The 230686-nt window shown below is 67.1% G+C and carries 201 protein-coding genes, 4 tRNA genes and 2 pseudogenes (2 of these 207 cut by a window edge); 133 read left to right on the top strand and 74 right to left on the bottom strand.

Features of this window, described 5'->3' with window-relative positions; translation table 11 throughout:
- Positions 1–213, bottom strand: partial view of a GntR family transcriptional regulator gene (locus tag IBX22_RS14995; protein WP_194816185.1) — the 5' portion only. 531 nt of this gene lie to the left of the window's left edge; only the first 213 of its 744 coding nucleotides appear in the window; the start codon lies at positions 211–213; its stop codon lies off the left edge, out of view.
- A gap of 201 nt (positions 214–414) precedes the next feature.
- On the opposite strand from IBX22_RS14995, the gene IBX22_RS14990 reads away from it, so the two are divergent.
- The 6 genes from IBX22_RS14990 to IBX22_RS14965 all read left to right on the top strand — a co-directional run bounded on the left by IBX22_RS14990 (position 415) and on the right by IBX22_RS14965 (position 4443).
- Positions 415–804 (top strand): hypothetical protein, encoded by a 390-nt coding sequence (locus tag IBX22_RS14990; protein WP_194816184.1) that lies wholly within the window; start codon positions 415–417, stop codon positions 802–804.
- Between the two features lie 19 nt (positions 805–823).
- Positions 824–1420 (top strand): hypothetical protein, encoded by a 597-nt coding sequence (locus IBX22_RS14985; RefSeq protein WP_228539011.1) that lies wholly within the window; start codon positions 824–826, stop codon positions 1418–1420.
- A gap of 5 nt (positions 1421–1425) precedes the next feature.
- Complete coding sequence (locus tag IBX22_RS14980; RefSeq protein ID WP_309234621.1) at positions 1426–2106, top strand: ESX secretion-associated protein EspG; 681 nt, start codon at positions 1426–1428, stop codon at positions 2104–2106.
- A gap of 21 nt (positions 2107–2127) precedes the next feature.
- On the top strand, positions 2128–2970 hold the full coding sequence (locus IBX22_RS14975; RefSeq protein ID WP_194816182.1) for a polyphosphate kinase 2 family protein: 843 nt from the start codon (positions 2128–2130) through the stop codon (positions 2968–2970).
- 151 nt (positions 2971–3121) lie between these two features.
- Positions 3122–3874, top strand: coding sequence for a thioredoxin domain-containing protein (locus IBX22_RS14970; protein ID WP_309234620.1), 753 nt, complete (start codon positions 3122–3124; stop codon positions 3872–3874).
- On the top strand, positions 3874–4443 hold the full coding sequence (locus tag IBX22_RS14965; RefSeq protein ID WP_194816180.1) for a vitamin K epoxide reductase family protein: 570 nt from the start codon (positions 3874–3876) through the stop codon (positions 4441–4443). The genes IBX22_RS14970 and IBX22_RS14965 overlap by 1 nt, the downstream gene beginning before the upstream one ends.
- Here the strand turns inward: IBX22_RS14965 and IBX22_RS14960 are convergent.
- The 5 genes from IBX22_RS14960 to IBX22_RS14940 all read right to left on the bottom strand — a co-directional run bounded on the left by IBX22_RS14960 (position 4440) and on the right by IBX22_RS14940 (position 8722).
- Positions 4440–5471 carry an alpha/beta fold hydrolase gene (locus IBX22_RS14960; RefSeq protein WP_194816179.1) on the bottom strand — a complete coding sequence of 344 codons (1032 nt, stop codon included), beginning with the start codon at positions 5469–5471 and terminating at the stop codon, positions 4440–4442. The genes IBX22_RS14965 and IBX22_RS14960 overlap by 4 nt on opposite strands.
- A 128-nt stretch (positions 5472–5599) precedes the next feature.
- Positions 5600–5899, bottom strand: coding sequence for a DUF2516 family protein (locus IBX22_RS14955; RefSeq protein WP_228539007.1), 300 nt, complete (start codon positions 5897–5899; stop codon positions 5600–5602).
- Positions 5900–6095: 196 nt separating this feature from the next.
- Positions 6096–6761 carry a heparin-binding hemagglutinin gene (locus tag IBX22_RS14950; RefSeq protein ID WP_194816177.1) on the bottom strand — a complete coding sequence of 222 codons (666 nt, stop codon included), beginning with the start codon at positions 6759–6761 and terminating at the stop codon, positions 6096–6098.
- The gene (locus IBX22_RS14945; protein ID WP_228538820.1) at positions 6758–7255 is read right to left on the bottom strand and encodes a helix-turn-helix domain-containing protein; all 498 of its coding nucleotides are present in this window, start codon (positions 7253–7255) and stop codon (positions 6758–6760) included. The genes IBX22_RS14950 and IBX22_RS14945 overlap by 4 nt, the downstream gene beginning before the upstream one ends.
- Positions 7256–7402: 147 nt before the next feature.
- Positions 7403–8722 carry a DUF445 domain-containing protein gene (locus IBX22_RS14940; protein WP_194816176.1) on the bottom strand — a complete coding sequence of 440 codons (1320 nt, stop codon included), beginning with the start codon at positions 8720–8722 and terminating at the stop codon, positions 7403–7405.
- A gap of 167 nt (positions 8723–8889) precedes the next feature.
- Between IBX22_RS14940 and IBX22_RS14935 the strand changes: the two genes are divergently transcribed.
- From IBX22_RS14935 to IBX22_RS14920, 4 genes are all read left to right on the top strand, one after another.
- The gene (locus tag IBX22_RS14935; RefSeq protein WP_194817695.1) at positions 8890–9615 is read left to right on the top strand and encodes a TetR/AcrR family transcriptional regulator; all 726 of its coding nucleotides are present in this window, start codon (positions 8890–8892) and stop codon (positions 9613–9615) included.
- 113 nt (positions 9616–9728) lie between these two features.
- Positions 9729–11150, top strand: a complete 1422-nt coding sequence (locus IBX22_RS14930) for an AarF/ABC1/UbiB kinase family protein (protein ID WP_194816175.1) — start codon at positions 9729–9731, stop codon at positions 11148–11150.
- A 17-nt stretch (positions 11151–11167) separates the two neighbouring features.
- Positions 11168–12418: a trans-acting enoyl reductase family protein gene (locus IBX22_RS14925; RefSeq protein ID WP_194816174.1), complete on the top strand. Its 1251-nt coding sequence runs from the start codon at positions 11168–11170 to the stop codon at positions 12416–12418.
- A 42-nt stretch (positions 12419–12460) separates the two neighbouring features.
- On the top strand, positions 12461–13093 hold the full coding sequence (locus IBX22_RS14920) for a class I SAM-dependent methyltransferase (RefSeq protein WP_194816173.1): 633 nt from the start codon (positions 12461–12463) through the stop codon (positions 13091–13093).
- On the opposite strand, the gene IBX22_RS14915 is transcribed toward IBX22_RS14920, so the two are convergent.
- Positions 13090–14142 (bottom strand): NAD(P)-dependent alcohol dehydrogenase, encoded by a 1053-nt coding sequence (locus IBX22_RS14915; RefSeq protein WP_194816172.1) that lies wholly within the window; start codon positions 14140–14142, stop codon positions 13090–13092. The genes IBX22_RS14920 and IBX22_RS14915 overlap by 4 nt on opposite strands.
- Positions 14143–14265: 123 nt before the next feature.
- Here IBX22_RS14915 and IBX22_RS14910 point away from each other — a divergent pair, with 123 nt between their 5' ends.
- Positions 14266–15411, top strand: coding sequence for a S1C family serine protease (locus tag IBX22_RS14910; protein ID WP_228538819.1), 1146 nt, complete (start codon positions 14266–14268; stop codon positions 15409–15411).
- Positions 15412–15429: 18 nt separating this feature from the next.
- Here the strand turns inward: IBX22_RS14910 and purU are convergent, their stop codons facing one another.
- Together purU and IBX22_RS14900 are read right to left on the bottom strand one after the other, a co-directional pair.
- Entirely contained in the window at positions 15430–16308 is an 879-nt protein-coding gene (gene purU, locus IBX22_RS14905) for a formyltetrahydrofolate deformylase (RefSeq protein ID WP_194816171.1), read from the bottom strand.
- Between the two features lie 92 nt (positions 16309–16400).
- On the bottom strand, positions 16401–16976 hold the full coding sequence (locus tag IBX22_RS14900) for a GNAT family N-acetyltransferase (protein WP_194816170.1): 576 nt from the start codon (positions 16974–16976) through the stop codon (positions 16401–16403).
- A 163-nt stretch (positions 16977–17139) separates the two neighbouring features.
- Here IBX22_RS14900 and deoC point away from each other — a divergent pair, with 163 nt between their 5' ends.
- Positions 17140–17808, top strand: coding sequence for a deoxyribose-phosphate aldolase (deoC, locus tag IBX22_RS14895; RefSeq protein WP_194816169.1), 669 nt, complete (start codon positions 17140–17142; stop codon positions 17806–17808).
- A gap of 1 nt (position 17809) precedes the next feature.
- Here deoC and IBX22_RS14890 read toward each other — a convergent pair whose 3' ends face one another.
- Positions 17810–19036, bottom strand: a complete 1227-nt coding sequence (locus tag IBX22_RS14890) for an allantoate amidohydrolase (RefSeq protein ID WP_194816168.1) — start codon at positions 19034–19036, stop codon at positions 17810–17812.
- A 46-nt stretch (positions 19037–19082) separates the two neighbouring features.
- A complete protein-coding gene (locus IBX22_RS14885) occupies positions 19083–19808 on the bottom strand; it encodes a DUF2993 domain-containing protein (protein WP_194816167.1) in 726 nt (241 codons plus the stop codon).
- A 138-nt stretch (positions 19809–19946) separates the two neighbouring features.
- Between IBX22_RS14885 and IBX22_RS14880 the strand changes: the two genes are divergently transcribed.
- Both IBX22_RS14880 and IBX22_RS14875 read left to right on the top strand, forming a co-directional pair.
- On the top strand, positions 19947–20555 hold the full coding sequence (locus IBX22_RS14880) for a hypothetical protein (protein WP_194816166.1): 609 nt from the start codon (positions 19947–19949) through the stop codon (positions 20553–20555).
- Positions 20556–20620: 65 nt separating this feature from the next.
- The gene (locus tag IBX22_RS14875; protein ID WP_194816165.1) at positions 20621–22135 is read left to right on the top strand and encodes a hypothetical protein; all 1515 of its coding nucleotides are present in this window, start codon (positions 20621–20623) and stop codon (positions 22133–22135) included.
- On the opposite strand, the gene IBX22_RS14870 is transcribed toward IBX22_RS14875, so the two are convergent.
- The 3 genes from IBX22_RS14870 to IBX22_RS14860 form a co-directional block, all read right to left on the bottom strand.
- On the bottom strand, positions 22132–22944 hold the full coding sequence (locus IBX22_RS14870; RefSeq protein ID WP_309234618.1) for a class I SAM-dependent methyltransferase: 813 nt from the start codon (positions 22942–22944) through the stop codon (positions 22132–22134). The two genes, IBX22_RS14875 and IBX22_RS14870, sit on opposite strands and share 4 nt — an antisense overlap.
- Entirely contained in the window at positions 22914–23435 is a 522-nt protein-coding gene (locus IBX22_RS14865; protein WP_194816164.1) for a DUF2505 domain-containing protein, read from the bottom strand. Before IBX22_RS14865 ends, IBX22_RS14870 begins: the two co-directional genes overlap by 31 nt.
- A 118-nt stretch (positions 23436–23553) precedes the next feature.
- Positions 23554–24042: a DUF2505 domain-containing protein gene (locus tag IBX22_RS14860; protein WP_194816163.1), complete on the bottom strand. Its 489-nt coding sequence runs from the start codon at positions 24040–24042 to the stop codon at positions 23554–23556.
- 91 nt (positions 24043–24133) lie between these two features.
- On the opposite strand from IBX22_RS14860, the gene IBX22_RS14855 reads away from it, so the two are divergent.
- On the top strand, positions 24134–25174 hold the full coding sequence (locus tag IBX22_RS14855) for a UDP-N-acetylmuramate dehydrogenase (protein ID WP_228539005.1): 1041 nt from the start codon (positions 24134–24136) through the stop codon (positions 25172–25174).
- A gap of 114 nt (positions 25175–25288) precedes the next feature.
- On the top strand, positions 25289–26470 hold the full coding sequence (locus IBX22_RS14850) for an Ig-like domain-containing protein (protein WP_194817692.1): 1182 nt from the start codon (positions 25289–25291) through the stop codon (positions 26468–26470).
- Positions 26471–26491: 21 nt separating this feature from the next.
- Here the strand turns inward: IBX22_RS14850 and IBX22_RS14845 are convergent, their stop codons facing one another.
- Together IBX22_RS14845 and lysA are read right to left on the bottom strand one after the other, a co-directional pair.
- The gene (locus IBX22_RS14845) at positions 26492–27229 is read right to left on the bottom strand and encodes an SDR family NAD(P)-dependent oxidoreductase (RefSeq protein ID WP_194816161.1); all 738 of its coding nucleotides are present in this window, start codon (positions 27227–27229) and stop codon (positions 26492–26494) included.
- Between the two features lie 53 nt (positions 27230–27282).
- Positions 27283–28623: a diaminopimelate decarboxylase gene (gene lysA, locus IBX22_RS14840; protein ID WP_194816160.1), complete on the bottom strand. Its 1341-nt coding sequence runs from the start codon at positions 28621–28623 to the stop codon at positions 27283–27285.
- Positions 28624–28785: 162 nt separating this feature from the next.
- Here lysA and IBX22_RS14835 point away from each other — a divergent pair, with 162 nt between their 5' ends.
- The 5 genes from IBX22_RS14835 to IBX22_RS14815 all read left to right on the top strand — a co-directional run bounded on the left by IBX22_RS14835 (position 28786) and on the right by IBX22_RS14815 (position 33377).
- Entirely contained in the window at positions 28786–29604 is an 819-nt protein-coding gene (locus IBX22_RS14835) for an alpha/beta fold hydrolase (RefSeq protein ID WP_194816159.1), read from the top strand.
- Between the two features lie 140 nt (positions 29605–29744).
- Entirely contained in the window at positions 29745–31097 is a 1353-nt protein-coding gene (mshA, locus tag IBX22_RS14830; RefSeq protein ID WP_194816158.1) for a D-inositol-3-phosphate glycosyltransferase, read from the top strand.
- Between the two features lie 52 nt (positions 31098–31149).
- A complete protein-coding gene (locus IBX22_RS14825; RefSeq protein ID WP_194816157.1) occupies positions 31150–31647 on the top strand; it encodes a YbjN domain-containing protein in 498 nt (165 codons plus the stop codon).
- Between the two features lie 75 nt (positions 31648–31722).
- The gene (locus IBX22_RS14820; protein ID WP_194816156.1) at positions 31723–32616 is read left to right on the top strand and encodes an ROK family protein; all 894 of its coding nucleotides are present in this window, start codon (positions 31723–31725) and stop codon (positions 32614–32616) included.
- Between the two features lie 23 nt (positions 32617–32639).
- Positions 32640–33377: a phosphoglyceromutase gene (locus IBX22_RS14815; RefSeq protein WP_194816155.1), complete on the top strand. Its 738-nt coding sequence runs from the start codon at positions 32640–32642 to the stop codon at positions 33375–33377.
- A 52-nt stretch (positions 33378–33429) separates the two neighbouring features.
- On the opposite strand, the gene IBX22_RS14810 is transcribed toward IBX22_RS14815, so the two are convergent.
- On the bottom strand, positions 33430–33678 hold the full coding sequence (locus IBX22_RS14810) for a hypothetical protein (RefSeq protein WP_194816154.1): 249 nt from the start codon (positions 33676–33678) through the stop codon (positions 33430–33432).
- A gap of 70 nt (positions 33679–33748) precedes the next feature.
- The gene (locus IBX22_RS14805) at positions 33749–34150 is read right to left on the bottom strand and encodes a hypothetical protein (protein WP_194816153.1); all 402 of its coding nucleotides are present in this window, start codon (positions 34148–34150) and stop codon (positions 33749–33751) included.
- Between the two features lie 297 nt (positions 34151–34447).
- Between IBX22_RS14805 and IBX22_RS14800 the strand changes: the two genes are divergently transcribed.
- On the top strand, positions 34448–36517 hold the full coding sequence (locus tag IBX22_RS14800; RefSeq protein WP_194816152.1) for a CocE/NonD family hydrolase: 2070 nt from the start codon (positions 34448–34450) through the stop codon (positions 36515–36517).
- A 192-nt stretch (positions 36518–36709) separates the two neighbouring features.
- A complete protein-coding gene (locus tag IBX22_RS14795; protein WP_194816151.1) occupies positions 36710–38746 on the top strand; it encodes a CocE/NonD family hydrolase in 2037 nt (678 codons plus the stop codon).
- Here the strand turns inward: IBX22_RS14795 and IBX22_RS14790 are convergent.
- Positions 38707–39513, bottom strand: a complete 807-nt coding sequence (locus IBX22_RS14790; protein ID WP_194816150.1) for an NADPH-dependent F420 reductase — start codon at positions 39511–39513, stop codon at positions 38707–38709. The genes IBX22_RS14795 and IBX22_RS14790 overlap by 40 nt on opposite strands.
- Positions 39514–39618: 105 nt before the next feature.
- On the opposite strand from IBX22_RS14790, the gene IBX22_RS14785 reads away from it, so the two are divergent.
- The 3 genes from IBX22_RS14785 to IBX22_RS14775 all read left to right on the top strand — a co-directional run bounded on the left by IBX22_RS14785 (position 39619) and on the right by IBX22_RS14775 (position 42134).
- Positions 39619–40020, top strand: a complete 402-nt coding sequence (locus IBX22_RS14785) for a helix-turn-helix domain-containing protein (protein WP_194816149.1) — start codon at positions 39619–39621, stop codon at positions 40018–40020.
- Positions 40021–40221: 201 nt separating this feature from the next.
- On the top strand, positions 40222–41448 hold the full coding sequence (locus tag IBX22_RS14780; RefSeq protein ID WP_194816148.1) for an ATP-binding protein: 1227 nt from the start codon (positions 40222–40224) through the stop codon (positions 41446–41448).
- Positions 41445–42134, top strand: coding sequence for a response regulator transcription factor (locus IBX22_RS14775; protein ID WP_194816147.1), 690 nt, complete (start codon positions 41445–41447; stop codon positions 42132–42134). Before IBX22_RS14780 ends, IBX22_RS14775 begins: the two co-directional genes overlap by 4 nt.
- A 46-nt stretch (positions 42135–42180) precedes the next feature.
- Here the strand turns inward: IBX22_RS14775 and IBX22_RS14770 are convergent, their stop codons facing one another.
- The 5 genes from IBX22_RS14770 to IBX22_RS14750 form a co-directional block, all read right to left on the bottom strand.
- Positions 42181–42513: a hypothetical protein gene (locus IBX22_RS14770; RefSeq protein WP_194816146.1), complete on the bottom strand. Its 333-nt coding sequence runs from the start codon at positions 42511–42513 to the stop codon at positions 42181–42183.
- Between the two features lie 59 nt (positions 42514–42572).
- Positions 42573–43016 (bottom strand): hypothetical protein, encoded by a 444-nt coding sequence (locus tag IBX22_RS14765; protein ID WP_194816145.1) that lies wholly within the window; start codon positions 43014–43016, stop codon positions 42573–42575.
- 220 nt (positions 43017–43236) lie between these two features.
- Entirely contained in the window at positions 43237–43680 is a 444-nt protein-coding gene (locus tag IBX22_RS14760) for a hypothetical protein (RefSeq protein ID WP_194816144.1), read from the bottom strand.
- Positions 43677–44108 carry a hypothetical protein gene (locus tag IBX22_RS14755; RefSeq protein ID WP_194816143.1) on the bottom strand — a complete coding sequence of 144 codons (432 nt, stop codon included), beginning with the start codon at positions 44106–44108 and terminating at the stop codon, positions 43677–43679. Before IBX22_RS14755 ends, IBX22_RS14760 begins: the two co-directional genes overlap by 4 nt.
- A gap of 104 nt (positions 44109–44212) precedes the next feature.
- Positions 44213–45019 (bottom strand): hypothetical protein, encoded by an 807-nt coding sequence (locus IBX22_RS14750; protein ID WP_194817691.1) that lies wholly within the window; start codon positions 45017–45019, stop codon positions 44213–44215.
- Between the two features lie 118 nt (positions 45020–45137).
- Between IBX22_RS14750 and IBX22_RS14745 the strand changes: the two genes are divergently transcribed.
- The 9 genes from IBX22_RS14745 to IBX22_RS14705 all read left to right on the top strand — a co-directional run bounded on the left by IBX22_RS14745 (position 45138) and on the right by IBX22_RS14705 (position 54083).
- Positions 45138–46160: a Ppx/GppA phosphatase family protein gene (locus tag IBX22_RS14745; RefSeq protein ID WP_309234617.1), complete on the top strand. Its 1023-nt coding sequence runs from the start codon at positions 45138–45140 to the stop codon at positions 46158–46160.
- Positions 46157–48160 (top strand): hypothetical protein, encoded by a 2004-nt coding sequence (locus IBX22_RS14740; protein ID WP_194816142.1) that lies wholly within the window; start codon positions 46157–46159, stop codon positions 48158–48160. The genes IBX22_RS14745 and IBX22_RS14740 overlap by 4 nt, the downstream gene beginning before the upstream one ends.
- Positions 48161–48260: 100 nt before the next feature.
- Positions 48261–49166 carry a sugar phosphate isomerase/epimerase gene (locus IBX22_RS14735; RefSeq protein ID WP_309234750.1) on the top strand — a complete coding sequence of 302 codons (906 nt, stop codon included), beginning with the start codon at positions 48261–48263 and terminating at the stop codon, positions 49164–49166.
- Positions 49167–49271: 105 nt separating this feature from the next.
- The gene (locus IBX22_RS14730) at positions 49272–50129 is read left to right on the top strand and encodes a thioesterase family protein (RefSeq protein ID WP_194816140.1); all 858 of its coding nucleotides are present in this window, start codon (positions 49272–49274) and stop codon (positions 50127–50129) included.
- Positions 50130–50166: 37 nt separating this feature from the next.
- On the top strand, positions 50167–51000 hold the full coding sequence (gene proC, locus IBX22_RS14725) for a pyrroline-5-carboxylate reductase (RefSeq protein ID WP_194816139.1): 834 nt from the start codon (positions 50167–50169) through the stop codon (positions 50998–51000).
- Between the two features lie 181 nt (positions 51001–51181).
- Positions 51182–51445 (top strand): helix-turn-helix domain-containing protein, encoded by a 264-nt coding sequence (locus IBX22_RS14720; protein ID WP_194816138.1) that lies wholly within the window; start codon positions 51182–51184, stop codon positions 51443–51445.
- Positions 51446–51652: 207 nt separating this feature from the next.
- Positions 51653–51754 carry a 30S ribosomal protein bS22 gene (locus IBX22_RS14715; RefSeq protein WP_003402602.1) on the top strand — a complete coding sequence of 34 codons (102 nt, stop codon included), beginning with the start codon at positions 51653–51655 and terminating at the stop codon, positions 51752–51754.
- A 275-nt stretch (positions 51755–52029) separates the two neighbouring features.
- Entirely contained in the window at positions 52030–53064 is a 1035-nt protein-coding gene (locus IBX22_RS14710) for an NAD-dependent epimerase/dehydratase family protein (protein ID WP_194817690.1), read from the top strand.
- Positions 53061–54083, top strand: a complete 1023-nt coding sequence (locus tag IBX22_RS14705; RefSeq protein ID WP_194816137.1) for a lysophospholipid acyltransferase family protein — start codon at positions 53061–53063, stop codon at positions 54081–54083. The genes IBX22_RS14710 and IBX22_RS14705 overlap by 4 nt, the downstream gene beginning before the upstream one ends.
- 17 nt (positions 54084–54100) lie before the next feature.
- Here the strand turns inward: IBX22_RS14705 and IBX22_RS14700 are convergent, their stop codons facing one another.
- A complete protein-coding gene (locus IBX22_RS14700) occupies positions 54101–55024 on the bottom strand; it encodes an HAD family phosphatase (protein WP_228539001.1) in 924 nt (307 codons plus the stop codon).
- 186 nt (positions 55025–55210) lie between these two features.
- On the opposite strand from IBX22_RS14700, the gene IBX22_RS14695 reads away from it, so the two are divergent.
- The 5 genes from IBX22_RS14695 (at position 55211) to IBX22_RS14675 (ending at position 60575) form a co-directional block, all read left to right on the top strand.
- Positions 55211–55471, top strand: coding sequence for a glutaredoxin family protein (locus tag IBX22_RS14695; protein ID WP_194817688.1), 261 nt, complete (start codon positions 55211–55213; stop codon positions 55469–55471).
- 238 nt (positions 55472–55709) lie between these two features.
- Positions 55710–56588, top strand: coding sequence for a redox-sensing transcriptional repressor Rex (locus IBX22_RS14690; protein WP_194816136.1), 879 nt, complete (start codon positions 55710–55712; stop codon positions 56586–56588).
- Positions 56585–57985: a glutamyl-tRNA reductase gene (locus IBX22_RS14685; protein ID WP_194816135.1), complete on the top strand. Its 1401-nt coding sequence runs from the start codon at positions 56585–56587 to the stop codon at positions 57983–57985. The genes IBX22_RS14690 and IBX22_RS14685 overlap by 4 nt, the downstream gene beginning before the upstream one ends.
- Entirely contained in the window at positions 57982–59010 is a 1029-nt protein-coding gene (hemC, locus tag IBX22_RS14680) for a hydroxymethylbilane synthase (RefSeq protein ID WP_194816134.1), read from the top strand. Before IBX22_RS14685 ends, hemC begins: the two co-directional genes overlap by 4 nt.
- Entirely contained in the window at positions 59007–60575 is a 1569-nt protein-coding gene (locus tag IBX22_RS14675) for a bifunctional uroporphyrinogen-III C-methyltransferase/uroporphyrinogen-III synthase (protein ID WP_194816133.1), read from the top strand. The genes hemC and IBX22_RS14675 overlap by 4 nt, the downstream gene beginning before the upstream one ends.
- Positions 60576–61088: 513 nt before the next feature.
- Here the strand turns inward: IBX22_RS14675 and IBX22_RS14670 are convergent.
- The 3 genes from IBX22_RS14670 to IBX22_RS14660 form a co-directional block, all read right to left on the bottom strand.
- Positions 61089–61697: a hypothetical protein gene (locus IBX22_RS14670; RefSeq protein WP_194816132.1), complete on the bottom strand. Its 609-nt coding sequence runs from the start codon at positions 61695–61697 to the stop codon at positions 61089–61091.
- Entirely contained in the window at positions 61694–62704 is a 1011-nt protein-coding gene (locus IBX22_RS14665; protein ID WP_194816131.1) for a hypothetical protein, read from the bottom strand. The genes IBX22_RS14670 and IBX22_RS14665 overlap by 4 nt, the downstream gene beginning before the upstream one ends.
- A gap of 76 nt (positions 62705–62780) precedes the next feature.
- Complete coding sequence (locus tag IBX22_RS14660) at positions 62781–63107, bottom strand: hypothetical protein (protein WP_194816130.1); 327 nt, start codon at positions 63105–63107, stop codon at positions 62781–62783.
- Between the two features lie 71 nt (positions 63108–63178).
- Between IBX22_RS14660 and hemB the strand changes: the two genes are divergently transcribed.
- From hemB to IBX22_RS14635, 5 genes are all read left to right on the top strand, one after another.
- Entirely contained in the window at positions 63179–64156 is a 978-nt protein-coding gene (gene hemB / locus IBX22_RS14655) for a porphobilinogen synthase (protein ID WP_194816129.1), read from the top strand.
- Between the two features lie 56 nt (positions 64157–64212).
- Positions 64213–64692, top strand: a complete 480-nt coding sequence (locus IBX22_RS14650) for a hypothetical protein (RefSeq protein WP_228538817.1) — start codon at positions 64213–64215, stop codon at positions 64690–64692.
- Between the two features lie 286 nt (positions 64693–64978).
- Positions 64979–65467 (top strand): hypothetical protein, encoded by a 489-nt coding sequence (locus IBX22_RS14645; RefSeq protein ID WP_194816128.1) that lies wholly within the window; start codon positions 64979–64981, stop codon positions 65465–65467.
- Entirely contained in the window at positions 65464–65706 is a 243-nt protein-coding gene (locus IBX22_RS14640; RefSeq protein WP_194816127.1) for a hypothetical protein, read from the top strand. The genes IBX22_RS14645 and IBX22_RS14640 overlap by 4 nt, the downstream gene beginning before the upstream one ends.
- A 111-nt stretch (positions 65707–65817) precedes the next feature.
- On the top strand, positions 65818–66033 hold the full coding sequence (locus tag IBX22_RS14635; protein WP_194816126.1) for a hypothetical protein: 216 nt from the start codon (positions 65818–65820) through the stop codon (positions 66031–66033).
- Here the strand turns inward: IBX22_RS14635 and IBX22_RS14630 are convergent, their stop codons facing one another.
- Positions 66034–66426, bottom strand: coding sequence for a hypothetical protein (locus IBX22_RS14630; RefSeq protein ID WP_194816125.1), 393 nt, complete (start codon positions 66424–66426; stop codon positions 66034–66036). It abuts the gene before it with no gap.
- 198 nt (positions 66427–66624) lie between these two features.
- Here IBX22_RS14630 and hemL point away from each other — a divergent pair, with 198 nt between their 5' ends.
- The 7 genes from hemL to IBX22_RS14595 all read left to right on the top strand — a co-directional run bounded on the left by hemL (position 66625) and on the right by IBX22_RS14595 (position 75573).
- Positions 66625–67944, top strand: a complete 1320-nt coding sequence (gene hemL / locus IBX22_RS14625; RefSeq protein ID WP_309234616.1) for a glutamate-1-semialdehyde 2,1-aminomutase — start codon at positions 66625–66627, stop codon at positions 67942–67944.
- Between the two features lie 590 nt (positions 67945–68534).
- Positions 68535–69152 (top strand): histidine phosphatase family protein, encoded by a 618-nt coding sequence (locus tag IBX22_RS14620; protein ID WP_194817686.1) that lies wholly within the window; start codon positions 68535–68537, stop codon positions 69150–69152.
- Positions 69153–69198: 46 nt separating this feature from the next.
- Positions 69199–69825 carry a TlpA disulfide reductase family protein gene (locus IBX22_RS14615; protein ID WP_194816123.1) on the top strand — a complete coding sequence of 209 codons (627 nt, stop codon included), beginning with the start codon at positions 69199–69201 and terminating at the stop codon, positions 69823–69825.
- Positions 69826–69871: 46 nt separating this feature from the next.
- Entirely contained in the window at positions 69872–70723 is an 852-nt protein-coding gene (locus IBX22_RS14610) for a cytochrome c biogenesis CcdA family protein (RefSeq protein WP_194816122.1), read from the top strand.
- Positions 70724–70725: 2 nt separating this feature from the next.
- A complete protein-coding gene (locus IBX22_RS14605; RefSeq protein WP_194817685.1) occupies positions 70726–72363 on the top strand; it encodes a cytochrome c biogenesis protein ResB in 1638 nt (545 codons plus the stop codon).
- 2 nt (positions 72364–72365) lie between these two features.
- The gene (ccsB, locus tag IBX22_RS14600; protein WP_194816121.1) at positions 72366–73331 is read left to right on the top strand and encodes a c-type cytochrome biogenesis protein CcsB; all 966 of its coding nucleotides are present in this window, start codon (positions 72366–72368) and stop codon (positions 73329–73331) included.
- Positions 73332–73557: 226 nt separating this feature from the next.
- Positions 73558–75573: a nitrate- and nitrite sensing domain-containing protein gene (locus tag IBX22_RS14595; RefSeq protein ID WP_309234615.1), complete on the top strand. Its 2016-nt coding sequence runs from the start codon at positions 73558–73560 to the stop codon at positions 75571–75573.
- Positions 75574–75822: 249 nt separating this feature from the next.
- Here the strand turns inward: IBX22_RS14595 and IBX22_RS14590 are convergent, their stop codons facing one another.
- Entirely contained in the window at positions 75823–76296 is a 474-nt protein-coding gene (locus IBX22_RS14590) for an NUDIX domain-containing protein (protein ID WP_194816120.1), read from the bottom strand.
- A complete protein-coding gene (locus tag IBX22_RS14585) occupies positions 76280–77041 on the bottom strand; it encodes a helix-turn-helix transcriptional regulator (RefSeq protein ID WP_194816119.1) in 762 nt (253 codons plus the stop codon). The genes IBX22_RS14590 and IBX22_RS14585 overlap by 17 nt, the downstream gene beginning before the upstream one ends.
- A 205-nt stretch (positions 77042–77246) precedes the next feature.
- Here IBX22_RS14585 and IBX22_RS14580 point away from each other — a divergent pair, with 205 nt between their 5' ends.
- Both IBX22_RS14580 and IBX22_RS14575 read left to right on the top strand, forming a co-directional pair.
- A complete protein-coding gene (locus IBX22_RS14580) occupies positions 77247–77531 on the top strand; it encodes a hypothetical protein (RefSeq protein ID WP_194816118.1) in 285 nt (94 codons plus the stop codon).
- Positions 77528–77866 carry a hypothetical protein gene (locus IBX22_RS14575; protein ID WP_194816117.1) on the top strand — a complete coding sequence of 113 codons (339 nt, stop codon included), beginning with the start codon at positions 77528–77530 and terminating at the stop codon, positions 77864–77866. The genes IBX22_RS14580 and IBX22_RS14575 overlap by 4 nt, the downstream gene beginning before the upstream one ends.
- An 88-nt stretch (positions 77867–77954) precedes the next feature.
- Here the strand turns inward: IBX22_RS14575 and IBX22_RS38540 are convergent, their stop codons facing one another.
- The 3 genes from IBX22_RS38540 to IBX22_RS14560 all read right to left on the bottom strand — a co-directional run bounded on the left by IBX22_RS38540 (position 77955) and on the right by IBX22_RS14560 (position 79368).
- Positions 77955–78158: a DUF2510 domain-containing protein gene (locus IBX22_RS38540; RefSeq protein WP_375540265.1), complete on the bottom strand. Its 204-nt coding sequence runs from the start codon at positions 78156–78158 to the stop codon at positions 77955–77957.
- A gap of 89 nt (positions 78159–78247) precedes the next feature.
- On the bottom strand, positions 78248–78655 hold the full coding sequence (locus tag IBX22_RS14565; RefSeq protein ID WP_194816115.1) for a VOC family protein: 408 nt from the start codon (positions 78653–78655) through the stop codon (positions 78248–78250).
- A gap of 41 nt (positions 78656–78696) precedes the next feature.
- Positions 78697–79368 (bottom strand): DUF998 domain-containing protein, encoded by a 672-nt coding sequence (locus tag IBX22_RS14560; RefSeq protein ID WP_194816114.1) that lies wholly within the window; start codon positions 79366–79368, stop codon positions 78697–78699.
- A gap of 157 nt (positions 79369–79525) precedes the next feature.
- Between IBX22_RS14560 and IBX22_RS14555 the strand changes: the two genes are divergently transcribed.
- On the top strand, positions 79526–80233 hold the full coding sequence (locus IBX22_RS14555) for a hypothetical protein (RefSeq protein ID WP_194816113.1): 708 nt from the start codon (positions 79526–79528) through the stop codon (positions 80231–80233).
- Positions 80234–80245: 12 nt separating this feature from the next.
- Here IBX22_RS14555 and IBX22_RS37460 read toward each other — a convergent pair whose 3' ends face one another.
- Both IBX22_RS37460 and IBX22_RS14550 read right to left on the bottom strand, forming a co-directional pair.
- Positions 80246–80446 carry a hypothetical protein gene (locus IBX22_RS37460; RefSeq protein WP_309234614.1) on the bottom strand — a complete coding sequence of 67 codons (201 nt, stop codon included), beginning with the start codon at positions 80444–80446 and terminating at the stop codon, positions 80246–80248.
- A 114-nt stretch (positions 80447–80560) separates the two neighbouring features.
- A complete protein-coding gene (locus IBX22_RS14550; RefSeq protein ID WP_194816112.1) occupies positions 80561–80770 on the bottom strand; it encodes a BldC family transcriptional regulator in 210 nt (69 codons plus the stop codon).
- A gap of 183 nt (positions 80771–80953) precedes the next feature.
- On the opposite strand from IBX22_RS14550, the gene IBX22_RS14545 reads away from it, so the two are divergent.
- The 5 genes from IBX22_RS14545 (at position 80954) to IBX22_RS14525 (ending at position 83759) form a co-directional block, all read left to right on the top strand.
- A complete protein-coding gene (locus IBX22_RS14545) occupies positions 80954–81292 on the top strand; it encodes a DUF4229 domain-containing protein (RefSeq protein WP_309234613.1) in 339 nt (112 codons plus the stop codon).
- A complete protein-coding gene (locus IBX22_RS14540) occupies positions 81289–82374 on the top strand; it encodes a PLP-dependent cysteine synthase family protein (RefSeq protein ID WP_194816111.1) in 1086 nt (361 codons plus the stop codon). Before IBX22_RS14545 ends, IBX22_RS14540 begins: the two co-directional genes overlap by 4 nt.
- A 122-nt stretch (positions 82375–82496) precedes the next feature.
- Complete coding sequence (locus IBX22_RS14535) at positions 82497–82718, top strand: helix-turn-helix domain-containing protein (protein WP_194816110.1); 222 nt, start codon at positions 82497–82499, stop codon at positions 82716–82718.
- Positions 82718–83296: a Clp protease N-terminal domain-containing protein gene (locus tag IBX22_RS14530; RefSeq protein WP_194816109.1), complete on the top strand. Its 579-nt coding sequence runs from the start codon at positions 82718–82720 to the stop codon at positions 83294–83296. Before IBX22_RS14535 ends, IBX22_RS14530 begins: the two co-directional genes overlap by 1 nt.
- Before the next feature lie 76 nt (positions 83297–83372).
- Positions 83373–83759, top strand: coding sequence for a phage holin family protein (locus tag IBX22_RS14525; protein WP_194816108.1), 387 nt, complete (start codon positions 83373–83375; stop codon positions 83757–83759).
- A 62-nt stretch (positions 83760–83821) separates the two neighbouring features.
- Here the strand turns inward: IBX22_RS14525 and IBX22_RS14520 are convergent, their stop codons facing one another.
- Entirely contained in the window at positions 83822–84691 is an 870-nt protein-coding gene (locus IBX22_RS14520; protein ID WP_194816107.1) for a 1,4-dihydroxy-2-naphthoate polyprenyltransferase, read from the bottom strand.
- A gap of 169 nt (positions 84692–84860) precedes the next feature.
- Between IBX22_RS14520 and IBX22_RS14515 the strand changes: the two genes are divergently transcribed.
- Complete coding sequence (locus IBX22_RS14515; RefSeq protein WP_309234612.1) at positions 84861–88370, top strand: BTAD domain-containing putative transcriptional regulator; 3510 nt, start codon at positions 84861–84863, stop codon at positions 88368–88370.
- Between the two features lie 78 nt (positions 88371–88448).
- Here the strand turns inward: IBX22_RS14515 and IBX22_RS14510 are convergent, their stop codons facing one another.
- The 5 genes from IBX22_RS14510 to IBX22_RS14490 all read right to left on the bottom strand — a co-directional run bounded on the left by IBX22_RS14510 (position 88449) and on the right by IBX22_RS14490 (position 93163).
- Positions 88449–89285, bottom strand: a complete 837-nt coding sequence (locus IBX22_RS14510; protein WP_194816105.1) for an ABC transporter permease — start codon at positions 89283–89285, stop codon at positions 88449–88451.
- Positions 89282–90277: an ATP-binding cassette domain-containing protein gene (locus IBX22_RS14505; RefSeq protein WP_194816104.1), complete on the bottom strand. Its 996-nt coding sequence runs from the start codon at positions 90275–90277 to the stop codon at positions 89282–89284. The genes IBX22_RS14510 and IBX22_RS14505 overlap by 4 nt, the downstream gene beginning before the upstream one ends.
- Positions 90278–90349: 72 nt before the next feature.
- Positions 90350–91489, bottom strand: a complete 1140-nt coding sequence (menE, locus tag IBX22_RS14500; protein ID WP_194817682.1) for an o-succinylbenzoate--CoA ligase — start codon at positions 91487–91489, stop codon at positions 90350–90352.
- 373 nt (positions 91490–91862) lie between these two features.
- Positions 91863–92255, bottom strand: coding sequence for a VOC family protein (locus IBX22_RS14495; protein WP_194816103.1), 393 nt, complete (start codon positions 92253–92255; stop codon positions 91863–91865).
- 14 nt (positions 92256–92269) lie between these two features.
- Complete coding sequence (locus IBX22_RS14490) at positions 92270–93163, bottom strand: 1,4-dihydroxy-2-naphthoyl-CoA synthase (protein WP_194816102.1); 894 nt, start codon at positions 93161–93163, stop codon at positions 92270–92272.
- Positions 93164–93258: 95 nt separating this feature from the next.
- On the opposite strand from IBX22_RS14490, the gene IBX22_RS14485 reads away from it, so the two are divergent.
- The 3 genes from IBX22_RS14485 to menD all read left to right on the top strand — a co-directional run bounded on the left by IBX22_RS14485 (position 93259) and on the right by menD (position 96276).
- Positions 93259–93939 (top strand): PaaI family thioesterase, encoded by a 681-nt coding sequence (locus IBX22_RS14485; RefSeq protein ID WP_375540241.1) that lies wholly within the window; start codon positions 93259–93261, stop codon positions 93937–93939.
- 85 nt (positions 93940–94024) lie between these two features.
- The gene (locus tag IBX22_RS14480) at positions 94025–94471 is read left to right on the top strand and encodes a DUF6918 family protein (RefSeq protein ID WP_194816101.1); all 447 of its coding nucleotides are present in this window, start codon (positions 94025–94027) and stop codon (positions 94469–94471) included.
- 149 nt (positions 94472–94620) lie between these two features.
- Complete coding sequence (gene menD, locus IBX22_RS14475) at positions 94621–96276, top strand: 2-succinyl-5-enolpyruvyl-6-hydroxy-3-cyclohexene-1-carboxylic-acid synthase (protein WP_194816100.1); 1656 nt, start codon at positions 94621–94623, stop codon at positions 96274–96276.
- On the opposite strand, the gene IBX22_RS14470 is transcribed toward menD, so the two are convergent.
- Both IBX22_RS14470 and IBX22_RS14465 read right to left on the bottom strand, forming a co-directional pair.
- Entirely contained in the window at positions 96273–96539 is a 267-nt protein-coding gene (locus IBX22_RS14470) for a hypothetical protein (RefSeq protein ID WP_194816099.1), read from the bottom strand. The genes menD and IBX22_RS14470 overlap by 4 nt on opposite strands.
- A gap of 113 nt (positions 96540–96652) precedes the next feature.
- A complete protein-coding gene (locus tag IBX22_RS14465; RefSeq protein WP_194816098.1) occupies positions 96653–96889 on the bottom strand; it encodes a hypothetical protein in 237 nt (78 codons plus the stop codon).
- Positions 96890–97054: 165 nt separating this feature from the next.
- Here IBX22_RS14465 and IBX22_RS14460 point away from each other — a divergent pair, with 165 nt between their 5' ends.
- From IBX22_RS14460 to IBX22_RS14450, 3 genes are all read left to right on the top strand, one after another.
- Positions 97055–97624 carry a TIGR03086 family metal-binding protein gene (locus tag IBX22_RS14460; protein WP_194816097.1) on the top strand — a complete coding sequence of 190 codons (570 nt, stop codon included), beginning with the start codon at positions 97055–97057 and terminating at the stop codon, positions 97622–97624.
- A gap of 37 nt (positions 97625–97661) precedes the next feature.
- Positions 97662–98396, top strand: a complete 735-nt coding sequence (locus IBX22_RS14455; protein WP_194816096.1) for a demethylmenaquinone methyltransferase — start codon at positions 97662–97664, stop codon at positions 98394–98396.
- A 157-nt stretch (positions 98397–98553) separates the two neighbouring features.
- Positions 98554–102744 (top strand): bifunctional nitrate reductase/sulfite reductase flavoprotein subunit alpha, encoded by a 4191-nt coding sequence (locus IBX22_RS14450; protein WP_228538815.1) that lies wholly within the window; start codon positions 98554–98556, stop codon positions 102742–102744.
- Between the two features lie 6 nt (positions 102745–102750).
- Here the strand turns inward: IBX22_RS14450 and IBX22_RS14445 are convergent, their stop codons facing one another.
- Positions 102751–103785, bottom strand: coding sequence for an aldo/keto reductase (locus IBX22_RS14445; RefSeq protein WP_194816095.1), 1035 nt, complete (start codon positions 103783–103785; stop codon positions 102751–102753).
- A gap of 83 nt (positions 103786–103868) precedes the next feature.
- On the opposite strand from IBX22_RS14445, the gene IBX22_RS14440 reads away from it, so the two are divergent.
- On the top strand, positions 103869–104483 hold the full coding sequence (locus IBX22_RS14440; protein ID WP_194816094.1) for a TetR/AcrR family transcriptional regulator: 615 nt from the start codon (positions 103869–103871) through the stop codon (positions 104481–104483).
- Positions 104484–104618: 135 nt separating this feature from the next.
- On the opposite strand, the gene IBX22_RS14435 is transcribed toward IBX22_RS14440, so the two are convergent.
- The gene (locus tag IBX22_RS14435) at positions 104619–105761 is read right to left on the bottom strand and encodes a glycosyltransferase family 1 protein (RefSeq protein ID WP_309234611.1); all 1143 of its coding nucleotides are present in this window, start codon (positions 105759–105761) and stop codon (positions 104619–104621) included.
- Positions 105762–105849: 88 nt separating this feature from the next.
- On the bottom strand, positions 105850–106317 hold the full coding sequence (locus IBX22_RS14430; RefSeq protein ID WP_228538814.1) for a MarR family winged helix-turn-helix transcriptional regulator: 468 nt from the start codon (positions 106315–106317) through the stop codon (positions 105850–105852).
- A 57-nt stretch (positions 106318–106374) separates the two neighbouring features.
- Between IBX22_RS14430 and IBX22_RS14425 the strand changes: the two genes are divergently transcribed.
- Positions 106375–106740 (top strand): cupin domain-containing protein, encoded by a 366-nt coding sequence (locus IBX22_RS14425; RefSeq protein ID WP_194816093.1) that lies wholly within the window; start codon positions 106375–106377, stop codon positions 106738–106740.
- Here IBX22_RS14425 and IBX22_RS14420 read toward each other — a convergent pair.
- Entirely contained in the window at positions 106718–107137 is a 420-nt protein-coding gene (locus IBX22_RS14420; RefSeq protein ID WP_194817677.1) for a DUF3592 domain-containing protein, read from the bottom strand. The genes IBX22_RS14425 and IBX22_RS14420 overlap by 23 nt on opposite strands.
- 100 nt (positions 107138–107237) lie before the next feature.
- Between IBX22_RS14420 and IBX22_RS14415 the strand changes: the two genes are divergently transcribed.
- Complete coding sequence (locus tag IBX22_RS14415; protein WP_194816092.1) at positions 107238–107744, top strand: DUF2505 domain-containing protein; 507 nt, start codon at positions 107238–107240, stop codon at positions 107742–107744.
- A gap of 65 nt (positions 107745–107809) precedes the next feature.
- Here IBX22_RS14415 and IBX22_RS14410 read toward each other — a convergent pair whose 3' ends face one another.
- The 3 genes from IBX22_RS14410 to IBX22_RS14400 all read right to left on the bottom strand — a co-directional run bounded on the left by IBX22_RS14410 (position 107810) and on the right by IBX22_RS14400 (position 110014).
- On the bottom strand, positions 107810–108268 hold the full coding sequence (locus IBX22_RS14410) for a VOC family protein (RefSeq protein WP_194816091.1): 459 nt from the start codon (positions 108266–108268) through the stop codon (positions 107810–107812).
- Between the two features lie 67 nt (positions 108269–108335).
- Positions 108336–108755 (bottom strand): helix-turn-helix domain-containing protein, encoded by a 420-nt coding sequence (locus IBX22_RS14405; RefSeq protein WP_194816090.1) that lies wholly within the window; start codon positions 108753–108755, stop codon positions 108336–108338.
- Positions 108755–110014 (bottom strand): geranylgeranyl reductase family protein, encoded by a 1260-nt coding sequence (locus IBX22_RS14400; RefSeq protein WP_194816089.1) that lies wholly within the window; start codon positions 110012–110014, stop codon positions 108755–108757. The genes IBX22_RS14405 and IBX22_RS14400 overlap by 1 nt, the downstream gene beginning before the upstream one ends.
- Before the next feature lie 203 nt (positions 110015–110217).
- Here IBX22_RS14400 and IBX22_RS14395 point away from each other — a divergent pair, with 203 nt between their 5' ends.
- A complete protein-coding gene (locus IBX22_RS14395) occupies positions 110218–111240 on the top strand; it encodes a polyprenyl synthetase family protein (protein ID WP_194816088.1) in 1023 nt (340 codons plus the stop codon).
- Between the two features lie 91 nt (positions 111241–111331).
- Positions 111332–112213, top strand: a complete 882-nt coding sequence (gene htpX / locus IBX22_RS14390) for a zinc metalloprotease HtpX (RefSeq protein WP_194816087.1) — start codon at positions 111332–111334, stop codon at positions 112211–112213.
- 29 nt (positions 112214–112242) lie between these two features.
- Here the strand turns inward: htpX and IBX22_RS14385 are convergent, their stop codons facing one another.
- Positions 112243–112734 (bottom strand): YajQ family cyclic di-GMP-binding protein, encoded by a 492-nt coding sequence (locus IBX22_RS14385; protein ID WP_194816086.1) that lies wholly within the window; start codon positions 112732–112734, stop codon positions 112243–112245.
- A gap of 201 nt (positions 112735–112935) precedes the next feature.
- On the opposite strand from IBX22_RS14385, the gene IBX22_RS14380 reads away from it, so the two are divergent.
- The 10 genes from IBX22_RS14380 (at position 112936) to rplA (ending at position 117854) form a co-directional block, all read left to right on the top strand.
- Positions 112936–113018: transfer RNA gene (locus IBX22_RS14380), tRNA-Tyr, on the top strand.
- Positions 113019–113215: 197 nt separating this feature from the next.
- Positions 113216–113288, top strand: a tRNA-Thr gene (locus tag IBX22_RS14375).
- Positions 113289–113377: 89 nt separating this feature from the next.
- Positions 113378–113453, top strand: a tRNA-Met gene (locus IBX22_RS14370).
- A gap of 40 nt (positions 113454–113493) precedes the next feature.
- The gene (gene rpmG, locus IBX22_RS14365) at positions 113494–113664 is read left to right on the top strand and encodes a 50S ribosomal protein L33 (protein ID WP_194816085.1); all 171 of its coding nucleotides are present in this window, start codon (positions 113494–113496) and stop codon (positions 113662–113664) included.
- Between the two features lie 185 nt (positions 113665–113849).
- The gene (locus tag IBX22_RS14360; protein WP_194817676.1) at positions 113850–114917 is read left to right on the top strand and encodes a fused (3R)-hydroxyacyl-ACP dehydratase subunits HadA/HadB; all 1068 of its coding nucleotides are present in this window, start codon (positions 113850–113852) and stop codon (positions 114915–114917) included.
- A gap of 170 nt (positions 114918–115087) precedes the next feature.
- Positions 115088–115160 (top strand) — tRNA-Trp (locus tag IBX22_RS14355).
- A 32-nt stretch (positions 115161–115192) separates the two neighbouring features.
- Positions 115193–115570 (top strand): preprotein translocase subunit SecE, encoded by a 378-nt coding sequence (secE, locus tag IBX22_RS14350; RefSeq protein WP_194816084.1) that lies wholly within the window; start codon positions 115193–115195, stop codon positions 115568–115570.
- Between the two features lie 100 nt (positions 115571–115670).
- Positions 115671–116441: a transcription termination/antitermination protein NusG gene (gene nusG / locus IBX22_RS14345; protein WP_309234610.1), complete on the top strand. Its 771-nt coding sequence runs from the start codon at positions 115671–115673 to the stop codon at positions 116439–116441.
- 188 nt (positions 116442–116629) lie between these two features.
- A complete protein-coding gene (gene rplK, locus IBX22_RS14340) occupies positions 116630–117064 on the top strand; it encodes a 50S ribosomal protein L11 (RefSeq protein ID WP_194816083.1) in 435 nt (144 codons plus the stop codon).
- A 73-nt stretch (positions 117065–117137) separates the two neighbouring features.
- Complete coding sequence (gene rplA, locus IBX22_RS14335) at positions 117138–117854, top strand: 50S ribosomal protein L1 (protein ID WP_194816082.1); 717 nt, start codon at positions 117138–117140, stop codon at positions 117852–117854.
- Positions 117855–117919: 65 nt separating this feature from the next.
- Here the strand turns inward: rplA and IBX22_RS14330 are convergent, their stop codons facing one another.
- Positions 117920–119527 (bottom strand): MFS transporter, encoded by a 1608-nt coding sequence (locus IBX22_RS14330; protein WP_194816081.1) that lies wholly within the window; start codon positions 119525–119527, stop codon positions 117920–117922.
- 429 nt (positions 119528–119956) lie between these two features.
- On the opposite strand from IBX22_RS14330, the gene rplJ reads away from it, so the two are divergent.
- From rplJ to IBX22_RS14240, 19 genes and pseudogenes are all read left to right on the top strand, one after another.
- Entirely contained in the window at positions 119957–120511 is a 555-nt protein-coding gene (rplJ, locus tag IBX22_RS14325) for a 50S ribosomal protein L10 (protein ID WP_194816080.1), read from the top strand.
- Positions 120512–120575: 64 nt separating this feature from the next.
- Positions 120576–120956, top strand: a complete 381-nt coding sequence (gene rplL / locus IBX22_RS14320; protein ID WP_194816079.1) for a 50S ribosomal protein L7/L12 — start codon at positions 120576–120578, stop codon at positions 120954–120956.
- Positions 120957–121198: 242 nt separating this feature from the next.
- On the top strand, positions 121199–122293 hold the full coding sequence (locus IBX22_RS14315; RefSeq protein ID WP_194816078.1) for an ABC transporter ATP-binding protein: 1095 nt from the start codon (positions 121199–121201) through the stop codon (positions 122291–122293).
- Positions 122294–122314: 21 nt separating this feature from the next.
- A complete protein-coding gene (locus IBX22_RS14310) occupies positions 122315–123109 on the top strand; it encodes an ABC transporter permease (protein WP_194816077.1) in 795 nt (264 codons plus the stop codon).
- 105 nt (positions 123110–123214) lie between these two features.
- Positions 123215–123979, top strand: coding sequence for an ABC transporter permease (locus IBX22_RS14305; RefSeq protein WP_228538985.1), 765 nt, complete (start codon positions 123215–123217; stop codon positions 123977–123979).
- A gap of 73 nt (positions 123980–124052) precedes the next feature.
- Entirely contained in the window at positions 124053–125387 is a 1335-nt protein-coding gene (locus tag IBX22_RS14300) for an MCE family protein (protein ID WP_194816075.1), read from the top strand.
- Positions 125384–126460 (top strand): MCE family protein, encoded by a 1077-nt coding sequence (locus IBX22_RS14295; protein ID WP_194816074.1) that lies wholly within the window; start codon positions 125384–125386, stop codon positions 126458–126460. Before IBX22_RS14300 ends, IBX22_RS14295 begins: the two co-directional genes overlap by 4 nt.
- A complete protein-coding gene (locus IBX22_RS14290; protein ID WP_228538813.1) occupies positions 126460–127470 on the top strand; it encodes an MCE family protein in 1011 nt (336 codons plus the stop codon). Before IBX22_RS14295 ends, IBX22_RS14290 begins: the two co-directional genes overlap by 1 nt.
- Complete coding sequence (locus IBX22_RS14285; RefSeq protein WP_194816073.1) at positions 127470–128702, top strand: MCE family protein; 1233 nt, start codon at positions 127470–127472, stop codon at positions 128700–128702. Before IBX22_RS14290 ends, IBX22_RS14285 begins: the two co-directional genes overlap by 1 nt.
- Positions 128699–129922, top strand: coding sequence for an MCE family protein (locus tag IBX22_RS14280; RefSeq protein WP_194816072.1), 1224 nt, complete (start codon positions 128699–128701; stop codon positions 129920–129922). The genes IBX22_RS14285 and IBX22_RS14280 overlap by 4 nt, the downstream gene beginning before the upstream one ends.
- Positions 129919–131160, top strand: coding sequence for an MCE family protein (locus IBX22_RS14275; RefSeq protein ID WP_194816071.1), 1242 nt, complete (start codon positions 129919–129921; stop codon positions 131158–131160). Before IBX22_RS14280 ends, IBX22_RS14275 begins: the two co-directional genes overlap by 4 nt.
- Positions 131161–131214: 54 nt before the next feature.
- Positions 131215–131865: a hypothetical protein gene (locus tag IBX22_RS14270; protein WP_194816070.1), complete on the top strand. Its 651-nt coding sequence runs from the start codon at positions 131215–131217 to the stop codon at positions 131863–131865.
- Positions 131862–132485: a hypothetical protein gene (locus tag IBX22_RS14265; protein WP_194816069.1), complete on the top strand. Its 624-nt coding sequence runs from the start codon at positions 131862–131864 to the stop codon at positions 132483–132485. The genes IBX22_RS14270 and IBX22_RS14265 overlap by 4 nt, the downstream gene beginning before the upstream one ends.
- Before the next feature lie 538 nt (positions 132486–133023).
- On the top strand, positions 133024–136530 hold the full coding sequence (locus IBX22_RS14260; protein ID WP_194816068.1) for a DNA-directed RNA polymerase subunit beta: 3507 nt from the start codon (positions 133024–133026) through the stop codon (positions 136528–136530).
- A gap of 105 nt (positions 136531–136635) precedes the next feature.
- Entirely contained in the window at positions 136636–140589 is a 3954-nt protein-coding gene (locus IBX22_RS14255; protein ID WP_194816067.1) for a DNA-directed RNA polymerase subunit beta', read from the top strand.
- Positions 140590–140734: 145 nt separating this feature from the next.
- Positions 140735–141385, top strand: coding sequence for a Uma2 family endonuclease (locus IBX22_RS14250; RefSeq protein ID WP_309234609.1), 651 nt, complete (start codon positions 140735–140737; stop codon positions 141383–141385).
- A gap of 67 nt (positions 141386–141452) precedes the next feature.
- Positions 141453–141923 (top strand): annotated as a pseudogene (locus IBX22_RS38305) (carboxymuconolactone decarboxylase family protein); the annotation flags it as partial.
- A gap of 9 nt (positions 141924–141932) precedes the next feature.
- Complete coding sequence (locus tag IBX22_RS38300; protein WP_309234749.1) at positions 141933–142247, top strand: GNAT family N-acetyltransferase; 315 nt, start codon at positions 141933–141935, stop codon at positions 142245–142247.
- 69 nt (positions 142248–142316) lie between these two features.
- Positions 142317–143309, top strand: coding sequence for a pirin family protein (locus IBX22_RS14240; protein WP_194816065.1), 993 nt, complete (start codon positions 142317–142319; stop codon positions 143307–143309).
- A 72-nt stretch (positions 143310–143381) separates the two neighbouring features.
- Here IBX22_RS14240 and IBX22_RS14235 read toward each other — a convergent pair whose 3' ends face one another.
- Together IBX22_RS14235 and IBX22_RS14230 are read right to left on the bottom strand one after the other, a co-directional pair.
- A complete protein-coding gene (locus IBX22_RS14235) occupies positions 143382–143855 on the bottom strand; it encodes an SRPBCC family protein (RefSeq protein WP_194816064.1) in 474 nt (157 codons plus the stop codon).
- Positions 143852–144184, bottom strand: a complete 333-nt coding sequence (locus IBX22_RS14230; protein ID WP_194816063.1) for a metalloregulator ArsR/SmtB family transcription factor — start codon at positions 144182–144184, stop codon at positions 143852–143854. The genes IBX22_RS14235 and IBX22_RS14230 overlap by 4 nt, the downstream gene beginning before the upstream one ends.
- A gap of 168 nt (positions 144185–144352) precedes the next feature.
- Here IBX22_RS14230 and IBX22_RS14225 point away from each other — a divergent pair, with 168 nt between their 5' ends.
- Both IBX22_RS14225 and IBX22_RS14220 read left to right on the top strand, forming a co-directional pair.
- Positions 144353–145006: a hypothetical protein gene (locus IBX22_RS14225; RefSeq protein WP_194816062.1), complete on the top strand. Its 654-nt coding sequence runs from the start codon at positions 144353–144355 to the stop codon at positions 145004–145006.
- 115 nt (positions 145007–145121) lie between these two features.
- Positions 145122–146009 (top strand): bile acid:sodium symporter family protein, encoded by an 888-nt coding sequence (locus tag IBX22_RS14220; RefSeq protein ID WP_194816061.1) that lies wholly within the window; start codon positions 145122–145124, stop codon positions 146007–146009.
- Positions 146010–146012: 3 nt separating this feature from the next.
- Here the strand turns inward: IBX22_RS14220 and IBX22_RS14215 are convergent, their stop codons facing one another.
- From IBX22_RS14215 to IBX22_RS14200, 4 genes are all read right to left on the bottom strand, one after another.
- Positions 146013–146483, bottom strand: a complete 471-nt coding sequence (locus tag IBX22_RS14215; RefSeq protein WP_194816060.1) for a PaaI family thioesterase — start codon at positions 146481–146483, stop codon at positions 146013–146015.
- Positions 146484–146575: 92 nt separating this feature from the next.
- Positions 146576–147571 (bottom strand): aldo/keto reductase, encoded by a 996-nt coding sequence (locus IBX22_RS14210; protein WP_194816059.1) that lies wholly within the window; start codon positions 147569–147571, stop codon positions 146576–146578.
- On the bottom strand, positions 147568–148023 hold the full coding sequence (locus IBX22_RS14205) for a MerR family transcriptional regulator (RefSeq protein ID WP_194816058.1): 456 nt from the start codon (positions 148021–148023) through the stop codon (positions 147568–147570). The genes IBX22_RS14210 and IBX22_RS14205 overlap by 4 nt, the downstream gene beginning before the upstream one ends.
- Positions 148024–148118: 95 nt before the next feature.
- Positions 148119–148487 carry a VOC family protein gene (locus tag IBX22_RS14200; protein WP_194816057.1) on the bottom strand — a complete coding sequence of 123 codons (369 nt, stop codon included), beginning with the start codon at positions 148485–148487 and terminating at the stop codon, positions 148119–148121.
- 97 nt (positions 148488–148584) lie between these two features.
- Here IBX22_RS14200 and IBX22_RS14195 point away from each other — a divergent pair, with 97 nt between their 5' ends.
- Positions 148585–148785: a hypothetical protein gene (locus tag IBX22_RS14195; protein WP_194816056.1), complete on the top strand. Its 201-nt coding sequence runs from the start codon at positions 148585–148587 to the stop codon at positions 148783–148785.
- On the opposite strand, the gene IBX22_RS14190 is transcribed toward IBX22_RS14195, so the two are convergent.
- Complete coding sequence (locus IBX22_RS14190) at positions 148786–149277, bottom strand: histidine phosphatase family protein (protein WP_194816055.1); 492 nt, start codon at positions 149275–149277, stop codon at positions 148786–148788. It lies immediately after the preceding gene.
- Between the two features lie 233 nt (positions 149278–149510).
- Between IBX22_RS14190 and IBX22_RS14185 the strand changes: the two genes are divergently transcribed.
- Both IBX22_RS14185 and IBX22_RS14180 read left to right on the top strand, forming a co-directional pair.
- Positions 149511–151181, top strand: coding sequence for an FAD-dependent oxidoreductase (locus IBX22_RS14185; protein WP_194816054.1), 1671 nt, complete (start codon positions 149511–149513; stop codon positions 151179–151181).
- Between the two features lie 191 nt (positions 151182–151372).
- Positions 151373–151786: a hypothetical protein gene (locus tag IBX22_RS14180; protein ID WP_194816053.1), complete on the top strand. Its 414-nt coding sequence runs from the start codon at positions 151373–151375 to the stop codon at positions 151784–151786.
- A 13-nt stretch (positions 151787–151799) separates the two neighbouring features.
- Here IBX22_RS14180 and IBX22_RS14175 read toward each other — a convergent pair whose 3' ends face one another.
- Positions 151800–152912 carry a winged helix DNA-binding domain-containing protein gene (locus IBX22_RS14175; protein WP_194816052.1) on the bottom strand — a complete coding sequence of 371 codons (1113 nt, stop codon included), beginning with the start codon at positions 152910–152912 and terminating at the stop codon, positions 151800–151802.
- Positions 152913–153011: 99 nt separating this feature from the next.
- On the bottom strand, positions 153012–153986 hold the full coding sequence (locus IBX22_RS14170) for an NADPH:quinone oxidoreductase family protein (protein ID WP_194816051.1): 975 nt from the start codon (positions 153984–153986) through the stop codon (positions 153012–153014).
- A gap of 235 nt (positions 153987–154221) precedes the next feature.
- On the opposite strand from IBX22_RS14170, the gene IBX22_RS14165 reads away from it, so the two are divergent.
- From IBX22_RS14165 to IBX22_RS14155, 3 genes are all read left to right on the top strand, one after another.
- Positions 154222–154542, top strand: coding sequence for a type VII secretion target (locus IBX22_RS14165; protein ID WP_194816050.1), 321 nt, complete (start codon positions 154222–154224; stop codon positions 154540–154542).
- The gene (locus IBX22_RS14160; RefSeq protein WP_194816049.1) at positions 154539–155633 is read left to right on the top strand and encodes a transglycosylase SLT domain-containing protein; all 1095 of its coding nucleotides are present in this window, start codon (positions 154539–154541) and stop codon (positions 155631–155633) included. Before IBX22_RS14165 ends, IBX22_RS14160 begins: the two co-directional genes overlap by 4 nt.
- 146 nt (positions 155634–155779) lie before the next feature.
- On the top strand, positions 155780–156550 hold the full coding sequence (locus tag IBX22_RS14155) for an acyl-[acyl-carrier-protein] thioesterase (RefSeq protein ID WP_194816048.1): 771 nt from the start codon (positions 155780–155782) through the stop codon (positions 156548–156550).
- On the opposite strand, the gene IBX22_RS14150 is transcribed toward IBX22_RS14155, so the two are convergent.
- A complete protein-coding gene (locus IBX22_RS14150; protein ID WP_194816047.1) occupies positions 156551–157075 on the bottom strand; it encodes an Lrp/AsnC family transcriptional regulator in 525 nt (174 codons plus the stop codon).
- Between the two features lie 137 nt (positions 157076–157212).
- On the opposite strand from IBX22_RS14150, the gene hppD reads away from it, so the two are divergent.
- The 9 genes from hppD to tuf (IBX22_RS14105) all read left to right on the top strand — a co-directional run bounded on the left by hppD (position 157213) and on the right by tuf (IBX22_RS14105) (position 165977).
- Entirely contained in the window at positions 157213–158433 is a 1221-nt protein-coding gene (hppD, locus tag IBX22_RS14145) for a 4-hydroxyphenylpyruvate dioxygenase (protein ID WP_194816046.1), read from the top strand.
- 56 nt (positions 158434–158489) lie between these two features.
- Positions 158490–159017 carry a DUF3558 domain-containing protein gene (locus tag IBX22_RS14140; protein WP_194816045.1) on the top strand — a complete coding sequence of 176 codons (528 nt, stop codon included), beginning with the start codon at positions 158490–158492 and terminating at the stop codon, positions 159015–159017.
- Between the two features lie 14 nt (positions 159018–159031).
- Positions 159032–159589, top strand: a complete 558-nt coding sequence (locus IBX22_RS14135) for a DUF3558 domain-containing protein (RefSeq protein ID WP_194816044.1) — start codon at positions 159032–159034, stop codon at positions 159587–159589.
- Positions 159590–159865: 276 nt separating this feature from the next.
- Positions 159866–160240, top strand: a complete 375-nt coding sequence (gene rpsL / locus IBX22_RS14130) for a 30S ribosomal protein S12 (protein WP_194816043.1) — start codon at positions 159866–159868, stop codon at positions 160238–160240.
- Position 160241: 1 nt separating this feature from the next.
- The gene (gene rpsG / locus IBX22_RS14125) at positions 160242–160712 is read left to right on the top strand and encodes a 30S ribosomal protein S7 (protein WP_030525248.1); all 471 of its coding nucleotides are present in this window, start codon (positions 160242–160244) and stop codon (positions 160710–160712) included.
- A gap of 161 nt (positions 160713–160873) precedes the next feature.
- Complete coding sequence (gene fusA, locus IBX22_RS14120) at positions 160874–162976, top strand: elongation factor G (protein WP_194816042.1); 2103 nt, start codon at positions 160874–160876, stop codon at positions 162974–162976.
- Positions 162977–163096: 120 nt separating this feature from the next.
- Positions 163097–164287: an elongation factor Tu gene (gene tuf / locus IBX22_RS14115; RefSeq protein ID WP_194816041.1), complete on the top strand. Its 1191-nt coding sequence runs from the start codon at positions 163097–163099 to the stop codon at positions 164285–164287.
- A gap of 149 nt (positions 164288–164436) precedes the next feature.
- Complete coding sequence (locus IBX22_RS14110) at positions 164437–164649, top strand: hypothetical protein (RefSeq protein ID WP_194816040.1); 213 nt, start codon at positions 164437–164439, stop codon at positions 164647–164649.
- 137 nt (positions 164650–164786) lie between these two features.
- Positions 164787–165977 (top strand): elongation factor Tu, encoded by a 1191-nt coding sequence (tuf, locus tag IBX22_RS14105; protein ID WP_194816039.1) that lies wholly within the window; start codon positions 164787–164789, stop codon positions 165975–165977.
- A 65-nt stretch (positions 165978–166042) separates the two neighbouring features.
- Here the strand turns inward: tuf (IBX22_RS14105) and IBX22_RS14100 are convergent, their stop codons facing one another.
- The 3 genes from IBX22_RS14100 to IBX22_RS14090 form a co-directional block, all read right to left on the bottom strand.
- Positions 166043–166942 carry a type IV toxin-antitoxin system AbiEi family antitoxin domain-containing protein gene (locus IBX22_RS14100; protein ID WP_194816038.1) on the bottom strand — a complete coding sequence of 300 codons (900 nt, stop codon included), beginning with the start codon at positions 166940–166942 and terminating at the stop codon, positions 166043–166045.
- Between the two features lie 162 nt (positions 166943–167104).
- Complete coding sequence (locus tag IBX22_RS14095) at positions 167105–167863, bottom strand: glutamate racemase (RefSeq protein WP_194816037.1); 759 nt, start codon at positions 167861–167863, stop codon at positions 167105–167107.
- Positions 167864–167929: 66 nt separating this feature from the next.
- Positions 167930–169147, bottom strand: coding sequence for an NAD(P)/FAD-dependent oxidoreductase (locus tag IBX22_RS14090; protein ID WP_194816036.1), 1218 nt, complete (start codon positions 169145–169147; stop codon positions 167930–167932).
- Positions 169148–169461: 314 nt separating this feature from the next.
- Here IBX22_RS14090 and IBX22_RS14085 point away from each other — a divergent pair, with 314 nt between their 5' ends.
- Entirely contained in the window at positions 169462–169818 is a 357-nt protein-coding gene (locus tag IBX22_RS14085) for an SPW repeat protein (RefSeq protein WP_194816035.1), read from the top strand.
- Positions 169818–170459, top strand: a complete 642-nt coding sequence (locus tag IBX22_RS14080) for a TetR/AcrR family transcriptional regulator (protein ID WP_194816034.1) — start codon at positions 169818–169820, stop codon at positions 170457–170459. The genes IBX22_RS14085 and IBX22_RS14080 overlap by 1 nt, the downstream gene beginning before the upstream one ends.
- Before the next feature lie 29 nt (positions 170460–170488).
- Here the strand turns inward: IBX22_RS14080 and IBX22_RS14075 are convergent, their stop codons facing one another.
- From IBX22_RS14075 to fusA (IBX22_RS14055), 5 genes are all read right to left on the bottom strand, one after another.
- Positions 170489–170797, bottom strand: a complete 309-nt coding sequence (locus IBX22_RS14075; protein WP_194816033.1) for a hypothetical protein — start codon at positions 170795–170797, stop codon at positions 170489–170491.
- Between the two features lie 50 nt (positions 170798–170847).
- Positions 170848–171663 (bottom strand): alpha/beta fold hydrolase, encoded by an 816-nt coding sequence (locus tag IBX22_RS14070; RefSeq protein WP_194816032.1) that lies wholly within the window; start codon positions 171661–171663, stop codon positions 170848–170850.
- Between the two features lie 53 nt (positions 171664–171716).
- Positions 171717–172334 (bottom strand): hypothetical protein, encoded by a 618-nt coding sequence (locus IBX22_RS14065; protein WP_194816031.1) that lies wholly within the window; start codon positions 172332–172334, stop codon positions 171717–171719.
- A 26-nt stretch (positions 172335–172360) separates the two neighbouring features.
- Entirely contained in the window at positions 172361–172666 is a 306-nt protein-coding gene (locus IBX22_RS14060; protein WP_194816030.1) for a hypothetical protein, read from the bottom strand.
- 130 nt (positions 172667–172796) lie between these two features.
- A complete protein-coding gene (gene fusA, locus IBX22_RS14055) occupies positions 172797–174893 on the bottom strand; it encodes an elongation factor G (RefSeq protein WP_194816029.1) in 2097 nt (698 codons plus the stop codon).
- A gap of 260 nt (positions 174894–175153) precedes the next feature.
- Between fusA (IBX22_RS14055) and IBX22_RS14050 the strand changes: the two genes are divergently transcribed.
- Entirely contained in the window at positions 175154–175891 is a 738-nt protein-coding gene (locus IBX22_RS14050) for a DNA alkylation repair protein (RefSeq protein WP_309234608.1), read from the top strand.
- Positions 175892–175895: 4 nt separating this feature from the next.
- On the opposite strand, the gene IBX22_RS14045 is transcribed toward IBX22_RS14050, so the two are convergent.
- A complete protein-coding gene (locus IBX22_RS14045; protein ID WP_194816027.1) occupies positions 175896–176951 on the bottom strand; it encodes a ferredoxin--NADP reductase in 1056 nt (351 codons plus the stop codon).
- Positions 176952–177009: 58 nt separating this feature from the next.
- Positions 177010–177648, bottom strand: coding sequence for a mycofactocin system transcriptional regulator MftR2 (gene mftR2 / locus IBX22_RS14040; RefSeq protein WP_228538811.1), 639 nt, complete (start codon positions 177646–177648; stop codon positions 177010–177012).
- 250 nt (positions 177649–177898) lie between these two features.
- Here mftR2 and mftA point away from each other — a divergent pair, with 250 nt between their 5' ends.
- From mftA to IBX22_RS14000, 9 genes and pseudogenes are all read left to right on the top strand, one after another.
- Positions 177899–178000: a mycofactocin precursor MftA gene (gene mftA, locus IBX22_RS14035; RefSeq protein ID WP_194817671.1), complete on the top strand. Its 102-nt coding sequence runs from the start codon at positions 177899–177901 to the stop codon at positions 177998–178000.
- A 16-nt stretch (positions 178001–178016) separates the two neighbouring features.
- Positions 178017–178259, top strand: a pseudogene (gene mftB, locus IBX22_RS37455) (mycofactocin biosynthesis chaperone MftB); the annotation flags it as partial.
- A 3-nt stretch (positions 178260–178262) separates the two neighbouring features.
- On the top strand, positions 178263–179573 hold the full coding sequence (gene mftC / locus IBX22_RS14030) for a mycofactocin radical SAM maturase (RefSeq protein ID WP_375540264.1): 1311 nt from the start codon (positions 178263–178265) through the stop codon (positions 179571–179573).
- 197 nt (positions 179574–179770) lie between these two features.
- Complete coding sequence (gene mftF, locus IBX22_RS14025) at positions 179771–181174, top strand: mycofactocin biosynthesis glycosyltransferase MftF (protein ID WP_194816025.1); 1404 nt, start codon at positions 179771–179773, stop codon at positions 181172–181174.
- Positions 181175–181177: 3 nt separating this feature from the next.
- Positions 181178–182647: a mycofactocin system GMC family oxidoreductase MftG gene (mftG, locus tag IBX22_RS14020; RefSeq protein WP_194816024.1), complete on the top strand. Its 1470-nt coding sequence runs from the start codon at positions 181178–181180 to the stop codon at positions 182645–182647.
- Between the two features lie 120 nt (positions 182648–182767).
- The gene (locus tag IBX22_RS14015) at positions 182768–184138 is read left to right on the top strand and encodes a GAF domain-containing protein (RefSeq protein WP_194816023.1); all 1371 of its coding nucleotides are present in this window, start codon (positions 182768–182770) and stop codon (positions 184136–184138) included.
- Between the two features lie 381 nt (positions 184139–184519).
- Entirely contained in the window at positions 184520–202624 is an 18105-nt protein-coding gene (locus tag IBX22_RS14010) for a non-ribosomal peptide synthase/polyketide synthase (protein ID WP_228538976.1), read from the top strand.
- Positions 202624–228186, top strand: coding sequence for a non-ribosomal peptide synthetase (locus IBX22_RS14005; protein ID WP_194816021.1), 25563 nt, complete (start codon positions 202624–202626; stop codon positions 228184–228186). The genes IBX22_RS14010 and IBX22_RS14005 overlap by 1 nt, the downstream gene beginning before the upstream one ends.
- A gap of 32 nt (positions 228187–228218) precedes the next feature.
- Positions 228219–228437 carry an MbtH family protein gene (locus IBX22_RS14000; RefSeq protein ID WP_194816020.1) on the top strand — a complete coding sequence of 73 codons (219 nt, stop codon included), beginning with the start codon at positions 228219–228221 and terminating at the stop codon, positions 228435–228437.
- A gap of 63 nt (positions 228438–228500) precedes the next feature.
- On the opposite strand, the gene IBX22_RS13995 is transcribed toward IBX22_RS14000, so the two are convergent.
- Complete coding sequence (locus IBX22_RS13995) at positions 228501–229409, bottom strand: oxygenase MpaB family protein (RefSeq protein ID WP_194816019.1); 909 nt, start codon at positions 229407–229409, stop codon at positions 228501–228503.
- 147 nt (positions 229410–229556) lie between these two features.
- Between IBX22_RS13995 and IBX22_RS13990 the strand changes: the two genes are divergently transcribed.
- The 3 genes in view from IBX22_RS13990 to IBX22_RS13980 are tightly spaced (each overlapping or abutting the next) and all read left to right on the top strand, a layout consistent with a single transcriptional unit that may run on beyond the window.
- The gene (locus IBX22_RS13990; protein ID WP_194817670.1) at positions 229557–229781 is read left to right on the top strand and encodes a hypothetical protein; all 225 of its coding nucleotides are present in this window, start codon (positions 229557–229559) and stop codon (positions 229779–229781) included.
- The gene (locus IBX22_RS13985; RefSeq protein WP_194816018.1) at positions 229781–229969 is read left to right on the top strand and encodes a hypothetical protein; all 189 of its coding nucleotides are present in this window, start codon (positions 229781–229783) and stop codon (positions 229967–229969) included. The genes IBX22_RS13990 and IBX22_RS13985 overlap by 1 nt, the downstream gene beginning before the upstream one ends.
- A protein-coding gene (locus IBX22_RS13980; protein ID WP_194816017.1) for an ABC transporter permease crosses the window boundary here: on the top strand, positions 229966–230686 show its 5' portion. Its footprint extends 134 nt past the window's final position; only the first 721 of its 855 coding nucleotides appear in the window; it begins with the start codon at positions 229966–229968; its stop codon lies off the right edge, out of view. The genes IBX22_RS13985 and IBX22_RS13980 overlap by 4 nt, the downstream gene beginning before the upstream one ends.

Below are 230686 nucleotides of genomic sequence, written 5' to 3'. Positions count from 1 at the left end.
GGTGCCCGAGCCGCGCTGGGAGATCACTAATCCCTGTTGCCGCAAGGTGTTCAGTGCCTTGGACGCGGTCGGTCTGGCCACCTTCCAGGCGGCGGCCAGTTCCCGTTCCGAGGGCACTTCCGCGCCGGGTGCGAGTTCGCCGCTCATGATCTGGTCGCGGATGTAGCCCGAGATCTGCAGGTACTTCGGGAGTACTTCTTCGATTTCCGGCACCGAACGCCTTCCGCTGGCGAGACCTCCATAGACCACCGGCCAGTGTAGCAATCTGCTGGCAGCCCAGGGTGCGCTACATCACAGGGGTGCGGCATCGACAAGTGGGGAGCGACGGTTTTACCGGCCGGTAGAGTCTGGATTCTGCCTAGGCCTCCGGGCGCGGGCGCGTTGGTGGACCGAGCAGAAGGGGTTGCGACCCAGATGGCGGTACCGGATATCGGGCAGCGCAGGGCGCGCGAATTGTATGCGGCGGCAACCGGATCCGGTGGCGACCGCTTCGAGCTGGCGCCGGAGGTCGCGCAGAACCTGGCGGCCGCGTGCGACAAACTCATCGAGGATCTTCGAAAGGCGACGGCCACCGGTGATCTCGTCACCGGGGTGACGGGATTCCCGCTGCTGCCCTCCGGGCAGGCGCTGACGAAGGGCTTCGGCAACAAGGGCCGCGAATTTCTCGACACCGTCACCGCGTTCCAGGAAACGGCGCTGCTGTTCAAGGCCGCGTACCTGGCGGCCGGGCACCGGCTGGCGGAGGCCGACGCGGCGAACAAGGCCGCGCTGCAACTGATCTCCGACTACCTGGATCCGCGATGACAGGCGTCGCGCGGGGGTGATGGTGCTGGATGCCATGGCCGCGGCGGCCGCCGCAGACGCTGAAATCGCCGGTGCCGGAACCGATCCCGGCTCAGTATCGGAGCTGGAACGCTTCGGCGGATACTCGCACCAGGAGATCTGGGACCGCGTGCACGAGGCGCTGGATCCGGCCGCCCTCGGTCAGGCCGCCGCCGCTTGGCAGGCGAACGCCCTCGCCCTCGGGGCCGCGTTCGAGGACTTCGCCGCAACCGCCGGCCGCGAATTCGCGGACTGGACCGGACGATCCGCCGACCAGGCGCTGCGGGCCACCCAGGAGTTCATCGCCCAGGGGCTCGGCGCGCAGGAGGTATGCGACACCGTTCGACGCCTGCTCGAGCTGAACAGCGCTGCCGCGCAGACGATTCGAGGCGCGATCGCGCCGCCGCCGCACTACCTGCCGCTGGCGGATCCGGTGGCCGAAGCCGTGCACGGGGGCCGAAGACGCATGGAGCACGACCTGTCCGCGGCAGCGGCGCAGGCCGAGGCTCAGGACGTCATGACCCATCTCTACAACCCCACCATGCCCGCCACCGGCGACAGTGTTCCCCGCTTCGCAGGCGGGAGCGGCACACGGTGAGATGGGTGCTCACCCCGGACGAATTCACCTACGTCTGGGAGAACGAAACGAATCTGGACCGGCGGCCCTACCCGGTCAACCTGATGCCCGCCTCGCTGGTGCGCACCGAAACCGAATACGCCGCACTGCGTTTGCCGCAGCGCTTCGCCCGCCAGGCCGACGCCGATCTGGCCGCGGCGCTGATGCTCTGCGCTCGCAACGACGCCACCACCCTCACCCTGTCCGGCGACCGCGGCGCCGACCGGGTGCTCGTCTTCGCGGCGGCGGTGCACCACCACGCCGCCATCCTGGTCGGCACACCCGAGAAGATGACGGTCCTGATGTGCCACTCCCGCAATCTCGGCGAGCGCCTGGTGCAGATCATCGGCCCGAACCGGCCGGGCCGCCAGGGTGCGCTGCGCGAAGCCCAGGACGCGGTGCTCAATCAGGGTGACGCGAACACCAACGGGCATCGCGGCGCCTCCCGGTTCCGCAAGATGCTGCGCCAGCCCACCGACGGCCGCGGCTTTCTCACCGTCACCGTGGAACCCGACAACCCGATGTCCCCGCCGACCCGGCACCGCACCTGGCTCGATGTCAGCGGTGACGGCCGCTACCTGCTCACCACCGCACACGACCTGATCCTGACGCCGGTCTCGGATGCGGACTTCGCCGCCCAGTTGTTGCGCCTGGCCCAAATCCGCTGACCGCCATGGTTCCCTTGAGAGATGCCGAAGTGGACCATGCCCGCGACCGAGGCGCTGAAAGCCGACGGGTTGCGCCTCGAAGATCTCGACACCTCCGGCACGCCCGGATTCAGCGGTGACAAGAAATCCGGCCAGCAGCTGCTGATCGAACGCGCGGCGGTGCTCTCGGGCCTGCAGGAGCGCCTCTACGCCAACGGCCGCACCGGCGATCACCGCAGCGTGCTGCTGGTCCTGCAGGGCATGGACACCGCGGGCAAGGGCGGCATCGTCCGGCACGTGATCGGCTCGGTCGACCCACAGGGCGTCGACCACGCCGCGTTCGGTGTGCCGACGCCCGAGGAGCAGCAGCACCATTACCTCTGGCGGATCCGCAACGCGCTGCCACGCGGCGGCCAGCTCGGCGTCTTCGACCGTTCGCACTACGAGGACGTGCTCGTCGTCCGGGTGCACAATCTGGTCCCGCAATCGGAATGGGAACCGCGCTACGACGAGATCAACGCCTTCGAACAGGAATTGGCAGAACAGGGCACCACGCTGGTGAAGGTGGCCATGTTCGTCTCCCTCGACGAGCAGAAGCAGCGCCTGCGCGAACGTTTGGAGCGGCCCGACAAATACTGGAAGTTCAACCCTTCCGATATCGACGAACGCGCCTATTGGCCCGCGTATCACGAGGCCTACCAGGCCATGCTGGACCGCACCAGCACCGAGCACGCCCCCTGGTATGTGCTGCCCACCGACAAGAAATGGTTCTCCCGCCTGGCCGTCACCGAACTGCTCATCGACGCGCTACAGAAGCTGAAATTGGAGTGGCCGCCGGCGGATTTCGATGTCGCCGAGCAGCTGCGCCGCCTCGACAAAGCGTGACCGGACTCACCACCGGGATATTTCGGAAACTCTCAGGTTCACCCAGGAGGATGTGGACCGTGCCCGACCGTGCCGGGAAGTTCCCCGCAACTACCATCGGGTCGGCAGAGCTGAAACCGGCAAGGCGAGCGAAAGGCGTGGTGAACGCACGGTGAGCAAGAAACCGGCTGGGCGAAAGAATCCGAATCCGCTGGCGGGCCTGCAAAAGGCCGACCGGAACCGCAATCTCGCGATCCAGATCGGCGTGGCCGCCGTCATCATCGGCCTGATCGCGGCCATCGGTATCGGCATCGCGCTGAAGAAGAAGGAAAAGGACGACCCCGGGCCGACCCCGTCCATTCCCGCGGCCGCCGCCGCGAACGGCGTCACCGGTTCCCTCACCGACAATGGTTCCATCCGGATCGGCAAGCCGGACGCGAAGGCCACCGTGCGCGTCGTCGCCGACCTGCAGTGCCCGGCCTGCCAGGGCTTCGAGGCCCAGTACAAGGACCTGCTGGAGAAGAACGTCGCCGACGGCAAAATCGCCGTCGAATACAACATCATCTCGTTCCTGGACAAGGCGTCCGGCACCGAATACTCCACCCGCGCCGCCAACGCTTCGTACTGCGTCGCCGAGGCGGATCCGTCGAAGTACCAGGCCTGGCTGGGCGCGATGTTCGCCGCGCAGCCGCCGGAGGGTACGGGCGGCCTGAGCAACGACCAGATCATCGCCATCTCCAAGCAGGCGGGCTACGGCGACGAGGTCGCGAGCTGCATCAACGACAAGAAGTACAGCAAGTACGTCAAGCGGATGACGGAGAAGGCCTTCGAGGAAGGCGTGCAGAGCACGCCCACCGTGTTCGTCAACGGCCAGCAGGTCAACCCGGCTCAGCTGGAGCAGGCGATCGCGGGAGCAGCAGGCTAGTGATCGACGCGCCGCCCCGGTCCGCCTGGCTGGTCTTGCTGGGCGGGCTGGCCGGCTGGCTGGCCTCGGTGACCTTGACCGTCGAACGGATCAGGCTCTACACCGACGCCGGCTACCGGCCCTCCTGCAGCATCAACCCGATCCTGTCCTGCGGGACCGTGATGGAACGGCCGCAGGCGTCGGTCTTCTTCGACGTCCCGAACCCGCTGATCGGCGTGGTCGGGTTCTCGGTGGTCGTCACCCTCGGGGTGCTCGCCGTCTCCGGGGTCCGGATTCCGCGCTGGGTCTGGGGGGGACTGTGGGTGGGCACGCTGCTCGGCACCGGCTTCATCTGCTGGCTGATCTTCCAGAGCCTGTACCGCATCAACGCGCTGTGCCCGTACTGCATGGTGGTGTGGGCGATCATCACACCGTTGCTCGCGGCGATCACCCAGATCCTGTGGGGCGGCTCGCGTGGGCCGCTCGGCGTGGCCGCCGAATGGCGCTGGACCATCGTCGCGATCTTCTACGCGGTAGTGCTGCTGCTGGTATTCCTGCAGTTCCAGGACTACTGGCTGACGCTGGTCTAGCCGGTCGCCACCTTGCGGCGGTGATAGGCGGCCGCGAGCACCCGGGCCAGCTCGTCGTTGAACTGTTCGTAGGCTTCGGTGTTGCCGAGATGGCCGGTCGGCAACACCTCCAGCCGGACGAAACTGCCGGTCTGCCGCAGCATCTCGGCGATCTGCTCGGCGTGCGCGACCGGGGTCATATCGTCGAAGGAGCCAGCCACAATCGTGGTGGGCACCACCAGGTTCCGGGCCGATTCGCCGAGATCCATCTCCGCGAGCAGGAAACCGAACCGCGCGCGGACCAGGGCCGGGCAGGAACGGACGATGTTCAGGCTGAAGTCGAGCAGGTCGCCCTCGGCGGCCGTGCTCATGATCTGCCGGGCGAAAAGCCACTTCACCGGGGCGATCGGGGGGAAGACGATCGGGAAACCGAGACCGACGCGGCCCAGCAGGAACGGCAGCGGGACTTTGAGTTTCAGCAGCCGGGCCGGCCGGTTGAACAGCGGCACCACGGTGGTCTGGAAGATCAGGTGCGAGGCAGCGGTATTGGTGAGCAGCACCGAATGTGCGCGCGCCGGAACCTGTTCGGGGTAGCGGCCCGCCCACGCCTGCAGGGTCATACCGCCCAGGCTGTGGCCGACCAGGACCGCGCGCTGATCGGCGGCCAGGGCCGCGTCGAGCACGTCGGCGAGGTCGTCGGCGAGCAGGTCCATGTCGAGCTTGCTGTTCCCGAATTCGCTCGCGCCGTGGCCGCGCTGGTCGTAGGCGATGACGCGGTACTCGCCGGCGAAGGCGTTGATCTGGGCGTTCCAGTATTCGATGGCGCAGGTCCAGCCGTGCACCAGCACGATGGCCGGTGCGTCTTTCGGACCGTAGGAGTGCACGCGCAGCTTCGTGCCGTCCCGGGTGGTCACCGGGATGACCTCGTGGGAAACGGTCGGCGGGTTGAACGCCGCGGTCGCGTAGGTGCGGGAACGCAGGTTCGCACGATGGGTGTCGAACAGGGCGCTGGATAGGCCCGTCAACACCGTCGTCAGCAAGGCACGCATCGGACACTCCTTTGTGTTACTGATCGACACAGTAACGCGAAAAGGGGTCCGCTAGCTAGTGCAAGCGGTGAAAAGTTATGGAGCGTTCATGGCGCGCGGACGGCTTGTGCGCCCCAGCAAACGCCCATCTACCAGCGGGGACCGCGCTGCACCTCGTCTACTTTCGGGCGCACGTCGGCGAGGTAGATGCCGGTGGCGATGATCGCGATGAAGGTGAGCAGCCCCAGGCCACCCAGGCCGCCCGCGAGCAGCGGAATCACCAGCAGGAACAGGGAGACCCCGAGAATCGCCAGCCAGAGCTGTTTGGTCTGTTTGTCCACCGCGGTGAAGGCGTCCGGGCGCTGGCGGATCGCGTGAATCAGCGCGAAGATCGTCGCGCCGAGCGCCAGCAGCCACAGCCCGGCCTCAATCCAGCGTGTCACGTGCAAGACAGTCACCTCACCATCCTAGGAGCAACTCCGCCGCATCCTCGCGCACGAACCAGCGCACGCGGGGAGTCGTCCGAACAATTGTCCGCCCCACAGGGGTCGTGGCGGGCCGTTCTGCTGTGTCGGATGGGTGAAATCCCTTGAACAGCAAAGCGACCCCGCACCGAAAGGGTGCGGGGTCGCGATGCGAAAAGGTTTACGCCTTCTTAGGGGCGGCCTTCTTTGCCGGAGCCTTCTTCGCGGCCGGGGCCTTCTTCGGGGCCGGGGCGGCGGGGGCCTTGACCGGCTCGGGCGCGGGGACGGTCTCGGTGGTGACCTCGACGACCTCGGCCTCGACGACCGGGACGGCGTCCACGATGGGCGCGTCCTCGACCTTGGCCGGGCGGCCCAGCAGACCGTGCACTCGATCCAGGGCTTCCTCGGCGCGCACGGTGGCGTCCTTGTACAGCGCCTCGACCCGCTCGATCTGATCCTCGACCAGGTGGTTGGCGCGCAGCCGCTCAACGGTCTCCTCGCCGCGCACGGCCAGGTCGGCGTAGAGGTCGAGCACCTTGGCGCGGTACTCGTCGGCCAGCTTCTTCAGCTCTTCGGCGGTGAACTTCTCGCGCAACTCGGCGAGGTCCTCCGGAAGCTCCGAGGGCAGGCCGGCGAGGCGCTCGCGCAGGGTCTCGAACTGGGCCTGCACATCGGCCGGCACGTTGGCGAACCGCTCGCGAGCCTCTTCGACCCGGCCCGGCACGTCGGTGCCGGCGGCGCGCCCACGCACCTGGGTCACCACATCGGTGACGACGGCGTAGACGGCATCGCCCGCGCCCACGGCGGCGAGCAGCGGCTTGGTTACGGTGACATTCTTTTCGGTCATAATTCTTCGTTCTCCTGGCGTGGCGGAGTTTCGTTTGTCGTACGCGGAACGGCGCTGTCCCATGCAATTCCCCCCTGCTCGTCTCCTCCGTTTTCCCGGCGAAACGATTCATAGATATCCAGCAGGACCTGCTTCTGCCGCTCGGAGATCGAGGTATCGGCAAGCAGGGCATCCCGGACCGGACTGTGCGGCCGTTGTTCCAGATAGCCAGCCCGTACGTACAACACCTCCGAGGACACCCGCAGTGCCTTGGCGATCTGCGCGAGTACTTCGGCGGACGGATTACGCAATCCACGCTCGATCTGACTCAGGTACGGATTGCTCACTCCCGCCAGTGCGGCGAGCTGACGCAGCGAGACTTGCGCGGCTTCTCGCTGTGATCTGATGAAGCCTCCGATGTCGTGCGCTGCACGTCCCACTTTTTCGCCGACACCTTCGGATTGCTCGTCGGGGTGTTCGGTGTACTCGGCGGGAACCTCGGGCTGGTCTGCCATCACTCACCTTCTGGCGGTTGTACGAGTTCAATTCTAGGTCAGGGTGCTAGCTCTTGCAAGCACCCTGTTAGCACCGATCCGGCAAATGCCGAGCGGCGCTCTATCAGCAGTGCTCGCAACGGTTTTCATGGTGCGATTTACTGCTCGTCAGCCGTGGAACAGCAACTGGGAAATCGTGTAGATGACGAGCCCGGCGAGCGCGCCGACCACCGTGCCGTTGATGCGGATGAATTGCAGATCACGCCCGACCTGCAATTCGATCTTGTTGCTCGCCTCCTCGGCGTCCCACTTGGCCACGGTATCGGTGACCAGGGTGGTGATCTCGGCGGCGTAGTTCTGCACCAGGTAGCGCACGCCGCGATCGAGCCAGCCGTCGACTTTGTCGCGCATGGCGTCGTCGTCGCGCAGCCGCTCACCGAGCTGCTGCACATTCTCCGCCACCTTACGGCGCAGCGTACTGCTCGGATCGTCGGCCGACTCCAGGATCAGCCGTTTCGCCGCGCGCCACGTGGCCTCGGCCATCCCGGTGATTTCCTCGCGGCCCATCACCTGCGCCTTGATCCGTTCCGCCTTTTTGATCATGGCGTCGTCGTGCTGCAGGTCGTAGGCGAATTCCTCCAGGAAACGATTCGCCGCCAGGCGCACCTCATGCTCCGGATTGGAACGCACCTTCCAGGTGAACTCCACCAACTCCCGGTAAATCTTTTCCGCCAGCAGGATATTGGCGAATTTCGGGGCCCAGGACGGCGCGTCGCGCATGACGATCCGGTCGATGGTTTCCTGGCTGCCCAGCGCCCACTGGTGCGCGCGTTCGGCGAGCATGTCCAGCAGCGCCAGCTGCCGGTTGTCGGCGAGCAGTTCGGCCAGCACCCGGCCGATCGGCGGGCCCCACTGCGGTTCGGCGATCCGCTTGACGATGGTGTTGTCGATGATCTGCTGCACGTCCTCGTCACGCAGCACGCCGACCACCGCGCGCAGGATCGTCGAACTCTCCTCCGCCACGCGGGCCGCGTGCCCCGGATCGGCCATCCAGCGCCCGATCCGCAGCGAGACCTCCGCCGACTGCACCTTCGCCGAAACCACCTCGGGAGCAAGGAAGTTGGTGCCGACGAAACTGCCCAGGCTGGCGCCGAGCTGGTCTTTCTTCTTCCGGATGATCGCGGTGTGCGGGATCGGCAGGCCGAGCGGATGCCGGAACAGCGCGGTCACCGCGAACCAGTCGGCCAGGGCGCCGACCATGCCGGCCTCGGAGGCGGCCCGCACGTAGCCGACCCAGTCGCCGCCCTGCCCGCGCGATTCCAGCCAGCGGCAGAACAGGTAGACCAGCGTGGCGAAAGCCAGCAGCCCGGTCGCGAACGCCTTCATCCGGAACAGGTCGCGCCGTTTGCTCTCGTCGTCGACGAAGAAACCATTGGGCACGGATGGGACGGACGGGGCGGGCGCAAGCGTCGTTGGCGCGTTCTCCATGGTGTCCATTCTGCTGTGTCGTAGTGACAGGGCCCCGGCGCGCGCGCCCGGAATGTGTGGGATGCCCCGCATCCAGGACCCAAACGTGACGCAGGGCGGTTGCCGGGACCTAAGCTGGGTGGCAAAACACCTGGTTCTCCGGAACCTCCGACCCGAGGGAGCTAACGCTGTCCACCGAAGACCTTGTCGACGTCGACGCACGTGGCGAGCGTCCGGCGGCGCGCGGCGGTGAAGCGGACGGCCGTAAGCGCCGGTGGCGCCAGCACAAGATCGATCGCCGTGAGGAACTTGTCGACGGCACCCTGGCAGCCATCCGCAAACGCGGCAGCAACGCCGGCATGGATGAGATCGCCGCCGAGATCGGCGTCTCCAAAACCGTGCTCTACCGGTACTTCTCCGATAAGAACGACCTGGTGCACGCGACCATGCAGCGGTTCATCGAGACCACGCTGATGCCGCGGGTGTACGGCGCGATCAACCTCGACGCCGCCGAATACGACCTGGTCCGCTCGGCGCTGGCCGAATACGTCGGCACCGTCGACGAGGACCCCGAGGTCTACCGGTTCATCATGGGCAACGGCTCGGGTGACCAGTCCTCGCTCGCGGAGTTCGAGAAGCTCTTCGCCGAGGTGGTGTCCACGGTCATCATCGATCGCGGCCGGGCGCACGGCGCCGAGACCGAGGGTGCGCTGCTGTGGTCGTATGTGCTGGTCGGCGGCATCCAGCTGGCCACGCACTGGTGGACCACGGACAAGACGATGTCGCGCGATCAGGTCATCGATTACCTGACCATGATGGCGTGGAGCGCGATCGAGGGCATGATGCGCGCGGGCGGTTCGCCGGCGAAGTTCGCCCAGATGCCGCATGTGTTACCGGAGCAGGAAGCAGACTGAGCGGTCTGGGTGTGACGGGCGACTCGCCCGCCTTGCGCGGTTGGTTAGTCTGAGACGGATGCGGTGCGCCAGGGGGCACCGTCTGCGCGGTCGGCACCAACGGAGGTACCTCGATGGCGAAGCAAGTCCCGACTTCCCGGCTTGCTCGTGGCACCAAACTGGGTGCCGTTGCTGCCAGTTCGGTGCTGCGTACCCAGCGCACGCGCCTGTCCATGCGCGGCAGATCCGAGGCCGTACGCGCGAAGATGGCCGAGGAGTCGATGATCCGCACCACCGAGCAGGTGGTCATGGTGCTGGGCACCATGAAGGGCGTCGCCATGAAACTGGGCCAGATGCTCTCGGTGCTGGATCTGGATCTGGTGCCCGAGGCGCACCGGGAACGGTTCCAGAAGCGGCTGGCCGTGCTGCGCGACTCGGCGCCGAACGTGTCGTTCGAGGCGATGAAGCAGGTCATCGAGGAGGATTTCGGCCGCCCGCTCGACGAGGTGTTCGCCGAATTCAACCCGGAAGCGGTCGCGGCGGCCTCCATCGGCCAGGTGTACCGGGCGCGGCTGCACGACGGCCGCGATGTCGCGGTGAAGGTGCAGTACCCCGGCATCGATGCCGCGGTGCGCGCGGACCTGAAGAACCTCAACATGTTCCGCAAGGTGCTGCAGTCGGCGCTGCCCTGGGTGACGCCGGCGGTGCTGGACGAACTGCGGCTGAACATGGAGGGCGAACTCGACTATCACGCCGAGGCCGCCACCCAGTTGCAGATCGCCGAGCTCTACGCCGGGCACCCGTTCATCGTGGTGCCGCGGTCGATGCCGGAGCTGAGCTCGACCCGGGTGCTGGTCAGTGAATACCTGCCGGGCAAGGGCTTCGAGGAGATCCGGCAGCTGCCCGACGCCGACCGGAATCGGGTGGGCGAGATCATCTACCGGTTTTATGTGGGTTCGCTGTTCACCTTCAACGAGTTCTGCGGCGATCCGCACCCCGGCAATGTGATGCTGGCCGACGACGGACGCGTCGGCTTCCTGGACTTCGGGCTGTTCAACCGGATGGACCCGGACTATGTGAAGTTCGAGGCGATCTGCCTGCGCGCGGCCGCGGAGGACCGCGCGGAAGACTTGCAGCAGTTGATGATCGAGCGCGGCGTGATCGGCTCCCCGGAGGAGGTCGGCCCGGAGGAATGCCTGGAGTATGTGCTGGCCGCCTCGGAGTGGTGCCTGATCGACGAGGAACTCACCATCACACCCGATCTGGCCAGTGGCGCGTTCCTGCTCGCCGTCGACCCGCGCGCCAGCGAGTTCGCCGGCATGAAACAGCAGAACCTGCCGCCGGAGCACCTGTTCTCGCGGCGCGCGGATTTCCTCACCTTCGGCATGCTGGGCCAGCTCAACTGCACCGCGAACTGGCATCGCGTCGCCCGCGAATGGCTCTACGACGAACCGGCGGTCACCGAACTCGGCAAAATCCACGCCGAATGGTTGGCCGAGCATCCGCCGGTAATCCCCAAGAAGAAGACGCGCGCCAAGCGCCCCCGACGTACCTGAGCGAAAGAGTCTTTCACATGGCAGAGAACCGAGAATTCGATCTGATCCTGTTCGGTGCGACGGGTTTCGTCGGCAAGCTCACCGCCGAGTACCTGCGCGACGCCGCCCCGGTGGAGGCCCGGATCGGGCTGGCCGGGCGGTCACTGGACAAGCTGACCGGGGTACGCGCGGAACTCGGTGCGGGAGCTGCCAATTGGGGTCTGGTCGTGGCGGACTCCACTGATCAGGAAGCGCTGGACGCGATGGCGTCGCGCACCAAAGTCGTTGTCACCACGGTCGGTCCGTACCTGCGCTATGGCATGCCGCTGGTCGCGGCGTGCGCCAAGGCGGGCACGCACTACGCCGACCTCACCGGTGAGCCACTGTTCATCCGCGACGCCATCGACGGGTATCACGACGAGGCCGTCGCCAGTGGCGCGAAGATCGTGAATTCCTGTGGGTACGACTCGATTCCGTCGGACCTGAGTGTCTACCAGCTGTATCGGGCCACGGTCGCCGACAACACCGGTGAGCTGCTGGACACCACGCTGATCGCGTCGGCGAAGGGCGGCGTCAGCGGCGGCACCATCGATTCCGGGCGGGCCATGATGGAGGCCATCGCCGAGGATTCCTCGAAGGCCTCGGTGATGATGCATCCGTACTCGCTGAGCCCGGACAAGTCGATGGACCCCGACGTCGGCCGGCAGTCCGATCAGGCGCTGGAGCGGGCCAGCAATATCGACCCGAGCCTGGACGGCTGGGTGTCGACCTTCGTCATGGCCGCGCACAACACCAAGGTTGTGCGGCGCAGCAACGGCCTGCTGGGCTGGGTGTACGGCAAGAACTTCCGCTACCGCGAGGTGATGAGCGCGGGCAAGTCGGCCGCCGCGCCGCTGGTCGCCGCCGGTATCGCGGGCGGCATCGTCGCGACCATGGCGGTCGGCTCGGTGCTGTCGCGCGCCGAGGTGGGGCGCAAGCTGCTGGACCGGGTGCTGCCGAAGCCGGGCACGGGACCGAGCGAAAAGGCCCGCAACAGTGGGTGGTTCACCATGAAGACCTACGCGCGCACCACCTCCGGCGCGAAGTACCTGGCCACGTTCTCCGGCAAGGGCGACCCGGGCTACAAGGCCACCGCGGTCCTGCTCGGCGAGTCCGGGTTGTGCCTGGCGCTCGACACCGGCAAGCAGCCGGAGCTGGCGGGCATCCTCACCCCGGCCGCCGCGATGGGTGACGCGCTCACCGAGCGCCTGCGGGCCGCGGGCATGACCATCGAAGTCGAGCGTGCCTGAACACTTTTCGCCTCCGGAACTCCCCAACGACGAGGAGCCCCAATGAATCTGGCCCGGCGCGCCATGAATCATCCCGCCCTGGCTGCTGTCTACGAACGAGCGTGGCGACCCGCCGCGTTCTTCGTCGCCAGCGGCCGCACGATGGAAACCGATCGGCGCGATGCCGTCCGGCAGCTCCGGCTCGACGGGTCGAAGCGGGTGCTCGATATTGCCTGCGGCCCCGGCAATTTCACCCGGTATCTGAGTAAGACGCTGTCCGGCAACGGTTTCGCGGTCGGCCTGGACTACTCCGAAGCGATGCTGGCCCGTGCTGTCGTCGACAACACGGGCCCGCGGGTGGGCTATCTACGCGGTGATGCCGCCCGATTGCCGTTCGCGGACGGCACTTTCGACGCGGTGTGCTGCTTCGGCGCGCTCTACCTGATCCCGGACCCGATCACCGCCACCCGGGAGATGGTGCGGGTGCTGGCGCCGGGCGGCCGGATCGCGATCAGCACCAGCCACCGGGACAACTCACCGTTCGGGCAGGTCAGCAAGGTTGTCGGCGGCTGGAGCGGATTGCGGGTCTTCGACAGCGAGACCTTCCCCGGCCTGTTCGCGGAAATGGGGCTCGCCGACGTCGAGCAGCAGGTGCACGGCCTGCTGCAGTACGTCAGCGCGACCCGTCCCGCCTAGATGGTGGCCGTGTCGATGACGAAGCGGTAGCGCACGTCGCTGGCGACCACCCGGTCGTAGGCGTTGTCGATCTCGTCGGCGGAGATCACCTCGATCTCCGCGCCGATCCCGTGCTGGGCGCAGAAGTTCAGCATCTCCTGGGTCTGGGCGATACCGCCGATCATCGAGCCCGCCAGCGAACGCCGGTAGCCCGCGATGGTGAAAGGCTTGACGGACAAAGGCTTTTCGGGCAACCCGAGGATCACCAGCGTGCCGTTCAGGTTCAGCAACCGCATGTAGCTGTCGATCGGCAGATCCGCGGACACCGTATTGATGATCAGATCGAAGCGATTGCGCAGTTCCTTGAAGGTCTGCTTGTCGTTGGTCGCGTAATAGTGGTGCGCGCCGAAGCGCTTGCCGTCCTCCTGCTTGCTCAGCGAATGGCTGAGCACCGTGACCTCCGCGCCCATGGCCGCGGCGATCTTCACCCCGACATGCCCGAGCCCGCCCATGCCGATGATCGCGACCTTCTTGCCGGGACCGGCGTTCCAGTGCCGCAGCGGCGAGAACAGCGTGACGCCGGCGCACAGCAGCGGCGCCGCGACGTCCAGGCCGATGCCCTCCGGGATCTGCAGCACGAAGTTCTCGGTCACCACGACCTGGGTCGAATAGCCGCCCATGGTGTAGCCCTCCGGCTGCACGGACGGATCGACCTCGGCGTTGTAGGTCATGGTGTTGCCGTTGGCGCAGTACTGCTCCTCGTCGGCCAGGCACGGGCCGCACTTGCCGCAGGAATCGACCATGCAGCCGACACCGACCCGGTCGCCCACCTTGTGCTTGCTGACGGCGCTGCCGACGGCCGCGACCAGGCCGGCGATCTCGTGGCCCGGCACGCACGGATATTTGGTGCCGCCCCACTCGTCGCGCGCGGTGTGGATATCGGAGTGACAGATACCCGCGAACTTGACGTCGATGAGGACGTCGTGCGGGCCGAGCTCCCGTCTTTCGATGGTGACCTTCTCGAAGGCGCCGTCCGGCGCGGGGATGGCATAGGCTGCGGCGCTCGTCATGAATACATGCCTACCGCCGCATGCCTCGGTTTGCCAAGCGCCCCCGGTGGGGATTGCCATTCGGTGGTGGTGATTGTTCCGCCACAATGGAGAGCGGTGTGTCCTCCGGAGGTAGGAGCGGCGATGGACGAGCAGTGGCGCTACATGAGCGATGACGCCCGGCCGCCGCGCACCGACCGGTCGGGCGGGGGCGGCCGGGTGGTTGCCCTGATGGTGGTCGTCATCCTCGCGGTGACGACGTTCCTGGGCTTCCGCGCGGAACTACCCCAATGGGCACCGTTCGCCGGCCCGGAGATCGTCGACGCCACCTACACGACCGAGCCGATCCCCACGCTGGACGCGCCCACCGTCACCGCCGCCGTCCGGCCTGCCCTGGTCCACATCAGCACCTCCACCCGACCGTTCGGGCTGGGGGCTGCCGGTTCCGGGATCGTGCTCACCGCCGACGGACAGGTGCTGACCAGCCATCACGTGGTCAAAGGCGCGGACACGGTCACGGTGACCGATGTCGGCAACGGCGAGGTCTACCAGGCCAGCGTGCTCGGCTACGACTCCGCCGCCGACATCGCCCTGCTCGAACTGTCCGGCGCGGCCGGGCTGGCCACCGCCACCATCGGCAATTCCGGCGACGTCCGGATGCGCGACGATGTCCTCGCCATCGGCAACGCGGGCGGTATCGGCGGTCAGCCGACGGCCATCCCGGGCACCATCACCAATCTGGATTCCACCATCGTCGCCCTGAATTCGGCCGACCTGTCCCGAAAAGCCTTGTCCGGCATGTTCGAAATCGCCGCCCCCGTGTCCTCGGGACAGTCCGGCGGTGCCTTGGCCGACCGCAACGGCACCATCGTCGGCGTCATCACCGCCGCCTCCGGCGACCCCGCCCAGAGATCCGCCGACGACGCCAACGGCTACGCGGTCCCGATCGACAGAGCGATGCGCATCGTGCGCCAAATCCGTTCCGGCACACCCACCGAGACCGTGCACATCGGCCCCACCGCGACCCTCGGCGTAATCGCGTCCAACGCCGAGCCCACCGGCGCCGGCGCCCGGGTCGAAGCGGCCATCTACGGCATGCCCGCGCACGCCGCCGGGCTGCTGGAAGGCGAGGTCATCACCGCGCTCAACGATCGGGCGGTCACCACCATCCAATCCCTGCACGCCGCGCTGAACATGTACCGGCCCAACGAAACCGTGAAGCTGATGGTTACCGGCCCCCGCGGGGACCGCACGGTGCACGTGGTGCTGACCGTCGGGCCGCCCAACTGAGACGCGGTGCGGGACCGGTCAGTTGAAGACGACGGTGCGGCGGCCGTGGACCAGGACTCGGCCCTCGAGGTGCCAGCGGAGGCCGCGGGCCAGGACGACGCGCTCGATGTCACGACCCTGACGGACCATGTCGCGGACGTCGTCGGCGTGATCGATGCGGGAGACGTCCTGTTCGATGATCGGGCCCGCGTCGAGTTCGGCGGTGACGTAGTGGCAGGTCGCGCCGATGAGTTTGACGCCGCGGGCGAAGGCCTGGTGATACGGGCGGGCGCCGACGAAGGAGGGCAGGAAGCTGTGGTGGATGTTGATGGCCTTGCCGGCCCAGTGTTCGCACAGCTCGGCCGGGAGGACCTGCATGAAACGGGCCAGGACGACGGCGTGCGGGTCGTGGGAGTCGACGAGCTTGCGGACTTCGTCGAAGGCGGGGCCGCGTTCGGCGGGGTCCTTCGGGAATTCGACGTGGTGGAACTGGATGCCGTGCGCCTCGGTCATGGTCGCGAGGTCGGGATGGTTACCGATGACGGCCTCGATGGTCGCGGGTAGCTCGCCGCTGGTGGCGCGGCCGAGCAGGTCGTGCAGGCAGTGGCCGTCCTTGCTGACCAGCAGGACGATGCGGCGCTTGGCGCCCGAGTCCAGCAGGTCCCACTCGGTATCCGGCCCCAGCTCCGCGGCGACTCCGGCGAAGCGGTCGCGTAGTTCCGCCAGGTCGAACGGCACCGTCGACGTTTTGATCGCCTGACGGGTGAAGAACCAGCCGCTGTCGGTGTCGGAGTGGTAGCCGGCCTCCACGATCGAGCCGCCGAACTCGGCGATGAACGAGGTGATCCTGGCGATGATGCCCGGTTTGTCGGGGCAGCCCAGGGTCAGCACATAGCGGCGGTCGTCGGACGAACTCATCCGGCCATTCTCCCGCAACCCCGTCATCCCGGCGCACGCCGGGATCCAGGTGCGCCCCGGGCTGGGTGCGGGCGCCGCGGCCCGCGCTTCGGCTACAGCTTGTAAAACGGTTCGGCGTAGCGGAATTCGCCGCTGATCTGCGGTTCGTAGGCGGTGAGGGCGCGGATCTGGAAGTGCGAGGTCCAGCTGGGTTCGCTGGGTGCGATGCCGAGGCGCGCGGCGGGGACGAAGCCGAATTGGGGGTAGTACTCGCGGCTGCCGAGCAGGCCGACGAGCGGCTCGTCGAGGGCGTCGGCGGCGCCGAGGGCGGCGTGCATCAGGGCCGCGCCGGCACCGGCGCCCTGGTGTTCGACGCGGACGCCGATCGGGCCGAGCGCGAGCACCGGGTAGGGGCCGACGGTCGCGCGGGTCAGGCAGACGTGGCCGATCACCGTGTCGTGTTCGACGAGGACCAGCGACAGCGTCGGGATCCAGCCGGAATCACTGCGCAGCCGGGTGACCAGCTCCACCTCCGGCGGCTCGGCCATGGCGCTGCCGCCGCGTTCGGCGGCCTCTGGATCGTCTTGAAACGCGACCGCGTCACCGTTGGTGTACTGCGGTCCGAATGCGCTGCGATGCACGGCGGCAATCTGGATGACATCGTCGGCGCGTTCGCGACGGATCAGCACGTGTCGTAACCTCCGAACCAGTTGGATCAACCGCACACGCTCTACAGGCGACCCTAAGAGTGTGCGGGAAGCCACCGCACGCCCGCAACGGAATTCACGCAACCGCCCGGCCGGCAACGCTCCGTCCGTCCCGCGCGCCGGCCTTGTGCGAGACTCTGACCCCATGGCCGATTCCTCCGCACTGACCCGGGCCGACGTGGCCGCGATGATCGATCACACCCTGCTCGCTCCAGAGGCGACTGCCGCCGACGTCGCGGCGCTGGTGGAGGAGGCGCGCCAGCTCGGTGTGTACGCGATCTGCGTGTCGCCGTCGATGCTGCCGGTGCGCGCCACCGGCCTGGTGGTCGCGACCGTCGCGGGTTTCCCCTCGGGCAAACATCATTCGCTGATCAAGGGCGCCGAGGCCAGGTTCGCCGTCGATCAGGGCGCCGCCGAGGTGGACATGGTCATCGACGTGGGCGCGGCCGTCTCCGGTGATTTCAACGCCGTCCTCGCCGACATCATCACGGTCCGCGAAGCCACCGCCGACCGCGCCGTGTTGAAGGTGATCATCGAATCGGCGGCCCTCCCGGACGAGGCGATCGTGCAGGCCTGCCGCGCCGCCGAACAGGCAGGCGCCGATTTCGTGAAGACCTCCACCGGTTTTCACCCCGCGGGTGGGGCCAGCGTGCACGCCGTGCAGCTGATGGCCGAGGCTGTCGGCGGCCGCCTCGGGGTCAAAGCCAGCGGCGGTATCCGCACCTCGGAAGCCGCCGCGGACCTGATCGCCGCCGGTGCGACTCGTCTGGGCCTGTCCAAGTCGCGCGCGGTATTGGACGGTTTTCCCGCCTGACTCAGGGAACGGTGATCCAGTCGGTCAGCACGGCAGCGAGCGCCTCGGCGCCGGCGCGGCAGTCTTCCGGGCGGGCGTATTCGGCGGGGGAGTGCGAGATGCCGGTGGGGTTGCGCACGAACAGCATCGCGGTCGGGACCTGGGCGGAGAGGATGCCCGCGTCGTGGCCCGCGGCGGTGGGCAGGACGGGGATGTCGCCGAGATGTCCGAGCGCGCGGTTGATGCGGGCGCGCGGCGCGGCGGGGAATTCGACTATCGGGGTGATGGATTCGGCTTCGACGCGGAGCTCGATGCGGTCGCCAGCGGCATGCTTGTGGGCTTCGGAGGTGATCTGCTCGACGAGGCGGGTGAGGGTGGGTTCGTCGGTGGCGCGGGCATCGAGCCAGGCCAGGATCTCGGAGGGGATCGCGTTGGCCCCGTTGGGCAGGACGCGGAGTTTGCCGAAAGTGGCGACGGCGGCATGTAATTCGGCAGCCTGGCGGGCGGTGTGCACCGTGGAGGCGTAGGCGAGCATGGGGTCGCGGCGATCGATCAGCCTGGTGGCGCCCGCGTGATTGGCTTCGCCGGTGAAAGTGAACAGCCAGCGGCCGTGCGGCCAGATGGCGGAGGCGACTGCCAGCGGCTGGTCCACCAGATCCAGGGCCCGGCCTTGCTCGACATGCAGTTCGACGTAGACGCCGACCCGGTCGGACAGCGTCGGGTCGGCGCCGAGGTGCCGGGGATTGCGGCCCGCGCGGGTCAGCGCTTCGGCCAGGGTGATGCCGTCCGCGTCCCGCAGGGCCAGTGCCCGTTCGGGTTTCAGCGCACCGGTGGTGAGTTGTGAACCCACACAAGCGACTCCGAAACGTGCGCCTTCCTCGTCGGAAAATGCCACGACCGCGACCGGGCGATGCGGCTCGATACCCTGGGCGCGCACCAGATCGATCGCGGCGAAGGCGGACACCACGCCCAGCGGCCCGTCGTAGGCCCCGCCGTCGGGCACCGAATCCAGATGCGATCCGGTCACGAACGCGTCCACCGGATCGCCCTGCCACCCCGCGGGCAGCCACCAGGCCCACAGATTCCCGTTGCGGTCCTCCTCGACGGACATCCCGCGCTCTCCGGCACACCCGATGAACCATTCGCGCAGGGTCAGATCCGCGTCGCTCCAGGCGAATCGGCGGTATCCACCGGTAGCCGGCTCACGACCGACTTCGAGGATCGAATCCCACAGCGCGTCGAAGGTCATGCTGCGTAGTGTGCGCCGCGCGGTCGGGTTCCGCTGCGGTTCCGGATCAGCAGCTGACGCTGGTATTGCCCTGCGAGGCGGGCAATTCCGAGCGGCCACCCGACAGCTTTACGGCGATCCCGTCGTCGGTCACGCTGATCGAGGTCGGCTTCATGTCGAACGGGTAGCTCTGCAGGCTCTTGGAGATCACGTCCACGATGCCCTGCACCAGGTCGGTGGGCAGGCCGATGCCGAGCAGCGCGGCCGACTGCGTCTCCACTTGCACCACACCGTTGGTCACCACCGGCTTGACCTGGAGTTCGGCCAGTCCGCCCAGCACCTTCAGGGTGAGCATGCCGCTCGACTTCGACGAGGTGACGCCGGTGACCAGGCCCGCGAGGGTTTCCTTGATACCCGCGTTGCTCCAGTCGACGTCGGCCGAGGAGCTGCCGATAGTACCGCCGCCGCGCCCTTCGTCGACCACCTCGAGGTCGTCGAACTTGGCGTGCACCACCATGCCGACCGCGGGGCCGAACTTGGTGTCGTCACTGTCGACGGTGACCCGGCCGACCTTGCCGTCCAGGTAGGTGATCAGCAGCGGCTTCACGCCGAACCCCACGTCGATCTTCGAGCCCATCTCCTGCTCGAACTGCGCGGAGATGCAGGAGGCGACCCGGTGGCGGGCGTAGGCCTCGCCGCCGATCAGGAGCGCCGCGAGGAGCGCGACGACCACGGCGAGCGCGATCGTCAGGGTGCGCCGGCTGACCCGAGAGGGAGGTGGGGCTGTGTTCATGCGCCCGATTCTTCCCGACGATTTTGTGTCGGCTCTGTGGGCGCGCTGAGGAGATGACTACAGGCGGTGCCGGTCAGGACGGTGAACGCGCCCTCGATTGTGATATGTGACACAAGATTCGAGCGTAGCCTGATTGCCATGGCTGGCGATGCGGGGGGCCGCGCACCCGAATCCGTGGATCATGGGTGGCGTGTCTTGCGGCGACTGGCCGCGAGGCACGCCGGCTTCTTCACGACCCGGCAGGTGCTGCGCACCGGATGTGAGACACGGGTCCGTGCCGGACTCGGCGACGGCACGGTGGTCCGTGCCGGGGTCGGCCTGCTCCGACTAGCCGAATGGCCGGATGGACCGCTCGACGAGTACGCAATGTGGGCAGCCTGGTTCGACGGCGCCGCCGCCGTTTCCCATCAGAGCGCCGCGGAATTGCACGGAATCGGCAGCCTGCGCCCCCGGTTCCTGCACCTGTCCGTCGGCGCGGGCCGCCCGCCGGTGACACCGCGCCTGGTGGTCCTGCGCCGTTCCCTGGTCGGCGCCGACGTGGAATCGGCCGGGCCGTTCCTGGTGACCACCCCGGTGCGCACGGTGCTGGATCTGGCCGAGGCCGATATCGGCCAGACCGCGCTCGACGAGGTGATCGGCGACGCGGTCGCCATCGACCGCTGCGGCCGCGACGAAATCCATTCCGCCAGTGTGCGGCTGCCACCCCGGGCCGCCGGCCGTATCCATCGCGCCCTGACCCGATTGTGAGCGGCTATCGGACAGGGCCGTCATCCTGGTGCGCCGGACGCTCGATCGTGGCAGGGTGATTGATCATGGGGACGATGGGCCAGGGCAGGTGGGATCTCGTTTTTCCGTCCGGCGCGCCCGAGCGGGTGGGCGACATGTTCGCCACCGCGGTGGTCGCCGACGCGGTCCGCGCACACGACGCCGACCTCGCGCAATCGGTGGAATCCTGCCGTGATTGGGACCGCCGCTACCGCACCATCTTCCGGTCCATGACCGCGCTCGGCACCTGCTCACCGGCGCACGCTGCCGGAATCGCCGCCGACGGCCTGACCTCGGCCCGCGGCCTGCTCCAGTTCGTCACCGAGTACGTCGTCGCACCGCTGGACAGTTTCGATGTCAGCGCGGTCCAGCAGCCCGAACCCCTGGACACCGGCCGCATCGACGGCAGCGCGAAACCGCCTGCTCGGCTGGAGGTTCCGTATCAGGGGGCGATCCTCGCCGAGGAGAGCTTGCGTAGTCAGCTCACCGACTGGCGGCACCGCGGCATCATCGAACCGGGCTTCGCGGCGGCGGTCGAGCGGGTGATCGATCACCCGGAGTGGTTGTCGCTGCCCGGGTTTCGTGTCGTGGTGGCGGGCGCGGGCGAACTGGCCCCGGTGCGCCCGCTGTTGCGCTGGGGCGCGGATATTCTCGCCATCGCCCGCCCCGGACCCGCGCGGTGGAAAGAGCTCGAGGAGCTGGCGCGCGCCGGCGCCGGGGTGTTGCGCTACCCGATCACCCCGGGCCCGCGTCCGTTCAGCGGCGGGCCCGGCGCCGATATCACCACCCAGTTCCCCGCGCTGATGCATTGGCTGCGTGGCCATCTCGCGCCGGACGCGGACGGGGCGCGTCCGGTGTTCGGCGGCTACGCGAACCGGTTCGGACCCGGCGGGGTCCGGCTGGCCGCCGCCATCGATGTGCTCGCCGAGGACCTGCTCGACTTCCGGCCCGACGCCGCACTGGCTGTCCTCGGTTCGCCGACCGACTGCTACGCCGTGCCGGAATCGGTTGTCGCCGACGCACATCAGCGCCTGCACGCCCGCGGCGCCCGCCGCCTCGGCCAGGACCTGCTGCGCCTGCTCACCAGATCGGCGCTCTACCAGCCGAACTACGGCGTCCGCCTGACCGACGAGGCTGGCGAACTCTGGAGCGTCGCCGACGCGATGATGCCCGCCCAGGGCCCGAATCACGTCCTGGCACAACGTATCCAGCGCTGGCGCGGCGTGCTCGCGCACAGCTCCGGCCGTGCCGTCTCCTGCAATGTCGCGCCCCTCATCTGGACCCGCAACCTCGCCGCGCAACCCCGGTTGGCCGCCGCCTACCGCAGCGCCCACCGGTTCGGCATCGAAATCTTCGAAGCCGAAACCGCCCGCACCCTGCTCGCCGCGAAACTCGTTGCCGACCTCACGGCCCCGCCGGAGGACGCCGAGGTCAACCCCGAGGGCTTGTTCGCGCTGGGCGCGGCGCACAGCGGCCTCTGGCGGCAGCCCTTCGAGCCGCGCTCGTTCCTGCCGGTAGCCGCACTGTCGGGGCGGGTCCGCTCGCTGCTCCGGCGAACCTAAACTGCCGCGGTGTCTTTCGGCGCCACCGTCGACCACGGCACCGACAGCACGCAATCGCGCATCCGCCGCCGATACTCCCGGATCGGAAAACCGTCCTCCCGCAAGTACTTCGACGCTTGCCGCCAGCGCACGCGCGGACCGAACGGCGCCAGCGGCGCCGCCCGCGCCCAGGCCCGGTCCGCCGCGGTGAGCAGCGCGTGCACCGGTTCACCGGGAATGTTGCGGTGTATCAACGCTTTCGGTAGTCGCTCGGCGATATCGGACGGCTTGTCCACCGTGAACGGATCCCAAGCCAAGGTCAGCGACCGCGGGCCGGAACGGTCCAGCAGCACCCAGGCGCAGCGGCGGCCCAGCTCATCGCAGGTTCCGTCGACCAGCAGCCCGTCCGGCGCCAGCCCGGACAGAATCCGCGCCCAGGCGTCGGGCACCGCCGCCTCCGGGTATTGCCGCAGCACGTTGAACGCGCGCACCAAAACCGGTCGCAGCCCGGCCAATTCGAAGCCGCCGCGCGCGAAAGTCACGCCGTCGCGACCGGGCACGACCCGGTCCGGATCGATCTCCAGCCCGACGACCCGGACATCCGGGCGCACCGTGCGCAGCCGGGCCGCCAGCTCGAGTGTCGTCCACGGACTGGCCCCGTAACCGAGATCCACCACCAGCGGATCCGCGGCGGCCAGCAGCCGCGCGGTGACCAGCTCGTCGTGAACCAGCCATCGATCGCTACGCCGCAACCGATTGACCCCGGTGGTGCCCCGGGTGATGTTCCCGAGTGGCTTGCTCAGCTGGTGGGGTTGCGAGCTTCCAGCCACTTCACCGTCTCTTCGGCTTCGGCGCGGAACAGGTCGACCAGGTTCACCAGCATCAACTGCTCCAGCCGCGGACCGACCATCGGAATGAACACCTTCGCCTCCGGCGAGAAGCGCATGGTGCAGCCGGTTTCGGTGGGGAACAGGCGAACTCCGCCGCCGAGGCTACCGGGGCCGGCCGGGATGGACGCCGAGAACTTGCCGACGGTTTCCGCGCCGTCGAACGGGCCCCAGCTCTCCTTGCGGGTGATGATCATGTCCTTGCGCATCACGGCCTGCGCGATCTCGGGCAGCATCTCCCGCGGCAGCGTGTGGTGCAGCACGACCTCGATGCCCGAGTCGCTCACGTCGAGGCTGACGACCTCGTTACCCGGCGTGTACTTCCGCATTTCCGCGACCCGCGCTTCCCAATACTCACGAGTCGAGAGCGCCTCGTAGAGCTCTTTGGTGGTGTGCAGCGGGTACCGAGCGGAGTAGTCCAATCGACGTGCCATGCCCGCACACGTTACCGGGATCGATTGCTGGCCCATCGCTCGGCGCGCATCTCACAGCGGGCGCGGCCGAACTTTGGCCGGGACCACAGATCAGCTGATGGTTCCGGCCGCAGCGCGACTATCGGTGCGAGGCGATCCAGGTGTTGGTGAACTCTTCCTCGGACTGCAGCAGCTCGGTCAGGCGCTCCTGGATGGCCTTCTCGATCTTGCCGCCGAACAGCGGAACCTTCACCTCGATATCGCCCTGCACGGTCGCGGTCGAACCCGTGCCTGCATCGGTCAGGGCGACGGTGCCGCGCACCTGGGCGGGGGCGCCTTCGACGGTCGCCTCGAAAGTCGCCGAATCGCCGGTCCAGCTTTCCACCCGCGGGATGATCAGATCGCCGGGGCGCACCGCGGTGATCGCGGGCGGCAGCAGCTCGGCGGCGATGGCCTGCACCAACTCGACCCGCACCTGATCACCGTTGGCGCTGAACGAATTCAGCTTCGCGTTGTCCCCGCCGACCTCGGCGATGCGATCTTTCCAGTACTGCTCATCGGCGAACGCCGCGCGGACGGCGGCGGCCGGGTGGGAGTAGCGAGCCGTGTACGCCAAGGGTGTAGCCATGGACGAACACGCTACCGTCTGGGGCGTGCGAACTTCACGGGTGGTGTCATCGGACAATTTGCGCGAATTGCTGGCCGGAAGCGGCGCGGAATTGCGTGAATCGGTGCGGCTCGCGGACCTGACGACGCTGCGGGTCGGCGGTCCGGCGACGGTCGCCGAATGCGCCTCCACGGAGGCGCTGGTGGCGACGGTGCGCGCGCTCGACAGCAAGGGCATTCCGGTGCTGTTGATCGCGGGCGGATCCAATCTCCTGATCAGCGACGACGGTTTCGACGGCGTAGTCGTCAAGGTCGCGACGACGGGTGTCGAGCTCGGTGCCGACGGTGTGATCGCCGAGGCGGGCGCCAATTGGGACGGTGTCGTCGCGCAGACGATCGACGCGGGCTTCGGTGGGCTCGAATGTCTTTCCGGCATACCGGGTTCCGCGGGTGCGACCCCGGTGCAGAACGTGGGGGCCTACGGCGTGGAGGTCGCGAGCCTGCTGCGCCGGGTGGAACTCCTGGACCGCGCGAGCGGTGCGACCCGCTGGGCCGAACCCGCTGAACTCGGTTTCGGATACCGCACCAGCAAGCTCAAGCACAGCGATGACGCGGTCGTCCTCAGGGTCGAGTTCGCGCTGGACCCGTCCGGCACCAGCGCCCCGCTGCGCTATGGCGAGCTGGCCACCACGCTGGCGGTCACCGACGGTGGCACCCGTCCGGCCGCGCAGGTCCGGGCCGTGGTGCTGCGGTTGCGTGCGGGCAAGGGCATGGTGCTCGATCCGGCCGATCACGACACCTGGAGCGCGGGCTCCTTCTTCACCAATCCGGTGGTGCCGCACGCGCGCGTAGACGAGATTCGGGCGCTGATTACCGCCCATGTGGGCGATGTCACGATTCCCACTTACCCGGCGCCCGACGGCGTCAAATTCTCCGCGGGCTGGCTCATCGAACGGGCCGGTTTCGGGAAGGGTTTCCCGGGGCCCGAAGCGCCGGCCCGGCTGTCCACGAAACACACGCTGGCCGTGACGAACCGGGGGGCTGCCACCGCGGGCGAGCTGGTGGCCTTGGCCCGGAAAGTGCGCGAGGGTGTGGAGGCCCGCTTCGGTATCCATCTGGAGCCGGAACCGGTGACGGTCGGCCTGACCCTCTAACCAGGCAAAACGGGCATCCTGCCGCTTTGATAGCCGATCGAACTAACCCTCGCGGGTAAATTCGAGACAGTGAACAACCGTCCCGTGATCCGCAGACCGGTCGGCGTCCTGTCGATGCTTCTCCTCGTAGTCATCGCCCTTGTGGCGGGCTGCTCGAAGGAGGAGGGCGGTCACGCCGAGGCGGGCGGCCCGGTCGCGAAGGTGACGATCACCCCCGGCAGCGACGCGGAGGACGTCAATCCGACCGCGCCGGTCTCGGTCGACGTCAGCAATGGCGTCATCGATCAGGTCGCCCTGAGCAACGCCGGCGGTAAGCAGGTCAAGGGCGAATTGAGCCCGGACAAGCGCAGTTACAAGATCACCGAACCGCTCGGCTACGACGCGGCCTACACCTGGACCGGTACCGCGCGCGGCGCCGACAACCAGCCGGTCCCGATCGAGGGCACCTTCCACACGGTGGCCCCGAAGTCCACCGCCGGTGCGACCTTCCAGATCGCCGACGGCCAGGAGGTCGGCATCGGTGCGCCGATCATCCTGCAGTTCAAGGGCCACGTCTCGAACAAGGCCGAGGTGGAGAAGGCCATCACCGTCACCACCAACCCGCAGACCGAAGGCGCGTGGGCCTGGTTCCCCGACGACAACGGCGGCTCCCGCCTGCACTGGCGGCCCAAGAACTACTGGCAGCCCGGCACCACCGTGCAGGTCTCGGCCAAGCTCTACGGGCTGGACATGGGCGACGGCCTGTACGGCGACTCCGACCTCACCTCCGACTTCACCATCGGCCGTAGCCAGATCGTTAAGGCCAACGCCCCCAGCCACCGCATGCAGGTGGTCCGTGACGGGCAGGTCGTGATGGACTTCCCGGCCAGCTACGGCGAGGGCAACGAGCCGCGCAACGTGACCCGCTCCGGTATCCACGTGGTCAGCGAGAAGCACGAGCTCGTCAAGATGTCGAACCCGCCGTTCTACACCAATGTCGACGAGCGCTGGGCCGTGCGCATCTCCAACAACGGCGAGTTCATCCACGCCAACCCGGAATCATCGGCCGCGCAGGGCAACTCGAACGTCACCAACGGGTGCATCAACCTGTCCACCGAGAACGCGCACGAATACTTCGTAACGGTGCTCTACGGCGACCCGGTCGAGGTCACCGGCACCTCGATCCCGCTGTCGGCGTCCGACGGGGACATCTACGACTGGACCATCTCGTGGGAGCAGTGGAAGACGATGTCGGCGGCGCAGGGCAAGCCCGCCCAGATTTCGGCCACCCCGGTCGCACCGGCCGCGCCGCGGTAAGCGCCGAGAACGTCGCGGCGTTCAGCTGCGGCGAGCGAACCGGCCGGCTTCGGTCCCCTGATCCCGCGGCCGGACGATGATCTGATCCAAATTCACATGCGGCGGCCGCGACGCCACGAACCCGACGATCTCCGCGACGTCCGCCGCCACCAGCGGATCGATACCGTCGTACACCTTCGCGGCCCGCTCCTCATCACCGTCGAACCGCACCAGCGAGAACTCGGTCTCCACCGCACCCGGCGCGATCTCGGTGAGCCGCACCGGCTTTCCGAGCAGCTCGCCCCGCAGCGTCCGATGCAGCACCGCCTGCGCGTGTTTGGCGGAGGTGTATCCGGACCCGTTGTCGTAGTGCTGGAACGCGGCGACCGAGGTGATGGTGACGATCAGCCCGTCGCCGGAACCGATCAGCTTCGGCAGCAGCGCCTTGGTGACCCGCAACGTGCCCAGCACGTTGGTCTCCCACATCCAGCGCCAGTCGTCGAGATCGGCCTCGGCCACCGTGGCCAGGCCTTTCGCGCCGCCCGCGTTGTTGACCAGCACCGCGGCCTCGGGCACGGCGTCGCAGAACGCGCGCACCGATTCGTCGGAGGTGACATCGAGTTCCAGTGCGGTGCCGCCGATTTCGTCGGCGAGGCGCTGGAGCCGGTCGAGCCGGCGCGCGCCGACGTAGACGTGAAACCCCTGCTTGGCGAGCTCCCGGGCGGTGGCTTCGCCGATGCCCGAACTAGCCCCGGTCACTACCGCGCTGCGCTTACTCATGAGCACCGATCCTAGGTGCCAGCTGTTTGCCAGGCCCGGGGATGTCGCCTGGATCACCCCACGTCGCGGCTCAAGAGATCGGCGGCGGTCTCGCGCCGGAGCAGCTCCCGGCAGCGGCCGTCCTTGATCGCGACGATCGGCGGCCGGCCGACACCGTTGTAGGTGGAGGCCAGGCTGTGGTGGTACGCGCCGGTGACGGGCACCGCGAGCACCTCGCCGGGATGCAGGTCCGCGGGCAGCCGCACGTCGGCGGCGAGAATATCGCCCGCCTCGCAGTAGCGACCGGCGATGGTGGCGGTCATTTCCGGCCCGATGGGATGGCGATTGGCGAGCACGGCGTCGTAGCGCGCGCCGTACAGCGCGACGCGCGGGTTGTCGCTCATCCCGCCGTCGACGGTGACGTAGGTGCGGCCGCCGTCGATGCGCTTGACCGACAGCACCCGGTACAGCGTCAGCCCGGCCCGCGCGACGATGGCCCGGCCCGGTTCCAGCGCGATCCGCGGGCGCGGGAAACCGTGCCGCGCACAGGCGGCGTCGAGCGAGTCTTCGATGACATCGGCGAGTTCCGGCAGATCCATCTCGGGGTCACCGCAGCGGTAGGCCACCGCGTGCCCGCCGCCGAGATCCAGTTCGGCCAAGGTGTGGCCGTGCTGGTCGCGCACGGCGGCCATGGCGGCGACGAGGCGCCGGACCGCCTCGCCGTAGGGGAAGGTGTCGTGGATCTGCGAACCGAGGTGGCAGTGGAAGCCGACGAGCCGCAGATTCGGCTGGCGCAGAACGCGTTCCACGGCTTCGGCGGCGAGCGCGCTACCGACCGGGAAGCCGAATTTCTGGTCGGCTACGCCGGTGCGGACGGCGGGGTGGGAGTCGATATCGATGTCGGGGGAGATGCGCAGCAGCACCCGCTGCGGCCGCGTGGCCAGCGCCGCGATCAGCGGGATCTCGTTCAGCGAATCGATGACGATCCGGCCGACACCGGCGTGCACCGCGGCCCGCAGTTCGTGGCACGGTTTGCCGTTGCCGTGCAGCACGATTCGTTCCGGATCGACACCGGCCGCCAGGGCGATGGCCAGTTCGCCCGCGGAGCAGACGTCGAGGGAAAGCCCTTCGGCGGTCACCCATTCGGCCACCGCACGGGTCAGCAGCGCCTTGCCCGCGTAGATGATCTCCGCGTCCGGGAAATGCTTCCGGTAGGACCGGCAGCGGCCGCGCACCTCGTCCTCGGCGAGCACGTAGGTGGCGGTGCCGTACTGGTCCGCGATGTCGGCGAGGGCGACCCCGGCGACGGTGATCCGGCCGTCGGCGTCGTAGTGGGTGTCGGCCGGCCACACCGTGGGGGCCAAGCGCGGTGCCATGGTCGATCCCAGCGAAGGAAACATGTCGAGCAGGGTCACGGTGTCTCCAGATGTTGTCCCCGCTGTTCGGTATGCGGGGCCGATGTCAGGACTACGCCGGTCGCCGCGCGGTCGGTGCGACCACTAACGCTGCCTTGACGCTCGGTGGCGCAATCTTGACGCCGCATTTGCCCGGGCCGGGTGCCCGCTAGCCTGTGGGACATGGCTATACGGGAAGCGGTCAGCGCGGACGGAACCACCATCGTCTACCAGGTGAACGGGCCCGCCGACGCGCGCCCGCTGGTGCTGGTGCACGGCTGGTCGGCCAATCTGCGCTGCTGGGGCGCCGCCGCCGACGACCTGGCCGAGCGCTACCGGGTAATCGCCCTCGACCTGCGCGGCCACGGCTACTCCGACATCCCCGCCGCCGGATACGACGACCCGAAGAACTGGGCCGCCGATATCGCCGCCGTCCTGACCGCCGAGAGCATCGACACCGGCGCTGTACTGCTCGGCTGGTCCTACGGCGGCATCGTGATCAGCGACTACCTGACCGCCTTCGGCACCGGAGCGGTCGCCGGGGTGATCTACACCGGTTCGATGGCCAATATCGGCCGCGCGCCCGGCGCGGAAACCGGAACCGCGATGAACGCCGCGATCCCCGGGGTGTTCGAGGAGAGCGCGGGCCGCGCCACTCGCGCGTTCGCCGCCTTCGGCAATGCCAACACCGGCCCCGGCGCGGACAAGGGCGTCGACGCTCAGCGCTTGTTCGGCGGCAGCCTGTCCACCCCGCCCGCCGTCCGCAAAGCCCTGTTCGTCCGCACGGTCGACAACACCGAAACCCTGCGCAGCCTGGATATCCCGGTGCTGGTCCAGCACGGCACCGCCGACCCGGTGGTGCCGATCGCCAACGGCCGCTACATCGCCGAGGCTGTCCCGGACGCCCGCATCTCGACCTGGGACGATGCCCAGCACGGCCTCTTCATCGAGGACCGCCCCCGATTCGTCGCCGAGGTAACCGAATTCATCGACAACCTCTGAGGCATCGATAGCGAATTCGTCTAATAGCACATACTTTCGAGTTCAGCACCCTGAGCGGCGTGATCGTGCTCACAAAATCCCTGTGATCGCGGTCACTTGCCCCGCTCCGGGCCGTCTGGGCCGGTGATGCACCGTGCACTATGGATGATGTGAGTCAACGCCCGGACCTACGGCCGAATCGGATCGCCGTGTTGTCGGTGCACACCTCACCACTTGCCCAACCGGGCATGGGTGACGCGGGCGGGATGAACGTCTACGTCCTGCAAACGGCCCTGCAACTGGCCCGGCGCGGTATCGAAGTGGAGATCTTCACCCGCGCGACCTCGTCGAATATGCCGCCCGTGCAGGAGGCGGCGCCCGGGGTCCTGGTGCGCAATGTGGTGGCGGGCCCGTTCGAGGGCCTGGACAAGCACGAACTGCCGACCCAGCTGTGCCCCTTCACCGCCGAGGTGCTGCGCCAAGAGGCGCGGCACCTACCCGGCTATTACGACCTGGTGCACTCGCACTACTGGCTGTCCGGGCAGGTCGGCTGGCTGGCCCGGGACCGCTGGCGGGTGCCGCTGGTGCACACCGCGCACACCCTCGCCGCGGTGAAGAACCGCGCGCTCGCCGAAGGTGACTGTCCCGAACCCGCCACCCGGGAAATCGGCGAGAAGCAGATCGTCGTCGAAGCGGACCGGCTGGTCGCGAACACCGCGGAGGAGGCCCGGCAGCTGATCGAGCTGTACGGCGCCGAAGCCCGCCACATCGACATCGTCCCGCCCGGCGCCGACCTCGGCAGATACCACCCCGGCGACAAGCTCCGCGCCCGCGCCGCACTCGGCCTGCGCCCCGACGAGCAGATCGTCGCGTTCATCGGGCGCATCCAGCCGCTGAAGGCGCCGGACGTCCTGATCCGCGCCGCCGCCGTGCTGCTCGACGAAGACCCGCAGCGCAACCTGCGCGTGCTGATCGTCGGCGGCCCCTCCGGCACCGGCCTGGAACGTCCGGATTCGCTGATCCGCCTGGCCGCCGAACTCGGCATCGCCGACCACGTCACGTTCCTGCCGCCGCAACCGCCGGACCGCCTGGTCGAGGTGTATCGGGCCGCGGATCTCGTTGCGGTGCCCAGTCATAACGAATCCTTCGGCCTGGTCGCGATCGAAGCGCAGGCCAGCGGCACCCCCGTGCTCGCCGCGGACGTGGGCGGACTCAGCACCGCCGTGCGGCACGGCGAGACCGGCCTGCTGGTGCCCGGCCACTACATCCCGGACTGGGCGGCCGCGCTCGGCTCCCTGCTCGACGACCCGAATCGACTACGCCGGATGAGCGCCGGCGCGGTGCGGCACGCCCGGAACTTCTCCTGGGAACACACCGCGGACGGTCTGCTCGCCAGCTACTCGGCCGCGCTGGGTGACTTCCACGCCGCACTCGCGCACCGGGAAGGCCACGACGTGTTGCTCAACGGGCTCTACGGCGTCCCGGGCGATCGCACGCGCACTGCGTCTATCTAGCGGATTCGGGTATCCGATACTGAGGATCCCCAACGACAGGAGTACAACGCCGATGTCGGTGCAAGCCACCGCGCAGCTGATCGACGAGACGCTGCGCGATCGGGAAATCGAATACAGCCGCACCGGCGAGGACGTTTTCGTTGTCATCCTGCCGGGTGAGCGCAAGCTCAAGACGACGGTGATGCTCACCGTCGGCAAGCACGGTCTGCGCATCGAATCGTTCGTCTGCCGCAAGCCGGACGAGAACTTCGAAGGCGTCTACAAATTCCTGCTGCGCCGCAACCGCCGCCTCTACGGCGTGGCCTACACCCTGGACCGGGTCGGCGACATCTACCTCGTCGGCCGCATCGCCACGCACGCGGTGACCGCCGACGAGCTCGATCGCGTCTTCGGGCAGATCCTCGAGGCCGTCGACGGCGACTTCAATGTGCTGCTGGAGCTGGGCTTCGCGGAATCCATTCGCAAGGAATGGAAGTGGCGGGTCTCGCGCGGTGAGTCGCTGAAGAACCTGCGCGCTTTCGAACATCTGGTGGACGCCTCCGACAAGTAGGCCCGCGCCCAATATGATCCTTCGGGCCGCCGCGAACGCGGCGGGCACGATGCTGCTGTCGGAAGTGGGGGCCTGATGACCATTCTCGCGCTGGATATCGGGGCGACGAAGATCGCTGTCGGCGTGGTCGGAAACGACGGGATGACCCAGGAGGTCGGCCGCATCCAGGTGCCGGCGACCGGGGTCTGGGAGGCGTGCCAGGAGCTGCTGCTGTCCGTCGCGGGGGACGACGACGTGCCGATCATCGGCATCGGCACGGCCGGGCCGGTGGACGCGCCGTCCGGTTCGTTGTCGCCGCTCAACATTCCCGAGTGGTCGAGCGGCTTCCCGATCGTGTCCGCGGTGAAGGAGCTGTTCCCTTCCGCCTCGGTGCGTTTCGCCATCGACGGGGTGTGCCTGGCGCTGGCCGAGCGGCATTTCGGCGCGGCCCGGCAGACGCCGGACGCGCTGGCCATGACGGTGTCCTCGGGCATCGGGGGCGGCGTGATCGTCGGCGGCATGGTCGCGGTCGGGCACACCGGTAATGCCGGGCACATCGGGCACATCGTGGTTCCCGGTTCGATGGATCCGTGCGCGTGCGGGGGCGTGGGCTGCGTTGAAGCCGTTGCGAGCGGGCCGTCTTCGGTGCGCTGGGCGCAGGGGCGGGGCTGGACCGGCACCACCGGTATCGAGCTGGCCGAGGACGCGCTGCACGGTGACCGCATCGCCAAGGCCGCGCTGCGCCGCGCGGGTATCGCACTGGGACAGGCGATTTCCTCGGCCGCGGCGCTGCTGGATGTCGACCTGGTCGTGGTCGGCGGCGGATTCGCGCAGGCGGGGGAGCCGCTGTGGCGGCCCATGCAGGAGTCGCTCGGCGCGCACGCCCGCATCGGATTCCTCAAGGATCTGAAAGTCGTGCCCTCCGAACTGCAGGACCGCGCCACCCTGATCGGCGCCGGTCTGCTCACCGCCCTCTCAGCGCCCGCCTGAGTTCGGCCTGCCAGAATGGCCCCATGACGTACACCCTCGTGCTGCTGCGCCACGGCGAGAGCGAATGGAACGCCCTGAACCTGTTCACCGGCTGGGTGGATGTGCACCTGACCGACAAGGGCATCGCCGAGGGCAAGCGCGCCGGCCAGCTGATGGCCGAAAAGGGTGTGCTGCCGGACATCGTGTACACCTCGCTGCTGCGCCGCGCCATCAGCACCGCCAACAACGCCCTCGACGCCGCCGACCGGCACTGGATCCCGGTGATCCGCGACTGGCGCCTGAACGAGCGCCACTACGGCGACCTGCAGGGCAAGAACAAGGCCCAGGTCAAGGAGCAGTACGGCGACGAGCAGTTCATGCTGTGGCGCCGCAGCTACGACACCCCGCCCCCGCCCATCGCCGCGGACAACGAGTACAGCCAGGAAGGCGACCCGCGCTACACCGGCATCGAGGTCCCGAAGACCGAATGCCTGCTCGACGTCGTCAAGCGGATGGTCCCCTACTGGGAGTCCACCATCTCCAAGGAACTCCTGACCGGCAAAACCGTCCTCGTGGCCGCCCACGGCAACTCCCTGCGCGCCATGGTCAAGCACCTCGACCAGATCTCCGACGACGACATCGCCGGCCTGAACATCCCCACCGGCATCCCCCTCGTCTACGAACTCGACGAAAACCTCCGCCCGATCCGCCCCGCCGTCTACCTCGACCCGGATGCCGCCGCCGCCGGCGCGGCTGCGGTCGCCAACCAGGGCGGCAAGTAACCAGCTGAAACACGAAGCGCCGTGGTCGGTTCGACCACGGCGCTTCGTCGTACTAACAGTCGGCCTCGAAGGATTCGTCGATCTCGGCGTCGGTCGGATAGCGGACTTCCTCGATCTGGATCGGTTCCAGCCCCAGATGCACCATGATCGCGGCGATGCCATGCGCCATCGTGATCATTTGACTGCCGAGCCGGGTCGAGTAAATCCGCACGCCCCGGATGTCTCTCGGCATGGTGTACTCGATATCACTCACGCGACCCTCCAGCTTGGTAACGCGACGATCGAGCTCGACGTACGTCATGAGATCCCCCTTGCTAGATCGAATGATGTTGGAAGGCTATCGGACGCCCACGACAAGAAACAGGCCGATTTCAGCGGCCACGAGTTTTGGCGGCGATCCAGTGTTCGGTCGATTTCGCCATCGCTAGGAGCAAGACGATCAGGGGAACGCCCGCCATCGGGAGCACCCAAGGGTCCTCTTCGCCAAGGGCTTTGACGGCGAGATACATGATTCCGAAAACGGAATCGATGATGACGAGCACCCGGCCGATCGCGGTGCGGAGAAACAACAGGCCCGCCCCGAGCAGCCAGGCAATCGCACCGACAGCGAATACCGGCCAGGTCGGGAAGACCTCCCCGCCTTGCAGTTCCGGGTAGTCCCTTGTCGCGGCGTCCAGCGCGATGGCTGCACACCACAGTCCGATGAGGAGTGCGATCACAGCGGCGCCGACCGCGGTACCGCTGTCGGTTGCACGTACCCGTGGGTCGCCCACTGGTGGTCCCTCCCCGAGTTCGAACTAGATCAGGAACGCTACCGGTCGGGGGCGGATTCGGCCTAGTGGATAAGTGGGTCCGGGGCGGTTGACTATTGGCTCGGACGGGCGGTTACGGTAAGCCTTGATTCTTGTGTCTGAAGTGGGGGATGGCGGCTGTACGCTGGGGCTATTGCGGGTCGCTGGGTGTATGTGAACTGGTATTCACCAGATTTTCCGATAGCCGGATGTTCTTACCGACGAGTAGGTTCGGTATGCTTCCGGGGTTCGATCAGTCCGAGAGGTGGATCACGTTCGATGAAGTACGCGTTGCGGGCCACGGTGGCGTCGGTTGCCACTGCTGTGCTCCTTCCTTTCCTCAGCACCGGCGCCGCGGCGCATGCCGCGCCCGCGTCCACGGGGCCTGACGGCGGCGCCGCGGGCGCTGCCTGGACCGCCACCGAAGACGGCGCCCAGCAGTACCCCAACGTCAACATCCAGTGGGATGTACCGATCACCATGAGCGACGGCACCGTCCTCAAGGGCAATCTGTACCGGCCCGCGGACGCGGCGGGGCGGCCGATCGACACCCAGACGCCGACCATCGTCAACCTGACGCCCTACACCAAACTGGTGTCCAACCTCGGCGACAGCGCGCTCTCGGTCCCCGGGCTCTCCGACGCCCTGCTCGCACTGTTCCGCCAGATCGATATGTCGGGCACCCCGCTGTCCGGCGTCACCGACCTGACCAAGGCCTTCGGCGGCGGCGAGCTCCGCAACTTCGCCGTGGACCGGCAGATGATCAAGAGCGGCTACAGCTGGCTCGTGGTCGACGTGCGCGGCACCGGCTTCTCCCAGGGCACCTGGGACATGCTGCGCCAGCGCGAACAGCAGGACACCCTCGAGGTCATCGACTGGGCGTCCAAGCAGTCGTGGTCCGACGGCAAGGTCGGCATGAACGGCATCTCCTACTCGGGCATCAACCAGGTGCAGGCGGCGCAGCAGAATCCGCCGGCGCTGAAGGCGATCTTCCCGGTGGTGCCCGGTAGCGACCTGGTCCAAGACGTGCTGGCCCCCGGCACCGGCTTCGGCTTCAACTTCATCCCGCTGTGGCTGACCGCCATCAACGGCCTGAAGTGGGTCCCGGATGTGGCCTCGATCGTGAACGGCCAGTTCGACACCAAGTGGCTGGCCGACCGCGCGGCAGATCCGATGACCTTCATGGACGTGCTGCTCAACGTCTACACCACCACCAAGATCGAGAATCTGGATCCGCGCGCCAAGGCGCTGCTCACCGATACCGAAGGCCGCCGCAAGGATTGGTGGAGCGACCCCGCCAAGATCAAGGTCCCGACCTTCGTCACCGGTGGCTGGCACGACCTGTTCACCTACTCGGAATCCAAGATCTACGAACAGATTCCGCTGCCGCCGGGCCAGAAGCAGCTGCTGATGGGCAACACGTATCACATCAACTCGGGCAACGAGTACGGTAAGCCGGGCCTGCCCCCGCGCCTGGATGTCCTGCAGCGCGCCTGGTTCGACAAGTGGCTCAAGGGCATCGACAACGGCATCGACACCTACGGCCCGGTGACGCTGCGCCAGCAGGGCGGCGGCTGGATCACCACCAATGGTTTCGGTTTCGGTTCCGCGTCCAGCCGTGAGGCCGAGGTCGAGTCGGCGCATCGCCGGATGTACCTGTCCGCGGCGAACAGCGGTACCGCCCAGTCGCTGCACGACGGATCTCTCACCGCCGCGGCGAATTCCGATACCCAGCGACTCACCGTCGCTCCGGGCCTCACCACCCTGTGCTCCAACGACGCGGCACAGGGTAGTGCGGGCGCCCTCTCGGTCATCGACGGCTGCGCGAAGGATTCCCGGGTCGCCGAACTCAACGGCCTGACCTTCACCAGCGCGCCGGTCGCCGAGGAAACCGCCATCTCCGGCCCGATCGCGGTGCGACTCAACACCGTTCAGGATGCCGCCGACGGCTACTGGGTGGTGACGGTCAACGATGTCGCACCCGACGGCCAGTCGACGGTGCTGTCCTCGGGTCAGCTGATGGCTTCCATGCGCGAGATCGACGACGCGACCAGCGCCAAGTCGGCCAACGGTGACTACACCGATCCGCGCCCGTTCACCTCGCTGGATCGCCGTCAGCAGACGGCGCCGGGCGAGGCGACCACGCTGGACATCGCGCTGCCCGCCACCGAGGCGATCCTGAAGCCGGGCCACCGCCTGCGGGTGGATGTCTTTGCCGGGAACTTCCCGAAGGGTTTGCCGGTGCTGCCGATGCTGGTCGATACGGGCCTGAAGCCGCAGCATGTGCAGCTGGACCCGAACCGGCCGAGCTTCGTCAACATCCCGGTGCGGGGTAAGCCGGGCTGGTGAGCTAGGTAGTACGCCGAGGCGCCTCCGTTCGAATCATTCGAGCGGAGGCGCCTTTTCGTTGTGCCGACTGCGGGGGCGGCCTTGTGCAGGTGCACGAATTGTCTTGTTGTTCGCGGGTTTTCCCACCGGCCGCGCCTACTCGCCGGTAATTTAGGGAATGGCCACTCCCTAAGAAAGCGAGCGCTGACGACGATGCGTGCCGCATTGCGTTCCGCGGTGGTGTTTTTCGCCGCCGGACTACTGAGTCCCCTGTTGACCCCGAACGGATCAGCGACGCCGATCCCGACCGGCCCGGATGGTGGAGCGGCGGGCGCCGCCTGGACCGCCACCGAGGACGGCCCGCAGCCGTACCCGAATGTCGTCATCGAATGGGACGTCCCGATCACGATGAGCGACGGCACGGTGCTCAAGAGCAATGTGTACCGCCCGGCCGACGCCGCGGGCCGCCCCATCGCCGAACCCACGCCGACCATCGTGAACATGACGCCCTACACCAAATTGGGCTCCATGATCGGCGACAGCCTGATCTCGATACCGGGCCTTTCGGATGCGGTGCTGCAACTTTCGCGCGATATCGATCTCACCGGTACCCCGTTCTCCGGCATCACCGACCTGACCAAGGCACTCGGCGGCGGACTGGTCCGCAACTTCACCGTCGACCGCCAGCTGATCAAGAGCGGTTACACCCAGGTCGTCGTCGATGTCCGCGGAACCGGCTTCTCCCAAGGTATTTGGGACATCCTGCGCGAACGGGAACAGCAGGACACCGTCGAGGTGATCGACTGGGCGTCGCGTCAGCCGTGGTCCAACGGCCGCATCGGCATGAACGGCGTCTCCTACTCGGGCCTGAACCAGCTGCAAGTCGCGGCGAAGAACCCGCCCGCGCTCGAAGCGATCTTCCCGGTTGTGCCCAGCCGCAACCCGTTCCGCGATCTGGTCGCTCCAGGTGGTGCGCTCGGCGTGGCATTCATGCCGATGTGGCTGCTCGCGGTGAACGGCGGCAAACTGGTGCCCGATCTGACCGCGCTCGCGCAGGGTCGTTTCGACGCGCGTTGGCTCGCCGACCGATTGGCGGATCCGTTCACCTTCATGGACGCGTTCTTCAGCGTGATGACCGCGCCGCAGATCAGCGACCTCAACCCGAAGGTCGCCGAACTGCTCGACGCGAACAGCGCGGCGCGCCGTTCCTGGGAAACCGACGCGACCAAGATCCAGGTGCCGACCTTCGTCACCGGCGGCTGGCACGACGTGTTCATCAACTCCCAGACCGACGTCTACAACCGAATCCCGTTGCCGCCCGGGCAGAAACAGCTGTTTATGGGCGATGGGTACCACATCAGCAACGGCAACGAATCCGGTCGGCCGGGCCTGCCGCCGCGCATGGATGTGCTGCAGCGGGCTTGGTTCGACAAGTGGCTCAAGGGCATCGACAACGGCATCGACAGGTATGGCCCGGTCACGATGAAGCAGGAGGGCGGCCGATGGATCACCGAAGGCGCCTTCCAGCAGCCGGTTTCGACCTATCGCCGAATGTATCTGTCGGCTGCTCGCAGCGGCACCGCGACGAGCGTGCACGACGGTTCCCTGTTCGCCGAGCCGAGCCCGGACATCGCCCGGGTCTCGGTGGCGCCCGGACTCACCGGCCTGTGCTCCCGTGACGCGACCCAGCAGCTCGTCGGCATCCCGCAGATCATCGTCGCCTGCGCCGAAGACTCGCGGATCCAAGAGCTCGGCGGACTCACCTTCACCAGTAGTCCGGTCGCGGAACAGGTTTCGATATCCGGCGCGATCGCGGTGCGGTTGAACACGGTGCACGACGCCACCGACGGCTACTGGGTCGCAACGGTGAACGATGTTGCGCCGGACGGCCGTTCGACGGTGCTGTCCTCGGGTCAGTTGGTCGCCTCGTTGCGTGAGATCGACGAATCCCGCAGCACCCGGCTGCCGAATGGCGATTACACCGAACCGGTGCCGTACTTGTCACTGGACCGCCGGCAGCCGACTGTGCCGGGTGAGCCGACGCAACTGGACATCTCGATTCCCGGGGTGAACGCCGTGCTCCAGCCCGGTCACCGCCTGCGCGTCGACGTGTACACGGGCAACTTCCCGAAGGGGCTGCCGCCGATGCCGCTACTCCTCGAAACCGGCCTCCGTCCACAGCATCTGCTGCTCGACCCGAACGAACCGAGCTATGTGAACCTGCCGGTCAAGGGCAATCCGGGCTGGTAACCCGACCTGCCAGTCCGTGGATGGCTGCTCGAGCATGTCGTTGTGGTGGCCGTATCCACCCAACCTCGTCGTCCCGGCGTGCTTCTGCATGCCGGGACGGCGGGGGACTGGTCCTCGACGGCGAAGGCCGACTCCAGTGGCGGGAACATGGCGCGCACATCGTGTCCGCCGAACCAGAGCCCGACGATGAAGTTCGAGGTGGCTTCGAGGTACCGGGCCCGCGACAGGCCGCCCGCCCGGACCGGATGCAGCTTCAGGTCCTCGACCAGACCAGCCACGCGGTCGAGCGCTGCCGGGTCGTCACCGCATAGCGGGACGGCCAGCGTCCTGCCTTCGAACGACCGTTCCGATCCCTCCCAAACCTCCGCAGCCAGCAGGTTGAATGCCTTGACCACGTGCGCGCCGGGCACGGTCGCCGAGATGCGCTCGGCCACAGCTTCTTCCGACAGCGGGAAGGTGGTCGGTCCGTGCGGGTTCGCGAAGTCCGGAGCGAAGGCGTTCGTGCAGTCGATGAGGATGCGCCCGCCGAGCGCAGCGGCGCTGGACCGCAGCACCTCGTCCAAGGCGTCGACGGGCAGCCCGAGCAGCACGACCTCGCCGAATTCGGCCGCCTCCCCGATACTTCCCGCGCGCGCACCGATCGCGGCGGCCAATTCGGCTGACGCCGCCCGATTCCTGGCTCCGATCACGACGTCGTGCCCGGCGGCGACCCACCCGCCGCCCAGCGCCCGTGCCATATTTCCGGCGCCGATGATTCCGATTCGCATATCCAGCTCCTAGCGGGGTGTGACAACTGTGGATGAATCCGCCACCGACGCTAGGGAATTCGATAGGCACCCCGAGGTGCCGAACGCCGATGGCAAGCTGGTTGCATGACAGCCGTGCTCTCCGCGCCGATCACCGCCGAAGAGGTCGAATTCGCACCGGTCGATTACATCTCCGACTGCCCGGTCCGGATCGCCGTCGATATCCTCGGCAACTCCTGGCTACCGGTGATCGCCTACACGTTGCGCCGCGGTCCGATGCGTCCCGGCGAATTGCGCACCGCCATCGGCGGAATCAGCCAGAAGATGCTGACGCAGACCTTGCGCCGCATGGAACAGCTCACCTTGGTCGAGCGCCGCCGCTACGCCGAGGCCCCGCCGCGGGTGGAGTACGAACTGACCGAGGTCGGCCGCGACCTGTTGATTCCGATCTTCGCGCTCGGCGAATGGGTGGACAAGCACGGCCGGACGGTGAGCGCGGCGCTCGCCGGAGCCGACGACGAACTGTGACGCCGGACCCGCCGGGGGAGCGGGGTGACCCTGCTCTCATCCGCGCGGCGCAGCCCCGCGACACGCCTCCGACACGCTCCACGACGTCCCGGTGAAACAGCGCGTGAACAGGCAGCAAACGGGCCTGGAAGAGGCCATGACCTGGGGGAAACTTCATGCACCCCGGTCGGGGTACTCGGTCGGCGACCGTACGATTCAAGTGTGAGTGTTCCGCAGGCCGTGTTGCTGGCAGTCCTCGCGGCTGTCGTAGGCCTGGCAGTCGGCGGGCTACTGATTCCGTACGTGAATGCCCGCCAGGCCGCGCGACGCCAAGCCGAGTCCGGCCTGACCATGTCGCAGGTGCTCGACCTGATCGTGCTGGCCTCGGAGAGCGGTATCGCCGTCGTGGACGAATACCGCGACGTGGTCCTGGTGAATCCGCGCGCCGAGGAATTGGGCCTGGTCCGCAATCGACTACTCGACGAGCGTGCCTGGGCAGCCGTGGAGAAGGTCCTGGTTACCAGCGAGGACGCCGAATTCGACCTGACCGCCAAGCACCCGATTCCCGGCCGCAGCCGGATCGCGGTGCGCGGTGTGGCCCGCCCGCTCTCGCCCGAGGAGACCAGCTTCACGGTCCTGTTCGCCGACGACGATTCCGAGCAGGCGCGCATGGAAGCCACCCGCCGCGACTTCGTAGCGAACGTCAGTCACGAGCTCAAAACCCCCGTCGGCGCGATGAGCCTGCTGGCCGAGGCCCTGCTGGAATCCGTCGACGATCCGGAGGCCGTGCGCCACTTCGGTGAACGCGTGCTGGGTGAATCCCGCCGCCTCGGCAAGATGGTGACCGAGCTGATCGCGCTGTCCCGCCTGCAGGGCGCGGAGAAGCTGCCCGAACTCGAGGTGGTCGACGTCGACACCGTGGTGATGCAGGCGGTCGACCGCTCGCGCACCGCCGCGGAAGCCGCCGGCATCACCGTCAGCACCGACCGGCCCAGCGGGCTGGAAGTGCTCGGCGACGAGACCCTGCTGGTCACCGCCCTGTCCAACCTGGTCGAGAACGCGATCAACTACTCGCCGCGCGGCTCGCACGTCTCGGTGAGCCGGTCGCTGCGCGGCGAGCATGTCGCCATGGCGGTCACCGACCGCGGTATCGGCATCGCCAAGGAAGACCAGGAGAGAGTGTTCGAACGATTCTTCCGTTCGGACAAGGCGCGCTCGCGCGCCACCGGCGGTACCGGGCTCGGGCTGGCTATCGTCAAGCACGTGGCCGCCAACCACAACGGTGAGATCACCCTGTGGAGCAAGCTGGGCACCGGTTCGACGTTCACCTTGCGTATCCCCGCTCACCTCGAAACCGACGGCGACGAAGAGCCCGAGGTGAGCACGAGAGAAATCAGCCCGCGTCCTACGGGACCGAGCAGACCCAATGGTGTGGAGGCACGCAGATGACGAGTGTTCTGATCGTCGAGGATGAGGAATCGCTGGCCGATCCGCTCGCATTCCTGCTGCGCAAGGAAGGCTTCGAGGTGACCGTGGTCGGCGACGGGCCGTCCGCGCTCGCCGAATTCGACCGCTCCGGCGCCGATATCGTGCTGCTCGACCTGATGCTGCCCGGCATGAGCGGCACCGACGTGTGCAAGCAGCTGCGCACCCGCAGCGGCGTGCCGGTCATCATGGTGACCGCCCGCGACAGCGAGATCGACAAGGTCGTCGGCCTGGAACTGGGTGCCGACGACTACGTCACCAAGCCGTACTCGGCGCGTGAGCTGATCGCCCGCATCCGCGCGGTGCTGCGCCGCGGCGCGGGCGACGAGCTCGACAGCGGCAGCGAGACCGGCGTGCTGGAGGCGGGCCCGGTCCGGATGGACGTGGATCGGCACACGGTGCTGGTCAACGGGAAGCCGGTCACCTTGCCGCTCAAGGAGTTCGACCTGCTCGAATACCTGCTGCGCAACTCCGGCCGGGTGCTGACCCGCGGCCAGCTGATCGACCGCGTCTGGGGCGCCGATTACGTCGGCGACACCAAGACGCTGGACGTGCACGTCAAGCGGCTGCGGTCGAAGATCGAAGCGGATCCGGCCAAGCCGGAACACTTGGTCACCGTCCGCGGGCTGGGATACAAGCTCGAGGCATAACGCACGAGATCCTTCGCTCCGTTTCGGAGCGAAGGATCTCTGCTGTCTACGGCAGGTAGGTCCAGGTCGGGCCGACGCCCGGAACCTCGATGAGACGCAGGCTGATCCAGCCCAGGTCGTCTTCCTGCATGCACTCGTAGATCGGCACGTCGGCGTTGTTGCCGCGGCAGGCGATCGTGCGGTTGGTCCCGTACGGGCTCATGACCAGGTGCTTGCCCTGTTTGACGGCGTCGATGGCGCCCGGGGTGTTGGCGGGCACGAATTCCGCGGTGAAATCGGCGTACTTGGCCGGATCACCGTTCGGTTCCGCGTGCGCGACGCCGGTCAGCGAGAGGGTCGTGCCGAGGGCAAGGGTGGCGAGTGCGAACGCTTTCTTCATGGTCAGCCATCAAACCGCAAACAAGTGAAGCGCGCATGGCGAGCAGGTGACCACGGAGATTATTTACTGCTTCCTGAGCTGCTCCCGGAGGAGCTACCGCTCGGCGGCCGGCCGCGATTGGAGCCGCCGCCGCTGCCGGAGTTCTCGGACTGCGGCCGGCGCACTTCGACCACGATCGACCAGGTGCTCTCGCCCTGCTGCGCGATGACCGTGTAGTCGATGGCGTGGACCGGTTTCCAGTAGACGACGGCCGTACCGTCCGGCCCCGGCGTGCCCACACCCAGGAATTCGCCGTTGGCCGTGAAATGTACTGGGAGGTCGGCGGATTCGCCGTTCACCTCCGCGGTCAGGGTGTATTCGCTGCCGATATATTTATAGCCCTTTCCGGAGATCGAGAGCTGGGTGACGTCCGCGTGCGCCGACGGTGCGGCGAGGGTGATCGCCGCCGCGAGCGCGACCAGGCCGAAACCTGTTCGGCGGCAGGGAATTCTGGATACCTGCATGGATCTTCTCCTGTGCTGCCCACGATGTCGGGCCATGGACACGGTAAATAAGGCCGTCTCCGGAATGTGTGCATTCCGACAAATACTGGACAACTGACCGGTCCCGCACGGGTTTACGGCAGCGAGATCGGATTCCGTTGTGATCGGTCAACATTCCGTGACCCACGCACACCGGAGCGGGTGACCGGTCGAGGACCGATCACCCGCCTGTCATGCCGACCTAGCTACTGCCCGCGCTACCGGACCCGAAGCTGCCGGTGCCGCCGCGCTTGCTGCCGCTGCCGGAACTTCCGGTGCCGGTTGGCGCCTTGCTCACCTCGACCACGATCGACTGGGTGTGGCCGCCCTGCTCGACGGTGAGGATGTGCTGCCCCGCGGTGCTCGGCTTCCACTCGATGCTCGAATGACCCGGCGGCCACGGCACTTTCGGCGCGCCGATGAACTCGCCGTTGTCGCTGAAGTAGACGAGCAGACCGACCGACGCGCCACCGAGTTGGGTGCTGATCGTGTATTTCTCGCCGACCACGAGCTTGTCGTCGGAGACCGAGACCGCGGTGGGCGCCGCGTATGCCGACGGCGCCGCGAGCACGGTGACCGCCGCCGCTGCCGCGAATGCGGTCAAGCCGGCACCGGTCCGGCGCGGGGTGATTCGGGGTGTCTTCATGAGAGGCTCCCGAGTGCCTTGCCCGCGCTACCCGTATTCGGCGTACCGGGCGTCCCTGGATCGGGGTCGACCGGATCCGACGGATCGATCACATCCACGATCAGTGATTTCGTGCTGCCGCCCTGTGCGCACGTGATGATGTGGCGGCCCTTGGACTTCGGGGTCCAGTCGATCGACGATTCTCCAACCGGCCACGGCACTTTCGGCCCGCTGAGGTCCTCGCCGTTATCGGTCCAATAGACCAGCAGCCCGAAGCCCGCGCCGCCGACCGTGGCCTTCAGCTTGTAGGTGGTGTTGATCGCGTGATTGGACCCGGACACGGTGATTGTCTCGACCGCGGCGTGAGCCTGGGGCGCGGCGAGTACGACGACCGCCGATGCCGCGGCGAAACCGGTGAGCCCGGCGCCGAAGCGACGCATGGAATGCATGGTGTTCTCCTGTGCTGCCCGCAGGGGAGCGGGCTGTGCGCACAGTAGGTCAGGCCAAGTGTGAAATGTGCGTGTTTCGAAAAACTGACCAAGCGCCTGCTCGGTCAGACTTGCTCCGCATTCCGCTGCGCATGCACCGTCGCGGGATGAACCGCGACCAGCCCCAGACCCTCGCGCCGCTTGCAGTGCCGAGCCAGCTCGTCATACGCCGGTTCGCCGAGCAATTCCTTCAACTCCGGCCCGTAGGACTGCCAGACCGGCCGAGTCCCCACATGCGCGTCCGGCGATCCCGAGCAGTACCAGTCCAGGTCCTCACCACCGGATCCCCAACCGCGCCGGTCATATTCGGTGATCACGGTCCGCAGGATCTGCACGCCGTCGGGTCGGTCCACCCACTCCTGGGTGCGCCGGATCGGCAGCTGCCAGCAGACGTCCGGTTTCACCGTGTGCGGCTCCAGGCCCCGGCGCAGCGCCATGGTGTGCAGCGAGCAGCCGACGCCGCCGGCGAAGCCGGGACGGTTCAGGAAGATGCAGGCGCCGTCGAAGCGGCGGGTGCGCAGGGCGGGCTCGTCCTCGAGTTCGTCGAGTTCGAGGTAGCCCTTCTTGGTCACCTTGCCGCTCGCGTTGGTGGCCTCGCCCATCAGCTGCCAGTCGGCAGGTGTGAGCATTTTCACAGCCGACTTCAAACGCTGCTGGTCGTCCTCATCGGACAGGAAGGCGCCGTGGGAGCAGCAGCCGTCATCCGGGCGCTCGCCGATGATGCCCTGACAAGCGGGGGTTCCGAAGACGCACGTCCACCGCGACAGCAGCCAGGTCAGGTCCGCCGCGATGAGATGCTCATCGTTTGCTGGGTCGACGAATTCGATCCACTCGCGCGGGAAATCGAGATCGACCTCCGGGCTGGGATCCATTTTCCCCGCTGGTCGGGCCGGGGTGGAAGCGTTAGCGGATGCACCTTCCGTCACATGTCGAACGCTAACAGTTCCCGTGCCGCGGCTGGAGCGCGGACGGACCCAGTACCGTGTTCATGTGCGGCTCGGTGTGCTCGATGTGGGATCCAATACCGTCCATCTGCTGGTGGTGGACGCGCACCGTGGCGGCCATCCGATGCCCATGAGCTCGACAAAGGCGACATTGCGCCTGTCGGAGAACATGGACGACGCGGGCCGGATCACCGTCCAGGGGGCTGGGCGCCTGATCTCCACGGTGGCCGAATTCGCCAGCATCGCCGACACTTCCGGGTGTGTCGAGCTGATGCCGTTCGCCACCTCCGCGTTGCGCGAAGCCAAGAATTCCGATGAGGTGCTGGCCCGGGTCCGGGCCGAGACGGGCGTCGACCTGCAGGTCCTGTCCGGTGTCGACGAGGCCCGCCTGACATTCCTGGCGGTCCGCCGCTGGTACGGCTGGAGCGCCGGGCGCATCCTCAACCTCGATATCGGCGGCGGCTCCCTGGAAATGAGCAACGGCGGCGACGAGGCGCCCGATGTGTCGCTCTCGCTGCAACTCGGCGCCGGACGGTTGACCAGGGACTGGCTGCACGAGGATCCGCCGGGCAAGCGTCGCGTCGCGGTGCTGCGCGACTGGCTCGACGCCGAACTGGTCGCGCCGTCGAAACAGCTGCTCGAAGTGGGGAAACCGGATCTCGCGGTCGGCACCTCCAAGACTTTCCGATCACTGGCGCGGCTGACCGGAGCCGCACCCTCTGCCGCGGGCCTGCGAGTGCGTCGTACACTCACCGCTTCAGGTCTGCGCCAACTGATTGGGTTCATCTCACGGATGACGGCCGCGGACCGTGCAGAATTGGAAGGCGTAAGTTCCGATCGGTCACGGCAATTGGTGGCTGGCGCATTGGTCGCGGAGGCGAGTATGCGTGCACTATCGCTGGAATCTCTCGAGATTTGTCCGTGGGCGCTGCGGGAAGGACTCATCCTGCGCAAACTGGATACCGATATGAACGGCGGACCCAGGGCGACGCACCTGCCATCGGCCGGCGGCGCTGCGCTGCCCGGCCCGTTCGCGGCGCCGGATTCGACAGAAGTGGTGTCGTCATGACCGATGAATCCAAACAGCTATCCGTCGCGGAGCTGCTGGCGCGCAACGGCCAGGGCAGTTCCGGTTCCGGCGGTGGTGGCCGGCGCCGGCGCGGCGGCCGCGGGATCTCGGTGGCCGAGCTCAGTGGTGACATGCCGGTCGTCGGTGGCCGCGGTAGTCACGCGGCGCCGGATCCCGAGCCCGAGGCGCCCGAACAGGCCGCTTACGAAGCGCCCTACGAACCGGAGCCCTTCGAAGCACCCGCTTACGACCCCGCGCCCTACGCGCCCGCCGCCTACGAACCGCCGAACTTCGATCCCGTTGCGCCGGAACCGGTTTCCTACAGTCCGCCGGTTCCCGAACCGGAGCTGCCCAACTACTCGCCGATGTCCGGGCCGATCACGCGCTACGACCCGCTCGGTGATCCGGGCAGCGCGTACCAGCCGCCGTCCGCCGAGTACCAGGCCCCGGACTATCAACAGGACTACCAGTCGCCGGTCCCCGACTACCCGGCCCCCGGCCGCTCCAACCTGGTGATGCCCGGGCGGGATATGCCGCCCGCCACGACATCGCGGCACAGTGCCCCCGCCGACTCCGCCCCGTATTCCTCGGATCAATACGGCCAAGCCCCGGATCAGTACGGCCAGGCCCCAGCGCCGTATGGCCAGGCCCCGGATCAGTACGGCCAGGCCGCCGCCCCTTACGCTCCCGCTCCGGATGCGTACGGCCGCACGCCGGACCCGTACGGCCAAGCCCCGGTTCCCTATGCCCCGGCCCCGGCACCGTATGGCCAGGCCCCGGATCCGTATGCCCCGGCCCCGGATCCGTACGGCCAGGCCCCAGCACCGTATGGCCAGAGCCCGGATCCATACGGCCAGGCCCCGGTTCCCTATGCACCGGCCGCGGATCAGTACGGCCAGGCTCCGGACCCCTACGCGTATGTCCCGCCGGATGAGCCCGCCGCCGAGCCGGCAGCCCTCGGCTCCGGCCGCACCGGCCGCCGCAGGCGCGCCGACCCCGACGACGACACCACCGACGTCGGTCCGCCGCTGCGCGATGTCGGCCGCCACGATCCCGAACCGCCGCGCGCGGAGCCGGGTCCGTCCCGCAACGGCCGGGCCGCTCGTCGCCGCGCTCAGGCGGAGGAGGTCGACACCGGGCCTTGGTCGCCGCCCGCCGAGGAGATCGATACCGGCGGCTGGTCACCCGGTGACGAGGATTCCGCGCCCCTGCCGCTGACTCCGCTACCCGCGCCGCCCGAACAGCGCCGGGCCGCGCGGCGAGACAGCGGCCTGCCGGCTTGGTCGGCGCGAAGACGCAAACCGAAATCGGACGACGACGCCCCGGAGTCCGGCGGTATCTCGACGGCCGCGTGGTCACTGGCCAGCCAGGATCAGCAGCTGGTCTCGGGTTCCACGGTCGCCGGTGATCTGCTGCGCGATGGCGTCGAGCGCGCCGAGCGCAGGGACGCCGAGCGGGAGAACGGCAGCCGGGGAAGGCGTGGCCGTTCCAAGCGCACAACCGAGCGCGAGATCGATCCGGACGACGGCTACACCGATGTGCACGACTCGTATGACGACGACGAGGACGAGGAAACGCACAGCGGTGGCTTCGCCGCGCGGCTGGCCGCGGGCCGGGCCCGCTTCTCCCGCCGCACTGCCGAGCCGGACACCGACGACGACGAGGAGCACACCGGCGGCCTCGCCACCCGGCTGGCTTCCCGTGGATCCCGGACCGCACGCCGGTCCGAACACGAAGCGAACCGCCGCCAGTGGGTCATCCTGGGCAGCCAGAGCACCGGCGCGGCAGTCGCTGGAATGTTGCTGTTCAAGGGATTCGAGCGGATGTGGGAGATGCTCCCGTGGGTCGCGCTGGCGCTGGCGATGATCGTCATCCTCGGGCTGGTGGCGCTGGTGCGGATTCTGCGCCGGACCGACGACATCCTCAGCACGGCGATCGCCGTTGTTGTAGGCATCTTCGTCACGCTGGGACCGCTAGCCTTTCTTCTCAGTACGAACTGAGTAGGGAGTCGCTGTGGGGCACATCGGGCAGGCGGACGACACAGAAGCGAGCGAAGTGCAGGGCGACGCGCGCGAGACCGAGCGGGCCGGGTCTGGGTCGGTGGGTGAGCACGGCCCACCGGGGCGGGGCATCAAAGTAGGCCTGTCCACGGCCTCGGTGTACCCGCAGAACACCGAGGCGGCGTTCCGCTACGCGGCCGAAATCGGTTATGACGGTGTGGAATTGATGGTGTGGGCGGAGCCGGCCAGCCAGAGCCTGGCCATCGTGCAGTCCTACGTCCGTAAGTACGACGTGCCGGTGCTGGCGGTGCACGCGCCGTGTCTGCTGATCTCGCAACGGGTTTGGGGTTCGGACCCGATCGCGAAGCTGGAGCGCAGCGTGCACACCGCCGAGGCCCTGGGGGCGAGCAGCGTCGTGGTGCATCCGCCGTTCCGCTGGCAGCGCCGCTACGCCGAGGGTTTCGCCGAGCAGGTGGCCGAGCTCGAGGAGCACAGCCCGGTCATCGTCGCGGTGGAGAACATGTTCCCGATGCGCGCCGACACCTTGTTCGGGCGCGGCGCGAATTCCGCCAAGCGGCTGGAGCGCCGCGGCGGACCGGGCTGGGGCTTAACGGCTTTCAGCCCGTCCTACGACCCGACCGATACCGGTTTCCGGCACTACACCCTGGACTTGTCGCATACCGCGACCGCGGGCACCGACACCCTCGCGCTGGCCACCCGGATGGGTTCGGGTCTGGCCCATCTGCATCTGGCCGACGGCCGCGGCGCCGCGCACGACGAGCACCTGGTCCCGGGCGACGGCACCCAGCCGTGCGCCGAGGTGTGCGCCATGCTGGTGCGCTCCGGGTTCTCCGGTCACGCGGTCGCCGAGATCAACACCCAGAACGCCCGCACCACCGCCGAGCGCGCCGCGATGCTGCGCCGCACGCTGGAGTTCGCCCGCGTCCATCTCAACGGCCACGCACCGGCTGCCGCTGCTACCCATCCGCGCGCCGACTTCCTCTGAGGCGGTATTCCGATCCGGAATACAGCGCTCGCCTCCGCTCGTTCTACGCTGTACGAAACGCCGCGTCACAGCAAGTGCCGCGGCCGACGGACGACAGGAGTGACGATGCCGGAGCTGACCGCTGCACTGGACGCCCCGTTCAGTCAGGTGTGCGCCCTGACCGAACTCGGTGCGCCCGGCCGCTACACGGGTGTCATCGACAAGACCTGGACCGTCGGCAAGAAGGTGCACGGCGGCACCATGGTGGCGGGCAGCGCCGCCGCGGCCACCACCTTCCTGCGCAGCACCGATCCGGCGCTGACCGAGATGTCTCCCATTTCGGCGAGCTCGGACTTCCTCGGCGCCCCGGAACCGGGCGAGGTCGAGTACCAGGTGTCCATCCGCAAGGTCGGCCGCCAGATCTGCCTGGCCGACGCCGAGCTGATCCAGGGCGGCCGCACCTGCGTGCGCACCGCGTTCACCTTCGGGCACATCGACGACATCGATCCGCTCTACGCCTACGAGCACTCCGACATGCCGGCCGAGCCGCCCGCCGACGCCATCGGCTACGACGCCGGCTCACCGATGGGCAGCATCGTGCACGTCGGGCAGGGCGCGCAGGTCTACATCGACCGCGAGTGGGCACGGTTCCTCGAAGGCAAGCAGGGTGAACCGCGGCTGCGACTGTGGATGCGCCCGTTCGACGGCGACCAGGCCGACCCCGATGTGGCGATGTACTTCGCCATGATGGCGGCCGACATGAGCCCGCCGGTCCCGATGAATCTGGGCCACTTCGGCTGGGCGCCGACCGTCCAGATGACCACCTACCTGCGCCGCAGGCCGGCGCCCGGCTGGTTGCGCATCATCGCCTCCAGCCACGAGGTCGGCGGTCGCATGTTCGACGAGGACCAGCTGATCCTCGACTCCACCGGAGCCGTTGTCGCACAGAGCCGCCAACTCGCGCTGATGCCCCTTCCCCGCTGATTCGTCCCACGACACGCCGCGATTAGGGTCTAGGCCCATGACGAGAATTGCGGTGATCGGTGGTGGCCGGATCGGGGAGGCGTTGATCGCCGGTTTGCTCGAGTCCGGGCGGGCGGGCAAGGACCTGGTCGTCGTGGAGACCCACATGGACCGGGCCGAGCTGATCGCGAGCCGCTTCGGCGTGCGGGTCACGCACTCGGTGGCGGACGCGGCGGTCGGGGCGGATCTGCTGGTGATCGCCGTCAAGCCCGGTGACGTGGATGGCGTGCTGACCCAGCTGGGCAAGGCCGATCTCAACGGCGGCGACAAGGACCAGGTGCTGGTGTCGCTGGCGGCGGGCGTGCCGACCGCGCGGCTGGAGGCCAAGCTGCCCGCGGGCTTCCCCGTGGTGCGGGTGATGCCGAATACGCCGATGCTGGTCGGCCAGGGCATGAGCGTGCTCGCTCCGGGCCGCTACGCGCGTGCTGAGCAGCTGGAGCTGGTCACCGACGTGCTGGCCTCGGTCGGCAAGGTCGCCACCGTCTCCGAGACGCAGATGGACGCGGTCACTGCGGTGTCGGGTTCCGGGCCCGCCTACTTCTTCCTGGTCGTCGAGGCCATGGTGGACGCCGGTGTCGGCCTCGGCCTGACCCGCGCCGTCGCCACCCAGCTGGTGGTGCAGACCATGGTCGGCTCGGCCGCGCTGCTCGACGAGTCCGGTCAGAGCGCCGAGGAGCTGCGCGCCGCGGTCACCTCCCCGGCCGGGACCACCGCCGCCGCCCTGCGTGAGCTGGAGCGCGGGGGCGTCCGGTCGGCCTTCCTGGAGGCGCTGCATGCGGCCAAGGCCCGCTCCGCCGAACAGGGCTCAGGGGACCCCGGCTCCGCGAATTAACGCCACACGACTTTTTGATGTCCGGCGGACCCCCAGCGTGTGACGCTGATTTCTCACACCCGTCGCAGTAATCCCACTGGCACCGCTAAGCTTCAAGGAGCACGTGCGTGTCTGTTCCGCCGGTGGGGAAGCCGGTGGCGCGGACGTGCCGGAGGTCAATGGTGCAATGATGTCTAACAAGATGTCTGCGAACAGCTCAGGCTCGTCACCAGGTTCGTCAGGCCCTTCGGGCAGCAGATCGAGTGCGGGGCAACCCCTGCTCGGTGGCGGCACGCAGTTCCTGACGGTCGCCGAGGTGGCCAACTTGATGCGTGTTTCGAAAATGACGGTCTACCGCTTGGTGCACTCGGGTGAACTACCCGCGGTGCGGGTGGGCCGGTCCTTCCGGGTGCATGCCAAAGCGGTGCACGACTATTTGGAGACGTCCTACTTCGACGCCGGTTGACAGTGGGTTTTTCGCACTGATGGTGTCCAGGTAGAAGGCGGTTTCATAGGTAGCAAGGTGTCCCGGTAGGATGAACCCTCGGTTCGTGTTCGCCTGCCGGCGGCACCGCTTCGTGGTGTCCGGTGTCTGCTGGCGGCGCGGGCACTGAAGTAAGGCGCACGTGACTGGCGTGCGTGCCGAGTACTACTGAGAACGCGAGGAAACCCTATGGGTTCTGTGATCAAGAAGCGCCGCAAGCGCATGTCGAAGAAGAAGCACCGCAAGCTGCTTCGCCGTACGCGTGTTCAGCGGCGCAAACTCGGCAAGTGAGCGACTGCCGGGCCTAACCCGTCCGGCTGGGCGCCCCTGCCAGCGCAAGTAGTTCGACGAGCCCGTCACCCTAGTGGTGACGGGCTCGTTGTTTGTGGTGAATGGCCAATGTTTGTAGGCGGTGACAGAAATCATCGTTATAAGCAGGTAAACACCCTCGGTGTCTCGGACGGCAGCGGTTACGCTGGAACCGCACACAATTCAACTGGGGGGCCTGGTAGGTGGGATCCGGCGCAGTGGGATCTGAAGTACGAGACGGCAATTCGCCCAAGGTGGTGCTCGTGACGGGCGCCAGTCGCTTCTTCGGCGGCAATGTGGTGGCAAAGCTCGCGCAGGACCCTTCGATCGAGCGCATCCTCGCGGTCGACACCATGACGCCCAGCCGAGAGCTGCAGCGCCGCATGGGCCGCGCCGAACTCGTCCGCGCCGACATCCGAAATCCTTTGATCCGCAAGGTGATCGACGGCAACGAGGTGGACACCGTGGTGCACGCCGCGATGCTGACCCGGCCACCGTCCGGCAGCACCCGCGCGGTGATGAAGGACCACAACGTGCTCGGCGCGATGCAGCTGCTCGCGGTCTGCCAGAAGGCGCCCTCGGTGCACCGGGTGGTGGTGCGTTCCACCTCCGCGGTGTACGGCTGCAGCCCGAAGGACCCGGCGAAATTCACCGAGGAAATGAGCGCGCGCACGCCGCCGAAGGGCGGATTCGCGCGCGACCTGATCGAAATCGAAGGATTTGTGCGGGGTCTGGCCCGGCGGCGCCCCGATATTTCCACTTCGATATTGCGGTTCGCGCCGATCGTCGGTCCGCGGCTGGCCGGACGTGGCGTGCAGTATTTGCGTTCGCCGCTGGCGCCGACGGTTTTCGGGCGGGACGCGCGCATGCAGCTGCTGCACGAGGAAGACGCGGTCGCCGCGCTCGCGCAGGCCGCGCGGATGGCGCCCGGCGGCACCTTCAACATCGCCGGTGACGGTGCGCTGGCGCTGTCCCAGGCGGTACGGCGGGCGGGCCGGCTCGAGCTACCGCTGCCGTTCGCACTGTTCCGCACCGCGGGACGCACGCTGATGGGCCCGGTGATGCGGGAATTCAGCGGTGAACAGCTCGACTATTTCCATTTCGGTTGTGGCCTGGACACCACGCGGATGCGCACGGAACTCGAGTTCGTGCCGCGCTGGACCACTGTGCAGGCCTTCGACGACTTCATTGGGGGCGCAGCGTCGCGACCCGTCTTCGATCCCGCGTGGATCGATGCCGCAGAAAAGAAACTGCTCGGCCTGCTCGGGGCCGGTACGGGAGCACAGTCATGAACCACGTAGCGAAAGTCATCCCTCTCCACGATTCGAACTTCGAGGCCCGCCCGCGTGCGACGGCCCGTCGCTGGCCGGAGCCGGGTGAATCGGCGCCGAACCAGGTGACTTCGCTGACCGAACGGCTCGCGGCGGCGGAACCGCCGGAACCGCAGTCGCTGTCGAACCTGGTGCGGGGCGCGCTCGGCACCGGCATCAGCCGCACCGCCGACTTCGCGCGGCGCCGGCTCACCGGCGACTACCAGGTCGACGAGTTCGGTTTCGACGAGCACCTGCTGGAATCGGTGATCCTGCCCGCGCTGCGGCCGATGTCGGATCTGTGGTTCCGGGTGCAGGTCAGCGGCATCGAGAACATTCCCGAGGTGGGTGGCGCGCTGCTGGTGGCCAACCACGCCGGCACCGTCCCGCTGGACGGTCTGATGCTGCAGCTGGCGATCCACGACCACCACGTCAAGCAGCGTGCGCTGCGCCTGCTCGCCGCCGACCTGATCTTCGAGCTGCCGATGCTCGGTGTGCTGGCCCGCAAGGCCGGGCACACCCTGGCCTGCCGCGAGGACGCCGAAAGGCTGCTGCGCGCGGGCGAATTGACCGGCGTCTTCCCCGAGGGCTTCAAGGGCATCGGCAAGCACTACTCCGACCGCTACAAGCTGCAGCGTTTCGGCCGGGGCGGTTTCGTCGCCGCGGCGGTCCGCACCGGCGCTCCGATCATCCCGGTCTCGATCGTCGGCTCGGAGGAGATCTACCCGAAGATCGCCGACCTGAAGCCGCTGGCCCGCCTGCTCGGCCTCCCGTATTTCCCGGTCACCCCGCTGTTCCCGCACCTGGGACCGCTCGGCGCCCTCCCGCTGCCGTCCAAGTGGTACATCGAATTCGGCGAGCCGATCCCCACCACGGGTTACGACGCCGAAGCCGCCGACGACCCGATGACCATGTTCGAGGTCACCGACCAGGTCCGCGAAACCATCCAGGGCACGCTCTACAAGCTCCTGACGAAGCGCCGGAACCCCTTTACGGGATAACGCCTCTCACTGCACGGTCAGTGGTCGCGGCGGCGGGTGATGGCGGCGGCTACTGCACCGCCGGCCGCGCCGAGTGCCAAAGCCGTTGGGACACCGATCTTCGCGGCCTTGCGCCCGGTGCGGAAGTCACGGATTTCCCAGCCCCGGTTCTTCGCGACTTCGCGGAGGTCGGAATCGGGGTTGATGGCGACCGCGGTGCCGACCAGCGACAGCATCGGAACGTCATTGTGGCTGTCGGAATAGGCGGTACAGCGCTTCAGGTTCAGGCCTTCGCGAATGGCCAAGGTGCGCACCGCATGTGCCTTGCCGAGGCCGTGCAGGATGTCGCCGACGAGGCGGCCGGTGAATTGGCCGTCCACGCTTTCGGCGACCGTGCCCAACGCGCCGGTGAGCCCGAGCCGTTTGGCGATAACCTGCGCCAGCTCGACCGGAGTCGCCGTGACCAGCCATACCTGCTGGCCCGCATCCAGGTGCATTTGTGCCAGCGCGCGAGTTCCCGGCCAGATCTTGTCGGCGATGATCTCGTCGTAGATCTCCTCGCCTAGAGCGGCGAGTTCGGCGGTGGAGCGGCCCGCGATGAAGGCGAGCGCTTTTTCCCGCCCCGAAAGCATATCGGCGCTGTTCTCCTTGCCGGTGACCCGGAATTTCACCTGTTTCCAGGCGACATCCACCAGATCGGAGGTCTTGAAGTATTTCCGGGCCGCCAGCCCACGGGCGAAATGCACGATGGACGCGCCCTGCACCATGGTGTTGTCCACGTCGAAGAACGCGGCGGCGGTGAGATCGCGCGGCACCTCCGGCTCGGTGGTCTCGGCCGCGAGCTCCGCATCGTGCAGCGTCAGCGCGGCGTCGGCACTGGCCTCACCGGCCAGATTCGCGCGCACCTCTTCCTCGCTGGGCCCGAACGGGCTGCGCGGAATGCGGGTGAGCTGATCGTGCAGGCTCTGGCCGAGACGACCCTGATTCCATCTGACCGGGAATTCGCCGAAGCGACCCGCGATGAATCCGGTCCTTTCGACCTTCTCTCGTTCCGGCACCAGTACCTCCGCCCGTAGCGCGAACCAGGTCCACCCTATCTGGCGGCGGCGACAAGGACCGGAAGGTACGCAGGGGATTTAATGAACGTCATGACCAATCCCACACATTCGGTGACTTTGCTGACACGAGCGGGCTGTGGCCTGTGTGGCGTGGCTCTCGAGCAGCTGCGCCGGATTTGCGGCGAATTCGGCATCGAACCGCAGACGCTGGATGTCGACGAGGCCGCCGCCACCGACCCTGGCCTGCGCGCGGAGTACGGCGACCGGCTGCCGGTAGTGCTGCTCGACGGGCGCGAACACAGCTATTTCGACGTGGATGAAACCCGGCTGAGGGCCGATTTGACTAGCTGAGCCGAAGCTGTTCCTGCCGTTTTTGGACGCTTGCCTGGTCGCAGCCGAAAAATGAGGCCAATTTCACCGACTTTGTGAAGGGCTGCACAAGCAGTTACGGTGGTGGCACGCGACCCGCTTGCCGAGGCTGCGGAACCGCCCCCTGAAATCCGACATTCGACCATGGCACCGGACCGCCCCGGGCCAGAGGACGAGCGAAACCGGACCTCGAGCAAGTCCGGAACCGAGGAGCCGATACGTGACAGAGCAGCATGAGGCGCCAGGCGGCGTCTCCGGCAGGGCTCTGCAGAAGCCGGTGGCCACCAAGGCTGTCCCGATCAAGGACATCCCGCAGGCCACCGTGGCGCGGTTGGCTACCTATCTCCGGGTCCTCGCCATGTTGGCCGATGACGGAGTACTCATCGTATCGAGTGAGGAACTCGCTGTCGCGGCGGGTGTCAATTCCGCCAAGTTGCGCAAGGATCTCTCCTTCCTCGGACCCAACGGCGTACGGGGTGTCGGCTATGACGTGGCCAAGTTGCGCACCAGGATCGAAGATGTGCTCGGACTCTCCGAAGGACATCGTGTGGTGCTCGTCGGCGCCGGGAACCTGGGCCGGGCCCTGGTCGGCTACGGCGGGTTCAAGCGGCGTGGCTTCGCCGTGGTCGGAGTGTTCGACCACGATCCCGCGGTGATCGGGCTGCCGGTCGCCGGGCTGCTGGTCCGCGACGTGGCCGAGCTGCCCGCCGCCGTCGTGCACCTCGAACCCACCATCGCGGTGATCACCGTCCCCGACGCCGCCGCGCAGGACGTCTGCGACCTGCTGGTCGCGGCCGGTTTGCAGTCCATTCTCAGCTTCTCTCCGTCGGTGCTGATGGCGCCGGAGACGGTGGAAGTCCGCCGGGTCGATCTCGCTGTCGAGATGCAGATGCTCTCCTTCGAACGTACGCGCAACCTTGCCGAGCCCGAGGCCGGCGCGGAGCCCGCGGAGCGACCGATGGCATTGCCCGTGGCGCACGCCGGGTCGGGCCGCATCGCCCGCCGCGTGCCGCCCGCCGCGCACCGGGCCCTCGAACACACGAAGTCCTCGCATCAGGCAACGGAGCCAAGCAGCAAGGGATCGGTGGTTACCCCGTGAGTGTTCTTCTCGTCGGTATCTCGCATCGGAGTGCTCCGGTCTCCGTGCTGGAGAAGGTGGCGATCGCCGACGCCGACCGGCCCAAGCTGATCGACCGCATGCTGGAATCCAGCCATGTGTCCGAGGCGATGATCGTCTCCACCTGCAACCGCGTGGAGATCTACGCGGTGGTCGACGCCTTCCACGGTGGTCTCGCCGAGGTCGGCGAACTGCTCACCAAGCATTCGGGCATGCCGCTGCCGGATCTGACCAAGCACGCCTATGTCCGCTACAGCGAGGCCGCCGCCGAGCATCTGTTCGCGGTGGCCAGCGGCCTGGATTCGATGGTGATCGGCGAGCAGCAGGTGCTCAGCCAGATCCGCAGCGCCTATGCCACCGCCGATGCGCAGCAGGCGGTCGGCCGCACTTTGCACGAGCTGTCGCAGCACGCGCTGCGGGTCGGCAAGCGGGTGCATTCGGAGACCGGGATCGACCGGGCCGGTGCGTCGGTGGTGTCGGTGGCGCTGGATCGGGCGCGGTCGGTGCTGGGTTCGATCGAGGGCCGCACCGCGGTCGTGGTCGGTGCGGGCGCGATGGGAAGCCTTGCGGTGGCGCATCTTTCGCGTGCCGGCATCGGGCGGATCATCGTGGTGAACCGCACCATGGACCGGGCGCAGCGGCTCGCGGCGACCGCGGGCACCTACGGTGTCGAGTCCAGCGCGCTGGAACTTTCCCGGTTGACCGAGGCCATGGCCGCCGCCGATGTGGTGATCACCTGTACCGGCGCGGTCGGCGCCGTGGTGACGCTGGCCGATACGCACCGGGCGCTGTCCGAGCGCGATCGGGTCGCAGCTTCGGATCGTCCGCTCGTGTTCTGCGACCTCGGACTGCCCCGCGATGTGGAGCACGCGGTGGCGGGCCTGCCCGGCGTCACGGTCATCGATATCGAAACGCTGCAGCGTGATCCGGCCGCCGGTGCGGCGGCCGACGACACCGCCGCCGCGCGTTCGATCGTCGCCGACGAACTTGCCAAGTACCTGGCGGGCCAGCGCATGGCCGAGGTCACCCCGACCGTCGCGGCACTGCGTCAGCGTGCGGCCGAGGTGGTGGAAGCCGAACTGCTGCGGCTGGATTCGCGTCTGCCCGCGCTGGCCGATCCGGAACGCGACGAGGTCGCGCGCACGGTGCGCCGCGTGGTCGACAAGCTGTTGCACGCGCCGACGGTGCGAGTCAAGCAGCTCGCGTCGACGCCCGGCGGCGACAGCTACGCCGAAGCTTTGCGTGAACTGTTCGAGCTCAAACCCGGTGCGGCACAAGCTGTTGCGGCGCCGATGGAAATCTCCGCGATGGCCGGCGAGCCGACCCTGGCCGACGACTTCACGGCGGGGCATCTCGGTGACGAGGAGGCCCAGCCATGACCCAAGCGCAGGAAATCGAGGGCAACGTGACAACCCGCGGCATTTGGCGCATCGGCACCCGTGGCAGCCTGCTGGCGCTGACCCAGTCCGGCACGGTGCGGGACGCGCTGATCGCCGCCGGTCACGACGCCGAACTCGTCGTGGTGAAGACACCCGGCGATCTGTCGTCGGACCCGGTCGCCACGATCGGCGTCGGCGTGTTCACCTCCGCGCTGCGCGACGAGCTGGCCGCCGGGAACATCGACATCGCGGTGCACTCCTACAAAGATCTGCCGACCGCGCCGGACGCGCGTTTCACCATCGCCGCCATCCCGCCCCGCGAGGATCCGCGCGACGCCCTGGTGGCCCGCGACGGACTGGTGCTCGGTGAACTCCCCGCCGGTTCCCGCGTCGGAACTTCCGCGCCGCGGCGGGCCGCGCAACTGCGGGCGCTGGGCCTGGGCCTGAACATCGTGCCGTTGCGCGGCAACCTCGATACCCGGCTGCGCAAGGTCGCCGAAGGTGAACTCGACGCGGTGGTCGTCGCCCGGGCCGGCCTGGCCCGGATCGAACGCACCGACGCGGTGACCGAGGCGCTGGAACCGGTGCAGATGCTGCCCGCTCCCGCCCAGGGCGCGCTCGCGGTCGAATGCCGCAGCGACGACACCGCCCTGGTCGAGGCGCTGACCAGGCTCGACGATGCCGCCACCCGTGCGGCCATCACCGCCGAGCGGAGCCTGCTCGCCGAACTGGAGGCCGGTTGCACGGCCCCGATCGGCGCGCTCGCCGAGGTCGTCGAATCGCTCGACGACGACGGCCGGATCTTCGACGAACTGTCGCTACGCGCGTGCGCGGCGGCCATCGACGGATCCGATGTAATTCGGGCCTCGGCCGTGGGTTCGCCGCAGGATGCGGCAGAGCTCGGCCGGGCACTCGCCCGTGAATTGCTGGAGCTGGGCGCGCGTGAGCTGCTCAGCACAGCCGAACCGGAGATCGGTTCCCCCACAGACTTCGCCAACCCGAGCCCAATGGAGAACAACCAATGAGCCGCGCAACCAAGAAGCAACCCGGTCGGATCCTTTTCGTGGGGTCGGGGCCCGGTGATCCGGCGTTGCTGACCGTGCGTGCGCGCGAGGTGCTCGGGCGGGCGACGCTGGCCTTCACCGACCCCGACGTCGACAAGGGCGTGCTCGCCCTGATCGGTTCGGCCGTCGAGGAGAACGAGGACGGCACCCGTCCGGTGGACGTGCGTCCCGCGCTCGGCGAACCCGCCGAGGTCGCCAAGACGCTGATCGCCGAGGCCCGCAACGGCCACGACGTGGTCCGTGTCGTCGCCGGTGATCCGCTCACCGCCGATTCGGTGATCACCGAGGTCAACGCAGTCACCCGCTCGCACATGGTGTTCGAGGTGCTGCCCGGCCTGCCCAACGCCTCCGCGGTGCCCAGTTACGCCGGCATCGCGCTCGGCTCCGGGCACACCGAGGCCGACGTGCGCGGCGAGGTCGACTGGGCCGCGCTGGCCGCCGCCCCCGGTCCGCTGGTGCTGCACGCCACCTCCGGTCATCTCGCCGAAACCGCCAGCGCGCTGGTGGAACACGGCATGGCCTCGCAGACTCCGGTCGCGGTGACCGTGCGCGGCACAACCCGCCAGCAGCGCACCATCGAGGCCACCTTGGCCACGCTGAACAGCGCCGCCTCCGAGCTGGTCGGCCCGCTGATCGTCACCATCGGCAAGGTTGTCGCCGCGCGCTCGAAGATGTCGTGGTGGGAATCGCGTGCGCTGTACGGCTGGACCGTGCTGGTGCCGCGCACCAAGGATCAGGCCGCCGAGATGAGCGAACGGCTCGTCACGCACGGCGCCATTCCGATGGAGGTGCCGACCATCGCGGTCGAGCCGCCGCGCAGCCCGGCTCAAATGGAACGGGCCGTCAAGGGCCTGGTCGACGGCCGGTACCAGTGGGTGGTGTTCACCTCCACCAACGCGGTGCGCGCGGTGTGGGAGAAGTTCGCCGAATTCGGTTTGGACGCCCGCGCTTTCAGCGGTGTGAAGATCGCCTGTGTGGGTGAGGCGACCGCGGAGAAGGTGCGCTCGTTCGGCATCAACCCCGAGCTGGTGCCCTCGGGTGAACAGTCCTCCGAGGGGCTGCTCGCCGACTTCCCGCCCTACGACGACGTTTTCGACCCGGTCAACCGGGTGCTGTTGCCCCGCGCGGACATCGCGACCGAAACCTTGGCCGAGGGTCTGCGCGACCGCGGCTGGGAAATCGACGACGTCACCGCCTACCGCACGGTGCGTGCTTCGCCGCCGCCCGCCGAGACCCGCGAGATGATCAAGACCGGCGGTTTCGACGCGGTCCTGTTCACCTCGTCCTCGACGGTGCGCAACCTGGTCGGCATCGCGGGTAAGCCGCACGCCCGCACCATCGTTGCCTGCATCGGGCCGAAGACCGCCGAGACGGCCATCGAATTCGGCTTGCGGGTGGATGTGCAGCCGGAGACGGCGCAGGTCGGCCCGCTGGTCGAGGCGCTGGCCGAGCACGCGGCCCGGCTGCGCGCCGAGGGCTTGCTGCCCCCGCCGCGCAAGAAGAGCCGCCGTAGCAGCAGCCGATAGGAACGAAACGCTCACTGCGCTGTGAGCGTTTCGCCCTCGGGCCGGGCGTCGCACCGGTCCGAGCCTTTTCGGGGTTAGCGGCTGTATCGCATCAGGGTACGCACCAACCGGCAAGTAGTGTCCGATGGCGGCCGAATTCCGATGATTTCGGCTGTGCGCCGGATCCTTTCGTTCGTCGCTTGATCCGGCAGATAGGTGCCCGAATCCAGCAGGGCGATCGTCAACCGCATCGCCTTGAGCCTGCGGTTGTGCCGGATGTACCACTTACGTGGCCGTCCCGCCGGCAACGGCCGCTTCTCCAGCGGCACGTACGGAGCATCGATAAAGGTTGTCTTCGCGGGCAACTGCGTTCTCCCCTCGCGATCGGGGATCCTGGTGGATCCCCTCGAACACAATGTCGATTTTACTCCTACCCACCGACAAAAACGCCTGGCAGCAATGCTTTTCGCGCCCGGTGCCCCCGACCCCGCCTGTGGACAGTTGTGGACACCTTTACCGAGTAGTCGTCAGACCTCAGCGACCATCTCGGGGGAGGGTGTTGAGGAGTTCGGCGGCGATGCGCTGAGCGGCGGGAGCGGCTTCACCGGGATCGCCGGTCGGCGCGGAAACGTAGATTTCGATGAACAGCAGTCCGTCTCGGACCCAGAGCTCGGCGCTGTCGTCCTGGTCGTCCACCGCGAGTTTTGCCTCCTCGCCCAGCATGCCGACCGGGACGAAAGGCGCTCCGGTCCGCGCTGTCGCGGTCTCATACGAGCGGCGGGCCGAGGCCAGCCGCTTCTCGACGGTGTCGTAGAGGTCCATGGCAGGCCGGTAAGCGCGGATGCGGGCCCGGCCGCCTTCGGGTTGAGTCGCGTCGCGCCCGAAATCGCAACTGGCCGAGTTGCGGTCGAGGTCTCTGTCGTCCAGGTCGGGACGCAACAGCGGGTCGGGCAGGAGCGTCACGGGCAGCGCGCACAGATCGGGCAATGCGGTGTACACGGGAAACGCCTTCTTCGAAAAGCCCAGTAGCGGACCGGGTTTCATCACCGTGGAGATGGGCAGCAAGATCAGCAGCACCATCGCGGGTGTCGCGAACAACCACCAGGTCTCCCACCCGCTGAGCGGGGATTTCCAGCGGCTCATCGCAATGCCTTCGTGACGGACCGGGCAACCTCGATGACCTGCTGTTCCACCGCAGCGGCATCCGTGCCGCCGGAGAGCGCTATCGATACCCGGTAGCCGCCGACGAGGGTCTTGGCCTCGGCGTCGAACTTGCCGTTGCCGACCGAACTCCAGAAGTAGCCGGGCAGGTCGGGGATGTCGGCGGTGTTGTGCTCAGCGGTGTCCTGCAGGCGATCCTCGGTGAATTCCGCTCTGGCGTAATGCGGTTGACTGGGTTGCACGAACACCGTCAGCTCTCTGCCCCATCCGTTCCGCTCGCCGCTCGCGGTCCAATAGCACTGCCAGTCACTGGATTCCGGCGTCACCTTCGCATCGGGGACGGCCTTCTGCAGCGCCTCCGCGCTGACCAGAGCGCAACTGTCTACTGCCGGGGGTTTCCCACCCAGCAGCCAGGAGAAGGCCGCCCACCCGAATGCCGCCACCACGGCGACGCTGACGAGCGTCACCGCCAACTGACGCAATCGAGGCGGGCCCACGAACTGCGGAACCGTGATGTCGTCCGGGCCACGCCCGGTCGCCGCCAGGTGGCGCTCCCGCAGCGGGTCGAGCATTTCCGCGAACCGGCGATCAGCGGTCCGCCGATTCGGCGCGCCCACCCAGACAACGCTCCCGTCGTCCAAATGCAGCACCGGTCGCCACCGCCCGAACCCCTTCCGCGCCTCGATCGCAACAATCCGAGTCCACGGGATACGCACATGCCCAGGTCGCCACGGCCTACCCAATTGACGGCAGCTGATCTCCGCATCGGTGAGAACCGTCTTGTTCCCACGCAGGTACCACACGTACAGCACGATCAGGCCGACCGGCAGCACATACGCCAGCGGACGCAACTCGATCGTCTTGTCGATCATCGGCGTCAGATACACCGTCGGCAGCGCCGGACCGATAGCGATCAGCGGCAGCCACCATTGGACTCGCGACGGCCGGATCACCTCGTCCGCGCGCGGCGCAATCTCGAGTTCTACCAACTTCCCCCCTTGATCCCGCGTCACGGTACAACACCGGTGGCCCACTGGCACAGCGGAATTGGCGGGTGGTGTGTGGTCAGCGGTAGGGCCCCGCGCTGTGATCGTTGCCGGGTGGGAGATCCCACTCGTCGTATTGATCGTCGGCGGGGCTTGCCGTGTCCGGCCATTCGAAATCAGACGTGCGAGTCCACTGTGGTGACAGATCTTCCAGATCTACGACTTCGTCGGTGTCGATCAGCAGGGAGTACAGGGCCGTGGCGGGGTAGGCGAAATTGAACCGCAGAAAGATCGCTTCGCCGTCGAGATCTGCTTGCAACCAGCCCTGTTTGGCCGGGTCGATTTCCCAGTGCAACGGCGTGGTCCAGAGGGCGTCGAGGTCGAGGCGGTGGCGGGGTGGCTGCACCGGTCCAGTGTCTTACCCCGACCACCCCGCCCGCTATCGATGGCCGGGCGGCGCAGGCATATATTGAGGTCATGACCGGAATGGACCGCCCGCGGCGGTTGCGCCGCACCCCGGCTATGCGCCGGCTCGTCGCCGAAACCACCCTGGAGCCAAGGCAATTGGTGTTGCCGATGTTTGTGGCGGATGGGTTGGAGGAGCCGCGTGAGATCAGCTCGATGCCGGGGGTGATGCAGCATTCCATGGATTCGCTGCGGAAGGCGGCGGTCGAGGCGGTTACCGCCGGGGTCGGCGGGCTGATGTTGTTCGGGGTGCCGCGGCCGGAGGACAAGGACGCGAGTGGCAGCCGGGCCAGTGATCCGGACGGCATCCTGAATCGTGGTTTGCGGGCGCTGGCCGACGAGGTCGGCGGCTCCACGGTGATCATGGCCGACACCTGCCTGGACGAGTTCACCGATCACGGTCACTGCGGGGTGCTGGGTCCGGATGGTTCGGTCGACAACGACGCCACCCTGCACCGCTATGTCGATATGGCGCTGTCGCAGGCCGACGCGGGCGCTGATCTGCTCGGCACCAGCGGCATGATGGACGGCCAGGTCGGCGCGATCCGGCGCGGGCTGGACGCGGTGGGGCGCACCGACACCGGCATCCTCGCTTACGCCGCGAAATACGCTTCCGCGTTCTACGGCCCGTTCCGGGAGGCCGTGGGTTCCTCGCTGGAGGGCGATCGCCGCAGCTATCAGCAGGATCCGGCGAACCGCCGGGAAGCCATCCGGGAACTGGAACTGGACCTGGCCGAGGGCGCCGACATCGTCATGGTGAAGCCGGCCATGTCGTATCTGGACATCCTGCGCGATGTCGCCGACCGCTCCACCGTGCCGGTCGCCGCGTACCAGATCTCCGGCGAGTACGCGATGATCACCGCCGCCGCGGAACGTGGCTGGATCGACCGCCGCGGCGCCGTCCTGGAATCGCTCACGGGCATCCGGCGCGCGGGCGCGGACATCGTGCTCACCTACTGGGCCGCCGAAGCCGCACACTGGTTGTCGTGACGCAACACCTACCTCCGATGCCGGGCCCGCCGCCGGCGCCGGCAGCGCCTCCGCCCATGCCCGAGGACATCCGCACCGCACGTCAATTGTGGTGGGGAGTAGCCGGGGCCGGGATGGTGCAGTTGATCGCGGCGTTGGTCGCGTTGCAGAGCCAGCGCCACGATATCGCCAAGCAGATGCTCGATCAGATGCGTGAGTCCGACCCCGCGTACACCATGGAGCAGGCCGAGCAGACGACGCTGGTGATCCTCCTGTTCGGGGGCGCTGTCTTCGGATTGGTGCTGGCCGGGGTGACGCTGTTGTTCGCTCATCTGATGGCGCGCGGCAAGTTCTGGGCGCGCGCGGTGCTGACGGTGGTGGGTATCTGGCTGGTGATCACCGCGGTATTCAACTTGTTCCAGATCAGCTCGATCACCGGTGTGGCGATGCTGGTGGCGGGCGGCGCGACGATCGTGCAAGGCGTGCTGGCGGGCGGGGCGGTCTACCTGATGCACCGTAAGGATTCGACCGCCTATTTCCTGGCACGCCGGCGCTGAGCGGGCTACGCCGCCAACCGATTACCGGCCGGGTGGTTTAGCTACCGCCCGGTACGGGCATGTATGGTGAGGGTTGTCACAGTGGACTTGGGAACCGGTTGCCGTCGGTAAGACGTTCGGCGCCGGGGGATCGGAGGCATCGATGCGAGTGGTGATCCAACAGCCGCAGAGCATTCGACGAGACTTGCTCGTGCTGAGCCTGCTGATCCTGTTCGGATTGGTCACCGTCGCACTGTTGCTGCTGCCGGGGATTGTCGGCTGAGTCTGCGCGTAAAGGGCCCTCGGCATGACTGTTGAGCCCGTTGACACCGTGTTGTTCGCTGAACCGGGCGCCCGTTGGCGCGCCGTCGCCTACGGCCCCGCCCTGTGCCTGAGCATCGTGCTCCTCGAACTGGCCACCGGCAGTCCCGTGCACTGGTTCGCCTTGCTCTTCTGCGGCGCCCTCATCGCGAGCTTCGTTGCGCTGCAAGTGATCGCGGGCCAGCGGCATGTGAGCGTGCAACTCACCGACAGCGCGCTGCGTGCGGGCACCGAGCTCCTGCCGGTGTCCGGGATCGCCGAAATCCTGCCCGCGCGGGCCGAGGCGAAATACGAGGAAGAGTGGGAATCGGCCCGCGCCCTCGGTGAATTGAGTGGGGTGCCACGGCGGCGCACCGGCGTCGGTTTACGCCTGCGCGACGGTAGCGTGGTGCAGGCTTGGGCCAAAGACCACCGCGGGTTGCGGGCCGCGCTCACCACGGCGCTGCAGACCGAGGAGAACGGAGCGGACCGTTGAGGCGAGGGATCGCGTTCGGCGAACTGGTGCTGGCGGTGCTGTGCGGGCTCGGCGCGGTGGCGAGCTGGAATCGGGGGCTGGTCACCACCTCGTTCGCGGCCGCCGGTGAGATGCCCGGCTTCGACGCCACCCGCTACGTCGCACCGTGGTTGCTGCTGGCCACGCTGTTGCTCGTATTCGCGGGGCTTTTCGCTGTCGACGCTGTTTCGCGGGTTCGAAGCCTGTCGTCGCCGAACTGATCCGATTTCGCTGTTCCGCGCTGTTCTGTAGCGGCATCACCTAGTAGTTTTGGCACGAGGTTCGTGGGTGATCGCCTGTCGCCCAGGCCTTTTCGATGAGAGGTGTTGTTCGTGAAAACTCTGTTTGTGAAATTCGGTGTGGCCCTGGTGGCTACCGCTGCGCTCGGCTTGGCGGCCGCACCCGCTTCGGCGCAGGGGCTACCGCTGGAGCAGGCCCCGGAGGCGGAGCAGGTGTTCGCACCGGAAACCGGATCGGCAGGGATCTACAACAACGCCATGTGCATGCTCCACACCATCAGCGCCTCGGTGCCCTGCATGTACACGTAGTCAGTTGGTCCAGTGCTGGTAGACGTCCATCACCCGGCCGCCGCGGGTTCCCGGCGCGTTGAACAACAAGGTGATGGTGCCGTCGGGGTGTGCCGCCGGCTCGGCGATGACCTGCCGCAGTGAGGCGTACACCCCGCCGTACTGGTCACGATAGATCTCGGTTTCCGGGTGCAGTCCCGCCCCGATCTTGGTCAACGGGACGAACATGGTGATCAGTGCGGGCGCGGGACCCGAGGCCACCGCCACGGTCTCGCTGTGGCTCAGCCGCACTCCCGCCCGGCCCTGATCGAGCTGGACCACCGGATCCAATGCAGCGGCCGTCCCGCTACCCATGCCGACAGCCGCGGCACAGAGTGCGACGAGTGCGACTGTCCTGGTGATGGCGACCCGCATGGAACCCTCCGACCGATAGCGGATGAGAATCGATGGCTCGAGGTTACGCACCAGCAACCCTGCGGTGACCGATATCCGCCGAAACCAAGATCGGCGTGTTGCCGCACGCCGGGTGGGGTGCATCACCTCGACTACACCCTGTCGTCGACCGGTTCCGGGACAGCTGAGAGACTGGGGGCCGTGAGTTCTTCTCCGCGCGTGTCTCCGACATCCGTTCCGGTTTCCGCTCAGCTTTTCGAACGAGCTGGTTCGGTGATTCCGGGCGGCGTCAACTCGCCCGTGCGGGCCTTCAACTCGGTGGGCGGTACGCCCAGATTCATCGCCTCGGCCAAGGGCTACACCCTCACCGACGTCGACGGCAACGACTACGTCGACCTGGTCTGCTCCTGGGGTCCGATGATCCTCGGTCACGCGCACCCGGCTGTCGTGGAAGCGGTGCAGCGGGCGGCCGTCGGTGGTCTGTCCTTCGGCGCGCCGACCGAGGGCGAGATCGAACTGGCCGAGCTCATCGCCGAACGCGTCGACCCGGTCGAGCGGGTCCGCCTGGTGAACTCCGGCACCGAAGCGACCATGAGCGCGGTCCGCCTGGCCCGCGGCTACACCGGTCGTTCCAAGATCATCAAGTTCTCCGGCTGCTACCACGGCCACGTCGACGCCCTGCTCGCCGACGCCGGTTCCGGTGTCGCGACGCTGGGCCTGCCCACCTCGCCGGGTGTCACCGGCGCGCAGGCCGCCGACACCCTGGTGCTGCCCTACAACGACCTCGACGCCGTCGCCGCCGCGTTCGCCGCGCATCCGGGCGAGATCGCCTGTGTGATCACCGAGGCCGCCGCGGGCAACATGGGCGCGGTCGCGCCGGTCCCCGGGTTCAACGAGGGCCTGCGCCGGCTCACCACCGAGCACGGCGCGCTGCTGATCATGGACGAGGTGATGACCGGATTCCGGGTCAGCCGGGCGGGCTGGTTCGGCATCGACGGTGTCGCCGGTGACCTCTACACCTTCGGCAAGGTGATGAGCGGCGGCCTGCCTGCCGCCGCGTTCGGCGGCCGCGCCGAGATCATGAACCGGCTGGCCCCGCTCGGCCCGGTCTACCAGGCGGGCACCCTGTCCGGTAACCCCGTCGCCGTCGCCGCCGGTATGGCGTCGCTGCGCGCGGCCGACGACGCGGTGTACGCCGCGCTCGACCGGAACGCCAAACGGCTCGGCGGTCTGCTTGGAGAGGCCCTGACCACGGCAGGCGTCGAGCATCAGGTGCAGTTCGCGGGCAATATGGTGAGCGTGTTCTTCGCCGACCGCCCGGTCACCGACTACGCCGCCGCCAAAGCCTGTCAGACCTGGCGCTTCCCCGCCTTCTTCCACGCCCTGCTCGACGGGGGCGTGTACGCGCCGCCGAGCGCGTTCGAGGCCTGGTTCGTCTCCGCGGCACTCGACGACGACGCATTCGACCGTATCGCCGCCGCCCTGCCCGCCGCCGCCTCCGCGGCCGCGGCAGCCACCCCCGAAGGATCCCGCGCGTGAGTTCCGATCTCGAACAGCCCGGTGCCGACAAGCGCGAGCTAACCAGCTTCGCCCCCGAGACCGCCGCGACCGGCGCCGAGTTCAGCGGTGACCCGGCCGCCGTGCAGGCCGCCGCGGCCGCCCTGGACGCCGGCCTCGCCGCCGCCGACGTGGAGGCGGAAGCCGTCGCCGCCGCCGTCGTGCATGCCGTTGCCGCGGATTTGGCCGCCGAAGGTGACGCCCGGGCCGCCGCCGAATTCGCGGCCGCCGGGGATCTCGATGCGCCCAGCCAGGATTCGCCGTTCAGTGCAGCCGAGGCCGCCGCGAGCGCGGAGGAGGTGGCCGCACTGCTCGACAAGGCAGGCGCGGCCGACGATTCCGCCGACCCGCTGAGCGATGCCGTTGCGGCGGAGCAGGTCTCGGCCGACGCCGCCGCGCAGGTGGCGTTGATCGAGGGCGCCGATGTCGCGGACGCGGTGGCGCAGGCGGGCGAACCGGAACACGAGGCTCCGGCCGCGGCGGCGCCCCGCGTCGCGGGCGCGGTTGCCCGCCCCCGCGCGGTCGCGCCCGACGAAGACGACCTCACCCCGGTCGACGACAGCGTCGAGACCATCGTGCACGTGGTGCGGCACGGCGAGGTGCACAATCCGCGTGGCATCCTCTACGGCCGGCTCCCCGGATTCGCCCTGTCGGTGGCCGGTCGGGCGCAGGCCGGCGCGGTCGCGCGCTCGCTGTCCGACCACGACATCGCCTTGGTCATCGCCTCCCCGCTGCAGCGCGCGCAGGAAACCGCCGCGCCTATCGCGGGCAAGCACAACCTGATCGTGCGCACCGACGAGAACCTCATCGAAGCGGGCAATACCTTTGAGGGCCTGCGGGTTTCGGTCGGAGACGGCGCCCTGCGCAAGCCCCGCCACTGGTGGAAGCTGCGCGACCCGTTCACCCCGTCCTGGGGCGAGCCGTACCTGCAGATCGCCCATCGCATGCTGGCCGCGGTCAACAAGGCCCGCGTCGAGGCGGCCGGGCACGAGGCCGTGCTGGTCTCGCATCAGCTGCCGGTGTGGACGCTGCGCCGTTTCCTGCAGGGCCAGCGGCTCTGGCACGACCCGCGCCACCGTCAGTGCTCGCTCGCGTCGCTGACCTCGCTGGTCTACCAGGGTGACACCCTCGTCGACATCGTCTACTCCGAGCCCGCCGGTGGTTCCGATCCCACGGTGCACGGCGCATGACAGCACTGCTCACCCCCGGTGAGGCGCGGGAATGAATCCCGGCGCCATGCCATCTCCGCGCACCCGCCGGGCCTCGTTCCGGCGGGCCGGATCGGTGTTGCTGGCGGGTGTGGCCGCGATCGCCGTGCTCGCCGGTTGCTCGACCGGTACCGACGCGGTGGCTTCTGGCGGCACCTTCGAATTCGTCTCGCCCGGCGGGAAAACCGACATCTACTACGACCCGCCGAGCACCCGCGGGACCATCGGCAACCTCTCCGGCCCGGACCTGATGACCGGAAAGACCCTGTCCGCCAGCGATTTCGCGGGCAAGGTCGTCGTCATCAACCTCTGGGGCCAGTGGTGTGGGCCGTGCCGCGCCGAAGTGCCCGCGCTCGAAAAGGTCTACGAGGCAAGCAAAGACAAGGGTGTCGCTTTCCTCGGCATCAATGTCCGTGACCCGCAGCAGGACAAGGCGCAGGACTTCGTCACGTCCAACAAGGTCGGCTACCCGTCGATCTACGACCCGTCCATGCGCACCCTGCTCGCTCTCGGCGGCAACTTCCCGACCAGCGTCATCCCCACGACTCTGATCCTGGACAAGCAGCACCGCGTCGCGGCCGTCTTCCTGCGCGCCCTCATCGCCTCCGACCTCCAGCCGGTCGTCGACAAGCTCGCGGCGGAGGCAAACGCGTGATTCACAGCTCCACTCCGATCGCGCTGCGCGCCGCTGGAGCGATCAGATGACGGTGCTTGCGAACGTAGGTGATTCGTTCCAGGAGACGGCGGCAAGCGGGCCGCTGCTGCTGGCGCTCGGTGCCTGTGTGCTGGCCGGTCTGGTGTCGTTCGCGTCGCCCTGTGTGGTGCCGTTGGTGCCGGGGTACCTGTCGTATCTGGCCGGTCTGGTCGGGGCGGAAGTGCCGCCGGTCACTGTGGCGCAGGCGAAAGGCGATGGGGCGCAGCCGGGATCGGTCGCGGTCGATACGTCCAAGCAGGCGATGCGCGCGGGCAGGATGCGAGTCGCCGGTGCCGCAGGGCTTTTCGTGGCCGGGTTCACCGTGGTGTTCGTGCTGGCCACCGCCACCGTCTTCGGCCTCATTCAGACCCTCAACGTGAATCGTGAACTGCTGCAGCGCATCGGTGGCGTGGTCACGATCGTGATGGGTCTGGCGTTCATCGGATTGATCCCGGCTTTGCAGCGCGATACCCGGATGGAGCCGCGCAGGCTGACCAGCATCGCGGGTGCTCCGCTGCTCGGTGCGGTGTTCGCGCTGGGCTGGACGCCCTGTCTGGGTCCGACGCTCTCCGGCGTGATGGCGGTGTCCGCGGGCACCGACGGCACGACCGCCGCCAGGGGAGTGGCGCTGATCGTCGCCTACTGTCTCGGGCTCGGATTGCCGTTCGTCATCCTGGCTTTCGGGTCGGCGAGCGCGTTGCGCGGGGTGGGCTGGTTGCGCCGGAATTCGCGCACCATTCAGGTCGTCGGGGGCCTGTTGCTCGTCGCCGTGGGCATCGCACTGGTCACGGGGGCGTGGGATCAGTTCGTCGCCTGGGTGCGTGATGCGTTCGTCTCCGAGGTGACGCTGCCGATATGACCGTGACCGAAACTCTCACGGCCGCCGCGCCGAAGCCGCCGCGTCAATCCCTGCCGGGCCGGGGCTGGGCGCTCGTGCGCAACGCTTGGCGCGGGCTGACCAGCATGCGCACCGCCTTGGTGCTGCTGTTCCTGCTGGCCTTGGCCGCGATTCCGGGCGCCCTGCTGCCGCAGCGAAACCTGAACGAGCAGAAGGTCACCGAGTACATCGCGAACCGCCCGAAGCTGGGTCCGTGGATGGATCGGCTCGAGCTGTTCGACGTGTTCTCCAGCTTCTGGTTCACCGCCGTCTACGTGCTGCTGTTCGTCTCGCTGGTGGGTTGCATCCTGCCGCGCTGCTACGACCACTTCAAAGCCCTGCGCACCGCGCCGGTGCAGGCGCCGCGCAACCTGTCCCGGCTGCCGCACCACCATTCGGAGACGGTGACGCGCACCCCGGAGCAGGTCATCGAGCAGGCGCGCGCGCAGTTGCGTAGCTGGCGCACCGAGGTCCGGCCGGGACAACGCGACGGTGAGATCACGCTGTCCGCGGAGAAGGGCTACACCCGCGAGCTCGGCAATCTCGTCTTCCACCTGGCGCTGGTCGGCCTGCTCGTGGCGATCGCCGTCGGCAAGCTGTTCGGTTACGAGGGCAGCGTCATCGTCATCGCCGACAACGGCCCAGGCTTCTGCACCACTTCGCCCGCGGTGTTCGACTCGTTCAAAGCCGGCAACGTCAACGACGGCACCGGCATGACCCCGATCTGCGTGCGGGTCAAGGATTTCAAGGCCGAGTACCTGAAGAACGGCCAGGCCGAGATGTTCACCTCGAACATCCAGTACCAGTCCGGCGCGGACCTGAACGCCAACACCTGGCGCGACACCACCATCCAGGTGAACCACCCGCTGCGCGTCGCCGGTGACCGGCTCTACCTGCAGGGCCACGGTTTCGCGCCGACGTTCACCGTCACCTTCCCGAACGGGCAGACCCGCACCGAAACCATCCAGTGGCGCCCCGACGACGCGCAGACCTTCCTGTCCAGCGGCGTCCTGCGCATCGACCCGCCCGGCGGCATGTTTGCCACCGACGAGGAGCGGCGCAAGAACCAGATCGCCATCGACGGCCTGTTCGCGCCGACCGCGATGTTCCACGGCAGCCTGCTCACCTCCGCGTTCCCGAGGATGGACGACCCGGCGGTCGCGATCGACATCTACCGCGGCGACACCGGCCTGGACACCGGGAAGCCGCAGTCGCTGTTCGCGCTGGATCGGGAGATGATCGCGCAGGGCCGGCTCAACAAAGAGGCGCGCACCAACCTGCGCCCCGGTGAGACCGCGACCCTGCCCAACGGCACCAAGGTGACCTTCGACGGGGCCAAGGAATTCGTGAACCTGCAGGTCTCTCACGATCCGGCCCAGCAGTGGGTGCTGGTCAGCGCGCTGGCCATGATGGCCGGACTGCTGGTGTCGCTGCTGGTGAAGCGCAGGCGCATCTGGGTGCGGGTCTATCCGTCGCCCGGCGATGCCGGTACCGTGGACCAACGACGCGCCGTAGTAGAGCTGGGCGGCCTCGCCAGAACCGATCAAGCGGGCTGGGGCGGCGAATTCGACCGGCTGCGTGCGCGCCTGCTGGACCCCACCAAGACCACCTCGGGAGAGTGACCATGCCGATCGACGAGACGCTCGCCGGGTACAGCAACCTCGCCTTCAAATCGGCGTGGGTTGTCTATGTGCTCGTGCTCGCGCTACTGATCGTGCAGTACTCGGCGGCGCAGAAGCAGCTGTCCGAACGCGAACTGGTCGCCGCGGGCGGCGGCCCGCTCGCCCCGAACACCCCCGGTCGCATCGAGGAAGCCCCGAAGCTTTCCTGGCCGGAGCGCTTCGGCAACATGGCGTTCTCGGTGCTGATGGTCGGCATCGTGTTGCACGCAGCCGCGATCTTCTTGCGCGGCTTCGCGGTTCACCGCTTCCCGCTGGGCAACATGTACGAGTTCGTGGTGATGGCTACGGCCGCCGCCATGGTCGTCGGCGTCGCCTTCCTGCACGAGCGCAAGTTCCGCTCGATGTGGGTCTTCCTGCTGGTCCCCGTCCTGGTCCTGATGTTCGTCGCCGGCCAGGTCCTCTACGCCGAAGCCGCCCCCGTCGTCCCGGCCCTGCAATCCTTCTGGCTCCCGATCCACGTCACCGTGGTCAGCATCGGCAGCGGCATCTTCCTGCTCTCCGGCGTAGCCAGCCTCCTGTTCCTCTTCCGCCTGCGCCAGCCCGAAGGCGAGGAAACCCCCAACCTCCTCGGCCTCATCGCCCGCCGCCTCCCCGACGCCCGCACCCTGGACCGCCTGGCCTACAAAACCACCATCATCGGCTTCCCCCTCTTCGGCGCCGGCGTCATCCTCGGCGCCATCTGGGCCGAAGCCGCCTGGGGCCGCTTCTGGGGCTGGGACCCAAAGGAAACCTGCTCCTTCATCGCCTGGGTCCTCTACGCCGCCTACCTCCACGCCCGCGCCACCTCCGGCTGGCGCGACACCAAAGCCGCCTGGATCAACGTCGCCGGATTCGTCGCCATGCTGTTCAATTTGTTCATCATCAATATGGTGATCAGCGGCCTGCACAGCTACGCCGGACTCAACTGACGTCTTCTTCCGTCGAAATCCTCGCCACCAGCGGCTATTCCGCACCCGAAACACGCTGGCCCCGTGTGCCTTCGGCGCGCAGACCAGAGTTGAGGTTGTCGGCGCGTCCGGCCTGGCCGCACTCGTAAACCCAATCAGCCAAAAGTGCTGCGGGGGTGACGTTTCAGTGACTAACTTTGCGTGCACCGCTGGCAGGTAGCCAGACGTGTAGGTAGGCGATATTTCGGTGATCAGCAGCAGATTCCTCAAGGTGACCTCCGCACGGTGGCGGCGGGTTGTCAGTGTTCGGACCAGGGTGCTGGTCATTGTGCTTATTCCGAGTGTCGCGCTACTTGCGATCGGGGTGGGCGGATCTGCCTATCTGGTGCAGAGCGGACGGGAGGCCAATCGGTTCGCTGAACTGGCGCGTGGCACCTCCGGTCCGTCGATCATGATGATCGAAGCGTTCCAGGAGGAGCGCAGGCTTTCGCTGCTGTTCCTGGCCGGGGACGACCCGGCGGGGCTCGCATTGCCGGCGGCGCGCAAGCAATCCGATGCGGGGTACGCGGCGGTGGTGGCCCAAGCCAATGCGCTGTCGGAACTGCGGCCCGACCTGAAGGACGGGTTCTTCCGAGTCGGTGTCGGCCAGAAGGTGCCTGCCTTGCGGGCCGCTGTCGATGCGCGCACAATTCCGGCCGCGGAAGCGTTCACCGCGTACAGCATGGCGGTAGCGGCCATCATCAACGGCTGGCTGATCTCGGCGAGTGTGGCGCCCGATTCCCATATCGCGGTCGAACTGTACAAGTCGGTGCACGCGCTGCGGGCCGCCGAATCCATCTCGCGGACCAGCGGATTGGGTTCATTGGTGATGCTCACCGGGGAGCTGTCACCGCAACTGCTGGTGGAGTTGGCCGGGTATATCGGCGACGGACGTGGCGAGATCACCTACGTCGGGTCGGTGCTACAGGGGGCGCACCTCGACCAATGGAAGGCGATCACCGCCAGCTCGGAATGGCAGCGGCTGCGTGCCATGGAGGACGCGGTCCTCGAGCGTGGCCCGGTCACCGCACCCGGCACCGGTCGATCCTCCGGCGTATCCGCCGATCCGCTGCCACTGACGCTGACCGAATGGCAGCAGGTCGCGGGCAAAGTCCGGCGCGATCTGCTGGGCCTGTGGGAGACCCAGAGCGTCGACGCGCATTTCGAAGCGACCGAACAAGGCAATCGACTCAACCGGAACTCGCTGTTCGCCGGGGCGGGCGTGCTCTCGCTCGCGCTGCTGGCGTTCCTCGGTGCGCTGGTGCTGGCCAACAAGTTCATCGCGCGCCTGCGCCGGCTACGCCGCGACACACTGGAATTGGCTGATGAGCGGTTGCCGGAAACCATCCGCCGGCTCTCCGCCGGCGAAGAATTCGATGAGGACGCGGACCGATTGGATTTCGGAGCCGACGAGATCGGCCACGTCGCCGACGCTTTCAACCGCGCGCACCGGGCGGCGGTGGCGGCGGCGGTGGCCGAGGCCAAAACCCGGGCGGGTGTGAACGCGGTGTTCGTCAAAATCGCACACCGCTCCCAGGGGGTGGTGCACCGTCAGTTGGCCTTGCTCGACAAAGCCGAGCGGGAGGAAACGGAATCGGACCGGCTGACGTTGCTGTTCCAGCTCGACCACTTGGCGACCCGGGCCCGCCGCAATTCCGAGAACCTCATCGTGCTCGGCGGTGAACAGCCGGGACGACAGTGGCGCAATCCGGTGCCGCTGGTCGACGTGGTTCGCGGTGCGGCCGCGGAATCGCTGGACTACACCAGAATTCATGTCCGAAAGCTGCCGGAGACGCAGATCGTCGGATCCGCAGTCACCGATATCATCCACCTCTTGGCGGAACTGGCCGACAATGCCACCACGTTCTCCCCGCCGGACTCCGCCGTCGAGGTCACCGGCGGTACGGTCGGCAAGGGAATCGCCCTCGAGATCTCCGATCAGGGCCTCGGCATGACGGTCGCGGATATGACCGCCCGCAACGCGCTGCTGTCACAGCCACCGGATTTCAGCGTCGCGACCCTGTCCGGAGATAGCCGGCTCGGACTGTTCGTGGTCGCGAAACTGGCTGCCCGCCATGGCATTACGGTTCGGCTCACGGAGTCCGACTACGGCGGAGTGAAGGCCATCGTGCTGATCCCGAGAGCACTCACCACCGCCGCCCTGGAGGCGGGTACCGCCGATCCCATGCGGGAGAACCGAATTCCGGCGCAGCCCAGGTACTGATGAACGATTCACCAGAGTCGTGGTGACGACAAGGATGCCGACCCGCCACTTCGGGTGGGAGAACAGTTGAATCCCCTGCTTCCTCAATGGCCTGAGCATCTGACTTCGGAGTAGGTGAGTCAAGGGCGCTGCGCGATGGCCAACCCCGCTCTCGACATACCTTCCCCTCAGCGCAAGACGGGCGGTATGAGGAAACAGGGGGAGGGTAGTTGCCGGACCGCGCGGATTTCGGGCTGACCGCAAAGGTCGTCAGCCGAGATAGGGCTTGGCGCGTCCTTCGGAATGGTGGCCTAGCCGTAGACGCACGGTGTCATGCACCGGTAGCTTTTCTAGTTCTTCGAGCTGGATAAAGCGGACCTCTGTGGATTCCGAGCTGACCTGGATCCGCCCGCCGCACACGCGTCCGTAGAAGGTGATGTTGAACTCTTGGCGGATTTCTCCGTCTGCATATTCGATGATGTGTCCTGGGTCGGTGTAGATGCCGAGAAGGCCCATTATCTCGATGTCGAGGCCGGTCTCTTCTTTGGTCTCCCGAATTACGCATTGTTCGAGGGTTTCTCCGATGTCCATCACCCCACCCGGGAACGACCAGTTGCCCGAGTCGCTGCGGCGCTGCATGAGGATGGCGCCCTGATCGTCGGTGACCAAGGCTGAGCCTCCCGGCACCAGGCTGTTCGCCTTGGGTGCGTTCGGGTCTCGGTAGTAATCACGCCGTTTTCCCATGGATTGCCCCTAGCTCGTATGGGGTGACGCTGCCCCAAATCTGTTCTACCTGATCGGCGAATGAGGAAAAGATGCCATGTGGCGAAAGACGTCTCAGGTGCAGCGCTGTGTGTTGGTAACCGCGAGCGCGAATCAGGTACGGAGTAACGATCATCTGGTCGTCGAATCGGAACACCGAGTTGTAGAGATGCACCGTGTGCAGTCCGATTCGGCACCCGGGGGTACTGTCTAGTTGGCCTAACATGCTCAGCGCGTTACGGATCCGGCCACGAAGCGTGCCGTTCATCTGTTCCAATGTGTCTCGCTCGGCGACATGGGCGCAGTCTGGTTCCGCGAAGGCTAGCCGCACTCGGGCACCGCTCTGGCACTTCTGAGCGATGATTTTTGCCGCATCGGGCAGCAGCTCGAATACGAACGGGTACGCGTATCCGACGATGTCTATCTGATCGCTTGCCCCAAGCATGAGCGATACCCACAGGTCGTTAGGGATATCAGCCCGGTGAGCGTATGCGTTCACAACCTCTGCGGTGGCTGGAGAACCGGCCCCCAGGTCCGGACGAACCTGCGGCCACAACGACTCTTCGGACTCGTTCAGGACGCGTGCTACGTCGAGTCGGGTCCGTCGGTGCGGCACTCGCCCGGCCAGCCAACGGTTGACCGTCTTCACGTCTACGCCGACAGCTGTGGCAAGCATCGCGGAGTCCAGTTGTGCTCGCAGCATTGCCGATTCGAGGCGCTGGCTCATACCGGAACCATAGTGGACAAGCGGGGGACGCTTCGGGCGTTTGTAAGTGTCCATCGAAACGTCCTCGGCGCAGTTCAGGCGTCCGGATCGTGCACATACCGTCAGTTTCAGGCGCTCGGTACCAAACGTCAGTCGACTTGGTACCAAGTGCCAGCCAACTGCGACGCGGGAGATCGATGTGTCACTGACTTGGAATGAGGCGACGGTGCTCGCCGTGCTGGCGAAGTTGAAGCCGACCGAGGTGCGGACCGTGAAGGACCTTCGCATGGAGACAGGTGTGGGGGTCGGAACTATTCGTTCAACCCTGAATTGGGCTGCTCGCCAGGGGCTTACCAGGGTGTGCAGGTCCCCTCATCCACAGTGGCGGATCACCGATAAGGGTCGGCATTTGATGGGTGAATCGGAGTACGAGGAGTTCATGATGAGCTTGGAGGAGTACCGAGAACACCTGCGTGCCAAGAGAATTGAAATGGAAGCGGTGGAGCAGTGAGGGGGAGGCCGGCCGCGATCGGGTTCCTCCGTCGGGATGTTTCTGGAATTTCCCAGACCTGGGATGAGATCCAGATCCGTAGTCTTGCAAAGCGGCTCGGCTACGACCTTGCCAAAATCGTGGTGTTTGGTTCCGAGACCGATCTCTCGTTGAGTCGATTGATCGGCGTCCTCCGGCAGTCCGCCGCTGACGCTGTGTTTGTTCCGAACGTGGCACATTTCGATGGCGCCGAGATCTCTGCCGAGCTAGTCCAGGTGTGTGACGTGATCACCGTGTCGCCGGAAGCGACCTATGCGCGGACATTGGCAGCCGCGATCTTCCCTGACCCTGCCTGACGGCAATCCGGCGTGTCCGCAGGTGTCACTCCGGTCACCCGCAGCAAGACCACCTTGCCGAATCCTCCCCCCACGGCTCAACGCAACATCAGTGTCGCGGCTGGGTTTGGTGAGTCCACTGATAACCGTCGAACCAGCGCACCAGCGCAGGGTTCGCGTGGTCCGGATACCAGCCGGGGCCGATCGGCCCTTGACCCTGGTGCTGTGTTCTCGCTTGGGAGCTCGACTTTTTGGCCGCAACGATCACCACTATCGCCGCGATGACCACGAGAAGAACGAGAACGATAACCATATATACCGGTAGTCCGCCCATGGTGTCAGTATCGATCAGGGCGAGTCAGCTTGCGAATCAAGCGGATTCGTTTGTAGGCCGGTATCGGCTCAGCCTCGCGCGGAGATCTGCTGGACGCCCCAGCTGTTGCCGTCCGGGTCCTCGAAGAAGATGAAGCCGACGTTGTCGAGGGGATCTGGTGTGGGGGAGGGGTTTTCGCCCAGGACCTGGACGTCGGTGACGGTGACGCCGCGGGCGACCAGTTCTTTGTGGGCTTGTTTGATGTCGGGGACGACCAGTTGGAGGCCCTTTACGGAGCCGGGTTCCATGTGCGGGACTGCGCCTTCGCCGATGACTATGGAGCAGCCGGAGCCGGGTGGGGTCAGTTGCACGATGCGCATGCCGTCGCCGACCTTCGTGTCGTGGTCGACTACGAATCCCATTCGCTCGCTGTAGAACTCCTTGGCTCGATCGATATCGGATACGGGGACGATGACTACCTCGAGGGTCCAGTTCATGGCGTTTCCTTTCGGGGAGTGCGGATCAGTCGTATCGAGGCTCAGCGCTGCTGGCGCGCGAACAGTGGCAGTGCCATCACTGCCGACGCCCACAGCCAGATCAGGGAGCCGCCGGTCAGCATCCAGCGGAAGTCGCTGGCCGCGAAGGTGATTGCGGACAGGATCAGGTACACGGTGGGGACGGCGATGCTGGCGGCGAACCACCCGGTGCGTCCTTCCTGGCGGAAGCGGCGGGCGAAGACGATGGTGGCGGCGATCAGGGCCAGGGCGGCCACCGCGGGCGCGAGGGCGTGCAGCGCTCCGTGCCAGGTCATCGAGGCTGGTGCCTCGTCAGGGGTGCCGATGGGGTAGCCGAAGCCTGGGTCGACGACGAAGACGCCGCCGGCGATCAGGCCGAGGCCGTAGGCGGCGAACAGGCGCGGGCCCCAGGTGCTGCCGATTCCGCTGGTCAGGATTCGTTTCAGGCCGATGCTGCCGACCAGTACCAGTAGTCCGCTGAGGATGAAGTTGGTGATCTGCATCCAGCCGAGTTCGCTGAGGCTGAGCATGCTCAGAGGGTGCTTGACCGGGTCGAAGCCTTCGCGGGTGGCTTCCTGGATCAGGACGCTGCCGACGAACAGCGGTCCTGCGACGGCGCCGCAGGTCAGCAGGGCTCGGGTGCTGACAGCGCGCTTCCGTGAGGCAGCGCCGGCATAGGAGAAGAAGGTGGTCATGGCAGGTACTCCTGGCGGAATGTTCGGAGCGGCGCACCGCGCACCGAAAGCGATTGTGTTGGTACCTGTGTAGACGTGGTGCCGCCGCGGAATTCATCGCTGCCTCCTAGCTCTGCGAAAGTCGCTGGGACGGGCGAGATGTGAAACGATCGCTGGCGTGAGTGGGGTGGATCAGCGGGTGGAATCCTTGCCGTGGCCAGCGGAGTGGAAGCGGAACGACAAGCGCGAGCAGAAGTACCGAGCCCGGGGCAGCGACGGCATTGAGGTGGTCTGGGTGGACTTCGACGGCATCGGGGAGCAGGGCTTGCTCGTGCCAGGGGTTCGGCCCACCAAGTTGCAGGGGATTCTCTTCACTCTTGTCGGCGGTCTGTTCAGCGCCGCTGTCTTGGCGAGCGTGCCGGGCATCGTGATCGACCGAGAGTGGAAGGCGATCGGCGGGATGCTGTGCGTCGGCGTCTTCGCGGCGCTGATGTTGCTCCTCGGGATGCATTTCTGGCGGCACGCGAGCAGTAAACATCTGCCCGGCTTACGCCTGACCCCGACGCGGGTTATCCAGGGCGGCTACGACGGCGGTCACGTCGCGATGCGATGGGACGACGTCGCGCGCGTCCGCCCGTTTCTGTACGCGGGAGCCAACTCTCGCCAATGGTGGAACTCGTTCGCCATCGAGGTGCACGACCTGGCGGCGGTCTTGAACCGCCTCGGCGCGAAATCCCTTCGCCTGCACCGGATGGCGAACGGTCCTGCGGCGGTGACGCTGCGCGACAATCATCTGGCCGTACACCCGTTACTGGCGTACCACCTGGTCCGGTACTACTTCGACAACCCAGCCGACCGCCCGAACATCACACAAGCTCTCGCGTGACGCCGGACGATCTCAGCGGTCAGAAGAAGACCCATCCCCATCCCGCCGCTGCTTCGATAGCCGCCACAGGAAATCGGGATCGTCATCCGGCCCCAGAACCCGCTTCGGTTGCGGGGCCCGCGGAGCCGGCTCGCCCATCCGTTCCGGACCGAAAGCTTTCCAGCACAGCACCGCGATTGCTACGACTGCGATGAGTGCCAACAGGTACGTCACGTGGCTCACCTCCTGGTTAGAAGGTTAGCCGCGTGCGTGCCCGATGCACACCGCAGACACGAAATTGTTGGGTGAGACCAGGCGCGGGCATTGACAGGCCCGCGCCCCGAGCGACTAGCGGATCGAAGCCTCGGTGGTCAGCGAACGCAGTAGCTGCAGCACTTCGGACTCACGAAACCGGCGATGTCCGCCGGGGGTGCGCAGCGACCCGAGGCGCCCGGCATGGGCCCAGCGGGTGACGGTCTTGGGATCGACGTGGAACATGGCAGCAACTTGTCCCGGTGTCAGCAGGGTGTCCTGGCCGCCGACGGTGATCGCACTCATAGCAAACCTCTCCGTTCTCGACAGTTCCCTCATCAGATGGCGCCATCGTTGCACCCCAACCCCTAGGTACGCGAACCACCTACGTTTGGTAAAGGCGAAGTAATGGACAAAACGGATAAGCGCCCGACCTCGGCGATGGGTAGGGACCGAGGGCGGGCAACAGCTTCGCATACGCTGGCAGACGTGAGCGACGCAACTCAGCCAGATCGGGCATCCGCCCAGCAAACCCCGAAGCCGAACAAGCGGCTGGTCCGCAATCTCGCGCTGTACACCCTGGCCAGGCTGGTACTGGTCGCGGTCATCGCGGCCGTGATCGTGCTGGTGGCCAAGCTGGTCAAGGTCGAGATCCCGATCGTGGTGGCGGCGCTGTTCGCGCTGATCATCGCGATGCCGCTGTCGTTGACGCTGTTCAAGCGGCTGCGCACGCAGGTCAACGAGGACATCGCGGTGGTCGACGCCCAGCGCCGCGCGGACAAGGCGCAGCTGCGCGCCCGCCTGCGGGGCGAGGCGGAGGACAAGTGAAGTTCTGCGATCAGAGCGCACCGCGGGACTGGGTCGACAACGCGGTTCGCCTCATCGACGCCGATACCCAGCGCAGCGCCGACACCCATCTGCTGCGCTATCCGCTGCCCGCCGAGTGGGGCATCCAGCTGTACCTCAAGGACGAATCCACCCACATCACAGGCAGTTTGAAGCATCGCCTGGCGCGCTCGTTGTTCCTGTACGCCATCTGCAACGGCTGGGTCACCGAGGGCACCACCGTGGTGGAGGCGTCCTCGGGGTCGACCGCCGTCAGCGAGGCGTATTTCGCGAAACTGCTCGGCCTGGATTTCGTCGCGGTGATGCCCGCGAGTACCTCGCCGCAGAAGATCGCGCTCATCGAAGCGCAAGGCGGCCGTTGTCATTTCGTGCAGAAGCCGGATGACATGTATTCCGAGGCGGCCCGGCTGGCTCGCGAATGCGACGGCCACTACATGGACCAGTTCACCCACGCCGAACGTGCCACCGACTGGCGCGGCAACAACAACATCGCCGAATCCATCTTCCAGCAAATGGAATTGGAGCCGTGCCCGGTCCCGGAGTGGGTGGTGGTCGGCGCGGGTACCGGCGGCACCAGCGCCACCATCGGCCGCTACATCCGCTACCGCCGGCATGCCACGAAGCTGGCCGTGGTGGACCCGGAGAACTCGGCCTTCTACGGCGGCTATGAGAACGCCGACGCCGGTTTCCACACCGGAATGTCTTCGCGCATCGAGGGAATCGGCCGGCCTCGGGTGGAGCCCTCGTTCATCGGACAGGTCATCGATCGGATGATCCACGTGCCCGATGCCGCCTCCATCGCGGCCGCGCGGCATGCCAGCGTCGCCCTCGGCCGGCGCGTCGGCGGATCCACCGGCACCAACCTGTGGGGCGTGTGGGCGTTGATCGGCGAGATGCTCGCCGCGGGCCGCTCCGGCAGCGTCGTCACGCTGATCTGTGATGGCGGAGATCGGTATGCGGGTACGTATTTCGACGATTCCTGGGTCGCCGCGCAGGGCATGAGCCTGGCCGAGCCGACCGCGATCATGGAGAAGTTCCACGCCACCGGCGCCTGGACCGGTTAGATCTGCTCGTCGAACACCCCCGCGTTCCGAATGCGGGGGTGTTTTGCGTTCTTCTCAGGGCGAACGGCAGCCGTCGTCAATTTTTGTTGACACATGGCGCCTCGTCAACCAAAATTGACGACATGACAGAAGCAACCACTCTGGCGGCCGCCGCCGGCAGCCCCGACCCCACGGTCGGGCTGCGCGCGGTACTCGCACTGCGTCGGCTGCTCGAACGACTGGAAGCGATCCAGGTCGCCAATGCCCGCGAACAGGGCTGGTCCTGGCAATCCATCGCGGAAGCGCTCGAGGTCAGCAAGCAGGCGGTCCACCAGAAGTACAACCGGAAAGGCAGGAGCCGCTGATGTTCGAACGGTTCAGCAAAGAAGCCCGCATGGCCGTGGTCGTCGCGCAGGAAGACGCGCGCCAACTGCATGCCCCGAATATCGGCGTCGAGCATGTGCTGCTCGGCCTGTTGTCGCAGGGCGACGACACCCTCAAGGCGCTACTCGCCGCGGCGGGTATCACCCACGCGGGCGTCTGTGACGCACTGACCGAGCAGGGCGAAGCCGGTCCGCTGGGCAAGGCGGATGCCGAAGCGCTGCGTTCCATCGGCATCGACCTCGACGCCGTGCGGGAAAGCCTGGAGGCCACCTTCGGTGCGGACGCGCTCGACCGGGCCGTGCCCACGGAGGGCAAGCGCGGATTCTTCGCCCGCGGAAAGAACTTCGCGCACATTCCCTTCTCACGCGAGGCCAAGAAGGTGCTGGAGCTCTCGCTGCGCGAAGCCTTGGCCCGCAAGGACAACAGCATCGAAGCCGGGCACATTCTGCTCGGCATCCTGCGGGCGCCGAACGAGACCACCACGCGGCTGCTCGGCGGTTCCGACGCGATCGGCGCACTGCGTGCCAAGGTGCACGGCCTGCTCGACCGCGCTGCCTGAAATATGCGACCGAAACCGGACTGGTCACCGTGTTTTGCAACGCGCCCCGAGCGTCCATCGGGCCTAGCATGGCCCCATGCAGCTTCTGATTCGGTTGATCATCAACGCAGTGGCCATCTGGCTGGCCGCCGCCTGGGTCGACAAGATCGACATCGTCTATCCGGCGGACCAGGGCAACGGCGGGAAAATCATCACCGTGCTCGTCATCGCGGCGGTGTTCACCGTGGTGAACGCCCTGGTCAAACCCCTCGTGAAAATGCTCTCGCTGCCTCTGGTGGTGCTGACGCTCGGGCTGTTCCTGCTGATCGTCAACGCCCTGATGCTGTTCCTGACCTCGTGGATCACCGACGCGTTCTCCGACTACGGCCTGCACATCGGCAGTTTCTGGGCGGCGATCCTCGGCGGCGTCATCATCTGGCTGGTCAACTGGGTGCTGGGCATCCTGGTGCCCGACAACGACTGACGGGCTCGGCTCGGCGCACCCCTTGTGGACATCCACAGGGGGTGCGTTGCCTGTCTCCGGACCTACGCGAAGCCGAGGGCCAGCGCGGTCAGGGCCGACCACACCAACAGTGCCAGGCCGGAATCGCGCAGTGCCGGAATGAGTTCCAGGCCCTTCTTGCCGCCGCGGACGGGGGCGTTGGCGCGCACCGCGAGCGGGATCGCGAGCAGGCCGACCAGCGCGAACGGGGTCTTCGCGACCAGCACCAGCGTCGCCGCGAACGGGATCACGAGCAGCGCCAAATGCAGTGTGCGCGTGCGGGGATCGCCGAGCTTGACCGCGAGCGTGGTCTTCCCGGACTCGGTATCGGTCGGAATATCGCGCAGGTTGTTGGCGACGAGGACCGCGCTGGAGTACGAACCGACCGCCACCGCGAGCACCACGCCGACCCAGTCGATCTTCTCGGCCTGCACGAACTCGGTCCCGAGCACCGCGATCAGCCCGAAGAACACGAACACCGCGATCTCACCGAATCCGCTGTACCCGTAGGGCTTGCTGCCGCCGGTGTAGAACCAGGCCCCCGCCAGGCAGGCCACGCCGACCAGCAGCAGCCACCACGCGGTCGTCGCCGCCAGCACCAGACCGAGCACCGCGCCGATCGCGAGGCTGATGATCGCCGCGTTCTTCACTGCGGCCGGCGAAGCCAGCTTGGACCCGACCAGCCGCAACGGCCCGACCCGCTCGTCGTCGGTGCCGCGGATACCGTCGGAGTAATCGTTGGCGTAATTCACGCCGACGATCAGCGCCAGCGAAACCAGCAGCGCCAGAACGGCTTTCCACCACACGAAACCGTCCAGTGCGGCAGCCGCCCCGGTGCCCGCCAGCACCGGCGCGATCGCGTTCGGCAGAGTACGAGGGCGCGCGCCCTCGATCCATTGCGCTGCAGTAGCCATGCGCCGAGCCTAATGGGCGCGACCGCCTCCGGCCTCCTGGGCGTGCGGCACACCACAAGCGCCCCGGCCCGCGCCACGCGCCGGAAACCAAGAGGACCGAGTGCGTGTCACTCGCTACGATTGCCGAGGAATGTTGCCGGAACACAGCGGCCCGAATGGGCACAGTCGAGTGGCGAAGCCCGCAGGCGAATCGGTCGTGGTGGCCCTGCTGGGTGAGATCGCGCTACGCCGCGACGGCACGCTCACCGCGGTGCCCGGCAGCCGATCCCGCCTGCTGCTGGCCGCTCTGGCCCTGCACCCGGGCCGCGCCCGCAGCGCCCAAGCCCTGATCGACGACGTCTGGGGCGAGCAGCCTCCGCGCGCCCCGATGAACGCCCTGCACACACAGGTCTCGCGCCTGCGCTCGTCGCTGCCGGACGGTGCGCTGGAGATCGGCCCGGCCGGATACCGGCTGACCTTGCGACCCGACCAGGTCGACCTGACCCTGACCGCCGAGATGCTCCGGGACGCACGCGTCTGCCTGGACAACGGCGATGTGCCGGGCTGTGTCCAAGCGGTGGCCCACGCAAGGGAGCTGTGGCGCGGCGAACCCGGCGCCGATCTCCCGTCCGGCGGAGTGGCCGACGAGTTGTCCACCACCGCCGAGGCCCGACTACGTGAACTCGACACCCTCGAACTGACGGCCCATCAGTCCTGCGGCGACTTCGACGGCGCACTCCGCATCGCCCGCCGGCTTGCCGCCGAACAACCGCTCGACGAACCCGCCCAGCAGACCCTCATGCGCCTGCTGGCATTGACCGGCCGAGGGAACGAAGCGCTGGAGTCCTTCGCCGCCTTCCGCACTCGACTGGGCGACCAGCTGGGCGCCGACCCCGGCCGCGACCTGGTCGACCTGAACACCGCGATTCTGCGCGGAGAACCACTGAGCAGCAACGGCATCGGGCAACCGCCGTCGACTGACTCGCGCGGTCCGAGAGGTGTGTCGTCTACGTCCGAAGGACGGGGTCTGGGCGTTCGTCCGGCCGGTCGAGGCGAAGTATTCGGTGGTGCAACGGATCCCAGTGTTCGCCGGGATGGTGGAGCGACGGTGGCGCCGAAGGTGGGCGGCGAGGCCTCGATGGCGAGCGGACTGCGCGCCGCGCCGAATGCTCTGCTGGGGCGGGAGGATGACTTGTCCGCGCTCGGGTTGCTGTTGCCCGAGTCGAGGGTGGTCACTGTGCTCGGGCCCGGTGGCACCGGAAAGACCCGTATCGCCAATGAAGTCGGCGCTCGTGCCGCCCGGCATCTTCCGGTGGTGCTGGTGGAACTCGCCTCCGTCCGGGCCGACCGCGCCGCGGAGGGTACGCGGGCGGAGATCGAGGGCGCGATCAGCGCCGGCCTCGGACTGAGCGAATTGCCGATGGATACAACGGGATTGCGTAAACAGTACGTCGCCGACGCGCAGCAGCGGTTGCGGGAGGCGGCGGCTTCCAGGCAGCTTTCGAGCGGTGAGCTCGACGAGTTGGCAGCTCTGCGTAACCATTACGTCCCTGAGGCGCGGCAGCGGTTGCGGGATGCGTTGGCGGCCCGCCCGATGCTGCTCATCCTCGACAACTGCGAGCACCTGATCGAGACGGTCGCGGTGGTTGTCGCGGATTTGATCGGTGCCTGCCCGCGACTGACCGTGCTCTGCACCAGCCGTGCACCGTTGATGATCACCGCCGAGACGGTATATCCCTTGCCGCCCTTGGCAATCGACGCCGCGGGTTCACCTGCCACCGACCTGTTCATGTCGCGGGCACGCGCCGTGCGTCCCTCGGTCCGGCTGGATCCAGAAGTGGTCGCACAACTGTGCCGCACCCTCGACGGCCTGCCGCTGGCCATCGAACTCGCGGCCGCGCGGGTGCGCACCATGAGCGTCGAGGACATCAACGATCGGCTCACGGATCGGTTCGCGTTGCTGCGCACCGGTGATCGCAGCTCGCCGGAACGCCATCGCACGCTGCACGCGGTGATCGACTGGAGCTGGAATCTCCTGGAACCCGAGCAGCAACTGGCGCTGCGCCGATTGTGCCGTTTCCCGGCGGGTTTCACGCTGTCCGCGGCCGAGGTGGTGGCCGGTGACCTCGGCGATGTCGCGGCGGCAGTGGACGGGCTGGTCAACCAGTCACTGCTCACCGTGCTCGACGACGACCGGCTCGGAACCCGCTATCGCATGTTGGAAACCGTGCGCGAATTCGGCGAGGAACAGCTCGCACTCGCGGGCGAGTCCGACCAGGTGATGGATCGAATGGTTTTGTGGGCGCGCCGTTTCGCCAATGCCGCGGCCGACACCAGGGAGCAGGCCGATCAGATCCGGTTGGCCTTGTCGGTGGCCGCCGAACTCGACAACCTGCTGGCGGTGCTGCGGTACGCGGTCGAGCGACGCGACGCGGTGACGATGTACACGGTGTTCCCGGTGCTCGGCTGCTTCTGGGTGATCCGCGGTTCACACGTCGAGGTGATGGGCTGGGTGCAGCGCCTACTGGCGCTCGACCCGGTCGGGGACCCGGACGAGCCGTCCATCGAGTTGCAGATGACCTGCTACCTGCTGGTATTCCTGCACCTGGCCTATATCGGTGACGACGTCCGCGCCTTGGCGCGGCTCCGGGTCCGGGTGCGCCGCCTGCTGCGCCGCGGTGACATCAGCCCGCACGACCAGTTCATGGGCCGGATCATGGTGACTCGGGCCGACGGCAAGGGCGTCGGCAGGTTGCTCGCCGTCGGCGTCCGCTCATCCGACCCGGCAACCCGGTCCAGCGCGCTGATGTTGCGCGCGAACGTCCGCGAGAACATGGGCGACGTGCGCGGCTCCACCGTCGACGCGATCCGCGCGCTGGAGGAGTTCCCGCCTGCCGAGGTTTGGAACGTGGCCATGGTGTGCCGGCATCTCGGGGGCGTCTGCGGGCAGGTCGCGCGCTACGACGAGGCGGTCACCTACTACACGCGTTGCCTCGAACTGCTCCGGCAACTGGGCACTTCGGAGGAGAGCATCGAGACCCGCGCCCACCTCGCGGCGGCCCTGGTCGGCGCTGGTCAACTGGAGCGGGCCCGGCAGGAAATCGATCTCGCACTCGGACCCGACGCCACGGAGATCGACGGAATGTCCGGCGCGCCGAACCACCTCGCCGGCATGGTCACCGGCGCCGCAGCGGAACTCGCACTGGCCGAAGGCGATATCGGGAACGGACTGCGCCGCCACTGGCGTGCCCTCGAGCTCTACAACTGGCCCGAACCCACGCTCGGCCCAGGGCCCGGCAGCATCATGCTCGGAGCAATGGCACTCGACGCGCACATCCTGCACGGCGCGGTCGCCGACACCGGCGACCTGTCTGCCCATCTCGTCGACAATGCCTTGGCGATCCTGAGTCAGCTCCACGACCTGCCCCAACTCGGCTCGGTAGCCTGTGCGATCGGCTCCTATCTCCTCGCCGCCGGGACCGCCCCGGCCCGCGGCCTGGAACTGCTCAGCCTCGCGACGAGAGTCCAAGCCCGCCAGGACTATCCGTCCATGCGGATCGATCGACACCTGGACGCGGCCCGGGCGAGCGTCGGCGCCGAACGGGTCGAGGAGACTCTCCACCGGGTCGCGCGTCTGGGCCGTAAACGGGCCGCGGATCGAATCATGGAGTTGCTGCGAAAGATTCACGAAGGCCGCTGACGCCTGGCGCGCCTCGGAAACTGGGAAGGGCCGAGAGATTCCGCGGAATCTCTCGGCCCTGCAACATTATTCGGATTGCTAAGCCCGACGCATGTACGCCCGCACCGTGATCGGTGCGACGATCAGGATCACCGCCAGTGACCCGAGCAGCGACCACGCCAGGTTCGGCCCGTAATGGTTGGCGTTCATCAGTTCCTGCGCCGCCTTGACCATGTAGTAGACCGGGTTGAGCTTGTTGATGCCCTGTAGCCAGCCGGGCATCGACTCGACCGGGGCGAAGGCGCCGGAGACGAAGGTCAGCGGGAACATGATGATCATCGAAATGCCCTGCACCGCGGAGGCGCTCTTGCCGGTGACGCCGACCAGCGCCCAGATCCAGCTGATCGCGAAGGAGCACACGATCACCATCAGGCACGCGGCCAGCACGCCGGCGAAGCCGCCGCCGGGCCGGTAGCCCAGGATCAGGCCCATGATCACGGTGAGCGTGGTCGCGATCAAGTAGCGGACCATGTCCGCGATCAATGCGCCCGACAGCGCCGAAATGCGGGCGATCGGAAGCGATTTGAATCGATCGAAGACGCCCTTGTCCATGTCCTCACGCAGCTGGGTGCCGGTGACGATGGAGGTCAGCACCACGGTCTGGACCAGGATGCCGGGGATGAACAGGGGCAGGTAGTTGTCCACCGAGCCGAACATCGCGCCGCCGAAGATGAAGGCGAACAGCGCGGTGAACAGGATCGGCTGGATCGTGACGTCGAACAGCTGCTCGGGATTGTGCTTGATCTTCAGCAGGCCACGGTAGGCCATGGTCATCGAGTGCCGCATCGTCTGGCGCAGGCTGACGCGGTTGCTGACCTCGGGGATCTCGGCGCGGATGCGTCCGGAATCCGCTGGGGCGGTGAGGGTTGCGGTCATGCCGCGCTCCGTTCGGTCTCGGCGGAGGTGTCCTTCGCGGCCGGGCGGCCGGTGATGGTGAGGAAGACCTCGTCCAGGCTGGGCTTGGAAACGTTGATCTCGTCGACCCCGATCTCCCACTCGCGCAGGCGAATCAACAGATCGGTGGTCATATCGGCGGTGCGCAGCGGTGCGGTGAGCCGACCGGCTTCGGGAGTGATCTGGGCTTCGGCGCCGAGGAAGTCGCTGACGATGCGCCGCGCTTCGTCGAGCTGGGCCCGGTTCGCCAGGGTCAGGTGCAGCGAGGAGCCGCCGACCGAGGCTTTGAGTTCGTCGGCGGTGCCGTCGGCGATCACCTTGCCGTGATCGATGACGGCGATCCGGTCCGCCAGCTGATCGGCCTCGTCCAGATACTGCGTGGTGAGCAGCACCGTCGCGCCCTCGCGGACCAGCCGGCGGATGGTGTCCCACATCTGGACGCGGGTGCGCGGATCGAGTCCGGTGGTGGGCTCGTCCAGGAACAGCAGCGGCGGGGTCGAGATCAGGCTGGCGGCCAAATCGAGCCGGCGCCGCATACCGCCGGAGAAGTGCTCGAGCGGCTTGTCGGCGGCCTCGGTGAGGTCGAACTCCTCGAGCAGCTCGGCGGTCTTGCGGCGGGCATCGGCCCGGCTCAGACCGAGCAGCCGCGAGAAGATCATCAGGTTCTCGGTAGCGGTCAGTTTCTCGTCCACCGAGGCGTACTGCCCGGTGACGCCGATGAGCGAGCGCACAGCGGTGGGCTGCTCGACGACGTCGCGCCCGAAGATGCGAGCGCTACCGCCGTCCGGCCGCAACAGCGTGGCCAGCATCCGGATAGTGGTGGTCTTGCCGGCCCCGTTCGGTCCCAGCACGCCATACACCGAACCTTGCGGCACGGCCAGGCTGACGCCGTCGACGGCGCGCTGCTCCCCGAACACCTTGACCAGCTCGTTCGCCTCGACGGCGAGTGCTGAAGTGGGTGCGAATGAAGTCATGCCGACTACATTGAGCGCTCGTTCTTGCACCGCCCTTGCACCGCGATCACACGACCTCTTGCACGCCGGCGGCTAGTTCGGTGTGTGCTCGCTGAGCAGGAGTTCGCGGACCTTGGCGCGGTTGGGTTTGCCGGGACCGTGCAACGGGAGCTCGTCGAAGATGGCGAGTTCGCGGGGGGCGGCGATGGCGTCGAGCTCGCGGACGACATGTTCGCGGAGTTCGTCGAGGGTGGGGTTGGCAGCGCCCTTGGCCGGGACGACGGCAACGGCGACGCGCTGGCCGAGGCGTTCGTCCGGGAGGCCCAGGACCACGCACTCGCTGACCGACGGGTGGGTGCCGAGGACGGCCTCGACGACCTGCGGGATCACCAGGAGGCCGCCGGTCATGATGGCTTCGTCGAGGCGGCCGCTGATGGACAGGACGCCGTCTTCGTAGGTGCCGGCGTCTTCGGTGCGGAACCAGCCGGGTTCGGCGAAGGCCGGGTGGTCGGGCTGGCCGCGGTAGCCGACGGCGATCATGGCGCCGCCGAGGACGACGCGGCCGTCTTCGATGCGGACCTCGGTGCCGTCCAGCGGGACACCGTCGTAGACGCAGCCGCCGCAGGTTTCGCTCATGCCGTAGGTGCGAACCACGTTGATACCGGCCGCTTTAGCGCGTTCGTGGATGTGCGGGGGAGTGGCCGCGCCGCCGACGAGGACACCGTCGAGCTGGGCGAGGGCTTCCGCCGCGACGGGCGCGTCGAGGGCCTTGATGAGCTGGGTCGGGACCAGCGCGGTGTAGCGGCGCGGTCCGCGCATCCCGGAGATGGCTCCCGCCAGCGCTTCCGGGAGGAACCCGCCGGAGACGTCGAGCACGGTCGGTTCGGTCCCGGCCTGAATGCTGCGCAGCAGCACCTGGATTCCGGCGATGTGATGGGTCGGCAGCGCCAGTAGCCAGCTGCCCGGCCCGCCGAGCCGCTCGTGTGTCGCGGCGCCGCTGGCCCGCAGCGCGGCCGCGCTGAGCATGGCGCCCTTCGGCACACCGGTGGTGCCGGAGGTGGTCACCACCAGCGCGACATCCTCCTCGATCGGCTCGCCCGGCCCGAGTGCGTCGGACAGGCGGCGAGCTTCGCGGCGGTCGCTGGTGGGGATCGGTAGCCACGCGGGCCCGTTGCCCTCCAACGCTTCCCGCAGATGCGGCAGGACATCGCCGACACCGGACCCGGTGGGCATCGGCAGCGTGCGCAGTTTCCTACTCACGACTGCGCCTCGCTGGCGCTCGGCTCCGTCGCGCGCAGGGCACGCTGGCACATGGTTCGATCGTTGCGCCCTCTCACGTTAGGGATCGTGTCATGCCCGCGCCGCCGTACGCGGAACGGGTCGGTTTGCAAAGGGGTCCAGCTACGCCAGGCATGGGTGTCTGCGATTCACTCGTCGGGCGGGTACGCATCGGGGTGCCCGGACATCGTCGGTCGGAGACCCTCGGTATTCGATCAGCGGCAGGTGCGAGCCACATCGTTGGACTCGGGAAGGACGCCGCGTATGAGCGTTATCGTCCTCGCCGGGGCCGGGGTTGGCAACTTGTGCCCCGCCACAAGATCATTGATCAGTGGTCTGAACTGCGGGTATCCCGCCGGATCGGATGGTCCGGCGGAATTTCGACCAGCACGACGGGCACACCGTCCGGATCCCGCACCCACATTTCGATCAGGCCCCACGGCTCCTGCACCGGAGCCCGATCGATGGGGATCCCCTTGATCGACAGTTCCGCGGCCGCGTCCGAAATCTCGCGCACCTGCAACCAGATCGCGCCGCCGAACGCGGTCGAGGAACCCGGCCCACCGTGCGCCGCGACCTCGACCAGCGACTGCCCAGCGAAGAAAACGGTGCCGCCCGGATACTCCCGCGCGATCGCCAGCCCGAGCCCGTCGCGATAGAACGCGAGCGTGGCCGGATAGTCGGCGGGCCGCAGGATGATTCGGCTGCTGAGGATCTCCATCGTGTCCGTCCGGGTCAGAAGTACCAGGGGTACGGGGTCCAGTCGGGTGCGCGCTTCTCCAGGAAGGAGTCGCGGCCCTCGACGGCCTCGTCGGTCATGTACGCCATCCGGGTGGCCTCGCCGGCGAAGAGCTGCTGGCCGACCAGTCCGTCGTCGAGCAGGTTGAACGCGTACTTCAGCATGCGCTGCGCCTGCGGGGATTTGCCGTTGATGTCGGCGGTCCACTCCAGCGCGACGTTCTCCAGCTCGTCGTGGTCGACGACCTTGTTCACCGCACCCATCTGATGCATTTCCTCGGCGGTGTAGGGCCGGCCCAGGAAGAAGATCTCGCGCGCGAATTTCTGGCCGACCATCTTGGCCAGATAGGCGCTGCCGTAGCCGCCGTCGAAGCTGCCCACATCGGCGTCGGTCTGCTTGAAGCGGGCGTGCTCGCGGCTGGCCAGGGTGAGGTCGCAGACCACATGCAGGCTGTGCCCGCCGCCCGCCGCCCAGCCGTTGACCAGGGCGATGACGACCTTGGGCATGAAGCGGATGAGCCGCTGGACCTCGAGGATGTGCAGCCGGCCCGCGCGGGCCTGGTCGACGGTGTCGGAGGTCTCGCCGCTGGCGTACTGGTAACCGTTGCGGCCACGGATGCGCTGATCGCCACCGGAGCAGAACGCCCAGCCGCCGTCCTTGGGGCTGGGGCCGTTGCCGGTGAGCAAGACCGCGCCGACGTCGGGTGTCATCCGCGCGTGGTCGAGGGCGCGGTAGAGCTCGTCGACGGTGTGCGGGCGGAAGGCGTTGCGCACCTCGGGGCGGTCGAAGGCGATCCGGACGGTGCCCTGGTCGACATGCCGGTGATAGGTGATGTCGGTCAGGTTCTCGAAACCAGGAACGGGCCGCCACAACTTCGGATTGAACGTCACGCCAGAGATTATCGTCGCGCGGCGCTCACTAGCCAGTGGGCGGTTAGCGATGCTCAGGACTTGACGGTGTAAAAAGACGCGTTACCGTGCAAGTTATGAACGAGCAAGTGGAACCGGTTTCAGGCAACGGTGCGCGGCCGCGAATCGACCGGAGCATGGTCGACGAGAGTCGGTACGAGAAGCACGGTGGCTTCCCGAAGGTCTCCCAGGCCGAGATCGGGACGAATTTCGGACCGTTCGTCGAGGCGATGCGCACCCTGCAAGATCTCACCGTTTGTGTCGATGCCCCCGACGAGGTCTTCGGCGCGGCACTCGCCAAGGCGAACGAACTGATCGATCTGCTCGAGCCGCACCGGGCCCCCGAACTTCAGGGCCCCGCCGGTCGCGCCGTGAAGCTCCCCGGCCGCGGCAGCCTGCTGCTCTTGCCTTGGCGCACAGTCGAAGCCGGACCCGACGGCATCACGATGGCGGGCGAGTTCCGCCGATTCCACTTGGGCGGCAACGGCGCCGCGCACGGCGGCGTGCTCCCGCTGCTGTTCGACGACCTGCTCGGCATGATCGTGCACTACGCCGGTCGCCCGATCAGCCGGACCGCGTATCTGCATGTGAACTACCGCAAGATCACTCCGCTGGAGACGCCGCTGACCGTTCGGGGCCGGGTCGATCGGACCGAGGGCCGCAAGACTTTCATTACCGCCGAATTGGTCGATGAGCAGGGCGAAGTCCTCGCCGATTGTGAAGGACTGATGGTTCAACTGCTGCCCTGGCAGCCCTGAATCGGGCAGCGCCACATGCCTGGTGCCAGTGGTGCGTATAGTGGCCAGCGCTCGTTCATCGACATCGATCCGGAGGAACCTGAAAGTGGTTGCAGCACTGTCTGAATCCCTGCTCAACGACGCCAATCGTACGGCTTTCCTTGCCGATGCCAAGGAGGTTCTCGACGCCGAGGTGTCGGACAAGGGCGGCGCGTCCGGCTTGGCCGTGAAGGGCGCCTACGCGGCGGCCAAGAAGGTCAGCCCGACCATCGTTCCGGACGCGCTGGAGTCGTTGGCCCCCAAGCTCATCGAGCAGCTGGAGCCGTTCTGGCAGGAATACGCCGCCAACGGTTCGGGCAAGTTCGCCGACCTGCTCGTCGCGAAGTCCGACGCGGTCGCCGAGGCCCTGCTGGCGGTCACCGACGCCCGCGCCGAAGCCTCGACCCGCCCGGCCCTGAAGAAGGCCTACTCCGCCGTGCGCTCCTCGGCCAAGAAGAACGTCATCGAGGCCCTGCCCCGCGTCGGCGACCTGGTCCAGCGCCACGCTGGCTGATTTCCCTAACGCCGCACATCGAATCCGGTTGCCCCGCCGGGCACTTCGATGTGCGGCGTTTTTCATGCAACCGGGAACGGCTCTGTGCTGGCAGTTACTGTGAGCAGGGTGACGAAGACTCGGGACCTACTGTCTGAGAGGCTGGAGGCGTGAACCCGTCTACAGCACAGGCGCAGGTAGTCGTCGACGAACTGGTGCGCGGGGGTGTGCGGGATGTCGTCCTGTGTCCCGGCTCCCGGAACGCTCCGCTGGCTTTCGCGCTGCAGGCCGCCGACGCGGCCGGGCGGCTGCGGCTGCACATGCGCATCGACGAGCGCACCGCGGGCTTCCTCGCCATCGGTCTCGCGGTGTCCAGCGGTTGCCCGGTGCCGGTGGTGATGACCTCGGGGACCGCGGTGGCCAATCTCGGTCCCGCTGTGCTGGAGGCGAACTACGCGCGGGTGCCGTTGATCGTGCTCAGCGCGAACCGGCCCTACGAAATGCTCGGCACCGGCGCCAACCAGACCGTCGAACAGCTCGGGCTGTTCGGTAGCCAGGTGCGCGCGACGATCAGCCTCGGGCTGGCCGAGCTCGGCGTCGACAACGGCAACGGCTGCTACAGCCAGCAGAACAGCGTGTGGCGTTCGGCGGTGTGCCGGGTGCTGGCCGCCGCGCGCGGCACCCGCTCGGGCAACGCGGGCCCGGTGCATTTCGACATCCCGCTGCGCGAGCCGCTGGTGCCCGATAGCGATGCGGTGGGCGGACTTCCGGTGCCCGGCGAGGTCGCGCCGCTGGGCCGCGAGTCGGGCCGGCCGTGGACCGCCACGCAGTACGCCACCCTCGACGTTCCGCTCGATATCGACCTGACACCCGACACCGTCGTGATCTCCGGTCACGGCGCGGGCCTGCGGCCGGAACTGGCCGATTTGCCGACCGTCGCCGAACCCACCGCGCCGCTGCACGGCCCCACATTGCATCCGCTCGCGCTCGCGCTGCTGCAGCCGCGGCAGGCGATCATCACCGGCCGGCCCACCCTGCATCGCCAGGTATCGCGGGTGCTGGCCGATCCGGAGGTCACCGTCTTCGCGCTGACCACCGGTCCGCGCTGGCCCGATGTCTCCGGCAATGTCGTCGGCACCGGCACGCGCGCGGTGACCATCGGTGCGCCGCGCGCCGAATGGCTCGCGCGCTGCCGCGATTTCAACGCGAAGGCGACCCAGGTGGTGCGCGACGAACTCGCGCGGCATCCGAAGCCGACGGGCCTGCACGTGGCGGCCGTGGTGATGGACGCGCTGCGTGAGGGCGATCAGTTGTTGCTGGGCGCCTCCAACCCGGTGCGCGATGCGGCGCTCGTCTCACATCCGCGCCCGGGCATCAAGGTGCTGTCCAACCGCGGTGTCGCCGGCATCGACGGCACCGTGTCCTCGGCGGTCGGCGCGGCGCTCGCGCACACCGGCCGCACCGTCGCGCTGATCGGTGACCTCACGTTCCTGCACGACGCTGCCGGTCTGCTGATCGGCCGGGGCGAGCCGCGCCCGGCCGATCTGACCATCGTGGTCGCCAACGACGACGGCGGCGGCATCTTCGAGCTGCTCGAACAGGGCGACCCGCAGTACGCGGGCGTGTTCGAGCGGGTCTTCGGGACACCGCACGGCATGGATCTGGCCGCGCTGTGCGCCGCCTACCGGATTCCGCACCGCCAGGTCGACACCGATCAGCTGGTCGCGGAACTCACCGGCAACGCGCATGGTCTGCGCGTGCTGGAGGTCGCGACCGAGCGGTCGGGCCTGCGAGAACTGCACGCGGCGTTGCGCGCGAAGATCTAGATCTCCTCGGTGTATTCCGGGCCGCCGCCATCCATCCCGGCGTCCGGATCACCGCGGTCTTCGTCATCGAGCGGGACGGGGATCGACTGCTCGACCACGTCGGCCTCGTTCGCCGTGAACGCGTCGCGGTCGACATGGTCGGCCACCTCGCGATCGAAGGCCTCGGCTTCCGTGGCCGGATCCGGATAGGCCGGTACGGACTGCTCCATGAGGTCGGCCTCGGGAACCTCGTCCCAGGTGCGGGTCGTGCTGCGATCGATCATCGTGCGCTCCTCTCCGCGACTGTGTGCTCACCGGTTACCCAGTGCCCCGGGCGGGACACCCCCAGATTGCGCTGGATGGGCAGATCCGGCAACCAGCCCGCGCTGAGCGGGCGCTATTCGCCGTCGAGCGCGCCCGTCCCGTTGGCCGGATATTCCACGAGCGCCAACGTGCGGTTGGCCATGAACCTTGCGGTGCGCACCGCGGTGCCGGTGCGCGTCACCTCACTGACTTCGACTACTCCGCGCGCGATGCGCACATCTACCCGCCGCCCTGCTCGGGTGGCGGCGATTTCGTAACTGCGAGACCCGGCGCCGAAGTCGACGACGATCTCCACACGATCACCCTTCATCTTCCAATTCTCCTCCTTTCCAGCGGTTTTCGCCGTCACGACTTGGTGTCGGCGAGTAGCGTCGGGCGCTCGCGGGCGGGGTGCGGGAAGCCGCGGGGACCGATGAATTCTCGTGGCTCGCATCGTCATACCGGGAAAGGACGTCTCATGCCCGAAGGAGCCTCGATGAACCCCGTATTCGACTTCGAATCCGCCGCTTCCGCCATGGCGGCGGTTGTCGCCGGTATCTCCGACGATCAGCTCACCGCCCCGACCCCGATGGCCGACATCGCCGTGCGCGATCTGCTCGTCCACGTCGTCGGCCTGACCGAGGCCTTCCGGCAGGCCGCGACCAAGGAGGCGGTCGGCCGGTCCGAGGCCCCGGCCATCGGCCCGGATGCCGAACTGGTCCCCGACTGGCGGGACCGCATTCCGGCGCAGCTGAAGGCGCTCGTCGAGGCCTGGCGGGAACCTGCCGCCTGGGCGGGCGAGACCGAAGCCGGGGGTGTCACGATGCCCGCCGAAATCATGGCCACGGTCGCCTTGGACGAGTTGGTCATTCACGGCTGGGATCTCGCCCAGGCCACCGGCCAGCAGCTGAACGTGCGCGAGTCCGACCTGGCCGTACTGCTCGAATTCCTGCGCGACACTCCGCCCGAAGGGACCCCCGGCCTCTTCGGCCCCGTCGTCCCGGTCCCCGCCGACGCGCCCGTATTCCACCGCGTCCTGGCTCTGACGGGCCGAAACCCCGCATAGTCACCAGGGTTACACCTGCCGCCATAGCCCAGTGATCATGCTTCGCATTACTGTCGGGGGCGTGGCGAAAACAGAGCGGCGGGAATCGGTTCGGGCCTCGCTGGACAAGCAGCCGCACGAGGTCGCGTCGATGTTCGACGGGGTCGCGAAGCGGTACGACATCACCAACACCGTCATTTCCGGTGGCCAAGACCGGTATTGGCGCTGGGCGGTGCGTAAAGCGGTGGCGCCGCGCCCGGGCGAGCGGGTGCTCGACCTGGCAGCCGGCACCGGTGTGTCCACACTCGATCTGGCGAAATCCGGCGCCTGGTGTCTCGCGGCCGACTTCTCCAAGGGCATGCTGCACGCCGGCCAGCACCGCAACGTGCCGATGGTCGCGGCCGACGCGACCGCGCTGCCCTTCGCCGACGACTCCTTCGACGCGGTGACCATCTCCTACGGGCTGCGCAATATCTCCGAGAGCGAGCAGGCGCTGCGGGAGATGCTGCGCGTCACCAAGCCCGGTGGCCGGCTGGTGGTGGCCGAGTTCTCGACGCCGGTCGTTCCGGTGTTCAAGACCGTCTACATGGAGTACCTGATGAAGGCGTTGCCGCAGGTCGCGCGCACCGTCAGCAGCAATCCGGACGCTTACGTCTATCTCGCCGAATCCATCCGGGCCTGGCCGAACCAGCGCCAGCTGGCGCTGCGGATCGCCGATGCGGGCTGGTCCTCGGTGAAATGGCGCAATCTGACCGGCGGCATCGTCGCGCTACACCGCGGATACAAGCTCTGAGAAGTCGTGAGATCACTCACGCATGAGGTTTCCGGGCGGTAAAACGCCAGGTCAGACTCGAATCTCACCGCCGGGAATTTTGTCGGTGAGGAAAATTGTCATCTGTCGATAACGCGGGGTAAATGGCCCGCAATGGCCGATGGCCATGATCGGTGGCATGACCGACGCAGGAACGAACCCCGCCCGCACGGCGTGCTCGTACTGCGGTGTCGGCTGCGGCATCACCGTCGAGACCGAACCCGGTCCCGACGGCGCTCCGGTGATCGCGAAGGTCAGTGGAGACAAGCTGCATCCGGCGAACGCGGGCCGGCTGTGCACCAAGGGCGCCACCCACCTGGAGCTGATGCGGGCGCCGGGCCGGATGGAAACCGCCTACCGGCGGCCCGAACGCGGGCAAGCGCCGGTCCCGGTCCCGGTGGACGAGGCCGTGCGCGAAGCCGCCGAGCGCCTGCGCGGCATCCTCGACGAGCACGGCCCCGACGCGATCGCGCTCTACGTCTCCGGTCAGATGTCGCTGGAGGCGCAGTACCTCGCCACCAAGCTCGCCAAGGGCTATCTGCGGACCATCCACCTCGAAGCCAATTCGCGGCTGTGCATGGCCAGCGCGGGCACCGGCTACAAGCAGTCGCTCGGCGCCGACGGCCCGCCCGGCTCCTACGACGATTTCGAGCACGCGGACCTGTTCTTCGCGATCGGCGCGAATATGGCCGACTGTCATCCGATCCTGTTCCTGCGCATGGCCGATCGCCTCAAGTCGGGTGCGAAGCTGATCGTCGCCGACCCGCGCCGCACCGACACCGCCGCCCGCGCCGACCTTTTCCTGCAGCTGCAGCCGGGCACCGACCTGGCGCTGCTGAACGGTCTGCTGCACCTGCTCGTCGAAAACGACGACATCGACCAGGATTTCATCGGCGAGTACACCGAGGGCTGGGACGCGATGCCCGAGTTCCTCGCCGAGTACACCCCGGCTCGGGTTGCCGAGATCACCGGCTTGGCCGAAGCCGATATCCGCACGGCCGCACAGTGGATCGGCGCCGCGGGCGAGTGGATGACGCTGTGGACGATGGGGCTGAACCAGTCCACCCACGGCACCTGGAACACCAACGCCATCTGCAACCTGCACCTGGCCACCGGCGCGATCTGCCGGCCGGGCAGCGGGCCGTTCTCGCTGACCGGTCAGCCGAACGCCATGGGCGGGCGCGAAATGGGCTATATGGGACCGGGTTTGCCCGGTCAACGGAGTCTGCTCGCGCCTGCCGATCGTGCCTTCGTGGAAACCGCGTGGGGTCTGCGGCCCGGAACCATTCGCACCGAGGCCGGACCCGGCACCGTCGAGATGTTCCGGGAGATGGCGGACGAGAAGATCAAGGCCGCCTGGATCATCTGCACCAATCCCGTTGCCTCCATGGCGAACCGGAAGACCGTCATCGCCGGGCTGGAGGCCGCTGAACTGGTCGTCGTGCAGGACACCTATATCGACACCGCCAGCAACGCCTATGCCGATCTGCTGCTACCCGCCACACTGTGGGCGGAAGCCGATGCGGTGATGGTGAATTCGGAGCGCAATCTCACCCTGCTGCAGCGCAGCGTCGATCCGATCGGCGAGGCACGCCCGGATTGGCTGCTGATCGCGCAGGTGGCCACGGCCATGGGCTTCCCCGGCTTCGATTTCACGTCCAGCGCCGAGGTTTTCGCCGAGCTCAAGCAGTTCGCCAATCCGGTGACCGGTTACGACCTGCGGGGGATGAGCTACGAGGCATTGCGTGAGGGGCCGATGCAGTGGCCGTGCCCGGAACCCGGTCGCCGCCGCAACCCCATCCGCTATCTCAACGACGGTGTCAGCCAGGACCTTTTCGTCGACGAGGCCGGGCAGCAGCCGCGGCTGGCGTTCCCCACGCCCAGCCGGCGGGCGGTGTTCTGGCCGCGTCCGCACATGCTGCCGGCGGAGATGCCGGACGACGACTACCCGTTCGTGCTGAATACCGGTCGGCTGCAACATCAGTGGCACACCATGACCAAGACCGGGCGGATCGGCAAGCTCACCAAGCTGAACGGCAAGCCGTTCGTCGAGGTGCATCCCGAGGACGCCGAGCAACTCGGCGTAGCCGCCGGGGACCAGCTCGAAATCGCGTCCCGTCGCGGGCGAGCCGTGCTTCCGGTGCAGATCAGCGATCGGGTGCGGCCCGGCGACTGCTTCGCGCCCTTCCACTGGAACGACGAGCAGGGGGAGTATTTGACCATCAACGCCGTCACCAATGACGCGGTCGACTCGGCCTCGCTGCAGCCCGAATTCAAGGCGTGCGCGGTGTCGCTGCGCCGGGTGGCGGTGGTTCCCGCCGCGGAAGTGCCTGCCGCCCCGGCTGTCCCGGACTCCGGGCCGCATCCGCTGGCGGTGATGCTGGGCCTGGATACCGGCGTCGCACCGACATTGAGTGACGTCGAGCAGATCTACCTGAGCGGGTACCTGGCTGCGCTGCAATCACTTCCGGTGGCCGGTCAGCCGGTGCTGCCGGAATCCGCGCCCCTGTCGACCCGTAGTCGTCTGTGGATCGACGGACTGCTCGCCGGGATGTACTCCCGCAGTGCGGCGGTCGAATCGGTTGCCGAGACCGCCGCCAGGCCGGTCACGGTGCTGTGGGCGTCGCAGACCGGCAATGCCGAGGAATTCGCCGCCTCGGTCGCCGAGCAGCTCGCCGAATCCGGGTTTGCGCCGCGGCTGCTCGATATGGATTCCTGTGAGCTCACTGCGCTGACCGGCGATGTGTTGTTCATCAGCAGCACCTTCGGCGACGGTGGTCCGCCCGACAACGGCGCCGATTTCTGGGAACGCCTGGACGACAGCGCGACTCGGTTCACCGGCCTGCGCTACGCGGTGTTCGCCCTCGGCGATTCCTCCTACGACGACTTCTGCGGTCACGGCCGCAAACTCGATCAGAAACTCGCCGAACGCGGTGCTACACGGCTACTTCCACGCGTCGACAGCGAACCGGACTACGACGAACCCGCCGCCCGCTGGTTGGACGAGGTGCTCGCCGCGCTCGGCGGGGGCGCCGAGTCGGGCGGGTCCGGTGGCACCAACAGCGCTGAGGTGGAGCAGCTTCCGGCAGAGCGGGAGTTCGCCACCGCCGGTGCCCGAATCCTGGCCCAGCCTCGACCCAGCGGATCCACTCTGCTGCTGCCGAGTTCACCCGCGCCTGGTCGCACCCGCCGGGCGGAGCCGGCACTGTTCACCCGCAACGCTCCGCTGTCGGTGCCCCTGGTCCGCAACCAAGTCCTGTCCCGCTCGGGTTCCCCGAAAGAGGTGCGCCAGTTCGGTTTCGACCTGCGCGGCCTCGACGCCGGCTACGAGGTCGGCGACTCCCTCGGCATCTGGCCGTCCAACTGCGACTTCCTGGTCGGTGAGTGGCTCACCGCGACCGGCCTCGACGGTCGCCGCGGCATCGAAATCGACGACCGCGAAATGCCTTTGGCCGAAGCCCTGCGCACCCGCTACGACATCACCAAAGTCAGCCACGACCTGCTGACCTTCATCGCCGAGCGCAATACCAGTGTGCGACTGGCGAAACTGCTGCGCCGCGACAACCGCAACGAGCTCGACAGCTACCTGTGGGACCGTCAAGCTGCCGACGTCCTGCGTGACTTCCCGGTCCAGGCCGACCTCGTGGAATGGCTCGGCACCCTGAAAAAGCTACAGCCACGCCAGTATTCGATCTCTTCGTCGCCCTTGGTCGACCCCGACGAAGTGCAGTTGACCGTCGGCGTCGTCCGCTACGGCGATCCGGTCGCCGCGGCCGCCCGCCGCGGCGGAGTCTGCTCGACCTTCCTCGCCGACCGTGTCGCCGACACCCAGGTCCCGATCTTCCTGCAGCGCGCCCCGCACTTCCGGCCGCCGCTGGACCCGACCGCACCGATGATCATGGTCGGCCCCGGCACCGGCATCGCTCCCTTCCGCGGCTTCCTGCAGGAACGCCGCGCCCTCGGCGCCACCGGCCGCAACTGGCTCTTCTTCGGTGAACAGCACGCCGCCCAGAACTTCTACTATCGCGCCGAACTCGAAGACATGTTCCGCTCCGGCTTCCTCACCCGCCTCGACCTCGCCTTCTCCCGAGATCAGCGCGAACGAATCTACGTGCAGCACCGCATGATCGAGCACGGCGCCGAGCTCTGGTCCTGGCTGCGCGACGGCGCCCACTTCTACGTCTGCGGCGACGCCGCCCGGATGGCCAAGGACGTCGACGACACCTTGCTCACCATCGCCCGCATCCACGGCAAACTCGACGAGGACGCAGCGCTCGCTTTCAAAAAGCAGCTCATCGCCGAAAAGCGCTACGTCCGCGACGTTTACTGATCACCGTCAGACGGCAGGCGGATTGAGCCGCGTGAAGTCGGGCAGCCGGTAGTACGGGTAGTAGGGGTACGGGGGAGTGGTGGCACTCGCCTTGTCGAGGCGGGCGACCTGCTCGGCATCCAGCTCCCAGCCGACCGCACCGAGGTTCTGCCGCAACTGTTCTTCGTTGCGAGCCCCCACGATGACCGTCGACACGGTGGGCCGCCGCAGCAACCAGTTCAGCGCGATCTGCGGCACCGTCTTGCCGGTCTCCGCGGCGATCTCGTCGAGCACGTCGACGACGTTGTAGAGCACCTCGTCATCGACCGGCGGGCCCGCCTCGGCGGTCTGATGCAGGCGGCTGCCGGCCGGAAGTGGCTGTCCGCGACGGATCTTGCCGGTGAGCCGGCCCCAGCCGAGCGGGCTCCACACGACCGCACCGACACCCTGGTCCTGGCCCAGCGGCATCAGTTCCCACTCGTAGTCGCGACCGACCAGCGAGTAGTAGACCTGGTGTGCCACATAGCGAGTCAGGCCGCGGCGATCGGCGGCGGCGAGCGATTTCATCAGCTGCCAGCCCGCGAAGTTGGAGGCTCCGAGGTATCGGATCTTGCCTGCCTTGACCAGATCGTCCAGCGCCGCAAGGGTTTCCTCGACCGGCGTGTGCGCGTCGAAGGCATGCAGCTGGAACAGGTCGATGTAGTCCACACCGAGCCGGCGCAGCGATCCCTCGACGGCGCCGATCAATCGGGCTCGGCCCGACCCCGCGTCGTACGGCCCGGGTCCGGTCGGCAGGCTCGCCTTGGTCGACAGCAGCAGCTGATCCCGCCGGCCCTTGATGGCCGCCCCGAGCACCTCCTCCGAGGCGCCGTCGGAATAGACGTCGGCCGTGTCGAACATGGTCACGCCGGCCTCCAGGCTGATGTCGACCAGCCGCCGAGCCTGCTCCGCATCGGTGTCGCCCCATGCGCTGAACAGCTCACCTCGCCCGCCGAAGGTCCCCGCGCCGAAGCTCAAAGCCGGGACAACCAAACCTGATGCGCCGAGCCGCCGGTACTCCATGATGACTCCTAAAGGGTCTATAGTTCCGTTAACGCTTGGAACGCTACACCCGATTCGCCACAAATGGAACTGGAGACCCATTAATGCCCGAGGAAGAGCTCTCACCAGGTTCGATCCGCCCAGGCGGTCGCACCGCCCGCGTCCGCGAAGCAGTCTTGCGCACCGCCGGGGACCTTCTCGCCGAACGCGGTTTCGCTCACCTGGACCTCACCGAAGTCGCAGCCAAAGCCGAGGTCGGCAAAACCACCGTCTATCGCCGCTGGGGCACCGCCTCCGCGCTGGTCGCCGACCTGCTCGCCGACATGGCCGAGCAATCGGTCGCCCGCGCCGACACCGGCACCCTCCTCGGCGACCTCACCGCCAACGCTCGCCTCGTCGCCAAAACCCTTGCCGACCCCCGTCAAGGCCGCCTCTTCCGCGCCGTCATAGCCGCAGGCACCTGCGACGAAACCGCCGCCACCGCCCTGCACCGCTTCTATGACATCCGCTTACGCGAATGGTCCCCCTGCGTCGAAGTCGCCATAACCCGCGGCGAGGCCCCACCCGGCACGAACCCCCGCGCCGTCCTCTCGGCGGTCTCCGCCCCCCTCTACTACCGCCTTCTCGCCAGTGGCGACCCCATCGACGAATCCATCGCCGATCAATCCGCCCTCGCTGCCGTAAATGCGGTTACCGCAGGCATATTCGTCACCTCGTGAGTCGGTGCTCACCAGGTTGTTCCCGGCGTGTTTTGCAGCCGGACCTCCAGCCGCGGTTGCCCGTTTGTTCCGGCATGTCGATGCCCGGGACCCAACGGCACCGGTGGGCTGGATGGCCCAGGTTTCGCAACTGGCTCAAGCCGTGTGCGGCAACTGAATTCGAGTGCCGGTGACATCGGCGTAGTGGCCCATCAGTTCGGTGCAAATGGCAGGCCAGGTGCGGTGCAGCACGGATTTGCGAGCGGCCCTGGCGAATCGGGCGCGGATGTCTGGATCCCGCAGGGCGCCAACCGCGCTCGGGAGGAGTTCGCTGAAGCGGTCGACCGGCAGCAGGTATCCGTTGCGGCAGTGGGCGATCAGGTCGCGAGGCCCACCGGCGTCGGGTCCGATCACCGGAATGCCGGAGGACAGGGCTTCCTGGACGCCCTGGCAGAAGGTTTCGTGTTCGCCCGCGTGGACCATGACATCGAGGCTCGCGTAGGCCTGGGCGAGTTCGGCGCCACCGAGTTCGCCGGTGAAGACAGCCGTCGGCATCAGGGCGGCGAGCTGGGCTCGGTCCGGTCCGTCGCCGACGATCACCAGTTGGATCGTCGGGTCGTCGGCGAGAACGGCCAGGCGTTCGACATGCTTTTCCGGTGCCAGCCGGCCGACGAAACCGACGAGCAGTTTCTCCTGACCGGCCAGCCACCCGGCGCGCAGACCCGCGCGCTGGGCGTTGGGGTGGAACCGGGCGATGTCGACGCCGCGGCCCCAGCGGTGCACGCGCGGAATGCCATGGCGTGCAAGGTCTTCCGCGGCAGCGGTGGAGGGTGCCAGGGTGCGCGTGGCGCCTTCGTGCAGGCGTCGCGTCCAGGCCCAGGCCGCACGGCTGGCCAGGCCGAGGCCGTAGCTCTTGGCGAAACCGGCGACATCGGTTTGGTAGACCGCGACCGTCGGCAGGTCCAGGCGCAGCGCCGCGCCGAGGCCGCCCGCCCCGAGCAGAAACGGGGAGGCCAGGTGGACGACGTCGGCGTCGAAATCTCGGATGGCCGCGGTGATTCCGGGCTGCGGCAGGCCGACGGGCAGCGAGCTGATTTTCGGGACCATCATCGCCGGGACCCGGTGGACCGGGAACCGGCCCTGCTCGCGGGGTGCGGGCGGGAGACCGCGGATGGTGTCGGGCGCGATGACCAGCGCGTCATGGCCGTGCTGGTCCAGATGGTCCAGCACCCGCAAGACTGAGTTCACGACGCCGTTCATGTTCGGCAGGAACGACTCCGCGACGATCGCTACACGCACCAGCTCAGCCTGACCGGCCCAGCGCGCCGGGCCCCGACGCCGACGTGAAGCCCATGGAAAGTTCCGGCGAACTTATCGACGAGCCCGCTCAGATGTGGGGCGCCCGCCACCGCGGGTCGGCCAGATTCTCCGGTGTGGTGATCGCTTCCAGCAGCGTGCGCAGGGTGCGCACCGCCTCCGCGCCGTGTGCCTTGACCAGCTTGCGCTCCAGATCGCGGTGGAACCGCCGGGCGGCGGCGAGTGCGTTGTTGCCCTTGTCGCTGAGGTAGAGCAGCTTCGCCCGGCGGTCGCCGGGGTCGGGCCGGCGTTCCACGTAACCGCGTTTCTCCATCTCGTCGACCAACTGCGCCGCGCCCTGCTTGGTGATCGTGAGCCGGTCGGCGAGCTCGCTGATGTTCATCGCGCGCAGGTCGAGACTGCGGAAGACGTAGCCGTAGGACGGCCCGGCGTCACCGAAGCCTTTTTCGGCCAGGGCTTCTCGCATCTCGTGCACGAAATGCTGGTAGCCGAGGCCGAGCAGAATTCCCAAATCCAGGTCTTGCGCGGAACGAGTCATGCCGCCATGATAGTCAAGTCAACTTGTTCAAGTGAACTTGTCTATTTCAGGAGATATATGCACCTCATCACCGCCGCCGACGCCCCCCGATTCGACCTACCCCACGCCCAGTTCAGTGGTATGGCATCACCGAGTCGCGGCTCGGCGCAGCTCTGCACCTGGCGGCTCACCGTGCCGCCGAACCAGGAAACCGGTGCGGCCCACGTCCTCGACCGGGACGAGGTCTTCATGCTGATCTCGGGTCAGCTGGAGATCAGCGGCCAGCTGCTCAACGCGGGTGACGCGCTCGTCGTGCCCGCGGGCAGCCCGATCGCGGTCGGCAACCCGGGCGACGAGCCCGCGGTCGCGCACATCGCGATTCCCGCGGGTTTCCAGGCCACGATGGCCGACGGCAGCAAGCTCAGCCCGCCGTGGGCGCAGTAGCCCGGCGCCGCATTCGCCGGATCACCCAGACGACGGGCAGCGCCACACCCCAGGCCACCACAATCACCGATGCCGCGGGCAGCAGCGCGACCCGCGCGTCCCGGCCCGCGACTCGGACCAGATCGGGATCCTCGCGGCTGTACTCGACCTTGATCCGCTCACCCGCGGTGAGATTGGTCGGGTACAGCACGCCGACCTTCGGGTTGTGGTTCTTCCCGTCCGGCGTCACATAACTGACCGCCGAACGCAACCGGCCCGCCGACAGCACCTCGGCCGTGGTGGTGCCCTTGTCGGAGCTGATCAGATAGTCGTCACGCCACGCGGCGAGCACCAGTAGAACCATCAGCACACTGATCACCGTCGCCGTGGCGAGTGCGGCGGTACAGGTCCGGCGCAGACGGACATCGCGCGCAACGGAATCGCTACGCGATGCTTCAGACCGCTTGGTTTCCGACACCAATCCAGCCTACTGAGCACCTCAACTAACCTGTGCGCCCATGTCCCGAAAATTCAGCTTCACCGTGCCCTACAGCATCCCGGTCGAAGATCTTCACCGGGCACTTACCGACGACAACGCCTGGCAGGCCCGGTTCGCCGAAGCGACGACTGCCACCATCGATCTCACGCATCCCGACGGTGCGGGCACCATTCGCATCCACATGACCGAAAAGGCCAGCGACGACAAGATTCCGAGCCTGGTGACCAAGGTGCTCAAGAGCGAACTCATGTTCTCGCGCACCGACAACTGGGGGCGCCTCGACGGCGAGATCGCCCGGGGCACCCTGGAAGCCGCGACCGGCGGCATCAACAGCGAGATGTCGGGCGCCTACGAAATGCGCCCGACCGCCGAGGGTTCGGAGATCGAGGTCGTCGGCACCGTCGATGTGAAGGTCCCGCTGGTCGGCGGCGCCATCGAGCCGCTGGCCGAGCAGCTGCTGCACCGCGTGCTCAACAGCGAGCGTGAGTTCATGCAGGAGTGGGTGGCCAGCCAGGCCAACGCCTGAGTTGCCGCATCCGCTGACTGACGCGCCGGGTGCTCAACGACGAGCCCCGGCGCATTCGTTTCCGGCTACTCCGGGCAGGGCTCGTAATCGGTCATTGTCTTCACGTCGAAGTCCTTCGGCTCCACCAGCACCAGCCAGTTGCCGGAGTTGTCCCGGATGACCGCCTCGGTGCCGTAGGGCCGCTCGGCCGGCGGCTGCACGAATTCCACGCCCTTCGCGGTCAGCTCCTCGAATGCCTTCTGACAGTTCTCGGTCTGCAGCCCCAAAGCTCCGTGCGTGCCGTTGGCCAGTGCCCGCCGGATCGCCTCGGCCAGATTGTCGTCCAGCGGCGGCCCGGGCTCCATCAAGGTCACCTGGAGTTCGAGATGGTCCGGCTGCGCCACCGTCACCCAGCGGAACCCGTTCTCGCCCATGGTGACGTCGCTGGTCTCCACGAACCCCAGCTTGTCCACGTACCACTGCTTGGCCTCGGTCTGATCGTTCACATAGACCGTAACCAGCGAAACGTTCGTAATTGTCGTCATGCGTCCAGGCTATTTGCCCGGACCGCCTGCGGCTTCTCCGAAATTGCGCAGTTCCGAAAGCGCCGGATCATGACCCCGGTTCTGGTTTCCGATCCGATAGCCCGTGCATGAAAATAAAGCATCCGGGGATGTGCGGAGCGCCGTGGGCGAACTCGGCCTGATACTCCGAGGGACTGACGCCGACCAGCTGCCGGAACTTGCTACTGAACGAACCGAGGCTGCTGTAACCGACCAGCATGCAGATCTCGGTGACTGTCAGGTTGGTGGCGCGCAGCAGGTCCTGGGCCCGCTCGATGCGCCGCTCGGCCAGGTAGACCGCGGGCGTCTTGCCGTACACCGCGGTGAACGCGCGCAGAAAATGAAACTTGGAAATTCCTGCGGCGGAGGCTAATTCGTCCAGATCGAGGGGCTCCGCGTAGTTCCGGTCCGCCAGATCCCGCGCCCGCCGCAGGTGTGGGAGCAAATAGAGCGCGGGCAGGCCGGACATCAGGCGAAGGGGGGCAACTCGTCGGAACGCATAGAGGCTCGCCCGGCCAAGCGCCAGGCGCGGGCGGTGATATCCAGGTCCTCGTCGGTGACGAGGTTGCCCATCACGCGAACGGCGGTGCGCTGCAGGTACTTCGACCGCATCACCGGCGGGCCGCCGAGCGGCACCATGCGCGGGTGGGTGGCCAGGCCCGCGATCCGCCGGGCCGCGGAGAAGGTCCGCCCGTAGCGGGCCCGCAGCAGTTCCGGCCAGATGTGCGTGAAGTCGGGTTCGTCGAGCAGCTCGGACAGCATGTGCCCGCCCTCGAGCCCGTAGTCGATGCCCTCGCCGTTGAGCGGATTCACACAACCGGCCGCGTCACCGATGAGCACCCAGTTGCGTCCAGCCACATTCGACACCGCGCCACCCATCGGCAGCAGCGCCGAAGCGACCGCGCGCAGCTCTCCTTCGAAGCCCCATTCCTCGAAGCGTTGCGAAGTGTAGTGCTGCAGTAGCGGTTTCAACGCGATGTGCGAGGGCCGTGCCTCGGTGGCCAGCGACCCGACGCCGATGTTCACCTCACCGTTGCCGAGCGGGAACACCCACCCGTAGCCGGGCACCAGATTGTTCTCGGCGTCCCGCAGCTCCAAATGCGAGGTGATCCACTGATCGTCGCTGCGCGCGGACTTGATGTAGGCGCGCGCCGCGGTCCCGTAGGCGTATTGCCGATGCCAGGTCCGGCCGAGCTTCTTGCCGATGGGGGAGCGCACGCCATCGGCGACGACCAGTGTCGTGCACTCGATCGCGCGCGTACCCGCAGCGGTCTGCACCGTCACCCCGGTGACCCGATCGCCCTCGCGGGTGACATCGATCACCTTCGTACCGTCCAGCATCCCGGCCCCGGACTTCACCGCCGTCTCGCGCAGCTTGTCGTCGAGTTCGGTTCGCGGAACGGCACTTCCGTACGTCGGGAAGGAGCCGTCGGGCCAGGGCAGCAGGGCCTCGCGACCGAAACCGGTCATCCGCAGACCGTGGTTCACGGTGTGTGCGCGCACCCAGTCGCCGAGACCGAGATGCTCGAGCTCTTTGGTCGCGCGGGGAGTCAGCCCGTCGCCGCAGGTCTTGTCCCTGGGGAACACGGCGGAATCGATCAGCAGCACCTCGCGGCCCGCCCGCGCGGCCCAGGCCGCCGCGGCCGAACCGGCCGGGCCCGCGCCGACAACCAGAACTTCGGTCCGGTTGGGCAGCGCGCCAGCGGGGGTGACATCCGGTGAACCCATGGCCCAATACTTGCAGGACCGTCATGTTCATGTCGACGCGGTGTGCCCGCGAACACGGCGAATCCGGCGCGGCCGAGCCACGTCGCGTGCACCGGATATGGAAGGCTGGTTGGTGCACCACATAGTGACGGTGTTCATGGGGCCGCGTGGCTGGTACACGCTAGGTTCTTACCGTGGGGTCGGACGCATCGCTGGGAGAAGAAATGAGCACATCGGCTGTGGATGAGCAGAATACGGTGGTGGCGGGGGTCGACCTCGGCGACCTCGAGCTCGCTGGCACTGTGCGCAACGGCCTGGAGCAGGTCGAAAAACTCCTCATCGACGAGCTGTCCGACGGCGAGGACTTCCTCCAGGAAGCCGCGCTGCACCTGGCCAAGGCCGGCGGCAAGCGCTTCCGCCCGCTGTTCACCATCCTCACCGGCCAGCTCGGCCCGAACCCGACCGACCCCGCGCTGATCACCGCGGGCACCGTCGTCGAACTCGTGCACCTGGCCACCCTGTACCACGACGACGTGATGGACGAGGCTCCGATGCGCCGCGGCGCCGTGAGCGTTAATTCCCGCTGGGGCAACAGCATCGCGATCCTCGCCGGCGACTACCTGTTCGCGCACGCCTCCCGCCTGACCTCCACCCTGGGCCCGGACGCGGTGCGCATCATCGCCGAGACCTTCGCCGAACTGGTCACCGGCCAGATGCGGGAAACCATGGGCGCCCGCGAATCCCAGGATCCGGTCGAGCACTACCTGCGCGTGGTCTGGGAGAAGACGGGTTCGCTGATCGCCGCGTCCGGCCGTTTCGGCGGCACCTTCTCCGGCGCCGACACCGACCACGTCGAACGCCTGGCCCGCCTGGGCGACGCCGTCGGCACCGCCTTCCAGATCTCCGACGACATCATCGACATCTCCTCGGCCGCCGAGCAGTCCGGCAAGACTCCCGGCACCGACCTGCGCGAGGGCGTGCACACGCTGCCGGTGCTGTACGCGCTGCGCGAGGAAGGCGCCGACGGCGACCGCCTGCGTGCGCTGCTGGCCCGTCCGCTGGAGACCGACGCCGAGGTAGACGAGGCCCTGGCTCTGCTCGGCCGCTCCCGCGGCATGGTGCTGGCCAAGGAGAAGCTGCAGGGCTACGCCGACGTCGCGCACGCCGAACTGTCCGCCCTGCCCGCCGGCCCCGCCAACGACGCCCTGCAGCGACTCGTCCGCTACACCATCGAGCGCGTCGGATAGCCCACATCTCCGGCGGAACTCGCCCACCCTTTCTATCGTTTGAACTGCTGTAAGGGCAGGGACGGAACTGGGGGAGCGGCGAGGGAGACCTATGCACGGCGGGTATGCGAACGGCTTGAAGACCTTCGGGTTGATGGTCGGGCTTTCGGCGCTGATCGTGTTCGCCGGGGCCATGTTCCGCAGTCCGACGATCTTGATCATCGCCATTCTGATCGCCGTCGGCACCAACGCCTACGCCTACTTCAACAGCGACAAGCTCGCGTTGAAGGCCATGCACGCACAGCCGGTGAGCGAGCTGGAAGCGCCCGTTATCTACCGCATCGTGCGCGAGCTCGCGACCACCGCGCGCCAGCCCATGCCGCGGCTCTACATCTCGCCGACCAATGCCCCTAACGCCTTCGCCACCGGCCGCAGTCCGCGGCACGCCGCGGTCTGCTGTACCAGCGGCATCCTGCAGATCCTGGACGAGCGGGAACTGCGCGCGGTGCTCGGGCACGAGCTGTCGCACGTCTACAACCGCGACATCCTGATCTCCTCGATCGCGGGCGCGCTCGCCGCCGTCATTTCCGGCCTGGCGAATCTGGCGTTCTTCGCGTCGATGTTCGGCGGCAACCGCGACAACGGCGGCGGTCCGAATGTCCTCGGTGTGCTTTTGATCTCACTTCTGGGCCCGATCGCGGCGACCCTGGTGCGGCTGGCCGTTTCCCGCTCCCGGGAGTTCCAGGCCGATCAGTCGGGCGCCGAATTGACCGGTGACCCACTGGCCCTGGCGTCGGCGCTGCGCAAGCTGGAGCGTGGCGTGCAGGCCGCTCCGCTGCCCCCGGAGCCACAGCTGACCACCCAGTCACACCTGATGATCGCCAACCCGTTCCGCAACGGTGAGCGCGCCGCGCGCTGGTTCTCCACCCACCCGCCGATGGCCGAGCGCATCGCCCGCCTGGAAGAACTGGCGGGCGGCCCGCTAGATCAATGAAATCGCAAGCCGCCCAGCCGTTTTCGCATCTATCGGTAGTTGACGAACTGCAGTGCGATACCGAAATCCTCGCCCTTCAGCAGCGAGATGACGGCCTGCAGGTCGTCGCGCTTCTTGCTGCTGACTCGTAGTTCCTCGCCCTGGATCTGCGCCTTGACGCCCTTGGGGCCTTCGTCGCGGATCTTCTTGGAGATCTTCTTGGCGTGCTCGGTGTCGATACCCTGCACCAGCGTGCCGGTGATCTTGTAGAGCTTGCCGGAGGCCTGCGGTTCGCCGGCGTCGAACGCCTTGAGCGAGATATCGCGGCGGATCAGCTTCTCCTTGAACACATCGAGCGCGGCCACGACCCGCTCTTCCGCCTCGGCGGTGAGCACGATGTTCTCCTCGCCGGACCATTCGATCGTGGCGCCGGTGCCACGGAAGTCGTAGCGGGTGTTCAGCTCCTTCTCCGCCTGATGCAGGGCGTTGTCGACCTCCTGCCGGTCGACCTTGCTGACGACATCGAAAGACGAATCGGCCACACTGCGCTCCTGTTCCTGACGGGATTTCCGGACATCGTTAGTTGTACCCGGAAGCGTGACGGTAGTCCCGCCGCATCGCGGCACGGGTAGCCGGGCAGGACGGTGATGCCACCCGAAGCGCCCCTCTAAACCGGCGTTGTGCAGCCGGTTTGCATTGAGGGTGCGGGTTCGATGTATTCTCGTCACCGCGCCTAGCGTGATGGCAGATTGCCCGAGCGGCCAATGGGAGCAGACTGTAAATCTGTCGGTGAAAGCCTACGTAGGTTCGAATCCTACATCTGCCACCGAAAGCCCCCGTCGATCTTGATTGATCGGCGGGGGTTTCTTGGTTCCAGGGCCCGGATCCCGGCCGGTGGCCGGAACACTCGCCGGAAACAACCTCTGACCTCACGATTTGGAGGTGCGACCGGGGAGTGTGTAATCTCGTTCAAGACTTCGCCGCGCCGAGTCAGTAAGTAAGACCCGGAGCGGATGCTGTCATGCCCCCTTAGCTCAGTCGGTAGAGCGTTTCCATGGTAAGGAAAAGGTCAACGGTTCGATTCCGTTAGGGGGCTCGCCGGATTGCCGGTGGTGGCCGAATCGGCATCGCTATCGTGTCCCACGATGTGGGGCTGGGTGCGGCACCAATGGCAATACGCCCCGTGGCGGTGTAGCTCAGTTGGTAGAGCAAACGACTCATAATCGTTGTGTCGCCGGTTCAAGTCCGGCCATCGCTACCATTAACCCAGACCGCTAGGTTGACGCGAAAGAAGGAATGTCGTGGCCGCGAAGTCCACCGATGTCCGGCCAAAGATCACCTTGGCCTGCGAAGAGTGCAAGCATCGCAACTACATCACCAAGAAGAACCGGCGCAACGACCCGGATCGCTTGGAGATCAAGAAGTACTGCCCGAACTGCAACGTTCACCGGGCCCACAAGGAATCCCGCTAACCCGGGACGACATAGCCAGAACTGCTCGAGGCCGGACGAGAGTCCGGCCTTAGCGCTATTCAGGGTAAGAACGATATACGGACACAGCCGCCACCCGCGGTCACGCCGGGATCCCTTGTAAGTCGGCGTGATTGCTCCGCCGACTCCGGGCTGCGGGGTCAGATAGGTACAGTCCTCCCGTGACAATGAACACCACCACCGGTACAGATGAAGTCCAGGCGAATGTCGAGTTCGACGCTGCCGCCCACGCGGCGGCCATGGTCGGTCACCACTACCGCGTCGACGACTACTACGAGGTCGGCCGCGAGAAGGTCCGCGAATACGCCCGCGCCGTGCAGGACTACCACCCGGTGCACTGGGAAGAGGACGCCGCTCTCGAGTACGGCTACGACAGCCTCGTCGCCCCGCTCACCTTCATCTCGCTGGTCGGCATTCTGGCCCAGGGCAAGCTGTTCGAACAGATCGTCACCGGCTACGACCTGAGCCAGATCATGCAGACCGATCAGATCCTGGAATTCCACCGGCCCATCAAGGTCGGCGACCAGCTCACCTGTGACGTCTACCTGCACTCGTTCCGGCAGGCCTTCGGCGGCGACATCATCGTCACCAAGAACATCGTCACCGACCAGCACGACGAGCTGGTGCTCACCACCTACACCACGCTGATCGGCCGCAGCGGCGGCGATATCGACCCGAACCTGCAGGGCGCTGTGCGCGGCGTGCTGATGCACGGCGTCGGTGGCGGCGAGGTGCCCAATCATCGGCCGCGCACCAAGATGCTGGACGGGCACGTGGCACCGGCGAAGGCGCCGAAGATCGAACCGTCCAAGCACGGACTGCGTTTCGAGGACATCGCGGTCGGCGACGAGCTGCCCGCGCGCACCGTCCGGCTCACCCGTGGCGATCTGGTCAACTACGCCGGCGTCTCCGGCGACGCGAACCCGATCCACTGGAGCGACCAGGTCGTCAAGCTCGTGGGCCTGGACAACGTGGTGGCGCACGGCATGCTCACCATGGGCCTCGGCGGCGGTTTCGTCACCTCCTGGCTCGGCGATCCCGGTGCGGTCAAGGAATACAACGTGCGCTTCACCAGCCCCGTCTACGTCGGCTCCGACGAGGCGGCCGAGATCGAGTACACCGGCAAGGTGAAGTCCGTCGACCCGGAAACCCGCACCGCGGTGATCGCGATGGTCGCGAAGTCGGCCGGGCGCAAGATCTTCGGGCGCGCGACGGCGACGGTTCAGCTGTCCTGAACCAGCGTGGTGGCCCCGGATTGGTAATTGGCGCGGGCGGTGACGTAGACTCGTGCTCCGGGGTTACCAGCCGCTGCGCGCTGCTCTCGAGCAGCGCGCGTGTCATGTGACAACCGGAATAATGTAGAACTGAATATCGAAAGTGGTTGGACGCACTTGGGTCCGACCAAAGGGGCGTAGCTCAATTGGCAGAGCAGCGGTCTCCAAAACCGCAGGTTGCAGGTTCAAGTCCTGTCGCCCCTGCCCTTTAAAGCCAGCGACGAGAGAGGATCGACGTGGTCGACGAGCGGGATACTCGCCACGGCGCGGCCGACGATGGCGATGACACCGCCGCGGTTGCTCGGCCGAGCGGTAAGCGGTCCGCGCGCCGGACTCGCGGTTCCGCGTCGGACACCGGGTCGATCGCCACGATCGACCGGCCGTCGCTGAAGAAGGCAGACAAGACCAAAGGCGAGAAGCGGGGTAATCCGTTCAAGCGCCTGAGCAAGTTCCTGCGTGAGGTTATCGCGGAACTGCGCAAGGTGATCTGGCCCAACCGGAAGCAGATGGTCACCTATACGACCGTCGTTCTGGTGTTCGTGATCTTCATGGTGGCGTTCATCAGCGGGTTGGACCTGGCGTTCATCAAGGGTGTCAACTGGCTGTTCGGCTAGCCTGGGACTCCGGTGCAGCGCCGCTACGCCGCCGCTCGCTAGTGAGGCCGAATCCCGGCAGGCAGACGATGTACGTGACGACACAGGAAGTGAGTGCCCAGTGAGCACCCCGGAGAACGACACAAACGACGAGTTCCCGGTCGACGACGCGGTGGAAGCCGCCGAGACCGCCGGGGAATCCGCTGCTGTCGACGAAGCCGAGGCTGCTCCGGCCGAGCCTGAAGCGCCCATCGACGCCGAGCCGGCTGATCCGGTCGCCGAGATGACGGCCGCGCTGCGGCGCGCTCCGGGTGACTGGTACGTCATCCACTCCTACGCCGGTTACGAGAACAAGGTGAAGGCCAACCTCGAGACCCGCGTGCAGAACCTGGACCTCGAGGAGTACATCTTCCAGGTCGAGGTGCCGACCGAAGAGGTCACCGAGATCAAGAACGGCCAGCGCAAGCACGTCAACCGCAAGGTGCTGCCCGGCTACATCCTGGTCCGCATGGAACTCAACGACGAATCCTGGGGCGCGGTGCGTAACACCCCCGGTGTCACCGGTTTCGTCGGCGCCACCTCGCGCCCGTCCCCGCTGACCATCGCCGATGTCGTGAAGTTCCTGGTCCCGGCCGCGCAGCAGCAGAAGAAGCCGACCGCTGCCGAAGTCGCCGCCGGCGCTTCCCCGTCCTCCGACGTGTCCCCCAAGCCGACCATCGAGGTCGACTTCGAGGTCGGCGAGTCGGTCACCGTCATGGACGGCCCGTTCGCCACGCTGCCCGCCAGCATCTCCGAGGTCAACGCCGAACAGCAGAAGCTCAAGGTGCTGGTCTCGATCTTCGGCCGCGAGACTCCGGTCGAGTTGGCGTTCACCCAGGTCGCCAAGATCTAAAGCTTCCATCGGCCCGGCGCGAGCCGGGCCTTTGGTGTTCGACGGGGCCGCCCGGATGTCGAGGTAGTGGCCCCCGGTAAGGTATATGGGTTCGTGCGTGGATCCCGAGGAGTTGTCATCCGGGATCCGGCCGCGCCCGCCAAAGGCTTACGGCAACCGTAAGGAACCGAAAAAACCAAGGAAGAAAGATGCCCCCCAAGAAGAAGAAGCTCGCCGGGCTCATCAAGCTGCAGATCGAGGCCGGTAAGGCGAATCCGGCTCCGCCGGTCGGCCCCGCGCTCGGTCAGCACGGCGTGAACATCATGGAGTTCTGCAAGGCGTACAACGCCGCTACTCAGCAGCAGCTCGGCAATGTCATCCCGGTCGAGATCTCGGTCTACGAAGATCGCTCGTTCGACTTCAAGCTGAAGACCCCGCCCGCCGCCCGGTTGCTGCTCAAGGCCGCCGGTGTGCAGAAGGGTTCGGCTGAGCCGCACAAGACCAAGGTCGCGAAGGTCACCATGGACCAGGTCCGTGAGATCGCCAAGACCAAGCAGGAAGACCTGAACGCCAACGACATCGAGCAGGCCGCGAAGATCATCGCCGGTACCGCGCGCTCGATGGGCATCACGGTCGAAGGCTAAAAGCCGCAACCCATGTGGGAGGGCCGGCCAGGCCCGACAACCACATCTGAACTAGAAACAAGGACAGAGCAACATGGCAAAACGAAGCAAGGCGTACCTCGCCGCGGCCGAGAAGGTCGACAAGGACAAGCTGTACTCCCCGCTGACCGCTGCGCGGCTGGCGAAGGAGACCGCCACCACCAAGACCGACGCGACCGTCGAGGTCGCCGTTCGTCTCGGTGTGGATCCCCGTAAGGCCGACCAGATGGTCCGCGGCACGGTCAACCTGCCGCACGGCACCGGTAAGACCGCCCGCGTCATCGTGTTCGCGGTCGGCGACAAGGCCGCCGAGGCCGAGGCCGCCGGTGCGGACGCCGTCGGCGCCGAGGACCTGATCGAGCGGATCCAGGGCGGCTGGCTGGACTTCGACGCCGCGATCGCCACCCCGGATCAGATGGCCAAGGTCGGCCGCATCGCGCGTGTCCTGGGCCCGCGCGGTCTGATGCCGAACCCGAAGACGGGCACCGTCACCCCCGATGTGACCAAGGCCGTCAACGACATCAAGGGCGGCAAGATCAACTTCCGCGTCGACAAGCAGGCCAACCTGCACTTCGTCATCGGCAAGGCGTCCTTCGACGATGCCAAGCTGGTGGAGAACTACGGCGCCGCGCTGGAGGAGATCCTGCGTGTGAAGCCCTCGACCGCCAAGGGCCGCTACGTCAAGAAGATCACGGTTTCGACGAACACCGGACCGGGCATCCCGGTGGACCCGAACCGCACCCGCAACCTCCTCGAAGAGGATGCGCAGTAGCACCTGGCCGTAACGCCTGAGGGGCGGGAACGCGAATCGCGTTCCCGCCCTTTGCTATTGGTGGGCTACTCGGCGTCGGCGGACTTCCGCCAGCCGAGCAGGACGGATTCGCCTTCCGGGACACCCCAGGGCAGGAAGATCGCGACGATCACGGCGCAGACCACCACCGCGGCCGCGGCGACCAGCGAGGCGGCGTGCGAGCCCTCCAGGGCCGCGGATTTCATTGCGGTGATGAGGTTTTCGCGCTGGCCCTCCAGGAAGGACGGCAGTTCCCGCTTGCGGAGCTCCAGCACGCTGAGCGGGCTGGCCTGGACGAGGCTCTTCTGGTCCTCGGTCATGAGCGTGGCGGGGACCTTCGCGATCAGCGGTTCGACGCGAGTCGTGTAGTAGGAGGCCACAATCGAGCCGAGCACCGCGACGCCGAGGGTGCCGCCGATTTCGCGGGTGGTGTCGTTCACCGCGGAACCCGCGCCCGCTTCATCCAAAGGCAGTGCGCCCATGATGGATTCGGTGGCCGGGCCCTGCACGATGGCCAGGCCGAAAGCCATCGAGACCATCGAGGGCAGCACGTCGGTGAGATAGGCGCTGTCCACGGTGACCTGGCCGCCGAGGTAGAGGCCCAAGCCGGTGAGTAGCAGGCCGAACACGATGACCGGCGTGGTGCCGAGGCGCTGCGCGAGCAGGGTGGCGACCGGTGCGCCGATCGCGACGGAGAACGCGAACGGCAGTGAGGCGATACCGAATTCGAGCGGGGTGTATTCGCGGACGCCCTGGAAGTACTGGGTGATCAGGAACAGGAACCCGAACATCGAGAAGTAGCCGATCGCGATCGACAAGGCGGGCAGGGAGAATCGGCGGTTCCGGAACAGCCGCATGTCGAGAATCGGTGCGCGGGTACGTAATTCCCAGCCGATGAACGCGGCCGAGAGCGCCACGCCGAGCGCCGCGGTACCGAGGGTGGTGAACGACAACCAGCCGTTGTGCGGCGCCTCGATGATGGCCCACACCACCAGCGTGATGCCGGCGATGGACAGCGCGATGCCGGGCAGATCCAGCTTGCCGACCTGCGGGGAGCGCGATTCCGGCACCCAGAACCAGGTGGCCGCCAAAGCCACTATCGCCACCGGCACATTGATCCAGAACACCGAATGCCAGGAGAAATGCTCCAGCAGCCAGCCGCCCGAGATCGGGCCGATCGCGATGGCGAAACCGGCCATGGCGGTCCAGGCGGCGATCGCGAGCGCCCGTTCGCGGCGTTCGGTGAAGATATTGATGATCAGGGCCAGCGTCGCGGGGAAGACAGCTGCCGCGAAGATGCCCATGGCAGCGCGGGAGGCGATGACCGCGCCCATGGATTCCGAGAGCGCACCCGCGATCGACATCGCGGCGACGCCGCCCAGGCCGAGCATCATCATCCGTTTCCGCCCGTAGCGGTCACCGAGATTGCCGAAGGCCAGCAGCAGGCCGGCGAACGTGAGCGTGAACGCGTCCACCACCCACTGCAAGCCGCTGACGTTGGTCCGCAGCTCGACACCGATGGACGGTAATGCCACGTTGACGATGGTGTTGTCGAGGACGACCAGCAGTTCTGCCAGGCAGATCACGGCCAGGGCGAGGAAGCGCTGCGATCGTCGTTCCAGCAGCTGTGGTGGATCGACTATGGAGGTTGCCATAGTTCAGCAGCTAAGCAGTAACTGTCACCGGAAGTAACACCTGTTAGCAGCGACTTCGGCCACATTGAGGTCTTCAATGTGAGCCAGCACACAACAATGGAACGGCATATCGGCCTCGTGCGAACCCCGTTTTGGCAGATGGGGGTAGGTGCCTGTACCGTAGGAGCAAGTAATCGACCAGTTCGATAACTACCCAATCCGTTCTACCGAAGACCGTTGGTCGCTGTGCCCGTCAGGGTGCGGTCGAAGGTCCGGCGATATTGCCGGCGGCCCACGCAGGGATGAACCGAGGTTAGGGACATGATTCGGTAAAACGAATGATTCCTGTGCGCCCCGGAACGCTCTGCGTCCGGGGCGTTAGCTTTTTCGCCGGCCCCTGGAATTCGGAAGTTCGATACGAGAACCGACCATCCAGAGAGGAGGCGAAGTATGGCAAAACCTGAGAAGGTCACCGCGGTCGCGGAGATCACGGAGCAGTTCAAGAGCTCGACGGCCACTGTTGTCACGGAATACCGTGGCCTTTCGGTCGGCAAGATCACCGAGCTGCGTCGTGCCCTGGGCACCGGCGCCACTTACTCCGTCGCCAAGAACACCCTGGTCAAGCGCGCTGCCGCCGAGGCTGGCGTCGAAGGCCTGGATGACTTGTTCGTCGGTCCGACCGCTATCACCTTCATCAAGGGTGAGCCGGTCGACGCCGCGAAGGCGCTCAAGGCTTTCGCCAAGGACAACAAGGCGCTGATCATCAAGGGCGGATACATGGACGGCGTCGCGCTGTCCGTGTCCGAAGTTGAGCGGATCGCCGACCTGGAGTCCCGCGAGGTCCTGCTGGCCAAGCTGGCCGGCGCGATGAAGGCCAACCTGTCGAAGGCTGCCGCCACGTTCGCCGCTCCGGCGACGAAGATGGCTCGCCTGCTCGTGGCCCTGGAGGAGAAGCAGCGCGCCGGTGGCGCCGTTGCCGATGCTCCGGCCGCCGACGCCGAATAAGTCACCCACCCCAAGCATTTCATCGCCGCTCACGCGGAGATGACCCCATCGAAAGGAAATATCAATGGCTAACGTTGACGAGCTGCTCGAGACCATCGGCGGAATGACCCTGCTGGAGCTGTCCGAGTTCGTGAAGGCGTTCGAGGACAAGTTCGACGTCAAGGCTGCCGCTCCGGTCGCCATGGCGGGCCCGGCCGGCCCGGCCGCCGCTGCCGACGCCGTCGAAGAGCAGGACGAGTTCGACGTCATCCTCGAGGGTGCCGGCGACAAGAAGATCCAGGTCATCAAGGTCGTTCGCGAGATCGTCTCCGGCCTGGGCCTGAAGGAAGCCAAGGACCTGGTCGAGGGCGCCCCGAAGGCGATCCTGGAGAAGGTTGCCAAGGACGCCGCCGAGGCTGCCAAGGCGAAGCTGGAAGAGGCCGGCGCCAAGGTCTCGGTCAAGTAATTCGACCGCATTGCGCTCGAAACGGGCGGTTCCCTTCGGGGGGCCGCCCGTTTTGCATTTCTGGACTCGCTTACCGGCGGTCCTTACCTGGCACGGGTGTCTGGGTTACTCTTCGGTCAGGTTGGGGTGCGCCGCATCTCGCACGTGAGCTACAGTGACCGGACCCACTGTGACGTGACACACCGCGAGATCGCGCGCGGTTCGGCACACGGGGGCTCGCTGAAGAATTTGTGGAGGTAGGCGTGGGCGTCGAAGTCAGGACCGAAAGTGTAACCAAGTCCTTTGGTTCACAGCGTATTTGGCAGGACGTGAGTATTACGCTGCCCTCCGGTGAGGTCAGTGCCCTGCTGGGCCCCTCCGGTACCGGTAAGTCCGTCTTCCTGAAGTCGCTGATCGGTCTGCTGCGCCCCGAGCGCGGCTCCATCTACATCGACGGCACCGACATCACCACCTGCTCCAACAAGGAGCTCTACGAGATCCGCAAGCTCTTCGGTGTGCTGTTCCAGGACGGCGCGCTGTTCGGCTCGATGAACCTCTTCGACAACACGGCGTTCCCGCTGCGTGAGCACACGAAGAAGTCCGAGTCCGAGATCCGCAAGATCGTCATGGAGAAGCTGGAGCTCACCGGTCTGCTCGGCGCCGAAGGCAAACTGCCCGGCGAGATCTCCGGTGGTATGCGCAAGCGCGCCGGGCTGGCCCGCGCGCTGGTGCTGGACCCGCAGATCATCCTCGTCGACGAGCCCGACTCCGGTCTGGACCCGGTACGTACCTCGTACCTGTCGCAGCTGCTGCTCGACATCAACGCCCAGATCGACGCCACGATCCTGATCGTGACGCACAACATCAACCTGGCCCGCACCGTGCCCGACAACATCGGCATGCTGTTCCGCCGCCAGCTGGTCATGTTCGGCCCGCGCGAGGTGCTGCTCACCTCCGACGAGCCCGTGGTCAAGCAGTTCCTCAACGGCCGCATGATCGGCCCGATCGGCATGTCCGAGGAGAAGGACGAGGCGCAGATGGCCCGCGAGCAGGCCATGGCCGACGCCGGTCACCACCACGGCGGCACCGAAGAGGTCGAAGGCATCATTCCGCAGATGAAGGCGCAGCCGGGTATGCCGGTTCGCCAGGCGGTTGCTCGTCGTCAGGCGCGCGTCCGCGAGATCATGCACACGCTGCCCCGTGCGGCGCAGGACGCGATCCGCGAATCTCTCCAGGGCGAGGGTGACACGCAGGTGCTTCCGGCCTACACGCAGGCCGGACCCAACTACGACGGTGGCACACAGGAATTGGGCGGCGGGTACGACACGACCGTGCGCCACAACACAACTAAAGGGTAGCCAGCAGGTAGCATTCGCCGGGTGAACCCCACCCTGGTGCGTTTCCGGACTCCGGTCGAGTCCGCATTCGGCCAGGCCGGCAACATCTTTGCGCTCCTCGCCGACGTGGCGCGCAAGACGTTCAAGCCGCCGTTCCAGTGGCGGGAGTTCATCGAGCAGTCCTGGTTCATCGCCAGTGTCTCGATCCTGCCCAGCGCGTTGGTGGCCATCCCGTTCGGCGCCGTTGTCTCGTTGCAGACGGGTTCGCTCGTCAAACAGCTCGGCGCCGAATCCTTCACGGGGGCTACCAGTGTGCTCGCCACTGTGCAGCAGGCCGCCCCGGTCGTCACCGCGCTGATCATCGCGGGCGCCGCCGGGTCGGCGGTCGCCGCCGATCTCGGTTCGCGCACCATCCGCGAGGAGATCGACGCGATGGAGGTGCTCGGCGTCGACCCGATCCATCGGCTGGTGGTGCCGCGGGTGCTGGGGATGATGCTGGTGGCGGTGCTGCTCAACGGTTTGGTGTCGGTGGTCGGCATCGCCGGTGGCTATTTCTTCAATGTGCTGCTGCAGGGCGGTACTCCGGGCGCCTATCTCGCCTCGTTCTCGGCGCTGGCGCAGTTGCCGGACCTGTGGATCGGTGAGATCAAGGCGCTGATCTTCGGGCTGCTGGCCGGAGTTATCGCCGCGTACAAGGGATTACATCCCGGCCGGGGGCCGAAAGGCGTCGGTGAGGCCGTGAATCAGTCCGTGGTGATCACCTTCTTGGTGCTGTTCTTCGTGAATTTGGTGCTGACGCTGGTCTATCTGCAGGTTGTCCCGGCCAAGGGCGCCTGAGCCATGGCAACCCAGTACCGAGCGCCGGTGGTGGCGAAGTCCATCCGCCTGGCCGAACGGGCCGCCAAGGCGCCGGTGACGCTCATCGATCGCGCCGGCGAGCAGATGCTGTTCTACTCGCGTGCCATCGCCTGGATTCCGCGTACCGCGGTGCATTACCGCAAGGAAGTACAGCGGCTGCTGGCCGAGGTGACCTTCGGTTCCGGTGCGCTCGCGGTGATCGGCGGCACCATCGGGGTGATCGTGTTCATGTCCATGTCGGTCGGTTTCGTCGTCGGCCTGCAGGGTTTCAAGGCCCTGGACGCGCTCGGCACCTCGGTGCTCACCGGCTTCCTCACCGCCTACATCAACACCCGCGAAATCGCCCCGCTCACTGCGGCTTTGGCATTGTCGGCGACGGTGGGCTGCGGTTTCACCGCGCAATTGGGCGCGATGCGGATCTCGGAGGAGATCGACGCGCTCGAAGTGATGGCGGTGCCCGGTATTCCGTTCCTGGTGACGACCCGGGTGATCGCGGGATTCCTCGCGGTCATTCCGCTCTACATCGTGGGCCTGCTCGGCACCTACCTGGCCTCGCGGACGGTCAGCATCTGGTTCGAAGGGCAATCCAGTGGCGCCTACGACCACTATTTCAGCCTGTTCCTGCCACCTCAGGACGTGCTGTATTCGTTCCTCAAGGTGCTGATCTTCGCGTTCGTGATCATCCTGGTGCACTGCTACTACGGCTTCAACGCCACCGGCGGGCCGGCGGGTGTGGGTATCGCGGTGGGGCGGGCGGTGCGCTCGGCGATCGTGCTCGTGAATGTGCTGGACTTCTTTCTCAGCCTGGCTATTTGGGGGACGTCGACGACGGTTCGGATCGCGGGATGAGCGAGCGCAGCGAGCGAATCATGTGCCAGCGTGCTTCGCGCATGCCGGAACCGAGCGCCAGCGAGGTGGAGGCATGAGTGGCGGCGCGCGGTGGCGTGCGACCGAGCCGTTCCGGATCCGTCTGCTCGGTATCGCGTTCTTCTTGATCCTCGCGCTGTTCGTGTGGGTGTGCGTCGCGGTCTACAACAAGCAGTTCGTGAAATCGGTGGACGTCGAGCTGATCACCGACAGCGTGGGGAACGCGCTGACCCGCAACGCCGAGGTGAAGGCCCGCGGCGTCACCGTCGGAGAGGTGCGGGCCAGCCGGGCCGAGGACGACAAGGTCATCCTGGATCTGGCCATCGATCCGGGCAAGGCCACCATGATCCCGGTCAACGCGACCGCCCGGCTGCTACCCAAGACGCTGTTCGGTGAACGGTATGTGGATCTGGTGCTGCCCGGGGAGCCCAGCGCGCTGCACCTCACCAACGGCGTCGTCCTGCAACAGGATCGCAGCGGCAACGCGATCGAGCTGAGCCGGGTCTTCGACGATCTGCTGCCGCTGCTGCAAGCCATTCCGCCGCAGAATCTGGCGGCGACGCTGGGTGCGCTGGCGCAAGCGCTGGTGGGGCAGGGCGGGAATCTCGGTGCCGCCGTCGATGATCTGGAGAATGTCTTCCGGCAGGTCAACGGCGTACTGCCGGAACTGCAGGACGGGTTGCGCAGCCTGGCCACCGTCGCGGCTACCTACTCCGACGCCTTGCCGCAGCTGATCGCGGCGCTCGACAACCTCCGCACCACCAACGCGACCATCGTGCAGCGCCGCGGTCAGATCGACGAGCTGTACGCGATCTTGACCCCTGCCTCGGCAAGCACCGCGGATTTCCTGATCGCCAACCGCGACAACATCATCGAGCTGGCCGCCGACTCCCGGCCCGCCCTGGAGATGCTCGCCGAGTACTCGCCGACCTACACCTGCGCGATGGCGAACTTCGCCAAGATGAAGCCGCGCATCGACAACATCTTCGGCGTCGGCACCGATCGGCCGGGTTCGCGGGTGAGCATCGAATTGACCAATACCCGCGGCAAATACCTGCCGAACCAGGACGAGCCGCGCTGGCTCGACACCCGCGGCCCGGCGTGCTTCGCGGAATTCCCGGTGGGCGTGGACGCCGGCCAGTATCCGGGCGGGCCGAACAACGACGGGTCCTATCAGCCGCCGAGCCGCTATCCCGGTGATCAGACCATCGGTTCGATGGAGGCGCCGCAATACGCGATGTACCCGACGCTGGCCGGTACGCCCAGTGAACAGCGGTCGCTCGGCGCGATCTACGGTGCGGCGCACGGGGTTTCGCCGGATCAGGTACCCGGCTGGCTGACCCGGGCCGGGGCGCCCGCCTTTCGGGGAAGCCAGGTGAGTGTGCGATGAGTACCGTCTGGCGCGGCACCGGCGCACCGTTGCTCAAACTGATCGTCTTCATGATCGTGACGCTCATCGCGACCACCGTCCTGGCGCTGTCCATCGCCAACTACACCGGCGGCGGCACCCCGTTCAAAGCGATCTTCGCCGACGCCACCGGGCTGAACAAGGGCGACGAGGTGCGCATCGCCGGCGTGCGGATCGGCAAGGTCACCAAGATCTCCATCAAGGACAAGCGCCTGGCCCTGGTGGATTTCCAGGTGCAGGACCGGAAGTGGTTGCCCGCCTCCACGATTGCCGCCATCCGGTACCGGAACCTGGTCGGCCAGCGGTATCTCGCGCTGGAGCAGGGCGCGGGTGAACAGGGCCGGAAACTGAACAAGGGCGCGACCATCCCGATCGAGCACACCAAGCCCGCGCTCGATCTCACCACGCTGTTCAACGGTTTCCGCCCGCTGTTCCGCACCCTCACCGCCGAGGATGTGAACAAGCTGGCGTTCGAGATCATCCAGGTCTTCCAGGGCGAGCAGGGCACCATCCACGATCTGGTGGCGAGTACCGCCAGCCTGACCAACAAGATCGCCGACAAGGACGCGGTGATCGGCGATCTGGTCACCAACCTGACCCGGGTGCTCGACGCGGTGAACAAGCGCGATGATCAGTTCGACGAACTGATCGTGAACACCTCGGCGCTGGTCGCCGGGTTGGCCGCGCAGCGTGACGTGATCGGCTCGTCGGTGAGCTCGCTGGGCAATCTGGCCTCGGCTACCTCCGATCTGCTGGTGCCGGTGGTGCCGACGCTGCAGGGCTCCATCGCCGGATTGAGCCAGCTGACCGGCACGTTGACCGCGCGCTCCGGCGAGGTGAACCAGGCGCTGGCGAATCTGCCGCGGAAGATGGAAAAGCTCGGTCGCGTAGGCAGTTACGGCTCCTGGTTCCAGTTCTATCTCTGCGGGATCGACATCGTGGTGGGCCCGGGCGCGGTGGACGCCCCGCAGCTCAACCTGCCCGCCGGGATGCCCACGATCAACCAGCCGCTGTACACCAACGCCGCGCCGCGCTGTTCCGGGAGGGCCCGCTGATGGACGACCGGATCCTGCTCGGCAAACGCAGCCCCGCCTTCCTGGGCACGCTCGGGTTGTTCCTGATCCTCTGCGCGACGGTGTCGGCGTTCTATATAGACCGGTTGCCGATCATCGGGGCGGGCATCAAATACACCGCTGAATTCTCCGAGGCGGCGGGCCTGAAGCAGGGCAACGAGGTCCGCATCGCCGGGGTGAAAGTCGGTTCGGTGCACGATATTCGGCTCGACGGCGACAAGGTGCTGGTCGACTTCCGCACCCAGAACGCCTGGATCGGCAACGAGACCACCGCCTCGATCCAGATCAAGACGGTGCTGGGGCAGAAATACCTGGCGCTGGACCCTCGGGGGTCGACGGCGGCCGATCCGGCCGAACGAATTCCGCTGACGCGCACCGTAACTCCGTATGACGTGATGGAGGCGTTCACCGACGCCACCCAGCAGATCGAGCAGATCGACACCGCGCAACTGGCCACCAGCATGCGGGTGCTGTCGGAGGCCTTCGCGACCACACCCGGCGAATTGCGCGGCTCCATCGACGGTCTCGGCCGCCTCTCGGAAACCATCGCCAAGCGCGACGAGCAGCTGAAGAAACTGTTCGCCGCGACCCGGCAGACCACCCAGGTGCTGGCCGACCGCAACGCGGAGTTCGAGCAACTGCTCACCACCGGCGGGCAGTTGTTCGCGGAGTTGAACATTCGGCAGCACTCGATCCATCAACTGCTCACCGGCGCGCAGACTGTCGCGATCGAATTGAGCAGGCTGGTGCGCGACAACGAGGCGCAGATCGGCCCCGCGCTGACCAATCTGCGCGGTGCCATCGATCTGCTCAACGCCAACGAGCAGAACCTTTCCAAGGCGCTGGAACTGGCCGCACCGTTCTATGGGCTGTACGCCAACGTGCTCGGCACCGGCCGCTGGTTCGACGCGGTGATCGTCAACCTGATTCCGCCCGCCCTGCCGGAACTCCCGGGCTACCGCGATCCCGTCCGCAATATGGGAGGCAGCTGATGGCCAGAGGTTTCGGCGCGAAAACCATTGCGCTCCTGGTTATTGCCGCGCTGGCGCTGGGCGCGACGGTCTGGTGGCTGGATTCCCGGCTGAACACCACCCACATCACCGCCTACTTCGATCGCGCCGTCGGCATCTACAAGGGCTCGGACGTGCGAATTCTCGGTGTCGCGGTGGGCCGGATCGATTCCATCGAGCCGCTGGGCGACCAGGTGAAGGTCGTCATGAGCGTGGACCGCAAATACGACATTCCCGCCGACGCGAAGGCCGCGCAGGTCACGCCGTCGATCGTCGCCGACCGCTACATCCAATTGCTGCCGGTCTATCGCGGCGGCCCGAAAATGCCCCGGAACGCGGTGATTCCGAAAGACCGCACCGTCACGCCGGTGGAGGTGGACGAGCTCTACAAGAGCATCGCCGAACTCACCGAAGCGCTCGGCCCGAACGGGGCCAACAAAGAGGGCGCGGTGAACGACCTCGTGCGCACCTCGGCGGCGAATCTCGCGGGCAACGGCGAGGCGCTCGGACGCACCATCACCGAACTCAGCAAAGCCGCGAAATATCTCGCGGACGATCGTGGCGACATTTTCGACACGGTCAAGAACTTGCAGGTCTTCGTGAGCATGCTGGCCGAAAACGATCAGCAGGTGCGGCAATTCAACGCCCAGCTGGCCGACCTCGCGGGCTTCCTCGGCGACGAACGCCAAAACCTGGGCGAGGCATTGCATCTGCTGTCCATCGCGCTCGGCGACGTCGCCCGCTTCCTGGACGAGAACAACGCCCTGATCGGCGACAACGCCGTCGCGCTCACCTCGCTGACCCGGACCCTGGCCGAGCAGCGCGACGATCTGGCCACCGCCCTGCCGGTGCTGACATTGGCGTTGAGCAATCTGATCAACGTGCACAACGCCGAATCCGGCACCCTCGACATGCGCGCCAATTTCACCGATCTGCAGGACCCGTTCGGGGTGATCTGCAAAATGATCGATCTGTCCAAGTTGATGCCGGGCGATCCGAAATTCGAGGCGGTCGGAAGGCAGATGCGCCCGATCATCGAGCACTGCCGGCAGATCGCCGACCAGATCACCGCGGGCGTGCAGACGCCGTCACTGATCCTGCCGTTCGGCATTCTCAGCAACGAGAACCAACAGCGGAATCCGGTGCCGGGCACCGTGCCCGGCACGCCGTCCGATCAATTGCCTCCGTCGCAGCAGCCGGGAGGCATCCGATGACATCGCGGAAAGCCTGGGTCACGAGCAGCCTGCTCGGTATCTGCACGGTCGTGCTCACCGCGTGCGGCAATGGCATCTACAGTGTCCCGCTGCCGGGTGGCGCGAATATCGGCAAGCATCCGATGCGCCTGAATATCGAATTCGACGATGTGCTGGATCTGGTCCCGCAGTCCGCGGTGAAAGTCGAGGGCGTGCCGGTCGGCCGGGTCGAGGCGATAGATCTGGGCCCGACCGGCTGGACCGCGAATGTCCGTGTCGTGGTTGATGATTCGATCGACCTGCCGGCCAACGCACGCGCCGAGGTGCGGCAGTCGAATCTGCTGGGCGAGAAGTTCATCGAACTGTCCAAGCCCGCCGACGCGGTACCGGCCCGGCTGGCGAGTGGCGCGGTGATTCCGTTGGACCGCACCCGCGCCGCGGTCGAGATCGAGCAGGTCCTCGGTGCGCTGTCGCTGCTGCTCAACGGCGGCGGTATCGCTCAGCTCGCGCCCATCGTCTCGGAATTGAACAACACGCTGGACGGGCGTGAGGGCCGGGTCCGTTCGCTGCTGGAGCAGGCGAACACCCTGATCGGCGGTTTGAACCAGCAGGTCGAGGACATCACCCGGGCGATCGACGGCCTGGCTCTGCTGAGCAACCGAGTGAGCACCCAGACCGGCGAGATCGACAAGATCTTGGCGGAGCTGCCCGAAGGTATCCGGATTCTGGAAGAGCAACGGCCCGAACTGATTTCGCTGCTCTCCCAGCTCGACCGCGTCGGTCGAGCGGGGTTCGACGTGATCAACACCTCCAAGGACAACCTGATCCGCGACCTCACCTCGCTGCGGCCCACCCTGCAGGAATTGGGCGCGGCCGCACCGGATCTGGTGACCGCCTTCCCGCTCATCCCCACCTACCCGTTCCCCGACTCCTCGCTGCTGGGTACCTTCGGCGGTCAGGTCAACACCTGGCTGTCGGTGGACCAGCAGATCGGCGTCACCCTGGGCAATCTCGGTGTGGGCAAACCGGATCCGGTCTACGTCCCGCCGCCGTACGGCCCGCCGGTGCCCGTGAACCCGACCAACCCGTACTACAACGGCAACGGGCCCCGCCCCGGCTGGCCGACCGTGTTCGCGGCCATCCCGGTACCGCGCAGCCTGGTGCCCGAAGGCACGCCCAACCGGCTCGGTCCGGTCCTGGAAGGCCTGGGTGTGACGCCGCAGGGGAGGAGTCCGCGATGAGCAGGTTGGTCCGCTTCCAGTTGATCGCGTTCGTGGTGATCGCCGTGCTCGGCGTGGTCTACGTGGGCGCCAAGTACATCCGGCTCGATCACATGCTCGGCTTCGGCCAGTACACGGTGCGGATCGAGGCCGATCAGGCCGGTGGCGCGTATCAGGGCGCCGAGGTCACCTACCGTGGCGTGGCCGTGGGCCGGGTCGGCGCGCTCGAACTCACCGCCGACGGCGTGATCGTCCCGCTGGTCATCGACACCAGCGCGCCGAAGATCCCCGCGTCCGCGAAAGCCGTGGTGGCCAACCGCTCCGCGATCGGCGAACAGTTCGTCGACCTGCAGCCCGAGAACGGCGACAGCCCGTACCTGACGGACGGCTCGGTGATCGACGGGCTGGACACGCCCATCTCGGTGGAACAGCTGATCACCAGCGTCGACCACTTCACCAGCACCGTCGACTTGCCTGCGCTCACCACCACCGTCACCGAACTCGGCAAGGCCTTCGAGGGCAAGGGCGCCGACCTGCGGACCCTGGTGACGTCGCTGACCGAGTTCAGCGCCGCCTTCGACGACAACCTGCCGCAGACCATCGAGCTGATCCGCGCGAGCCGCATCGCCCTGGAAACCCAGGCGGCTCAGTCCGGCGAGATCCTGCGCTTCAGTGACGGCCTGGACCGGCTCAGCGCCCAATTGCGTTCCAGCGACCCGGATATCCGCCGGCTCATCGGAACCGGCACGGACGCGGGCTCGGCTATCAGTGACCTGTTGCAGGAGAGCGGCCCCGCCCTCACCGAGGACCTGGCCAACCTGCGCAGCCTGCTGCACGCCGTCTCGCCGAAGTTCTACGCGCTGCGCCCGCTGCTGCAGATGCTGCCGCAGCTGTCCATCGGCGCCTCGGCCACCGCCCCCGGCGACAACACCAGCCATTTCGGGCTGGTGCTGGAGGTGAACAACCCACCCGCCTGCACCGTCGGCTACGAGGGCACCCAGGCGATTCTCGAGGAGATGAAGCGGCGCGACCCCGACTTCGACGACACCGTCGACGAGTTCCCGTTCAACAAGGACGCGAAATGTACTGTGCCCTTTGGTAATCCGACCGCCGTGCGCGGTGGTCTGCGGGCCGAACTGGCCGATCCGGCCATTGTGCAGCCGTGGGACAAGACCCCGAAGACCGATCCGCCCAAGCTCAATCTGAACCCGATCGCTGTGCAGCTGGCCACCTTGATGGGGGTCACGCCCAAGCATTGACCGACCTTTCGAGCGACCAGTCGCAAACGACCGAAGACGTGAGGTGTGTCCGCAGTGAACGTTGATTTATCGAAGGCAGATCCGGAGTACGCCGACCTCGCGGTGGCGGCTCCGCCCGAACTGCCTGCGGCCCCGAGCCGCAGGTCCGCCCCCTTCGTGGCGACCGTCGTCGCCGCGGGCGCGATGGCCGTCGCGGTGGTCGCGGCGCTGTGGTTCGGCACCGGCTGGTTGCAGGCGGCCTTCTTCACCGACGGCCCACGTGCCACCGCCCGGGACAGCGCGCTGGACGCCGCCCGCCAGGCCGCCCTCAATATGACCTCGATGCGCCTGGCCGACGTCCCCGGTTCGCTCGCGCTGGCCCGCTCCTCGATGACCGGCGAGATCCTGGCCTCCGCGGAACAGAACATGGCGCAGTCCGCGCAACTGGCGACCCAGACCGGGGTCGAGATGACCTCGAAGGTGCTCGGCTCCGCCCTGACCTCGCTGAACACCGAGCGGGACAAGGCCGCCGCGCTGATCGTGCTGCAGGTGACCGAAACCAAACCGGGCAACGAGGTCTCGAACTACCGCTACACCTGGAATCTCGAGATGACCAAGGTCGGGGAGGTATGGAAGGCCGAGCAGGTGGCTTCGCTGACCCAGCCGGCGCTGCTCGACGGCCCGGTCGCCGGTACCGCTGCCGCACCGCAGGAAGGACCGCGATGACCTCCCGTCGTCCCGTCAATCGGGTCACCTCCCGTCCCCTCGCGAGCGCCCGCCCGCCCGTTCCGCGCGAACAACCTTCCGACGAGCCGCAGGGACGCCGTTTCGTGCTGCGCGCACCCGAGATCCCGGCCCGCTCGTCCTGGTTCGCGGCCCTCGCCTGCCTTGTTGTCACCGTCCTGCTCGCTGGATTCGCGGCGCTCGCGGCCCAGCGCCCGGGTGTCGAGGACAGCAACGCCGCCTTCATCGACAGCGAGGCCACCGAGGAGGTGCGGGCGGCCGCCGAGCACGCGCTGCGCACCATTTACGGCTATGACCTGAAGCAGATCGACGGCTATGAACAAGCGGTACGCCAGGTGGTCACCGGCAAGATGCTGAGCGACCTGGACAACTTCGGCGGCACCACCATCGACGCCATCAAACAGGCCGAGACCAGCGCCGATGCCGAGGCCGACCCGATCGGTGTCACCCTGCTCGACGGAGACCGGGCGGAGTTGCTGGTCAACCTGGTGATCAGCGCGAACAAGGGCGGTCAGGCCCAGCAGAGCGTGGCCGGTCCGGTGGTGCTGCAGATGACCAAGATCGACGGCCGGTGGCTGGCCGGCGACATCATCGACCGGTGATCCGGTAGCCGGAGCGGGCGTGCGGGCCGCTCGAAACGGTCAGGATAAGCCAGCGGGGCAGGCGATCTCGATTAACCGGCTGGTCGGTCCTGGCACTTGACGGTTTTCTCCGGAGCCGTCACGCTATTCACAACAGCGGCAGCTGTCACAGTGGCTCCAGATGCCCCGTTGCTCTCGACGCAGCCAGCGATTCGAGCACGGCGCCGGTGCCACCGGCTCCACGGAGCGATCGTCGCGGTCGCTCGAAAGGGGTCGGCCCCGTGCCGGTTTTGCACCCGGCGCGCCAGCCACGCGGACGCTCGTTCGGGTGGTATTTTCACACCCGGCGGCGGTGTGCTTTGACACCACCCGGTCAGGTGGTGTAATTTTGGACGTTGCGCTGGCTGCCTCCTGTCCATACCTCGATTCGCACACGTGAGTTCCACCCCTTCCGGTGTTACTTCCGCTGTTGCCTGTTCGGGTTTCGTTCGGGTTGTGACCAGCGGAACTCGTAGCAGAAGCAAGCGACGGCCGCGGACCACCACGCGGCGCGCGTGAGGTGCTGGAAGGACGCATCTTGGCAGTCTCCACCCAGACCAAGGCAGTTGCCGGAATCCCCGGAGCCCCTAAGCGGGTGTCTTTCGCGAAGATCCGTGAGCCCTTGGAGGTGCCCGGACTTCTCGATCTACAGACAGATTCTTTTGCATGGTTGATCGGCTCGCCGTCATGGCGTGAGAAGGCCGCCGCGCGCGGCGACGGCGGTCTCGTCGGCGGACTCGAGGAGGTGCTCGAGGAGCTCTCGCCGATCGAGGACTTCTCCGGCTCCATGTCCCTGTCGTTCTCGGATCCTCGTTTCGAAGAGGTCAAGGCCTCCATCGACGAGTGCAAAGACAAGGACATGACCTACGCGGCGCCGCTGTTCGTCACCGCGGAGTTCATCAACAACAACACCGGTGAGATCAAGAGCCAGACGGTCTTCATGGGTGATTTCCCGATGATGACCGACAAGGGCACGTTCATCATCAACGGCACCGAGCGCGTCGTCGTCTCGCAGCTGGTGCGTTCGCCGGGCGTCTACTTCGACCACAGCGTCGACAAGACCACGGAGAAGGACCTGCACAGCGTGCGCGTCATTCCCTCGCGTGGCGCGTGGCTGGAGTTCGACATCGACAAGCGCGACACCGTTGGTGTCCGCATCGACCGCAAGCGTCGCCAGCCGGTCACCGTGCTGCTGAAGGCGCTCGGTTGGACGAACGAAGAGATCGTCGAGCGCTACGGCTTCTCCGAGATCATGATGTCGACGCTGGAGAAGGACAACACCGCCGGTCAGGACGAGGCGCTGCTGGACATCTACCGCAAGCTGCGTCCGGGCGAACCGCCGACCAAGGAGTCCGCGCAGACCCTGCTGGAGAACCTGTTCTTCAAGGAGAAGCGCTACGACCTGGCGCGCGTCGGTCGCTACAAGATCAACAAGAAGCTCGGCATCCACGTGGACGAGCCGGTCACCAGCTCGGTGCTGACGAAGGAAGACATCGTCACCACCATCGAGTACCTGGTGCGCCTGCACGCCGGTGACCGGAACATGACCGCCCCCGGCGGCCAGGAAGTCCCGGTCGGCGTCGACGACATCGACCACTTCGGTAACCGTCGTCTGCGTACCGTCGGCGAGCTCATCCAGAACCAGATCCGCGTGGGCCTGTCCCGCATGGAGCGCGTGGTCCGTGAGCGGATGACGACTCAGGACGTCGAGGCGATCACGCCGCAGACCCTGATCAACATCCGCCCGGTCGTCGCCGCAATCAAGGAGTTCTTCGGAACCTCCCAGCTGTCGCAGTTCATGGACCAGAACAACCCGCTCTCGGGCCTGACCCACAAGCGCCGCCTATCGGCGCTGGGCCCCGGCGGTCTGTCCCGTGAGCGCGCCGGCCTGGAAGTCCGTGACGTCCACCCGTCGCACTACGGCCGCATGTGCCCGATCGAGACCCCGGAAGGCCCGAACATCGGCCTGATCGGTTCGCTGTCGGTGTACGCGCGGGTCAACCCGTTCGGCTTCATCGAGACCCCGTACCGCAAGGTCGTCGACGGTCGCGTCACCGATGAGGTCAAGTACCTCACCGCCGACGAAGAAGACCGCCACGTTCGTGCGCAGGCCAACTCGCCGGTCGACGCCGAAGGCCGCTTCCTCGAGGACAAGGTGCTCGTGCGCCGCCTCGGCGAAGAGGTCGAGTTCGTCACCGCCGCGCAGGTCGACTACATGGACGTCTCGCCGCGCCAGATGGTTTCGGTCGCGACCGCGATGATTCCGTTCCTCGAGCACGACGACGCCAACCGTGCCCTGATGGGCGCGAACATGCAGCGTCAGGCCGTGCCGCTGATCCGTTCCGAGGCGCCGCTGGTCGGTACCGGTATGGAGCTGCGCGCCGCGGTCGACGCCGGCGATGTCGTCGTCAACGAGAAGCCCGGTGTGGTCGAAGAGGTTTCGGCCGACTACGTCACCGTCATGCACGACGACGGCACCCGCAAGTCCTACCGGATGCGCAAGTTCAACCGCTCCAACCAGGGCACCTGCTCCAACCAGCGTCCGATCGTGGACGAGGGCGTGCGGGTGGAAACCGGCCAGGTTCTGGCCGACGGCCCCTGCACCGAGAACGGTGAAATGGCGCTGGGCAAGAACTTGCTCGTCGCGATCATGCCGTGGGAAGGCCACAACTACGAGGACGCGATCATTCTGTCGCAGCGCCTCGTGGAAGAGGACGTCCTCACCTCGATCCACATCGAAGAGCACGAAATCGACGCCCGCGACACCAAGCTGGGCGCCGAGGAGATCACCCGGGACATCCCGAACGTCTCCGACGAGGTGCTGGCCGATCTGGACGAGCGCGGCATCGTGCGCATCGGCGCCGAGGTCCGCGACGGCGACATCCTGGTCGGCAAGGTCACGCCGAAGGGCGAGACCGAGCTGACCCCGGAGGAGCGCCTGCTCCGCGCGATCTTCGGTGAGAAGGCGCGCGAAGTGCGCGACACCTCGCTCAAGGTGCCCCACGGTGAGTCCGGCAAGGTCATCGGCATTCGCGTGTTCTCGCGCGAGGACGACGACGATCTGCCTCCGGGCGTCAACGAGCTGGTCCGCGTCTACGTGGCCCAGAAGCGCAAGATCCAGGACGGCGACAAGCTGGCCGGCCGGCACGGCAACAAGGGTGTTATCGGCAAGATCCTCCCCACCGAGGACATGCCGTTCATGCCCGACGGCACCCCGGTCGACATCATCCTGAACACCCACGGTGTCCCGCGTCGTATGAACATCGGCCAGATCTTGGAGACCCACCTCGGGTGGATCGGCAAGACCGGCTGGGATATCGAGAACGGTCCGGACGGTTCCCGTCCGGATTGGGCCAAGACGCTGCCGGAGGAGATGATCGCGGCTCCGGCCGACAGCAACATCGCCACCCCGGTGTTCGACGGCGCCCGCGACGAGGAGCTGACCGGTCTGCTCGGTTCGACCCTGCCGAACCGTGATGGTGAGCGCATGGTCAACGCCGAGGGCAAGGCCATGCTGCTCGACGGTCGTTCGGGTGAGCCGTTCCCGTACCCGGTCGCGGTCGGATACATGTACATCCTGAAGCTGCACCACCTGGTCGACGACAAGATCCACGCCCGTTCGACCGGTCCGTACTCGATGATCACCCAGCAGCCGCTCGGTGGTAAGGCGCAGTTCGGTGGTCAGCGTTTCGGCGAAATGGAGTGCTGGGCCATGCAGGCCTACGGCGCGGCCTACACGCTGCAGGAACTGCTCACCATCAAGTCCGACGACGTTGTCGGCCGCGTGAAGGTCTACGAGGCGATCGTCAAGGGCGAGAACATTCCTGAGCCGGGCATTCCGGAGTCGTTCAAGGTGCTCCTCAAGGAACTCCAGTCGCTCTGCCTCAATGTCGAGGTGCTGTCTTCCGACGGCGCCGCGATCGAGATGGGCGGCGGCGAAGATGAGGATCTGGAGCGCGCGGCGGCGAACCTGGGCATCAACTTGTCCAGGAACGAAGCAGCAACCATCGACGATCTGGCGAACTAGGCGGTAGGTCGAATGCCGTTTCCCGCAAACGGCATTCGGCTCCGCGTTCCACCGACTAGTGAACTTTTTGCTCGAATTCGACCCGAATAGGGGAAAGGAAGTTACGTGCTAGACGTCAACTTCTTCGATGAACTCCGGATCGGCCTTGCCTCCGCCGACGACATTCGGCAGTGGTCCTTCGGCGAGGTCAAGAAGCCGGAAACCATCAACTACCGCACGCTCAAGCCGGAGAAGGACGGACTCTTCTGCGAGAAGATCTTCGGTCCTACCCGGGACTGGGAGTGCTACTGCGGTAAGTACAAGCGTGTCCGCTTCAAGGGCATCATCTGTGAGCGCTGTGGCGTCGAGGTCACTCGCGCCAAGGTGCGCCGTGAGCGGATGGGCCACATCGAGCTGGCCGCTCCGGTTACCCACATCTGGTACTTCAAGGGCGTTCCGTCGCGCTTGGGCTACCTGCTCGACCTGGCGCCGAAGGATCTGGAAAAGATCATCTACTTCGCCGCCTACGTCATCGTCGGTGTCGACGAGGAGCTGCGCCACAACGAGCTCAGCACCCTCGAGGCCGAGATGGAGGTCGAGAAGAAGGCGGTCGCCGATCAGCGTGACGCCGACCTGGAGGCCCGCGCCCAGAAGCTCGAGGCCGACCTGGCCGAGCTCGAGGCCGAGGGTGCCAAGTCCGACGTGCGCCGCAAGGTCAAGGACGGCGGCGAGCGCGAAATGCGTCAGCTGCGCGACCGGTCGCAGCGTGAGCTGGATCGTCTCGACGAGATCTGGACCACCTTCACCAAGCTGTCGGTCAAGCAGCTCATCGTCGATGAGGTGCTCTACCGCGAGCTGGTCGACCGCTACGGCGAATACTTCACCGGCGCCATGGGTGCGGAGTCCATCCAGAAGCTGATGGAGAACTTCGACATCCACGCCGAGGCCGAGAACCTGCGGGAGACCATCCGCAGCGGTAAGGGCCAGAAGAAGCTGCGCGCGCTCAAGCGGCTCAAGGTCGTCGCCGCCTTCCAGACCAACGGCAACTCGCCGATGGGCATGGTGCTCGACGCCGTACCGGTGATCCCGCCGGAGCTGCGTCCGATGGTTCAGCTCGACGGTGGCCGCTTCGCGACCTCCGACCTGAACGATCTCTACCGCCGCGTGATCAACCGCAACAACCGCCTCAAGCGACTGATCGATCTGGGTGCGCCCGAGATCATCGTCAACAACGAGAAGCGGATGCTGCAGGAGTCCGTGGACGCGCTGTTCGACAACGGCCGCCGTGGCCGTCCGGTCACCGGTCCGGGTAACCGCCCGCTGAAGTCCCTGAGCGATCTACTCAAGGGCAAGCAGGGTCGTTTCCGTCAGAACCTGCTCGGTAAGCGCGTCGACTACTCGGGCCGTTCGGTCATCGTCGTCGGTCCGCAGCTGAAGCTGCACCAGTGTGGTCTGCCGAAGCTGATGGCGCTCGAGCTGTTCAAGCCGTTCGTGATGAAGCGCCTGGTCGATCTGAACCACGCGCAGAACATCAAGTCCGCCAAGCGGATGGTCGAGCGTCAGCGTCCCCAGGTGTGGGATGTCCTCGAAGAGGTCATCGCCGAGCACCCGGTGCTGCTGAACCGTGCGCCCACCCTGCACCGCCTCGGCATCCAGGCTTTCGAGCCGCAGCTTGTCGAGGGCAAGGCGATCCAGCTGCACCCGCTCGTCTGTGAAGCGTTCAACGCCGACTTCGACGGTGACCAGATGGCCGTGCACCTTCCGCTGTCCGCGGAGGCGCAGGCCGAGGCCCGCATCCTGATGCTGTCCTCGAACAACATCCTGTCGCCGGCCTCCGGCCGCCCGCTGGCCATGCCCCGTCTGGACATGGTGACCGGCCTGTACTACCTGACCCGCCTCGTCGAGGGCGCCAAGGGCGAGTACAAGCCGGCCGGCAAGAACAACGCGGAATTCGGCGTGTACTCCTCGCCGGCCGAGGCGCAGATGGCCGTCGACCGTGACGAGCTGACCGTGCGTTCGCTGATCAAGGTGCGTCTGACCGAGCAGCGTCCGCCGAAGGACATCGAGGACGAGCGCTTCCCGGACGGCTGGAAGCGCGGCGAAGCGTGGACCGCCGAGACCACCCTGGGTCGCGTGCTGTTCAACGAGTTGCTGCCCGCGGACTACGCGTTCATCAACGAGCAGATGCCGAAGAAGCGTCAGGCCACGATCATCAACGATCTGGCCGAGCGTTACCCGATGATTGTCGTGGCGCAGACCGTCGACAAGCTGAAGGACGCGGGCTTCTACTGGGCCACCCGCTCGGGTGTCACGGTCTCGATGACGGACGTTCTGGTTCCGCCGGAGAAGACCGAGATCATGGAGCGCTACGAGGCGCAGGCCGATCAGATCGAGAAGAAGTACCAGCGTGGTGCTTTGGATCACCAGGAGCGCAACAACGCCCTGGTCAAGATCTGGCAGGAAGCGACCGAAGAGGTTGGTACGGCGCTGCGGGCGCACTACCCGCCGGACAACCCGATCATCACGATCGTCGAGTCGGGCGCGACCGGTAACTTCACCCAGACTCGTACCCTCGCCGGTATGAAGGGCCTGGTTACCAACCCGAAGGGTGAGTTCATCCCGCGGCCGATCAAGTCCTCGTTCCGTGAGGGCCTGACCGTTCTCGAGTACTTCATCAACACCCACGGTGCCCGTAAGGGTCTGGCCGACACCGCGCTGCGTACCGCCGACTCGGGTTACCTGACCCGTCGTCTGGTGGACGTCTCGCAGGACGTCATCGTGCGCGAGCACGACTGTGGCACCGAGCGCGGCATCGTGGTGCCGATCGCGGAGAAGATGGCCGACGGCACTCTGATCCGGGATGCGCACGTGGAAACCTCCACCTACGCACGGACACTCGCGACCGACGCGGTCGACGCCAAGGGCAATGTCGTCGTGGCGAAGGGCGCCGATCTCGGCGACCCGGCGCTGGACGCGCTGCTCGGCGCCGGCATCACCGAGGTGAAGGTCCGCTCCGTGCTGACCTGCACCACTGGCACCGGCGTGTGTGCGACCTGCTACGGCCGCTCCATGGCGACCGGCAAGCTGGTCGACATCGGCGAGGCCGTCGGTATCGTCGCCGCGCAGTCCATCGGTGAGCCGGGTACCCAGCTGACCATGCGTACCTTCCACCAGGGTGGTGTCGCGGGCGATGACATCACCGGCGGTCTGCCTCGTGTGCAGGAGCTCTTCGAAGCTCGTGTGCCCAAGGGCAAGGCGCCGATCGCGGAGATCTCCGGCCGCGTGCGGATGGAAGACGACGACCGCTTCTACAAGATCACCATCATCCCGGATGACGGTAGCGAAGAGGTTGTCTACGACAAGCTCTCGAAGCGGCAGCGTCTGCGTGTGTTCAAGCACGACGACGGCACCGAGCGTCTGCTCTCCGATGGTGATCACGTCGAGGTCGGCCAGCAGCTGCTGGAAGGCGCGGCGGATCCGCACGAGGTGCTGCGCGTGATGGGCCCCCGTCAGGTGCAGGTCCACCTGGTCCACGAGGTCCAGGAGGTCTACCGCTCGCAGGGTGTGTCGATCCACGACAAGCACATCGAGGTCATCGTGCGGCAGATGCTGCGGCGCGTCACGATCATCGATTCGGGCGCCACGGAGTTCCTGCCCGGCTCGCTCACCGAGCGCGCCGAGTTCGAAGCCTCCAACCGTCGGGTCGTCGCCGAGGGCGGCGAGCCGGCCTCGGGTCGCCCGGTGCTGATGGGTATCACCAAGGCGTCGCTGGCCACCGATTCGTGGCTGTCGGCGGCGTCGTTCCAGGAGACCACTCGAGTTCTGACGGACGCGGCCATCAACTGCCGCTCCGACAAGCTCATCGGCCTCAAGGAAAACGTGATCATCGGCAAGCTGATCCCGGCCGGTACCGGTATCAACCGCTACCGCAACATCCAGGTGCAGCCGACCGAGGAAGCCCGCCAGGCCGCGTACGCGGTGCCGTCCTACGACGACACCTACTACAGCCCGGACAGCTTCGGCGCCTCCACCGGTGCCGCGGTGCCGCTGGACGATTACGGTTTCAGCGACTACCGGTAATCGGTAGGTAGGCAAGCGCTTTCGGCCCCCGCTCCTCGGAGCGGGGGCCGAAGTGCGTTCCGGGGCCGACCGATTGCGGGCTGATTGCGGTATCGATCATCCGCCTCTGCTCCGCGGAGTACCTTGCGTGGGACACTTGAGTCGAGTGCGGGGTCGGGCGAGCGAAGGAGTGAGAGTGACGGCACTTCCTGAACCGGAGCGACGGGGGTCTGACGCCATCGCGTCGAGGCACCCTTTGACTATCTCCGACTTCCTGGCACTCGGCGAGGACGATCAGTTCCGCTGGGAACTGCAGGAGGGGGTTCTCGTGATGTCTCCGTCGCCGAAGCCTCGGCACAACATGTTCGCCAGCAGACTCAACTATCAACTCGAGCTGCAACTACCTCCCGGACTTGCTTCAGTGCCGGATGTCGATATCGACCTCGAACTCGTATCCGAGAGCGATCCGGCGACCGTCCGTCGTCCTGATCTCGTGGTGGTGGATGCCAGTGCGGTCGACAGGATCGACGAGAAAGGCGGCGTGCTGCGCGCCTCGGATGTCCACCTTGTGGTCGAGGTGGTGTCGCCGAGTTCCCGACGCATGGATTACAAGGTCAAGCGCAGTGAATTCGCCGATGCCGGCATTCGGCACTACTGGATCATCGATCTGGATCCGCCCGCCAGTTTGTTGCCGTTGCGGCTCACCGAGGAACTCGGCTACCTCGACAATGGCGAGGTGACCGGGATCTACACCACCGATCTGCCCTGCCCGCTCAGCGTCGACCTCGATCGTCTCGTGAGCGGGCCACAGCGGTAGCCGACGTTGCCTGAGTGATCCGGACTGCAGTCCGGAACAATTCCATTGTCGTGCCGGTTATTCGGGCATGGAGTCGTTGGTTTCCGAACGTCGCGTCTGGATCGATAAGCAGCATCCGCAGGTGTTCCGCGCGCTGACGGGTGTGGCGGCGCAGGTGCGGGCGGCGGGGGCCGCGGCGGGGCTGGATCGCAGGTTGATCGAGCTGGTCAATGTGCGGGTGTCGCAGATCGACGGGTGCGCTACCTGCTTGGACGTGCATCATCGGGCGGCGCTCGCGGCGGGGGCGACCGAGCAGGAGCTGGCGGTTCTGCCGGCTTGGCGGCGCACCGAGTTGTTCAGCGAGCGGGAGCAAGCGGCACTGGCGCTGGCCGAGATCACCACAGAGTTGCCGGACGAGGCGGCGATGGCGCGCGAGTACGCTTTTGCGCGCCGATATCTTTCCGATGAGCAGATGTCCGCCGTGATCTGGGTGGCGACGACGATCGCCGCGTTCAACCGCGTTTCCATCATGAGCAGTCACCCGGTACGAGCACAGAAGGAGCAGCACATGACTGATTCGACGCCCGAGGCCACGGTCGCCCGCAACGCCGAGAAGAAGCGGTACGAGATCTCCTACGACGGGAAGCTCGCGGGGTTCGCCGAGTACGAAGAGCGCGGCGACGAAACCGTATTCACCCACACCGAGATCGACGACGCGTTCGCGGGCAAGGGGCTCGGGAAGGTACTGGCCAAGGCGGCCATCGAGGACACGATCGAGCTGGAGCGGGTGATCCGGCCGCTGTGCCCGTTCACCAAGGCCTACTTGGAGAAGCATCCGGAGTACGACGCGCACGTTGTTGGCAAGGGTGTCACTCGTGAGTGAGCGCAGCGAGCGAACCATCGGCGCAGCGTGCTCGCTCGCGACGGAGCTGAGCGTCAGCGAGGCGCAGTCGTGAGTGATCTGGAAGAGCATCCCGCGGAGCAGCTTTGCGAGCCCTCCGCGGGGCCCGGCCCGGTCACCGAGCTGTTTCCGGCGCGTGAGGTGCCGTTGGGCGGGGTGCGGGGCGTGTTCGTCGAACGTGTACTGCCGCAACGGGATCTGCCGACGGTCGGCGCGTGGTGCTTCTTCGACCATTTCGGTTCGCCGACAGTCACCAAGACCGATGCGCCGCCGGATATCGATCCGCACCCGCACATCGGGCTGCAGACGGTGACCTGGCCGTTCACCGGCCAGATCCGGCATCGCGATTCGGTCGGCTCGGATGCCGAGATCCACCCCGGCCAGCTGAACCTGATGACTTCGGGACGCGGGATCGCGCATTCGGAGTACTACTCCCCGGATGCACCGGCCAGTCACGGCTTGCAGCTCTGGATCGCGTTGCCCGGCAACGCGACACAGGTCGAACCGCACTTCGAACAGCATCGCGACCTGCCGGTGTATCGGGCCGTAGGCGTCCAGGCGATCGTGTTGATCGGTTCGCTCGCGGGCCGCACCTCACCGGCGCGGGCGTACACCCCGATCATCGGCGCCGATGTCCGGGTGGAGCCGGGCGCCGAGATCACGCTGCCACTGAACCCGGGTTTCGAGCATGCGGTGATGCTGATCGAGGGCGACGCGACGATCGAGGGTATCGAACTCGCCCCGGGCCCGTTGCTCTACCTGGGCACCGAACGAAAAGAACTGCGGCTCAACACCGCTGCGGGCGCGCATTTTCTGCTGATCGGCGGCGAGCCGTTCGGCGAGGAACTGGTGATGTGGTGGAACTTCGTGGGCCGCAGCCACGAAGAGATCGTCACGGCCCGAAACGACTGGGAGGACCGCAATGTCGAGCGGTTCCCGGACATCGCGGGTCATACTCCGGACCAGCGCATCCCGGCTCCGCCGCTGCCCGCTCTGCATCTGAAGCCGCGCAAGCGCCGCGTCGCCGGCGCGGACCATACCTGAATTCAGCTGCTGCGCACGGGCATTCGGCCTCCGTCCCCGTTTCGGGTGGAGGCCGAACCGTGCCCGCGCGGCTCAGGCCGCCAGCAGTCGATCCAGCGCCAGGTAGCTCTCGGTCATCCCGGCTTCCATGCCGGAGCCCAGCATCCCGTCGCGTTCTTCCTGAGTGTGGAAGAGGCTGTCGGTGACCACCTTCGTACGACCGTCGCCGAGGTCGACGAAGGTCGTGGTGTCGATGGTGATGTGGGCGGGCATGCCGTCCCATTCGAAGGACTGCACGATCCGTTCCCGCGGGGTGATCTCCCGGAACCGTCCCTCGAAGCCGTGGGTGTCGCCGTCGGAATGTTCGACGAAGCGCCAATGCCCGCCTTTGCGGAATTCCCAGCGCTCGATATCGAGCTGGTGACCCCGGCCCCACCACTGGGCCAGCTGCTCGACCCGGCTGTAGGCGGCCCACACGCGATCGAGTGGGGCGTCGAAGATGCGCTCGACGTGGCAGTCTCGATCGCCGGTGGTGGTGACGACGACGTCTTTCGTAGGTGTGCTCATTGGTTGTGCTCCGTTCGCTCGAGAAATTCACCGAGACGGTCCATCCGGGCTTCCACCATGCGCCGATAGTTCTGCAGCCACGCCACTTCGCGGTTGAAAATGTCCTCTCCGAGCTGGCAGTACCGGACTCGGCCGCGTTTTTCGGTGACGATCATGCCCGCGTCCTCCAGCAGCTGCAGGTGCTTCTTGATGCCGGTAAGTGTCATCTCGAAGCGTTCAGCCAGCTCGGTGACGGACGCGGGCCCACGCCCGAGGTGCTCCAGGATCCCTCTGCGAGTGGGATCCGCGAGCGCCGCGAATGATGCGCCTAGGAAGTCATACTGAACCATCTAGTTCAGTGTTGCGCGGCATGCTGCCGATGTCAATAGGGTGTCGACCAAGGTGTCGGCCTACTGCCACGGTGTGGGCATCAATGCGTCAAACAGCTTCTAGCCCTGCTGAAGTCGGCGTGCGGCCGGTATCTTCGTACGGACGAACTGGCGCTACGGGAAGTACTTATGAGGATCAGCAGAATTACCGCCACCGCAATTCTGACCTTGGCGGCCACGGGCCTGGCGAGTGGGGTGGTGCACGCCGAGCCGGCGCCCGCGCCGCCCGCGCAGGTCAGCCCGGTCGACGACAGCCCGCTCGACCTGCGGGGCAGCTTCAAGGAGGTCGCCTACCAGGTCGCGGTCGCCGAGGATCGCAAGTCCACGATCACCACCCTGGAGAACGGCCGCTTCGCGCTCGTCGCGGACAGCAAGGTCGTGACCGTCACCGACAACGCCGGGCAGATCATCGCGGCGCTGCCGATGACGATCGACGTCGAAGGTCACAAGATCGACCTCCGCCCGGTGATCGAAGAAGCGGGCACCCGCCTGTCGCTCGCGCCGAACAGCCCGTCCGACGCCCCGGTGCGCGACATCAGTTCGCAGGAGCGCTTTTTCGCCGATATCGAGCGCTACCAGCCGCAGATCCTGCAGGGCGCGGCCATCGGGGCGGTGATCGGCTTCCTGGTCGGATTCCCGTTGGGGCTGTTCGTCTTCGACGTGATCACCGTCCCGATCACCACCGTCGTCGGTGGCGTCATCGGCGCCTTCGCCGGTCTGTACCAGGCCGGCGGGCAGGAGTCCGTCGATGCCGCCATCGCCTATTTGACCGGGCAGCCATAAAACTGCCGTAGCTATTGCGACGCTCGTCACACTCCGGCTATCCTCAGCAAATTCTGACACCCGCCGGGTTCAGATTTCCGGCTAGGGATAGCCGGATGAGTGATGAGGACACTGCATGAATTCTCCACTGGTATCGGTGGCGCTTCCGTTGGCGCTGGCCGTGATCATGTTCGGCCTGGGACTGTCGCTGACCGTCGAGGACTTCCGGCGCATCGCGTCGAATCCGAAGCCGGTGGCCATCGCGCTGGCCTGCCAGCTGGTGCTGCTGCCCGCGGCGGCCTTCGGGTTGGTGCTGCTGTTCGATCTGTCCCCACTGCTCGCCGTCGGAATGATGTTGCTGGCGGCCTCGCCCGGCGGCACCACCGCGAACCTGTTCAGCCACCTGTTCCGCGGCGATGTCGCGCTGAATGTGTCACTGACAGCGGTGAATTCGATCGTCGCCGTGGTAACCCTGCCGCTGGTCACCAATTTCGCCATCGACTACTTCGAGCCGGGCGGCAGCGCGGGCCAGGTCGGGCTGCAATTCGGTAAGGCCGCACAGGTTTTCGCGATCGTATTGATCCCGGTCGCCCTGGGCATGGTCACCCGGCACCGGGCTCCCGGCTTCGCCGAACGGATGGATCGCCCGGTCCGGATCGGCTCCGCGGTCACCCTGCTGCTGGTCATCCTGGGCACGATGCTGGCCGAACGCGAGAACCTGACCGGCTACCTGGTCGACGTCGGCGCCGTCACCACGCTGTTCTGCCTGATCAGCCTGACCGCCGGGTACTTCGTGCCGCGCTGGCTCGGAGTGACCGACCGCCAGGCGATCGCCTGCTCGATGGAGATCGGCATCCACAACAGCACGATCGCGATGACGGTGGCGATCAGCGTCCTCGACAGCACCGAAATGGCCGTTCCGGCAGCGGTTTACGGAGTGCTGATGTTCCCGCTGGCGGCCGCTGTCGGCTGGCTGGTCACCCGGCGCACCGCGCGGGCGGCCGAGGCGCCCGCGCAGGCGTAGGGATCACTTCCGGCGTGGCCGCAGCACGGCGGTGAAAGCCGAAGCGGCCACCTTCTTTCCGGTGCTGTCGGTGATGGTCACCGGCACTTCCAGCTCGATGTCGACCCGGTCCGCGATCTGCGCGCGGACCTTCTCGAGGGCTTCCGCCTCGATCTCGGAGATCGCCAGGAACGGCCCGGCCTCGCCTTTGGCGCGCGCCAGGTATTCGATCCGCCCGTTCCTGGCGACGATGAACGTCTCGCTCATCAGGTCCACGATCCCCGACACCGACGCACCCATCGCGGCGGTCTCCGCCAGCCCGAAAAGCACTGCGGCGTGCAGATCCCCGTTGTGGTTCAGATGCTCCGGCTTCGGCTCGAGCGACACCACGTTGCGGCCCGGCCCGAACTCCACGCCTTCGATGCCGGCGTACTGGATGAATCCCAGCTTCTGGAATCCAGCCATCACCATTTCGCCCACGGCCGCGCTGTCCATCGAAACTCCCGCAATCACCAGAAATGAAACCTGTTCTAGTTTCATACCCCGTAAAGCGCCGGTTGTCCATGCCTGGGACGTGGAACCGCCGGCTACTCCCGGCCGGCGGAGGTGAAGGACATGTCCGCGTAGCGGGGGCCGGCGACCTTGTCGGCGATCGGCTCGAGCGTCGACAGTTCGTCGGCGGTCAGAGCCAGCGTCGCGGCGTCGACGTTCTCCGCCAAGCGATTTCGGCTGCGAGTGCCCGGGATCGGGACGACCGGCAGGTTGTGCACGCCGGCCTGGGCGTGCACCCACGCCAGCGCGACCTGGGCCTGGGTGACGCCCCGGGCCGCGGCGATGGCGGCCAACGGCGCCAGCAGTTCGGTGTTGTGCGCGGCGTTGTCGCCGGTGAAGCGCGGCATGTTGCGGCGGTAGTCCTTCGGGTCCGCGGTGATCGGCTTGCCGGTGAGGAAGCCGCGGCCCAGCGGCGAGTACGGCACGAACGCGACGCCGAGTTCGGCGGCGGCGGGCACGGCGGTGCGCTCGACGTCGCGGGAGAACAGCGACCATTCGGACTGCACGGCCGCGATCGGGTGCACGGCGTGGGCGGCGCGCAGTTCGTCGCCGGTCACCTCGGACAGGCCGAGCGCCCGGACCTTGCCCGCTGCGACGAGCTCCGCCATGACCCCGACGGTGTCCTCGATCGGCACCTGCGGGTCGCGGCGGTGCATGTAGTACAGATCGATGACGTCGACGCCGAGCCGTTTCAGGCTGCCGTCCACGGACTTACGGATGTAGCCGGGGGAGTTGTCGAAACCGCGGTAGGCGGGGTCCTCGGCCTTGCGGACGATGCCGAACTTGGTGGCGAGCACCACCCGGTCCCGGTTGGCGCGCACGAAATCGCTGAGCAGTTCCTCGTTGTGGCCGGAACCGTAGATGTCGGCGGTGTCGAACAGGGTGATGCCGAATTCCAGCGCGCGGTCCAGCGTCGCGCGGGATTCGGTGAGGTCGGACTCGCCGTAGAACTCGCTCATCCCCATGCAGCCGAGGCCCTGCCCGCCGACCTCGATGCCGTTGGTGCCGAGAGCTGTGACCGGAAGCGTCATTTCGGATTTCCTTTGCTGTCGTGCGCGATGAGTAAGGCCGGCCGGGCCACCGAGTTGTCACCGGAATACAGGGCGATCTTGTAATCCAGCACCTCGACGGTCCGGCGGAGTTCCTCGATCTGGGCGAGCACTTCAGCGCGGGTGTTCCGGAACATCTGCAACCGTTCCGGCAGCGTCGCATCGCCGGACCGCACCAATTCGGCGTAGCGGACCATGTCGGCGACCGACATCCCGGTGGTGCGCAGGCGCCCGATCAGCGCCAGCCACTCCAGGTCGCGGTTGCTGAACCGGCGCTTTCCGGTGTGGTCGCGGCCGACGTAATCCATCAGCCCGATCCGTTCGTACCAGCGCAGGGTGTCCCGGCTCAGCCCGGATCGCTCGGCGACCTCGCCGATCGAATACCGTGGCCGATCGTGGTCACTGACACTGCTCTGACCTGCCGGAAGACCCATCTACCCTCGCCCTTCTCGAAGAACATGACCGACGCTACTCACCTGGAGTGCACTCCAAGCAAGGCCAATTCTTCACGAAGTCGCGGGGGTGCTGCTCAGTCGTACTTCGGCAGCTGCTGGATGGCCCATTTGTTGCCGTCGGGGTCGGCGAAGAAGGTGAACAGACCCCAGCCGAAGTCCTTGACCGGGGTCGCCTCCACCCCGGCGGCGACCAGGTGCTGGTAGGCCTTTTCGGCGTCGGCGACGACGATCTGCATGCCCTCGACGCTGCCCGGAGCCGCCTCGGTGAGGCCGGTGCCGATGCAAATCGAGCAGGCTGAGCCCGGCGGGGTCAGCTGCACGAAGCGGACGTCGGCGCTGGGGGAGTGATCGTGGTCGGCGTTGAAGCCGATCGAGGTGTAGAAATCCTTCGCACGGTCGACGTCGGTGACGGGAATTGCGATGAGTTCGATTTTCCAATCCATCGCCTCAGCCTCCCACCGGGCACCGCCGCACGCAGCGGAAATCGGCCGATTCCCAGACATCGGGACGGCCCCGATTTCCCGGCCTACCCTGGGGACCATGGCTAAGGAAATTGATCGTGTCCGGGCTCGTTCGGCTTTGGCCACGGTCCGGGAAAGTCCCTTCATCACCGCGGTCGCGGTGGCACCGGTATTGCTCGCGCTCGGCGTGGTGTGGTGGTTGACGAACGGGTTCGTCGCCTTCGTGCTGCTGCTGATCCTCGGCGTCGTCGTCGTGGTCGGCGGCAAGCTGCTCAAATAGTCAGCGCGGCACGTGGAAGTGGGTGAGTTCGCCGGTACCCGGATCCACTTCGGCCCACGGCCGGTCGAATTCGAGTACCGCCAGCGCTGAAGTGGGGAATTTCCTGCTGAGCTCGATCGCCTGATCGGAGTTCCGGTTCGCCGCCAGCTCCCAGGCGGTCCACGGCATTCCCGGCGCATGGCCGATCAGCAGCACGGTGGACACGTCCTCGTCGCTGAGCTGGACCAGTTCGATCAGCGTGCGCGGGGACGCCTCGTAGATGCCGCGCTCGAACACCACGGGGGCGTCGATTCCGGTGGCGGTCAAGGTTTCCCGTGTCCGTACCGCCGTGGAGCAACGCACCGCGTCGATCGGCGGCTGGGTCGCGCGCAGCCATTCCCCCGCCAAGCCGGCCTCGCGCTGCCCGCGCGGCGCCAGCGGGCGCTCATGGTCGCCGACACCGTCCGGATAACTCGACTTGCCGTGCCGCAGGAGGATCAGGGTCCGCACCATGCGCCCTACCGTAAGGCCGATCGCTGTTCGTCTCACGATGTGGTGGGGGATTGACGCGTACAAGATCCGCTGTGATAGGACCGTGGCAGTCCGGAGAGAGGCGTGCGCCACTCTTCAGGCACACTGAAAGCGGCGTCACAACCGCGCGAAGCCCGACCCCGTGACACCACCGGTCCACCGCAAACCCCCCCGGGTGGCATACAGCCCACGCACATTTCGAGGATCTGCACACTATGGCCTACGTCATCACGCAGCGTTGTTGCAACGACGCCAGCTGCGTCACCGAGTGCCCGGTCGATTGCATTCGTCCCACCCCGGACCAGCCGGAGTTCGCGACGACCGAGATGCTCTACATCGATCCCGACACCTGCATCGACTGCGGGGCCTGTGTCGACGCGTGCCCGGTGGAGGCCATCTTCTCCGAGGACGATCTGACGGCATCGCTGGCGCGCTACAAAGACATCAATGCCGCCTACTTCGAGCGGCACCCGCTGGAATCGAACTTCGATCCGATCGTGACGCCCGCGCGTCCGCCGAAGGAACTCGGCACATTGCGGGTCGCCATCGTCGGGGCCGGGCCGGCCGCCTGCTACGCGGCCGACGAGCTGCTGCGGCGCTGCGATGTCGAGGTCGAGATGTTCGACCGGCTGCCGACCCCGTGGGGTCTGGTGCGCAACGGCGTCGCCCCGGATCACCCCGGCACCAAGACGGTGTCGAGCCTGTTCGAGTCCGCGTTCCGGCGCGAGACCCTGCAGTACTACCTGAATGTGGAAGTGGGCACCCACATTTCGCACGAGGAGCTGCTGCAGCACCATCACGCCGTCCTCTACGCGGTCGGCGCCCAGTCCGACCGCCGCATGAATGTGCCCGGTGAGGACCTGCCCGGTAGTCATTCGGCCACCGAATTCGTCAACTGGTACAACGGCCATCCCGATTTCGCCGACCGCCAGTTCGACCTGTCCGCCGAGCGCGCCGTCATCGTCGGCAACGGCAATGTCGCCCTCGACGTGGCCCGCGTGCTCACCGTCGACCCGGACGAACTCGCCAAGACCGATATCGCCGATCACGCCCTGGATGCGCTGCGCCGCAGCAATATCCGCGAGGTCGTCGTGCTCGGCCGGCGCGGCCCGCTGCAGGCGGCCTACACCTCGCCGGAGTTCCTGGCGCTGGCGCACCTGAAGGGTGTGGACATCGTCGTCGAGGACGCCGACCTGGAGCTCGACGACGCCAGCCGGGCGGTGCTCGACGATCCGGAGGTGGAGCCGCACCTGCAGCTCAAGTACACCCTCGCCAAGGAGTACGCCGCGGGCCGCCGCGATCCGGCCAACCGCCGCATCGTCTTCCGCTACCTCGGCTCCCCGGCCGCCGTCACCGGCACCGACAAGGTCGAGGGCATCGAGTTCGTGCACAACGAACTGGTCGAAGAGGGCGGTCAGGTCGTGGCCCGCGCCACCGACCGCACCGAAAGCCTGGACGCCGGCCTGGTGCTGCGCTCCATCGGCTACAAGGGCGAGCCGGTCGCCGACCTGCCCTTCGACGAGGGCCGCGCCGTGGTCCCCAACGAACACGGCCGGGTCATCGGCGAAGACGGCGCTCCCGTCCCCGGCGTCTACGTCAGCGGCTGGATCAAGCGCGGTCCCCGCGGCGTCATCGGCTCCAACCGCACCGACTCCGAAGAGACTGTGGAACAACTCGTCTCGGACTTCACCAGCGGCAAACTGAACAAGCCCCAAGCCGACCGCGCCGCCCTCAAGGCCCTGGTCGCCGAGCGTCAGCCCGACCTGGTGGATCGCGAGGGCTGGAAGTCCATCGATCAGGCGGAGAAGACCGCGGGCAAGTCCGCCCGCCGCCCGCGCGTCAAGTTCACCACCCGCGAAGACCTGCTGAAAGCCGCTCGCGGCTGAGATATTTCGCTCGATGGCCGGTCGGATCCACTAGGGATCCGACCGGCTTTCGTTTGCCCCTGTGAAGACAAAAAGTTATCCACACCCTGCGTGTTGTCCACACTCGCCGGGAGACGGGTGTCGCCTGGGCTGGCGACTCGTGAGGATCGGTGCATAGCGCTTGCCGTTCTCGTATCCGATTGGAGCCCACCATGACCCAGCCGCTGCTGTCCGAAGCCACCGTGCAAGAGATCCAGCTCGACCTGATTCGCCGCTCCTCCTTCAACAATTTCGACGGCCCACGCGTGGTCGCCAGCCTGCAACGCCACCGCGAGCTCTGGGTGGCCGCCTGCATCGACCGCCTCAACGACTGGGCCGAAAACCCGGGCTGGCTGCCGGACATGTCCTTGATCAAACTGCGCGACCTGGACAGCGACAGCTGGAACGTCGACACCCTGTTCATCCTGACCAGCAGCCCGGACACCGCCCATGAAATGGCCCGGGTCGTGTGCGAGGAGCAGTGGTACGCGGATCGAATCAAGGTCCACACCGACCCCGAGGAGATCTGCTCGGCCCTCGGGTCGGGGGAACGGAACTACGGGTTGCTCAGCGTCTGGTGGGACTAGGTACCTCGCCCGGTCAGGGTTTCAGGTCGGCGCCGGGGTCGAGGATTTCGACGACCGGGTCCTTGTCGCCTTCCAAAAAGGCGAGCAGGGCACAGGCTTCCGCTTCGACTTCGGCGCGTTCCGCGGGTGACCAGGGGCGGGTGGGGCTGATGCGCAGGCGGGCTGTGCCGCTCTTGGGGAAGATTTTGTAGAGGCCCGAGAGGTACCCGTCGAGGAAGATCGACGACACGGCGGTGGCGAAGGCGCGCAGTGGTGGCGCGTTGCCGTCGGGGACGATGCGGGTCCGGTCCTGGTGCGAGAGCACGGCGTTGTCGTACCAGCCGAGCAGGCGGGCCGGGGCGGGCAGGTCGGGATCGGCGAGCTCGGCGTCGGCCAGGTCGTAGAGGGTGCGGCCGCGGTCGTCGGTGTAGGTGCGAACGCGGTCGCCGAGTTGCTCGATGGCCTTCTTGATGCCGGTCAATCGGGACCAGGCCTGCATGTCCATCGTGCTGGCCGGCCCGAAGGCGCGCAGATAGCGAATCAGCAACTCCGGCAACGGGTAGGTGGGGTCCAGGGGGGCGCCCAGCCACGGCTCGATGCGGGACCAGACCGGCCTGCTGTTGTCCTTCCACTTGCCGCGGGGCGGTGTCTGCAGGACCGGAAGCTGATACAACCAGGTCTGCAGCACCGCGCCGGCATCGCGGTCCGGATAGAGTTCGGCGGCGCGGGCGCGCATGTCGGCCGCCGACATGGGCTCGTCGCCGAGGACGGCCTCGCCGTGCTTGCGCACTTCCTCCGGCTCCAGCCCGACCATCGCGCCGTAGTTGAAACCCTTACGGAATGGGGCCTTTTCGAGCTCCGGCTGAATGTGTGGTGCGATCCGCAGCGCGTCCGGCGGCGTGACCAGGTGAATGGTGCCGCGCATCAAGGTGATCCGGACCAGGGATCGGTCGTCGAGGGCGTCCGAGACCGTCGCCGGATCGAAATCCGCTATCCGGCTCCACAATCCGATGAACGGCGGCGGCACGTCCTGCGCCTGCAGGCCGACGAGATGATCACACATCTGGTGCGCGGTCAGCGTGGACCGCTCCAGCAGATGCTGGCGCGCGAGGAGCGTCCGGTTCAGGACCCGATTCGACAGCTTCATGGTGCGCTCAGACTACGAGCCGACCAGGTCATCTGTCGCCCGCAAACCGTGCCCGGTTCCGCCACCGGACGCAGGAACACTGCGCCCGGGGCGGACGTCTCAGCGCAGGGTGACGACGACCTTGCCGGTCGCGGTCCGGTTGTCCAGGGACGCAACAGCTTCCGCCGCCCGCTCCAGCGGGTACAGCACCGGCTGCGGCGGCGTGATCTTCCCGGCGGCCAGCAGCGGCTCCACCTCGGCCCACTGTTCCTGCAGGTAACCCGGGTGGGTCATGACCCATTCACCCCAGGCGGCGCCGGTGACTTCGACGTTCTTGAGCAGCAGGCGGTTCACCTTCACCGTGGGGATCTCGCCCGCGGTGAAGCCGACGACCAGCAGTCGTCCGGCCGAACCGAGCGAACGGACGCTGTCGGTGAACCGGTCACCGCCGACCGGGTCGAGCACGATATCCACGCCGCGCCCGCCGGTGATCTCCTTGACGGCCGCCAGCCAGCCTTCGGTGAGCACTACGTCGGTGGCGCCGTTGGCCCGTGCGACCTCCGCCTTCGCCTCGGTGCTGACCACGGCGATCACCTTGCCCGCACCCAGCGCCTGGGCCATCCGCAGCGTGGAGGTGCCGATGCCACCGGCCGCGCCGTGCACCAGCACCGTCTCGCCGGGGGCCAGCCGGCCGCGGTTGCGCAGGCAGAAGTGCACGGTCAGGTCGTTGAACAGGATGCCCGCGCCGGCTTCCAGCGAGATGTTGTCCGGCAGTTTGAACACCATCTGCGTGGGCGCCACCGCGACCTCGGCCATCGCATTGCCGAGCAAGGTCAGCGCGACCACCCGGTCACCCGCTTGGACGTGCGCGTCCGCGGGCGCTTCCCGCACGATGCCCGCGATCTCGCCGCCGACGACGAAGGGCAGTTCCGGCTTCATCTGGTACAGCCCGCGGGTCATCAGCACGTCCGGGAACGCGACTCCCGCCGCGTGCACGTCGATGACGACCCCGCCGGGGTAGCCCGCGGGCTCCGGGATGTCCACCACCTCGATCACTTCCGGTCCCTCCAGTTTGCTGACCTGAGCTGCACGCATGGGCCGACCTCTCTGTCCTTCTGCGGCGACGCGTTCGGTCGCCGATGACACCGTGACCAACATAACCGGAGCATCCGAAGGCGTCTGCCTGCAGATGCCCTCATCGGGAAATCGGCTCGCGTGACGCCGGTCGAGTTCTGGTTCGGCCCCCGGTCCCGGGGCGCTGCGGCCTGTCCACACGGTGGGAATTTGGCTAAGCTTGCCGCGAATTCAGGTCGGGGAGAAGGGGGTTTCCATGACTGGCCCGAACGGCAACGAATTGCAAGTCGACACTGCGGCTTTGCAGAAGTTCGCCACCAATCTGCGTACCGAGGCAACCGATGTCACCAGTCTCGGCGCCGGCGCAGGTTTCAACTTCGCCTCCGGCGCGCTGCCGGGCACCGATTTCGGCACGGTCGTCACCAGTGCCACGGACACGCTCAACAACTGCTTGCAGCGCATCAACGAGCGCCTCGGCACGGTCGCGGACAACATGCAGAACGCGGCCGGGAAATTCGAGCTGGCCGAAGCGGAGTTCGCTGACAAGTTGAAGACCATCGGCCTGGAGGTGAAATGACCCTCACGATTCCGGATGTCGCCAAGTGGGAGCCGACCAAGCTCACCGCCGCCGGCACGCTCGCGAACACGGTCTCCACCAAACTCGACGGGATCTTCATCAAGAGCATCACCGATACCCAGGCGCTGGGCTGGTCCGGCGCCGCCGCGAGCGCGGCCAACACCCGCATGGAGACCGAGAAGACCCGCGCCTCCGCCGTGAGCGCCGCCCTGCTGGAGCTGAAGACCGCGTTCGACGAACAGGTGGAAAACCTGAACAACGCGAAAGCCAAGGTGGTGCAGCTGCGGGACGACGCGCTGAATCAGAAGCCCGCATTCGAGGTTTCCGATGCGGGCGTCGTCACCGCCACCGCGCGCGTCGCCGAGATCCGCAAAGCGGGCGGTAGCGATGAGGCCGTCGTCGCCGAGGACCTGGCGGCCGCGCAGCGGCAACTGGACATCACCAACGCCCTGGCCGCGGCCGAAGGGGTCGCGACCACCGCCAGAACCAAGGTCGCCGCGGCGGTCGCGAAGCTGCAAGCCGCCTACGACGCCCTCGGCGATCCGAAACTCGGTGTGCAGCAAGCGCCGACGACGCCCGCGACCACTCAGCAGCCGAGCACCCAGAAGCCGAGCACCCAGAGCCCGGGCACCCAGAGTCCCGGCACACAGAGCCCGAGCAGCAACCTCACCTCGAACACCGGCTCCGGCACGGGGAACCAGTACAGCAGCGACGCGCCCACCACCATGCCCACCGGCGAGCAGAAGGAATGGATCGAAAAGGCGATCCAGGAGCTGCGCGCGGCAGGCTACGACATCAGCGACAGCGACGCCGCCATCATCGCCAAGATCATCGAGAAGGAATCCGGCGGCAACCCCAACGCCATCAACCTCTGGGACAGCAACGCGGCGGCGGGAATTCCGTCCAAGGGCCTGATGCAGACCATCGACCCGACGTTCAACTCCTACAAGCTGCCCGGCCACGACGACATCTACAACCCGGTCGACAACATCATCGCCGGCAGCAGGTACGCCATCGAGCGCTACGGCTCGCTGTCGAATGTTCCCGGCATCGCGGCGATGAGCAAGGGCGGCAGCTACGTCGGTTACTGATCGAGGTGCTGGCGACGGCCGGCGAGGTGGTGCTACGCGCGGGTATGCCGATCTCGACGCGAGGGTGTGACGTATGCCCCGTAAAGTCGTCTCAGAAGAGCACCGCAAGAAAAAACGCCGCACACCGTGCGGCGCGAGGAGCACCAGTGTCACTCGATCAGCCACTCGCCCCGCTTCCCCAGGAGGGCATGGGCTTCGCTTCGGCGTGGCCCGTCCGGGCTGGTGATGTGGATCCGTATGACCGGTTGCGGTTCGACAGTGTCGCCCGCTACCTGCAGGATATCGCCTGGGAGCAGTTGCATAAGACAACCTTGCACCGCACCGATCCGAGCTGGATCGTCCGGCGCACGGTCATCGATGTCATCCGGCCGATCCAGTGGCCCGACGAGGTCCAGCTACTGCGCTGGTGCTCGAGCATGTCGACCCGCTGGACGAATATGCGGGTGCGGATCACCAGCGGCAACGGCGGTCTGATCGAGACCGAGGGCTTCTGGATCAATATCAGCGAGTCGAACAACATGCCCGCCCGGATCAGCGACGAGGGCCTGGCATACCTGGCGCAAACCACCCAGGAGCATCGCCTGCGCTGGCGGCCGTACCTGATCGATCCGACGCCGCCGGAGTCCGACACCGATCTGCCGTTTCCGGTGCGCGCCACCGACATCGACAGCTACAACCACGTGAACAACGCCTGCTACTGGCAGGCCGCGGAGCAGTTCCTCGTCGAGTACCCGAAGCTCGTCGCGGCCCCGCACCGCGCGGTCATCGAGTACGTGGCGCCGGTGCTGGCCCGCCAGCATGTGATGGTGCGCAGCCGCTACGAGCCGGGCGACGGCGCCGGGCGGCCGAGCTTGCGCCTGTGGTTCGTCGTGGGCGGCACCACGACCACCGTCGTGCGAATCATGCCGCTCCCGTAGTCAGCGGTCGTGCGGTTCCCGGTACGCGGGGGCTTTGCTGCTGTGCGTCGGGGTGAGGGTGCGCAGCAGCGGTAGCGTGCGGCGCGGCACCACGGTAGAGAGCACGATGACGCTGTGCGAGCGCACCACCGAACTGGTGCGGTCGATGCTCAGTAACACCGTCTGCAATCCGGCATGTGAATCGGCCCCGATCCGGCACCACACGTCCCCCGATCCGGTGGTCGCGTACGCCTCCAGCACGCCCGGAATCGCGTCCAGCTCGGCCGCGACCAGGTCCAGCGCGCCCTGCGCGATCTCCAGCGTCACGAACGCCTGCACGTCGAAACCGGCTGCGGTGACATCGATCTGCGGATCGTAGGAGGCGATGACACCGGACTCCTCCATCCGCCCGATGCGCGATTGCACCGTGGCCCGGGCGACGCGGGTGCGCCGGGACAGCTCCAGAATCCCCGCCTTCTGGTACTCGTGCATGGCGGTGAGGATGGCGAGATCGAGCTCGTCCAGTTTCGCCGGCGTACGCGACATTGCGGCCTCCTTGTTGTGCAGCCTGTGCTATTCAAATTGTCCAGCATCAGCGAGCTCCAGCTAGCCGAATTCGCCACAGTGCCTATAGAAAAATGTCGCTGTTGCCTACCGGCCTGTGACGCCGGTCTCCTAGGGGTATGAGCATCGAGCAATTGGGGACGGCAGCCGACGGAGTCGGCGGGGTGGGCGAGTACGAGCCTTCCGACGGCGAGCTGCGCGGCCTCGTCGGCCTCGTCGACCATGACACCAGTGTCGATCCGTTCCCGGTCACCGGCTGGGACGCGCTGGTCTGGGTGGTCGGCAACGCCACCCAGAGCGCGCACTTCCTGCAATCCGCGTTCGGTATGCGCCTGGAGGCCTACTCCGGCCCCGAGACCGGCAATCGCGACCACAAGGCCTATGTATTGCGCAGCGGCGCAGCCCGTTTCGTCATCACCGGCGCGGTCGATCCGGACAGCCCGCTGGTCGGCCACCACGACCGGCACGGCGACGGCATCGTAGACATCGCCCTGGAAGTGCCCGATGTGGACCGCTGCATCGAGCAGGCGCGGCAGCAGGGCGCGACCATTCTGGTCGAACCGCACGACGACACAGACGAATTCGGCACCGTCCGCTCCGCCGCCATCGCCACCTACGGCGAAACCCGGCACACCCTGATCGACCGTTCCCGCTACGACGGGCCCTACCTGCCCGGCTACGTCGCCCGCACCGGCGGCTACGAAGCGCGCCCCGGCCGCCCCGCCCGATTGTTCCAGGCCATCGACCACGTCGTCGGCAATGTGGAGCTCGGCAAGATGGACCACTGGGTCGAGTTCTACCGCCGCGTCATGGGTTTCACGAATATGGCCGAATTCGTCGGCGACGATATCGCCACCGACTATTCCGCGCTGATGAGCAAGGTCGTGGCGAACGGCAACCATCGAGTGAAGTTCCCGCTGAACGAGCCCGCGGTGAGCAAGAAGCGCTCCCAGATCGATGAGTACCTGGACTTCTATCGGGGCCCCGGCGTGCAGCACATCGCCCTGGCCACCAACGACATCCTGGCCTGTGTCGACGCGCTGCGCCGCGAGGGCGTCGAGTTCCTGGACACCCCCGACACCTACTACTCCGATCCGGAATTGCGCGCCCGCATCGGCCACGTCCGGGTCCCGGTCGAGGAACTGCAACGCCGCGGCATCCTGGTCGACCGCGACGAGGACGGCTATCTGCTGCAGATCTTCACCAAACCGCTCACCGATCGCCCCACCGTCTTCTTCGAGCTGATCGAGCGGCACGGCTCGCTCGGCTTCGGCAAGGGCAACTTCAAGGCGTTGTTCCAGGCCATCGAACGCGAGCAGGCCGCACGCGGGAATCTGTAAGCGACCCTGGAGCTCTCGTCCGGAGCCGCCGCCGCCGAACCCAGTAGAGTTCAGGCATGCGGATCTCGTCGGCGCTCATCACCGGTATGGCCTTGGCGTTGACGCTGTCGGCCTGCGGGGCCGGCGGCGGCTCCGACTCGGACAACACTCCGCTACGGCCGCCGCCGCGGGTGGCCTCGCTGGGCCCGTTCGTCGGCGAGTGCGGGCATGTCACCGACGACGAGGTGCAGAATCTCGCCGGGCTCGGGCGCGTCTCGCGGGTGTTCAAGAACTCCACCGGCTGCAATTGGCAGTCCTCCGGCGCCGTCTCGCCGAGTGTCACCTTCGCCTCGTATCGGGGCAGCCCGATCGATCGGGAGAAGGCCTGGGTGACCACGGCGGGGCGGGAGCCGGAGACGATCGAGGTGGGCGGGCGCAAGGGCTGGAAGGGTCTGGACCCGAACGGGAAGATCTGCGATCTCGCGGTCCAGCTCGACGACGACTTCTTCGAATGGTCGATGTCCTACGGCTTGTTCGCGGCCACCGCGAACCCGTGTGACAACGCCTACAAATTGGCCGAGCTGACCGTGCAGCGGCTCGGATGAGGGGGGCTACCGGGATGGGCGCATCGGGGGTTGCCAAGTCCGTCGGTCTCGCGGTGAGCGCACTCGCGGTGGCGGTCACCGCGGCCGGCTGCGGGCAGACGGTGCCGGGTTCGGCGTATCCCGCCGGCGGCAGCGGGGGTCAGTCGATCAACACGAACTTCGACAAGCTGCTGCGCGAATGCGAGGTCGTGGCCCAGGAGAAGATCGGCGAGGCGGTCGGCAATTCGCAGATCGTGCAGGGCTCGTTCAACGGCGCCGTGTGCATGTGGGATGTCGAGGACGCACCCGGTGGCGTGGCAATGGTCACATTGGCGTGGTACGAGGTCGGTTCCCTGAACAATGAGAAGGCGAACAACGACAAACTCGGCTATTCCAGCGAAAACATCACTGTCCAGGGCAGCCGCGGTCTGCAAACCAGGCGCCCGAACGACCCGGACTCCTGTGGTGTCACCGCGAGTGCCGCGGACACCGGCGTTGTGAGCTGGTGGATCAACTACCGGCCGGGTAGTCACCCCGATCCGTGCCAGGGCGCCAAGCAACTGCTCGAGTTGACTTTGAACAGGGCCCGCTAGCTGCGAGGTTTTGGACCCCGTTTTGCACCTCTCTCGAGGTCACGGGTATCGTGGACCGCTGTGCCCGGAAGCATGCGGGCAAGTTCGTGATTCGACGTAAGCCAGCGAAAGCGGCCGACCTTCTCGGCATGCCCGGAAAAAGGTCAGTCTTCGGATCGCGACACGCCCGACCTCGGGACGCGAGAAACGTGGACGGACGTGCGAGTTCGTCAGCTCGAACCACAAAGACATGAAGTTCCAGACACCGCGTTAGACAAAAACAAGGAAAGCCGGTCTATGCCAACCATCAACCAGCTGGTCCGCAAGGGTCGTCGCGACAAGGTCTCCAAGACCAAGACCGCAGCCCTCAAGGAGAGCCCGCAGCGCCGTGGCGTGTGCACCCGCGTGTACACCACGACCCCGAAGAAGCCGAACTCGGCGCTGCGTAAGGTCGCGCGTGTTCGCCTGACCACCGCGGTTGAGGTCACGGCGTACATCCCCGGTGAGGGCCACAACCTGCAGGAGCACTCGATGGTGCTCGTGCGTGGCGGTCGTGTGAAGGACCTCCCGGGTGTCCGCTACAAGATCATTCGTGGCTCGCTCGACACCCAGGGCGTGAAGAACCGCAAGCAGGCTCGCAGCAAGTACGGCGCCAAGAAGGAGAAGAGCTGATATGCCACGCAAGGGCCCCGCACCCAAGCGTCCGCTGATCAACGACCCGGTCTACGGTTCGCCGCTGGTCACTCAGCTGGTCAACAAGATCCTGCTGGACGGCAAGAAGTCCACCGCCGAGCGCATCGTCTACGGCGCGCTGGAGCAGGCGCGCGAGAAGACCGGCACCGATCCGGTCGTCACCCTCAAGCGCGCGCTCGACAACGTCAAGCCCGCCCTCGAGGTGAAGCCCCGCCGCGTCGGTGGCGCCACCTACCAGGTGCCGGTGGAGGTCCGTCCGGGCCGCTCCAACACCCTGGCGCTGCGCTGGCTGGTCAACTACTCCCGCGCCCGTCGTGAGAAGACCATGATCGAGCGCCTGGCCAACGAGCTCCTCGATGCCAGCAATGGCCTCGGTGCTTCGGTCAAGCGTCGTGAAGACACCCACAAGATGGCCGAATCCAACCGGGCCTTCGCGCACTACCGCTGGTGATTGCCGCCCGGCCCGTCGTTCGTGTCGGGACCGGAAGGCGGTCACAGTCGGGGGCGGCACTTCGGTGCCGTTCCCGACGTTGACATAGTGGACCTGACAAAGGTCCACCACCCGAATATCCCAAGACGCTGATCTACGACAAGCAGAGCGGGGAAGTTTCCGTGGCACAGGACGTGCTCACCGACCTCAACAAGGTCCGCAACATCGGCATTATGGCCCATATCGATGCGGGCAAGACGACCACAACTGAACGCATCCTCTTCTACACCGGTATCACCTACAAGATCGGTGAAGTCCACGATGGCGCCGCCACCATGGACTGGATGGAGCAGGAGCAGGAGCGTGGTATCACCATCACCTCCGCGGCTACCACGTGTTTCTGGAACGACAACCAGATCAACATCATCGACACCCCGGGTCACGTCGACTTCACCGTCGAGGTGGAGCGTTCGCTCCGCGTCCTCGACGGCGCCGTCGCCGTGTTCGACGGCAAAGAAGGTGTCGAGCCGCAGTCCGAGCAGGTGTGGCGTCAGGCCGACAAGTACGACGTCCCGCGCATCTGCTTCGTCAACAAGATGGACAAGCTCGGCGCGGACTTCTACTTCACCGTGCAGACCATCAAGGACCGCCTGGGCGCGAAGCCGCTGGTCATCCAGCTGCCGATCGGCGCTGAGGACACCTTCGAGGGCATCGTCGACCTGGTCGAGATGAACGCCAAGGTCTGGAAGGGCGAGACCAAGCTCGGCGAAGAGTACGAAGTCGTCGAGATCCCGGCCGACCTCAAGGACAAGGCCGAACAGTACCGCCAGGAACTGCTCGAGGCCGTCGCCGAGTCCGACGACGCGCTGATGGAGAAGTTCTTCGCCGGCGAGGAGCTCTCGCTCGCGGAGATCAAGGGCGCCATCCGCAAGATGACGGTCAACTCCGAGCTGTACCCGGTGCTGTGTGGTTCCGCGTTCAAGAACAAGGGCGTTCAGCCCATGCTCGACGCGGTCATCGACTACCTGCCTTCCCCGCTGGACGTCGAGGCCACCACCGGCCACGTGCCCGGCAAGGAAGAGGAGCTGCTGACCCGCAAGCCGAGCGTCGACGAGCCGTTCTCGGCCCTCGCGTTCAAGATCGCGGTGCACCCGTTCTTCGGTGAGCTCACCTACGTCCGCGTGTACTCGGGTCAGGTCGCCTCCGGCGCCCAGGTCGTCAACTCGACCAAGGGCAAGAAGGAGCGTCTGGGCAAGCTGTTCCAGATGCACTCCAACAAGGAGATGCCGGTCGCTACGGCTTCCGCCGGTCACATCTACGCCGTGATCGGTCTGAAGGACACCACCACCGGTGACACCCTCAGCGACCCGCAGAACCAGGTTGTGCTGGAGTCCATGACCTTCCCGGACCCGGTCATCGAGGTCTCGATCGAGCCCAAGACCAAGTCCGACCAGGAGAAGCTCGGTACCGCGATCCAGAAGCTGGCGCGCGAAGATCCGACCTTCTCGGTCAAGCTGGACCAGGAGACCGGCCAGACCGTCATCGGCGGCATGGGCGAGCTCCACCTCGACATCCTCGTGGATCGCATGAAGCGCGAGTTCAAGGTCGAGGCGAACGTCGGTAAGCCGCAGGTCGCGTACCGCGAGACGATCACCAAGAAGGTCGAGAAGCTCGAGTTCACGCACAAGAAGCAGACCGGTGGCTCCGGCCAGTTCGCGAAGGTCATCATCGGCCTCGAGCCGTTCATCGGCGAGGACGGCGCGACCTACGAGTTCGAGAACAAGGTCACCGGTGGCCGCGTTCCGCGCGAATACATCCCTTCGGTGGACGCCGGTGCGCAGGATGCCATGCAGTACGGTGTCCTCGCGGGCTACCCGCTGGTGAACCTGAAGGTCATCCTGATCGACGGCGCGTACCACGACGTCGACTCGTCGGAAATGGCGTTCAAGATCGCCGGCTCGCAGGCCCTCAAGGAAGCGGCCCGCAAGGCCGGTCCGGTGATCCTCGAACCGCTCATGGCGGTCGAGGTCATCACGCCCGAGGACTACATGGGCGATGTGATCGGCGACCTGAACTCCCGCCGTGGCCAGATTCAGGCCATGGAGGAACGCAGTGGTGCCCGTGTCGTCAAGGCGCTGGTTCCGCTCTCGGAGATGTTCGGCTACATCGGTGACCTGCGGTCGAAGACCCAGGGCCGAGCGAACTACTCCATGGTGTTCGCCCAGTACGCGGAGGTTCCGGCCAACGTGTCCAAGGAGATCATCGCCAAGGCGACCGGCGACTAATACGTTGATTGGGGCAAGTGCAAGACTTGCCCCAATTGATCGGCCGGGAGTCAGCACGACCCCCATTTATAACCGCACTGCTGCAACTGCACGCACCAACAAGTCCAGGAGGACACCACAGTGGCGAAGGCGAAGTTCGAGCGGACGAAGCCGCACGTCAACATCGGCACCATCGGTCACGTCGACCACGGCAAGACCACGCTGACCGCAGCGATCACCAAGGTGCTGGCTGACAAGTTCCCGGATCTGAACGCCGCGTTCGCGTTCGATCAGATCGACAAGGCGCCGGAGGAGAAGGCTCGTGGTATCACGATCAACATCTCCCACGTCGAGTACCAGACGGAAAAGCGCCACTACGCGCACGTCGATGCTCCGGGTCACGCGGACTACATCAAGAACATGATCACCGGTGCGGCGCAGATGGACGGCGCCATCCTGGTGGTCGCTGCTACCGACGGCCCGATGCCGCAGACTCGCGAGCACGTGCTGCTCGCCCGTCAGGTCGGTGTTCCTTACATCCTGGTCGCGCTGAACAAGTCCGACATGGTCGACGACGAGGAAATCCTCGAGCTCGTCGAGATGGAGGTCCGCGAACTGCTGGCCTCGCAGGAATTCGACGAGGAAGCGCCGGTCGTGCGCGTCTCCGGTCTGAAGGCGCTGGAAGGCGACCCGAAGTGGGTCGAGTCCATCGTCGAGCTGATGAACGCGGTCGACGAGTCGATCCCGGAGCCGGTCCGTGAGACCGAGCTTCCGTTCCTGATGCCCGTTGAGGACGTCTTCACGATCACCGGTCGTGGCACCGTCGTCACCGGTCGTATCGAGCGCGGCGTGCTCAACGTGAACGAGGAAGTCGAGATCGTCGGCATCCGCGAGAAGAGCACCAAGACCACCGTCACCGGTATCGAGATGTTCCGCAAGCTGCTCGACCAGGGCCAGGCCGGCGACAACGTCGGTCTGCTGGTTCGTGGCATCAAGCGCGAAGATGTCGAGCGTGGCCAGGTTGTCGTGAAGCCGGGCACCACCACCCCGCACACCGAGTTCGAGGGCCAGGCGTACATCCTGTCGAAGGATGAGGGTGGCCGCCACACCCCGTTCTTCAACAACTACCGCCCGCAGTTCTACTTCCGTACGACTGACGTGACGGGCGTTGTGACCCTGCCCGAGGGCACCGAGATGGTCATGCCCGGTGACAACACCGAGATGTCCGTCAAGCTGATCCAGCCGGTCGCCATGGACGAGGGCCTGCGTTTCGCGATCCGTGAAGGTGGCCGCACCGTCGGCGCCGGTCGCGTCACGAAGATCATCAAGTGAGTCTCTGACTCTCTTCAACCGAACGGCGTCGCTCCTTTGGAGCGGCGCCGTTCGGCGTTTCCGGGGAGACTGATTCGGTGGTCGGTCCCTTTGTTCTACGAGTTACTTCGCTGTTCAACGTCACTGGGCGTGGGGTGATCGTTGTGGGAGTGATCGAGCAGGGGGTGGCCGATGTGGGGGATGAGCTCGAAATCGTGGATCTCGCCGGTGGGCGCCGGAAAACCACTCTGGTCGGGATCGACTTGATCGGGCGTCGGCCGTTCGACCCGAAGTCCATCTCGCTGATTCTGCGGCCGCTGGAGCGGGATCAGATCGAGGTCGGATATTCGGTGGTGACGCCGGGGTATCCCATCGGCAGCTGATTTGCCTTGGCGTAGTTGATCTTTGGGCGGTCCTCGGCGGGTTGCGGTCTCGAAAATTCGAGGCGCACGGGGGTTCTCGGGGGCTATCGTCGAGCTTGGGGGTTTCCACGAGCTAGTCCCAGGGAGAAGGTGTTCCGGTGGCTAAGGCTAAGTTCGACCGGACCAAATTGCATGTCAACATCGGCACGATCGGTCATGTGGATCATGGCAAGACGACGCTGACGGCGGCGATTACGAAAGTGCTGACGGACAAGTATCCCGGGCTCAATTCGATGGCCGCTTTCGATTCGATCGACAAGGCGCCGGAGGAGAAGGCGCGCGGCATCACGATCAATATCGCGCATGTCGAATATCAAACGGAGCGTAGGCATTACGCGCATGTCGATGCGCCCGGTCACGCCGATTATGTGAAGAACATGATCACCGGGGCGGCGCAGATGGACGGCGCGATTCTCGTGGTGGCCGCCACCGACGGCCCGATGCCGCAGACCCGTGAGCATGTGCTGCTGGCGCGTCAGGTCGGTGTGCCCTACATTCTGGTCGCGTTGAACAAGGCCGATCTGGTCGACGACGAGGAGATCCTGGAACTTGTCGAGCTCGAGGTGCGAGATCTGCTGGCCGCGCAGGAGTTCGACGAAAACGCGCCGATCGTCAGGGTGTCCGCGTTGAAGGCGCTCGAGGGTGACCCGGCGTGGACCCAGGCCATCCTCGAATTGCTCGACGCCGTAGACGAATTCATTCCGGAACCGGTTCGTGACACCGACAAGCCCTTCCTCATGCCGATCGAGGACGTTGTCACCATCACCGGCCGCGGCACCGTCGTCACCGGCCGCATCGAACGCGGCGTGCTGAAACTCAACGACGAAGTCGAACTCGTCGGCATCCGGACCAAGCGCATCAAAACCCACGTCACCGGCATCGAAATGTTCCACAAACTGCTGGACCAGGGCCAAGCCGGCGACGCCGTCGGGCTGCTGCTCCGCGGCGTGAAACGTGAAGACGTCGAACGCGGCCAAGTAGTCGTCAAACCCGGAACCACCACGCCCCACACCGAATTCGAAGCCCAGGTCTACATCCTCGGCAAAGATGAGGGCGGGCGTCACACCCCCTTCTTCAACAACTACCGCCCCCAGTTCTACTTCCGTACTACCGACGTCACCGGCGTGGTAACCCTGCCCAAAGGCACCGAAATGGTCATGCCCGGCGACAACACCGAAATGATCGTAAAACTCATCCAACCCATCGCAATGGACGAAGGCCTCCGCTTCGCCATCCGCGAAGGCGGCCGCACCGTCGGCGCCGGGCGCGTCACCAAGATCCTGGTCTAGGCGTACCACCCACGCAGTCGCGAACTTGCGCGATCGCATGGGTGGGTCCTGGGGAAGCCTGTGGATCAGCGGATTTGCCAACGCGGGGGCGGGGCGGTGGCGGATCGGGCGATGGCTCTGCGCCAGCGGGAAGCGGTGGCAGTGAAATCGTCCAGGTCGGCGGTGGTCCAGCGGACCACTTGGGCGCCGAGGCCGCGGAGGACATCCTCGCGGAGGTCTCCCACATCCGTAGAGTCACCGGGAAACGCGAAATCGCCGATCACGTTGTGCTGGGGCAGAAAGAAGTCCACCCGGGCGACGAAATCGCCGTGTTCGTCGCGGATCTCGGTCTGCAGTTCGGGTTTGGGGAGGAAGGCGAAGTGCATGGCGACTCGGCTGCGGGACTCGCCTGGGCTTTCGCTGCGGGCATCCATGAAGAAGATCGCTTGCCGTGCTTGCGACAACCCGCGCCTGCGGTGCCAGCGCTGGAGTGCCTCGGTCAGTTGATCGATCGAGAGTCCGTAGGTGCGCATCGCGGCGTCGCCGGTGACGACGGCTCCGCAGAACGACGCGGTCCGGGCCAGATCGGCGACGGTGCGGGCCGGAGTCGTCGTCAGGACCCCGTCGACCATCATCACCTCGTCCTCGTCGAACCGGGTGCTGTGCAGGTGCAGGCACCTCGTCAGGCGCCCGCCGGTCGCGCGGTTCACAGTGGCGTGCACCTGACGTCCGGGCGGCTCCAGCAGCGGCAATCCGTGCAGCACCGCCGCCGACTGGTGACTGATCGCGACACCATCGCCCACGGCGTCCGCCGTCGCCCTGATCGCCAGTAAGTGCCGCCCATACGGGTCGGCGGGCCCGTTCGTATACGCGTACGCTCCCGGCCGGAGCCGCGTCAGCCGCCCACTCTGACACGCTTGCCGCAAGGCGTAATCCGTGACACCGCGCTTCAACGCGGTCTTGCGAAGCAACAGCTCATCGGTCATCCGGCAATGATGCGCCGGGCCTGCGCTGCTACCCCCACGAAAAACCCGCCCCTGTGGATAACTTTCATCCTGGGGATAACTCCAAATCGCGTTGCAGCGCAACAACTCTTGGATTCGCGGCCGCTCAAAGCGGGAGCGTCGGAAAGAAATTCGAGAACGGCGTCAGGGTTTGGCGCCGAGGAGGCGGCCGGGTGCGAAGTGGGCGGCCGAGGAGGGAAGGGCTCCGGGCCGGGCACTGTTGAGGACGGTGACTTTGCCGGTGCCCGGGGCAAGGTTCAGCGCGTCGAGGCGGCGGAGGGTTTGGGCGGCTACGGCTTCGGCGCTGTCGAAGAGCCGGACGCCGGCGGGCAGGGCGGCGATGATTTCGTCGATGACGAGCGGGTAGTGGGTGCAGCCGAGAACTACGCCTTCGAGGTCGGCGGGCGATTGTTCGGCGGCGCGGGCGATGGAAGCTTTGGCGGCGGCGAGGTCGCCGCGGTCGATGGCGTCGGCCAAGCCGTGGCAGGCGACGCCGACCACCTTCGCGTCACCGGCGAATTGCGCGATCAGATTGGCCTGGTACTTGCTGGCGGTGGTCGCCGCCGTCGCCCAGACCGCCACGGAATTGCAGACGGCCGCAGCGGGTTTGATGGCCGGAACGGTGCCCACCACCGGCACGTCGGGCCCGACTTCGGCGCGGACGTGCTCCAGCGCGGTGACGCTCGCGGTGTTGCAGGGCAGCACGATCACCTGCGCCCCGTGCCGCAGCGAGTTCCGCGCCGCTTCCACAACTCGGTCCACCACCCACTGCTCCGGCTTCGGCCCCCATGGCGCGCCGTCCGGGTCCGTCTGCAGCAGCAGATCGACCTCGGGCCGCAGCTTGCGCAGCCACGCGGCCGTGGGTAGCAGCCCCAACCCGGAATCGATGAGCGCGACGATCACGTGACCACCGTATTACAGCGCCCGCGCCGCACCCCCATCGAAGCCTTAGCGCTCCGATAAGGGAGGTCAGGTGGTAGCGGGGGTGAGCAGGTCGGACAGTGCGGTCCGAGTTGCCAGTTTGGCGCGGGTTTTCATCACCTTGGCGGTGAGCCCGGCGCCGACGACGCCGGTGAGGATGCCGTCCTGGGCGTAGTAGGCGAGGAATTTACGGCCGTCGTCGCTGACGATGGTGACGTCGTCGGCGGCGTTGGGGGTGCCGAGGGCTTGGATCTTCACCTCGTACTGGTCGCTCCAGAAGTAGGGAACCTGGGCGGCGGTGGGGGCGGCCAAGCCGAGCAGTGCGCAGGTGAGGAGTTTGGCTTGTTCGCCGGCGTTGGTCCAGTGTTCGACGCGCTTGCGGTGGCCGGTGTCTTGGTCGGGCACAGCGTGCAGCCAGGCGGCGACGTCGCCGACGGCCCAGACGCCGGGGACGGAGGTGCGGCCGACCTCGTCGGTCAGCACGCCGCCGCCGACGGCGGGTTCGGCGAGTTCGATGCCGGAGTCGGTGAGCCATTCGGTGACCGGCCGGGAGCCGACGCCGATGACGACGAGGTCGGCGGCGATCTCGGTGCCGTCGGAGAGGCGGGCGCCGCGCACGCGGTCGGAGTCGTCGGCGAGGAAGGTGTCGAGGCCGGTGTTGCAGCGCAGGTCGACGCCCTCGGCCCGGTGCATGCGGGCGACGAGCGCGCCGACCTGTTCGCCGAGTACGGAGGCCAGGGGCGTCGGCTGGGGTTCGACGAGGACGACGGCCACCCCGCTCGCCCGGAAACTGGCGGCGACCTCGCAGCCGATGAACCCGGCCCCGACCACGAGCGCCTTTTTGGCACCGGCCAATTCGGCGCGCAAGGTGGCGGCGTCGGTGTGATCACGCAGGACGTGCACGCCCTTCAGATCGGGTAGACCGGGTAAACGGCGAGGCCGCAGACCGGTCGCGATGACCAGCTGGTCGTAGTCGATCCGACCACCGTCGGCGAGACGGACCTGGCGGGCGGCGGTGTCCACGCCGGTCGCCGCGGTGTCGAGCCGCAGCTCGATCTGGTTCTCGCTGAAGAACTCCGCGGGACGCAGTGTGGTGTCGTCGGTTTCACCGCGGACGAATTGCTTGGACAGCGGCGGGCGGTCGTAGGGGAGCCGGGATTCCTCGCCGATCAGCACGATCCCGCCCGCGTAACCCGCGCGGCGCAGTTCCTCGGCGGTGCGCAATCCGGCCAAACCGGCTCCGACGATCACAATCGGCGCTGTCATGCCGCCCTACCTTTCGATGCCAGGACGGTGTGACCCGCCGGAATTGCCTGTGGACGAGAGTGAAACGGCGTGCGGCCCGGTGGAGGCGACTGAGGTGGGATACCCGCTCGCGACAGCGGTGCAACCTCGCGCTGCTGGTAACTCTGCCGGACGTCCACAACCTCACCCTAACGGTTGCTTGGTTTTACTGGTTTGTGTGGGCGGTCACATCGGAATGTCGGTGCGGAAACGTGTCCACAGAAGTATTGATCGGGCGGTCAATCAGGTATATACCGGGAGGTACGGACACATTCGGAGCCTTTAGGAGGCACATCATGTTCACCAATAGCCGTGCACAGGACGGCCTCGCCGTCGCACTCGGCGTCTTCGCCGCACTGTCCACCCTCTGGGTCGCGACCAACGACAATGCGTTCTGGGCGCTGATCATCCTCGGCGCGCTGATCGCCCTCACCGGTCTGGCGCAGATCTACCGCGCGTCCCTGGCGGCGCTCGACTACGCGATGGCGCTGTTCGGCGCACTGCTGTTCCTGTCGCCGTGGGTGTTGGACTTCACCGCCTACTTCGGCGCATCCTGGACCGCATGGGTAGTCGGGGTAGCGACGGTAGTGGTCGCGGTAGCGGCACTGCCGACGGTGTCGGGTCGTCTGCACAACATGGCGCCGCACCACTGATGCAAATGCCGAAATCCCCTCGGCGAGGGGACCGTGCCGGGCGTCGCCGTAGCGCGAAAGTGGACGGCGACGCCCGGCAACTCATTCTGGATGCGGCCGAAAAACTGTTCGCCGCACAGGGCTTCGACGCGACGCCGACAGCCGCGCTCGCCACCGCGGCTGGCGTCCCGAAAGGCCTTGTCTTCTACTACTTCCCGACCAAGGACGCGATCCTCTCGGCCCTGATGGCCGAACGCGTGCCCGCACAGCCGATCGCCGACATCGGCACCGTCGTCACCCCCGGCGATCCCGCGGCCAGCCTGGTCAACCTGGACGCCGCGCTGAATCTGCGCGACCACCATTCCTCGGTGATGCGCGTGATCATGTGGCGCGAGGCCGATACGCATCCCGATGTGCGTCGTCAGCTGCGGCACCTGCGCGATCAGTTGCTGGAGGTGACCGTCAAGGTGCTCGAGGCCAGCGCGCCGACCAAGATCCGGCCGGGCACGGTGAAAGCCTGTGCGACAGCGTGGGTATCGGCGATGTTCGCCATCGCCAGCAGTGACCGGCTGCAGGCGTTGGACGGGGTGTCGTTGCCGCATGCCGATGATGTTCTGAACATCGCTCAGGTCGTCGCGGCCGGTATGACGCAGTTGGGTTGAGTTCGGCGATATCGGCGTGGCGGGTGCAATCAGGAGGGCTTGCGGCCGGTGTCGTCGCGGTGGATTTCGGGGCTGAGTTCGGCTGCGTCAGTGCGAGTTCGGCGTGAGGTGGAGGGCGCACGCCGGAGTTCGGGGGTGTCTGTGTGCGCGGGAGTGTCGGTGCGCCAGCGGTGCTGGTAGGACGGGCAGGCCCAGCGCGGTTCGGTGCCGGTGATGACGCAGCCGCCCATTTGCGCGCGGCCGGCTTCGACCTTGTCCATGACCGCTGCGGAGGGAAAGCCGTAGATGATCGGGACGCCGTCGGTGCCGCACCGGGGACAGGTTGCGTGTTCGGCCATGTGTTCAGTGTGCACCCGGGGGTGCCCTGGCCGGTGTCGCCCGGTTTGCCCTACCGAGTGAGGAAGGCCGTGAGGTCGGGGGCGAAGCGCGGGTGTTTGATGGCGCCCATGTGACTGGCGCCGGGGTAGATGATCAAGTGCGAGTTGGGGATTCCGTCGGCGGTGTGGCGGAAGTTCGCTACCGGGTAGAAGCCGTCGCGTTCGCCGCCGACCACCAGGGTGGGGGCTTTGATGTCGGAGAGGCGGCCGTCGAGGTCGAAGGCGTCCTCGGCGCGGACGAAGGCGAGCGTGTCGGCGGGGTTCTTCGGGCGTGCGAGCGGATCCAGCAGCCACATGCCGGCGGCGGCGAGCCGCGCCACCACCGGGTTGGCGAAGCCGACCGAGGCCATGTGGTGCAGGGCGCGTTCGCCGCGGGCGGCCGCTTCGCCGAACTTCACCTGGGAGGCGGACGCGGCTCGCTCCAGGCGGTACCCCGAGGAGGCCACGACGAGTTTGCGTACAGCGCCGGGGTGGTCGGCGGCGAGTTGCAGCGCCACCGAACCGCCCGAAGAGATGCCGAGAACGTCTACGGGACCGCCGAATTCGGAATGCAGCGCCTCCGCGTGCTGGGTCGCGATGTCGGCCATCGTGGTGCCCGCGGCCATCCCGGGCGCGCGGCCGACGGCGTAGACGCGGAAGTCGCGGGCCAGGGGCGCGAGCGACTTGATCTCGGTGTCCCGCATCCAGCCGGTCGGGTTGGCATGATCGGCCGTGAACCAGCGCAGGAAGACCAGCGGCTGCCCGGAACCCATTGCGAGATAGGGCAATCCGTGTTTCAGCGCGCCTTCGGTGACCGCCAGTGCCGCGGCGGAAGTAGACCGGCCCATCAGTTCCTCCTACGCTTTGTAGTACTCGTGTCGAGCCTACTCGGCGGCGGCTGTCAGCGTGCCCGCCAGGTGATGTAGTCGAATTCGAGGTGTGGCTCGCCCGCTGAGGGGACATGGGTCACGGTCATCGCGGAAATATTTCCCTGATCAGTGCGCACACAGATAGTGGCCCCGGGATCCAGCGCGTAGAGGTTGAGCAAAGGGTGGGTCCAGGAAGCTTCCGGCACTGTCGAGCATCGGTGGAAGACGCTGTCCGCGCCTTGGCCGGGAATGGCGAAACGCGATGCGGCATTGGTCATCGCGTTGAGCCTGTCGGCGGTTCGAGACGGGCTGGCGTCGACACCGAGGATGTCTTGGTTCTTGATGTCTCCTGTGTCCAGGTCGATGCCTTCGACGTCCCTGATCGTCTTACTGGTGTCCTGCGAGAGGATCTTCGGTGCGACAGCAGTTGTGACCGTGGGTAATGGGACGCCGGTCGGGGGCGCCGGAGACGGATTCTGATTTTGTTTGAGGTCCATGCCGAGGCTGATCAAACCGGCCGTGCCGGCAAGAGCCAAGACAATGGCGATGGTCGTGGCGATGATCCCACGTGCATGAGCGCGCACAAATTCTGTGACTGCCAACCTGATTCCGGACCATCGGGAAGGCGCCGAGGGCGGCGTTGTTGTCATACCCGCAGATTATGAGGGACGGGCAGTTATTGGCGGTCGACTTGGTGAAACCTGCCCAGGCCCGACCAGCGTCGCTTGCGGCGGCGCGGTGCGGCGGTGAATTCCTGGGGTCGTGCGAACAAGGCCGAGAGTGCCAGGGCCGCGCCCTCCGGATCGTGCCACAGCTGCTTGCAGTTGGAGCATTCCCATTGGGGGTCATCGAAGGAAACCAGACAGCCGCCTAGTCGAATATCGCCGCGTACCGCCATGACTCGCGCCTTGGCGAGCGGTAGTCCGTACAGGATCGGTATACCGTCGTGCTCACATTCCGGGCAACGACCTGAGCTTGCCATTCTTCCGCGTCCTTCCCGCGCCGGTGGGGGGATAGCCGGGTTATCGGGCTCTTACTGCGACACGTACCCGCGACACGCGTGGGCAATCAGGACAGCACCGCCGCCCGCTGGCGACGGTGCTGTCCTGATGTCAACCGGCCTTGGCGATGATCTCCGTGGCCACAGCCGCGGGGACCTGCGCGTACGAGTCGAACACCATGGCGTAGTTCGCCCGGCCCTGCGTCTTGGACCGCAGGTCACCGATGTAACCGAACATCTCCTTCAGCGGCACCAGTGCCCGGATGACGCGGGCGCCTCGACGCTGCGTCATCGCCTGCACGTGGCCGCGCCGGGAGTTCAGGTCGCCGATGACATCACCCAGGTATTCCTCCGGGGTGACGACTTCGACGGCCATGATCGGCTCCAGCAGCGCCGGACGCGCCTTGGCGATCGCCTGCCGCACCGCCTGCGCGCCTGCGGTGCGGAACGCCAGATCCGACGAATCCTGGACGTGCGCAGCGCCATCGAGCAGCGCCACGTGCACATTCACCATCGGATATCCGGCGAGCACCCCGGTCCGCAGGGCGTCCTGCGCACCGGCGTCGACCGCGGGAATGTATTCCTTCGGCACCCGGCCGCCGGTGACCCGGCTCTCGAACTCGTAGACCGCGCCATCCTCGCCGACGAACGGCGCTACCGCGATCACGACCTTGGCGAACTGGCCGCGCCCGCCCACCTGCTTGCGATGGGTGTACTCGTGCCGGTCCACCGTGGCGGTGATGGTTTCGCGATAGGCCACCTGCGGCTTGCCGACGTTGGCCTCGACCTTGAACTCCCGCTTCATGCGGTCGACCAGGATGTCGAGGTGCAACTCGCCCATGCCGCCGATGACGGTCTGCCCGGTTTCGGCGTCCACCCGCACCGAGAAGGTCGGATCCTCGTCGGCCAGGCGCGCGATGGCGGTGCCCAGCTTCTCCTGATCGGACTTGGTTCTCGGCTCGATGGCCACCCGGATGACCGGGTCCGGGAAGGTCATGGATTCGAGCACGATCTGGTCGTGCGGGTCGCACAGGGTGTCACCGGTGGTGGTGTCCTTCAGTCCGATCACCGCACAGATCTGCCCGGCCGTCGCTTCCTGGATCGGGTTCTCGGTGTTCGAGTGCATCTGGAACAGCTTGCCCAGGCGCTCCTTTCGTCCTTTCGTCGAGTTGACGACCGCGGTGCCGGTGCCGGCGCGGCCCGAATACACCCGCAGGTAGGTGAGCTTGCCGAAGAACGGGTGCACCGACACCTTGAACGCCAGCGCCGCGAACGGCGCGGTGCTCTCGGGTGCGCGGTGCACCGCCACGGCCTCGTCGGCCGGCGAATGACCGACTGCCACACCGGCATCCAAGGGCGAGGGCAGGTAGGCGACCACCGCGTCGAGTAGTGGCTGCACGCCCTTGTTCTTGAACGCCGAACCGCACAGCACCGGGTAGGCCGCCGAGCGCACCGTCAGGTGACGGATCGCGCCCTGGATCTCCGCCACCGACAGTTCCACGCCGCCGAGGTACTTCTCCAGCAGCGCCTCGTCGGTCTCGGCGACGGCCTCCAGTAGCTCGTTCCGGTACCGCTCGGCGAGTTCCCGCAGCTGCTCCGGGATCTCGGCGATCTCGTAGCGCTGCCCGAGTTCGGTCTCGCCGCGCCACAGCAGGGCCCGCATCCCGACCAGGTCGACGACGCCTTCGAAGCTGTCCTCGGCGCCGATCGGTAGTTGCACCACAAGGGGTTTCGCGCCCAGGCGCTGCTGGATGGTGCGCACGGTGTAGAAGAAGTCCGCACCGAGCTTGTCCATCTTGTTGACGAAGCAGATCCGGGGCACGTCGTACCGGTCGGCCTGGCGCCACACCTGTTCGGACTGCGGCTCGACACCCTCCTTGGCATCGAAGACCGCCACCGCACCGTCGAGTACCCGCAGCGAACGCTCCACCTCGACGGTGAAGTCGACGTGGCCCGGGGTATCGAGGATGTTGATCTGGTTCTTGGCCCAGAAACATGTGGTCGCCGCGGCGGCGATGGTGATGCCGTGCTCCTGCTCCTGCGGCATCTTGTCCATGGCGGCGGTGCCGTCGTGGACTTCACCGATCTTGTAGGTGACGCCGGTGTAGAACAGGATGCGTTCGGTGGTCGTGGTCTTGCCCGCATCGATGTGGGCCATGATGCCGATATTTCGGACCCGGCTCAGATCGGTGGCCATTGCACGCGTCATGGGAATCCCCCACTCCATCAACTAGATTCGTCTGATTCGTAGACGCTCGCCTAGATGGTGCGTTCCGGGGACGGCACGAGCAGTCGGTCTGCGGCGCTGCGACAGCGCGCCTGCGAGACACCTGCCGTAACTACCGCGAATGCGGACGTGCTGTAACCATGCCCCCATGTGTACCGGTGTCGGCGGGTCCTGTCGACCGATTATTGGAACCGGGTGTTGGATTGTGCTCGACCACGTCGATAACCGTCCGGGAGGATGTCGTGACCGAAGCACCAACTGCCGCGCAGGTACGGGCAGCGCTGGCGGAGGTCGCCGATCCCGCCGACGCGATCCATCTGCAGCGGTTCTTCAAAACCGGGCCGGGGGAGTACGGCGAGGGCGATGTGTTGATCGGGGTGCGCGTACCTGCCACCCGCGCTGTCGCGAAACGCTATGCGGGACTGCCGCTCTCCGGGATCAAGGAACTGCTGGACAGTCCTGTGCACGAGGAGCGGCTGGCCGGGCTGGTCATTCTCAACGCCCGGTTCGCCAAGGCGGCGAAGCCGCGCACCCTGGACCTGGCCGCGCAGGAGGAGATGGTGCGGTTCTACCTCGACGCGGTGCATCGCGGCCGGGTGAACAACTGGGATCTGGTCGACGTCTCGGCCGAGAACATCGTCGGACCGTGGCTGCTCGAACGCCCCCGGGACCTGCTTTTTCAACTGGCACAGTCGGATTCGCTGTGGGAGCGCCGCGTCGCGGTGCTGTCCACGTTCGCGTTCATCAAGGCGGGCGACGCGTCCACCACGTTCGAACTCGCCGAACAACTACTGGACGACCGCCGCGACCTGATCCAGAAAGCCGTCGGCTGGATGCTGCGCGAGGTAGGCAAACGCATCGACCGGCTGCTGCTCATCGGCTTCCTCGACAAGCATGCGGGCCAAATGGGCCGCACCGCATTGAGTTACGCGACCGAGCATCTGACGCCCGACCAGCGGGTGCACTACCGCGCGCGGTAACCGCTCAGAACTGGATCTTGAGGTGGTCGGTCACCGGCCGCGCCTGGCAGCCGAGGATGTACCCGTTCTCGATGTCCTCCGGATCGAGGATCTCCGAATTCTCCATCTCCACTTTGCCTTCCAGCACCGTGCAGGCACACGACCCGCACTCGCCTTCCTGGCAGGAGTAGGGCACATCCAGGCCCTTGGACAGCATGATGTCGACCAGCGTCTGCTTGCGCGGCCAGGACAGCTGGTGCACCTCGCCGTCCAGTTCCACCTCGACGGTCGCGGCGTCGGCGGCTTCCTCGTCGGAGACCTCGGCCGGCGCCTGATCCGCGAACGGGTCTCCCGCAAGGGAATTGAAGACTTCGGCATGCGTGCGGTTGCGCGGCACCGCGAGCTGGGCCAGCGCGTCGTGCACCCGATCCATGAATGGCTTCGGACCGCACATGAACGCCTCGAACGAGGTGTAGGGCCGGACCAGCGTGGCCAGCCCCTCCACCGACGGCAGGCCCTGCAGATGCTCCAGCCAGTGCACCACGGTGAGCCGTTGCGCGTGCTTGTCCGACAGCTCGCGCAGCTCGTCGGCGAAGATCACCGAGTGCGGGTCGCGATTGGCGTATACCAGCACGATTCGGCCGTTGCCGCGCGCCAGCGCCGACTTCAGGATCGACATCACCGGGGTGATGCCGCTGCCCGCGCCGAACAGCAGCAGGTCCTCGTCGAGATTCTTGGGCGTGAAAACGCCGGAGGGCGGCAGTACTTCGATCTGATCGCCGGCTTTGAGGTTGTCGCACAACCAGTTCGAGCCGTACCCGCCCTCGGTGCGCTTGACCGTGACCTTCGGCTTGTCGTCGGTGTAGGGCGAGCTGGCCAGCGAATAGCACCGCGCCACCGAGCCGGTCAGGTCGCTGGGCACGCGCAGGGTGAGGAATTGGCCCGGCTTGTAGGCGAACTTCTCGCGCGCGGCCTCGGGGACGTCGAAGACCAGCGAACAGGTGTCGGCGGTTTCCTCGATCACCGCGGCGACCCGCAGCACGACGGACCGGGAGCCGTGGGGAACTTCGACCGTTGTCATCGCTGCCTCTCGAACGTGGTCTGATGGCGTGAAGCCAAAACTAGAACGTGTTTCAGTTTCATCGTACGTCGGAGTCCGGCTGCCGGACAAGCTGAGCCTCCAGGCCGGCGACGAGCACCTCCATGCCGAAGTCGTAGGCGTAGCGCCCGCGCAGGTCGGTGATGTACTTCGTGGCCCGGTCCACGACCTCCGGCAGCGCCACATCCGAGATCGGCGAGCGGTCGCGCGGATTCACCCGGCTGCGGCCGAACAGGTAGGTGTGGATGGTCGCGTACGCGGCGAGCACATTGCGGTCGCTGAACCCCGCCTCGGCCAGGATCTCCATGATCGCGGCGATCAGGTCCAGCTGTTTGCCCAGCATCTGCTCGATCAGCACATCGCCGAGCCCGGGGTGCTTGCGCAGCTTCTCGTCGATCTGATCGATGAGCTCGCGCAGCCGCTGCTGCCAGGGCCCGGATTCCGGTGGTGGCTTGCGTACTCCGGCCAAAGCGGCGGAGGCGACCAGGTCCAGCAGCTCGCGTTTGTCGGCAACGTAGTAGTACGGCGCCATGGGTGAGACGCCTAGTTCGCGGGAGAGTCGCCGCATGGACAATTTCTCCACGCCGTCCTCGCGAACCACACGCAATGCGGCTTCGACGATCTCCGGCTCCGACAGCGTGTTGCCGCTCCCGCTGGCCTGCATCCGTCCGACTCCCATGCCACCTCTGCACCGCGGGCGTGTGGCGCCCGTCACGTTCTGTTCAGCTGCTTTCCACCGGAAGTCTAGAGTGCGGTCCACGGGGGCGGTCTTGGCGCGGGGTGCTGGGGGCGGACTGGGGAGCATGGGCCGAGCCTGGGGAAGCCATCGTGAAGTCGCAAGAAACCGTCCCATCGATTGGAACGTGTTTCATTTTTGTACCGCTTCTGGTTATCGTGTGACCGGTACTACACACACGGAGGTTGTCATGATGCACACGTTCCACGCACCCAGCGACACCGAGAGCGCCGAGCTGATCGAGGAGACCCTCATCGAAGAGGTGTCCATCGACGGCATGTGCGGCGTCTACTGATCCGGCGGTGGTGACCATGCTCGATCTCGATACTCCTTGGCAGCTGCATCCCCGGGTGTCCCTGCGCCCGGAGCCGTTCGGCGCGCTGCTGTACCACTTCGGTACGCGCAAGCTGTCCTTCCTGAAGAACCCGAAGATCGTCGAGATCGTGCGGTCGCTGCCCGAACACGCCACGGCGCGTACGGCTCTGGAGGCGGCCGGGATCTCCGGCGAACGCGCCGCGCCGTACCTGCGTGCGCTTGCGCAACTGGCCGAGGGTGAGATGATCGTCGACGCGCCGGCGCGTGCGGCCGGCGCCGTGGGCGCTCTGGGGAATTCCAGCGTGCCCGCGCCGGCGCAGGCCGTCCGGCCCAGTGCGGGGGTGGTCCCGCGGTCGGACGGTGCCGCCGCGGACAAGGCCGTGCGGCTCATCGATCGGTTCGAAACCGGTCTGGCCGCACCGATCTGCCTGACCTGGGAACTCACCTACGCCTGCAACCTGTCCTGCGTGCACTGCCTGTCCTCCTCGGGCCGGCGGGATCCGCGCGAGCTCAGCACCGAGCAGTGCAAGGCGCTGATCGACGAGTTCCAGCGCATGCAGATCTTCTACGTCAACATCGGCGGCGGCGAACCGACTGTGCGCCCGGACTTCTGGGAACTGGTCGACTACGCCACCGCACACGATGTGGGAGTCAAGTTCTCCACCAACGGTGTTCGGATCACGCCGGAGGTCGCGCAGCGGCTGGCCGCGAGTGACTATGTGGATGTCCAGATTTCGCTGGACGGCGCGGACGCCGAAGTCAACGACGCGGTCCGCGGTCCCGGCTCCTACGACATGGCGATTCGCGCCCTGGAGAACCTGGCCGCGGCCGGGTTCAAGGACGCGAAGCTGTCGGTGGTGGCGACCCGCCACAACATCCCGCAGCTCGACGAGTTCAAGGCCATCGCCGACAAGTACGGCGCCACACTGCGTTTGACCCGCCTGCGGCCCTCCGGGCGCGGCGCGGACGTGTGGGACGAACTGCATCCCACCCAGGATCAGCAGCGCGTGCTCTACGACTGGCTGGTGGCCAACGGCGAGGGTGTGCTCACGGGCGACTCGTTCTTCCACCTGTCCGCGTTCGGCGAGGCGCTGCCCGGCCTGAACATGTGCGGCGCCGGTCGCGTGGTGTGCCTGGTGGACCCGGTGGGTGACGTCTATGCCTGCCCGTTCGCCATCCACGACAGCTTCCTGGCCGGAAACGTGGTGTCCGACGGCGGTTTCCAGAATGTCTGGAGCACCTCGGAACTGTTCTCGGAGCTGCGCACGCCCAGCGGCGGCGGGGCTTGCTCGAGCTGCGCGCACTACGACGCGTGCCGGGGCGGCTGCATGGCGGCGAAGTTCTTCACCGGACTGCCCGCCGACGGCCCGGATCCGGAATGCGTTCAGGGATACGGCGAGGCGGCGCTGGCGGATTCGGGACGCACGATTCCGCGTTCGTCGGTGGATCATTCGCGCAAGACGGTGCGAAAGCCGCGCAAGTCCGGGCCGATTCCGTTGACGCTCACCATCCGTCGGCCGTCGCGGTCCTGCGACGAGAGTCCGCTGGGCTGAAATGTCCGAGTTGCCAGTGATGCGCTGGCATTTGGAAATTCGTCGGCCGACGCGCCGGGCGCCTTCAATTGCCATCGGTTTGCTGAATGGTGGAATCTGCTCCGTGGCAATCACATCGCAACGCACTCATAAAGATTTCTGTCCGATTCCGGGTGCCAATGATGCTTACGCGTGAAAACCCGCCTAGCATGCCAGGAATGCGCCAAGATCGTCTGCCCGATGGATTCGGGGTACGGATTGATCCGCGAGTACGCGCGTACTCCGGGGGCCGCATCCTGATCGGCGGCTCGCCCGCACGGTTGCTGCGACTTGCCCCGGAGGCGGCCGAGATGATCGGCGACGGGTATCTCGAGGTCACCGATCCGAAGTCCGCCAGCGTTGCCCGGCGACTGCTCGACTCCGGGGTGGGTAATCCGCGTCCGCGGTTGCTGCCCTCGCTGGAGGACGTGACAGTTATCGTCCCGCTGCACAACAACGCCGAGGGTCTCGTGCGTTTGCTGGCAGCGCTGCGCGGCCACAACGTGATCGTCGTCGACGACGGCTCCGATCAACCGGTGCAGATTCCGCAAAACCGCGGGACGCGCTGCCGGGTGACGGTGCTGCGCCACGATCGCCGGCAGGGGCCGGCGGCCGCGCGCAACGCCGGACTACGCGCGGCGACAACGGACTTCGTCGCGTTCCTGGATTCCGACGTGGTGCCGCGCAGTGGCTGGCTCGAGGTGATGCTCGGGCATTTCAGCGATCCGGGTGTGGCGCTGGTCGCGCCGCGCATCGTGGCGCTGGATCCGGAGTCCACCACGCTGGCTCGCTACGAGCACACCCGCTCGTCGCTGGATCTGGGCCGGCGCGAATCCGCCGTGCATTCCCGCGGTCTGGTGTCCTATGTACCGAGCGCGGCGTTGCTGGTGCGGCGGCGGGCGTTGCTGGCCGCGGGCGGCTTCGACGAGTCCATGCAGGTCGCCGAGGACGTCGATCTGTGCTGGCGACTGGAGAAGGCGGGCTGGCGGCTGCGCTACGAGCCGGCCGCGCATGTGGCGCACGACCACCGTGTCTCCTTCCGGTCCTGGTTCGGCCGAAAGATGTTCTACGGCACCGGCGCCGCGCCCCTGGCGCACCGGCACGAGCCCGGCATGGTGACGCCGCTGTCGCTGCCGACCTGGACGGTGGTCGCCGCGTTCCTGTTCGGCACCTTGTCGAAGTGGGGACTGTTCGGCGGCTTGATCACCCTGGTCACGGCGCTGGTGCGGCTGCGGCGCGTCTTCGCCGGGCTGGACAATCCGACCCGGATCGCGGCTATCTATCTGTCGCGCGGATTCTTCTCCGGCATATGGCGTTTGGCGTCGGCGGTGTGCCGGCACTACTGGCCGGTGACGTTGCTGGCGATGCTGTTCTCGCGGCGGATCCGGCGGATCGCGATCACGCTGGCACTGGCCGACGGTTTGGCGGACTGGTTCACCCATCGCGATGCCGGTGGGCTGGATCCGTTCCGCTATATCGCCTACAAGCGACTCGACGACATCGCCTACGGGTCCGGGCTGTGGCTCGGCGCGTATCGGGCGCGCAGTGTCGAGGCGCTGAAACCCACCGCACCACCGCACTGATCGATGAGGGGCGCGGTAGCCGGAGCCGGCACGGTCATCGTCGGCGGCGGCACCGCAGGCTGTGTCCTGGCGGCCCGGCTCAGCGCGGATCCGGAGCACACCGTGTGCCTGCTGGAGGCGGGCCCGGTGTGGGGCAGCGCCGCCGAGCTACCCGCGGATCTGCGACTGGCCGGGCGCATGCCGATCGGACCGGAGTCCCCGTGGGTGTGGCGGTATCCGGTTCGTCTGGCCGACGGCCCGGTCCGGGGAAATATCGTGCGCGGCAGGGTGATCGGCGGGTCCGGTGCGATCAACGGTGGCTATTTCGTGCGCGCGCTCGCGACGGACTTCGCGGCATGGGGTCGCGAGTGCCCGGAATGGGCTTTCGAGGCAGTGCTGCCGGGGTATCAGCAAATAGAGCGCGATCTTGATTACGGCGAGTTCCCCGGACATGGCAGCAGCGGTCCGATTCCGGTCCGGCGGGCGGTAGATCCGGTACCGGTTAGTGTCGAATTCGCGACGGCGGCACTGGCGGCGGGGTTTCCGGAAATACCGGACCTGAACGCGCTACCGGAGGCGATCCCCGAGACCGGAGTGGGGCCGGTGCCGTGCAATGTCGATTCCGGAATGCGCGCCGGATCCGCGACCGAGTATCTGCTGCCCGCGCTGACCCGGCCGAATCTGACTGTGCACGGCTCGACAATGGTGACCCGCATTCGGTTTCGCGGTACCCGCGCCGTCGGCGTCGACTATGTCCGCGACGGGCAGTCGGGCACGATCGCGGCGGATCGGATCGTGCTGTGCGCGGGCGCGGTGGAATCGGCGGCGTTACTGCTGCGCTCCGGGGTCGGACCGCCCGAACAGCTTCGAACGCTGGGAATTCCGGTGGTGGGCCCGGCGCCGGTCGGCGCCTGGTGTACCGACCATCCGGAAATCGGTATCGACTATCGGGGAGCCGCGACTCCGGTCGCGGACACCGTCGCGCTGGAATATTCGCTGTTCCTCGACGACGTCGAAATCCGGCCATATGCAGTGCGTTTCGGACCGGACCCGAAGGTGCGGCGGCTCGGGGTCGCGTTGATGCGGCCGCACTCGGCAGGCGAGCTGCGGCTCGTCTCGGCCGATCCGCGGGTGCCGCCGAGCATCGAATATCGCTACCTCGCCGCGGAATACGACCGCGAGCGGTTCCGTGCGGCGGTCGGTGTCGCGACGGAGCTGCTGCGCGCAATTCCCGGCGCCGCGGTGCCGGATCAGCAACCGGATAATTCCTGGTTGCGTGCGAATCTCGGGACTTCCCAGCATTTGTCCGGCACCTGCCGCATGGGCCCCGCGTTCGACGAAAGCGCGGTGGTGGACCAGCGGTTCCGGGTGCACGGCCTGACCGGATTGGCGGTGGCGGATCTATCGGTGGTTCCGGTGCCACTCAGCCGGGGTCCGCAAGCCACCGTGCTGATGATTGCCGAACAGGCCGGGCGCCTTCTCGAACGGGTGTGAAAGACGCGCAGGTCACAAAACTCGGTGATCCTAACCGGATGTGACCTGGCAGACAAACGAGAATTTCCACCCTTTCCCTGGTATATGCGCCGGTAAAGTCAGCGCCGGAAAGAAAGGCAAATGGTCAGCAATCTCGCAGGTGGGCGGCCCCCACGGCACGGCGTCGAACCGGGCACTCAACTCGGCGCCCTGGAAGCCTATGCCGCACAAGCCCATGGATACCTCACCGCCGGTGCCGACCAGCTTTCACAGCTGGCGGGTTTGCTGCGCCCGCTCGTGCTCGAATCCTGGCTGCGCAGTGTGCGCACCGGAATCGACCCGATGGACCCCGGCAGTGAGCGCGGTCTGCGTGGCGCGGATCTACAGCGCTACCGCGACGCGCACCCCATCGCTCCGCTCCTGCCGCTGATCGACAAGCTGCTCGTACAGGACACGGCCAGAACGGGTTTGATCGTCGTGGTCGCCGACCAGTTCGGCCGCGTGCTGTGGATCCACGGCAACCCCGACCAGGTCGCTGTCGCCACCGAGATCGGACTGCGCGAGGGCGACGATCTGAGCGAGCGCCGCGTGGGCGCCAACGCCGTCGGGCTCGTGGTGCGCGCCGGCCGGGCGGTCTGGATCCACGGCCCCGAACACTTCCTGCACCGCATGCACCAGCTGACCGGAGCCGCCGCGCCGGTGCACGATCCGGACGGCCGCCTGGTCGGAGTACTGATGGTCGCGGGCGGGGTCCGGGTGGCCAAGCCCGAGATCCTGGCGCTGGTCAAAGCGACCGCGACCGCCGCGGAAATGGATCTGCTGCTGGCCGCGATGCGCACGGCCCAGCACGGCCCGCGGGCGGAAGGGTTTTTCCAAGCCGAGGCACCCGCCGACTGCGGCCGACTCGGTCTCGACGTGCTCGGCCTCGGGCAGCCGCAGCTGAGCAAGGCAGGGGATCGAGTTCCGTTGTCGCAGCGGCATGCCGAGATCCTGCTGCTGCTCGCCGAACATGCCGAGGGACTGGGCGCCGATCATCTGGCGCTGCTGCTCGACGACACCGATCTGGACAACGGCACCATCCGCGCCGCTATGTCGCGGTTGCGAACGGTGGTGGGGGCGAATGTGATCGGCTCCCGCCCATACCGTCTGCGGTCCCATGTCGCAACCGATGTCGAGGCGCTGCGGGCCGCGTTGGACTCCGGTGATGTCGAATCCGCATTGCAGCTCTATGCCGGTCCGGTGCTGCCGCGCTCGACCGCACCCGGGATCGTCGACCTGCGCGACGAATTGCGGGTGCGGTTGCGTACCGCTGTGCTCGGTTCCGGTGATGCCACCGTGCTGCGGCGGTGGACCGCGGGCGCGGACGGCCGTGACGATGCTGCGGCATGGGCCGCCTATCGCGCGACGGTTGATCGTGATTCGCCACTGTATGCGCAGATCGAGGCCAAGATTCGGGTGCTCGACCGGCGGCTCGGCGCCGATGCAACGTGGATGCAACGTTCCGGCTCATAGTCTGCAGTTCTGAAAGTGCCCTGGCTCACATCGGGGCGTTCCGGGCCTTGTCATGCCCTGGTTTTTCCGCCGCTTCCGGCCACTGGACAACTGACCAGAATATTTTGTTGTATTTTGTTCCTTTTTATTCACGAAGGGCCTAATGTTCGGTTTGCGCAGAACATGCGTGTGATGCAGGAAACACCGTCGCGGCAACGGAACCGGCCGCGGCTGACCATTTCGAGCGACCTGGCAAGCAGTCGCTAGCGACCGAGTTGAAGGAACGGAATCCAGCGCTGGTGACTCTGGAAGTCCCGCGCTCTCCCCGAAATATCTGTGGTGCCACGAGGCTTCGAGCCTCTGGTTCGCGCTGCCCGAAAGAAGGAGGTTCTGGTGCCCGGTATGGAGTTGGGTGGGCCCACACCCGAACCGGCCGCGTCAGAGCGGTTTCCGCTGGCTCCCGCGCAGCTCGGCCTCTGGTACGCGCAGCTGCTCGAGCCCGAGGTCCCGATCAATATCGCGCAGTACGTGGATGTCCGTGGTGAGCTGGATGTGGCGGCGCTGCAAGAGATTTCGCGGGATGCGGCGCTGGAGTACCAATCCACTATGGTCTGGCTCGGCGAGTCCGACGGAGAGCCGTATCAGTGCTTCGATCGTGAGCTCACGGTCGAGATGCCGCTGATCGACCTCCGGGAGCACCTGGATCCCGCTGTCGCCGCCCAGGATTGGATGCGGGCGGAGTCGAGCGCACCGATCGATCTCGTCCGGGACCGGCTGTTCGCGGGGGCGATCCTGCGGGTGGGGGAGCAGCGCTGGTTCTGGTACCTGCGGGCGCACCACCTGGTGCTCGACGGGTACGGCGCGCTCACCAACACGATGCGGGTGGCCGAGCGGTACACCGCGCGGGTGCTCGGCACCGAGGTCGAGCCGGTGCGGCCCGCGCCGCTGGCCGAATTGGTCCACGGCGAGCTGGCCTACCGGGAGAGCGCCCGATTCGAGGCGGATCGGGCGCACTGGGCCCAGCGGGTCGCCGGACTGGACGCGGTCACCAGCCTCGACGGGCGCAGCGCGCCGCGCGCGGCGACCAACCTGATCGTCGGCCGCGCCCTGCCGGAGGATCTGGTCGAGCGGATGAACGCGCTTGCCGCGAGCCAGGATTCCACGATCGCGGTGGTGCTGCTCGCGGCTTATGCCAGCTATCTGGGCCGGTTCACCGATCGTGACTACGTGGTGCTCAGTCTGCCGGTGTCGGCGCGGACCACCGCGGCGATGCGGCGGTCGGCGGGCATGCTGTCGAATATTGTGCCGCTGCGCGTCGGGGTGGGGCGCGCGGTGCGCTGGGCCGAGGTGCTGCGGGCGACGCGGGTGGAGCTGGCGGGGGCGCTCCGGCATCAACGGTATCGGCACGAGGACATCCGGCGCGACGCCGCGCACGACGGGCGGCCGGCGCACCGGGGGCTGTTCGGGCCGCTGGCCAACATCATGCTGTTCCAGCGCGATCTGACGCTCGGCAGCACCGTCGGGCGTTATCACGTGCTGTCCACCGGGCCGGTGGAGGACTCGAGCCTCAACGTCTATTACGGCGAACGCGACCGTGTGCACGTTGATTTCGAGGCGAACCCGCATCTGTACGACCCCGAGGACCTGGCTCGGCATCACTCCCGGTTCCTGCGGTATCTGGAACGGCTCGTCGAAGCCGGGCTCGAGACACCCCTCGGCGCCGTGGATGTCGCGACCGAACTCGAGGTCGAGGTGAGCACCCGGCTGTGGAACGCGACCGGGTTCGAGTTCCCGGGAAGTGCCGCGGCGACCCTGGTTTCGATGTTCGAGGCGCAGGTGACGCGGACGCCGGAAACGGTCGCCCTGCGGTTCGGATCGGAAGCGGTGAGCTATCGGGAGCTGGCCGGGCGCAGTAATCGGCTGGCCCGCTATCTGATCGAGCGTGGCGCCGGGCCGGAGACGCTGGTCGCCATACACCTGCGGCGGTCGGTGGACTTGGTGGTCGCGATGTACGCGACCCTCGCGGCCGGAGCGGCCTATCTGCCGTTGGATCCGGATCATCCGGCGGAACGGACCGCGCACATCTTGAATACGGCGCGGCCTGCCTGTGTGCTGGCCGCCGCAGCCGAGCTGCTGCCGGGTGCCGTTGTGCTCGATGACCTGGACCTTTCCGGATACGCGGACGGGCCGGTGTGGGAGCGGGAACGCAGCACCGCACTGTGGCCCGCGCACCCGGCGTACGTCATCTTCACTTCCGGATCGACCGGCCTGCCGAAAGGTGTCGCGGTCAGTCATGCGGCGATCGTGAACCGGCTCGTCTGGATGCAGCACGCCTACCGGCTGCGGGCCGACGACGTGGTGTTGCAGAAGACGCCCGCGACTTTCGATGTGTCGGTGTGGGAGTTCTTCTGGCCCTTGCAGATCGGCGCCACCCTGGTGCTGGCCGAGCCGGACGGGCACCGGGATCCGGCCTATCTGCGTGCGGTGATCGCCGAATACGGCGTCACCACCGCGCATTTCGTGCCCGCCATGCTGGAGGTGTTCCTGGCGCGGCAAGAGAGCCCACAGGACACCCCCTTGCGGATGGTGTTCGCGTCCGGGGAGGCGCTGCCCGCCGCGCTCGCCCAACGGCTACGGGTGCTGACGGGGGCGCGGCTGCACAACCTGTACGGTCCCACGGAGGCCGCGGTCGACGTCACCTTCCACGAGGTGACCGACGCCGATACCCGCGTGGTGCCGATCGGCGCGCCCGTGTTCAACACTCGGGTGTACGTCCTGGACAGCGGCCTGCGGCCGGTCCCGGTCGGAGCTCCGGGTGAGCTGTATCTGTCGGGGGTACAGCTCGCCCGGGGTTACGTGGCGCGGCCCGCGCTGACCGCCGAGCGGTTCGTCGCCGACCCGTTCGGGGACGGTGTGCGGATGTACCGCACCGGGGATCTGGTGCGCTGGACGCCGCGCGGGGAACTGGAATACCTGGGGCGCACCGACTTCCAGATCAAGCTGCGCGGGTTGCGGATCGAGCTCGGGGAGATCGAGTCCGTGCTCGGGGCGGTCGACGCCGTGGTGCGCGCGGTCGCCGTGGTGCGCGATGAGCAGTTGGTCGCCTATGTGGTGGGGGCGGTCGAGGTGCCGCGGTTGCGGGCCGCGGCCGTTCGCGCGCTGCCCGCCTACATGGTGCCCGCCGCGTTCGTGGTGCTCGACGCCTTGCCGGTGAACGCCTCCGGCAAATTGGATCGCGCCGCCCTACCGGCCCCCGGACCGGTATCCGCGGAATACAGTGCGCCCGCGACGCCTACCGAGCACGCGGTGGCGCGGGTCTTCGGTGAGGTGCTCGGCCGGGAACGGGTCGGGCGCGATGACGACTTCTTCGCCCTGGGCGGAAACAGTTTGATGGCCACCCAGGTCTCGGCGCGGTTGGGCGCCGACCTGGGATGCCGGCTCGGAGTTCGCGAATTGTTCGGCGCCACCACGGTGGCCGAACTCGCCGGACTGATCGAGCGGGCCCAGGGAACCAGCGGCGGCAGCGATGTCGTGCTCCTGCGGTCACGGCCGCGGCCGCCGCTGGTTCCACTGTCACCGGCGCAGCAGCGGATCTGGTTCCTGAACCGGTTCGAGGGCGGCGCCGACTACAACATGCCGTTCGTGGTGCGTCTGCGGGGCGCGGCCGATGTGGACGCGCTGCGGGCCGCGCTGGAGGACGTGGTGGCGCGGCATGAGGTGCTGCGCACGGTCTTCCCGGCGGTCAGTGCGTCCGAGGCGGGTTTCGCTCAGCAGGTGGTGCTCGCCGAGACCGTGCTGATCGGGGAGCCGGTAGCCGTCGAAGCCGGGGAACTCGAGCGGCGACTGACGGCGTTCGGCGCTGCCGCGTTCGATCTCGAATGCGAGATCCCCATCCGGGCGCGGATTTTCACCGTCGGCGACGGCAGCTGCGCGCTCGCGCTCGTGCTGCATCACATTGCCGCCGACGGGCTTTCACTGCCCGTACTGGCGCGCGAGGTGATGATCGCCTATGGCGCAAGGCATTCCGGTCGTGCGCCGCAGTGGTCGCCGCTTGCGGTGCAGTACGCGGATTACAGCCTGTGGCAGCGGGAACTGCTCGGTGCGGCAGACGACCCGGAATCGATGATTTCCCGGCAGCTGGAATTCTGGACCGCCGCGCTGGCCGGTGCGCCGGACCAGCTGGATCTGCCCGCCGACCGGCCACGTCCGGCGGTCGCTTCTGGACGCGGCGGGGTGCATCGATTCGAGCTACCGGAACCCGTGGTGGCCGGTATCGCGGATCTGGCTCGAGCCCACAATCTTTCGCCGTTCATGGTGCTGCACGCGGGGTTTGCGGCGCTGCTGTCGCGGATATCGGGCAGTGCCGACCTCGTCATCGGGACCCCGGTCGCGGGCCGGGGCGAGCGGGCGCTGGACGAGCTGATCGGGATGTTCGTGAACACCCTGGCGCTGCGCACGCCGATCGATCCGGCCGCGCCGTTCTCGGCACTGCTGCGGCAGGTACGCGACAGTGATCTTGCCGCCTTCGAGCATGCCGAATTGCCATTCGAGCAGCTGGTCGAGGCCATCAACCCGGTCCGCTCCCAGGCCCGGCATCCGCTGTTCCAAGTCATGCTCGCCATCGATACCGCGGCGGCAATCCGTTTCGATTTGCCCGACTTGTCGGTCTCCACCAGTAGTGTGAACACCGGAGTGACCAAGTTCGACCTACAACTCACGGTCACTGATGGCTTCGCCGGTGCCGGGCACAGGGAAGGTTCGGCACCGGCGAAGGTTCCCGCCGAACTCTCCTATGCCACCGATTTGTTCGATGCGGCGACGGTTGCGGGGTTCGCGCGGTGGTTCACGGTGCTGCTGCGAGCCATCGTCGCGGATCCTGAAGTTCCGGTAGGTGATCTGCCACTTCTCGATGCCGCGGAACAGTCGCGGGCGGTCGAGTCGGGTTCTGCCGCGACCCGGGATTCCGGCCTGCGCCGGAATGACGGGTGCGGCGATGTGGTCGAAGCGTTCGCGGCGCAGGCGCGCCGGACGCCGGATGCGGTCGCTGTTATCGATGGTGAAAAGGCGCTGACCTATGCGGAGTTCGCCGCCGAGGTGAACCGGCTCGCTCGCGTGCTGATCGATGCGGGTGTCGGGCCGGAAGCGCGGGTGGTACTCGGAATGCGGCGTTCGGCGGAGTTCGTCATCGCCGCCTATGCGGTGCTCACCGCGGGCGGGGCCTACGTTCCGGTAGACCCGGATCAGCCTCGCACCCGGCTCGCGCACGTGGTGTCGACGGCCGCGCCGGTGTGCGTACTTACGCGCTCGGCTGATGGCTGGTCCGGCGAAGCGAGTGCACCGGTCATCGAGATCGATTCGATCGATTTCGCGGGGTACTCGTCCAGGCCTGTTCTTGATTCGGAGCTTGCACGACCTGCGCGGCGGAGCAACGCCGCGTACGTGATCTTTACCTCTGGATCGACCGGGCAGCCGAAAGGGGTTGCCGTACAGCGGAATGCGCTGGCAAACCAGATTCGGTGGATCGTCGGGGAGTACGGCATCGGCGAGCCCGATGTGGTGTTGTTCAAGACGCCTGCGACTTTCGATGTGTCCGTGTGGGAGTTGTTCGCGCCGTTGGTGTCCGGGGCCCGGATGGTCGTCGCCGAGCATGACGGGCATCGCGACAGCGCGTATCTGGCAGAGACGATCGACGCGCACACGGTGACGATGACCTCGTTCGTACCGTCGATGTTGTCGGTATTCGCGGCAGCGGTGGACGCCGAGCGGATCAGCTCGCTACGAACGGTTCTCGTCGCCGGTGAGGCGATGACCGGTGCTGCCGCGGCCGCGTTTGCCGAGGTCAGCGCCGCACGCCTGTACAACCTCTACGGGCCGACGGAGTTCACGGTCCACGCGACACACGCTCCGGTCGACAGCGCGGACAACGGACCGGTTCCGATCGGACGGCCGGTCGACGAGAGCCGGGCGCTGGTGCTGGATGCGCGGTTGCGGCCGGTGCCTGATCGGGTGGTCGGTGAGCTGTACCTGGCGGGTGTGCAAGTTGCCCGTGGGTACCACGGCCGGGCGGAGCTGACGGCCGAGCGATTCGTTGCCGATCCCTACGGGCCCGCCGGGGCGCGGATGTACCGAACCGGCGATCTGGTGCGGCGCAACCGGGACGGTGTGCTGGAGTACCTGGGGCGCAGTGATTTTCAGGTGAAACTGCGTGGTCAGCGGATCGAACTCGGCGAGATCGAGGCCGCGCTGCGGGCTGCCCCGGGTGTGCGGGCCGCAGCGGTACGGGTATTCGCCGGAGCCGCAGGGGAAATGCTCGTCGGGTACGTGGAATCCACACTTGCGGAACCGGATCTGTCCGCGCTGCTGGATCAGCGCCTGCGGGCCGTGCTGCCCTCGTACATGGTGCCCTCGGCTTATGTGGCGCTCGATACCTTTCCGTTGACCAGCTCCGGCAAGCTCGACCGGAACGCGCTGCCAGATCCGGTATTGGCCACCAAAGAGTTTCGAGCACCGACTACCCGCGCCGAACGAGTTGTTGCCGAGGTGTTCGCCCAGGCCCTCGGCGTACAGCAGGTCGGACTGGACGACGACTTCTTCGCCCTGGGCGGCAATTCCCTCGTCGCTACCCAGATCGTGGCCCGCATCGCCGATGCGATCGATGCCGATGTGCCGGTGCGGATGTTGTTCGAGCACCCGAGGGTCGGCGCGCTGGCTGCCCGACTACCGGGTGCCAGGTCAGGTCGGCCCCGAATCCCGCTGATGCCAGGTAAACGTCCCGAGCGGGTTCCACTGTCCTACGCCCAGCAGCGCATGTGGTTCCTGAACCAATACGACGCCGACTCCTCGGCCAACAATCTCGCCACCGCAGTGCGGCTCACCGGCACCCTCAACCTGGCAGCGCTGGCCGCGGCGGTCGCCGACGTTCTCGCAAGGCACGAGGCGCTTCGCACGAGATACCCCGCAGTCGACGGCATCCCGCACCAGGAGGTGCTGCCCGCCGACCAGGTGTGGATCGAACTCGAGCCCGAAGAAGTGTCCAGCACCGAACTGCCCGCGTGGATCCGCGCGTTCGCCGCAGAACCTTTCGCGGTGCACGAGCAGCCACCGATCCGGCTGACATTGCTGCACTGTGCCGACGCATGCCCGCTGGCCGAATCTGTCGAGTCCGCAGCAGAGGTCGCGGCCGATGCAATGGCCGTCGATCTACAGACGACGGGGTCCCCGGGTTCGCAGTCGGTGGCTGCTGCGAATGTGCGGTTCGGTCCGGTGGATTCCGCTGGCGTCGACGTCCATGTGCTGGTGGTGTCGATGCACCACATTGCGGCGGACGGTTGGTCGATCGCGCCGTTGACTCGGGATTTGATGGTCGCGTATGCGGCGCGGTGTGTGGGGGAGGCGCCGAGTTGGGACGTGCTGCCGGTGCAGTATGCCGACTACACGGTGTGGCAGCGAGAGGTGCTCGGGAGCGAGTCGAATTCGGATTCGCTTATCGCCCAGCAGGTTCGGTACTGGGCTGCCGAACTCGACGGGCTGCCCGAGGTGCTGGCACTGCCTGTGGATCGGGCGCGGCCCGCCGTGGCGTCGGGGCTGGGTGCGCGGTACTCGTTCGCAATTTCGGCGGAAACGAATCGGCGGTTGCGTGCGCTGGCCGAGGGGGCGAATGCCTCGCTGTTCATGGTGCTGCACGCTGCCTTCGCCACGTTGTTGGCGAAACTGTCTGCGCAGCAGAACATTGCGATCGGTACACCGGTGGCCGGGCGTGGCCATCAGAGCCTGGACGGGCTCGTCGGGATGTTCGTCAACACGCTGGTGTTGCGCACCGAGGTTCGGGCTGAGGATTCGTTCGCCGACTTGGTTGCGGCCGTGCGGGATCGGGATCTGGCGGCGTTCGCGCACGCGGATGTGCCGTTCGAGCGCTTGGTGGAGGTACTCGCGCCGGAGCGGACGGCGGCGCGGCATCCGCTGTTCCAGGTCATGCTGGATTTTCAGAACACCGCGCGGACTTCGCTCGAGCTGGCCGGTATCACTGCCGACCAGATGGAGATCGACACCGGCACAGCGAAATTCGATCTTCAGCTGACGGTCCGGGAGGCGGATGCGGGACTCGACGCCGTCTTCGAGTACGCGACCGATCTGTTCGACGCCGGCACCGTTGCCGCGTTCGCGGGGCGGCTGCTGCGGGTGCTGGACGCGGTGTGTGCTGATCCGCGGCGGGCGGTGGGCGACATCGAGCTGTTGTCGGCGGCCGAGCGGACGCTGGTGCTGGAGACCTGGAACGACACGGCGCATGCGGTCGATCCGGCAGCGACTTTGGTGTCGTTGTTCGAGGCGCAGGTGCGGCGGAGTCCGGAGGCGGTGGCGGTCGCGTTCGAGGGTGACGAGCTCACCTATGCGGAGTTCGCGGGCCGGGTGCATCGGCTGGCGCGGTTGCTCATCTCCATCGGGGTCGGGCCGGACAGCACCGTAGCCGTGGCCATGCATCGGTCGCTGGATCTGCTGGTCGCGATTCATGCCGTAGTGGTCGCCGGTGGTGCGTATGTGCCGGTGGATCCGGAGCACCCGGGCGAGCGGATCGCGCATGTGCTGGACAGCGCGGACCCGGTCTGTGTGCTGACCCGTAGCAGCGATGGACTGGAACTCGCTGCTGGCGAGACGCATTCGAAGATGTGGGCCGTACTGGATGTGGATCAGTTCGACATCACCGGATACTCGGATGCGCCCCTGACCGAGGGCGAACGGCTCGGCGCACTCGATCCCGAGAACACCGCGTATGTGCTGTTCACCTCCGGATCCACGGGCAAACCGAAGGGTGTCGCGGTTTCGCATCGGGCGATCGTCAACCGTCTGGTCTGGATGCAGGACACCTATGGGTTGACGGAAGCCGACGTGGTGCTGCAGAAGACGCCGGTCACCTTCGATGTGTCGGTGTGGGAGTTGCTCTGGCCGTTGCAGATCGGTGCGCGGCTGGTTGTCGCGAAACCCGATGGGCACCGGGATCCGGCTTACTTGGTCGACGTCATCACCGACGCGAGAATCACGGTCGCGCATTTCGTGCCTTCGATGCTCGCGGTCTTTGTGGCGGAACCCGCTGTCGCACTGTGCTATTCGCTGCGTCTCGTGTTCGCCTCGGGTGAGGCGCTCCCGCCGGGCCCGGCGCAAACTTTGCGCCGCCTCACCGGTGCGCGGTTGCACAACTTGTACGGCCCGACCGAAGCCGCCGTCGACGTCACGAGCCACGAGGTGAGTGACACCGACGCACACACCGTTCCGATCGGCGTCCCGGTGTTCAACACCCAGGTGTTCGTGCTGGACAGCCGGTTGCGGCCGGTACCGGTCGGCGTCCCCGGTGAGTTGTACCTGGCAGGCGCGCAGCTCGCGCGCGGCTACGTCGGGCGACCTGACCTGACCGGAGATCGTTTCGTAGCCAGTCCCTTCCGGTTCGGCGAGCGCATGTATCGCACGGGTGACCTGGTGACGTGGCGTGCGAACGGTGAGCTGGAGTATCTCGGCCGCACCGACTTTCAGGTGAAGCTGCGCGGACAGCGCATCGAGCTGGGCGAGATCGAGGCCGTGCTCGCCTCGGTGCCAGGTGTCTCCCAGGTGGCGGCGATCATTGCCGCCACCTCGCACGGGGACCAGCTGGTCGCCTACGTCACCGCTACGGCTGACGTGGCCGAGCCGGTGCTATCAGAAGTTCTGCGCCGCCATGTGTCTCGGGCATTGCCCTCTTACATGGTCCCGTCGGTGATCACCATCCTCGACGAGTTCCCGCTCAACTCCTCCGGCAAGCTCGACCGGAAAGCGCTACCCGCGCCGGCCGTCGAGATCGCGGCTTTCCGGGAGCCGGTGACCGCGACGCAGGCGGCCGTGGCGGCGATCTACGCCGAGGTTCTGGGCCTGCCCGGCACCCACAGCGTGGGCCTGGATGACGACTTCTTCGCCCTGGGCGGCAATTCGCTGACCGCGACCCAGGTGGTGGCCCGGGTCGGCGCCGCGCTGGACGCGCAGCTGCCTGTGCGGGTGCTGTTCGAGGCGCCGACGGTGGCTGAACTGGCCGCCCGGGCCGCGGCGCGGCAGGGGAGCGGGCGCGTGGCTTTGGCGGCGCGGCAACGGCCGGAGCGGATTCCGTTGTCGGCGGCCCAGCAGCGGATGTGGTTCCTCAACCGCTTCCTGACGGGCAGCGACAGCGGGCCCGGCGATGCGGTGCACCACATCCCGGTCGCACTGCGGCTCACCGGCGATCTGGATATCGCGGCACTCACGGCTGCGCTCGACGATCTGGTTGCGCGCCACGAGACGTTGCGGACGGTCTATCGCGAGGGCCCGGACGGCGCGGAGCAAATCATTCTGCCTGCGCAGCAGCATATCTCCGACCTCCAGCGCGTCGAGATTTCTCCGGCAGACCTCGGCCCTCAACTATCTGCCTGTGTAGCAACCCCATTCGACCTGAGTCGCGAGACACCACTTCGAGCGCACCTGTTCAGCATGGCCGAGCCCGGAGCCCACGTGCTCCTGCTGGTCCTGCATCACATTGCCGCCGACGGTGTTTCACTCACACCGCTGGCCCGCGACCTCATGACCGCCTATGCGGCCCGGCGTACGGGTGTGGCACCACAGTGGGACCCGCTGCCGGTGCAGTACGCCGACTACACCCTCTGGCAGGCCGAAACCCTCGGCTCCGACACCGAACCGGGCACCTCCGCGCATCGGCAGCTGGAATTCTGGCGGCGGACCCTGGCCGGTCTGCCCGACCAGCTGGAGCTGCCCGCCGACCACCCGCGTCCCGCCGAGACCACCTTCCGTGGCGCGACCCACCGGCTGCGGATCGACTCCGATCTGCACGGTGAACTGCGAGAGCTGGCCCGTAAACGAGAAGCGACGCTGTTCAGTACCGTGCACGCCGCGCTCGCGGTGCTGCTGGCCCGGTTGTCCGGCAGCGGCGATATCGCCATCGGTACGCCCGTGGCGGGGCGCGGTGAGGCCGCGCTCGATCAGCTGGTCGGGATGTTCGTCAACACCCTGGTGCTGCGAACTCAGATCGATCCGAGGGCGCGGTTCGAGACCTTGCTCGACACGGTGCGCGCTCAGGACCTGGATGCCCTGTCGCATGCGGACATCCCGTTCGAGCGGCTGGTCGACGCGCTCGCGCCGGCCCGCGCACGGAACCGGCATCCGCTGTTCCAGGTAGCGCTGACCTTCCAGAACTTCACCCTGCCCCGGCTCGAACTCGACAACCTGACCGTCGCGCCGCACGACTTCGACACGGCGGCAGCGAAATTCGACCTCCAGTTCACGGTGCTGGAATCCGACGACGCGGACGGTCGCGCCGACGGCATGGATATCGAAATCACCTACGCCACCGATCTTTTCGACGCCGACTCGGTCGCGGTACTGGCCCGGCGCTTCACTCAGGTGCTGGCCGCCATCGCCGCCGACGCGACCGTGGTGGTCGGGGATATCCAGTTGCTCAGTGGCGAGGAGCAGCAGCGGGCGCTGTACGAATGGGCCGGCGCCGACCTGGACAGCGCGGTGGTGCGGGAGACGCTCGCCGATCGGTTCGCCCGCTCCGCACTGCTCGACCCGGCCGCCGTCGCGGTCCGGGCCGGAGATGTCGTGCTCACCTACGCCGAGCTCGATGCCCGGTCCAACCGGCTCGCTCGCAAATTGACCGCCGCGGGCGTAGGTCCGGAAATGCTGGTGGCGGTGGCACTTCCGCGCACCGCCGAGCTGGTCGTCGCGCTGCTCGCGGTGGTCAAGGCGGGCGGCGGTTACCTGCCCATCGATCCGAACTACCCCGCTGACCGGATCGAGTACGTGCTCGACGACGCTCGTCCGATCTGCGCGATCGGCAGCGCCGCGACCGGTCTTCCACGTGATTGGTTCGGCGGCCCGGTGATCGACCTGGACGTCACCGACCTCGAAACCCTCGATGCCGCACCACTGTCCGATGCGGAGCGCCGCGCGCCGCTGCATCCGGCGAATACCGCCTATGTCATCTACACCTCCGGCTCCACCGGTCGGCCGAAGGGGGTTGTCGTTCCGCACCGGAATGTGGTGCGGCTCTTCGACAACACTCAGCGGCACTTCGACTTCGGCGCGATGGATGTGTGGACCATGTTCCACTCGTACGCCTTCGACTTCTCGGTGTGGGAGCTGTGGGGTGCGCTGCTGTACGGCGGCAGGCTGGTCGTCGTCGACTACTTCACTTCGCGATCGCCGCAGCAGTTCCGGGAATTGCTGGTCGCGGAGCGCGTGACCGTGCTCAACCAGACGCCTTCGGCCTTCTATCAATTGATCGCCGCGGACACGGACGCTGCTCCTGCCGAATATGCGTTGCGCGCAGTCATTTTCGGCGGTGAGGCATTGGATCCCCAACGCTTGGCCGCCTGGTTCGAGCGGTATCCGGACCAGCCGCGACTGGTGAACATGTACGGCATCACCGAGACGACGGTGCACGTGTCGTACCGGTCGATCGAACCGGGCACCGGCTCGGCGAGCGTGATCGGCAGTGCCATACCGGGTCTGGTGGTCCGGGTCCTCGATTCCCGGCTACGGCCGGTGCCCGTGGGTGTGCCCGGCGAAATCTACGTTTCCGGCGGTCAATTGGCGCGTGGCTACCTCGGACGCCCCGCGCTCACCGCGACCCGGTTCGTCGCCGATCCGTACGGGGCGGCCGGGACGGCGGCCTACCGTTCTGGTGACCTGGCCCGCTGGACCGCCACGGGCGACCTCGAATATCTGGGCCGCGCCGATCAGCAGGTGAATCTGCGTGGCTACCGGATCGAACTCGGCGAGATCGAAGCGGCCCTGCTGGGCACCGCGTCGACGGTGCGGGAAGCGGCGGTGGTGGTCCGCACCGATCTGGTGGACGAGCCGCGCCTGGTCGCCTACGTCGTTGCCGGAGCACTCGACACCGTGCGGCTGCGCAAGGATCTGGGCCGGGTGCTGCCCGAGCACATGGTGCCGGCCGCCGTCGTGGTGCTGGATCGAATCCCGCTGACCGTCAACGGGAAACTGGATCGTGCGGTTTTGCCCGCACCGGCTTTCGAGGGAACAACCTACCGCGCGCCGCGCACACCGGCGGAGGAGATCGTCGCCGCGGTTTTCGCCGAGGTTCTCGGGTCCGCCGATCGCGTCGGCGCCGACGACGATTTCTTCACCCTCGGGGGGAGCTCCCTGCTTGCCGCCAAGGCCGTAGCCCGGATCGGCGCGGCGCTGGGACGGTCCGTCTCGGTGCGCATACTGTTCGAGGCCTCGCGTGTCACCGACCTCGCCGCCCTGGTCACGGCGAACGCGACCGAACCGCGGCCCGAGCTGGTCGCCGGCGCCCGGCCCGACACGTTGCCGCTGTCACCGGCGCAGCAGCGGATGTGGTTCCTGAATCGGTTCGACCGCGATTCGATCGCCTACAACATTCCGATGGCGTTGCGGCTGACGGGCGCGGTGGATCTCGCCGCGTTGCGGGCCGCGATCGCGGATGTGATCGGCCGGCACGAGTCGCTGCGGACCCGGTATCCGGAGATCGACGGCGACGCGACCCAGGTGATCGTGGCTGCGGCGCAAGCTGTTCCGGAGCTGGACCCGGTCGACGTCACCGAAACCGAACTGCTGGAACAGATCCAGCAGCTGGCCGCCGCGACCTTCGACGTCACCGCAGAGGTGCCGCTGCGGATGCGGCTGTTCCGTACCGGCGCAGCGGAATTCGTGCTGGCAGCCGTCCTGCATCACATCGCTGCCGACGGGTCCTCCATCGCGCCGTTCGTTCGCGACCTCATGATCGCCTACACCGCGCATCGCGACGGCGACGCTCCCGGGTGGTCGCCGCTGGCTGTGCAGTACGCCGATTACGCGCTGTGGCAGCGGAGGCTGCTCGGCACCGAGGACGATCCGGAATCACTGGCCGCCCGCCAGATCGAATACTGGACCGAGGCGCTGGCCGGGCTGCCCGATCAGCTGGCGCTGCCCACCGATCATCCCCGCCCGGCTCGGCAAAGTTTGCGCGGCAAGAAGGTCGAGCTCGCCATCGAAGCCGAGCTGCACGCGGCCCTCGTCGGGCTCGGGCAGCGCAGTGGCGCAACGCTGTTCATGGTTGTGCATGCCGCGTTCGCAGCGCTGCTCAGCCGGTTGACGGGCACCGGCGACATCACGGTCGGCACCCCGATCGCCGGACGTGGCGCCGCGGAACTGGACGACGTGATCGGCATGTTCGTCAACACCCTCGTGCTGCGCACCCAGGTCGACGGGGCCGGCACCTTCGCGGAACTGCTGGCACGCACGCGGACCGGTGACGTGGCGGCGTTCGCGCATGCCGACGTGCCGTTCGAACGGCTGGTCGAAGTGCTGAATCCGGAACGGTCCACCGCGCGCCATCCGCTGTTCCAGGTCGGCTACTCGTTCCAGAACCACGAGCGCGGCGAGCTGCGACTACCGGGCCTCGAAGTACATGCCCTCGAATACGACAGTGGCGTCTCGCAATTCGACCTGCACCTGTTCGCCGTCGACAACTACCACCCGGACGGGTCCGCCGCGGGAATGGAACTCGCCCTCGGCTACGCGACGGACCTGTTCGAAGCGGCCACCGCCGAACGTATCGCCGACCAGCTCCATCGAGTGCTCGAAGCGGTTGCGGTACAGCCGGACACCGTTGTCGGCGACCTCGACGTGCTCGGGGCGCACGCGCGCGCCCTGCTGCTCGACGAATGGAACCGCACCGCACAACCGGTCGAACCCGCCACCCTCGCCGACCTGATCGACGCACAGGTCGCACGCTCCCCGCACGCCAAGGCGCTCATCGACGCGGCAACAGAGAACTGGCTCAGCTACCAGGATTTCGACGCCGCGGTGAATCGGCTGGCGCGTGCGCTGATCCGTGCCGGTGTCGGCCCGGAAACCACCGTCGTCCTCGCCATGCGGCGCTCGGTGGAACTGGTGGTCGCCATGTACGCGGTGGTACGCGCCGGTGGCGCCTACGTCCCGATCGACCCGGACCATCCGGCCGACCGGATCACCCACATCCTCGACACCGCTTCGCCCGCATGCATTCTCACCACCGCACGCGACGGCCTGCCGGTCGAAACCGCCGTTCCGACATGGGAAGTCGATCAGCTCGCACTGAGCGATATCGCCGCCGATCCGATTCGCGACAGCGAACGGATGCGCCCGCTACGACCGGAGCATCCGGCCTACGTGATCTTCACCTCCGGATCGACCGGTGTCCCGAAGGGCGTCACCGTTCCGCACTCGGCGATCGTCAACCAACTGGCGTGGCTGGGCGAACAGTTCGCCCTGAACGGCAACGACTGTGTACTGCTGAAAACACCCGCGACCTTCGACCTGTCGGTCTGGGAGTTCTGGTCTCCGCTGGTCACCGGCGGCCGCCTCGTGGTCACCCCACCCGGCACCGAACGCGAACCCGAACGACTACGCGAACTGATGACCCGCCACGGCGTCACCGTGCTGCACGCCGTGCCCTCCCTGATCGGAATGCTGCTGGCCGCCGCACCGGATGCGCCGCTGCCCGCAACGCTGCGCCGGGTGCTCGCCATCGGTGAAGCGCTGCCCCCGGCGACGGCCACGGAGTTACTGCGCCGCCCGACGCACCCGCAGGCGTCGAGCGCTTCCGCCGAGGCTGCCCCCGCTGACGTGGCGAAAGTCCTGAGTGGTGCGGAGGCAGCCGCCGACCAAGCCGCGGACCTGCTGCTCGGATTGGCCGAGTACCGGCGCAACGAGGACACGCAGCAGCTGAATCAGCGCGCGGAATACACCGATTCGGTATCCGCTGCCCCCGAGTTGGGACCGGACTCGGCCAGCTCGAGGCCGATTCCGATCGGGGAGTCGGGCAATCGCCGCGCACTGCCCGTACGCAAGCCTGTGGACACCTGTGCACAAATCCGAGGTGCCCGACTTTTCAACCTGTATGGACCAACCGAGGCCGCGGTATCGATCACCGCATACGAGGTCGTGGACGAGCCGGTGCACGTGGTGCCGATCGGTGCGCCCGCTTGGAACAGCCGAGTGTATGTGCTGGACAGCCGGTTGCAGCCGGTGCCGGTGGGTGTCGCGGGAGAGCTGTATCTGGCCGGTGCGCAGTTGGCGCGCGGGTACCACGGCAGGGCGGGCCTGACCGCGGATCGGTTTGTCGCCGACCCGTTCGCGGGCGCAGGGCGGATGTACCGCACCGGCGACATCGTGCGGTGGCGGGCCGACGGGACGTTGGAGTACCTGGAGCGGGCCGACTTCCAGGTCAAGATCGGTGGGTTCCGGATCGAGCTCGGTGAGGTCGAGGCGGCGCTGCGGCGGCTGCCGCAGGTGCGGGCCGCCGTCGCTGTGGCTCATCGCGGGGTGCGGCTGGTGGCGTATGTGGAAGTCGCGCAGCAGGATTCCCCGGTCCCGGACTTGAGACTGGCAGTGGCTTCCGAACTGCCGGGCTATATGGTGCCCGCCGCGGTAGTGGTGCTGGAGTCGTTGCCGCTCAACGTAAACGGAAAAGTCGATCGGTCGCAGTTGCCGGATCCAGTGTTCGCCGAGGCCGAATTCCGAGCCCCCGAAACCCATCTGGAGCGGTTGGTGGCCGCAACCTTCGCGGCGGTGATCGGGTGCGAGCAAGTCGGTCTCGACGACGACTTCTTCGCACTCGGCGGCAACTCGCTGCTCGCGACCAAGCTCAGCGCCCGCCTCGGGGCGGCCTTGGGCACGCAGGTGCCGGTGGCGGCGGTCTTCGAAGCATCGACCGTCGCGGCGCTGGCTGCCGGGCTCGCTGCCCTGGACCCAGCGCAGGCCCGTCCCGCGCTGGCCCCGCGCACCACGACCGCGCCTGCCGCATTGGCGCCCGCGCAGCAGCGGATGTGGGTGGTCAACCGGCTCGCACCGGAGTCCTCGGCCTACAACATCCCGGCCGCCGTCAGGCTCACCGGAGCATTGGATCTGGGCGCACTGACCGCAGCTCTCGCGGATCTCCTCGCGCGGCACGAAACGTTGCGCACTCGCTATCCCGACACCGCGCACGGCCCGGTCCAAGAGGTGCTTTCCCCTGCGGCCACCACAGTCGACCTGACACCGATCCAGCTGCCTCGCGATGCCATCGATGCGCGCCTCCGCGAGTTCGTCGACGCCGGATTCGATGTCACAGTCGCACCTCCGGCCCGCGTCGCACTCTTCGAAATCGCCGACGCCGAATCGCAGCCCGAGTGGATTCTTGTTGTTGTCCTGCACCACATTTGCGCCGACGGATACTCCGTCGCGCCGCTGACCCGGGATCTCATCGTCGCCTATGCCGAACGCGCTGAAGGCCGCGCTCCCGACTGGCCGCCGCTGGATATCCAGTACTCCGACTACAGCGATTGGCAGCGGACGCTGCTGGGTTCCGCCGATGACCCGGAAAGCCTGCTGAACCGCCAACTGCACTACTGGACAACGGAACTGGCGGGACTTCCGGAGGTTTTGGCGTTGCCCACCGACCGGCCCCGCCCGGCCCGCCGCGAGACGACCGGTGCCGCAGTGCAGTTCGAGATCGACGCGGACCTCACCGCGCGACTCGCACTCGTCGCTCGCGCGCACGGCACCACACTGTTCACCGTCCTGCACGCCGCCTTCGCGGTACTGCTGTCCAAGCTCTCGGGCAGCGCCGACATCGCCATCGGCGTCCCGGTCGCCGGTCGCGGTGCGAAGGAGCTCGACGACCTGATCGGCATGTTCGTCAACACCGTGGTGCTGCGGACGGAACTCGATCCGCGCGCCGGTTTCACCGAAATGCTGCGGCAGGCCCGGGATCGGGATCTCGCCGCGCTCTCGCACGCGGACTTACCGTTCGAGCAGGTCGTCGAGGCCTTGGGCGGGGCGCGGTCCAGCGCCTACACCCCGCTGTTCCAGGTGATGTTCACCTTCCAGAACCTGGCTGCCGGGCGCATCGCACTACCCGGTCTCGAGGTGGAGGTGCTGGATCTGGCTCTCGCGGAGGCGAAGTTCGATCTGCATCTCACCGGCATCGAACGGTTCACCGCCGACGGCGCCCGCGATGGCCTCGATATGCGGTTCGGTTTCGCGACCGACATTTTCGACGCGCAGACGATCCAGCTGTACGCCGACCGGCTGCTGCTGGTGTGCGCCGCTATCGCCGCGGAGCCGGCAATCCCTGTGCGGGCCATCGACATTCGTACCGAGGCGGAGCGCGGTGCGCCCGCAGCAGCACAGCAGGAGCTGGCGCTCGCAGACTTGCCCGAATTGGTCTCTACCGCAGCCGGTTTCGCGCCTGATGGCGTCGCGTTTACCCACGGCGCGCGCACGGTGTCCTACCGCGAACTGGCGGCGAAGCTCAGCACCGTCGCAAAGGCGATGGGCGCGGCGGCCACCCCGGGAACCCTCGTCAATGTCGCTCTCGCCGGGCTCGTCCCTGGTGTTCTCGCCGCACTCGGTGGCGATGGCCTCGCGCAGGCCACTCGCGCCTTGCTCGCCGACGCGCACGCCGTGGTCACACGGCCGGCGCGGGTTATCGATTCGGAAGGAAACAGCTGATGTCGCAAACGGATTCGGCCACCTCCAGCGCCCAGGGCGCCCGTATCGAGCCACGCCCGCATCCGGCGTTGCGGCGGGCCTACGGCCTCGATGACCTGCCCGGACTCATCGCGACCGTCGCCGAGCTGGCGCCGGACCGAGTCGCGTTGCGCCACGGCGACACCGCGCTCACCTATGCGGCCTTACACACCGAGATCGCGGTGCTGGGCGCGGCCATGGGCGGCGGGCTGGGCGCGGATGTCCTGGTGTCCGTGGTCGTGTCGAGTCAGCTGCCCGAGCTGCTGGAGTCGACCGACGGAGCCCTCGGCGCGGTGCTCACCGCACTCCTCGACGACGCGCTGACAGTGGCCGGCCCGGCGCTGGCGGCCACCTTCGCTCCGGCCGAAACACTGGTGAGCGAGTTCGATGCGCAGGTACGCCGGACACCGGACGCCGTCGCGCTCGAATCCCGCGGCTCCACAATGACCTACGCCGAATTCGAGGCTCAGGTCGACGCGCTGGCACGCCACCTGGTGCAGCTTGGTGTCGGACCGGATGCGCTGGTCGGGTTGGCGGTGCGCCGATCGTTCGAACTGTTGATCGCGATGTACGCGATCGTCAAAGCCGGTGGCGCGTACGTTCCGATCGATCCGGAACATCCGGCCGAGCGGATCGGCTATGTGCTGGAGGTGGCGGCTCCGGTGCTGGTGCTCACCACCACTGCTGACGAACCGCCACTGCCCGTCGGCGTGCCGGTGCTGCATATCGACGAATTCGAGTACACGGATACGGATTCCGTAGCGCTGCCTGTGCTGGATCCCGACAACATCGCCTACGTGATCTTCACCTCCGGCTCGACCGGGAGGCCGAAAGGCGTAGCCGTATCGCATCGTTCGATCGTCGCGAACCTGCACTGGCGTCAGCGCATGTACCGGCTCCGCGAGACCGATGTGGTCCTGCAGAAGACGCCGTTCACCTTCGACGTGTCGGTGTGGGAGTTCTTCTGGCCGCTGCAGATCGGCGCGCGGCTGGTCATCGCCGAGCCGGACGGGCACCGCGACCCCGGCTACCTGGCGCGCACCATCGCCGAAACCGAGGTCACCGTCGCGCATTTCGTGCCGTCGATGCTCGCGGTGTTCGTGGCCGAGCCGCAGGCGGAGGCAGCCGCTGAGCCGCTGCGTCTGGTGTTCGCCTCCGGCGAGGCGCTGCCCGCCGCGACGGCGGCCGCGTTCCGGGAGGTCAGCGGCGCGACGCTGCACAACCTGTACGGCCCCACCGAGGCGGCGGTGGACGTCACCGCGCACGAGGTGACAGCAGAGGACGTCACCACCGTGCCCATCGGCGTCGCCGCCGACGACACCGAACTGCTTGTCCTGGACGACAATCTGCGGCCGGTGCCCGGCGGTGTAGTCGGCGAACTGTACCTATCGGGCGTGCAACTGGCCCGCGGTTATGTCGGGCGGCCCGGGCTGACCGCGGATCGCTTCGTGGCGAATCCGGAGGGTGCGCCCGGCGATCGCATGTATCGCACCGGTGACCTGGCGCGCTGGGTGACCGACCCGGACGGCGGCCCCGCGGAATTGGAGTACCTGGGCCGCACCGACTTCCAGGTGAAGCTGCGTGGCCTGCGGATCGAACTGGGGGAGGTCGAGGCGGCACTCTCCCGCAGCCGGCAGGTCGCCCAGGCCGCTGTGACGCTGCATCGGCACGCGGGTGGTGACCAGCTGGTCGGCTACGTGGTGGCGGCCGCAGGCGTGGTGCTCGACACCGGCGCGGTGCTGGACGAGGCGCGTAAGCAGCTGCCGGAGTACATGGTGCCGGCGCTGCTGCAGGTGCTCGGCGAAATGCCGTTGAACGCGAACGGCAAGCTGGACCGCCGCGCCCTGCCCGAACCCGACTTCGCGGACAGCACCGTCGAATACCGGGAGCCCGCAACCGATGCCGAACATGCGGTGGCTGAGATTTTCGCGGATCTGCTCGGCAAGCCGCAGGTCGGTGCGGACGACAACTTCTTTACGCTGGGTGGCAATTCGCTGCTCGCCACCCGCGTGATCGCCCGCGTTTCCACGGCCCTGGGGATGGCTGTGGATGTTCGCGACTTCTTCGATACGCCGACGGTGTCGGCCCTCGCCGCGCGCGCCGGGACCGCGGCGGCTCGCCCGCCGCTGGTCGCCGCCGCCCGGCCGGACCGGATTCCGCTGTCACCCGCGCAGCGGCGGATGTGGTTCCTGAATCGGTACGGCTCCGGTGCGCACACCACGGCTGTGGACAACATTCCGCTGGCCCTGCGCCTGCGCGGCCCGCTGGATGTCGCCGCGCTGTCGGCGGCGATCACCGACCTGGTGGTCCGGCACGAAATCCTGCGCACGGTATATCCGCACACCGCGGCGGGACCCGTGCAGGTGGTGCGTGCGTTGCACCCGGCCTTCGACCTGGCCCCGCGAGACGTACCCGCCGACGCGCTCACCGCCGCCGTACTCGAAGTTGCGACACAGGGTTTTGATGTCGCCGAGGAAATCCCGATGCGGGTGCGTCTGCTCCGCAGTGCCGCCGACGATCACACGCTGGTGTTCGTCGTGCATCACATTGCCGCCGACGGTGTTTCGCTGGGCCCGCTGATGCGGGACCTGGTCACGGCGTACACCGCGCGCGAGAGCGGTCGGCTCCCCGCATGGGAACCGCTGGCCGTGCAGTACGCCGACTACGCGCTGTGGCAGCAGGCCGTCCTGGGCGAAACAGCTGATCCGGACTCGGCCACCGCCCGCCAGCTCGCCTTCTGGCAGACGGAATTGGCGGAACTCCCCGCCGAGCTCACGTTGCCCACCGACCGGCCGCGGCCCGCCACCGTTTCCTACCGGGGCGCCACCCACACCTTCGCCCTCGACGCGAGCCTGCGGACAGCTGTGGACAAAACCGCACAGCGCTGCGGTGCGACGCCCTTCATGGTGCTGCACGCCGCGCTCGCCGCACTGCTGGCCCGGTTGTCCGGCAGCACCGACATCGCCATCGGCACGCCCGTGGCCGGGCGCGGCGATCGGGCCCTCGACGACCTGGTCGGCATGTTCGTCAACACCCTGGTGCTGCGCACCGAGGTCCGTCCTTCGCTCACCTTCGCCGACCTGGTCGCGCACGCCCGCGAGCGGGACGTGCGCGCCTTCGCGCACGCCGACATCCCGTTCGAGCAGCTGGTGGAAGCGTTGAACCCGGCCCGGTCCCAGGCCCGGCATCCGCTGTTCCAGGTGGCGCTGTTCATGCAGAACATGGCTCCGGTCGCCCTGGCGCTGCCGGGCCTGGAGACAGGGCTGGTCGATTTCGAGTCCGGGTTCTCGAAATTCGATCTGCAGCTGACGCTCACCGACAATGACGGCGGCTACCGAGCCGAATTCACCTACGCCACCGATCTGTTCGATGCGGCGACGGTCACCGAGTTCAGCGCGAAATTCCTGCGACTGTTGCGCGCGGCGGTCGCGGACCCGGCCACGGTGGTCGGCGATATCGAATTGCTGGACGCGGGTGAACTCGACTACGTCACCGCCAGCTGGAACGCCAGCGGGCACCGGGTACCCGACCGATTCTTGCACGAGGGTTTCGACAATCAGGTTCGGCGGACTCCCACGGCGGTGGCGCTGCTGGCCGACGCGGATCCGCGGGACGGATTGACCTATAGCGAACTCTCCGATCGGGCGAACCAGCTCGCCCGCCTGCTCATCGCGACGGGCGTCGGCCCGGAAGCCCTTGTGGTGCTGGCGATACCGAGGTCGATCGAGCTGGTGGTCGCCATGTACGCGGTGCTGCGAGCGGGCGGCGCGTACGTGCCGGTTGATCCGTCGCATCCGGCCGAACGCATCGGACACATCCTCGACACCGCGCAGCCGCATTCCGTATTGACCACGCGCACTGCGGGATTCACCGCCGCGACGACCGTGCCGGTGCATTACGTCGATGACCTCGATCTCGCGGAGTACTCCGTGGCCAAGATCGGCGACCGGGAACGCCAGGCCCCGCTGCACCCTGAGCACCCCGCCTACGTCATCTTCACCTCGGGCTCGACGGGTAAACCGAAGGGCGTCACCGTCAGCCACCGGGCCATCGCCAACCAACTGGCGTGGATGCACGACGAATACCGCCCCCACACCGGGGATGTGTACCTGCAGAAGACCGCGGCCACCTTCGACGTCTCGCTGTGGGGCTACTTCCTGCCGCTGCGCGCGGGGGCCACGGTGGTTCTCGCCACTCCCGACGGCCACCGCGATCCGCGGTATATCGCCGAAACGATCGTGCGCCACAGCGTGACGCTCACCGACTTCGTGCCGGCCATGCTCTCGGCGTTCGCGGCACACGCCGAGACCGGCGAACTCGCCTCGCTGCGCGATGTTTTCGTGATCGGTGAGGCGTTGCCGCCGGAGACGGTGGCCGCCTTCGGCGCGATCTGCGATGCGGGACTGCACAATCTGTACGGCCCCACCGAGGCGGCGGTGTCGATCACCTACCGCGAAGTGACGGGTGCGGATACCGGTTCGGTGCCGATCGGTGAGCCGGAGTGGAATTCGCAAGTGTACGTGCTGGATTTGCGGCTGCATCCGGTGCCGATCGGGGTATCCGGCGAGCTGTATCTGGCCGGTGACCAGCTGGCCCGGGGCTACCACGGCCGAGTCGACCTCACCGCCGACCGCTTTGTGGCGAACCCGTTCGGTTTCGGTGGCGAACGCATGTACCGCACCGGCGATCTGGTGCGCTGGACCCACGATGGCGAGCTCGTCTACTTGGGCCGAGCGGATTTTCAGGTGAAGTTCCGCGGACAGCGCGTCGAACTCGCGGAGATCGAGACCGCGTTGCTCGCGGCGCCGGAGGTGAGTCAAGCGGCGGTCCGGCTGATCTCCGCCGACACCGGGGACTACCTGGCCGGTTACGTCATCCGCACACCTGGAGCCGAATTGGATCTCGAGGGGCTGAGGCAGCGGCTGTCCCAACGGCTTCCGGCGTACATGGTGCCGACCGCACTGGTCGAGCTGCCCGAGTTCCCGTTGAACACCAGCGGCAAGCTGGACCGCAACGCCCTGCCGCTGCCGGTATTGCAAGCCAAGGCATTCCGGCCGCCGGTCGACGCCGCCCAGCGACTGGCCGCGGCGGTGTTCGGTGAGGTGTTGCGGGTGCCACGGGTCGGCCTGGATGACGACTTCTTCGCCCTCGGCGGCAGCTCATTGGACGCGACCCAGGTCACCGCGCGCGCCGGCGAGGCCGTCGGGGCCCGGATTCCGGTACGGACCCTGTTCGAAGCTCCCACTGTGGCCGCGTTCGCCGCCGCGGTCGACGAGCTGAGCAGATCCGGTGCGCCGAGGCTGCCGCTGGGGCGGCGGGAACGCCCGGAGCGGATACCGCTGTCGCCCGCGCAGCAGCGGTTGTGGTTCCTCAACCGCATCGAAAGCCAGGACGGCGGCGCCGGCCTGTACAACCTGCCGGTGGTGCTGCGGCTGCGTGGCCGGCTCGACGTCGGCGCACTGGAACGGGCCGTACTGGACGTGCTGGCCAGGCACGAGTCGCTGCGCACCTACTGCCCGGAGCACGAGGACGGGCCGTACCAGGCGATCCTGGACGCCGCCGACATCGGGCTCGGCTTGCACGCGGTGCAGGTCGCGCGCGCAGAGCTGACCGCGGCGATCAGCGCCATCAGCCGCGCGGGCTTCGACGTCACCACCGAAATCCCGTCGCGGGCAGCGCTTTTCCTGACCGACCGGGCCGACGACGCACGCGGACTGCCCGGCGACGAATACGTGCTGGTGTTCGTGGTGCACCACATCGCCGCCGACGCACTGTCGATGACACCGCTGGTGACCGATCTGGTGCGCGCCTATCAGGCCCGTTTGCTCGATCAGCAGCCGGACTGGGACGAATTACCCGTCCAGTACGCCGATTACAGCCTGTGGCAGCGGGAGCTGCTCGGGTCCGAGGAGCGGATCGGCGATCCCGCGCAGCAGCAGTTGCGGTTCTGGCAAGACGTGCTCGCCGGATCGCCCGCGGACCTGCCGCTGCCGACGGACCGGCCACGACCGACCCGACCGGCGAATCACGCTGCGGCCGTGCACTTCACCGTCGGCGCGACGGTCGCCTCCGGTTTGCGCCTGCTGGCCGAAAGGCAGGGCGCGACCCTGTTCATGGTGCTGCACGCGGCCTTCGCGGCGACGCTGGCCCGGCTCGGCGGCACCGGTGACATCGTGATCGGCTCACCCATCGGTGGCCGCGGCGAGCGGGAACTCGATGCGCTGGTCGGCATGTTCGTCAATACGCTCGTGCTGCGGACGCCGGTCCGGCTCGACGTCCCGCTCACCGATCTGGTTGCCACCGTCCGGGATTCGGATCTCGCGGCATTCGGCAATGCCGATCTGCCGTTCGAGCGGCTGGTCGATGCCATGGCGGTGGATCGCAGCACCGGGGCGCATCCGCTGTTCCAGGTGATGTTCAGCTTCGGCGGCGCGGGTCTGGAATCGGGAAACTCGTTCGAGGTGCCGTGGTTGACGGTCGAGCCGATCGAAATCGAGGACACGACAGCCAAATTCGACCTGCATCTAGTGCTCAACGAGCATTCCGACGCCACGCTCACCGGCAGTCTGCGCTACGCCACGGACCTGTTCGATCCCGCGACAGCCGTGGCGTTCGTCGCCAGGCTGGAGCGGATGCTCACCTCGGTCGCGAGGGTGCCGGAGGCGCTTGTCGGTGATATCGAGCTGCTCGACGCGGCTGAGCGTGCCGACGTCCTCACGCGCTGGAATACGACCGCGCACTCGATAGACGAAAGCCTGACGCTTCCTGGCATGTTCGCGGCGCAGGTCGCGCGCACCCCGGACGCACCCGCGTTGACGTTCGAGGGGACGACTCTGTCCTACGCCGAATTGGCCGCCCAGGTGCATCGCTTGGCACGCTGGTTGATCGACCATGGTGTGGGTCCGGAAACTCTTGTCGCACTGGGTATGCAGCGTTCGATAGACCTGGTTGTCGGGATGCACGCGATCACCATGGCAGGCGGCGGCTATGTGCCACTCGACCCGGATCATCCGGCCGAACGCATCGGGCACATCCTCGACACGGCCGCACCGATCGCGGTGCTCACAGCCGCGGTTGATCTGGATGTTGCTGTGGCACAGGTACGTATCGATCAGCTCGATCTGAGCGAGTACTCCGCCGCGCCACTCACCGACGCCGATCGTCGTGCGCCGCTGCGGGCCGCCAACACCGCCTACGTCATCTTCACCTCGGGCTCAACCGGTAGACCCAAAGGCGTTGCGGTCAGCCATGGCTCGATCGTCAACCGTCTGCTGTGGATGCAGACGGCACACGTCGAACTCGGACCCGGGGACGCACTGCTGCAGAAGACGCCGGTGACCTTCGACGTCTCGGTTCCGGAGTTCTTCTGGCCGCTACAGGTCGGCGCCCGACTGGTGCTGGCCCGGCCGGACGAGCACCGCGATCCCGGCTATCTCGCTGAAACCATTCGGCAAGAAGCGATTACGGCGATCCACTTTGTTCCGTCGATGCTTGCCGTCTTCGTCACGGAGGTGGCAGGTGAGTTGCCGTCGCTGCGGCACGTGTTCTGCTCCGGCGAAGCCTTGGCCGCGCCGGTCGCACAACGGATGCGAGCACTGACCGGCGCCCGGGTGCACAACCTGTACGGCCCTACCGAAGCCGCCGTCGAAGTCACCTGTCACGAGGTGACCGACTCCGATACCACCGGCATCCCGATCGGTGCCCCGGTGTGGAACACCCAGGTCTACGTGCTCGACGCCCGGCTGCGTCCGGTACCGGTGGGCGTACCCGGTGAGTTGTACCTGGCCGGTGCGCAGTTGGCGCGCGGATACCTCGGACGAACCGATCTCACCGGAGATCGGTTCGTGGCCAACCCTTTCGGGCACGCAGGAACCCGCATGTACCGCGGCGGTGACCTAGTCCGGTGGAACGCCGACGGCGCCCTGGAATACCTGGGCCGCACCGACTTCCAGGTGAAGCTGCGCGGGCTGCGTATCGAGCTCGGAGAGATCGAGGCGGCGCTGCTCTCGCTGTCCGCGGTCGCCCAGGCGGTAGTAGCGGTCCGCGACGATCACGGCACTGGCGACCAGCTCGTCGGTTACCTGGTGGCCGCCACACCGCTCGATCTCGACGCCGTGCGCGCCGCGCTGACCGAGCGACTACCCGGTTACATGGTGCCGACTTCGTTCGTCGCGCTCGACGCCTTTCCTGTCAACGCTTCGGGCAAGCTGGATCGGGCCGCGCTACCTGCCCCGGTCACGGTGACGGGTGCGTTCCGTGCCCCGGTTTCCGAAGCCGAATGCCTTGTCGCCGAGACATTCCGGGCGCTACTCGGAGTCGACGAGGTCGGTGCCGACGACGACTTCTTCGCGCTCGGCGGCAACTCCCTCATCGCCACTCAGCTCGCCGCGCGCCTCACCAAAGCCACCGGAACCCAGGTGCCGGTGCGCACTGTCTTCGATGCGGCGACCGTCGCCGCTCTCGCGGATCGCCTTACGCTGCGGACCGGCGCGAACGCGGATACCGTACCGGTGATGTTGCCGCCGCTCGTCCCGCAGAACCGCGACGACGCCATCCCGCTCTCGATCGCGCAGCAGCGGATGTGGTTCCTCAACCGATTCGACAGTGCCAGTGCCGGATACAACATCCCGTTCGCACTGCGGCTGACCGGCGCGCTGAATATCGTTGCGCTGCAAGCGGCTATCGGCGACGTCATCGGACGCCACGAGACGCTGCGCACGATCTACCCCGAACACGACGGCAACGCCACCCAGCTGGTGCTGCCCGCCGGCACCCGCCTGGTCGACCTGGTGGTGCGGACCGTGCCGGCCGCCGACCTGCCCCAGTTGATCGCCACGGTCACCCAGGCCGGATTCGATGTCACCACCGAGGTGCCATTGCGGGTACGGCTGCTGCAACTGGACGACGGCAGCGCTCGCCCGGAACATGTACTGCTGTTCGTGGTGCACCATATCGCCGCGGACGGCTGGTCTTTCGGACCGTTGACCCGTGATCTGACCGCTACCTACGTCGCGCGCTGCGCCGACACCGCACCCGCCTGGGGCCCACTTCCTTTGCAGTACGCGGACTTCGCGATCTGGCAGCGTGCTGCGCTCGGGTCGGCCGAAGCCGAGGACTCGGTGCTCGCCCGGCAACTGGGTTACTGGAGCGATCGGCTGGCCGGACTGCCCGAGGTGCTCACCTTGCCGTCGGACCGGCCACGCCCCGCCGTCGCGAGCAGCCGTGGCGCCGCCTGCACCGGCCACCTGGATCACGCCCTGCACCAGAGCATTCACGAGCTGGCCGCAGCACACCGGGTGACGCCCTTCATGGTGCTGCACACCGCCTTGGCCGTGCTGCTGAGCCGCCTGAGCGCGACCACCGACATCGTCGTCGGCGCACCCGTCGCCGGGCGTGGTGCGCAGGCCTTGGACGAGTTGGTCGGCATGTTCGTCAACACCCTGGTGCTGCGCACCGAGGTGCGTCCGGACGCCACCCTGGCCGAACTGCTCGCCACCGTTCGCGACACCGACCTGGCCGCTTTCGAGCACGCGATCGTACCTTTCGAGCAGCTGGTCGAGACGCTGAATCCGGCGCGCTCCCAAGCGTATTCACCGCTGTACCAGGTGGCGCTGACGTTGCAGAATCACGCCAAGCCGGACTTCAAGCTGCAACGGCTGGCCATCGCGGCACTCGAGGTGGGCCCCGCCCCGATCCAGGTGGACCTGGACTGGACGCTCACCGACCGCTATGACGCCGACGGCAACCCCGGCGGCATCGACATCCACCTGCACTACGCGCTCGATCTCTTCGACGAGGTCACCGCCGCCGGGTTCGTGGGCGCTTTCGAAAGAGTGTTGCGTGCGATGGTGCGCGACACTCGGACGCTAGCCGGGAATGTCGAACTGATGTCGGTCGCCGAGCGCGGCCTGCTGCTCTCGGACCGCAATGCCACCGCGCGCCCGGTGCTTCGAGAGACCCTCGACGATCTGCTCACCGCCCGGGCCGGAGCCGAACCCGACGGCGTCGCCGCCCGCTATCAGGGCACCGAGATCACCTACGGCCACTTCGCCGCACGGGTGAACCAGCTTGCGCGATGGCTGATTTCGGAGGGAGTAGGCCCAGAGACCATCGTCGGCCTGGCCGCCTTGCGATCCATCGACATGCTCGTCGCGATGTACGCGATTGTGCGTGCGGGCGGTGCCTACCTGCCGATCGATCCGGCGCATCCGGCCGACCGAATCGCGGTTGTCATCGAAAGCGCCGCACCCGCAATGGTATTGACGGTCGGCGGCGCGGAACTTCCCGAACTCGAAGGCGTCCGCGTCGTCGACGTGGCGGCACTGGATCTGTCCGGGTTCGCCGCCGCGACGGTGAACGACGACGAGCGGATCGGCAGGCTGCGCCAGGCCAACACCGCCTACGTGCTGTTCACCTCCGGCTCGACCGGCCGCCCCAAGGGCGTCGCGGTGACCCACCGCGCCATCATGAACCAGCTGCGCTGGCTGGAATACCGGTATCAGGTGACGGCCGCCGACCGCATCCTGCAACGCGCACCGCTGACCTTCGACGTGTCGGTATGGGAATGCTTCCTGCCCATCGCCGTGGGCGCTCCGCTCGTGATCGCCCGTTCCAGTGGGCATCTGGACCTCGAGTATTTCGCGGGCCTGCTCCGCGAACACGGCATCACCATCGCCGAATACGTGCCATCGGTGCTCGCCGCGCTCATCGGCGAAGGCATGGGCGACGCACTGCGCTCGTTCCGGCACCTGCACTGCGGCGGGGAGGCATTGACCGCGGACCTGCTCGCGCAGATCCGCGGCAGCTTCGACGGCGCGGTGCACAACGCCTACGGCCCCACCGAGGCGGCGATCTCGGCGATCTATCACGAGTTCACCGACGCCGACATGGAATCCGGACGCGATGTCGCGATCGGCCGCCCATGCTGGAACACCCGCGCCTATGTCTTGGACGCAAGGCTGCGGCCGGTGCCGATCGGGGTCACCGGCGAGCTATATCTGGCAGGCGACCAGCTGGCCCGGGGATATCACGGACGCTCCGGGCTGACCGCCGAGCGGTTCGTCGCCGACCCGTTCGGCGTCCCTGGCCGCGTCATGTACCGGACCGGTGACCTGGTGCGCTGGAATCGTGATGGTGACCTGGTGTACGTGGGCCGCAACGACTTCCAGATCAAGCTGCGCGGACAGCGGATCGAACTCGGGGAGATCGAATCCGCGCTGGCCGCCGTGCCCGGAGTGGCCAATGCCGCGGTGGTCGTCGCCAAGGACAAGGCCGGATACGAGAACCTGGTCGGATACGTGAGCGGCGCTGCGCTTTCCGCGGACGGTGTCCTGGACGTCGTGCGCGGCCAGTTGCCCGCCTACATGATGCCCGCGCATCTTGTCGTGCTCGAGGTGATGCCGCTGACGACGGTCGGCAAGCTCGACCGCGCGGCCCTGCCCGCCGTCCAATTCAGCGGTGCTACAGCGGGATTCCGCGCGCCCAGGGAAGGCGTCGAATCGGTACTAGCGACGCTCGTCGGCGATCTCATCGGTAGCGACGTGCGTATCGGCGCCGACGACGACTTCTTCGCCCGCGGTGGCAACTCCTTGCTCGCCATGCGGCTGGTCGCCCGCGCCAATGCCACCTTCGGGTCCGGACTTACGGTGCGCGAGGTGTTCGAAGCGCCGACTGTTGCGGAACTTGCTGTTCGAGTGACGCTTTCGGCGCAGCTCGGAACGCGGACCGATCGGGCCGTGCTCGGGCCCCGTGAGCGTCCGGACCGGATTCCGCTGTCGCTAGCGCAGACTCGCATGTGGCTGCTGAACCGGATCGATCCGGAATCGGCGGTCTACAACATCCCCATCACCATTCGGCTGACCGGTGCGCTGGATGAAACGGCACTGCGCGCCGCACTGGGTGATGTCGTCGAACGGCACGAATCGCTGCGGACGGTATTCCCTGCGGATGCCGCAGGTCCGATGCAGGTGGTCCGGCCGAGCGTCGACACTCTGCTCCGCAGCACGGAGGTGCCCGAGGACGGACTGCGGGAGGCGATCCTGCGCTGTGCCGCCGGGGGATTCGACCTGCGCAGCAGCCTGCCCTGGCGAGCCGAACTGTTCCGGGTCGCGCCCGAAGACCACGTGCTGGCCTTCGTAGTGCACCACATCGCCGCGGACGGCGTCTCGATCGCTCCACTGGCCAGGGACCTGATGGTGGCCTACACGGCCCGGGTCGCCGGTCAGGCTCCGCGGTGGGTGCGACTTCCGGTGCAATACGCCGACTTCACGCTCTGGCAGCACGAAGTCCTGGGCTCCGCCGACGAGCCTGCGTCGCTGCTGGCGCGCCAGATCGAGCATTGGCGGGCCGAACTCGACGGGCTCGCTCCGGTTCTCGAACTGCCTGCCGACCGCCCGCGTCCACCGGTCGCGTCCGGTCGTGGCGCGACCCTGGAATTCCAGATACCGACGGGCCTCACCGCCGCACTGTCGGAACTGGCGCGCAAGCACGGTGTTTCGACGTTCATGGTGTTGCACGCCGCGTACGCCACACTCCTGTCCCGCTTGGCGCGGACCGCGGACATCGCGATCGGCACCCCGGTCGCCGGTCGTTCCGAGGAAGCTCTCGACGATCTCGTCGGCATGTTCGTCAACACCCTCGTCCTGCGGACACCGATCCGAGCCGAGGCGACCTTCACGGAATTGCTCGCCCAGGTGCGCGCCATCGACGTGCGCGCGTTCGCCAACGCCGACCTTCCCTTCGAGCGTCTGGTCGAGGAGCTGAATCCGGCTCGCTCGCAGGCGCATTCGCCGATCGTGCAGACCTTGCTCACCTTCGAGCATCGCGACGACACCGTGCTGCGGCTGCCCGGCCTGGAGGTCTCGGCATATCCGCTCGACAACCAGGTCGCCCAGTTCGACCTGTCCTTGGAACTGAGCGAGCACGCCGCGGACGCGGGGACCGCTCTGCGCGCGGTACTGCGGTACGCGACGGATCTGTTCGACCAGGCCACCATCGAAGGCTTCGGTGCTCGGTTCCTACGGGTGCTGACGACCGTGGCCGCTGATTCCGGGACCCGTCTCGGCGATATCGAACTGCTGGACGCCGCCGAACGTGCCCTGGTCCTGCGGCGTTGGAACGACACCGCACACCCGGCCGACCAGGCCGCGACGCTGGTGTCGATGTTCCAGGCGCAGGTCGCCAAGACTCCAGACGCGATCGCGTTGACCTTCGAGGGGACGAGTCTGTCCTACGCGGAGTTCAGCGGCCGGGTGAATCAGCTTGCCCGACACTTGATCTCGCTGGGTGTGGGTCCGGATTCGACGGTCGCCCTGGGTATGCGGCGCTCGCTGGAGCTGGTGGTCGGCATGTACGCGGTGGCTGTTGCCGGTGGCGCTTACGTGCCGCTGGATCCGGATCATCCTGCTGATCGCACCCGTTACGTGCTCGACACGGCCGCACCGGTGTGTGTGCTGACGACTTCCCGTGACGATGTCGACGCGGGCACTGTTGCGACCGTCGTGATCGACCTGGGGCCCGGTGAAGGGAACGGCCCTGATACCGGTTCGCTCTCCACGTCCACCCCGGACCACCGTCATCCCGGCGAACGCCGGGACCCATCTGCTGTGCTGCTGGACTACAGCGCCTACTCCGCAGACCTGATCACCGACACCGAACGTCTGGGCGTTCTCCGTCCTTCCAACACCGCATACGTGATCTTCACCTCCGGTTCGACCGGCCGCCCCAAGGGTGTCGCGGTCTCACACGCTGCAATCGTGAACCGCCTGGTGTGGATGCAGGACCGGTATGGCCTGCGTGCGGACGACGTGCTGCTGCAGAAGACCCCGGCCACCTTCGACGTCTCGGTGTGGGAGTTCTTCTGGCCCTTGCAGATCGGTGCCCGCCTGGTCGTGGCCCGCCCGGACGGCCATCGGGATCCGGCCTACCTGACAAACCTGATCGCCGCCGAGCAGATCACCACGATCCACTTCGTGCCGTCACTACTGGCGGTGTTCCTCGGTGCGACCCCAGCTGCAGGGACGCTACGGCGCATCTTCGCCTCAGGTGAGGCGCTTCCCGCGGCGACCGCGCAAAGGGCGCGCGAGCTCACCGGTGCCCGGCTGCACAACCTGTACGGCCCCACCGAAGCCGCCGTCGACGTCACCTTCCACGAGGTCACCGACGCCGACACCGCGTCGGTGCCGATCGGGCGCCCGGTGTTCAATACCGGACTGCTGGTGCTGGATTCGCGACTCCGCCCGGTACCGATAGGCGTGCCCGGTGAGTTGTACCTGGCCGGTGTGCAATTGGCGCACGGCTATGTCGCACGACCAGACCTGACCGCGGATCGTTTCGTCGCCAACCCGCACGGCGCGCGCGGCGAGCGCATGTACCGCACCGGTGACCTGGTGTCGTGGACCCCCGATGGCGAGCTGGAATATCTGGGCCGCACCGACTTCCAGGTCAAACTGCGGGGCCTGCGCATCGAACTCGGTGAGATCGAGTCGGTGCTCGCGGCTGTCGACGGCGTCGCGCAGGCCGCGGTGCGGCTGGTGCCGGACAGTGGCATCGACCATCTGGTGGCGTACCTGATCGCTGCCGACGATGCGGACAGTCTGATCGACCGCGTGCGACTATCGACCGCCGAGGCGCTACCCGCCTACATGGTGCCGTCCGCGTTCCTGGTGCTCGACGAGTTCCCGCTCAACGCCTCCGGCAAGCTGGACCAGAAAGCCCTGCCCGCACCGGTTTTCGAGGCTGCCATCTTCCGGGCGCCGGCTACGGCCGCGGAAGAGCTGGTCGCCCGGATCTTCGGCGATCTGCTCGGCCGCGAGCAGGTCGGCGCGGACGACGACTTCTTCGCCCTCGGCGGCAACTCGCTGATCGCCACCCAGGCCGTTTCCCGGCTCGGCGCGGAACTCCAGGCGGAGATCCCGCTGCGGATGCTGTTCGAGGCGCCGACCGTCGCCGGTCTCGCCGCCGGCGCGGCCCGTCTGACCGGCACCGGCCACCGCCCGCCGCTCACCCGGCAGCCTCGCCCGGACCTCATCCCGCTGTCTCCGGCCCAGCAGCGCATGTGGTTCCTCAACCGCTTCGACCCGGCCGACACCGTCAACAACATCCCGGTCGCCATGCGGCTCACCGGCCCGCTCGACACCGCCGCGCTGACCGCCGCGATCGCCGATGTGGTCGGACGGCACGAGACCTTGCGCACCGTTTACCCGGACCACGAGGGCATCGGCTACCAGCGGATTCTCGACCCGGCCGAGGTCCCCGCCGTCACCGTCATCCCGGCGAACAGTCACACCGTGACCGCCGCGTTGGCCGACTTCGCGGCCGAACCCTTCGATGTGACCAGCGCCGTCCCGGTGCGGATCGGTCTCGCCTGGCTGACCGAGCGGGAGCATCTGCTCGCCCTCGTGGTGCATCACATCGCCGCGGACGGGTTCTCCATGGGCCCGCTGGCTCGCGATATCGCCCTCGCTTACGCCGCCCGGGTGGCCGATACCGCTCCCGCGTGGCCCGAGCTGGCGGTGCAGTACGCCGATTACGCGCTGTGGCAGCGCGACATTCTCGGTACCGAGACCGACCCGGATTCTGTTGCGGCCCAACAGCTCCAGTATTGGCAGCGGACGCTGAACGGTCTGCCCGCGCAGCTGGATCTGCCCGCCGACCGGCCGCGCCCGGCTGTCGCCAGTCACGCGGCGGCGAGCTTTGCGGTACGTCTAGATGATGCGGTGCTGCACGGAATCGACGCTGTCGCAGCGCAGTACGAAGCTACGCCGTTCATGGTGGTGCACGCCGCCCTCGCCGCGCTGCTGGCCCGCCTCTCCGGTACCGCCGACATCGTCATCGGCGCGCCCCTCGCGGGCCGTGGCGACGCCGCACTCGACGACCTCGTCGGCATGTTCGTCAACACCCTGGTGCTGCGCACCGAGGTGCCGGGTTCGGACACCTTCGCCACGGTGCTGCGCCGGGTCCGCGAGGGTGACCTGGATGCGTTCGCGCACGCCGAGGTGCCGTTCGAGCGACTCGTCGAGGTGCTGGACCCGCCGCGCTCGGAGGCCCGCCATCCGCTGTTCCAGGTGGCGCTGTTCTTCCAGAACCTGGCAGCGGTCTCGGTCGAACTCGGCGGCCTGACCGTCGCCGAATACGAATTCGACTACCGCACAACCCGCTTCGATCTGCAGCTGACCGTCGCCGGCGATGTGCTCCGATTCGACTACGCCACCGATCTTTTCGACGCCGCCACCATCGCCACGATCGCGGCGCGTTTCACCCGCCTGCTGGCGCAGGTGACCTCTGATCCCAGCCGGATCATCGGCGATATCGACCTGTTCGATGCCGGTGAGCTGCGCCGCGTGGTCGCGGAGTGGAACGACTCCGCACACACCGCCTACGTAGCCGAGCTGCTCCTCGACGAATTCGAGGCCCAGGCCGCCGCCACACCGGACGATCCGGCGCTGGTCTACGTCCCGGACGGCGGCGCGGCCGTGACCACGCTGAGCTACGGCGACCTGGACCGGCGTTCCAACCAGCTCGCCCGTCACCTCATCTCGGTCGGCGCCGGCCCGGAGTCTCTGGTGGCCTTGGCTATTCGCCGCTCTACCGACTTGGTCGTGGCCATGTACGCGGTGCTCAAAGCCGGTGGCGCGTTCGTGCCGATCGACCCGGATCACCCCGCGCAGCGGATCGCGCACATCCTGGAGACGGCTCGGCCCGCGGCCTTGCTCATCAGGGCATCCGATCGCACCGCGATCGACCATCCGGGCCCGATCGTCACCGTGGACACCGTCGAGCTGCACGGTTACGCCGACGACGCGATCGCGGCGGGCGAACGCACCGCGCCGCTGCATCCGCAGCACCCGGCCTATGTCATCTTCACCTCCGGTTCCACCGGAAAGCCGAAGGGCGTCAACGTCTCCCACACCGCCATCGTCAACCAGATGACCTGGATGCAGGCGGAGTACGGCTTCGCCAGCGACGACGTCTACCTGCAGAAGACCGCCACCACCTTCGACGTGGCGCTGTGGGGCTACTTCCTGCCGCTGCGGGTCGGCGCCACCCTGGTCATCGCCACCCCGGACGGCCACCGCGACCCCGGCTATCTGACCGAGGTGATGGGCGCGCACGGTGTCACCGTCACCGATTTCGTGCCGTCGATGCTGAGTGTTTTCGCCGGGCACATCGCCACCGCCGGCTCGCGTGCCGCCCTGGCCACGTTGCGCACAGTCTTCGTCATCGGTGAGGCGTTGCCCGCCGAGACGGTGCGCGCGTTCGGCGCGGTGAGCCCGGCCCGCTTGCACAACCTGTACGGCCCGACCGAGGCCGCGGTCAGCATCACCTACCGCGAGGTCACCGGCGAGACCGATCGCACGGTCATGCCGATCGGCAACCCGGAGTGGAACAGCAAGGTGTACGTGCTGGATTCACGCCTGCGCCCGACTCTGCCCGGCGTGGCGGGGGAGCTGTACTTGGCGGGCGCCCAACTCGCCCGCGGTTATCACGGGCGCGCCGACCTCACCTCGGATCGCTTCGTGGCCAACCCCTTCGGCGCACCGGGCGAACGCATGTACCGCACCGGTGATCTGGTCCGGTGGGAGCTCGTCGAGGGCGGCCCGGCCGCCGAATTGCTGTATTTGGGTCGCACGGACTTCCAGGTGAAGTTCCGTGGCCAGCGCATCGAACTGGGCGAGATCGAATCGGTGCTCGCGGCGGTGCCCGGTGTTGCCCAGGCGACGGCAGCGGTAGTAGGCGAGAATTTGGTGGCATACGTGATCCCTGTGTCGCGCTCGGCCACAAGCACTTTGGTCCACACCGTGCGTACCGCCGCCGCGCAGGCGTTGCCGTCGTACATGCTGCCGTCGGCAGTTGTCGTGCTGGACGCGTTCCCGCTCAACGCCTCCGGAAAGCTGGACCGGAAAGCACTGCCGGAGCCGGTCTTCGACAGCGTCGCCTACCGCGCACCCGGCACCGAAGCCGAACGGCAGGTAGCCGAGACCTTCGCGGAAGTACTCGGCATCCAGCGAGTCGGCGCGGACGACAGCTTCTTCGATCTCGGCGGCAATTCGCTGAGCGCCACCCAGGTTCTGGCGCGACTCGGGGACCGGCTCGGCAAACGTGTTCCGGTGCGGGCGTTGTTCGAGGCGCCGACGGTCCATGCGCTGGCCCAGCACCTCGAGGTGGAGGCCGCATCCCTGCCGCTGCCCGCCTTGCAGGCGGGCCCGCGACCGGAGCTCATTCCGCTGGCGCCCGTCCAGCGGGGCATGTGGTTCCTCAATCGGCTCGATCCAGAGTCGGCGGCCCACAACATCCCGGTCGCGCTGCGGATAACCGGTGAGCTGGATGTGGCGGCGCTGGAGGATGCGTTCACCGATGTGATCACGCGCCACGAGGTGCTGCGGACCGTGTACCCCGTGGGCGCGGACGGGGTGGGCCACCAGGTGATCGTGCCCGCCGAGCCGCCCCCGGTCCGGCTGGCGGTGCGATCCGCCGACCAGTTACCGGACCAGATCGGCGAATTCCTCAGGGCCGGTTTCGATGTGACCACCGAAGTGCCGGTGCGCGCGGTGCTGTTGCGTGAAGGTCCGGCCAGTCACGTGCTGGTCGCCGTGCTGCATCACATTGCCGCCGACGGCTTTTCGATCACACCGCTGCTGCGTGATCTGCTGGGCTGCTACCTGTCCCGGGTGCTCGGCGGCACACTCCCGGGTCAGCCGCTCGCGGTGCAGTACGCCGATTACGCGCTGTGGCAGCACGAGGCTGTGGAAACAACGGCGGCGGAGCAGCTTTCGTACTGGAAGGAAGCACTGCGCGACCTGCCCGAGGAACTGCCGCTCCCGATGGATCGCCCGCGACCGGCGATCGCCTCCAAACGTGGCGGCAATATCCGCGCCCGCATCGGCGGGGGTGTCGGCGCCCGGGTGTGCGAACTGGCCATGCGGCACAACGCGACTCCGTTCATGGTCGTGCACGCGGCACTCGCGGTTTTGCTGTCCCGGCTGTCCGGTTCCACCGACATTCCCGTCGGCACGCCGGTCGCGGGCCGCGGTTCGGCGGTGCTGGACGACCTGGTCGGCATGTTCGTCAACCCCCTGGTGCTGCGCACGCATCCGACTGCGGGCCAGTCCTTCGTCGACCTGATCGGCGAGACCCGCGCGGTCGATCTCGCGGCCTTCGCCCACGCCACCGTCCCGTTCGAACGCGTCACCGACGAACTCGGCGTGACGCCCGGACAGGCCCGGCACCCGCTGTTCACCGTGGCCCTGAGCTACCTGAACACCGGTACCGAAACGGTCGGGTTACCCGGTCTGGAGCTGTCGGCGGTCGAATTCGACGAACCCGTCGCCCGCTTCGACCTGCAGTTCACGGTGGCCGCCGCGCTCGACGCCGACGGACATCTCGGGGTCGAACTGAACTACGCGACAGACCTCTTCGACGCCGCTACCGCCGCCGGGCTGCTGCGCCGGTTCGGCCGGGCGCTCGGTGCACTCACCGCCGACCCGCACGCGCCCATCGGCGCGGTCGACCTCCTGGCACCGGCCGAGCGGGCCGAGCTGCTGGGTCGCCGGGGCGGGAAGCCGGTTCCCGCGCAGACCCTGGCCTCGGTGCTGACGGCCGCGGTGGCGCGGAATCCGCACGGTACCGCGCTGATATACGGCGACCTGCGGTTGTCCTATCGCGCCCTCGACGAACAGTCCTCCCGGCTGGCACGCATGCTGATTCGGCACGGCATCGGCGCGGAAGATATTGTCGCCCTCGCGATTCCGCGCTCACCGGAGTCGGTGCTCGCGGTATGGGCGGTGGCCAAGACCGGTGCCGCGTTCGTTCCGGTCGATCCCACCTACCCGGCCGAGCGGATCGCGCACATGCTCGCCGATTCCGGTGCGGCACTTGGTTTGACCGTGCGAGCGGTGGCCGGTGCGGTGCCCAGCGGCACCGAATGGCTGGTGCTCGACGCTCCGGTCACCGCCGCCCGGATGCGGCACTGCAGCGCCACCGCGGTGACTCCCGATGAACTGGTGCGCCCGGTCCGTCCGTACAACCCGGCGTGGATGATCTACACCTCCGGCTCGACCGGCACCCCGAAGGGCGTGCTGGCCACCCACGCCGGTATCGCCGGAGTGGCTGTTGCGCAACGTGATCGGTACGCGGTCAGTTCGGACTCGCGGGTCCTGCATGTCGCATCGCCGAGCTTCGACGCGTCCATGCTGGAACTGCTGCTCGCGCTCGCCGCAGGGGCCGCATTGGTCGTCGCGCCCGCCGGGGTCTACGGCGGTGCGGAATTGACCGCGCTCATGCGCGACCAGCGGGTGACCCATGCGTTCCTCACCCCGGCCGTGCTGCAAACCCTCGACCCGGCGCAGCTCCCCGAGCTCGCGCATGTCACCGTCGGCGGCGAAGCCTACGGCCCGGAGGTGGTGCGGCGCTGGGCGATCGGCCGCAAGTTCTACAACACCTACGGCCCGACCGAAACCACCATCATCACCAATATCAGTGCGCCACTGCGGGCCGGGGAACCGATGGACATCGGGACGCCGATCCACGGCATGTCAGCGGTCGTCCTGGATGGCAGATTGCAGCCGGTGCCCGCCGGGGTGACCGGGGAGCTGTATCTCCGCGGTCCCGGTCTGGCGCGTGGATATCATGCGCGACCGGCACTTTCGTCTGACCGGTTCGTCGCGGATCTCTTTGTTCCGGGTGGGCGGCTTTACCGCACCGGCGATCTGGTGCGCTGGATCGCCGCCGGGACGATCCAATATGTCGGACGCGCTGACCAGCAGGTGAAGGTACGCGGCCTGCGGATCGAACTCGGCGAGATCGACGCTGTGCTGGCGGGACACGAAACCGTCGAGTTCGCGGCGACCGTCGGACATATCGACAACAGCGGCACGACCGCTCTGGTCTCGTATGTGGTTGCCGCCCAAAAACACTCAGTCGATATCGAAGAGTTGTTCACCCACGCCGGTAAATCGCTGGCCGCCTACATGGTGCCTGCGAGCATCATGGTGCTCGACGAGATACCGCTGACTCCGGTCGGGAAGCTGGACCGGAAAGCTCTGCCGGAACCAGTTTTCCGGTCCGCGGAGTTTCAGGCGCCGGTCAATGCGGCCGAAAGCGCCGTTGCCGAGATCATCGCCGACGTCCTCGGCCTGGACGATCCGGTCGGCCGCGACGACGACTTCTTCGCACGCGGCGGCAACTCGCTGACGGCAACCCAATTGGCGGCCCGCCTCGGCTCCCGATTCGGCGTCAGCGTCGGCGTCCGCACGATCTTCGAGAATCCCACGGTGTCCGCGCTGGCCACCGCCCTCGGCGACACCACGGAAACCGCCCCGGCCCGACCGCAACTCACCAGGCGCGGCGACACCGGCCCGGTGCCGTTGTCGCTGGCCCAGCAGCGGATGTGGTTCCTCAACCGCCTGGACCGCCAGTCCACCGCCTACAACATCCCGCTCGCGGTGCGGTTGACCGGCGACCTGGACGTGCCCGCGCTCGGTGCCGCGATCGCCGACGTGATCGAGCGCCACGAAGTGCTGCGCACCGTCTACCCGCAGCAGGATGCCGGACCCGTCCAGGTCGTGCTGCCGATGTCGGAGGCTCCGATTCCGGCGCTGTCGCCGGTGCGAGTGTGTCCCGACGACTTGCCGACGGCGATCGCCGATTTCGTCGGCGCGGGATTCGATGTCACCGAATCCGTCCCGCTGCGAGCGCGCCTGTTCGTCCCCATGACGACCCCGAGCCACGCGCCGGTCCGGCCCGGCACCGTCGAGGACGCGAATACATCCGCGCCGACTCGACCGGCGGCCGCCCGGAGCACCGAAACCGCGTCCGATGTCGGCCGCCGCTGGCAAGCCGTCGCCGCGGGCGTGTACGCCGTGGTGGACGCGGCGCGGGCGGGCAAGTTCGGCAGCCTCGAACCGGATACCGAGGCGCGGGTATCCGAGGTGGAGGCGCCGGCCTACCTCGCCCGGTCGCCCCAGGAGCATGTGCTGGTCGTCGTGCTGCACCACATCGCCGCCGACGGCTCCTCGCTGGTGCCCCTCGCCCGGGATGTAATGGTGGCCTACGCCGCCCGCAAGGCCGGTCATGCTCCGGTGTGGTCGCCACTGCCGGTGCAGTACGCAGACTACAGCCGCTGGCAGCGGGCTTTGCTCGGCTCCGAGGAAGCGCCGGATTCGCTGATTTCCCAGCAGCTTTCGTACTGGACCGGCACGCTGGCCGGGCTCCCCGCCCAGTTGAGTCTGCCTGCCGACCGGCCGCGCCCGCCGATGGTCTCGACCCAGGGCAAGCACGTCGACTTCACCCTCGAGCCCGCCTTGCACGCGCGCCTGCAGGACCTGGGGCGCGATACCGGAGCCACGCTGTTCATGGTGATGCACGCCGCGTTCGCGGTGCTGCTGTTCCGGCTGGCGCGGACCGAGGACGTCGCGGTCGGCACACCGGTCGCCGGGCGCGGCGAGGCCGAACTCGACGATCTGGTCGGCATGTTCGTCAACACCCTGGTGTTGCGCACCGAGGTGCCCGCCACCGCCGGCTTCCGGGCCCTGCTGGCACGGGTCCGCACCGCGGATCTCGCCGCCTTCTCGCACGCCGACGTGCCGTTCGAGCGGCTGGTGGAGGTCCTGAACCCGGAGCGCTCCACCGCCCGGCATCCGCTGTTCCAGGTCGGGTTCTCCTTCCACAATCAGGCCGAAGCCGATCTCGAACTGGACGGATTGCGGGTCACGGCAGTCGATTTCGACTCCGGAGTATCGCAGTTCGACCTGCACCTGGTGATCACCGATCGCTACGACGCCGACGGCGCACCTGCGGGCATGGCCGCCTCGATCACCTATGCGACCGCCCTGTTCGACGAATCGACAGTGGCGGGCTTCGCGGGACGGCTGCAACGGCTCCTGGCGGCGGTCTGTACCTCGCCGGACCTGCCGGTGGGTGATCTGCCGCTGCTGGACGCGGCCGAGTCGGAACGGGTGCTCAGTACCTGGAACCAGGCCGAGCGAGAATTCACCCCGGGTACGCTGATCGCCGGATTCCAGGCGCAGGTGGCGCGGACGCCGGCCGCGGTCGCGATCGACGATGGCGAAACCCTGCTGACATACGCCGAGTTCGCGGCCGAGGTCAACCGGTTGGCCCGCGTCCTCATCGGCCGCGGGATCGGACCGGAATCGCTGGTGGCCCTGGCTATTCCGCGCAGCATCGATCTGCTGGTCGCGATGTACGCGGTGGTGACTGCGGGCGGAGCCTATGTTCCGCTCGATCCGTCGCACCCCCTGGACCGCACCGTGCGCGTGCTCCTGACTGCCAACCCCGACCTGGTGCTCGTCTCCGCCCGGCAACCGCTGTTGCCGCCGGAGGTATCAGAACACGAACTCCTACTGGATATTTCGTCTATCGAAGCTGATGTGGACGCGGGCCCTGTCGCCGACCGGGATCGACTGGCGGCGTTGCGCCCGGAGCACACCGCCTACGTTGTCTTCACTTCCGGATCCACCGGAACGCCCAAGGGCGTAGCGGTTTCGCACGCCGCCGTCGCCCATCAGCTCGACTGGATGCAATCCGAATATGGTTTGGACACCAGCGATTCGGTCTTGCTGATGACCTCGGCCGCCTTCGACCTGTCGGTATGGGAATTCTGGTGGGCGCTGCGCACCGGTGCGCATGTGGTGCTGGCACCGCAAGGCGCGCACCGAGATCCGGCCGCGCTGCTGGACCTGGTGCGGACCGAAGAGGTGTCCACCGTGACGCTGGTGCCCTCCCTGCTCGCCATGCTGGCCGAGGTGTCGGGTACGCGGCGACTACCCGGCGCGCTGCGCCGGATCCTGGTCATCGGCGAGCCCCTGCCCGCCGCGACGGTGGACCGGGTGCGGCCGCTGACCGCCGCCCGCATCGACAACCTCTACGGCCCAACCGAAGCCGCGGTTTCCGTCACCCGCTATCGCACCGGCATCGAAACCGCCCCCATTGTCCCGATCGGGACCGTCCAGGACGGCAACCAGGTCTATGTCCTCGACGACCGCCTGCATCCGGTCCCGGTAGGCGTCACCGGCGAGCTGTACCTCGGCGGCGCACAGCTGGCCCGCGGCTACCACGGGCGCTCCGACCTGAGCGCGGAACGCTTCGTGGCCAACCCGTTCGGCGACCCGGGCACTCGCCTGTATCGCACCGGCGACATGGTTCGCTGGTCCGCCGACGGCAACCTCGACTACGTCGAGCGTCGCGACTTCCAGGTGAAGGTGCGCGGCTACCGCATCGAACTCGCCGAAATCGAGCACGCGCTGCGCTCGCACCCGGGTGTCGGCGATGTCATCGTGGTCGCACACCGGTCCGGTAGCGACAACGCCCTGCTCGCGGGCTATTTCACCGCGGCCGGGCAGATGGATCCGAGCGAGCTGCGCTCGGCGCTGTCCGAAGCCCTGCCCAGCTACATGGTCCCGTCGGTGCTCACCCAGCTGGACGCGCTGCCGTTGAACGCGAACGGAAAGATCGACCGCAACGCGCTTCCCCGCCCCGAGCTGAGCAAGCGTGAGTTCCGTGCCCCCGCAACCGAACTGGAACGCACCGTCTGTGGGGTCTTCGCCGGGGTGCTCGGCGTCGAGCCGATCGGCCTGGACGACAACTTCTTCGAACGCGGCGGCAACTCCCTGCTGGCCACCCGGCTGTCGGTCCAGCTGAGTGCCGCACTGGCCGAGGAGGTTTCCCTCGTCTGGCTGTTCGCCGCCCCGACCCCGGCCACCCTGCTCGCCCAGCTGACCCTGGCGCGGTCCGGCCGCGGCCAAGTCGATGTGGACGCCGCCTTCGACGTGCTGCTGCCGCTGCGCCCCGGCGGTACCAAGGAACCGGTGTTCTGCCTGCACCCCGCGGGTGGCGTGGCCTGGTCCTTCGCCGGACTCGCCGCGCACATCGATCCGGAGCGCGGCATCTACGGCCTGCAGTCCCCGGTCCTCAATTCCGCGGCCCCGCTACCGGATTCGATCGAGGACTGGGCCCGCCACTACGTCCGCGAGATCCGCGCGGTGCAACCGGACGGCCCGTACCACTTGCTCGGCTGGTCCCTCGGCGGCGTGCTCGCCCACGCCGTCGCCATCCAATTGCAGGACGACGGCCGCCACGTCGCGCTGCTCGCCATGATGGACAGTCCGCGCACCGTCTCGATGGCCGAGCCGGCGGCCGTTCCGGTCGCCGAGCTGCTCGGTGGCCTGCTCGGCGACCAGGCCACCGACTCCGATCTCGACCTCGACCAGCTGTCGGCCCGGCTCACCGAGCTGCCTGAGCCGTTCGCGTCCTTCGGCGCGCACCGCCTCACCCGCCTGCTCGACGCGGGCACGCACTCGCTGGCCCTGATCACCCGCTACCGCGCCCGCCGCTACAAGGGCGATCTCGTCTATTTCACCGCGGCACTGGACGATCCGACCGGCGCCGCCGGCGCCTCGAGCTGGTCCGACGCCGTGGACGGCACGGTGCACAACCACGCCGTCCAAGCGACGCACTGGCGCATGACCTCCGGGCCGGCCCTGTCCCGCATCGGCCACGTCCTGACCGCGCTCTGGTCGACCGGCGCCTGAACCCAGCTCCCACCAGGAAGGCAACCCCACTCATGACCAACCCGTTCGACGACCCGGACGCCCAGTTCTACGTCTTGATCAACGACGAGGGCGAACACTCGCTCTGGCCGGTCTTCGCCGCCATCCCCACCGGCTGGACCATCGCGCACGGCGTCGCCACCCGCACTGCCTGCCTCGACTACGTCGAAGCGCACTGGCTCGACATGCGACCTGATTCGCTGATCGCCGCCATGCACCCCGAGACCACCTGAATAGCGGGGCGCGCCGGCCACATCCCCCCTTGCCACCGGCGCGCCCCGCACCCCGGGCGACCCTCAGATGAGCGTCTTGCTCTTGCGCATTCGGCGGCGCACGTCCGTGACCAGGGAGTAGCTGGGGCTGTGCCGCAGGAAGCGGGGGATGAAGCGGTTCACGAAACCGACGAAGACGAACAGGTGCTCGAAGCGCCGCTGGTCGGCGGCTGTCCACTCGACCTGGAGTTGTGCGCGGAAGTGCGGGGCCAGGAAGCCGATGGTCAGGAACTTCAACAGGTTCCGGAACGGCAGCCGCAGATACCAGTGGATCATCCGCAGGTTCAGCAGATCGTCGAGGTAGGAGCGCACGTAGTCGTCGAGCACCGCGTGCCGGCTGGCCTCGTTCCAGTAGACGTCGAAGTCGGCCCGGGTGGCCGGCCACATATCCTCGGTCACCTGCAGGGTGGTGCCCAGCGTGGACGAGGTGCGGTAGAACGCCTCGGCCTGCTCGTCGCTCATGCGGCCGTGCAGCAGCTGATAGGTGTCCTCGAAGCCGATGTAAAGGCTTGCGGCGACCCATAATTGGAGATCGCGGTCGAAGGCGTTGTACTTCACCGCCGCGCCGGGGGCCGAATGTACCTGGCGGTGGGCGACATTCACGGCGTCGCGATAGGCGAGCCGCTCCTCCTCGGTACCGAGGATCGCCACGGCCAAATATTGGGTGGTGGTGCGCGCCCGCTTCCACGGATGTTTCAGCAGCGAACCGGATTCCACTTTGCTCTCGGCCACGCCGTAACCGACACCGGGCCGCGCCATCTGCATGACCACATTGGCGGCCGCGCCGGCGAAGGCCCAGAAGTCGAGCGCATCGGACAGCCGCAGCGGCCGCTTGGTGATCGGGCGGTGCGCCGAGCTGATCTGGATCCGGGTCTGATCTTTGGTCAGCGGTTCGAGTTCGCGGTGCTCAGTGGACCGGGCGACGGCTGTCATGATGAGTCCTATGTTACTAGTAATTCTCAGTCGTTGATCGGCACTCTACCGGCTTATTCAGCACTACAGCGCGAGAATCCTGGAACTAAGTATGCTCAAGTTCTTCCTAATTCGACTGTGTCGTGCGTAACATACCGAGCCATGCCCATGCTCCAGAAGCTGGATCGCCTGTTCAGCTACGAGATGAAGGTCTCCGAGTTTCTCGGCACCCTCATCCTCCTCGGCATCCCCTATGGCCTGATCGGCTTGATCTGGACGCTGACCCACACCAGTCACCTGAAGAACATGCACGGCATCGACGTCGTCGTCTCGTTTCTCGGTTCGATCGTGTGCTGGCCGGTGCTCACCTTCTCGAATGTGTATATGACCTGATGATGCTGCTGGTCCGGCTCATCGACATCTTGGTCATCGTGATCAAGATCCTCGGTGGGCGTATGAAGGTCAATCCGGTGCTGCGCCTGGGCCTTTGGCTCGCCGTGCTGAGCATGGCCGCGGCTGGGCTGGCGGCGGTGGGCTTCGGTCTGGTGCTGCTGGAGCAGGAACTGAGTGGGGGAGCATGACGATTACCGAACGGCCACCGAAACAGACCGATCTCGAACTCGCGCTGCGTGATCTGCGGGGGCTGTGGCAGCGGCACCCGCAGCGGTCGCTGGAAACCCTTGGGCGCCAGGTGATGCTGGGTCGTGACGCGGTGATCGAACTGTTCCGCGCGCTGGCCGCGCGTCGGTTCCCGTATCAGGAATTCATCAAGCAGTGCGCGTTCATGTCGAACGTCTCCGCCGCGCCCACGGTGGTGGTCGCGATACCCATTGCCGTGGTGGTGTCGATTCAGGTCGGCGCGCTGGTGAATCAGGTCGGCGCGACTACGTTTATCGGCGCGGTCGCCGGGCTGGGCATCATCCGGCAGGGTGCGCCGCTGGTGACCTCGCTGATGATCGCGGGTGCTGTGGGTTCGGCCATCTGCGCGGATCTGGGCTCGCGAACCATCCGCGAGGAGATCGACGCCATGCGGGTGATGGGCGTGGATCCGGTGCGCCGCCTGGTCGCGCCGCGGCTGGTGGCGGCGGTGCTGGTCAGCATGCTGCTGTGCGGGTTCGTCGTGTTCGTCGGCTTCGCGACGTCCTACATGTTCAACGTCTACGCCCAGTCCGGCACGCCGGGCTCGTTCATCGCGTCATTCGCGTCGTTCGCCGTCGCCAACGATCTCATCGTCGCCCTGGTGAAGGCGGCGATCTTCGGTGCACTCACTGCGATCATCGCCTGCGACATCGGCTTAC

It is taken from the genome of Nocardia sp. XZ_19_385 (assembly GCF_015355755.1).
GTDB lineage: Bacteria > Actinomycetota > Actinomycetes > Mycobacteriales > Mycobacteriaceae > Nocardia.
Note: the sequence above shows the minus strand (reverse complement) of the source record. Positions and strands in the feature narration are given on the sequence as shown.

What these genes read in the sequence shown, in the direction of transcription:
- IBX22_RS14535 (WP_194816110.1), top strand. Translation starts at nt 82,497, where the DNA reads ATGACAGAAGCAACCACTCTGGCGGCCGCCGCCGGCAGCCCCGACCCC.
- IBX22_RS14070 (WP_194816032.1), bottom strand. Translation starts at nt 171,663, where the DNA reads ATGGGCCGGTCTACTTCCGCCGCGGCACTGGCGGTCACCGAAGGCGCG.
- IBX22_RS14090 (WP_194816036.1), bottom strand. Translation starts at nt 169,147, where the DNA reads ATGACAGCGCCGATTGTGATCGTCGGAGCCGGTTTGGCCGGATTGCGC.
- IBX22_RS14075 (WP_194816033.1), bottom strand. Translation starts at nt 170,797, where the DNA reads ATGGCCGAACACGCAACCTGTCCCCGGTGCGGCACCGACGGCGTCCCG.
- mftG (WP_194816024.1), top strand. Translation starts at nt 181,178, where the DNA reads ATGAGGGGCGCGGTAGCCGGAGCCGGCACGGTCATCGTCGGCGGCGGC.
- IBX22_RS14460 (WP_194816097.1), top strand. Translation starts at nt 97,055, where the DNA reads ATGAACCCCGTATTCGACTTCGAATCCGCCGCTTCCGCCATGGCGGCG.
- IBX22_RS14925 (WP_194816174.1), top strand. Translation starts at nt 11,168, where the DNA reads ATGGCAGAGAACCGAGAATTCGATCTGATCCTGTTCGGTGCGACGGGT.
- IBX22_RS14445 (WP_194816095.1), bottom strand. Translation starts at nt 103,785, where the DNA reads ATGGAGTACCGGCGGCTCGGCGCATCAGGTTTGGTTGTCCCGGCTTTG.
- rpsL (WP_194816043.1), top strand. Translation starts at nt 159,866, where the DNA reads ATGCCAACCATCAACCAGCTGGTCCGCAAGGGTCGTCGCGACAAGGTC.
- IBX22_RS14180 (WP_194816053.1), top strand. Translation starts at nt 151,373, where the DNA reads ATGACCCAGCCGCTGCTGTCCGAAGCCACCGTGCAAGAGATCCAGCTC.
- IBX22_RS14100 (WP_194816038.1), bottom strand. Translation starts at nt 166,942, where the DNA reads ATGACCGATGAGCTGTTGCTTCGCAAGACCGCGTTGAAGCGCGGTGTC.
- IBX22_RS14495 (WP_194816103.1), bottom strand. Translation starts at nt 92,255, where the DNA reads ATGGAGATCCTCAGCAGCCGAATCATCCTGCGGCCCGCCGACTATCCG.
- IBX22_RS14915 (WP_194816172.1), bottom strand. Translation starts at nt 14,142, where the DNA reads ATGACGAGCGCCGCAGCCTATGCCATCCCCGCGCCGGACGGCGCCTTC.
- rplA (WP_194816082.1), top strand. Translation starts at nt 117,138, where the DNA reads ATGGCAAAACGAAGCAAGGCGTACCTCGCCGCGGCCGAGAAGGTCGAC.
- IBX22_RS14395 (WP_194816088.1), top strand. Translation starts at nt 110,218, where the DNA reads ATGAGCACATCGGCTGTGGATGAGCAGAATACGGTGGTGGCGGGGGTC.
- IBX22_RS38300 (WP_309234749.1), top strand. Translation starts at nt 141,933, where the DNA reads ATGACTGATTCGACGCCCGAGGCCACGGTCGCCCGCAACGCCGAGAAG.
- IBX22_RS14455 (WP_194816096.1), top strand. Translation starts at nt 97,662, where the DNA reads ATGCTTCGCATTACTGTCGGGGGCGTGGCGAAAACAGAGCGGCGGGAA.
- IBX22_RS14810 (WP_194816154.1), bottom strand. Translation starts at nt 33,678, where the DNA reads ATGACGTACGTCGAGCTCGATCGTCGCGTTACCAAGCTGGAGGGTCGC.
- IBX22_RS14525 (WP_194816108.1), top strand. Translation starts at nt 83,373, where the DNA reads ATGCAGCTTCTGATTCGGTTGATCATCAACGCAGTGGCCATCTGGCTG.
- IBX22_RS14590 (WP_194816120.1), bottom strand. Translation starts at nt 76,296, where the DNA reads ATGGGAAAACGGCGTGATTACTACCGAGACCCGAACGCACCCAAGGCG.
- IBX22_RS14305 (WP_228538985.1), top strand. Translation starts at nt 123,215, where the DNA reads ATGCTGTTCTACTCGCGTGCCATCGCCTGGATTCCGCGTACCGCGGTG.
- IBX22_RS14295 (WP_194816074.1), top strand. Translation starts at nt 125,384, where the DNA reads ATGAGTACCGTCTGGCGCGGCACCGGCGCACCGTTGCTCAAACTGATC.
- IBX22_RS13985 (WP_194816018.1), top strand. Translation starts at nt 229,781, where the DNA reads ATGATGCTGCTGGTCCGGCTCATCGACATCTTGGTCATCGTGATCAAG.
- IBX22_RS14195 (WP_194816056.1), top strand. Translation starts at nt 148,585, where the DNA reads ATGGCTAAGGAAATTGATCGTGTCCGGGCTCGTTCGGCTTTGGCCACG.
- rplJ (WP_194816080.1), top strand. Translation starts at nt 119,957, where the DNA reads ATGGCAAAACCTGAGAAGGTCACCGCGGTCGCGGAGATCACGGAGCAG.
- IBX22_RS14790 (WP_194816150.1), bottom strand. Translation starts at nt 39,513, where the DNA reads ATGCGAATCGGAATCATCGGCGCCGGAAATATGGCACGGGCGCTGGGC.
- IBX22_RS14940 (WP_194816176.1), bottom strand. Translation starts at nt 8,722, where the DNA reads ATGGAGAACGCGCCAACGACGCTTGCGCCCGCCCCGTCCGTCCCATCC.
- IBX22_RS14765 (WP_194816145.1), bottom strand. Translation starts at nt 43,016, where the DNA reads ATGCAGGTATCCAGAATTCCCTGCCGCCGAACAGGTTTCGGCCTGGTC.
- IBX22_RS14150 (WP_194816047.1), bottom strand. Translation starts at nt 157,075, where the DNA reads ATGTCGCGTACGCCGGCGAAACTGGACGAGCTCGATCTCGCCATCCTC.
- IBX22_RS14990 (WP_194816184.1), top strand. Translation starts at nt 415, where the DNA reads ATGGCGGTACCGGATATCGGGCAGCGCAGGGCGCGCGAATTGTATGCG.
- mftC (WP_375540264.1), top strand. Translation starts at nt 178,263, where the DNA reads ATGATCGTCGACGCGCCGGCGCGTGCGGCCGGCGCCGTGGGCGCTCTG.
- IBX22_RS14930 (WP_194816175.1), top strand. Translation starts at nt 9,729, where the DNA reads ATGGCGAAGCAAGTCCCGACTTCCCGGCTTGCTCGTGGCACCAAACTG.
- IBX22_RS14705 (WP_194816137.1), top strand. Translation starts at nt 53,061, where the DNA reads ATGAACCACGTAGCGAAAGTCATCCCTCTCCACGATTCGAACTTCGAG.
- IBX22_RS14835 (WP_194816159.1), top strand. Translation starts at nt 28,786, where the DNA reads ATGGCTATACGGGAAGCGGTCAGCGCGGACGGAACCACCATCGTCTAC.
- IBX22_RS14285 (WP_194816073.1), top strand. Translation starts at nt 127,470, where the DNA reads ATGGCCAGAGGTTTCGGCGCGAAAACCATTGCGCTCCTGGTTATTGCC.
- IBX22_RS14795 (WP_194816151.1), top strand. Translation starts at nt 36,710, where the DNA reads ATGCGTGCCGCATTGCGTTCCGCGGTGGTGTTTTTCGCCGCCGGACTA.
- IBX22_RS14405 (WP_194816090.1), bottom strand. Translation starts at nt 108,755, where the DNA reads ATGTCCGGCCTGCCCGCGCTCTATTTGCTCCCACACCTGCGGCGGGCG.
- IBX22_RS14400 (WP_194816089.1), bottom strand. Translation starts at nt 110,014, where the DNA reads ATGGGTTCACCGGATGTCACCCCCGCTGGCGCGCTGCCCAACCGGACC.
- menE (WP_194817682.1), bottom strand. Translation starts at nt 91,489, where the DNA reads ATGCCCACCGGGTCCGGTGTCGGCGATGTCCTGCCGCATCTGCGGGAA.
- IBX22_RS14845 (WP_194816161.1), bottom strand. Translation starts at nt 27,229, where the DNA reads ATGAGTAAGCGCAGCGCGGTAGTGACCGGGGCTAGTTCGGGCATCGGC.
- IBX22_RS38540 (WP_375540265.1), bottom strand. Translation starts at nt 78,158, where the DNA reads ATGGTTATCGTTCTCGTTCTTCTCGTGGTCATCGCGGCGATAGTGGTG.
- IBX22_RS14505 (WP_194816104.1), bottom strand. Translation starts at nt 90,277, where the DNA reads ATGACTTCATTCGCACCCACTTCAGCACTCGCCGTCGAGGCGAACGAG.
- mftR2 (WP_228538811.1), bottom strand. Translation starts at nt 177,648, where the DNA reads ATGGGAGTCGGACGGATGCAGGCCAGCGGGAGCGGCAACACGCTGTCG.
- IBX22_RS14750 (WP_194817691.1), bottom strand. Translation starts at nt 45,019, where the DNA reads ATGGATCCCAGCCCGGAGGTCGATCTCGATTTCCCGCGCGAGTGGATC.
- IBX22_RS14415 (WP_194816092.1), top strand. Translation starts at nt 107,238, where the DNA reads ATGTCCCGAAAATTCAGCTTCACCGTGCCCTACAGCATCCCGGTCGAA.
- IBX22_RS14235 (WP_194816064.1), bottom strand. Translation starts at nt 143,855, where the DNA reads ATGAGCACACCTACGAAAGACGTCGTCGTCACCACCACCGGCGATCGA.
- IBX22_RS14820 (WP_194816156.1), top strand. Translation starts at nt 31,723, where the DNA reads ATGACCATTCTCGCGCTGGATATCGGGGCGACGAAGATCGCTGTCGGC.
- IBX22_RS14450 (WP_228538815.1), top strand. Translation starts at nt 98,554, where the DNA reads ATGACCGACGCAGGAACGAACCCCGCCCGCACGGCGTGCTCGTACTGC.
- IBX22_RS14610 (WP_194816122.1), top strand. Translation starts at nt 69,872, where the DNA reads ATGACGGTGCTTGCGAACGTAGGTGATTCGTTCCAGGAGACGGCGGCA.
- IBX22_RS14890 (WP_194816168.1), bottom strand. Translation starts at nt 19,036, where the DNA reads ATGACCTTCGACGCGCTGTGGGATTCGATCCTCGAAGTCGGTCGTGAG.
- hemB (WP_194816129.1), top strand. Translation starts at nt 63,179, where the DNA reads ATGACCGGAATGGACCGCCCGCGGCGGTTGCGCCGCACCCCGGCTATG.
- IBX22_RS14715 (WP_003402602.1), top strand. Translation starts at nt 51,653, where the DNA reads ATGGGTTCTGTGATCAAGAAGCGCCGCAAGCGCATGTCGAAGAAGAAG.
- IBX22_RS14675 (WP_194816133.1), top strand. Translation starts at nt 59,007, where the DNA reads ATGAGCCGCGCAACCAAGAAGCAACCCGGTCGGATCCTTTTCGTGGGG.
- IBX22_RS14630 (WP_194816125.1), bottom strand. Translation starts at nt 66,426, where the DNA reads ATGCGGGTCGCCATCACCAGGACAGTCGCACTCGTCGCACTCTGTGCC.
- IBX22_RS14720 (WP_194816138.1), top strand. Translation starts at nt 51,182, where the DNA reads ATGTCTGCGAACAGCTCAGGCTCGTCACCAGGTTCGTCAGGCCCTTCG.
- purU (WP_194816171.1), bottom strand. Translation starts at nt 16,308, where the DNA reads ATGAGTTCGTCCGACGACCGCCGCTATGTGCTGACCCTGGGCTGCCCC.
- IBX22_RS14815 (WP_194816155.1), top strand. Translation starts at nt 32,640, where the DNA reads ATGACGTACACCCTCGTGCTGCTGCGCCACGGCGAGAGCGAATGGAAC.
- IBX22_RS14560 (WP_194816114.1), bottom strand. Translation starts at nt 79,368, where the DNA reads ATGACCACCTTCTTCTCCTATGCCGGCGCTGCCTCACGGAAGCGCGCT.
- IBX22_RS14360 (WP_194817676.1), top strand. Translation starts at nt 113,850, where the DNA reads ATGAACACCACCACCGGTACAGATGAAGTCCAGGCGAATGTCGAGTTC.
- IBX22_RS14910 (WP_228538819.1), top strand. Translation starts at nt 14,266, where the DNA reads ATGGACGAGCAGTGGCGCTACATGAGCGATGACGCCCGGCCGCCGCGC.
- IBX22_RS14825 (WP_194816157.1), top strand. Translation starts at nt 31,150, where the DNA reads ATGTCGGTGCAAGCCACCGCGCAGCTGATCGACGAGACGCTGCGCGAT.
- IBX22_RS14175 (WP_194816052.1), bottom strand. Translation starts at nt 152,912, where the DNA reads ATGAAGCTGTCGAATCGGGTCCTGAACCGGACGCTCCTCGCGCGCCAG.
- IBX22_RS14430 (WP_228538814.1), bottom strand. Translation starts at nt 106,317, where the DNA reads ATGACTCGTTCCGCGCAAGACCTGGATTTGGGAATTCTGCTCGGCCTC.
- IBX22_RS14950 (WP_194816177.1), bottom strand. Translation starts at nt 6,761, where the DNA reads ATGACCGAAAAGAATGTCACCGTAACCAAGCCGCTGCTCGCCGCCGTG.
- IBX22_RS14280 (WP_194816072.1), top strand. Translation starts at nt 128,699, where the DNA reads ATGACATCGCGGAAAGCCTGGGTCACGAGCAGCCTGCTCGGTATCTGC.
- IBX22_RS14330 (WP_194816081.1), bottom strand. Translation starts at nt 119,527, where the DNA reads ATGGCAACCTCCATAGTCGATCCACCACAGCTGCTGGAACGACGATCG.
- IBX22_RS14695 (WP_194817688.1), top strand. Translation starts at nt 55,211, where the DNA reads ATGACCAATCCCACACATTCGGTGACTTTGCTGACACGAGCGGGCTGT.
- hppD (WP_194816046.1), top strand. Translation starts at nt 157,213, where the DNA reads ATGAGCATCGAGCAATTGGGGACGGCAGCCGACGGAGTCGGCGGGGTG.
- IBX22_RS14565 (WP_194816115.1), bottom strand. Translation starts at nt 78,655, where the DNA reads ATGAACTGGACCCTCGAGGTAGTCATCGTCCCCGTATCCGATATCGAT.
- IBX22_RS14220 (WP_194816061.1), top strand. Translation starts at nt 145,122, where the DNA reads ATGAATTCTCCACTGGTATCGGTGGCGCTTCCGTTGGCGCTGGCCGTG.
- IBX22_RS14785 (WP_194816149.1), top strand. Translation starts at nt 39,619, where the DNA reads ATGACAGCCGTGCTCTCCGCGCCGATCACCGCCGAAGAGGTCGAATTC.
- IBX22_RS14960 (WP_194816179.1), bottom strand. Translation starts at nt 5,471, where the DNA reads ATGCGTGCCTTGCTGACGACGGTGTTGACGGGCCTATCCAGCGCCCTG.
- IBX22_RS14615 (WP_194816123.1), top strand. Translation starts at nt 69,199, where the DNA reads ATGCCATCTCCGCGCACCCGCCGGGCCTCGTTCCGGCGGGCCGGATCG.
- IBX22_RS14135 (WP_194816044.1), top strand. Translation starts at nt 159,032, where the DNA reads ATGGGCGCATCGGGGGTTGCCAAGTCCGTCGGTCTCGCGGTGAGCGCA.
- IBX22_RS14080 (WP_194816034.1), top strand. Translation starts at nt 169,818, where the DNA reads ATGCAAATGCCGAAATCCCCTCGGCGAGGGGACCGTGCCGGGCGTCGC.
- proC (WP_194816139.1), top strand. Translation starts at nt 50,167, where the DNA reads ATGACGAGAATTGCGGTGATCGGTGGTGGCCGGATCGGGGAGGCGTTG.
- IBX22_RS14510 (WP_194816105.1), bottom strand. Translation starts at nt 89,285, where the DNA reads ATGACCGCAACCCTCACCGCCCCAGCGGATTCCGGACGCATCCGCGCC.
- IBX22_RS14945 (WP_228538820.1), bottom strand. Translation starts at nt 7,255, where the DNA reads ATGGCAGACCAGCCCGAGGTTCCCGCCGAGTACACCGAACACCCCGAC.
- IBX22_RS14520 (WP_194816107.1), bottom strand. Translation starts at nt 84,691, where the DNA reads ATGGCTACTGCAGCGCAATGGATCGAGGGCGCGCGCCCTCGTACTCTG.
- IBX22_RS14215 (WP_194816060.1), bottom strand. Translation starts at nt 146,483, where the DNA reads ATGGACAGCGCGGCCGTGGGCGAAATGGTGATGGCTGGATTCCAGAAG.
- IBX22_RS14300 (WP_194816075.1), top strand. Translation starts at nt 124,053, where the DNA reads ATGAGTGGCGGCGCGCGGTGGCGTGCGACCGAGCCGTTCCGGATCCGT.
- IBX22_RS14775 (WP_194816147.1), top strand. Translation starts at nt 41,445, where the DNA reads ATGACGAGTGTTCTGATCGTCGAGGATGAGGAATCGCTGGCCGATCCG.
- IBX22_RS14200 (WP_194816057.1), bottom strand. Translation starts at nt 148,487, where the DNA reads ATGGATTGGAAAATCGAACTCATCGCAATTCCCGTCACCGACGTCGAC.
- IBX22_RS14410 (WP_194816091.1), bottom strand. Translation starts at nt 108,268, where the DNA reads ATGACGACAATTACGAACGTTTCGCTGGTTACGGTCTATGTGAACGAT.
- IBX22_RS14005 (WP_194816021.1), top strand. Translation starts at nt 202,624, where the DNA reads ATGTCGCAAACGGATTCGGCCACCTCCAGCGCCCAGGGCGCCCGTATC.
- IBX22_RS14530 (WP_194816109.1), top strand. Translation starts at nt 82,718, where the DNA reads ATGTTCGAACGGTTCAGCAAAGAAGCCCGCATGGCCGTGGTCGTCGCG.
- IBX22_RS14205 (WP_194816058.1), bottom strand. Translation starts at nt 148,023, where the DNA reads ATGGGTCTTCCGGCAGGTCAGAGCAGTGTCAGTGACCACGATCGGCCA.
- IBX22_RS14760 (WP_194816144.1), bottom strand. Translation starts at nt 43,680, where the DNA reads ATGAAGACACCCCGAATCACCCCGCGCCGGACCGGTGCCGGCTTGACC.
- rplK (WP_194816083.1), top strand. Translation starts at nt 116,630, where the DNA reads ATGCCCCCCAAGAAGAAGAAGCTCGCCGGGCTCATCAAGCTGCAGATC.
- IBX22_RS14650 (WP_228538817.1), top strand. Translation starts at nt 64,213, where the DNA reads ATGCCCGAGGACATCCGCACCGCACGTCAATTGTGGTGGGGAGTAGCC.
- mftF (WP_194816025.1), top strand. Translation starts at nt 179,771, where the DNA reads ATGCGCCAAGATCGTCTGCCCGATGGATTCGGGGTACGGATTGATCCG.
- IBX22_RS14170 (WP_194816051.1), bottom strand. Translation starts at nt 153,986, where the DNA reads ATGCGTGCAGCTCAGGTCAGCAAACTGGAGGGACCGGAAGTGATCGAG.
- hemC (WP_194816134.1), top strand. Translation starts at nt 57,982, where the DNA reads ATGACCCAAGCGCAGGAAATCGAGGGCAACGTGACAACCCGCGGCATT.
- deoC (WP_194816169.1), top strand. Translation starts at nt 17,140, where the DNA reads ATGGCCGATTCCTCCGCACTGACCCGGGCCGACGTGGCCGCGATGATC.
- fusA (WP_194816029.1), bottom strand. Translation starts at nt 174,893, where the DNA reads ATGACGCGTGCAATGGCCACCGATCTGAGCCGGGTCCGAAATATCGGC.
- rplL (WP_194816079.1), top strand. Translation starts at nt 120,576, where the DNA reads ATGGCTAACGTTGACGAGCTGCTCGAGACCATCGGCGGAATGACCCTG.
- IBX22_RS14425 (WP_194816093.1), top strand. Translation starts at nt 106,375, where the DNA reads ATGCACCTCATCACCGCCGCCGACGCCCCCCGATTCGACCTACCCCAC.
- IBX22_RS14015 (WP_194816023.1), top strand. Translation starts at nt 182,768, where the DNA reads ATGGTCAGCAATCTCGCAGGTGGGCGGCCCCCACGGCACGGCGTCGAA.
- IBX22_RS14265 (WP_194816069.1), top strand. Translation starts at nt 131,862, where the DNA reads ATGACCTCCCGTCGTCCCGTCAATCGGGTCACCTCCCGTCCCCTCGCG.
- IBX22_RS14160 (WP_194816049.1), top strand. Translation starts at nt 154,539, where the DNA reads ATGACCCTCACGATTCCGGATGTCGCCAAGTGGGAGCCGACCAAGCTC.
- IBX22_RS14045 (WP_194816027.1), bottom strand. Translation starts at nt 176,951, where the DNA reads ATGACAACGGTCGAAGTTCCCCACGGCTCCCGGTCCGTCGTGCTGCGG.
- IBX22_RS14865 (WP_194816164.1), bottom strand. Translation starts at nt 23,435, where the DNA reads ATGGCACGTCGATTGGACTACTCCGCTCGGTACCCGCTGCACACCACC.
- IBX22_RS14185 (WP_194816054.1), top strand. Translation starts at nt 149,511, where the DNA reads ATGGCCTACGTCATCACGCAGCGTTGTTGCAACGACGCCAGCTGCGTC.
- ccsB (WP_194816121.1), top strand. Translation starts at nt 72,366, where the DNA reads ATGCCGATCGACGAGACGCTCGCCGGGTACAGCAACCTCGCCTTCAAA.
- IBX22_RS14290 (WP_228538813.1), top strand. Translation starts at nt 126,460, where the DNA reads ATGGACGACCGGATCCTGCTCGGCAAACGCAGCCCCGCCTTCCTGGGC.
- htpX (WP_194816087.1), top strand. Translation starts at nt 111,332, where the DNA reads ATGCACGGCGGGTATGCGAACGGCTTGAAGACCTTCGGGTTGATGGTC.
- IBX22_RS13995 (WP_194816019.1), bottom strand. Translation starts at nt 229,409, where the DNA reads ATGACAGCCGTCGCCCGGTCCACTGAGCACCGCGAACTCGAACCGCTG.
- IBX22_RS14210 (WP_194816059.1), bottom strand. Translation starts at nt 147,571, where the DNA reads ATGACGCTTCCGGTCACAGCTCTCGGCACCAACGGCATCGAGGTCGGC.
- IBX22_RS14770 (WP_194816146.1), bottom strand. Translation starts at nt 42,513, where the DNA reads ATGAAGAAAGCGTTCGCACTCGCCACCCTTGCCCTCGGCACGACCCTC.
- IBX22_RS14000 (WP_194816020.1), top strand. Translation starts at nt 228,219, where the DNA reads ATGACCAACCCGTTCGACGACCCGGACGCCCAGTTCTACGTCTTGATC.
- IBX22_RS14275 (WP_194816071.1), top strand. Translation starts at nt 129,919, where the DNA reads ATGAGCAGGTTGGTCCGCTTCCAGTTGATCGCGTTCGTGGTGATCGCC.
- IBX22_RS14850 (WP_194817692.1), top strand. Translation starts at nt 25,289, where the DNA reads ATGCTTCTCCTCGTAGTCATCGCCCTTGTGGCGGGCTGCTCGAAGGAG.
- IBX22_RS13990 (WP_194817670.1), top strand. Translation starts at nt 229,557, where the DNA reads ATGCTCCAGAAGCTGGATCGCCTGTTCAGCTACGAGATGAAGGTCTCC.
- rpsG (WP_030525248.1), top strand. Translation starts at nt 160,242, where the DNA reads ATGCCACGCAAGGGCCCCGCACCCAAGCGTCCGCTGATCAACGACCCG.
- IBX22_RS14140 (WP_194816045.1), top strand. Translation starts at nt 158,490, where the DNA reads ATGCGGATCTCGTCGGCGCTCATCACCGGTATGGCCTTGGCGTTGACG.
- IBX22_RS14860 (WP_194816163.1), bottom strand. Translation starts at nt 24,042, where the DNA reads ATGGCTACACCCTTGGCGTACACGGCTCGCTACTCCCACCCGGCCGCC.
- IBX22_RS14550 (WP_194816112.1), bottom strand. Translation starts at nt 80,770, where the DNA reads ATGAGTGCGATCACCGTCGGCGGCCAGGACACCCTGCTGACACCGGGA.
- IBX22_RS14645 (WP_194816128.1), top strand. Translation starts at nt 64,979, where the DNA reads ATGACTGTTGAGCCCGTTGACACCGTGTTGTTCGCTGAACCGGGCGCC.
- IBX22_RS14800 (WP_194816152.1), top strand. Translation starts at nt 34,448, where the DNA reads ATGAAGTACGCGTTGCGGGCCACGGTGGCGTCGGTTGCCACTGCTGTG.
- IBX22_RS14010 (WP_228538976.1), top strand. Translation starts at nt 184,520, where the DNA reads ATGGAGTTGGGTGGGCCCACACCCGAACCGGCCGCGTCAGAGCGGTTT.
- IBX22_RS14885 (WP_194816167.1), bottom strand. Translation starts at nt 19,808, where the DNA reads ATGAACACAGCCCCACCTCCCTCTCGGGTCAGCCGGCGCACCCTGACG.
- IBX22_RS14165 (WP_194816050.1), top strand. Translation starts at nt 154,222, where the DNA reads ATGACTGGCCCGAACGGCAACGAATTGCAAGTCGACACTGCGGCTTTG.
- IBX22_RS14225 (WP_194816062.1), top strand. Translation starts at nt 144,353, where the DNA reads ATGAGGATCAGCAGAATTACCGCCACCGCAATTCTGACCTTGGCGGCC.
- IBX22_RS14440 (WP_194816094.1), top strand. Translation starts at nt 103,869, where the DNA reads ATGCCCGAGGAAGAGCTCTCACCAGGTTCGATCCGCCCAGGCGGTCGC.
- IBX22_RS14880 (WP_194816166.1), top strand. Translation starts at nt 19,947, where the DNA reads ATGGCTGGCGATGCGGGGGGCCGCGCACCCGAATCCGTGGATCATGGG.
- IBX22_RS14065 (WP_194816031.1), bottom strand. Translation starts at nt 172,334, where the DNA reads ATGACAACAACGCCGCCCTCGGCGCCTTCCCGATGGTCCGGAATCAGG.
- IBX22_RS14670 (WP_194816132.1), bottom strand. Translation starts at nt 61,697, where the DNA reads ATGAGCCGCTGGAAATCCCCGCTCAGCGGGTGGGAGACCTGGTGGTTG.
- IBX22_RS14585 (WP_194816119.1), bottom strand. Translation starts at nt 77,041, where the DNA reads ATGAGCCAGCGCCTCGAATCGGCAATGCTGCGAGCACAACTGGACTCC.
- IBX22_RS14190 (WP_194816055.1), bottom strand. Translation starts at nt 149,277, where the DNA reads ATGGTGCGGACCCTGATCCTCCTGCGGCACGGCAAGTCGAGTTATCCG.
- IBX22_RS14920 (WP_194816173.1), top strand. Translation starts at nt 12,461, where the DNA reads ATGAATCTGGCCCGGCGCGCCATGAATCATCCCGCCCTGGCTGCTGTC.
- IBX22_RS14465 (WP_194816098.1), bottom strand. Translation starts at nt 96,889, where the DNA reads ATGAAGGGTGATCGTGTGGAGATCGTCGTCGACTTCGGCGCCGGGTCT.
- IBX22_RS14730 (WP_194816140.1), top strand. Translation starts at nt 49,272, where the DNA reads ATGCCGGAGCTGACCGCTGCACTGGACGCCCCGTTCAGTCAGGTGTGC.
- IBX22_RS14875 (WP_194816165.1), top strand. Translation starts at nt 20,621, where the DNA reads ATGGGGACGATGGGCCAGGGCAGGTGGGATCTCGTTTTTCCGTCCGGC.
- IBX22_RS14085 (WP_194816035.1), top strand. Translation starts at nt 169,462, where the DNA reads ATGTTCACCAATAGCCGTGCACAGGACGGCCTCGCCGTCGCACTCGGC.
- IBX22_RS14740 (WP_194816142.1), top strand. Translation starts at nt 46,157, where the DNA reads ATGACCGATGAATCCAAACAGCTATCCGTCGCGGAGCTGCTGGCGCGC.
- mftA (WP_194817671.1), top strand. Translation starts at nt 177,899, where the DNA reads ATGCACACGTTCCACGCACCCAGCGACACCGAGAGCGCCGAGCTGATC.
- IBX22_RS14230 (WP_194816063.1), bottom strand. Translation starts at nt 144,184, where the DNA reads ATGGTTCAGTATGACTTCCTAGGCGCATCATTCGCGGCGCTCGCGGAT.
- IBX22_RS14485 (WP_375540241.1), top strand. Translation starts at nt 93,259, where the DNA reads ATGAACGAGCAAGTGGAACCGGTTTCAGGCAACGGTGCGCGGCCGCGA.
- IBX22_RS14755 (WP_194816143.1), bottom strand. Translation starts at nt 44,108, where the DNA reads ATGCATTCCATGCGTCGCTTCGGCGCCGGGCTCACCGGTTTCGCCGCG.
- IBX22_RS14470 (WP_194816099.1), bottom strand. Translation starts at nt 96,539, where the DNA reads ATGATCGATCGCAGCACGACCCGCACCTGGGACGAGGTTCCCGAGGCC.
- mshA (WP_194816158.1), top strand. Translation starts at nt 29,745, where the DNA reads ATGGATGATGTGAGTCAACGCCCGGACCTACGGCCGAATCGGATCGCC.
- IBX22_RS14975 (WP_194816182.1), top strand. Translation starts at nt 2,128, where the DNA reads ATGCCGAAGTGGACCATGCCCGCGACCGAGGCGCTGAAAGCCGACGGG.
- IBX22_RS14060 (WP_194816030.1), bottom strand. Translation starts at nt 172,666, where the DNA reads ATGGCAAGCTCAGGTCGTTGCCCGGAATGTGAGCACGACGGTATACCG.
- IBX22_RS14985 (WP_228539011.1), top strand. Translation starts at nt 824, where the DNA reads ATGGTGCTGGATGCCATGGCCGCGGCGGCCGCCGCAGACGCTGAAATC.